The organism is Fibrella aestuarina BUZ 2 (genome assembly GCF_000331105.1).
Classification (GTDB): Bacteria; Bacteroidota; Bacteroidia; order Cytophagales; family Spirosomataceae; genus Fibrella; species Fibrella aestuarina.
In genome coordinates, this window is sequence record NC_020054.1 from 4,854,774 (window position 1) to 5,085,459 (window position 230,686).

214 protein-coding genes and 23 tRNA genes (2 of these 237 only partly in view) are annotated in these 230,686 nt (G+C 52.6%); 115 read left to right on the plus strand and 122 right to left on the minus strand.

From position 1 onward, the window contains the following. From FAES_RS19980 to FAES_RS20055, 15 genes are all read left to right on the plus strand, one after another. A protein-coding gene (locus FAES_RS19980; protein WP_015333032.1) for a hypothetical protein crosses the window boundary here: on the plus strand, nt 1–138 show its 3' portion. Its footprint begins 300 nt before the window's first position; the window shows 138 of its 438 coding nt (coding positions 301–438); its start codon lies beyond the left edge, outside the window; it ends in the stop codon at nt 136–138. A gap of 86 nt (nt 139–224) precedes the next feature. Continuing rightward, nucleotides 225–557, plus strand: coding sequence for a hypothetical protein (locus tag FAES_RS19985; RefSeq protein ID WP_041258186.1), 333 nt, complete (start codon nt 225–227; stop codon nt 555–557). Between the two features lie 217 nt (nt 558–774). After that, the gene (locus FAES_RS19990) at nt 775–1,185 is read left to right on the plus strand and encodes a hypothetical protein (RefSeq protein ID WP_015333033.1); all 411 of its coding nucleotides are present in this window, start codon (nt 775–777) and stop codon (nt 1,183–1,185) included. Next, nucleotides 1,182–1,805, plus strand: coding sequence for a hypothetical protein (locus FAES_RS19995; RefSeq protein WP_015333034.1), 624 nt, complete (start codon nt 1,182–1,184; stop codon nt 1,803–1,805). The genes FAES_RS19990 and FAES_RS19995 overlap by 4 nt, the downstream gene beginning before the upstream one ends. Beyond that, the gene (locus FAES_RS20000; protein WP_015333035.1) at nt 1,802–2,254 is read left to right on the plus strand and encodes a dATP/dGTP pyrophosphohydrolase domain-containing protein; all 453 of its coding nucleotides are present in this window, start codon (nt 1,802–1,804) and stop codon (nt 2,252–2,254) included. The genes FAES_RS19995 and FAES_RS20000 overlap by 4 nt, the downstream gene beginning before the upstream one ends. Then, nucleotides 2,248–2,796 carry a hypothetical protein gene (locus FAES_RS20005; RefSeq protein ID WP_015333036.1) on the plus strand — a complete coding sequence of 183 codons (549 nt, stop codon included), beginning with the start codon at nt 2,248–2,250 and terminating at the stop codon, nt 2,794–2,796. Before FAES_RS20000 ends, FAES_RS20005 begins: the two co-directional genes overlap by 7 nt. After that, a complete protein-coding gene (locus FAES_RS29680) occupies nt 2,778–3,299 on the plus strand; it encodes a hypothetical protein (RefSeq protein WP_015333037.1) in 522 nt (173 codons plus the stop codon). Before FAES_RS20005 ends, FAES_RS29680 begins: the two co-directional genes overlap by 19 nt. Nucleotides 3,300–5,352: 2,053 nt before the next feature. Beyond that, nucleotides 5,353–5,712, plus strand: a complete 360-nt coding sequence (locus tag FAES_RS20020) for a hypothetical protein (protein ID WP_015333038.1) — start codon at nt 5,353–5,355, stop codon at nt 5,710–5,712. A gap of 484 nt (nt 5,713–6,196) precedes the next feature. Next, a complete protein-coding gene (locus FAES_RS20025) occupies nt 6,197–6,661 on the plus strand; it encodes a hypothetical protein (RefSeq protein WP_015333039.1) in 465 nt (154 codons plus the stop codon). Next, nucleotides 6,658–8,112 (plus strand): terminase large subunit, encoded by a 1,455-nt coding sequence (locus tag FAES_RS29170; RefSeq protein WP_015333040.1) that lies wholly within the window; start codon nt 6,658–6,660, stop codon nt 8,110–8,112. The genes FAES_RS20025 and FAES_RS29170 overlap by 4 nt, the downstream gene beginning before the upstream one ends. 23 nt (nt 8,113–8,135) lie before the next feature. Then, a complete protein-coding gene (locus FAES_RS20035) occupies nt 8,136–8,351 on the plus strand; it encodes a hypothetical protein (protein ID WP_015333041.1) in 216 nt (71 codons plus the stop codon). Then, nucleotides 8,335–9,729 carry a phage portal protein gene (locus FAES_RS20040; protein ID WP_015333042.1) on the plus strand — a complete coding sequence of 465 codons (1,395 nt, stop codon included), beginning with the start codon at nt 8,335–8,337 and terminating at the stop codon, nt 9,727–9,729. Before FAES_RS20035 ends, FAES_RS20040 begins: the two co-directional genes overlap by 17 nt. Before the next feature lie 1,136 nt (nt 9,730–10,865). Beyond that, nucleotides 10,866–12,551 (plus strand): hypothetical protein, encoded by a 1,686-nt coding sequence (locus FAES_RS20045; RefSeq protein ID WP_041258190.1) that lies wholly within the window; start codon nt 10,866–10,868, stop codon nt 12,549–12,551. A gap of 288 nt (nt 12,552–12,839) precedes the next feature. Beyond that, a complete protein-coding gene (locus FAES_RS20050) occupies nt 12,840–13,502 on the plus strand; it encodes a hypothetical protein (protein ID WP_051054226.1) in 663 nt (220 codons plus the stop codon). After that, complete coding sequence (locus FAES_RS20055; RefSeq protein WP_041258192.1) at nt 13,499–13,825, plus strand: beta barrel domain-containing protein; 327 nt, start codon at nt 13,499–13,501, stop codon at nt 13,823–13,825. The genes FAES_RS20050 and FAES_RS20055 overlap by 4 nt, the downstream gene beginning before the upstream one ends. Before the next feature lie 27 nt (nt 13,826–13,852). Here FAES_RS20055 and FAES_RS20060 read toward each other — a convergent pair whose 3' ends face one another. Next, nucleotides 13,853–15,661 (minus strand): esterase/lipase family protein, encoded by a 1,809-nt coding sequence (locus FAES_RS20060; protein WP_015333046.1) that lies wholly within the window; start codon nt 15,659–15,661, stop codon nt 13,853–13,855. Between the two features lie 255 nt (nt 15,662–15,916). Between FAES_RS20060 and FAES_RS20065 the strand changes: the two genes are divergently transcribed. Further along, on the plus strand, nt 15,917–16,903 hold the full coding sequence (locus FAES_RS20065) for an AbiV family abortive infection protein (protein ID WP_015333047.1): 987 nt from the start codon (nt 15,917–15,919) through the stop codon (nt 16,901–16,903). 42 nt (nt 16,904–16,945) lie between these two features. Beyond that, the gene (locus FAES_RS20070; protein ID WP_015333048.1) at nt 16,946–19,186 is read left to right on the plus strand and encodes a KAP family P-loop NTPase fold protein; all 2,241 of its coding nucleotides are present in this window, start codon (nt 16,946–16,948) and stop codon (nt 19,184–19,186) included. Between the two features lie 183 nt (nt 19,187–19,369). Here the strand turns inward: FAES_RS20070 and FAES_RS30435 are convergent, their stop codons facing one another. Then, on the minus strand, nt 19,370–19,984 hold the full coding sequence (locus tag FAES_RS30435) for a hypothetical protein (protein ID WP_051054228.1): 615 nt from the start codon (nt 19,982–19,984) through the stop codon (nt 19,370–19,372). Next, nucleotides 19,962–26,552 (minus strand): P-loop NTPase family protein, encoded by a 6,591-nt coding sequence (locus FAES_RS20080; protein WP_015333049.1) that lies wholly within the window; start codon nt 26,550–26,552, stop codon nt 19,962–19,964. Before FAES_RS20080 ends, FAES_RS30435 begins: the two co-directional genes overlap by 23 nt. 303 nt (nt 26,553–26,855) lie before the next feature. Between FAES_RS20080 and FAES_RS20085 the strand changes: the two genes are divergently transcribed. The 8 genes from FAES_RS20085 (at nt 26,856) to FAES_RS20120 (ending at nt 32,920) form a co-directional block, all read left to right on the plus strand. Then, nucleotides 26,856–27,074 carry a helix-turn-helix domain-containing protein gene (locus tag FAES_RS20085; RefSeq protein WP_041258196.1) on the plus strand — a complete coding sequence of 73 codons (219 nt, stop codon included), beginning with the start codon at nt 26,856–26,858 and terminating at the stop codon, nt 27,072–27,074. A gap of 145 nt (nt 27,075–27,219) precedes the next feature. Further along, on the plus strand, nt 27,220–27,873 hold the full coding sequence (locus FAES_RS20090) for a helix-turn-helix domain-containing protein (RefSeq protein WP_041258198.1): 654 nt from the start codon (nt 27,220–27,222) through the stop codon (nt 27,871–27,873). Between the two features lies 1 nt (nt 27,874). Continuing rightward, on the plus strand, nt 27,875–28,678 hold the full coding sequence (locus FAES_RS29180) for an antA/AntB antirepressor family protein (RefSeq protein WP_015333051.1): 804 nt from the start codon (nt 27,875–27,877) through the stop codon (nt 28,676–28,678). A gap of 59 nt (nt 28,679–28,737) precedes the next feature. Next, nucleotides 28,738–29,838, plus strand: a complete 1,101-nt coding sequence (locus FAES_RS20100) for an RNA-guided endonuclease InsQ/TnpB family protein (protein WP_015333052.1) — start codon at nt 28,738–28,740, stop codon at nt 29,836–29,838. Nucleotides 29,839–30,259: 421 nt separating this feature from the next. Further along, on the plus strand, nt 30,260–30,958 hold the full coding sequence (locus tag FAES_RS20105) for a hypothetical protein (RefSeq protein ID WP_041258199.1): 699 nt from the start codon (nt 30,260–30,262) through the stop codon (nt 30,956–30,958). Between the two features lie 42 nt (nt 30,959–31,000). Then, nucleotides 31,001–31,681, plus strand: a complete 681-nt coding sequence (locus tag FAES_RS20110) for a hypothetical protein (RefSeq protein WP_015333054.1) — start codon at nt 31,001–31,003, stop codon at nt 31,679–31,681. Between the two features lie 2 nt (nt 31,682–31,683). Beyond that, a complete protein-coding gene (locus tag FAES_RS20115; protein ID WP_015333055.1) occupies nt 31,684–31,938 on the plus strand; it encodes a hypothetical protein in 255 nt (84 codons plus the stop codon). Between the two features lie 199 nt (nt 31,939–32,137). Further along, entirely contained in the window at nt 32,138–32,920 is a 783-nt protein-coding gene (locus FAES_RS20120) for a hypothetical protein (protein ID WP_015333056.1), read from the plus strand. A 103-nt stretch (nt 32,921–33,023) separates the two neighbouring features. On the opposite strand, the gene FAES_RS20125 is transcribed toward FAES_RS20120, so the two are convergent. The 5 genes from FAES_RS20125 to FAES_RS20145 all read right to left on the minus strand — a co-directional run bounded on the left by FAES_RS20125 (nt 33,024) and on the right by FAES_RS20145 (nt 39,065). After that, complete coding sequence (locus FAES_RS20125) at nt 33,024–34,136, minus strand: RNA-guided endonuclease InsQ/TnpB family protein (protein WP_015333057.1); 1,113 nt, start codon at nt 34,134–34,136, stop codon at nt 33,024–33,026. 507 nt (nt 34,137–34,643) lie between these two features. Then, entirely contained in the window at nt 34,644–34,907 is a 264-nt protein-coding gene (locus tag FAES_RS20130; RefSeq protein ID WP_015333058.1) for a hypothetical protein, read from the minus strand. 3 nt (nt 34,908–34,910) lie between these two features. Beyond that, nucleotides 34,911–35,303: a hypothetical protein gene (locus tag FAES_RS20135; protein WP_148289415.1), complete on the minus strand. Its 393-nt coding sequence runs from the start codon at nt 35,301–35,303 to the stop codon at nt 34,911–34,913. A 127-nt stretch (nt 35,304–35,430) separates the two neighbouring features. Further along, nucleotides 35,431–35,667 carry a helix-turn-helix domain-containing protein gene (locus tag FAES_RS20140; RefSeq protein ID WP_041258200.1) on the minus strand — a complete coding sequence of 79 codons (237 nt, stop codon included), beginning with the start codon at nt 35,665–35,667 and terminating at the stop codon, nt 35,431–35,433. Between the two features lie 86 nt (nt 35,668–35,753). Continuing rightward, on the minus strand, nt 35,754–39,065 hold the full coding sequence (locus FAES_RS20145) for an NACHT domain-containing protein (protein ID WP_041258201.1): 3,312 nt from the start codon (nt 39,063–39,065) through the stop codon (nt 35,754–35,756). Between the two features lie 371 nt (nt 39,066–39,436). On the opposite strand from FAES_RS20145, the gene FAES_RS29185 reads away from it, so the two are divergent. Then, nucleotides 39,437–41,200: a hypothetical protein gene (locus tag FAES_RS29185; RefSeq protein ID WP_015333061.1), complete on the plus strand. Its 1,764-nt coding sequence runs from the start codon at nt 39,437–39,439 to the stop codon at nt 41,198–41,200. A gap of 50 nt (nt 41,201–41,250) precedes the next feature. Here FAES_RS29185 and FAES_RS20155 read toward each other — a convergent pair whose 3' ends face one another. The 4 genes from FAES_RS20155 to FAES_RS20170 form a co-directional block, all read right to left on the minus strand. Continuing rightward, complete coding sequence (locus FAES_RS20155; RefSeq protein WP_015333062.1) at nt 41,251–41,496, minus strand: hypothetical protein; 246 nt, start codon at nt 41,494–41,496, stop codon at nt 41,251–41,253. Nucleotides 41,497–41,510: 14 nt separating this feature from the next. Beyond that, nucleotides 41,511–42,164 carry a helix-turn-helix domain-containing protein gene (locus tag FAES_RS20160; protein WP_041258202.1) on the minus strand — a complete coding sequence of 218 codons (654 nt, stop codon included), beginning with the start codon at nt 42,162–42,164 and terminating at the stop codon, nt 41,511–41,513. A 143-nt stretch (nt 42,165–42,307) separates the two neighbouring features. Continuing rightward, nucleotides 42,308–42,529, minus strand: coding sequence for a helix-turn-helix domain-containing protein (locus FAES_RS20165; RefSeq protein WP_041258203.1), 222 nt, complete (start codon nt 42,527–42,529; stop codon nt 42,308–42,310). Nucleotides 42,530–42,994: 465 nt separating this feature from the next. After that, on the minus strand, nt 42,995–48,940 hold the full coding sequence (locus FAES_RS20170) for a dsDNA nuclease domain-containing protein (RefSeq protein WP_015333064.1): 5,946 nt from the start codon (nt 48,938–48,940) through the stop codon (nt 42,995–42,997). 169 nt (nt 48,941–49,109) lie between these two features. Here FAES_RS20170 and FAES_RS20175 point away from each other — a divergent pair, with 169 nt between their 5' ends. The 3 genes from FAES_RS20175 to FAES_RS29190 all read left to right on the plus strand — a co-directional run bounded on the left by FAES_RS20175 (nt 49,110) and on the right by FAES_RS29190 (nt 51,161). Then, nucleotides 49,110–49,883, plus strand: a complete 774-nt coding sequence (locus tag FAES_RS20175) for a DUF1889 family protein (protein ID WP_041258207.1) — start codon at nt 49,110–49,112, stop codon at nt 49,881–49,883. A 119-nt stretch (nt 49,884–50,002) separates the two neighbouring features. Next, nucleotides 50,003–50,422 carry a hypothetical protein gene (locus FAES_RS20180; RefSeq protein WP_041258208.1) on the plus strand — a complete coding sequence of 140 codons (420 nt, stop codon included), beginning with the start codon at nt 50,003–50,005 and terminating at the stop codon, nt 50,420–50,422. A 79-nt stretch (nt 50,423–50,501) separates the two neighbouring features. Then, nucleotides 50,502–51,161 carry a hypothetical protein gene (locus FAES_RS29190; RefSeq protein WP_015333065.1) on the plus strand — a complete coding sequence of 220 codons (660 nt, stop codon included), beginning with the start codon at nt 50,502–50,504 and terminating at the stop codon, nt 51,159–51,161. Here FAES_RS29190 and FAES_RS30165 read toward each other — a convergent pair. Continuing rightward, nucleotides 51,086–51,466 (minus strand): hypothetical protein, encoded by a 381-nt coding sequence (locus FAES_RS30165; RefSeq protein ID WP_015333066.1) that lies wholly within the window; start codon nt 51,464–51,466, stop codon nt 51,086–51,088. The genes FAES_RS29190 and FAES_RS30165 overlap by 76 nt on opposite strands. A 283-nt stretch (nt 51,467–51,749) precedes the next feature. Here FAES_RS30165 and FAES_RS20195 point away from each other — a divergent pair, with 283 nt between their 5' ends. Next, complete coding sequence (locus FAES_RS20195) at nt 51,750–52,139, plus strand: DUF1801 domain-containing protein (RefSeq protein WP_015333067.1); 390 nt, start codon at nt 51,750–51,752, stop codon at nt 52,137–52,139. 246 nt (nt 52,140–52,385) lie between these two features. Here the strand turns inward: FAES_RS20195 and FAES_RS20200 are convergent, their stop codons facing one another. From FAES_RS20200 to FAES_RS20215, 4 genes are all read right to left on the minus strand, one after another. After that, entirely contained in the window at nt 52,386–53,303 is a 918-nt protein-coding gene (locus tag FAES_RS20200; RefSeq protein WP_015333068.1) for an alpha/beta fold hydrolase, read from the minus strand. 431 nt (nt 53,304–53,734) lie between these two features. Continuing rightward, nucleotides 53,735–54,028 carry a putative quinol monooxygenase gene (locus tag FAES_RS20205; protein ID WP_015333069.1) on the minus strand — a complete coding sequence of 98 codons (294 nt, stop codon included), beginning with the start codon at nt 54,026–54,028 and terminating at the stop codon, nt 53,735–53,737. 121 nt (nt 54,029–54,149) lie between these two features. Next, nucleotides 54,150–56,807: an excinuclease ABC subunit UvrA gene (locus tag FAES_RS20210; RefSeq protein ID WP_015333070.1), complete on the minus strand. Its 2,658-nt coding sequence runs from the start codon at nt 56,805–56,807 to the stop codon at nt 54,150–54,152. Between the two features lie 1,317 nt (nt 56,808–58,124). Continuing rightward, nucleotides 58,125–58,484, minus strand: a complete 360-nt coding sequence (locus FAES_RS20215) for an Imm10 family immunity protein (protein WP_015333071.1) — start codon at nt 58,482–58,484, stop codon at nt 58,125–58,127. A gap of 230 nt (nt 58,485–58,714) precedes the next feature. On the opposite strand from FAES_RS20215, the gene FAES_RS30170 reads away from it, so the two are divergent. From FAES_RS30170 to FAES_RS20235, 5 genes are all read left to right on the plus strand, one after another. After that, the gene (locus tag FAES_RS30170) at nt 58,715–59,212 is read left to right on the plus strand and encodes a hypothetical protein (RefSeq protein WP_148289418.1); all 498 of its coding nucleotides are present in this window, start codon (nt 58,715–58,717) and stop codon (nt 59,210–59,212) included. Between the two features lie 63 nt (nt 59,213–59,275). Next, nucleotides 59,276–59,584 (plus strand): hypothetical protein, encoded by a 309-nt coding sequence (locus FAES_RS20220; RefSeq protein ID WP_041258210.1) that lies wholly within the window; start codon nt 59,276–59,278, stop codon nt 59,582–59,584. A gap of 661 nt (nt 59,585–60,245) precedes the next feature. Continuing rightward, nucleotides 60,246–61,379, plus strand: a complete 1,134-nt coding sequence (locus tag FAES_RS20225; RefSeq protein WP_015333072.1) for a DUF4236 domain-containing protein — start codon at nt 60,246–60,248, stop codon at nt 61,377–61,379. A gap of 100 nt (nt 61,380–61,479) precedes the next feature. Next, a complete protein-coding gene (locus FAES_RS20230; protein WP_041258211.1) occupies nt 61,480–62,076 on the plus strand; it encodes a DUF4468 domain-containing protein in 597 nt (198 codons plus the stop codon). A gap of 132 nt (nt 62,077–62,208) precedes the next feature. Next, the gene (locus FAES_RS20235) at nt 62,209–64,977 is read left to right on the plus strand and encodes a tape measure protein (protein ID WP_015333073.1); all 2,769 of its coding nucleotides are present in this window, start codon (nt 62,209–62,211) and stop codon (nt 64,975–64,977) included. A gap of 19 nt (nt 64,978–64,996) precedes the next feature. Here the strand turns inward: FAES_RS20235 and FAES_RS20240 are convergent, their stop codons facing one another. From FAES_RS20240 to FAES_RS20250, 3 genes are read right to left on the minus strand one after another with little or no spacing between them, the layout of a single operon-like run. After that, a complete protein-coding gene (locus FAES_RS20240; RefSeq protein ID WP_015333074.1) occupies nt 64,997–65,293 on the minus strand; it encodes a hypothetical protein in 297 nt (98 codons plus the stop codon). A gap of 52 nt (nt 65,294–65,345) precedes the next feature. Further along, nucleotides 65,346–65,708, minus strand: a complete 363-nt coding sequence (locus FAES_RS20245) for a hypothetical protein (RefSeq protein ID WP_015333075.1) — start codon at nt 65,706–65,708, stop codon at nt 65,346–65,348. 53 nt (nt 65,709–65,761) lie between these two features. Further along, nucleotides 65,762–66,163 carry a hypothetical protein gene (locus FAES_RS20250; RefSeq protein ID WP_015333076.1) on the minus strand — a complete coding sequence of 134 codons (402 nt, stop codon included), beginning with the start codon at nt 66,161–66,163 and terminating at the stop codon, nt 65,762–65,764. Between the two features lie 1,423 nt (nt 66,164–67,586). Here FAES_RS20250 and FAES_RS20260 point away from each other — a divergent pair. Further along, nucleotides 67,587–68,081: a hypothetical protein gene (locus FAES_RS20260; RefSeq protein ID WP_148289419.1), complete on the plus strand. Its 495-nt coding sequence runs from the start codon at nt 67,587–67,589 to the stop codon at nt 68,079–68,081. A gap of 94 nt (nt 68,082–68,175) precedes the next feature. After that, nucleotides 68,176–69,336 carry a phage exclusion protein Lit family protein gene (locus FAES_RS20265; protein ID WP_015333077.1) on the plus strand — a complete coding sequence of 387 codons (1,161 nt, stop codon included), beginning with the start codon at nt 68,176–68,178 and terminating at the stop codon, nt 69,334–69,336. On the opposite strand, the gene FAES_RS20270 is transcribed toward FAES_RS20265, so the two are convergent. Continuing rightward, entirely contained in the window at nt 69,333–69,680 is a 348-nt protein-coding gene (locus FAES_RS20270; RefSeq protein WP_041258217.1) for a hypothetical protein, read from the minus strand. The two genes, FAES_RS20265 and FAES_RS20270, sit on opposite strands and share 4 nt — an antisense overlap. 230 nt (nt 69,681–69,910) lie before the next feature. Here FAES_RS20270 and FAES_RS20275 point away from each other — a divergent pair, with 230 nt between their 5' ends. The 3 genes from FAES_RS20275 (at nt 69,911) to FAES_RS20280 (ending at nt 71,204) form a co-directional block, all read left to right on the plus strand. Then, on the plus strand, nt 69,911–70,387 hold the full coding sequence (locus tag FAES_RS20275) for a hypothetical protein (RefSeq protein ID WP_015333078.1): 477 nt from the start codon (nt 69,911–69,913) through the stop codon (nt 70,385–70,387). A 246-nt stretch (nt 70,388–70,633) separates the two neighbouring features. After that, nucleotides 70,634–70,840: a hypothetical protein gene (locus FAES_RS30175; protein ID WP_148289420.1), complete on the plus strand. Its 207-nt coding sequence runs from the start codon at nt 70,634–70,636 to the stop codon at nt 70,838–70,840. A gap of 55 nt (nt 70,841–70,895) precedes the next feature. Beyond that, a complete protein-coding gene (locus tag FAES_RS20280) occupies nt 70,896–71,204 on the plus strand; it encodes a hypothetical protein (protein WP_148289421.1) in 309 nt (102 codons plus the stop codon). Between the two features lie 563 nt (nt 71,205–71,767). Here FAES_RS20280 and FAES_RS20290 read toward each other — a convergent pair. The 13 genes from FAES_RS20290 to FAES_RS20355 form a co-directional block, all read right to left on the minus strand. After that, entirely contained in the window at nt 71,768–72,256 is a 489-nt protein-coding gene (locus FAES_RS20290; protein WP_041258220.1) for a hypothetical protein, read from the minus strand. A 1,003-nt stretch (nt 72,257–73,259) separates the two neighbouring features. Further along, on the minus strand, nt 73,260–74,276 hold the full coding sequence (locus FAES_RS20300; RefSeq protein WP_015333080.1) for a TerC family protein: 1,017 nt from the start codon (nt 74,274–74,276) through the stop codon (nt 73,260–73,262). A gap of 78 nt (nt 74,277–74,354) precedes the next feature. Then, on the minus strand, nt 74,355–74,969 hold the full coding sequence (locus FAES_RS20305) for a TerD family protein (protein WP_041258222.1): 615 nt from the start codon (nt 74,967–74,969) through the stop codon (nt 74,355–74,357). Between the two features lie 126 nt (nt 74,970–75,095). Next, a tRNA-Arg gene (locus FAES_RS20310) sits at nt 75,096–75,169 on the minus strand. A 136-nt stretch (nt 75,170–75,305) separates the two neighbouring features. Continuing rightward, nucleotides 75,306–76,826, minus strand: a complete 1,521-nt coding sequence (locus FAES_RS20315) for a TROVE domain-containing protein (RefSeq protein WP_015333082.1) — start codon at nt 76,824–76,826, stop codon at nt 75,306–75,308. A gap of 169 nt (nt 76,827–76,995) precedes the next feature. Next, nucleotides 76,996–77,093: transfer RNA gene (locus tag FAES_RS20320), tRNA-OTHER, on the minus strand. 65 nt (nt 77,094–77,158) lie between these two features. After that, nucleotides 77,159–77,223 (minus strand) — tRNA-Ser (locus tag FAES_RS20325). A 7-nt stretch (nt 77,224–77,230) separates the two neighbouring features. Further along, nucleotides 77,231–77,307: transfer RNA gene (locus FAES_RS20330), tRNA-Ile, on the minus strand. Between the two features lie 28 nt (nt 77,308–77,335). Further along, nucleotides 77,336–77,412, minus strand: a tRNA-Ala gene (locus FAES_RS20335). A gap of 563 nt (nt 77,413–77,975) precedes the next feature. Further along, a tRNA-Glu gene (locus FAES_RS30180) sits at nt 77,976–78,047 on the minus strand. 216 nt (nt 78,048–78,263) lie between these two features. Next, nucleotides 78,264–78,339 (minus strand) — tRNA-Gly (locus FAES_RS20345). Between the two features lie 201 nt (nt 78,340–78,540). After that, nucleotides 78,541–78,616 (minus strand) — tRNA-Thr (locus tag FAES_RS20350). 158 nt (nt 78,617–78,774) lie between these two features. Next, nucleotides 78,775–78,850: transfer RNA gene (locus tag FAES_RS20355), tRNA-Met, on the minus strand. Nucleotides 78,851–78,975: 125 nt separating this feature from the next. Here FAES_RS20355 and FAES_RS20360 point away from each other — a divergent pair. The 11 genes from FAES_RS20360 to FAES_RS20410 all read left to right on the plus strand — a co-directional run bounded on the left by FAES_RS20360 (nt 78,976) and on the right by FAES_RS20410 (nt 87,985). After that, complete coding sequence (locus FAES_RS20360) at nt 78,976–79,719, plus strand: HK97 family phage prohead protease (RefSeq protein WP_041258224.1); 744 nt, start codon at nt 78,976–78,978, stop codon at nt 79,717–79,719. 61 nt (nt 79,720–79,780) lie between these two features. After that, nucleotides 79,781–81,214, plus strand: a complete 1,434-nt coding sequence (locus FAES_RS20365) for a phage major capsid protein (protein WP_015333084.1) — start codon at nt 79,781–79,783, stop codon at nt 81,212–81,214. A gap of 95 nt (nt 81,215–81,309) precedes the next feature. After that, a complete protein-coding gene (locus FAES_RS20370; RefSeq protein WP_015333085.1) occupies nt 81,310–81,777 on the plus strand; it encodes a hypothetical protein in 468 nt (155 codons plus the stop codon). Continuing rightward, nucleotides 81,777–82,271 (plus strand): hypothetical protein, encoded by a 495-nt coding sequence (locus FAES_RS20375; RefSeq protein ID WP_015333086.1) that lies wholly within the window; start codon nt 81,777–81,779, stop codon nt 82,269–82,271. Before FAES_RS20370 ends, FAES_RS20375 begins: the two co-directional genes overlap by 1 nt. After that, nucleotides 82,271–82,606, plus strand: a complete 336-nt coding sequence (locus tag FAES_RS20380; protein ID WP_015333087.1) for a phage head completion protein — start codon at nt 82,271–82,273, stop codon at nt 82,604–82,606. The genes FAES_RS20375 and FAES_RS20380 overlap by 1 nt, the downstream gene beginning before the upstream one ends. Then, nucleotides 82,603–83,022 (plus strand): HK97-gp10 family putative phage morphogenesis protein, encoded by a 420-nt coding sequence (locus FAES_RS29195; protein WP_015333088.1) that lies wholly within the window; start codon nt 82,603–82,605, stop codon nt 83,020–83,022. The genes FAES_RS20380 and FAES_RS29195 overlap by 4 nt, the downstream gene beginning before the upstream one ends. Further along, nucleotides 83,019–83,456 (plus strand): hypothetical protein, encoded by a 438-nt coding sequence (locus FAES_RS20390; RefSeq protein ID WP_015333089.1) that lies wholly within the window; start codon nt 83,019–83,021, stop codon nt 83,454–83,456. The genes FAES_RS29195 and FAES_RS20390 overlap by 4 nt, the downstream gene beginning before the upstream one ends. Before the next feature lie 34 nt (nt 83,457–83,490). Continuing rightward, nucleotides 83,491–83,922, plus strand: a complete 432-nt coding sequence (locus FAES_RS29200; protein ID WP_015333090.1) for a phage tail tube protein — start codon at nt 83,491–83,493, stop codon at nt 83,920–83,922. Nucleotides 83,923–83,980: 58 nt separating this feature from the next. Beyond that, a complete protein-coding gene (locus tag FAES_RS20400) occupies nt 83,981–84,421 on the plus strand; it encodes a hypothetical protein (protein WP_015333091.1) in 441 nt (146 codons plus the stop codon). A 328-nt stretch (nt 84,422–84,749) separates the two neighbouring features. Beyond that, a complete protein-coding gene (locus FAES_RS29205; RefSeq protein ID WP_015333092.1) occupies nt 84,750–87,653 on the plus strand; it encodes a tape measure protein in 2,904 nt (967 codons plus the stop codon). Nucleotides 87,654–87,655: 2 nt separating this feature from the next. Continuing rightward, the gene (locus FAES_RS20410) at nt 87,656–87,985 is read left to right on the plus strand and encodes a hypothetical protein (protein WP_229364511.1); all 330 of its coding nucleotides are present in this window, start codon (nt 87,656–87,658) and stop codon (nt 87,983–87,985) included. Here the strand turns inward: FAES_RS20410 and FAES_RS20415 are convergent. Together FAES_RS20415 and FAES_RS20420 are read right to left on the minus strand one after the other, a co-directional pair. Further along, nucleotides 87,979–88,746 (minus strand): hypothetical protein, encoded by a 768-nt coding sequence (locus tag FAES_RS20415; RefSeq protein ID WP_041258227.1) that lies wholly within the window; start codon nt 88,744–88,746, stop codon nt 87,979–87,981. The genes FAES_RS20410 and FAES_RS20415 overlap by 7 nt on opposite strands. A gap of 19 nt (nt 88,747–88,765) precedes the next feature. After that, nucleotides 88,766–89,167, minus strand: coding sequence for a hypothetical protein (locus tag FAES_RS20420; RefSeq protein ID WP_015333093.1), 402 nt, complete (start codon nt 89,165–89,167; stop codon nt 88,766–88,768). A gap of 517 nt (nt 89,168–89,684) precedes the next feature. Between FAES_RS20420 and FAES_RS20425 the strand changes: the two genes are divergently transcribed. The 6 genes from FAES_RS20425 to FAES_RS30185 all read left to right on the plus strand — a co-directional run bounded on the left by FAES_RS20425 (nt 89,685) and on the right by FAES_RS30185 (nt 96,126). After that, entirely contained in the window at nt 89,685–90,410 is a 726-nt protein-coding gene (locus FAES_RS20425) for a hypothetical protein (protein ID WP_041258228.1), read from the plus strand. Nucleotides 90,411–90,742: 332 nt separating this feature from the next. Then, nucleotides 90,743–91,102 (plus strand): Imm10 family immunity protein, encoded by a 360-nt coding sequence (locus FAES_RS20430; protein WP_015333095.1) that lies wholly within the window; start codon nt 90,743–90,745, stop codon nt 91,100–91,102. A 441-nt stretch (nt 91,103–91,543) separates the two neighbouring features. Beyond that, nucleotides 91,544–92,608 carry a helix-turn-helix domain-containing protein gene (locus FAES_RS20435; protein WP_015333096.1) on the plus strand — a complete coding sequence of 355 codons (1,065 nt, stop codon included), beginning with the start codon at nt 91,544–91,546 and terminating at the stop codon, nt 92,606–92,608. Between the two features lie 34 nt (nt 92,609–92,642). Continuing rightward, nucleotides 92,643–94,508, plus strand: a complete 1,866-nt coding sequence (locus FAES_RS29210; protein WP_015333097.1) for a serine hydrolase — start codon at nt 92,643–92,645, stop codon at nt 94,506–94,508. A gap of 514 nt (nt 94,509–95,022) precedes the next feature. Beyond that, nucleotides 95,023–95,685, plus strand: coding sequence for a porin family protein (locus tag FAES_RS20445; protein WP_015333099.1), 663 nt, complete (start codon nt 95,023–95,025; stop codon nt 95,683–95,685). A 228-nt stretch (nt 95,686–95,913) separates the two neighbouring features. Then, nucleotides 95,914–96,126 (plus strand): hypothetical protein, encoded by a 213-nt coding sequence (locus FAES_RS30185; RefSeq protein ID WP_148289423.1) that lies wholly within the window; start codon nt 95,914–95,916, stop codon nt 96,124–96,126. A gap of 44 nt (nt 96,127–96,170) precedes the next feature. Here the strand turns inward: FAES_RS30185 and FAES_RS20450 are convergent, their stop codons facing one another. Both FAES_RS20450 and FAES_RS20455 read right to left on the minus strand, forming a co-directional pair. Continuing rightward, entirely contained in the window at nt 96,171–96,680 is a 510-nt protein-coding gene (locus FAES_RS20450; RefSeq protein ID WP_041258229.1) for a hypothetical protein, read from the minus strand. Next, nucleotides 96,677–98,155, minus strand: coding sequence for a hypothetical protein (locus tag FAES_RS20455; RefSeq protein WP_015333100.1), 1,479 nt, complete (start codon nt 98,153–98,155; stop codon nt 96,677–96,679). Before FAES_RS20455 ends, FAES_RS20450 begins: the two co-directional genes overlap by 4 nt. A 618-nt stretch (nt 98,156–98,773) precedes the next feature. On the opposite strand from FAES_RS20455, the gene FAES_RS20460 reads away from it, so the two are divergent. From FAES_RS20460 to FAES_RS30440, 4 genes are all read left to right on the plus strand, one after another. Then, a complete protein-coding gene (locus tag FAES_RS20460; RefSeq protein ID WP_015333101.1) occupies nt 98,774–99,550 on the plus strand; it encodes a hypothetical protein in 777 nt (258 codons plus the stop codon). A 43-nt stretch (nt 99,551–99,593) separates the two neighbouring features. Further along, on the plus strand, nt 99,594–100,478 hold the full coding sequence (locus tag FAES_RS20465; RefSeq protein WP_015333102.1) for a DNA/RNA non-specific endonuclease: 885 nt from the start codon (nt 99,594–99,596) through the stop codon (nt 100,476–100,478). A gap of 413 nt (nt 100,479–100,891) precedes the next feature. After that, nucleotides 100,892–102,043: a hypothetical protein gene (locus tag FAES_RS20470; RefSeq protein ID WP_015333103.1), complete on the plus strand. Its 1,152-nt coding sequence runs from the start codon at nt 100,892–100,894 to the stop codon at nt 102,041–102,043. A gap of 115 nt (nt 102,044–102,158) precedes the next feature. Beyond that, nucleotides 102,159–102,329, plus strand: a complete 171-nt coding sequence (locus FAES_RS30440) for a hypothetical protein (RefSeq protein WP_158408798.1) — start codon at nt 102,159–102,161, stop codon at nt 102,327–102,329. 176 nt (nt 102,330–102,505) lie between these two features. On the opposite strand, the gene FAES_RS20475 is transcribed toward FAES_RS30440, so the two are convergent. Both FAES_RS20475 and FAES_RS20480 read right to left on the minus strand, forming a co-directional pair. Next, nucleotides 102,506–107,581: an AAA family ATPase gene (locus tag FAES_RS20475; RefSeq protein WP_015333105.1), complete on the minus strand. Its 5,076-nt coding sequence runs from the start codon at nt 107,579–107,581 to the stop codon at nt 102,506–102,508. A 50-nt stretch (nt 107,582–107,631) separates the two neighbouring features. Beyond that, a complete protein-coding gene (locus FAES_RS20480) occupies nt 107,632–108,630 on the minus strand; it encodes a DUF4238 domain-containing protein (protein WP_015333106.1) in 999 nt (332 codons plus the stop codon). A gap of 128 nt (nt 108,631–108,758) precedes the next feature. Between FAES_RS20480 and FAES_RS20485 the strand changes: the two genes are divergently transcribed. The 22 genes from FAES_RS20485 to FAES_RS20590 all read left to right on the plus strand — a co-directional run bounded on the left by FAES_RS20485 (nt 108,759) and on the right by FAES_RS20590 (nt 133,837). Further along, nucleotides 108,759–108,980: a helix-turn-helix domain-containing protein gene (locus tag FAES_RS20485; protein WP_229364512.1), complete on the plus strand. Its 222-nt coding sequence runs from the start codon at nt 108,759–108,761 to the stop codon at nt 108,978–108,980. A gap of 140 nt (nt 108,981–109,120) precedes the next feature. Continuing rightward, nucleotides 109,121–109,774: a helix-turn-helix domain-containing protein gene (locus FAES_RS20490; protein WP_015333107.1), complete on the plus strand. Its 654-nt coding sequence runs from the start codon at nt 109,121–109,123 to the stop codon at nt 109,772–109,774. Between the two features lies 1 nt (nt 109,775). Continuing rightward, nucleotides 109,776–110,573 carry an antA/AntB antirepressor family protein gene (locus tag FAES_RS29215; RefSeq protein WP_015333108.1) on the plus strand — a complete coding sequence of 266 codons (798 nt, stop codon included), beginning with the start codon at nt 109,776–109,778 and terminating at the stop codon, nt 110,571–110,573. Between the two features lie 56 nt (nt 110,574–110,629). Then, a complete protein-coding gene (locus FAES_RS29220) occupies nt 110,630–112,387 on the plus strand; it encodes a helix-turn-helix domain-containing protein (protein ID WP_015333109.1) in 1,758 nt (585 codons plus the stop codon). 528 nt (nt 112,388–112,915) lie between these two features. Then, nucleotides 112,916–114,946, plus strand: a complete 2,031-nt coding sequence (locus FAES_RS20505) for a hypothetical protein (RefSeq protein WP_015333110.1) — start codon at nt 112,916–112,918, stop codon at nt 114,944–114,946. Between the two features lie 2 nt (nt 114,947–114,948). Then, entirely contained in the window at nt 114,949–117,354 is a 2,406-nt protein-coding gene (locus FAES_RS20510) for a putative Ig domain-containing protein (protein ID WP_015333111.1), read from the plus strand. Nucleotide 117,355: 1 nt separating this feature from the next. Further along, nucleotides 117,356–118,336, plus strand: coding sequence for a putative Ig domain-containing protein (locus tag FAES_RS20515; RefSeq protein ID WP_015333112.1), 981 nt, complete (start codon nt 117,356–117,358; stop codon nt 118,334–118,336). Between the two features lie 2 nt (nt 118,337–118,338). Further along, nucleotides 118,339–121,869 carry a beta-galactosidase gene (locus FAES_RS20520; RefSeq protein WP_015333113.1) on the plus strand — a complete coding sequence of 1,177 codons (3,531 nt, stop codon included), beginning with the start codon at nt 118,339–118,341 and terminating at the stop codon, nt 121,867–121,869. Further along, entirely contained in the window at nt 121,866–122,474 is a 609-nt protein-coding gene (locus FAES_RS20525) for a hypothetical protein (protein ID WP_015333114.1), read from the plus strand. The genes FAES_RS20520 and FAES_RS20525 overlap by 4 nt, the downstream gene beginning before the upstream one ends. 1 nt (nt 122,475) lies before the next feature. After that, the gene (locus FAES_RS20530; RefSeq protein WP_015333115.1) at nt 122,476–124,302 is read left to right on the plus strand and encodes a hypothetical protein; all 1,827 of its coding nucleotides are present in this window, start codon (nt 122,476–122,478) and stop codon (nt 124,300–124,302) included. A 28-nt stretch (nt 124,303–124,330) separates the two neighbouring features. Then, on the plus strand, nt 124,331–124,855 hold the full coding sequence (locus tag FAES_RS20535) for a hypothetical protein (RefSeq protein ID WP_015333116.1): 525 nt from the start codon (nt 124,331–124,333) through the stop codon (nt 124,853–124,855). After that, nucleotides 124,855–125,898 (plus strand): patatin-like phospholipase family protein, encoded by a 1,044-nt coding sequence (locus FAES_RS20540; RefSeq protein ID WP_015333117.1) that lies wholly within the window; start codon nt 124,855–124,857, stop codon nt 125,896–125,898. The genes FAES_RS20535 and FAES_RS20540 overlap by 1 nt, the downstream gene beginning before the upstream one ends. Nucleotide 125,899: 1 nt before the next feature. Then, nucleotides 125,900–126,088 (plus strand): hypothetical protein, encoded by a 189-nt coding sequence (locus tag FAES_RS20545; RefSeq protein ID WP_015333118.1) that lies wholly within the window; start codon nt 125,900–125,902, stop codon nt 126,086–126,088. A 5-nt stretch (nt 126,089–126,093) separates the two neighbouring features. Next, a complete protein-coding gene (locus FAES_RS20550; protein WP_041258233.1) occupies nt 126,094–126,588 on the plus strand; it encodes a hypothetical protein in 495 nt (164 codons plus the stop codon). 5 nt (nt 126,589–126,593) lie between these two features. Beyond that, entirely contained in the window at nt 126,594–127,427 is an 834-nt protein-coding gene (locus FAES_RS20555) for a hypothetical protein (protein WP_015333120.1), read from the plus strand. A gap of 10 nt (nt 127,428–127,437) precedes the next feature. After that, on the plus strand, nt 127,438–127,782 hold the full coding sequence (locus FAES_RS20560) for a hypothetical protein (protein WP_041258234.1): 345 nt from the start codon (nt 127,438–127,440) through the stop codon (nt 127,780–127,782). A gap of 27 nt (nt 127,783–127,809) precedes the next feature. Then, on the plus strand, nt 127,810–128,940 hold the full coding sequence (locus FAES_RS29225; protein ID WP_015333122.1) for a hypothetical protein: 1,131 nt from the start codon (nt 127,810–127,812) through the stop codon (nt 128,938–128,940). A gap of 1 nt (nt 128,941) precedes the next feature. Continuing rightward, on the plus strand, nt 128,942–130,771 hold the full coding sequence (locus FAES_RS20570) for a phage head spike fiber domain-containing protein (protein ID WP_041258235.1): 1,830 nt from the start codon (nt 128,942–128,944) through the stop codon (nt 130,769–130,771). A gap of 46 nt (nt 130,772–130,817) precedes the next feature. Continuing rightward, complete coding sequence (locus tag FAES_RS20575) at nt 130,818–131,417, plus strand: hypothetical protein (protein WP_041258236.1); 600 nt, start codon at nt 130,818–130,820, stop codon at nt 131,415–131,417. Nucleotides 131,418–131,438: 21 nt separating this feature from the next. Next, nucleotides 131,439–132,563 carry a hypothetical protein gene (locus tag FAES_RS20580; RefSeq protein WP_015333125.1) on the plus strand — a complete coding sequence of 375 codons (1,125 nt, stop codon included), beginning with the start codon at nt 131,439–131,441 and terminating at the stop codon, nt 132,561–132,563. A 23-nt stretch (nt 132,564–132,586) separates the two neighbouring features. After that, nucleotides 132,587–133,153 carry a hypothetical protein gene (locus tag FAES_RS20585; protein WP_015333126.1) on the plus strand — a complete coding sequence of 189 codons (567 nt, stop codon included), beginning with the start codon at nt 132,587–132,589 and terminating at the stop codon, nt 133,151–133,153. A 12-nt stretch (nt 133,154–133,165) separates the two neighbouring features. Further along, nucleotides 133,166–133,837, plus strand: a complete 672-nt coding sequence (locus FAES_RS20590; protein WP_015333127.1) for a glycoside hydrolase family 19 protein — start codon at nt 133,166–133,168, stop codon at nt 133,835–133,837. A gap of 233 nt (nt 133,838–134,070) precedes the next feature. Here the strand turns inward: FAES_RS20590 and FAES_RS20595 are convergent, their stop codons facing one another. Next, nucleotides 134,071–134,349, minus strand: a complete 279-nt coding sequence (locus FAES_RS20595; protein ID WP_015333129.1) for a hypothetical protein — start codon at nt 134,347–134,349, stop codon at nt 134,071–134,073. 36 nt (nt 134,350–134,385) lie between these two features. Next, nucleotides 134,386–134,574, minus strand: coding sequence for a hypothetical protein (locus FAES_RS20600; protein WP_015333130.1), 189 nt, complete (start codon nt 134,572–134,574; stop codon nt 134,386–134,388). Between the two features lie 258 nt (nt 134,575–134,832). Between FAES_RS20600 and FAES_RS20605 the strand changes: the two genes are divergently transcribed. The 4 genes from FAES_RS20605 (at nt 134,833) to FAES_RS20620 (ending at nt 135,242) form a co-directional block, all read left to right on the plus strand. Beyond that, a tRNA-Pro gene (locus FAES_RS20605) sits at nt 134,833–134,909 on the plus strand. An 8-nt stretch (nt 134,910–134,917) separates the two neighbouring features. Beyond that, nucleotides 134,918–134,992, plus strand: a tRNA-Arg gene (locus FAES_RS20610). A gap of 100 nt (nt 134,993–135,092) precedes the next feature. Next, a tRNA-Gln gene (locus FAES_RS20615) sits at nt 135,093–135,165 on the plus strand. 2 nt (nt 135,166–135,167) lie between these two features. Further along, nucleotides 135,168–135,242 (plus strand) — tRNA-His (locus FAES_RS20620). Between the two features lie 6 nt (nt 135,243–135,248). Here FAES_RS20620 and FAES_RS20625 read toward each other — a convergent pair. The 12 genes from FAES_RS20625 to FAES_RS20670 form a co-directional block, all read right to left on the minus strand. Beyond that, nucleotides 135,249–136,514 (minus strand): hypothetical protein, encoded by a 1,266-nt coding sequence (locus tag FAES_RS20625; protein WP_041258238.1) that lies wholly within the window; start codon nt 136,512–136,514, stop codon nt 135,249–135,251. A gap of 84 nt (nt 136,515–136,598) precedes the next feature. Beyond that, nucleotides 136,599–136,686: transfer RNA gene (locus FAES_RS30190), tRNA-Ser, on the minus strand. A 9-nt stretch (nt 136,687–136,695) separates the two neighbouring features. After that, nucleotides 136,696–136,780, minus strand: a tRNA-Ser gene (locus FAES_RS20630). A gap of 3 nt (nt 136,781–136,783) precedes the next feature. Continuing rightward, nucleotides 136,784–136,860, minus strand: a tRNA-Ile gene (locus tag FAES_RS20635). Between the two features lie 2 nt (nt 136,861–136,862). Then, nucleotides 136,863–136,941, minus strand: a tRNA-Asp gene (locus FAES_RS20640). A gap of 12 nt (nt 136,942–136,953) precedes the next feature. Next, nucleotides 136,954–137,027, minus strand: a tRNA-Lys gene (locus FAES_RS20645). Nucleotides 137,028–137,034: 7 nt separating this feature from the next. After that, nucleotides 137,035–137,110, minus strand: a tRNA-Asn gene (locus FAES_RS20650). A gap of 223 nt (nt 137,111–137,333) precedes the next feature. Beyond that, nucleotides 137,334–137,406 (minus strand) — tRNA-Phe (locus FAES_RS20655). Between the two features lie 4 nt (nt 137,407–137,410). Beyond that, nucleotides 137,411–137,487: transfer RNA gene (locus tag FAES_RS20660), tRNA-Cys, on the minus strand. A 7-nt stretch (nt 137,488–137,494) separates the two neighbouring features. After that, nucleotides 137,495–137,580, minus strand: a tRNA-Tyr gene (locus tag FAES_RS30195). Nucleotides 137,581–137,593: 13 nt separating this feature from the next. Further along, nucleotides 137,594–137,664, minus strand: a tRNA-Trp gene (locus FAES_RS20665). Between the two features lie 187 nt (nt 137,665–137,851). Next, nucleotides 137,852–138,181, minus strand: coding sequence for a hypothetical protein (locus FAES_RS20670; RefSeq protein WP_041258240.1), 330 nt, complete (start codon nt 138,179–138,181; stop codon nt 137,852–137,854). A gap of 120 nt (nt 138,182–138,301) precedes the next feature. On the opposite strand from FAES_RS20670, the gene FAES_RS20675 reads away from it, so the two are divergent. Then, nucleotides 138,302–138,748: a LexA family protein gene (locus FAES_RS20675; protein WP_051054230.1), complete on the plus strand. Its 447-nt coding sequence runs from the start codon at nt 138,302–138,304 to the stop codon at nt 138,746–138,748. A gap of 2 nt (nt 138,749–138,750) precedes the next feature. Next, entirely contained in the window at nt 138,751–140,037 is a 1,287-nt protein-coding gene (locus FAES_RS20680; protein WP_015333133.1) for a Y-family DNA polymerase, read from the plus strand. Nucleotides 140,038–140,083: 46 nt separating this feature from the next. Here the strand turns inward: FAES_RS20680 and FAES_RS29230 are convergent, their stop codons facing one another. The 4 genes from FAES_RS29230 to FAES_RS20700 form a co-directional block, all read right to left on the minus strand. Beyond that, nucleotides 140,084–140,968, minus strand: a complete 885-nt coding sequence (locus FAES_RS29230) for a DUF2806 domain-containing protein (RefSeq protein ID WP_051054233.1) — start codon at nt 140,966–140,968, stop codon at nt 140,084–140,086. Between the two features lie 12 nt (nt 140,969–140,980). Further along, the gene (locus tag FAES_RS20690; RefSeq protein WP_041258241.1) at nt 140,981–141,415 is read right to left on the minus strand and encodes a hypothetical protein; all 435 of its coding nucleotides are present in this window, start codon (nt 141,413–141,415) and stop codon (nt 140,981–140,983) included. 27 nt (nt 141,416–141,442) lie between these two features. Beyond that, the gene (locus FAES_RS20695; RefSeq protein ID WP_015333134.1) at nt 141,443–141,700 is read right to left on the minus strand and encodes a hypothetical protein; all 258 of its coding nucleotides are present in this window, start codon (nt 141,698–141,700) and stop codon (nt 141,443–141,445) included. Between the two features lie 99 nt (nt 141,701–141,799). Next, nucleotides 141,800–142,387 carry a hypothetical protein gene (locus tag FAES_RS20700; protein ID WP_015333135.1) on the minus strand — a complete coding sequence of 196 codons (588 nt, stop codon included), beginning with the start codon at nt 142,385–142,387 and terminating at the stop codon, nt 141,800–141,802. 97 nt (nt 142,388–142,484) lie between these two features. On the opposite strand from FAES_RS20700, the gene FAES_RS20705 reads away from it, so the two are divergent. Beyond that, nucleotides 142,485–142,934, plus strand: a complete 450-nt coding sequence (locus tag FAES_RS20705) for a hypothetical protein (RefSeq protein ID WP_041258243.1) — start codon at nt 142,485–142,487, stop codon at nt 142,932–142,934. A gap of 3 nt (nt 142,935–142,937) precedes the next feature. Here FAES_RS20705 and FAES_RS20710 read toward each other — a convergent pair whose 3' ends face one another. From FAES_RS20710 to FAES_RS20850, 28 genes are all read right to left on the minus strand, one after another. Further along, nucleotides 142,938–143,231, minus strand: a complete 294-nt coding sequence (locus tag FAES_RS20710) for a hypothetical protein (protein WP_015333136.1) — start codon at nt 143,229–143,231, stop codon at nt 142,938–142,940. Nucleotides 143,232–143,243: 12 nt separating this feature from the next. Further along, on the minus strand, nt 143,244–143,762 hold the full coding sequence (locus tag FAES_RS20715) for a Rad52/Rad22 family DNA repair protein (protein WP_015333137.1): 519 nt from the start codon (nt 143,760–143,762) through the stop codon (nt 143,244–143,246). A 67-nt stretch (nt 143,763–143,829) separates the two neighbouring features. Next, a complete protein-coding gene (locus FAES_RS20720; protein WP_015333138.1) occupies nt 143,830–144,465 on the minus strand; it encodes a hypothetical protein in 636 nt (211 codons plus the stop codon). A gap of 2 nt (nt 144,466–144,467) precedes the next feature. After that, nucleotides 144,468–144,908, minus strand: coding sequence for a hypothetical protein (locus FAES_RS20725; protein ID WP_015333139.1), 441 nt, complete (start codon nt 144,906–144,908; stop codon nt 144,468–144,470). After that, nucleotides 144,905–145,102 carry a hypothetical protein gene (locus FAES_RS20730; RefSeq protein ID WP_041258245.1) on the minus strand — a complete coding sequence of 66 codons (198 nt, stop codon included), beginning with the start codon at nt 145,100–145,102 and terminating at the stop codon, nt 144,905–144,907. Before FAES_RS20730 ends, FAES_RS20725 begins: the two co-directional genes overlap by 4 nt. 11 nt (nt 145,103–145,113) lie before the next feature. Continuing rightward, nucleotides 145,114–145,794 carry a hypothetical protein gene (locus FAES_RS20735; protein WP_015333140.1) on the minus strand — a complete coding sequence of 227 codons (681 nt, stop codon included), beginning with the start codon at nt 145,792–145,794 and terminating at the stop codon, nt 145,114–145,116. Between the two features lie 11 nt (nt 145,795–145,805). Continuing rightward, nucleotides 145,806–146,405 (minus strand): metallophosphoesterase family protein, encoded by a 600-nt coding sequence (locus FAES_RS20740; protein ID WP_015333141.1) that lies wholly within the window; start codon nt 146,403–146,405, stop codon nt 145,806–145,808. After that, nucleotides 146,405–146,680 carry a hypothetical protein gene (locus FAES_RS20745; RefSeq protein ID WP_015333142.1) on the minus strand — a complete coding sequence of 92 codons (276 nt, stop codon included), beginning with the start codon at nt 146,678–146,680 and terminating at the stop codon, nt 146,405–146,407. Before FAES_RS20745 ends, FAES_RS20740 begins: the two co-directional genes overlap by 1 nt. 11 nt (nt 146,681–146,691) lie before the next feature. Further along, nucleotides 146,692–146,862, minus strand: coding sequence for a hypothetical protein (locus tag FAES_RS30445; protein WP_158408800.1), 171 nt, complete (start codon nt 146,860–146,862; stop codon nt 146,692–146,694). Between the two features lie 61 nt (nt 146,863–146,923). Then, nucleotides 146,924–147,469, minus strand: a complete 546-nt coding sequence (locus FAES_RS20750) for a hypothetical protein (RefSeq protein WP_015333144.1) — start codon at nt 147,467–147,469, stop codon at nt 146,924–146,926. A 21-nt stretch (nt 147,470–147,490) separates the two neighbouring features. Beyond that, on the minus strand, nt 147,491–148,069 hold the full coding sequence (locus tag FAES_RS20755) for a hypothetical protein (protein WP_015333145.1): 579 nt from the start codon (nt 148,067–148,069) through the stop codon (nt 147,491–147,493). Between the two features lie 17 nt (nt 148,070–148,086). Continuing rightward, nucleotides 148,087–150,216: a DNA cytosine methyltransferase gene (locus FAES_RS29235; RefSeq protein WP_015333146.1), complete on the minus strand. Its 2,130-nt coding sequence runs from the start codon at nt 150,214–150,216 to the stop codon at nt 148,087–148,089. A gap of 60 nt (nt 150,217–150,276) precedes the next feature. Then, entirely contained in the window at nt 150,277–150,657 is a 381-nt protein-coding gene (locus FAES_RS20770) for a hypothetical protein (protein WP_015333147.1), read from the minus strand. Nucleotides 150,658–150,665: 8 nt separating this feature from the next. Next, nucleotides 150,666–151,472, minus strand: a complete 807-nt coding sequence (locus tag FAES_RS20775) for a hypothetical protein (RefSeq protein ID WP_015333148.1) — start codon at nt 151,470–151,472, stop codon at nt 150,666–150,668. Between the two features lie 12 nt (nt 151,473–151,484). Next, nucleotides 151,485–152,606 carry a DNA polymerase III subunit beta gene (gene dnaN, locus FAES_RS20780; protein ID WP_015333149.1) on the minus strand — a complete coding sequence of 374 codons (1,122 nt, stop codon included), beginning with the start codon at nt 152,604–152,606 and terminating at the stop codon, nt 151,485–151,487. Nucleotides 152,607–153,087: 481 nt separating this feature from the next. Further along, complete coding sequence (locus FAES_RS20790; RefSeq protein WP_015333150.1) at nt 153,088–153,729, minus strand: DUF3560 domain-containing protein; 642 nt, start codon at nt 153,727–153,729, stop codon at nt 153,088–153,090. A gap of 100 nt (nt 153,730–153,829) precedes the next feature. Continuing rightward, the gene (locus FAES_RS20795; protein WP_015333151.1) at nt 153,830–154,309 is read right to left on the minus strand and encodes a hypothetical protein; all 480 of its coding nucleotides are present in this window, start codon (nt 154,307–154,309) and stop codon (nt 153,830–153,832) included. 2 nt (nt 154,310–154,311) lie between these two features. Then, nucleotides 154,312–155,154: an N-6 DNA methylase gene (locus tag FAES_RS20800; protein ID WP_015333152.1), complete on the minus strand. Its 843-nt coding sequence runs from the start codon at nt 155,152–155,154 to the stop codon at nt 154,312–154,314. Nucleotides 155,155–155,176: 22 nt separating this feature from the next. Next, nucleotides 155,177–155,578, minus strand: a complete 402-nt coding sequence (locus FAES_RS20805) for a hypothetical protein (RefSeq protein ID WP_015333153.1) — start codon at nt 155,576–155,578, stop codon at nt 155,177–155,179. Beyond that, nucleotides 155,578–155,865 carry an HU family DNA-binding protein gene (locus tag FAES_RS20810; RefSeq protein ID WP_015333154.1) on the minus strand — a complete coding sequence of 96 codons (288 nt, stop codon included), beginning with the start codon at nt 155,863–155,865 and terminating at the stop codon, nt 155,578–155,580. Before FAES_RS20810 ends, FAES_RS20805 begins: the two co-directional genes overlap by 1 nt. A 42-nt stretch (nt 155,866–155,907) precedes the next feature. Beyond that, the gene (locus tag FAES_RS20815; RefSeq protein ID WP_015333155.1) at nt 155,908–156,960 is read right to left on the minus strand and encodes a hypothetical protein; all 1,053 of its coding nucleotides are present in this window, start codon (nt 156,958–156,960) and stop codon (nt 155,908–155,910) included. A gap of 1 nt (nt 156,961) precedes the next feature. Next, the gene (locus tag FAES_RS20820) at nt 156,962–157,159 is read right to left on the minus strand and encodes a hypothetical protein (RefSeq protein ID WP_015333156.1); all 198 of its coding nucleotides are present in this window, start codon (nt 157,157–157,159) and stop codon (nt 156,962–156,964) included. Continuing rightward, nucleotides 157,160–157,939 carry a HEPN domain-containing protein gene (locus FAES_RS20825; protein WP_015333157.1) on the minus strand — a complete coding sequence of 260 codons (780 nt, stop codon included), beginning with the start codon at nt 157,937–157,939 and terminating at the stop codon, nt 157,160–157,162. It abuts the gene before it with no gap. Between the two features lie 97 nt (nt 157,940–158,036). Next, entirely contained in the window at nt 158,037–158,351 is a 315-nt protein-coding gene (locus FAES_RS20830; protein ID WP_015333158.1) for a hypothetical protein, read from the minus strand. Beyond that, nucleotides 158,348–158,629 carry a hypothetical protein gene (locus tag FAES_RS20835; RefSeq protein WP_015333159.1) on the minus strand — a complete coding sequence of 94 codons (282 nt, stop codon included), beginning with the start codon at nt 158,627–158,629 and terminating at the stop codon, nt 158,348–158,350. The genes FAES_RS20830 and FAES_RS20835 overlap by 4 nt, the downstream gene beginning before the upstream one ends. Before the next feature lie 2 nt (nt 158,630–158,631). After that, the gene (locus tag FAES_RS20840; protein WP_015333160.1) at nt 158,632–159,108 is read right to left on the minus strand and encodes a hypothetical protein; all 477 of its coding nucleotides are present in this window, start codon (nt 159,106–159,108) and stop codon (nt 158,632–158,634) included. Nucleotides 159,109–159,184: 76 nt separating this feature from the next. Continuing rightward, nucleotides 159,185–159,412 (minus strand): hypothetical protein, encoded by a 228-nt coding sequence (locus tag FAES_RS20845; protein WP_015333161.1) that lies wholly within the window; start codon nt 159,410–159,412, stop codon nt 159,185–159,187. A 35-nt stretch (nt 159,413–159,447) separates the two neighbouring features. Further along, on the minus strand, nt 159,448–159,786 hold the full coding sequence (locus tag FAES_RS20850) for an SH3 beta-barrel fold-containing protein (protein WP_148289425.1): 339 nt from the start codon (nt 159,784–159,786) through the stop codon (nt 159,448–159,450). A 150-nt stretch (nt 159,787–159,936) separates the two neighbouring features. Between FAES_RS20850 and FAES_RS20855 the strand changes: the two genes are divergently transcribed. Further along, the gene (locus FAES_RS20855) at nt 159,937–161,070 is read left to right on the plus strand and encodes a ParB N-terminal domain-containing protein (RefSeq protein WP_015333163.1); all 1,134 of its coding nucleotides are present in this window, start codon (nt 159,937–159,939) and stop codon (nt 161,068–161,070) included. Between the two features lie 3 nt (nt 161,071–161,073). Further along, nucleotides 161,074–162,006 (plus strand): GREB1-related protein, encoded by a 933-nt coding sequence (locus FAES_RS20860; protein WP_015333164.1) that lies wholly within the window; start codon nt 161,074–161,076, stop codon nt 162,004–162,006. On the opposite strand, the gene FAES_RS30660 is transcribed toward FAES_RS20860, so the two are convergent. Beyond that, a complete protein-coding gene (locus FAES_RS30660; protein WP_015333165.1) occupies nt 161,951–162,403 on the minus strand; it encodes a helix-turn-helix domain-containing protein in 453 nt (150 codons plus the stop codon). The genes FAES_RS20860 and FAES_RS30660 overlap by 56 nt on opposite strands. 132 nt (nt 162,404–162,535) lie before the next feature. Between FAES_RS30660 and FAES_RS20870 the strand changes: the two genes are divergently transcribed. The 3 genes from FAES_RS20870 to FAES_RS20880 all read left to right on the plus strand — a co-directional run bounded on the left by FAES_RS20870 (nt 162,536) and on the right by FAES_RS20880 (nt 164,777). Continuing rightward, nucleotides 162,536–163,018 carry a hypothetical protein gene (locus FAES_RS20870; protein WP_015333166.1) on the plus strand — a complete coding sequence of 161 codons (483 nt, stop codon included), beginning with the start codon at nt 162,536–162,538 and terminating at the stop codon, nt 163,016–163,018. A 227-nt stretch (nt 163,019–163,245) separates the two neighbouring features. Next, nucleotides 163,246–164,463, plus strand: coding sequence for a LysM peptidoglycan-binding domain-containing protein (locus FAES_RS20875; protein WP_015333167.1), 1,218 nt, complete (start codon nt 163,246–163,248; stop codon nt 164,461–164,463). Between the two features lie 101 nt (nt 164,464–164,564). Further along, entirely contained in the window at nt 164,565–164,777 is a 213-nt protein-coding gene (locus tag FAES_RS20880; protein ID WP_015333168.1) for a hypothetical protein, read from the plus strand. Between the two features lie 90 nt (nt 164,778–164,867). Here the strand turns inward: FAES_RS20880 and FAES_RS20885 are convergent, their stop codons facing one another. After that, a complete protein-coding gene (locus tag FAES_RS20885; protein WP_015333169.1) occupies nt 164,868–165,458 on the minus strand; it encodes an NAD(P)H-dependent oxidoreductase in 591 nt (196 codons plus the stop codon). 142 nt (nt 165,459–165,600) lie between these two features. Here FAES_RS20885 and FAES_RS20890 point away from each other — a divergent pair, with 142 nt between their 5' ends. Next, nucleotides 165,601–166,443, plus strand: a complete 843-nt coding sequence (locus FAES_RS20890) for an SDR family oxidoreductase (RefSeq protein ID WP_015333170.1) — start codon at nt 165,601–165,603, stop codon at nt 166,441–166,443. 233 nt (nt 166,444–166,676) lie between these two features. After that, the gene (locus FAES_RS20895) at nt 166,677–167,960 is read left to right on the plus strand and encodes an erythromycin esterase family protein (RefSeq protein ID WP_015333172.1); all 1,284 of its coding nucleotides are present in this window, start codon (nt 166,677–166,679) and stop codon (nt 167,958–167,960) included. Between the two features lie 72 nt (nt 167,961–168,032). On the opposite strand, the gene FAES_RS20900 is transcribed toward FAES_RS20895, so the two are convergent. Beyond that, the gene (locus FAES_RS20900) at nt 168,033–169,100 is read right to left on the minus strand and encodes a DUF3500 domain-containing protein (RefSeq protein ID WP_015333173.1); all 1,068 of its coding nucleotides are present in this window, start codon (nt 169,098–169,100) and stop codon (nt 168,033–168,035) included. 122 nt (nt 169,101–169,222) lie between these two features. On the opposite strand from FAES_RS20900, the gene FAES_RS20905 reads away from it, so the two are divergent. Together FAES_RS20905 and FAES_RS20910 are read left to right on the plus strand one after the other, a co-directional pair. Continuing rightward, nucleotides 169,223–170,275 carry a methyltransferase gene (locus tag FAES_RS20905; protein ID WP_015333174.1) on the plus strand — a complete coding sequence of 351 codons (1,053 nt, stop codon included), beginning with the start codon at nt 169,223–169,225 and terminating at the stop codon, nt 170,273–170,275. A gap of 94 nt (nt 170,276–170,369) precedes the next feature. Continuing rightward, on the plus strand, nt 170,370–170,786 hold the full coding sequence (locus FAES_RS20910; protein ID WP_229364513.1) for a hypothetical protein: 417 nt from the start codon (nt 170,370–170,372) through the stop codon (nt 170,784–170,786). Nucleotides 170,787–170,858: 72 nt separating this feature from the next. On the opposite strand, the gene FAES_RS20915 is transcribed toward FAES_RS20910, so the two are convergent. From FAES_RS20915 to proS, 10 genes are all read right to left on the minus strand, one after another. Then, nucleotides 170,859–171,977 carry a trans-sulfuration enzyme family protein gene (locus tag FAES_RS20915; protein ID WP_015333176.1) on the minus strand — a complete coding sequence of 373 codons (1,119 nt, stop codon included), beginning with the start codon at nt 171,975–171,977 and terminating at the stop codon, nt 170,859–170,861. 186 nt (nt 171,978–172,163) lie between these two features. Next, a complete protein-coding gene (locus FAES_RS20920; RefSeq protein WP_015333177.1) occupies nt 172,164–173,621 on the minus strand; it encodes an alpha-L-fucosidase in 1,458 nt (485 codons plus the stop codon). Nucleotides 173,622–173,658: 37 nt separating this feature from the next. Then, entirely contained in the window at nt 173,659–174,996 is a 1,338-nt protein-coding gene (locus FAES_RS20925; RefSeq protein ID WP_015333178.1) for a M60 family metallopeptidase, read from the minus strand. 121 nt (nt 174,997–175,117) lie between these two features. Continuing rightward, the gene (locus tag FAES_RS20930) at nt 175,118–176,893 is read right to left on the minus strand and encodes a RagB/SusD family nutrient uptake outer membrane protein (RefSeq protein ID WP_015333179.1); all 1,776 of its coding nucleotides are present in this window, start codon (nt 176,891–176,893) and stop codon (nt 175,118–175,120) included. Nucleotides 176,894–176,920: 27 nt separating this feature from the next. After that, nucleotides 176,921–180,154: a SusC/RagA family TonB-linked outer membrane protein gene (locus FAES_RS20935; RefSeq protein WP_015333180.1), complete on the minus strand. Its 3,234-nt coding sequence runs from the start codon at nt 180,152–180,154 to the stop codon at nt 176,921–176,923. 1,186 nt (nt 180,155–181,340) lie between these two features. After that, a complete protein-coding gene (locus FAES_RS20940; RefSeq protein ID WP_041258255.1) occupies nt 181,341–181,973 on the minus strand; it encodes a YceI family protein in 633 nt (210 codons plus the stop codon). 37 nt (nt 181,974–182,010) lie between these two features. After that, the gene (locus FAES_RS20945) at nt 182,011–182,475 is read right to left on the minus strand and encodes a MarR family winged helix-turn-helix transcriptional regulator (RefSeq protein WP_015333182.1); all 465 of its coding nucleotides are present in this window, start codon (nt 182,473–182,475) and stop codon (nt 182,011–182,013) included. Nucleotides 182,476–182,575: 100 nt separating this feature from the next. Beyond that, entirely contained in the window at nt 182,576–184,516 is a 1,941-nt protein-coding gene (locus FAES_RS20950) for a hypothetical protein (RefSeq protein ID WP_041259274.1), read from the minus strand. Nucleotides 184,517–184,584: 68 nt separating this feature from the next. Then, a complete protein-coding gene (locus FAES_RS20955; protein WP_015333184.1) occupies nt 184,585–185,097 on the minus strand; it encodes a GNAT family N-acetyltransferase in 513 nt (170 codons plus the stop codon). A gap of 110 nt (nt 185,098–185,207) precedes the next feature. Next, nucleotides 185,208–186,680 carry a proline--tRNA ligase gene (proS, locus tag FAES_RS20960; RefSeq protein WP_015333185.1) on the minus strand — a complete coding sequence of 491 codons (1,473 nt, stop codon included), beginning with the start codon at nt 186,678–186,680 and terminating at the stop codon, nt 185,208–185,210. A gap of 310 nt (nt 186,681–186,990) precedes the next feature. On the opposite strand from proS, the gene FAES_RS20965 reads away from it, so the two are divergent. Together FAES_RS20965 and FAES_RS20970 are read left to right on the plus strand one after the other, a co-directional pair. Then, nucleotides 186,991–188,280, plus strand: coding sequence for a hypothetical protein (locus tag FAES_RS20965; protein WP_015333186.1), 1,290 nt, complete (start codon nt 186,991–186,993; stop codon nt 188,278–188,280). Between the two features lie 215 nt (nt 188,281–188,495). Next, complete coding sequence (locus tag FAES_RS20970) at nt 188,496–190,091, plus strand: porin family protein (protein WP_015333187.1); 1,596 nt, start codon at nt 188,496–188,498, stop codon at nt 190,089–190,091. Nucleotides 190,092–190,132: 41 nt separating this feature from the next. Here FAES_RS20970 and FAES_RS29685 read toward each other — a convergent pair whose 3' ends face one another. Both FAES_RS29685 and FAES_RS20975 read right to left on the minus strand, forming a co-directional pair. Next, a complete protein-coding gene (locus tag FAES_RS29685) occupies nt 190,133–190,279 on the minus strand; it encodes a FeoB-associated Cys-rich membrane protein (RefSeq protein ID WP_015333188.1) in 147 nt (48 codons plus the stop codon). 69 nt (nt 190,280–190,348) lie between these two features. Further along, a complete protein-coding gene (locus FAES_RS20975) occupies nt 190,349–190,888 on the minus strand; it encodes a YfiT family bacillithiol transferase (protein WP_015333189.1) in 540 nt (179 codons plus the stop codon). A gap of 107 nt (nt 190,889–190,995) precedes the next feature. Between FAES_RS20975 and ytxJ the strand changes: the two genes are divergently transcribed. Beyond that, a complete protein-coding gene (ytxJ, locus tag FAES_RS20980; protein WP_041258256.1) occupies nt 190,996–191,325 on the plus strand; it encodes a bacillithiol system redox-active protein YtxJ in 330 nt (109 codons plus the stop codon). Between the two features lie 91 nt (nt 191,326–191,416). Here the strand turns inward: ytxJ and folB are convergent, their stop codons facing one another. The 3 genes from folB to FAES_RS20995 form a co-directional block, all read right to left on the minus strand. Continuing rightward, on the minus strand, nt 191,417–191,767 hold the full coding sequence (gene folB, locus FAES_RS20985; protein WP_015333191.1) for a dihydroneopterin aldolase: 351 nt from the start codon (nt 191,765–191,767) through the stop codon (nt 191,417–191,419). Between the two features lie 90 nt (nt 191,768–191,857). Then, the gene (locus FAES_RS20990) at nt 191,858–192,844 is read right to left on the minus strand and encodes a DivIVA domain-containing protein (protein ID WP_041258258.1); all 987 of its coding nucleotides are present in this window, start codon (nt 192,842–192,844) and stop codon (nt 191,858–191,860) included. Between the two features lie 82 nt (nt 192,845–192,926). Further along, the gene (locus FAES_RS20995) at nt 192,927–193,838 is read right to left on the minus strand and encodes a WD40 repeat domain-containing protein (RefSeq protein ID WP_015333193.1); all 912 of its coding nucleotides are present in this window, start codon (nt 193,836–193,838) and stop codon (nt 192,927–192,929) included. 124 nt (nt 193,839–193,962) lie between these two features. Here FAES_RS20995 and FAES_RS21000 point away from each other — a divergent pair, with 124 nt between their 5' ends. Then, nucleotides 193,963–194,613 (plus strand): 4'-phosphopantetheinyl transferase family protein, encoded by a 651-nt coding sequence (locus FAES_RS21000; protein ID WP_015333194.1) that lies wholly within the window; start codon nt 193,963–193,965, stop codon nt 194,611–194,613. Nucleotides 194,614–194,691: 78 nt separating this feature from the next. Then, nucleotides 194,692–195,486, plus strand: a complete 795-nt coding sequence (locus tag FAES_RS21005; protein ID WP_015333195.1) for an MBL fold metallo-hydrolase — start codon at nt 194,692–194,694, stop codon at nt 195,484–195,486. Here the strand turns inward: FAES_RS21005 and FAES_RS21010 are convergent. The 11 genes from FAES_RS21010 to FAES_RS21060 form a co-directional block, all read right to left on the minus strand. After that, nucleotides 195,459–197,999, minus strand: coding sequence for a TonB-dependent receptor (locus tag FAES_RS21010; protein ID WP_015333196.1), 2,541 nt, complete (start codon nt 197,997–197,999; stop codon nt 195,459–195,461). The two genes, FAES_RS21005 and FAES_RS21010, sit on opposite strands and share 28 nt — an antisense overlap. Before the next feature lie 133 nt (nt 198,000–198,132). Continuing rightward, a complete protein-coding gene (locus FAES_RS21015) occupies nt 198,133–198,471 on the minus strand; it encodes a winged helix-turn-helix domain-containing protein (RefSeq protein WP_015333197.1) in 339 nt (112 codons plus the stop codon). Between the two features lie 71 nt (nt 198,472–198,542). Next, nucleotides 198,543–199,718, minus strand: a complete 1,176-nt coding sequence (locus tag FAES_RS21020; protein ID WP_015333198.1) for an ATP-binding protein — start codon at nt 199,716–199,718, stop codon at nt 198,543–198,545. Nucleotides 199,719–199,737: 19 nt separating this feature from the next. Beyond that, nucleotides 199,738–200,547: an alpha/beta fold hydrolase gene (locus tag FAES_RS21025; RefSeq protein WP_015333199.1), complete on the minus strand. Its 810-nt coding sequence runs from the start codon at nt 200,545–200,547 to the stop codon at nt 199,738–199,740. Nucleotides 200,548–200,564: 17 nt separating this feature from the next. Further along, on the minus strand, nt 200,565–200,975 hold the full coding sequence (locus FAES_RS21030) for a response regulator (protein WP_015333200.1): 411 nt from the start codon (nt 200,973–200,975) through the stop codon (nt 200,565–200,567). A 136-nt stretch (nt 200,976–201,111) separates the two neighbouring features. Further along, nucleotides 201,112–202,101: a glycosyltransferase family 9 protein gene (locus FAES_RS21035; protein WP_015333201.1), complete on the minus strand. Its 990-nt coding sequence runs from the start codon at nt 202,099–202,101 to the stop codon at nt 201,112–201,114. Nucleotides 202,102–202,201: 100 nt separating this feature from the next. Then, nucleotides 202,202–203,296, minus strand: coding sequence for a DUF4249 domain-containing protein (locus tag FAES_RS21040; RefSeq protein WP_041258260.1), 1,095 nt, complete (start codon nt 203,294–203,296; stop codon nt 202,202–202,204). A gap of 14 nt (nt 203,297–203,310) precedes the next feature. After that, nucleotides 203,311–205,707 (minus strand): TonB-dependent receptor, encoded by a 2,397-nt coding sequence (locus FAES_RS21045; RefSeq protein WP_015333203.1) that lies wholly within the window; start codon nt 205,705–205,707, stop codon nt 203,311–203,313. 93 nt (nt 205,708–205,800) lie between these two features. After that, nucleotides 205,801–207,723: a tetratricopeptide repeat-containing sensor histidine kinase gene (locus FAES_RS21050; RefSeq protein ID WP_015333204.1), complete on the minus strand. Its 1,923-nt coding sequence runs from the start codon at nt 207,721–207,723 to the stop codon at nt 205,801–205,803. Nucleotides 207,724–207,880: 157 nt separating this feature from the next. Then, nucleotides 207,881–208,540, minus strand: a complete 660-nt coding sequence (locus tag FAES_RS21055) for a phosphatase PAP2-related protein (protein WP_015333205.1) — start codon at nt 208,538–208,540, stop codon at nt 207,881–207,883. Nucleotides 208,541–208,697: 157 nt separating this feature from the next. Beyond that, nucleotides 208,698–209,669 (minus strand): hypothetical protein, encoded by a 972-nt coding sequence (locus FAES_RS21060; RefSeq protein WP_229364514.1) that lies wholly within the window; start codon nt 209,667–209,669, stop codon nt 208,698–208,700. A 276-nt stretch (nt 209,670–209,945) separates the two neighbouring features. Here FAES_RS21060 and wrbA point away from each other — a divergent pair, with 276 nt between their 5' ends. Continuing rightward, the gene (gene wrbA, locus FAES_RS21065) at nt 209,946–210,542 is read left to right on the plus strand and encodes an NAD(P)H:quinone oxidoreductase (RefSeq protein WP_015333207.1); all 597 of its coding nucleotides are present in this window, start codon (nt 209,946–209,948) and stop codon (nt 210,540–210,542) included. 58 nt (nt 210,543–210,600) lie between these two features. Here the strand turns inward: wrbA and FAES_RS21070 are convergent, their stop codons facing one another. Beyond that, a complete protein-coding gene (locus tag FAES_RS21070) occupies nt 210,601–211,668 on the minus strand; it encodes a DNA/RNA non-specific endonuclease (RefSeq protein ID WP_015333208.1) in 1,068 nt (355 codons plus the stop codon). A gap of 115 nt (nt 211,669–211,783) precedes the next feature. On the opposite strand from FAES_RS21070, the gene FAES_RS21075 reads away from it, so the two are divergent. The 5 genes from FAES_RS21075 (at nt 211,784) to FAES_RS21095 (ending at nt 217,164) form a co-directional block, all read left to right on the plus strand. Continuing rightward, a complete protein-coding gene (locus FAES_RS21075) occupies nt 211,784–213,040 on the plus strand; it encodes a BaiN/RdsA family NAD(P)/FAD-dependent oxidoreductase (RefSeq protein WP_015333209.1) in 1,257 nt (418 codons plus the stop codon). 12 nt (nt 213,041–213,052) lie between these two features. After that, entirely contained in the window at nt 213,053–214,255 is a 1,203-nt protein-coding gene (locus FAES_RS21080; RefSeq protein WP_015333210.1) for an MFS transporter, read from the plus strand. Between the two features lie 169 nt (nt 214,256–214,424). After that, nucleotides 214,425–215,939 carry a helix-turn-helix domain-containing protein gene (locus FAES_RS21085; protein WP_041258263.1) on the plus strand — a complete coding sequence of 505 codons (1,515 nt, stop codon included), beginning with the start codon at nt 214,425–214,427 and terminating at the stop codon, nt 215,937–215,939. An 11-nt stretch (nt 215,940–215,950) separates the two neighbouring features. Next, nucleotides 215,951–216,478 (plus strand): GNAT family N-acetyltransferase, encoded by a 528-nt coding sequence (locus tag FAES_RS21090; RefSeq protein WP_015333212.1) that lies wholly within the window; start codon nt 215,951–215,953, stop codon nt 216,476–216,478. Next, nucleotides 216,475–217,164, plus strand: a complete 690-nt coding sequence (locus tag FAES_RS21095) for an SMUG2 DNA glycosylase family protein (protein ID WP_015333213.1) — start codon at nt 216,475–216,477, stop codon at nt 217,162–217,164. Before FAES_RS21090 ends, FAES_RS21095 begins: the two co-directional genes overlap by 4 nt. A 27-nt stretch (nt 217,165–217,191) precedes the next feature. Here the strand turns inward: FAES_RS21095 and hisS are convergent, their stop codons facing one another. Further along, entirely contained in the window at nt 217,192–218,562 is a 1,371-nt protein-coding gene (gene hisS / locus FAES_RS21100; protein WP_148289426.1) for a histidine--tRNA ligase, read from the minus strand. Between the two features lie 514 nt (nt 218,563–219,076). Between hisS and FAES_RS21105 the strand changes: the two genes are divergently transcribed. Beyond that, nucleotides 219,077–221,056 carry a hypothetical protein gene (locus tag FAES_RS21105; protein WP_015333215.1) on the plus strand — a complete coding sequence of 660 codons (1,980 nt, stop codon included), beginning with the start codon at nt 219,077–219,079 and terminating at the stop codon, nt 221,054–221,056. A gap of 157 nt (nt 221,057–221,213) precedes the next feature. On the opposite strand, the gene FAES_RS21110 is transcribed toward FAES_RS21105, so the two are convergent. Further along, nucleotides 221,214–222,206 (minus strand): transglutaminase domain-containing protein, encoded by a 993-nt coding sequence (locus FAES_RS21110; RefSeq protein WP_015333216.1) that lies wholly within the window; start codon nt 222,204–222,206, stop codon nt 221,214–221,216. A 141-nt stretch (nt 222,207–222,347) separates the two neighbouring features. On the opposite strand from FAES_RS21110, the gene FAES_RS21115 reads away from it, so the two are divergent. Beyond that, nucleotides 222,348–222,749 carry a PPC domain-containing DNA-binding protein gene (locus FAES_RS21115; RefSeq protein ID WP_041258264.1) on the plus strand — a complete coding sequence of 134 codons (402 nt, stop codon included), beginning with the start codon at nt 222,348–222,350 and terminating at the stop codon, nt 222,747–222,749. 5 nt (nt 222,750–222,754) lie between these two features. On the opposite strand, the gene FAES_RS21120 is transcribed toward FAES_RS21115, so the two are convergent. The 4 genes from FAES_RS21120 to FAES_RS21135 form a co-directional block, all read right to left on the minus strand. Beyond that, nucleotides 222,755–223,438: a hypothetical protein gene (locus FAES_RS21120; RefSeq protein WP_015333218.1), complete on the minus strand. Its 684-nt coding sequence runs from the start codon at nt 223,436–223,438 to the stop codon at nt 222,755–222,757. Nucleotides 223,439–223,497: 59 nt separating this feature from the next. Then, nucleotides 223,498–224,511, minus strand: coding sequence for a bestrophin family protein (locus tag FAES_RS21125; RefSeq protein ID WP_015333219.1), 1,014 nt, complete (start codon nt 224,509–224,511; stop codon nt 223,498–223,500). A 111-nt stretch (nt 224,512–224,622) separates the two neighbouring features. Next, complete coding sequence (locus FAES_RS21130) at nt 224,623–226,305, minus strand: cryptochrome/deoxyribodipyrimidine photo-lyase family protein (protein WP_015333220.1); 1,683 nt, start codon at nt 226,303–226,305, stop codon at nt 224,623–224,625. Between the two features lie 23 nt (nt 226,306–226,328). Continuing rightward, the gene (locus tag FAES_RS21135; RefSeq protein ID WP_015333221.1) at nt 226,329–226,526 is read right to left on the minus strand and encodes a hypothetical protein; all 198 of its coding nucleotides are present in this window, start codon (nt 226,524–226,526) and stop codon (nt 226,329–226,331) included. Between the two features lie 123 nt (nt 226,527–226,649). On the opposite strand from FAES_RS21135, the gene FAES_RS21140 reads away from it, so the two are divergent. From FAES_RS21140 to FAES_RS21150, 3 genes are all read left to right on the plus strand, one after another. Then, nucleotides 226,650–227,456 (plus strand): SDR family oxidoreductase, encoded by an 807-nt coding sequence (locus FAES_RS21140; protein ID WP_015333222.1) that lies wholly within the window; start codon nt 226,650–226,652, stop codon nt 227,454–227,456. 170 nt (nt 227,457–227,626) lie between these two features. After that, nucleotides 227,627–230,302, plus strand: a complete 2,676-nt coding sequence (locus FAES_RS21145; protein ID WP_015333223.1) for an MGH1-like glycoside hydrolase domain-containing protein — start codon at nt 227,627–227,629, stop codon at nt 230,300–230,302. A gap of 63 nt (nt 230,303–230,365) precedes the next feature. After that, nucleotides 230,366–230,686, plus strand: partial view of an NAD(P)/FAD-dependent oxidoreductase gene (locus tag FAES_RS21150; protein ID WP_041258267.1) — the 5' end (the start) only. Its footprint extends 669 nt past the window's final position; the window shows 321 of its 990 coding nt (coding positions 1–321); its start codon is at nt 230,366–230,368; its stop codon lies off the right edge, out of view.

Consider the following 230,686-nt stretch of genomic DNA (forward strand, 5'->3'; position numbering starts at 1 on the left):
GGAGGCTATGAACGCGGGCGAATTGCGGGGCTGACCGCCAATGTAATCAGCAGTATTTCGATCAAAGGCGTGGATCTTGTCAACGCTCAAAACCGGCCAGGCTCAGGCCCATTTACGCCGCCCAAAGCCGAAGCATAGACCATAAAAAGACTGATAAACAGTAGTTTACCTCACAATTTAGCGGTAAATTATAGTAGTAAAGTAAGCCGCTTAATCATATCCGCATGCAGGAAACCCTAGAACGAATCGGCCCTATAGCGAGTGAACAACGGTTCGTTTCATCGCTCGATCTACCAGAAGCCATCGGGCTGTTTCAGGCAGCATTTGGCTACGAACCGGACCCGGCGGACTGCTTTCAGGTTAACGGCACCCCGCCGGGTCGGTTGGTTCGCGTGCATTGTCTCCTTATTCAGGGATCACATCATTCGCTGCTGATCTACAGCAACGGAAACATGATGGCCTCCCGTCAGGACGGTGAGCAGACGCACGCCGGCTTCAATGCGGTGAACGTGCTAGCGTACCTGGACAGTCTCGGTGTAAAATTTTCTACCACTTAACGAACCTGTTCGCCGCTGCGGCATGAGGCATTAGCCTAGTTGCCGGGCGGAGGCGCTCTGAACGAAAAAACCCTCGTGATCGTGAGCCCAGACCAAGAGCCTGTCCGGGGCAACAGTTGCTATCAAGAGCAATTAGGACCAGGTCTACCAGCCTATCACAGAGCTTATACTACGTCATCGCTCAACCTCCTGCCGTAGCGGCGAACGGCTAAAACACATGTCAAAGAACGCATCCGATTTTCAAACAGGCGACCAGGTGGTGTACACACCCGGGCATGCCAACGGCGACACTGGCCATCCCGACGCCGAAGTGGGCTTTGTTACCTCGACCAATGCCGTCACCGTCTTTGTCGACTATAATCGGCAGGGACGCGGAAAGCCGACTTCACCGGGCGACCTCACGCTGCTGCGTCGGGGTGGCGACGCCCCGCTCAACAAGGGCCAGTATAACGGCACGTGCTACCGCTCGGCCTGCGATCGCCACCCGGCACCGTGGTACAACCACTCGACCGGCCACTATTACTGTACGACCTGCGCCTTCGACATCAACCAGGCCAATCACGCCGATGCGATGCGCCTGTTCGGCCATGAGCTGTGTACGCGGGGTGAACACGTCGAGGTGTCATGAAGGAAACCCAACTCGGCGACGTCGTCGTGAAGTATTTCACCGCCCCCGGTCAGGAAGTATTCTGTGAGGTACCCTGCTCGGGCATCATCGATATTATGCTCAAAAGCGGACCAATCCTGACCGCAATCGAGCTGAAAACTACGTTCGGGTTGGCCGTGATCGAACAGGCCCATAAGAACCGCATGTACGCCCATTACAGCTACGTCGCGGTACCAACGCCGAAACGGCATGGGCCCGTCAATCACTTCGCCACCCGCATCTGCACCGAGTTCGGAATCGGTATCCTAACCGTCAACGTGGATAACGGGGGCGTCCAGGAAGTGCTGGCCCCGAAGCTGCGCCGGCGCATCGTTACTCCGACTCTGCCCGAGTTCTGCAAGCTCAATCAGGCCGGGGTGCAGCACGGCCGCTGGACGTCGTTCGGCTGGTTCGTCGACGACATGAAAACCCAGTTACGGCGCCATCCGGAGGGGCTTACCCACAAGCAATTATTCGAGTACTGCGCCCGGCATTACCACACCCCGTCTTCGCTCAAAAGCTGCATTCAGCGGTATATCGGGAGTGGGGTCGTAGAAGGCATCAAGTATGAAAAAGGTCTATTCAAACTCGTTCAGCCATGAATCAATTCGAATTTCAGGACCGTGTCGACGGTTCGATCAACGATTACCGCGACGGTGCCATTGATGGTGCCGAGTTCCGCGAGGCTATTGTCGATACTTTATTGGAAGCGGCACTGCCCGTATTGCAGCCAATCACCCTGGAGGAGGTCGAAGCCAAACGGTCCGCCTGGGCCCGCGCCACCTTTCCCGGCACAACGCCCCTGTCTTCACTTCGTCACCTTGAACGCGAAATCGAGGAAATCGAAGCCGACATCGTCGCGGGTAAAGACCCCACCGTTGAATACGCCGACGCGCTCTCAATGCTACTCGACTCGGCCGGGCAGGCTGGTATAGGCCCCCGGGCGTTGATCGACGCGATGCACGCCAAGCTGCTGATCAACCAGACCCGAGACTGGACGCAGAACCCAGACGGCTCCTACGCGCACATCGAACCACAACCGTCATGCTGACTGCGCCCACTCCCGAGAACACTGGCAAAATCCAGCATGGCAAACGATGGATGCCGATCATGTACGTGACCTACTTCGGCATTTTACAGGCCATCGCCCAGCAGCATGGCTATGCTCTGGCGGTGCACGGCTCGGTGGTCCGGGACTTCGATCTAGTCATGGTCCCTTTTGCACCGAAGGTCAGTCCGCACGACTTCGTACTTGAGGACATCCGCCAAGCGATTGGCAATACAGGACCCACCTCAGAAGTATTCGATCAGGTTGGGCAGGATTGTCACGGCCGGACGCTGTACGCTATCGAATGCGGCAGCGGAGGCTACTTCGATATCTGCTTCACGCCCACTGTCGAGCAGGTTCTGGCACTGATCGAAACGGACGCCCGCCGGGCCAAAGAAATCCAGCACATTCTAAAGCAGACAAGCAGCGATGAGCCGATCCAACCACAGCAAGTCGTCGCGGACGACGATCCGGTGAAGCAAGCTTCGTATCACTATAAAGAATATATGCGCCTGATGGCTACGCTATGGGAAAAGCCAAAGTAACCCCTCACACCGGCCTGCGGAACGGCGGCCTGTTCTGCTTCCACTGCGGTATGGCCGAAACCCTGCCGTACCCCTTACTCGTCCCTCAAATGCTGGCGATTTCGAAAGATTTCGAGAAGCGCCACAAGCATTGCAAAAAGACATGGACCGAACCAGTCAACACTCCCGAGGGTAAGACCGAGCGCGAGAACGTAACATGGTGGCTGACCAATGGTGAGCATGGTTCCAGCTCGAAAACGATGCTGTATTACTTGGCAGATGGCGACCCGGTAACGCCACGATCCCATCAACACCCACTTGATCCTGATGATTTCCGGCGCGGTCACCTCCTGCTTGAAGCCGTACCCCAGCTGAGGGAAAAGCTCGACCGGATGCGGGGCGTTTCGCCGGTCTGGAATAACCTGGTCGAGCACTGGCCCCGGCTGACCCAGCTACTACTGGAGCAGCTACAGACCCGCCAAGACAACGGTATGTATAACCTGATGAAAACCCTTGGCTGCTGATATGCCTTCACACGACTCACTCGTAACGATTTGAACGTACTATGTGAGGATACAGTGGTTATCCGATCGGTTAGCGATATCTTCAGAATGCTCGTCAAACGGTCTCTTTGGAGTCGAAAGGCCCCATTATCGGCCGCGAAAGTTATAGCGCAACGGACATGCGACTCATTAAATGTAACGTCACTGGTGAAACTGCTGAAGATGCCTTCCTTAACCAGTAAGTAACACATTGTCTACTATGGAACGTTGGCCTACTGCGTCTCGACGATCCAGTCCATAAAGTGCTAACCGAACGCGAACTGTTAAAAACGTTTGGCGGGGTGGCCGGCCGTAGTTTCGGCTTGAAAAGTGGCGGCGATTGTGCCACGCTGAAGGCCGTGGTGGGGTTGTTAACCGGAAACACTTGCACATTTGAGGCCAGAAGGGCGGCAACCTTCACATCATTCTCTGCGAGCTGATTGGTGCCTAAAAGGAGCTTCCTGTAGAAATGACAGGAAGCTCCTTTTAGGCACCAGAATCACTTAGTATCTTCAAGATTGTTGGCATAATTTTCGCAATAGTTCGAGTAAAATCGCTAAGTAATAACAGACACACCTTGATTGCTACAACATCGCTTTGAAATATGATTAAAATACATAACTTTGAATTACTAACACATAATCATATGATATACAAATTTACATTTACAAGAAAATGGGTTTTTAGTTACCTCAGTAAGCGGTATATGTACGAAATGACACCGACAGCCACTCCAGATGAGGAAATTGATCGCTACTGCCGAAGCCTTATTGACATTCCTCCTACAGCTGTAATGCTGAAGCAATTGAATGTACCTGAGTACTATGAAGTAACGATCATTTACCAGTTAGCACATTAGCTGCACGCTGATCGTCAGTCAGTGTATAAATCCAATTTATCTTGATTCGATTAAAGTTGCGCTTGAGCTAATTGACGACCCATTCATAACGCGATAGGACAACGATCTAAAAATCACCTGAATTAAATTCCTTCATTTACTTACCTATACGTACAAATTCAAAATACTTAGATACATTTGCTTATTCTATCCTAAACATATGCCTTCTCGTCAGAAAGCTACGCAGGGCGTCTCTCAACCTATAGATTGGGTAAACGCGCTTACTTGGATGAGTGTCCTGATAATGACAAGTATCTCTGGCTGTCTGCTTGGGTGGGTGCTCCTGTCTTGAGAGGTCGATCCATCTTTATTTAAACGTTTTTAGGATCATCAGCCGTGATCCATTCATGTAGCAATGTACTAGCCTGACATCAGGCCTGGTATGTGAGGTCCATGCTGTTCTTTAGTTGGATAAAGTGTAATGGGTAAAGCTTTGGGGCAATTGACCTGAAGCTTTTTTGTTTGCCTTGTCCCTATCGGTACGCCTGTCTCAACCTTTTGTGCGGCCCCCTAGTCAAAAACAGATAAATGGCGTTCGCTCACTTTGCTGACTTTTTTAGCAACAGTAAAAACCCAGCATACTTATTTAAAAGTTAGTTGATTTAAAGCCACATGTTCGACTAACTCCATCAATAAACATGACTGCTCAACAGATTGTCACCAATGACAAACTGCGTAACGAGTTTAGTTCTATCACGGAAGCCCTTCGGTTTATCTACCGCTCTGATCGTCCTGCTGATTGGGCGCGAATCCTGGGAGACAAAGGTAAGGTTTGGGTACTCCCCGTTCGGTATGCTCACCTTTTAATCGCTATCGGCTATAAATACGCCTGTAAATAGGGCATTTCAACTCGGCTCGTGAAAGCAATACTGCTTCACCCCATTTAGAAAAGTAATCTTGTCATTTAAACAACGATCTTATTCCCAATCATCTCCATCGGCTACCAAACCGAACTACTTACATACAGTTCGGTTTGGCAACAGCCATCCGAAAACAAAGAGTCTTAGTTGTCACTGCACTCACTAGGTCAAATAAAATTATATTATTCACATAGTCTGATATGTGGCAATCGTACTTATTTTGGTTGCATATTTATATTCTGCTCTATATAATAACCGTAGACAAACTCAATAGCAAATGAGCGAATCTATACACTGCCCAAAATCTAATGATACTCAGACGACCATTATAAAAACCGAATTGGGCAATGGTAAGGCCGTCAGCAGGCCGCAGGCGGAATCACTTGATCGCATTGAAAAGGGCGAGTTGTGGCGCACTCATTTCATAGATTTATACCAAAGTGGTCAGCACCATGAGGCGGCTAAACTGCTTGAAAAAGAACACCCAATGCTTTATGTAAACTTGGGGTTAGAGGGCGCTTACATAAGCATCAAGAAAAAAATGACAGCCCACACGAATGGCGAGCGGGTTGGCTTTTTATTCGTTGCATTTATCATCGCTATTATGGTCGTGTTAGTTATCAAATCCAGCCATTAACGTAACCAAGTTCGGCCTCCGCAGTTGGCATGACTAGCCTACTTTTAACAGTCGTTCTTATGCTCGGCCATATTGAGCATTACTTTGTGGTATTACTTCTCCCGCAACATCCAAGATGTTCCAAGATCAAGTATTCATTGTCGCAGCAAGTGAAGTCTTCTTATAAAGAGTGCTCTCAACATAGGCTTATTGCTATGTTTACGACCGGGTGTTCAATCAATTTATAATTACTATCGATAGCACTTTTTTGGTATCGCCACTGCTTACCCTTATCTTTACTTCAGATAAAGCAACGCTTCATCGTCTACATATTGATGTTTAGAAACGCGCCGGCCACTGACCAGCGCGTTTTTTTTGCCCTCCCCGCTCGCGTTACGTAGTTCTCGCTAATTGCTGTCGTTAACATTTTTTTGCTATCATGTCACAGGTTGTTGATTCGTGATAGCAACTGTCTATCTTTGTTTCATTCCATTCACTTCACTCTATGGATCGCCGTTTTTACGGCGGTTTTACGGCGATGGGTAACCCAGAGCAGATCATCAAAGCCGGGGAGGCGACGCGTTTTTCTTCCGACAACCAGCCGGAGGATTCACCGCGTAACACAGGACCTATTTCTAAGTATTTACGCGAGATCGGAGACGCCACCGAGTTGGTGATGACACTGAAGATTACGAAGCCTGACAAGAACGGCGTACCGACCACCAAAGAATCGACACACCGAATCGAAACCATTGGCGGGGCAACGATCAAAAAGATGCTCGCAACCCGACTGTATCAACAGGCCATCAACGGGGATACGACAGCTGCCAAGATCATTCTCGATCGCACCGAGGGCCGCGTGCCCCAGCAGCTCAATCTGGGTAATAGCGATGGCTCTCCACTCGATATCCGGGATATGTCGAGCCTTACGATTGAACAACTACGGGCCATCGCTAACGGTGAAGCATGAGCAACCGGGGCGAACATATCGCCGCGGCCAAAGCCGAACTCGAGCGCCGGGAAGCCCGGTGTGAGTTGGCCCGTCGTTCATTCGCCGAGGCCGTCAAGCTCTGGAAAGAGGGCTATTCCATGCAGTGGTTTCATGAGCTGATCTGCGCCCAGTTGCAGGCCGTTCAGGAACGCAAGATTCAGAAGCTAATGATTTTCGTGCCACCTCAGCATGGTAAATCGGAGCTATCGACCCGGAAGTTTCCCGCCTGGGTACTGGGTAAGGATCCTGATCAGAAAATGGTGCTGGGTACGTACTCGGCCTCACTGGCTGCCGGCTTCAACCGCGATATCCAGAAGGTGATGGGTACGAAGGCGTATCAGGAAACCTTTCCAGGTACGGTGCTGCCGGGGCGTGGTGAAGGCGTGGCCAACACCGAACAGTTCGAAATCCTTGGCCATGAAGGTGGGCTGGTCAGCGTGGGTCGCGGCGGGTCGTTGACGGGAAAGCCCGCCGATCTGGGGATCATCGATGACCCGTTAAAAGATCGGCAGGAGGCGCAGAGCCCCGTTATCCGGGAAGCCCTTTGGAGTTGGTACCAGGACGTATTCGAAACCCGGCTGCACAACGGTTCAGCGCAGGTACTGATCCAGACCCGGTGGGATGAGGAAGACCTCGGCGGTCGGCTGCTGGTCCGCGATGGCTACTACGACGCGCTCACCAACCCGACCGGGTGGACGGTGATTTCCCTGCCTGGCCTGCGCACCGAAGCGCCGAACCCACTCGATCCCCGTCAGGTCGGCGAAGCGCTCTGGCCCGAGCGGCACAGCCGGGAAAAGCTCGAAAAGGTCAAGAAAGACAACGAGCTAACGTTCAACTCGCTTTATCAGCAGGACCCCCGCCCCAGCACCGAAGCGCTCGTGTACCCGAACTGGCAGCCGATCGACCGTATTCCCCCCTGCGAGCAGGTGTACTATGGAAAAGACTTCGGCTACAGCAATGACCCCACGACGCTGGTCAAGATCCACCAGAACGGCAACAAGCTCTACCTGGAGGAATGCTATTACAAAGTGGGGCTGACCAACCGCCAGATTGTCCAACACATGCATGCCGTTGGGGTCGGCCCCTACGATCCGGTCTATGCCGACAGCGCCGAACCCAAAAGCATCGATGACCTGAAACAGGGCTTTTGGCAGGAGGACGGCACGTTTCAAGCCGGTTTCAACGTCATCCCCGCCGAGAAAGGCCCCGACTCCCTGCTGGCCGGCATCAATAAGCTGAAGGAGTTCGAGGTGTATTACCACGTCAACTCCCACAACCTGGCCCGCGAGCAGAAGCGCTACCAGTGGGTCATGATGAACGGCAAGGCCACCAACGTACCCATCGACAGCAATAACCACTTACTGGATGGCGTTCGGTACGCCGTCTTTACTCGTTTCCGCAAACCTGACCGCTGGTTCGGGGCCTCTTAACCGATCAACTACCTCCTCTTTCGATGTCAATCAGTCTATCCGTCTTTATCCTGCTACTCGTCATCGCTGACGTCGTCGCCATCGTGGCCACCGTGTTTATCGCCATCGATCCCGAATCCCGGGAGAATCGTACCCGCTTCTGGCTGCTGATCATCCTTGCCTCGAATGAACTGGGCAACCTGATTTTTATCCTGCTTACCTACCACCACTACGTCACTCAACATGCTCTCACTACTTAAACGGGCCTTCCCCACCCGAGGCAGCACCGCCATCGAGGCGCAGGTCATTTCTGACCAATCCGGCTTTGCCACCTCCCTGCCCAATTCCGGCTTACTTTCGGGCCGCTCCTGGCTCACCATCGCGGCGAGTGATCTACGCAAAACCAAAAAGGCGTATATCAACCCGTACATCTTTATCGTCGCCAACTGGAAGGCGTCGCGCTTCTCGCAGGCAACGCCCCTGCTCTACGAAGTCAAAAATGAAAAAGCGTACCGGCTGTGGACCCAGCGCAAAGGCTATGATCGCCTCGACGACGTGGAGCACCGCCGCAAAGCGCTGGAAGAAATCGCCTTCGAAGATGCGGGTTGTGAGCAACTACTGACCCGGCCCAACCCAACCCAGACGTGGGCCGAATTGATGTATGGCCACTCGATCTATCACGACTTCGGTAACTCGCTCATCCGGAAGATCACGCCCGGCAAGGGCCTCAACGCCGACAAGGCCAAAGAACTGTGGCTGTTGCCTACGGCGCGCTGGCAAGGGGTAACGGCCTCGCTGGCGGGCTACGAGTATTACATCGATAATCAGGGGCAAAAGCTGCCAGCCGCCGAGGTGTGCCACATCCGTCGGTTCAACCCGATGTTTAACGACGACGATACCGCGCTGTGGGGCTTATCGAAACTGGTGTCGTCGCAGCAGCTCGTCGACCGGTCCAATGCCGCCCTCGAGGCCGAGTATGCGTTGATGATCAACCAGGGTAAAAAGACGATCATCTTCCCTAAAAGCGAAAAAGGGGTGGGTCTCAACCCTCAAGAATTCGCCAACATGACCCTGGCGATGGAAACGGTCCGGCGTAAGCTCAAACACACCAAAACGGGGGACTTCGCCAATTTCAACACCGAACTCGGCTTGCTCGAAATCGGCATGTCGGCCGCTGATCTGGGTATCGGCGATACTCACGGGTTGACTAAGGAAGACTTGTGTGCGCTCTGGGGTTTCAACACCCTGGCGGTGTTCTCCCCGATGGACAATGCGAAGTATAGCAACCTGCAGGAGGCCACCAAGATGTCGTTGCGGCAGGGCATTTTGCCCGACCTGTACCTGACGTATGATAAGCTGTCTCAGTTCATCTTGGGGAAACGTGACCTCAAGAAGCGCAAGGTCATTCTTCAGCCAAACACCGACGTCTTTCCTGAACTCCAGCCAGATTACAAATCCATCAAGGAGAAGGCCGACGGCATGATCCTAACTCCCAACGAGCGGCGGGAAATGTTCGGCTGGGGCCGCCTAGACTTTGAGGGTATGGATACCCCCATGGTCCCGTCCGGCTGGATTCCGCTTACCGACCTGGTCAACCCTGCCCAACAGCAAGACGCGCTGCCCGACGACGAGTATTGAGCAACCAGCCCCTATGTAGGCGGCTAGTTAGGGGCCAGTCAAAACTTTTTTCAGGTTTTTGAAAATTATTTTTCTGAGTAGTTATACCAGCATTGAACTAAGCGCTGATTGGGAACCGAACCTGGTCATTACTTGTCGTTTTCTTGTAGCTTAGTAAGCGAAGACAGTTTAGTTCTTGCTACTGAGCCCAGTGTTCAGTCCGGGCTTTGTTGAATCGGTTAGCTCGAGTCTGGTTGCCACAATGGCTTATGAAGCCACTAAATCAGCCAGAAGCATGAAACAGCAAGTAGTTCGAGCGTTGTTGGTGGGGTCTCTCATGTGGTTGTTCACGGCAACACTTCATCGAACGGGACCAGAGCTGTGCTCAGGACAAGGTGAGAGACGGGGGCCCGAAGCCCCCATCCCACCCATTTCGAAGCAAAGCCCCCGATCTGCATAGATCGGGGGCTTTGTACTTTCTAGTTCATCTGCTGCTGTTAAGCCATTTCCTCTGCGAATTACCATTAGTATGCTTTAATGCGATATATTGGCAATAAACGAAGTTGTATACATGACTGAACGAATCGAAACTTCGTTCAGTGAAGCTGCCCTCTTAGAAGGGGGCCGACTTTGTTTCGCTAATGCTAAAACGCATTTCGAGTGCGCTCAACACATCGCGCAATTTGATTATATGTATCTTATGAAACACTATAACTAAACTATGTTCAGCGGATTTGATAAAAAGCCCCCCCCTGCACGTTTAATTCTCCTGGCATGATAGACAACTCGTTTGACTACAGCGGTATTGATACCCAACGTGACTGTATGGACAGGGTGTAAGAATAGGACATTCGTAACTGTCTGATCTTGATCTCAAGTCCAAATCGTCGAATTTTGCCGCTGACTATCTTTCATACTATCGCATAGGACCCCTTGTGGTGGAGTAGCGTAAAGATTATCAGTAACGTTCCAGTCGATTCGCGACTGCTGTCCTTGTACCGAATAGACGACGTTGTTACAATCATCTTATACACTAGCAAGTTAGTAGCATTGCCAACGATTAAGTGCAGAGCGGGCACTTGATTATAAACTTCGGTCATCAGAGTTTACGCTATATTACTATTTCCCCATCAAATCATAATTTTCTTCACACTTACATGAAAAATAGAACTATTATAAATTCGCTATTCGTTATTGTAATTTTTATATTAATATTTGCAATTTATTATTTTGAAATAGGACTACCAATAGTAACCTTTGTATTTTTCAGCTTTGTACTAATTGAACTTATCTCTGAGTATATTGGAGTAAATAATTTATTAAAATTTAATAAGCGATCAAAACATGATTTAAGTGTTGTTGTACACATTTCGCTGCCATTTTACTCCAACAAAACCTTCATTGGCAAAATAATTAGAGAACTCAACTTGTTTATTGCAATTCTCAACAACGCGCTATCTTGGCCATATTTAGTTTATTTTATACATTTAAGAAGAGATATTAATGTAGACGAAAATAGGATGAACTTCATTTCATCTATAAAATTAAACTCTCTGCAAGTATACTACACATTGTATTATTTATTATTTAGTTTGCTATTATTATTATTATTTCATTATCAATTGATTGACAGTACTTATATAGTTATTTATTCTATTACCCTTATACTCGCCATTTCTTGCTACTTGTGTATTTTCATATTAAGTACGGAAAAATTTGCAGACATTTTTAAAAGTAGCCCAAGAAGTATTATTGGCCGTGTACTTATTGTTTGCACAGGCATTATTGTGAGCATATTTATTAATTTTGCCATTGTTCTTTCATTTTACAACAAAAACACTATAAATTTAGGCGTTATTACAATTTTATTCAACGAATTTATCAAGCAAGAAAGCCTAGGATTATTATGGAAAGGTCAATTTTCTGATTTAAAATTATTAAATCTTATTATTGACTTAATTGGATTACTTTTTGCATCTACGATACTAGATGCTATAAAAAATATTAAAAGTTTCAAGCGCAATCATGTAGATTTTGGTCGTATTGCTAGCGCATATATATTCAAAAAAAAATACAATGACAGCTTAAGCTGGTTAAAGAAAATCAACCAGAGCAATCAAGATAAACCATATTGGTATATGTATATGAGTAACTTGATAGGACTTAATCAAATTGATAAATCTCTTGCTTATCTTTATTATATCCCTATACACATTAGCGAAAGCGACTTTCCAGAAGATCAAAAATATTTTCAACTAATTAATACTTTAAAATCTTATAACATAAATCAATCATTAATTCTAGACGTATTCAAAAGATGGGTTCAAATATGTAAATGTGATGCTCTTCTTTTTTGCTTTATTTTTTATTCTTCAATTAACGATAGCGATGATATAAGCAAGCTTTATTTAGACGAGCTTGAATCAATCGATAATGCTGATGTGCCATTTTCAAATCTTGTAGCAAAGGCAAGAGATTTGAGCACTATAGGACTTGCAGATTTATTGAATGAACAATTAGTTGTTCATCAAAAGTATTTAGATGCCTTTACCTTATGTATAATGAACTTGACATTAGTAAACATATATCACACACTTGGCTACCAGAAAGAAATTATATCTAGCATGATAAAAGATGTTAGTATAACTTCTGTATCTCTAGTCAAAGAAAACGATCTATTCCTTACCTCATGTTTGATGGCTGGTATATTGTCTGAATTTGAGAAAGAAAGCTCTCATTACGAAACCTTTCTATATGTATACAATGAAACAAAAGGTAAGCTGTCTAGTATAGATAACCTTTCAGCACTAGATAATATAACAAATTTCATTAGTGTTAAATAGATAGATTATAGTGCATTTACAATGAGATTAATGGTTATAAGATGCATAAGATCGGTTACAATAAAAGATAAAGATGATAGGCTAGATTGTAGCCTCTAATAATTAGTTATGTACTCTACGAGTCCTTTTTTTCTATAGGCGTTAATTCGAATTATACGAGCAAATCGACAATTACCATCCTTTGAAGTTACCTGATCAAGCTCACTAGCCAGCATTGGGATATATCTTTACTTAAGGCTATACTTATCCATGCATTTCGATCCCAAACGCGATTCATTCCTAAACCCGATGCGGACTCAATTACTAGACCTCTATACCAAGCAGGCGAAGGCGTTTGTCGCCGTGCGGCAGAAACTGGGCCAGGGCAACCGGGGCGGCCCCTTCCTGCCCGCGCCCCACGAAGCCTACGCGAGCCAGCCCCGCCCCCTGCTGATCGTGGGCCAGGAAACCAACGGCTGGGGGGAACACCTCGACGACATTGCCGCCCAGATGGCGGTTTACGACGGCTTTGCCGTCGGGCAGCGCTACAACGCTAAACCGTTCTGGAACATGACCCGGCAAGTGGAGCGGCTATTGGGCCACGCGCCGCACTCCTGCGCCTGGGCGAACCTGAGTCGCTTCGACATCGAGGGCAAGCGGGCCCAGGGCGAGCAGGCCGCCGTTATCGCCACGCTGGATCACCTGCTGCTGGACGAGGTCCGTATCCTCACCCCTAAGGTCTGTCTGTTCTACACCGGGCCGGAGCTGGACCACCGGCTCCAGAGCGTCTTTACCGGATTAACTTATTACCCCGTCGACGGCTACACGCCCCGGCAGTTTGCCCGGTTGAGTCACCCCGCCCTGCCGCTACTCAGTTTCCGCACGTATCACCCCCGGTACCTGCGCCAGAGCCGGATGGAGGCGGGCGTGCTGGCGACGCTGGCGCGCCTGACCCAAGCCGAGCCGGTATGAGTCTACAACGGGGCGATACGGTCTATCTCCGCTACGTCGGCAACATCCCGACCTGGAGCCGGGACGTGTTTACGGCCCTCATAAGCGGGGTGGGTGACCGCTACGTCACCGTCGCGATTCGAGGGGAGGCCGTGCGGTTCGAGCGGAGAAGCCTGCGCCACGACAACCGGGGCCGTAGCCCGGCGTACCAACTCTTTCTCACGCGTGAAGCCTGTGACTTGGAAGTGGAGGCCGCCGAATTAAGAAGTTTGATGAGCCGCACGGACTTTGTTAACTTACCATTTGAAACGCAGCGGGCGATAAAAGCGATACTAGAGGCTTGATTGGGCGCCTTTTATACAACGATGTCGTCAAGGTTGCTCGACGCGTAAGCGCAGGCGGTTACTGGAATTAGTATATACCAGCTTGCCACCCTGGCTGATGACGGCGTTGGCCTGAGCCGTGTTGGTCGTAATCTGAACCACATGCCCTTGGTTGAGGACGGCAATGTCAGTCGGGCCGGGCTCGTGGCCACAGGACCAGGTAGCCGCATCCGTCCACGCCCCCGATTGAAAACTTTCGCAAAAGTTGTTGCTGACATAGAAATAAGTACTGTCACTCACGTACGTACCATCAGGCGTCTTGCCCAAGACAACTACTACGCGCCGGGTAGCGCGCTTATCGATCGAGATGGTCTGGGACGTAGCGCTGGCCAACTCCCGCCCTACGTAGAGCGAATCCGCACTGTAGCTGATGATGGTTCGTATCTCACTTACGTTAGTGCCGGTAGTGGCAATGGTTAACGAGCTTCCCCCTTTCACGTAAGCGCCTCGTCGAGGCTGGGTAATAATCAGGCTGGACTGGGTCTGGCTCCCGGTTGAGGCCGACCCTGCCAAGGGTTCGCACTGGCGATAGATCAGCGTGGGCGGGCTAAAGCCGTCTTTATGAAACAAAGGGCCGGTCGAAGGGGCAATGATCAACTGTTTCAATTTAGCGATCACGCTCGTGTTTTTCGTAGAGCCGGAATGTTGCTGATCAGGATCGACGATGCTGTACGTCAGTTGTGGCAAGCCGCCAATCTGACTGGCCTTCGCCACGACCCAGTCGCTTTCATCCCCGCAGAAGATATCGCCCAGCGGCATGCCGGCCAACGCATACTCGGCTGCGGTGAGCAAGGGCTTAAGTGGTAATGGCGTATTGAACAAAGCCCCTTTGGTGGTCACGATGGCGTGTGAGGGTACTTTGTGGTTGTTGAGCCCTATCCCATTTAAATCGGAGCGGATGGCGGGACTGTCGACCCGCAGATCAGCAAAAGCCCCGCAGTTACAAAAAAGATAACCACCAGTGACGAGCAACGCTTTGACAAACAAAGCAAGGTTAGCCGACGGCTGGAACAAAAAGTTAGCCATCTGGGAGCCCCCATGGGGCGTATTCAGGGTAATCAGCTTGTGAATGTCATCGTGGTAGTTCGCGCTTTGTAAGTAGAGCCGGGAGAGGATCCCACCCATGCTATGACCAATGATATCCACTTTACCAGCGGCAACGCGTCGTGTTTTGAGCTCGGCGACCGTGGCATCGATGTAGTGAGGAATCACCTGCTGATTGTCGGCGAACTGCGCTCGGCTAGTGGCCCCGTAATCGACCCGTACCAGAAAGGAGGGGGCCAGGGGACCCAAGTCCGTGATCAGCTGATTTTCCATATCCGTGTAGATGGTATTGTCTGAATTCAGACCGTGGACCATCAGCAGCGGGGCCTGGCCTACCAACACGGAGAAGGAAAGAATCGCTGTCGTAGCGGAGGGAGGACCAATCACCAATTGCAACGTGGTAACGGGGTTATTGTCAACGACGGTGGGGTGGCGAAACTCGGCTTCGAGATAATCCGCCGATTGGGACGTAGTCAGGATGCGGCCATAACGCAACGTATCGGGATCCAGTACCTGGAGGCGGGTTTGCAAATAAGGAATCGGCGTTCCGGACGGGCTCCCCGAGACGCGAAACAGGGAGGCTCTGGAACCATCGGCACAAACCCGAAAGAGAAACGGTGTCGTATTGATCAGCTGGCGTTCGAAGCCCGTATGGTTCGTCAGCTGATGATAGTGCTCTATTTTGAACGATTGAGCAATTAACGGCTGCCCATAGATGAGCAGCAACCAGAGGAAGGCAAGTCGTCGGAACATAGTGAGTGGATAGCTAATGGCGCTAAAAATAAGCGCACAGTGCCCCACACAAGTAGTACCACCTGATAAATAATAACCGCTCAGGCTGATGCGGAAAGCGAGTTAAGCAATCCAGGAATAGTATCCAGTTATCCCACTAATTCGACAAGTCCCCAATCCGTTCCGGCTCTTTTCGGCAGCGTTCGTCACCTCATGCCCCGCCGCCCGGCCGCAACTTAGCTGGGCGGTTTGCTGCGACTTATTTATCTTGCTTTGATGACCGAACGCACCTTTACCGCCTTTACCGAAGCCAACCTGCTGGAAGGGGGGCGACTCTGTTTCGCCAATGCAGAAGTGCATTTCGAGTGCGCTGATCACATTGCGACGCTGGGCCACTACGGTATGGCTTCTTCTCATCTGGTCCTGGCCGCAGAAGAAGCGGTTAAGAGTTTTGTCTGCTGGGCTAAGCTCTTTGGTCTGGACATGCCCGACAAAGTAGACAAGTACTTTTCTCAACACAGCCCCAGACACAACGCCGCCCGCGAACTCTACAGCCTCTTCCGGGATGTGCTCGCCATTCAAGACCAAATAAAAGCCTTGGTTCCGCGACTTGGTATTGCCTTCGTTACCGAACAGCTGGATAAAGGAATCACCCTTGACGAACACTTCATCCAGACGACGTTGGTTGAAGCACTGGCTCCCCAAGTAGCCCTGGAAACTGGACGGCTGTTGCTGGAGCAGAAAGCAAGCCACGACCTGTACCAAGAGCGAATCGACCGCAAGTGGTGGAACAACGCGAATGGGCTTAAGAATAGAGGATTTTATGTCGACCACGAGGACAATAAAGGCTGGTTGCTGCCTCAGCAGATATCCAAAGCCGAGTATCAGGACAGTCGGGAGCGAGTGGATCGCGTGCTGACTGTACTCGAACAAATGGCGAGATTTGATCTTGACAGCCTCACCCAATTTAAAACCTATTTAGCCATGAGCAAGCCTACTACGCTGGAACTATTCGAGACCGCCCCCAATGGGACTAGAACGGATATTGTCTATCTCACCAAAGTCCCTTCAGTTGATGGTAGCGACTTCGAGTACCTAGTCGAATTTGAGGAATTGGAAGGGGTTACCGAGCGGATGGAGATTGGCCGAGTAGGCCTGATCGACGGCAAGCTATGGCTATCAAATGACCATGCTCAAATTACGTATAAGGGAATGCTGTTGCTATCTACATGGATCGAAGAGCATTTAGAAGATGCTGACTAAGATTAATTGTAAGTCTTTGACAAGTCTAATAATTATTTATCTGTGGAAAACAAAGAAAATTATACAGCTGATAAGCCAGTCGACAGTTCTAGCGAAGATGCCTTTCAAAGGTACGGATTTGCTAAACGCATTGCTGAGACAATCGTAACTAGAAAGGATGCAAATTCAATTGTGTTTGGTATATTCGGCGCTTGGGGGGAAGGTAAAACATCGGTTATAAATTTTATATACAATGAAATATCAAATGCAGATGGGGATTGTATACAAATTACGTTTAATCCATGGCGATTTACCGATGAAGCGGCCTTACTTATCTCATTTTTCAACAAACTTGCCTCAGAATTAAAAAAACATATTTCATATGAAACAGCTATCGCCATATCACAAAAGAGCTGGGTGAAGAGAACTTATGAAAAGATAACTAAGCCAGAAGATCAACCTTTAAAAACAGCATCTGAGAATATTGGAGAACTCATTCAAAAATATGGTAAGACGGTTTCTATTTTCGGAGTAGGTGACGCGGCTGAAACTATAGGAAAAGCAATCGCTAACACTGATTTAGATGTATTGAAAGAACGAATTGAAAAGTTACTTGCTGAAAATAAAAAGCGTATCATTATTTACATAGATGATATTGATAGGCTAGAAAAGTCTGAGATTCACTCCATTTTTAGACTCGTTAAACTAACAGGCAATTTCTTATATACAACGTATGTTTTGTCTTTTGACCAAGATATGGTTGCATCTGCTATAGGGGAACGATTCGGTTCGGGAGATAAGCGGGCAGGTGAAAATTTTATTGAGAAAATCATACAAGTGCCTCTAAATATCCCTAAAGCGCAGCCAGATGCATTAAAAAAGTTTTGCTTTGAATTAGTTGACAAAGTTTTGGAATCAGCTGATATTTCCCTTTCAGAAAATGACGTTCAGCGGTTTGTCCTTCAATTTACATCAAATATATTACCCCAATTATCAACACCAAGGCTAGCCGTCAGATACGGCAATTCATTGTCTTTCTACGTGCCGCTATTGAAAGGTGAAGTGAATATGGTCGATCTATTGCTTGTTGAAGCACTTCGTATCTTCTACCCTGAACACTATTTTTTTGTTAAAGAAAACTCTTCCGTATTCTTAAAGTCTTACAATTCTCCATACAATAGATATAATAACGAGAGTTTAAAAGCCGATGCTAAAGCTCAACTAGATGAATTAAATAAAAAAAGCAAAAAGATTGGGAATAGTGATGTCTCCAATCTTTTGGGGGATTTATTTCCAAACCTTAATGCTATTTTTAGTGCTGGAAATTTCTATAGTGGTTCAACTGATGATTGGTATTTGCAAAAACGTATCGCTTCGCCAAAGTATTTCGATAGGTACTTTAGCTATACGGTCGTGAATGGCGATGTATCTGACGTAGAGTTCGATTTATTCCTGTCGAATCTTGAAACCATAAAGAATGGCGAAGAGGTCGCTCAAGTACTCAGGAAGTTTCTTGAGACGTCCACTGCTGATAACTTAATTTATAAGATAAGAAGTTACGAAAATAAGTTGAAGTGGTCATCGGCGAAAGGTTTAGTCAGAGGCTTGTGTGTTATTTCAACATTGTTACCAAACGAGAAAAGTTTTTTGGGCTTTGGGTTTGGTTCCCCTTTTAGTCAAGCTGCTATATTCATACATAAAATATTAGAGAATAATAAAGCTGAAGGAGATTTGTATACTTTCGTTGAAGAGCTGATGAGCCAGCCTGTTAGTTTTGATTTTTCATATGAAATAAATTATTGGTTAAGGGCAGAAGATGCCACAAAAGACAAACTTTTCAGCAATGATGAATTTATCAGGCTTGCAGAAGTCCTTACTCAAAGGGCGGTGGACGAAGCTGGACAAGATTCCATCTTTGTACGCTTTGAAGAATACGTTCATTTTCTTGGACCTGCTTGGTACCAGAGAGATCCGGTAGCCTACAGAAATTATATAATGGATTATTTAGCGAGAGAACCCAAAAATGTCGCCTCATTTCTGAAAGCATTTACGCCAACTGTTAGAAGCACGTCTAGGCCGGAACCCTTTAAAGGCGACCTGTCTAAAGAGAGATATGATAACATTGTTCAATTTATTGACCGGAAAATTCTGTTCGAGAAGATTGCTTCTGAATACTCAATCGACGAATTGAATAAAGAACAGCCGTATTGGGACAACAGATACGGAAATGTGAACACGGAAATGAACATGCTTAGACAATTTCTGCATTGGTATGACTTAGAGAAGGGAGCCAGCATTAATTAATATATTGTAGTGTTAGTTTTTATTACTCGGTCTATGAAATCTTAACATGATCTTTTAGAAGTAATAAGCAGATTCCAAATCTGCTTGAGTTTCAACTTGCTAGCTAGGAATTTGTAGCATGATAAATATAGTTATATGATTAATTTGTCAATTGTATTTTAGCGGTAGAAGATTATCCTCCATTTACTTTAGCGAACTGATTGTTGCCTCTTTGATTAGAGTTAGTCGTTCTTGCTCAATCTGTTTAAGAGAACCATAAGCTTCAGGAATAATAGAATCAAGTTCCTCCGCTAAAACAGGGGACACTACTGTACCATTATCATCTGGCTCTTGCCGAGCCATAAATAACAAAAGCTCTTTTTCCTTGTCCGACAGCATATCATTGTAACGAGTCAGAGTCTCTCTACTCGCTTGAACAATTGCAGGACTAGCAGCTACATTTGGCAAAGTAACGAATAGCTTCATTTCACGCTGGTGAATGTCAATCAATCTGCTCACCAGCCCGGTCTCTTCTGCATCTGGCTCTTCGAAAAAATGATAATATTCAGACGGCGGCTGGAACAGGCGCTTGAACGTTGGATAGAGTGTTGTGAATGGGCCGCCGTTTGGCCAGCAATTGCGTTTCTGCCAAAGATTCAAGATTAAGTCCGAGCATTCCTTTTTGGCTGCTTCTCGCTCAACATCAGAAGCTGCCGCTTCAGCTCTATCCATCAGTTCAGCCACCCGATGTGCCATCCATCGCCCCAAGATGTTCGAACCTTCGACTACCTTCAATTCATGGGCAATAGTCTGGCCCAAGCGGGTAGTGGCAATCCATTGTGCTGAGGATTCCGTTGGGGTTGAGGATGAATACGGTATGTTTTCCCCGGTCGTATTTTGTATCTCGTTCTCGTTTGGCATGACTCCGTCTGAGTAATATGTTAAGCAGAAGCACTTGATTCGTTTGCTGCATGTAAGCCTGTAAGGCTGACCATTTTATCCATATTCTGGTACCGCTTGAATACGTTTGCTCCTTGTAGTGTCTCTCTTCACGAGGATCATCACTCCAGCGTTCACAACGGACCATAGGTTCGCCCGCTCGATTTACGTAAAGCCGATCAGCTTGTACGGCAGTAAGTGATAATTCCTCAATAAAGGTCGGATGGGGTCGTACCCTAAAACCACGTTTTTTTAGCCGGGCCGGGTCATTCTCCTCTAAACCTTCGTCAACATAATCTACCTGGGCCAGCGAGGCATGAACGGCAAATCCACGAGTACTTTCTGTTTGCCATTCATCATCTTCTTCAAAGCCAAACATGGGAAAGTCGACGCGGCCCGGTTCGGCTACCTGAAAGGCTCTGGCTAGCGAGGTTGCCATGTCAGAGTTGGCGAAAACACTACTAACATTCGTTTCGCCATCCCTTTTTTGATCGTCATTATAGCTAGGTGAAAAGCCAAAATCACGCTCCCCATATATTACGAGCCAGCCATCCTTGCCTGGCTCAGACAGCCCTAGTGCTTCTAGGTAATCATCAGCTAAGCGTTGCTCCCAAGGGTCCGGCAGTTTACCCCAACATTCCGCCAGTAACGGAATCGGGGTCTTTAAATCGGCTAACCAGCCCTTAAAACCAGTATTGGAAAAACGATCTTTAACCCAGCTTTGCCAACGGCCATCAGGGTCCGCATCGGTGTAGTCATCTACTACCACGGCACACTGATCGATCAGGCGGCCTGCTACGCACATGAGCGCGTTGATGGTTAAATTAACGCCGATAGATTCGACGGTAGGTTCAGAATGCTTGTAGTAATATGTCAACGAAGAATCGTATCGGCTAAAAAACTCCCAGTACTGGCTGTAGTCCTTCTGATCATATTGCCAACGATCACATATCCATTCTTCTGTCAAGACAGCAATTGTGTTACTTGATTGACCAAAAACATCACCAACTCCTTTAAACCAATGATCTTGAATGTCATAACGGTCAAATTTTATGCGATCAGCGTGATCTCTACTCAGATGTAGCTCATCCCCCTCAGCCATATAGCCACTGCGTTCCAACAAGCAAGCTTTGGGGGTGTTTATCTGCTCGATTTGCTGCCACTCATCGTCGGATAATTCGGTTCCAATTTGATCTCGTAGTCGAAGCAGTATTTTTTTGGCGAACCCACGTATTTGAACATGCGGCAAATCGGCATTAAGCGCATGAGTCGCTATGCTTCGACAATGAGGAAGTAATAGAACAGGGGCTTCATCTGCTAATCTTTCCAGAAGTAATAGAAGCCATACACGGGCCGACATCCAAAAAAAGTCGTATCCGTCCGGTATTAACTCGCTGTCTTTGCCATTAGAGAGTGTCAATAAATGCGTTAGCAGCCTGTCTCGCAGTGAAGCATTCGCGTTAAGCGTAAGGATTTCCCGGACGGCATGAGCGGTATGCCAGCGTATTCGTATGTCTGGGTGACCAAATAGATGCCAACACAAACTCGCTAAATGGCTTACCTCATCATAGCACTCTACAGAATTTTCCGCTACCGAGAGTAGATTGGGGAGCGTTTTGCCATCTTGCGCTAAACGCTCTTCTAATCGGTTCAGTAACCAGTCTGTTACTGCTTCCTGCTCCTCTGGCGAAAGCTGTTGGCATAAGGCATCCGCCGTTCGAGAAAGTGTCTCTTCCGTCAAACTGGGCAACCAATCTGCTAAGCCGGGCAGTAGAATCTCCGCTCGCGAGGATCCGATTAGAGGTAACTTTAGAAACGACTCTACGTGGCAAGGGTTATTGCCCTCATTAATAATAACTGGGAGATGCTTGTAGTAGAATCTAATTAGTCCTTTTTCATGAGTCACCCAATTTTTAACAGTTTGATTGGTTTGCCACCTATTCAGGAAAATAGTAAGAATGTGTATGAGCAAATGCCCATACCGTAACTGATAATAATGTTCCTGATAGAAAGTAAGGTTACAGATATACTCTAGAAAGGCTGTCCTTTGTCCGAAGGATACCGCGTCACCAAGTTGTGTGAGGCAGTCTACCAATTCGGGCACACGCAGTTGAAAGCGCACATCATTATCCGCTTGAAAGGCCGCTAAATCACCCTGTCGCGCTCTATCGTGCCAAAAATCGACTTTCGCTGATGTGTCGCGCGGCAAAGTAGGTTGCCACTCATGTAAACTGTCGACGAAAGCCAGCGTCTGGTTCATGATGACCGCTTGAGGATGCTGAGTCAAGCCATTTTGCGACCCCCAGTCTGTTAAACGCCGAATGGCTTCTACGCGCTGACTTAGCCTAGCATTACGCAATGCCCACACGGCCAATTTGTCAAACAGTTCTTCCTTTAGCTGATGGCTTTTTCGCCCGGCTGGGTTGAGGGCGGCCGATTTGTCGAGCAATGCGAGGCTTGGTTCAACTCGATCTTCGGTTTCCCCTCGGATGCGTAGCAGTGGTATGCTGACACAGCTAGGCCAATTGTTACTGTTGGTTGCCCCACGAAGAACCGGTTCAATACCCTCTTCGATTGGCAGAAAATTCATGTAGTCCCACCGACTTAAGACGCGTAGACCAGTGCCTAGGTCTAGCTTTGTGGTGGCTTCCAACGTCTGTTCCAACGGTGCCGCTATTTCGCCTGTCAAATACGGCTTATAAGCTTCCGTCAAGGCCGCAAGTCGCAAGCTAAAGCGAGCTTTTTGGGTGAACGATGGTAAATCGGCCAGCGCTTTAAGCCGGTTGGCACCGACTCTCAGTCGGTAAATTACCTCATCGCTTACACCTTCATTAGCCGCGTTGACAGCCCTTGTATACAGGTCTCGGCTTAAGTCTTCATCAAAACGGAAAACAATTTCAGCTGATTCAAGCAGTATTTGCCAACGGTCATCTACGTGTATGGCATCAGTCACGCCATCGTCCGCAGCTCGTTCTATCAGTGTCAATCCAAACTGAGTGTATTCACGTATTGGCAGCAGATACCGGCCCAGTTCAAGCCAGCATTGTCTGGCGACCTGACTACCCGTTACACGAACGGCTTGGTCCGCTAACGCATTAAGCGCATCCTGCTGACCAGATAAACACGCCAGCGTTTTACCAATGATCACCAACCGTGCCCGTTGCTCATTAATGTACCGGTAGTGGGCATTAGTTCGTATGGTGAATAGGTTAGCTACGCTCTCTGTTAGTTCCGCTGCGTAAGTAGAGGGGTAGAGTTGACCCAATTGACCTTTGACCAACATAATCTGTTGCGAGAGTAATGGACCAAATAATTCCTTGTATACTCTTCGTTGAGGTTCGTTGGCATCGCCTTGAGAAAGCGGGTCTACCCTAGCCGGGGTGGGTTGTAAATAAGTGGGTAGGATATCATTAATGGTAAGCTGTTTTCCTTGTAGAACAGCCTTCAATACGATGCTTCGCAAGGGAAATGTGATTTCCTGCAACTCGCCATAATCAGGTGAAAAAAAATCAGGGATAAGCGGAGCCAACTCTTCTATGACGCCGATTACTATGCTCGGCTCGATGCCTTGTCTAGCAAAAAGTTCAGCTAGGGGTGTGGCCCACTGTAAACCCTGAGATCGTGTTGAGCGTCGTATTGCTTTTTTACGCCGAATCGCTTTGGTCTGAATGGCCTCGTTTAAGGCCGCAGCAACATCACGTACCCGCTCGGGACGAATTTTGCGACCTAGTTCTCCTAATTTTGCTAGAATGATACCTTCAAAGCGGACCGGCAACCGAACTTCTTGTAGGTATGCCTCGATTTGATCATCATCCAGCCAGGGCTCCACTTGGGCAGTAAATAGCTCCAATCTATTCTCAATTGCTTTATACGGCTTCGTTTTAGCTAGCCTTCGTTTGAGTTCGCTGGGGCCATAAAGCCAGAAGACAGCCTCCATTTCATTGGCACGATCCTTGGCTTGAATTTCCCATTGACGCGTTTGGTGTTCGGGAGTACGTGCATATCGCCTAATCCAAGCCCACCCCTGCTTTAGATGGCTAGATGCAAGCTCCTGTTGAGATTGGTTTTTTGCATAGGCTGCTGCCAGCTTGAAATGCATTGCTCCCATCCAGCGACCTGTATTGGCTTCATCGAAGTAAGGCACTAAATCCTCTGTTTGGCCGAATAGATTGGCAAACGACACGTTGGCCTGAACCAGCTTGCGAACAGCGTCATTCGAGTTTTTATACTCGCAGGCTAGCAATAGCAGCTTGGCACCCGCCCCATCGAGCTTCAAATGTGCTGCTGCTTTGAGAGCCAGTTGAATGCGTTGTTCTTGGGTGGCTACCCGAATTAAGCTGTCCGTGATAATCTCAAGCGATGGTCCGCTTAAGGCAAGGTCAATCAATTCACTATACAGTCCTGCTTCCCAATAATGTTCGACGACAACGCGGGCAGCGTAAACATCGGTTGCTGCTATAGCCTTGAAGTGGCTGGCAAGTTGCTCGTGCGTTTGTTTTAGGATGCCCTTCGTTTCAGGCCGGTCCCTTAGGTGCGTATCAAAATCTTCATCCCGAATAACAATATGCTCTTGGTCAAAAAGCAGTCCGGGACTAAGGGATTGACAGAAAAGTTGGGCCTTGCTAATAGGTATCCCACAAGCGTCAGCAAAAACAGGCAATGGAATCGGACGATGGAGGCACGTTAGGATGGCTAAGAAAGACTTTGCCTTAAGTGGATCAGTGGCTGAATGTACAGCCTGTTCAATCAACTCCTCGAAGATAACCTCTGGCACGAGGTTGGCGTGGCGGAATACATGCAGAAATGCCTTGAACCCGCCCCCAAGGAAATTTCCCTGCTCAAGTAAGTATTGCTGAATACGTGGATTATGCCGAGTCTTTGCATGAAAGGCAAAACATGACCTTGATTTGGCAGTAGGAAAGGTTCGCCGAAGGTGTGTAATCGATGCATCCAGACTAAACCCTTTTAAATCAAACTGATACGCCCCTTTTGGGGCCTGTAACGAATCAGCTCTGTCGCCCGTCCGCGCACTCATCAGCAGTCGACAGTTTGTTGGTAAGGCCAGTTCCCAAAGAAAGGGGACAAATGACCTAGGGTCACCTTCCAGCGACGCTTGACTAACCGCGTTATCAGCCGCGTCAATAGCAATGACCAACAAACTATTCTCTTCAGGAAGCATAGTTGCCGCTTTATTCAGACGACGTTGAAACATGTCTATTAGCTGGTATTTATCCTGTGGTGGGGTCGTCAAAAAAGGAATCCCTGTCTGCGTTGATAGTTCATTACTCAGCTGCATGATCGCCCGCAGCAACGTATGACGGCCAGAGCTTAAATTCCGGTAGTTACCCGCTCCAAAACAATCGTACACAATCATCGCTGAGCCGCTTGGCAAGTAGTCTTTTACTTGTTGGAGCGTTGTACTCTTTCCTACCCCGGCTACTCCATGTGCCAGTACACGTTGATTCGCGACAATGCATTGAGCAAGCAGCGAGGCTTCCTGCGTTTGGATTACGTCTTCGGGCAGTGCCAAGAATGAGGGTTCGGGAAACAAATCCTCATCCTCACGTATGTGCAGTTCCGCCAATACATCTTCTCGGAAGATACCATTCGATGCTGCCTGTTCAGGTAGCATATGGCTATTAACCAGTTCTCTAAGCGCCTGAACAACCTGTTTTTTCTCGAATGGCCCAACAGAGTCATTTAATTCATCGAAAGCCGCCAGGTGCTGCCACCGTCTGGAACCAGCATCACAGCCGCTTAAGTCAAGAATTGTCAAAAAATTGATGAAGTGCTCGATAGGCAATCTGATCCGTTCAAACAGAGTTCGAATCCACCGTTTCGTCGTCTGATCGTTCGGAAGCGAGGCAATAAAATCAGCGAAAGTATTTGGTCTTGGATGTTGAGCTAGAGCAAGTCTACATTGGGACAGCGTTTGCTCAAGTCGATTATCTAACGCCTGATTACTAACAAGGCGAATCGTCAGCTTAGCGGTTATATCTTCAGGCGCAAACCCGTTTGCGATCAAATCCTGATAGCTAGCGGCAAGGCGCTCAACAACAGAGTCATTTTTGTTTTTAGATGAACGCTGGTTAAACTTGCCAAGGGTCCAGGTTCCATGTTCGTCTGTTGTACTGTATTTAAGTTGAGATATAATGACTTTTGTTGAATCATCAAAACTGGCTCCTCCAAAATACTCAGTGATATCGGCGGCCAAGTAGCTATTTCTTGATCCTGTTTTAACGGAATCTTTTGCATTGACTCCCTCAATTTTCACACAGGTCAATGGACTGCCGGGAGCTAGCATCGAAATAAGTCGCCTAACCGCCCATAACTTATGGTAATCGTGACCTGCGTTTGAGTAATGAACGCTTGAAGCTTGCTCTAGTAAAGTAGAATCTGCTTTTGACTGTCGGCTCTGAGTACGTTTACGGGTAACAGGGGTTGCCATAGGTAGCTACGCAAGGGAATCGATAACATTTAACCACCAATTTATTCAATAAGTAGCATAATAACGAGCCGTCCCTTGTGTCATATATTTCGCTATACCCCAGACAATCAGTCATATTACGTTTTATTGTACCAAAATAGTTTTAGAAAATTAGGTGGTGTTGGCAGCACACTACAAAGCTACGCTCGGTCTCTACTAGGGTAGCTTACAGAGTGAACTTATCGATTCAAACGTCTGGTCTGACAAGTCGTTTTATCTTTGCCCGCAACTAAGTGCACATGCATTTGACCCAAACCTTACGCCATGGCAACCCACCCAGACGACATAAAGCAGCAAGTCGGCGCAATGATTCGAGAAGCAAGAATAAGGAAAGGATTAACCCTTAAGGAACTTGGCTTACAGCTAGGTGTCTCCGAGTCCGTAGCGGCTCGCTATGAACAGGGAAAACAAAACCTTACCATCGAAACGTTACAAAAGCTGGCCACTGCTTTAGGCTTCAAATTTGAAGCGAGATTCGTTTAGCATTCATATTTTTTACAAGAACACTTGTTACATATAGTCAGTTGTTTATATTTGTAGTGTCAATCGGCAAATAAAAACCCCCAACGCTTCATTCTTTGGACGGAACAGCGAAGGGGGCATGTACCACAAAAAACCTCTCAGAATCATGAGTACGGTGCAAATCTACGATGCCTGGCCCATTGTGCCAAGCCTCCATGAGCCAACGGCTCCCACTCCCGCCCAACGCGGCGATCTCAACCACCGCTTCTTAGCCGTCATGCAGGCGCTGGGCCTGTCGGGCTACGCCGTGGCCAAGGGCGCGGGCATCGCCCAGCCCACCCTGAGCTACATCGCCTCGGGCAAACAGAAGCCGTCCATTTCCCTGATCGAGTGGCTCCTGAACACCTACCCGCAGGTCGACGCTGACTATTTACTGCGGGGTATCGGTGGGCCCCTGCGGGACACGCTGCTGCACCATCACGAACCGACGCCACTAGCCGGAACGGGCTTCGAGTTGCAGCTGGGGCGGCTGCGCTGGTATTTGCGCGACGAAGTCTACCCACAACTCGAAGACGACGCGAACCTGATCTACGACGAGCAGGGCGAGATCATCCAGCACGCGGACGTGGCACTGGCAATTCACCTCCACCGCGAATTCGTAACGTACCTGGGCGAGCACCAGTCGCAGTGGTGGGACTACTACTGGGACGAACTGCTTTACCTCTGCGAGCGCTTCTACACCTCGTCGGCCCAGTTGGCCTCGATCCTGGGCCATCCTCAGTTCATCGCGTTGCTACACGCTTTCAACAAAGTCGGGTAAGATGGAGGCGTTGATTCAAATCACCACTAATGCGCAAGGCGCATCGGTGGTGTCAGCCCGCGAGCTGCACGCGTTTTTAAGTGTGAAGTCCAAGTTTGCTGACTGGTTCAAGAATCGAGTCGATAAGTACGAACTGGTTGAGGGGCAGGACTACGTAAGGGTATCTAAAATCTTAGATACCCTTGGCGGGGCGCAGGAGAGCGTGGACTACGCCCTGACACTGGATTGCGCCAAAGAGTTAGCGATGGTACAAAACAATCAGCAGGGTAAACGGGCACGGCTCTACTTCATCGAAGCCGAGAAGCAGTTACGACAGGTTGCCACTACGCCAAGCCTACCGAGCGCCACTGAACAACTATTAATCCAACTGGTACAACAGCAGACTCAAGTCAGCCAGCAACAGGCCGCTATCTCCCAACACCAGCAGGAGCAGTTGACTCAGCTACGAGCCGACGTAGCCGCGTTGATGAATGGACAGTCTAAACACCGTCGGCGTAGTTCGGGCTATCCGCCCCCATCGGTGCCCGCTCTGTTCGGTACCCCTAGACAACCGCCCTACAATCACCCCCGCCAGCTACGGGGAGCCATTACGCAGATTGTTGAGCAGTACAGCGTTCGGGTTAACTGTGATACCTCCGAGACGTATCGCTACCTCTACCGGCAGATGATGCCAACGTACGGCATCGACGTGTATCACCTCCACAAACAAGCTGGGCAAAGCTATCTGGAGGCCATCGAGCAGTACGGACTCTTGGAAAAGCTTTACTCGATTGCCTACGCCACACTGGCGAGGCTGGATTTTTAGTGATTGAAGGCGGGGCTTAATCAGCCCCGCCTTCAATCACCATTCTTCAACTACAACCCATGCTACAGGTCAAGACATACCGCTATAAGCTCAAACCGACCCCCGCCCAGCAGCGAGAACTGGGGCAGTGGTTGGGCGCGTGCCGGTATATCTATAACCTGACGCTGGATTACAAAAGAACGCTCTGGGAGCAGAACAAGGTCAGTATTGGCAAACACGAGATTCAAAAAGAGTTGGCCATTTTGGCCAAGGACTACCCCTGGATCGAGGCGGTCAATGCTCAGACCCGGCAGGAAGTTGTAGAGCGAGTCTTCAATGCCTACGAGGGCTTCTTCAAGCAGGGAAAGGGCTTTCCCAAATTTGCTCGCAAGGGGCAATACCAGTCGTTTGCCTTTAAACAGCGAGTTAGTATTGATGCCACACATATTCGTTTGCCTAAGCTGGGCAAGGTGCGTTACCGCAACTCGCAACCTTGTGCTGGGACGATCAAACGGGCCGTCGTTCGGGAATATGCCGATGGGTGGTATGTCTGTGTGTGCGTAGAAGCAGATATACAGCCGCTGCCTACTACTCAGCATCATATCGGCATCGACGTAGGAATCAAGTCCCTGCTGGTTACCTCGGAGGGCGAAACCATTGAGAATCCCAAGCACCTCTACAAAGCGGAGAAAAAACTAAAGCAACTCCAACGGCAGGTAAGCCGTAAAAAGAAAGGGAGTGCTAACCGTAGAAAGGCGGTACAGAAATTGGCCCGGCAGCATCAGCGTGTAGCCAATACAAGAAAGGACTTTCACCACAAGCTAACGACGCGGCTGATTCGAGAGAACCAATCAATCAGCGTAGAACAGCTTCGAATCAAGAATATGCTAGCCAACCACTACTTAGCTAAGTCAATCAGCGATGCGGGGTGGCATCGTTTAATCCAGATGCTGGAGTACAAGGCCAAGTGGTACGGTCGAACATTTGATAAAGTCAACGCCCGGCATACGTCTCAAGACTGTTCAACCTGTGGCTACCGCAACACAGAATTAACCTTGGCGGTGCGGTCGTGGACGTGCCCTGCTTGTGGCACGGCCCATGATCGGGACTTAAACGCAGCCAAGAATATAAAAAACAAGGCGGTAGGGCATACCGTCTCCGCTTGTGGAGTCCAACACTAGTTGGACGTTGAAGCAAGAATCCCTTTGTTGCTGTAACAGGGAGTGTCAACTCATCCATCAACTGCTTACCATCTGTATTTGAGCTATCTTCTGCTTTTTCACCTTATTTAAACGTAGAGCATGAGACTGCTTCAGATATGGCCTCTCCTACTCCGTTCCGACAGGCAAATTCATTATCCGTATAAGTCAGAATTAAGCAATAGCTAGACGCTAACCTTTGACTCTGCTCACGTCCCTTCACGTATTCAGCCAGTGAGCCAATCCTATGACTAGGCAGTAAGTGAACCGATTCATTAACAATTAAATATACCTCAATAGCAATTATACCCGTAAATTGCTATCATAAATGATTATTTATCCGGATCTCTATCTCTCAATCTACAAGCGAAAGGCTGCCTCTACCCAATACACGATCACTGCTATGCGCTATTTAGTCCATCAACTGCTCAACGACAACACCGAGGCCATTGCCCGGCGCACGTTGCTCAACTGTCACCTGCCAGGCCTGCACTCGATCGTGCTGGTTGATCAGCCCGGCCAACGTATCCGGCTTTTTTACAAAACGGCCGCGTGCCGAATGGAAGTCGATTTGCACAAAGGCCTTCTCGATCTGGCAATCCACCCCCACCACTGCAACTTATCGATTGAGATGGTGGCGGGTGAGATGAAACACTACGTCTTTGAAAGAACCGACGGATTCGGAGTCGGGATTCGTCTGGGCGAGTTTGCTTACCAGTCAGCCATCACCCAGGGCGTAGGCAAGTTTACCGCTACCGGCGAAGCCTACCTGCGATTGGTCGAAAAGCGCCATATCACCTTGGGCTACGAACCTTGTCGAAACGGCGTTCAGCTCGCCGCTGATCAACTCCATACGTTGAGCGTGGGTGGCTTTGACCGGGCAATGTGGCTGGTCATCGAGGGGGCCGAGGACCCCAACTATCAGCCATACAGCTACGCCTTCGACGATCTGAGTCAGTACGACTTCTCCGATCTGTACGTTCGACCCCGCCCCGCTGAAGCCGCGCGCCTGTTTGCTGAAATCAAAGAGCAGCTTGACCTCAGCAACGTATACGTCCAGCGTGATCTTGAACTGACGGATCCCAACAGGCTGTACCGCTAATTCTTTACCGCTTACCACTTCCTCTTTTTCCCAATAATTACCATGAAAACGAACGCCAAACTGTTCCTCCTTCAACTCCTGGCCGGCCTGATACTCGCGGCGGCAGGCCTACTCAGCAGCTGCAACTCTCGTCCCGACTGCACCATCCGGGAAACCGGACCAGGTATGTATGAACCCTGGGGCGACTGCGACGATTGCACCCAACTTTCGGTTATCGGCCTCAATGGCGCCATGCGGCCAATGGCCCCCTCGGATATGGAGCAGTACGTCCGACAGTATCCGCCCTCGGCGTCGTTCAATCCGGCATCGCCCAGCCTGAGTGACTTCATGCTCTACCACTACCTGCTGTCAGGCCCCCGGGCAACGCATTACCAGACTGTGTACGTGAATCAGTCGAGAGGCTACACCGGCTACCGACGTACCCACCCGAGTTGGTCGTACGGCCCCCGGACGCGCACGGCTGTAATCAACCGCACGACTGTCATCAACAACCGGACGATTGTCAATAACCGGCCATCGACAACAACCCGACGGCCGAGCCTGTGGAATCGGATCTCGTCGCGACCCACAACGACCAGCAGCTATTCGTCGAGCCGAACCACCACGCGCACGACGTCACGGCCTTATTCGTGCTGGAGTCGACCATCATCGGGCTTCTCGAAATCCTATTCATCGTCGAAGTCGGCTAGCCGTACCTCGTACACTAGCTCTCGACGTCGGTAGTCATGTTGCACACCCTCGTATTGATCGCGGCGCTGCTGCTGCTTCAGATATACCGGTTGGCGGCGCGTTTGGCGCTGAACACCTGGTATGCCCAGCAGCAGCGCCGGGCTGAGGACTGGCGCAGCGTCGAACCTCCCCTGTTAGCGTCGTTGCGGCGCAGCAGCCAGGCGAAGGCTATTCTCCGTCAGTACCCGTCTAATCAGGGGTTCGCCCGGGGCGGTGTCATCAACAAACCACACGGTCCGCTGCTGCGGTAAAATACTATGTGTGAAGATCATTGTAAAGGTTGTCATCAGGAAGCGATGATGGCCAAGGGCATTGTGCTCCGTCGTCCGATTCTCCATACCTGCAACCGAGTCGGCGTTTTTCGGGAATCTGATCTTCTTCAGGTTTCAAAAAGGCCAGATGAATCCATTGAGCTTGACTCCGTAACTCCTTTATCCAATTCAGAAGTAAATGGCTCCCGAAACGACGAAACAGTATAAAAAAGCACTAAAAGAACTCGCTGGCCTCGTGCCGGCAACGGGTAGCATCCAGGTCGACGATGCCCAATTCTGCAAAAAACACGACCTAAAGCCTTCGTTTTTTCTTGCCCTGCGCGACCTCGATTGCCTCGTCTTGGTTCCTGGTACCACGCCGGGTAACCGCTACCGGCGGACGGATAAAATCCTAAAGATTACGCCGGAGGAGGTGAGCAATCAAATGCGGGCCAGTGGGCGGAAGGTGAATCTGATCGATAACGACGTAGCCTCGATCACGGCGCATTTTAACAACACCAGGTCGCAATGGGTAGCGACTCAAACGGAAACTTACCCACCACCAGCGAAGCCAGTAGAAGCGGCTGAACCTGCTCCGGTTGAGCCCGATCCGGCTGAGCCCGATCCGGTTGAGATCGAGCCGGTTGATCAACCGATAGCCAATAACGATGAAGCGGTCACTGATCCCATTCCTGACGAGGAGTCAGCCATGTGGGATAAACTGGACGCGTTGATTGAAGCCGCGGCAAACGCATATCTGCCGGAGGCCCCTTCGCCCGAAGTGTTAGCCCTGACGCTGGCTCGCCAGATCGTCGGCGAGTTCCCCAGCGATCCGAACGCCCAACTGAAGCTGTTCCGGGCCATTGGTCACCACCTCCGCTCGGACATGAATCAGCGCGCCGATGCACTGGAAGAACAGGCCAGCCAGTATCTGAAACTGGCCGAGCAGTGGCGGCAGCTTAGTCGAACCGTTACGTTTTGACATCCTCCCCCACCTAGAGGCTGGAGGACCCCCAAACCAGCAATTAAACTGATTCGAGCTGGTTCACACTTCAACGCAACGCGCTCCAATAGCACTAAGCTATTCAGAGGCTTACCGTCGCTCCATGCGCGTTGACCCTCTGTCCAAGGGCAAAATTCAGTATATTTTGAGCCGCGTTCTCGTCGCGGTCATGTTCAGTGTGGCATTCCTGACAGTACCAGTTGCGAACGTTCAGGGGCATTGTCTGTGCCACGTACCCACAGCACGAACACCGCTTGGAACTAGGAAAGAAACGATCAATCTTAACCAGTTCTTTGCCTCGCCAGGCACACTTGTATTCAAGCATTGAGACGAACCGACCAAACGACGCATCCGAAAGGTGCTTGGCCAGCTTGCGATTTCTGACCATACCGCGCACGTTCAAATCCTCAACCGCAACCACATCAAACCGCCGGACTAGATCCGTCGTGACTTTGTTGAGATGGTCGATACGGGCGTTGGTCAATTTTTCGTGTAATCTGGCAACCCTGATACGCTGACGATTCCAGCGTCCCGATCCTTTGGTTTTCCGGCTTAGGGACTTTTGGGCTTTCGCCAACTTCTTCTCGTAGGTACGCGTAAATTTAAGATTAGGAATGCGTTCGCCATTACTGAGCGTAGCCAGTCGGTTTATGCCCAAATCAACACCAACCGATTCGCCGGTTTTCTCAAACCGGTGAGGCTGTTCATCCAATACCAGCGAGACGTAATACCGGCCCGTACAAGTCTTACTGATGGTGACAGTAGTAGGACTGGATAGAAACGGGCGCGACCAACGTACTTTCAATCTGCCGATTTTGGCAAGGCTCAAAACACGGTCGCTATACTTAAAAGCCGATGTAGTGTATTCAGCACTCTGTTTATCTCGCTTGCCCTTAAAGCGTGGGTATTTAGCACGACCAGAGAAGAAATTTCCAAATGCGGTTTGCAGGTTCCTGAGCGACTGTTGCAACGGAACGCAACTCACCTCATTAAGCCACTGGTGTTCAGGGGTCCTTTTGAGAGCAGTCAGAGCCGCACTACTCTGGTTGTAGTTGATACGCTCTCCATTGGCCCATGCGTCGGTACGAAGCCGGAGACACCAGTTATACACGAACCGGCTATGCCCAAAGACCCGGCTCAACTCCTGAGCTTGAGCGTCGGTGGGATAACAGCGAAACGTGTACCGGACTTTCATGGTATAAGATAGAAATAACCTCTCACAAATACAAGCTCTTGTGTGTGAGCACACTTACGCATTCGCGTGTTGCTTCCCCCAGTCTAGAGACGCGGGATTTGCCGCTCCTTTTTCATGATGCCTGTTCAACAGCTTTGACATTCTGACGATAGGCAAACGAACAATACTGTTTGTCTTGGCAAAATTATCCTACCCTATGCGGGCCAATCTGGCTGCCTTGACGGGTATCCTTCTACGTGAACATGTAGCCACGTCGACCGACTCCTATCCTATTACGAGCCTAGCTTAGTCTGCTTGAACCTCGTTTTTATCAATGCTTATTTTGTGCTGCCGCCAGAGTGCTTCTTCATATTCAATTGTCAGGTTATATATATACTGGCACGCCCCCACCCCTGCTCAATTAGCCGTTCTCGGGCATAGGTGGGTTCGAGCTTATACTGGTACGTCTTGACCTGTGTCATCGTTAAATTATGCCCGCCGTACACTTGTTACGGCGAGCTATAGAGATTAGAAATTGTAATCGGATAAAGACTGAATCAGTACGTACCGATCCGTCGTTTCGTCGATCGATTCGTCACCGTCTTCTACGGTATCGAGACTTTGAGCGAACTCCCCGCCCCAATCATCCAAATTCACCTCGAAACGATCCAGATTGATTTCCTCCGGTTCGTACTCAAGTGGTTTGACCTCGAAGGGCTTGAAATGATTAGGGTCCTGACTGGCCAGCCACACACCTGGTAGGTTGCTGTCCTGCTGCACGAAATAGACCATGACCTACACGAACTGGCTCAACTGAGCCTGCACAGCTGGCAGTTGCAGATCGTGAACAAGGGTCGGGAACGCCAGTCCCTGTAGCTCGTAGAGGTATTGCGCCTCTTTGACGAACTCCAGATACCAACTCAGTTGAACAGGACCACAGTAGCTCACAAACGCCTCATGCAGCTTGAGCAACATCTCATGCGTGTCGAGCCGCAACTCACAATCGTCGGGATCGCCCACGAAGTCGGTGAGCAGCGCGTCGTATAACTGGGTATGGAGGTAGTCCCGCAGCCGCGACAGACTCGCCCTCAGCGACTCGCTGTAAAACGTGGGGATAAAGGCTAGAGCCACTGGCTCTACGTCGGTTGGATCAACCGGGTCTGATTGGTACCTTTGCACCGTACTCATTGCTGTAAGGTTTTGAGTTGCACAAGCCCCCTTCGCTTTGGTCGCCAAACTGTCAGCGTTGGGGGTTTTCTGTTTGCCGTTTGGCAATACAAACATACATAACTTTACCTGATATGCAAGTTCATATTTAGATTATTTCCTTTAAATCTATATGTACATCTAGATCAGCACCCAATACTTCTGCGATCTTCTGCAACATATTTAAAGAGGCATTTACCTTACCATTTTCGTATCGACTCATAACTGACTCCGATGAGTTAACCAAATCAGCTAACTCTTTCAGGGTTAGTTGCCTCTTTTCACGTGCTGAGCGAATAAGTGCTCCAACTTTAACCTTAATATCGCTTGATTGAGAGATGTGCATTAAAGAAATTTTTTAATGATAACCAACATGTCAACTCAAATGGAACAGGGCTTGACAGTGTCTAATAAAAATTGTCAAGTAAAAGTTTAAAAATAAATAGGTAAGTCAAATTCTGAGCTACGACTATTTTTGTTAATTATCCAACCGGCTCGCTCGAAAATCATTCTACACTCTGCTGTGCCGTCGTAAACTAGATCCTTAAGTTTACTTACTCCTACATCTTGGCGCATAACATTCCTTATACAATGTGCAATTTTCAAAGCAGGAAATTCAGCGTCTTTTGTAAGTAACACTATTTTATCAAACTTACTTTGATTACAAAAATCGTAAAATCCTGTCATATACAACCATGTGTCTATTAATAGCAGAATTGCTGCAAAATAATACACGGCGTCAGAACAATTTTCCAATTCAATTTCATTTCCTATATATTCCCAAAAACTAGGTTGCCAATATTCATATTTTTTTATAATATTTCTACCTATAGCAGACAACAAAGCTTCGTACCAAAAGTATCTTGGATGTAATTTAAATATATCACATATTGCTTCAGCCAAAAATCCGTTTCCTATAACTAATACATGTTTATCAATATCTCTTCTCACCTCTAGATCAAAAGATGGGTTTAGAAAAACGGTACGTCTAACAATTTCGGAACTACCAGATACGATTAATTGTCGGGCAAGAGTCTTTACAACATTTTGCCCCCTGAATATCGATCTTTTGATTCTCCTGCATACATTTAAATTCTGCAAATTAACTACACTGATGTCATATCCTTCTTCAATAGTATATTTATTATCTAGCCAAGCTTGAATATCTTTATCACCGGTTGAATTATAATAAAAGATATTTGCATTGTAATCGATAAAACTATCATCTGGATTTGCAAAAGCACAGAGTTGAAACTCAAAGAGCTTAGCAGCAGAAAGTTCTGTAGGTAAAGAATGGGCAAATAATTCAAGCACAACGTTAGACATGTTGCGTTGCGGAAAAGAATGCATCAAAAGTTTTTGGACATTAAATATCTCATTGAGACTACCTTGTATCTTTTCAAAATGATCAAATTTATCATTTTGGAAAAACAAATTATATATATACCTACTCCTAAAATCGCTAACATAAACAGGCAATGAGCTTAATGATATCTTATGATACCGTGACAACCTCATTCTTAACAATGCTAATCTTATCCTTTCCTTCTCGGTTAAGCTTGCATTCTCAATATCATTCAATACTTGCGTCAAAATTTGAATAGAATTTTCATTATTATTAATCCATTTATCTACGCTATCGAGTAAAACATTAAAAGAATTAGCATCTACATCTACAAGAAACGACTGAACTATTAATTTAGTGATTACAGGAATAATATTATCATTTATTTCAATTTTATCGACTAATAATCCAGCCAGTAGCAGTATAACATCTATTCCATACTTCACTTCGGTAAGAGTTGAAATAATATTACCTATAATTATATTCTTAGTCTCATCTGATTTCAATTGTGCAACTAGAAGCCTTATAACCTCGTGCCAATAGGGTTTTGATATATTATCCTTAATACTATCCCAAATACCAGAAACCCCAGCACTCTCATTAATCGTTCTTAAATGCGAAGAGGCCAGATATTCTTGAAATGTTAGGTGTATAAAGCTGTACAATCCATCTCCAACTTCAATTAAAATACCAGCTCTACTTTTTATAAATTCTACGAAGTCTTCAGCTATCAAGTCAGCATCTTCAGTTTTTTCGTTTGATTTAATATAATCGGTCAAGAATGAAACCAGATCGTCATAGTTTACCACTGTACGGGAAGCTGTCTCCATTTTAATAAAACGAATTTGCATCCAATAAGCTAAAGATTCTAGGCGACGCTTGTTATTTCGATCTACTTTTCCTCGCTTTATACCAACACTATCTCGAAATTTCCAAACATGCCAAGTATTCAAGAGCGTCTCTGTACATTTTTGATACAGTACTACTCGCTCATCCGGCAAAACAGCATCTATACGGTGTACTAACGCAATAATTGTCAGCATTAATGGATTTTTAGCTAAATTCCGTATCGCGCCGCTATTATCCTCTCTCACAATTCTTATCAAATCATTAATATTCTGCTGCCTGTACAGTACATTATCAATTCTACAAGTATACCAATCATTAATAAATCTCTCTATATCTGGCAGTCTCAAATCTACCAATTTATAATGATTGATTTCTACTGATGTTGACTTAAAAATTGACTCATACCCTATAAACCTAGAAGTTATCACTACAGTATTTCTTGGGTAAACAGTTATAAGCGTTTTTATTCTGTCTCGTATTATATATTTATAATTTGAATCAGGTAACTCATCAACTCCATCAAACAGTAAAATTGCTTGACCTGTTTCTAAGTAATATTCAATAAAATTTAAATCAACATCTACTAATGAAAGCTCACCTTTGATAATTTCGATAATATATTCAATGATAGGAAGGTTTTGTCGTGTTTTTAATTCATTTGCATAACGCCTTAAAGTAATAAGAATCGATATTCTCTTGTGCGGCTTAGTTCCATATCTATTTTGAAGTGGTTTGTATGAACCGGAAAGTGCTAAAAATTTTTGCAATGTTGACTTTCCAGATCCGGGACTTCCTAATATCACACTTATTTTACCAGGTTCAATTAGCTCGATCGGATTAATTGTCAGATTCAAATCATCAGACTGGTTATTTTCCTCATATGATAGCTCCAAGGGAATATAAATATGTTGCATAGGAACACCCCTGGTAGCTTCATGCTTATAAACGGACATTCCAACAAACTCTATGAGAGAATGCATCACTACAAGAGCCCTATCATAACGGGCTTTAACTTCTTGTATAGTTTTCTTTAACGTGATTTTGTCTGGGACTAAATCCGGATAATAAAACATGCAAAGTGATGAAGATTGAAGAAACAAAGACAATATCTGTTTATGTCCCCAATGTTCTATTTTAACTTTATTTGCAGCATTGGATAAGGTGTTAAACCATGTCACATCGCCTCCACTCTTTCTAGTTGAAGACTCTATAAAATCTTCCGGTGTTATAATGATCCATTTCGCTAGTTCTTTTCCGTTTTTTTCAATAGCAGAAATTAGAGAATGTTTAATATCGGCCCGGTGTTCATTTGAAAGTGGAGAAGGATAGAATTTATATTGGTAACCAATAATTTTATTTGAATCTTTGTGATCCTCTTCATAACTATCTAATCCCCTGTAATCCCCAGCAGCATCACTGAAAAGCGTAATGTGCCGATTATTTCGCTTAGCTTCTTGATACAGTAGCAAATCTATAATTTGAGCGAATTCCTTCCCCCCCACTGTCCCTTTTGGCAGTATTTGATATAACGATTTTATCTGCACTAGCATATTTGCTGATCTCAACCATGTTAGGTGGCAATATAATCATTCGGCCATAAATACCTCTGACATATGCAATCCCTTCCTCATAACCTGCGGCATACATGTTATGAGCTATTGATTGTAGATAAGACTTTAAAGTCTGACTATGACAAGAAAAAGGGCTTCACGAATAAATTCACGGGTCAATAATGAATTGCCTATGGGTTAGTCATTTCACTCAATTTACAATGTTGGGTATCATGCGTGACCATACAAGCAAATCATGGCATTGCTTACAATATGTTCATATAATAACGATAACAAATATGCCTCAATAGCAATTATTATCATAAATTGCTATCATTTACTACGATCATTATTTATTCCGTCGTTACGTTATGACGCCTGTGCAGCAGCAACAGCTCTACGCCCAGCTGGTAGCGCCCTTCGACCAACAGTGCCGTGTCGCCCGCCGCCTTGTGCAGCAGGCCATGACGGCTATGCTCGACCGGCTGATCACCGTACTGGAGAGTGGCAAATCGATCGACGACGTACTGCTGCTGTTACCGGGCCTGATTACCGACGAAGCGCATCAGACCTTACTCAATACGCTTTATCTACGAGGCGGGATCGCGGCGAGCCTGCAACCCGAACCAACCATCGAGGCGGTCCGCCGCTGCGGTGCCAAGGCCGCCGCGATACCCGGCATGAAACGAGCGAAGGAACCCCAACCGCCCGCCAGCCTGCGCCTGCGCCTGTTGAGCCTGGTCCGTGATCTGACGGGGGCCGGTCGGGTTGTCAAGCTCACGAACCGCACCCGTAATCTGGTAGCCAACGCCCTGGCGGTGGCCGCCGATCTGGGGTCAACGACCCGCTCAATCATTCGTCGGCTGCGGGGTGTGCTACTGGAGCCGAACCGCGTCAGCCGCATTGCCCAGACCGAAACGCTTCGGGGCTGGAATGCCGGCAGTGAGTGGCTGGCTGAAACGCGGGGCAAAACGACCAAGCGCTGGCTTCCGGTACTCGACGGCCGCACCCGCGATGCCCACGCGCTTATGGCCTCACAGCCCCCGATCAAGATCCGTGATCTGTTCGTCGTTGGCGGCATGGTGATGCGCTACCCCGGTGATCCGGCGGGCGGCGCCAAGAACGTCATTAATTGTTTTTTACCGCACGAGCGCACCTTTGTTGACAAAAAGCGTATCAAAAAAGTCTTCCGGAGCTGGTACGAGGGCGATATCGTCACCATTTATACCTCCGGCAAACGCCAGTTCACCTGTACCCCGAATCATCCCATATTGACCACGGACGGTTGGGTTAAGGCGGGCGAGTTGACAAAGGCGCACAAGCTGGTCAAGAGCGGCTTCGGTCAACGGGTTACCACGGGTGATCTTGACGTAAAGCACCAGCCAGCCACGTTCCAAGAGATATTTGAGTCGGCGCTTATAACAGGGGTACGAGTGGGGGTTGGTGGTCTGCATATGAATTTCTATGGCGACATGCCCACAGGCGATGTCGATGTTATAGACACCAGCGGCTTGCTGGGGCGTCGTTGGCAACCCTCGTTCGTTCAGGTAGTCGGTAACCTGATCCTCAAAAGCGCCGATGAAATAGTATCCGCCCTGTCGAGCCATAGCCCGATTAGCCGCAATAGCTCGTTTTCGCGCTGGCGCCAATCGGCGCATGCCTTCGTTCGCTTTGGCAACGACCTGAAGCAACTCTTCGTCAGTCGCCTTTTGAAATCGAGTCACATTCGCCTCGCTGGCGTTGCGGCGCTGGACCCCGTTGTATCTCAAAATGCGGGCAATGACATTTCGATCGACGCCGTATTGGCTAGCCAGCGCCAACTCGCTCGTACCCGCTCGATAATGCGCCACTATCTGAGAATCGGGAAGAATGATTCGAGGGGCCTTGCCCCGGTTAGTACGGGTATCGATTCCATGTTGCCGCAAGGTTCGCCAGATAGTCATACCGCCGACCCCGTACTTGTCGGCGATCTTAGATATGGTAACGTTGGCCCGATACAGAGCGATCATATCGTCAATTTGCGTTGGCGTCCAGATTATTCGGGTCATGTCTACACGTTAGAAACAGAAGATGGCCTTTATGATATTAACACGTATGTAGCCCGTAACTGTCGTTGCATGGTCTACTACCAGTGACTCAATAGCATCCTTCCGTCCACCCCTAGCGAGTAGACGGAAGGATTTGTTTAAAACAGATACGCTGACAGGGAGTCTATCAACTGTTGACGATCTTCGATGTCATGTTCTTTGTTTGGGGGTTTTGGGGGCTCCTCGTCAATATCGACGCCCCAGTCGTCTAAATCCGCATCGAAGTCGTCGATGTTGACCTCGGGAGGAGTGAACTCTAACGGTTTGATGTCAAAATCTTTAAACTGCTTACTCGCTAACAACACGCCTGGCATGTCGGGAGCCTGCTGTACGACGTACACCATGTCCTGACTTGGCCTTACACCGTCTGATTGTAAGCGTGCAACAGCGCAATGAACTGAGGATGCCCCAGAATCGAGGCCAGTTGAGCCGACGAGGTGTAGAACCGCTCGCAGAGATAAAGCAGCTCGTCCCAGTAGTCGTCCCACCACTGCGACTGGTTCTCGCCCAGATAGGATACAAATTCGCGGTGGAGGTGGATCGCTAACGCCACGTCCGGGTGCTGAATCAGCTCGCCCTGCTCGTCGTAGATGAGGTTGGCGTCGTCTTCCAGGGCGGGGTAGACTTCTTCGCGCAAATACCAGCGCAGCCGCCCCAGTTGCAGCTCGAAGCCTGTTCCCGTAAGTGGCGTCGGTTCGTGGTCGTGTAGTACGCTATCTCGCAGGGGCCCACCGATGCCCCGCAGCAGGTAGTCGGCATCCACCTGCGGGTAGGCGTTTAGTAGCCACTCCACTAACGTAATGGCGGGTTTCTGCTTACCGGAGCGTATATAACTCAGGGTGGGCTCGGCAATGCCCGCGCCTTTAGCCACAGCGTAGCCCGTCAGGCCTAAGGTCTGCATGACGGCTAAGAAGCGGTGGTTGAGGTCGCCCCGTTGGGCGGGTTGGGGAGCCGTTGGCTCATGGAGGCTTGGCACAATGGGCCAGGCATCGTAAATTTGCACCGTACTCATAATTCTGAGAGGTTTTGTGTAGTACATCCCCCCTCCGCTGGTTCCGCCAAGAATGAAGCGTTGGGGTTTTTTATTGTCATATGACAGTACAAATATAACGAAGGTTGATAATATATGTTCAACCTTCGTGGCAAATTTTTTTGCTACAGCTTTAGTGTCATCTCAACTGAGCAACCGGCCGCATTCAAAATTCGCTGTAACGTACTAATTGTAGGATTCATTCGGCCACTTTCAAGTCTGGCTAGCCTTTTCTCGTCCATCTCGAGAATATCTGCTAGTTCTTTCTGAGTGAGCCCTTTTGTTCTCCGTGCCTCACGAATCAGTGAGCCAACTTGCTGCTTAATGTCGTCTGAGTGGGGTGTCATTTGTATATGGTCCCGAGGTGCGAATGCACGTGCGATGGGTTTCAGGCAAAGATAAAAATGCCTAACAAAGTAAGGTGCTTAGTTCGATACGTTTCCTCTAAATGCCGCCCTAAAGGAGGCTGAGCGCGGCTTTTTATTTTTCATAAGTGTGCTACCAATACCACCTAATCTTCTACAACTTTTATGGTTTATTGTTGCGCAGGTTACCAGTATTCTGTTATATGGCCGCAACTATCCAATTCACACTGTAAAAGGTGACTGATAAGTTCAGAAGGTTGTGCCTGTCAGCGATTCGCCATCACCACCGACTAGGTCTTGCAAGTACATAATAGCGGCTGAAAACTGACGTTTATTGAAATTAATCGATTACCTAGGGGAGCAGATTCATTATAATGCAGTATGAGTTTTCACAGAATTATTATAAAAATTTAAATTATTTAGAAGATCATGCGATTTTATCAAGAATCATGGCTCAATAATTCTTGAAACGTTTAGGAGTTCATAAAACTGTATTACATCCTCTTTGTCTTTATAAGACTCTGTAAGTGTATGCTCAACACGTAAAATGAAGCCCAATTTCAAACTACAAGAAGTCAAGTGATCATCTAAAAACTGACTATCTATTTCAAGTATCTGGCCATGTGGCTCAGGAAGATAAAAATTTCTGCGTTCTGAAATGCCTTCAGTCCAATCATACGACCGAGCAACGACTTGGTTGTCTAACGAATAATGAATGGAATCATCCGCAATGGTAAGATTAGTGTCTCCTTTTAAATTAAAGAACAGGCCGAATGGGAATGGGTTGTGACGATAGGGCTGAAACATGTTGATGACATGATGTCGAAATCGACCAACCAAGGGGGCTACGACCATATCCTTTATTTCTGTAAGTTTATCGTCATTGAGTGAATCTTCATGATTTGATTCAAGATAACTGAGGGGTCGTGCTTCTGTTACGGATGAAAAGATATTGGGCCCATAAACAAAATGACATATATTGTCAATTTCCTCGGCTGATGGCAAATCGGGACCATATACACGGTAAGCAAAAGGCACTAAAGTCACACGCGTTTCCAACGGCTCAATCCATCCAGAAGCTGGTTTAAGTGGCCCATCTAGTGCAATAACTCGATTCTCGTTTACTGAATTAATAATTATTTTTATTTGCTCAAGTATGCCTGATTTGGATGTGTCCAATGGCTTAGGATGAGAGCTATTTTTAGCTAACTTTTGTTGACCTATAGGCCACCAATCAGGGCAACGTTGTTGTTGCAATTTCCATAGAGACAAATCAATAGGAATCGTCTGATAAGAAAAATCGAAATATCGCCAATTTGCTAATAATTTCAATTTGTATAATTCTTGGGTACGTAATAAAAAGGCCGATCTATACACTTCTGTAGCAAGTGAGGCCATGCCGGTCAGTATCATATTATCGCTTCTGTGGCCAAGAAAATCGACAAACGCCTGTATGTCTGCATTTATATTATACGTAGCAAGAAGTCCATCAACAATATATGACCAGAAACGCCAGAAAATTCCGTTGAATTTTTTCTCAGCTATGTCTGCGCCATTACTGTACACTGGGGGCAAAAACCTACCAGAGAGCTTTTTGAAGTTAGCACCCATTTCGTAATCGGGTGGGACAATGAACGGAGGGCGGCGTTTAATATTAACGCGAAATGATGAATCGCCTACAAGTCGAGCGAGTTCCCTTAATAATTCTTCTGATGCAATGGTAGTGTACTGCATTGCATCATTTATTGCTTTTACACTAATGAAGCTGAAATCAGCCCCCTGAACTTGTGCATATTTTAGGATTGGAAGCAAGCCATTAGCAATTACTGTCTCGAGCGTCTGTGCTGAGAGCCATGAGAGCCACCTTTCGTAAACAGTTAGAGTTGGTAAAGTCTCCCGAATAAGCATGGCTAAAGACGATGCTACCCGTTCACGGGTGATAGTGCTTACCCACAATTGCCGAGCAAGTAACAGGTCAATCTCATCCCGCTCTGGTGCGTCAATCCAAGTACTCGTTGGTAATTCCAAATCTGCCATTAACTCCTCAGTGGCCTGCAAACTTGCTTCGGTTATATCCTCAGCCATTTGAAGATCACCCATGAATATGAAGAATTCGATGCCTTTTGGAAATGGGACAAAATAATCGTTCAGTCCCTTTTTACGATAGCCATTGTCTTGAACACTTCTTCGAAAAAATTCCAAATAACGACTCGGGAAATCCTCTTTCACTCGTTGCCAACGCTGATGGATTGCGGTTCGATCAGATGAATTGTAAGGGTCCCACTCTGTGTATTCGTGCTGGGCGTATACTAAGCATTGAAAAGCAAATTCTTCGTCAAACTCATAGGCTAACTCGTAAATCGCATCGTAAAATTTACGATCCTGTTCATCCCAGCCCCGACTTATTACTAAATCAGCCAGTATGACATACAACTCTCTACGATTTTGATCTGGCTTAGCAATCCAATGCTTAGCCCATTCGCTAATTACTGACCGTGATCGATAAACTGATTGCCCTTCCCATTCCTGCAAATAACTTTGAATACTTTTGGGCGGAACCGAATCATAATCAAACGTTTTTTCCTCAGAAGTATATGAAGAGGGGATTTTTTCGACTTCTTGTCGAGGCCCTAACGCTTGTTGTAAATAATTCAAAGCTTGACTAGCACAATGGTCTGTTGCAGCCCGCTTACTGAGGGTGTAATAAGAGGTATTATCTACTGCTGTAGCAACAAGCCAAAGTGCTTGTGGACTATCAAGCTGAGACCATTCTACTAAACTATTCCAACTACTTTCTGCTAGGTCAAATTTTTCGTCAACAAGCATTTGGTAATAGAATCGCCGTAGAGCAGCTACGTCTATTTCTCCTAGTAGTTCATGATAGTCATGAATTAGAGTTCGTGTTTCATCTCCATCTGTAAAGTCGCCTACCCATGTAGCTAGTGGAGCCAGCCTGTGCATCCACTCAATGGCGCGGTGCGAACCAGCCCTAAAACAGACACCAACGCTACGCAATACATTGTAAATCGTCAAATCTTTGTGGTAACCATATCCTAGCAGGTTATTAGCAGCAAGACGGGCAAAAGAAATTACTCGTTCACCGTCATTATGAAGCAAAGCAAGTTCAGCCAATGCTACATACCGTTTCGACCGATCAGAGAAAGTAGCTATCTCATGACGCCAAGCATCTAACTCTCTACCGACAAATCCTTCGTAAGCAGCTTGGTCAAGTATAGTAATACGTTGCTTAAGCAAGAAATGTAGCAGCGACTCTTCAGAAATAAATAGTGAATTTAACAATACATGTAAATCAGTATTCGCAATAATGCGATTTCCTGTCGTTAGGCAATTAATACATAAACAGTTCCATATTATTTCAGCGGCTGCTTTTGTGAAGCTTTGGCCAATTGGATACTGTTTGGGGTCGTTTTCCCAACGGGGGAGTGAAAACTCATTTAATTCATTTATTACATCTGTAAGATTAATAGTATTATTCTGTCGAACTTGTTCAGCAACATATAAAGCTGATTTTACAATGGCCGATCCCGCTTGTAGGGAATTACGTTTAGTAACACCTAAGAGCCATTTATCTAATACTGATCTGTTGCCCGCTAAAGCGAGTGCTACTGCGCTCAACCAAAGCCTATGAAAGGTTTGGGTCAGTTCTACTTTCTTCTTTGACTCATAGTTTTCAATGGTGTATGGGAGTGAATCATGATCTGGAAGCACCCACTTTTCTATAACAAAATATCCTGTTTTGACTTGCCACCACAGACTGCCCCAAGCAGAAAGCTCATCTTGATTAGCTTTCAAAAGCGCAGTATGTTTTTCTATTTGATTAAAACAATCTTCTTGAATAAGGAAGTCAAGCAGATATTGACGTTCGAAATTGCTTAAAGACTGTTGGAAGAGTAAACTAACATTAGTGTACTGCTTTGATATTACCAATTCTTTGAGATAGACCATTAATAGATCAGCCGACCAATTATCCGAACGGAATTGACTACAGAAAGCGAATGCTCGTTCAACCGGATACATTTTGTCCAAACACATAACTTTCAAAACATACTTGGGCGTTGAAGGTATTACTTCATTGTACTCTGATTTCTCTCGATATCGTTGATTATGAAGACGATGCCTGAAGGTATCAATGGCTAATTTTCGAATCCCAGTATGTCCTTGTCTGTGTAGCTGATTTACATAATAGTAAACTTGATAAGAGGGTAACATTTCCAGTTCTAAGTCACTAGGAATCTCTAATTCTACCTTATTCTTAAAAAGCACTTTCCACAAAGCAGGGTACTCAGTGTCATTGTGCTCGAACGCATTGCTTACTACTGAGAAGAGAATATTTTGTTGAATACTGGTTGGGAAATCTTGCTCAGTGAATGCCGTATTCTTAGCCAGTTTTAGCAGTCGCTCAACGTCTTCTTCGCGACGATTTCGTAGGATTGCTTCAATAGTCCAGTCTCGATCTAATTGAATGATAGAGTTGGGGTTGCCCAATTGTAAATCAATCTTCTGAGATTCAGCCCACTTTAAATATTCGTAAGAGGAAAGACGTAACCATTTTTGGATAACTTCGTAAAGTCTAAGTTTTTGTTCAGCAAAATCAGACTGACTCTCAATGAAAATGCGAAAACTATTGTGATATATGGTCAGAGCACCGAAAAACTGTTCTTTAAGCAAATGATAGATAGAAGATACACTGCTACCGACTGTAGATGGATTGGGTTCGATAGAGCTTATTATTTCGATTAATTGTTTTTTAGTCAGGCCAATATCCATAGATGAAGCCACTAAGGCTGCCGTTCTGCTAGAGTCAGGTAGGCTTGACCATAAAACATTATAATAACTGGAGATATCACCCTGATAAGGTGGTACAGAAGGAAGGTTAAAATGATAGGCAATGGTATTGCCCAGTTGGTTTTTTAACGTTTGTAAAGTGTACCGAAGATGAAGCGGATTCCCCTCAGTTAGGCTGAAGATTTTCTCAACGGTTGCTTCAATATTATCAAGAGGAAGATTTAAACCCACTGAGTTAGATAGAATAACTGCGGATGTCGATGAGTAGTCAAGACCTGGAATATTGAACCAATCCGTCTCAGGACATTTGTCAAAAATTACTTGGGGCAAATATTTCTTTGCGGCTTCCTGGGTGCCAAACAATAGCCATAAGCCGTTTTGAGGTTGGGAGACTTCCAGCAAAAAATCTCTTAACTCAGTTTCTTTCCAATAACGTAATACATGGTCCAGACCGTCAATTATAAGTACGAAACTTTTCCCGAGTTGGTGTTGATTGATAGCCAGCTGGTTAATAAATTCACGAAGTGTGATGCCCGATGAATTTTGGTAAGCTTGTTCTTCAAGCTCTTCTTCGTGTTGTTTAAATTGATATTTGAGTGCTTGCGTAATCCGCTCATTATTTAACCGGTCCAGTCCATAAGGATCGTTTGTGCTGATGTGGTAATGATGCTTAACCACAATTATGTTTTGTTCAGCTAACTGATGGGCTAGACTTGATAAATATGTACTTTTACCAGTGCCCGGTTTACCAACGAAAACCCCAATCCCTCCCGGCTCTGATTTGATACGTTGAACTAAGTCCTCGTGCAGACTGGCATCGAAGAGAACAAAATCATCCGGTACATGAAATTCTTCATTCAGGGGTTGAGGTTGATCCCACTCACCAACTTCCCGTAATGTCGCCAGTGTTAATGGTTGGGGACTTTGCTTATTAGCTTCTTTATAGATATAATCTTTAACACTGAGGTAGCCGGACCGTGTACCCTTTAAATCCCTGCAAAATTCTAATCGGAGTTCTTCATCAAATTGATCTTCACTTGGTAGATTAAAATAGAAATAAAATTCACTAAAAAAGGCTCGGGCACTTTGATCTCCTAATTGATCAATAATTCGTTTATATAATGGTTCATCTAATGCTTGTATACTATCTATATCTATTTTGCCGTTAGCCAAATACTGCTCTAATGTGGCACCGGGTTTACCGTTTGTTATAAAAGCTGCTTCTTCTACGTTAGCACTTTGTGTAAGTTTTAGAAGTGAAGTTGACCATTTTTGAAACAATGAGGATAGTAATTTGTCGTTACGACCTTTCCGTTGATCGAGAAAGTCGTCCCATTCCCAAAATTCGGTATCGGGTTGCTGGCGATGTTTTAGTTGAAAAATCTGATATGAATTTGTTACTGTTTTTACGACTATATCTTCGATAAAAAAGTGATTATCGGATATTTCGTCTGGATATGTTTCAATTGTAATTGACTGAAATTTGTTGGGGCTCTTGAGCCACTCAATACTCTTTTTTAGCGCCCACAAATCTTGGAAAGAGTAACCTCGACGTATTGGAGAAGTAGGATTGAGATGAACAGTCACTATTAGGTTGATTTATTATTTTAGGTTAAATTAATGTACAATTGACCCGTAAAATAGCCTGTAAAGCCAATTTACTTGTACCTAGCCTACGGGCCCTGCAATAGCATTAGTCACCTTGCCTGGCTTTACAGGCCTACTCACGGATCAATAAAGGTAAACTCTCATCGGCATGAACAAGGAACGATACTATATTGCCACAAGAGGAACTGACGACGAGGCGTATCAAGAAGCCATTGACTTCGCAGCCTCATTATACAATCAGATGCCTGACATTAGGCAAGTTACGCTCTTAATTAGTAACAAAGATCAGGTTGGCTGGTTCGACAGATTGCTTGGGCCACGAATTGTCAAACAGCTTTTTTCTGGATTTCGGCTGAAAGAGGACTCTGAGGCCTTGTATAAATTCGAAACCGTCAAAACTTACCCGAGAAGCCGCCCGCCTGGATTTGAGATCATTATCGCCTGCGGGTTATACGATGACGAGCTAGCGCTAGCCGACGACGCGAGGTCGGTTAAAGTTATCATTGCTGTCCCTTGGACCCCAGAAACGGTACGAGGTTGGTTGGAACGATGGAATCCAATTGACTTACGTAGTAATACAACTTCACACGTTTCCCTGCGAGAGCCATCCTGTATTGTCAAGGTGGCGATGCAGGAGTTAACCCAATCAATTAATCGAAGTACAGGAATCACACACTTCGCCGACGAGCGACTAGCTAAAACGTTCATTCTAGCCTTACACCAGTACGGGTCAGCGTTAGAGGCAGCGACCGTAAGCAGTTATTTGGTCAGGGAATTGGGCTGGTCCACGGAGCATGCTAAGGATGTTGAGCAACTCGTCCATGCGCTCAACACAGGAAAACAATTTAAAGCAGTAAACACTAACTTACAATTTTATTACCGGCAATGGCAGGACGCGTGTGCTTCAGGTGAGACAATGTAATTGTTGCACTAATCCATAAAGCCTAATCTCTTGATAGCTAAACAATTTAATAATGTGCCTATGCATACTTCGTATTAAGCACTGACCTCTAATGGTAAGCTTTAGAATACCATGAATATATGATACGGGACAAAGTCTTTAAAACATTGTTGCATAGCCACTCAGGCTACAAGATACTATACACGGGTCAAGAACTCGAAGCGGGTTACAAGCCTGACTGCGTTCTGGTCAAGGACAGTGACTACATCATTTTAGAGTCAGAAGGGGCAACCAATCGAAAAGTATACGTTGGAGGAATGGTTAAGGCGGCTCACTTTTTACAGAACGACCGATCGGGCAAACTGATCTTCGTGCTGTCCCCAACGAAAAATACCAAATCCGAAACCATCGCGCGCCATCTGAAACCCTACTTGAACTGGCTTGACGGAAAGACAAATCTTCGTGACGTGTACGTGATCGACGACGATAAGTACTATAGCGAAGCAAACCTTATCGCGCTGGATGGAAGCGACTTTCAGGCGAGTGCCTTTAAAGTGTAAGGGGCACTGAGGGTGTTCCGATTCGATATATCAAGCAGTTTGCTTCCATTCAGCGTAAGCGACTCCTCCGACCTCCGAGATGAACGACGACTCGATTTTTAGCCGGTTCGGGCAACTCTACAAGGAAAACAGCCTGATAGACTGTGACCAGTTCCTGATCAAAGACGGGATCATCGACCCGGCGCTGTACCCTTGCCAGCCCCGGCGTATTCTGGTCATTGCCAAGGAGCATAACTTTCTACACCGCAACAAGCAACCGAACGGCTATGAAGGCGATTACCGGGCGTGGTGGAAAATGCAAGTGGAACACCGCTTCGCTCACCGCATCAGCGAGTGGTGCTTCGGGGTGTTGAACGGCTTTACAACACCATTCGAGGAGGTCACTCATGAGCAGAAGCAGTTGGCCCTACGCTCCATTGCCTTTATGAACGTCAAAAAGACGGGTGGAGGCCACGCGTCGAACCCCCAGACTATTTTGGACTACATCGACGTGAGTCGGGCGCTGCTTCTGGAGCAGATCCAGCAGATCGCTCCCGACCTGATCATCGGCGGGTTCCGACACGACGTCTATATGGAACGCTTATTCGGAGTGGCCATGACCCCTGCCTTGTCTGATGGATATAGTACGGGGAGTTGGCAGGGGTGCCAGCTGATCACCTCGTTTCACCCCTCCGCCCGCAAAAGCAAGCGGTTTCTGTACACCAAGCTAGCGGAGACGATGCGTACCCTCGCTAGTTGAGGCGGCTGCGCGTTGCCCAGTAGCGGCTCGACCTGCCGGGTCAGGTTCCAGAACGGTTTAGCGTTGTAGCGTTGCCCGACCGTAAAGCCGTCGTAAACGGCCAGCTGGGCGGCGATGTCGTCGAAATGCTCCCCCCAGCCGTTGGTCTCCTGGCCCACGATCAGCAGGGGGCGGTGCTGGCTCGCGTAGGCTTCATGGGGCGCGAGCAGGAAGGGGCCGCCGCGCTTGCCCTCGCCCAGTGCCTGCCGCACGGCGCGGAACGTTGGTAGTTGGGCGTTGTAGAGGGCTTCTAATTGAGTCCGCATCGGGTTTAGGTGTGAATCTGCTTGGTATCGGTATGCATGGATAAGTATAGCTATTCGTCAATCTGGATCCCAATATTGGTTGGCGCTAGCCCGATTGCATTGACCTTACGATGGGCTGATTGCCATTCGTATCGAAAAGTGTGCGTTTAGCGAGATGGTTGGTATCGTAGGTATTGCTTGCGAAGCTACACTTGTCGCAATCACCACCCATATTTGGCGGGATCAACAGGCTCCTACTACGACTGATGGCCATAGCTTTGAGTAAACTAAAAAGAACCCTGCAATGCTAGTAAATAAAGAAGTAACTCAATTTTTAGATCAGCTTGATCACCCCCTCCGCCAGCAGATCGAAATATTACGGGGAATAATTTTGCAGGCTGACAATCGATTGGCAGAAAGTATTAAGTGGAACGGCCCCAACTACTCAATTGGCAATGCAGATCGCCTGACCATGAAGATTCAGCCCCCTCAACAAATTCAGTTGATCTTTCATCGAGGGGTGAAAGTGAAAGAACAACCGAAGCAACAGCTAATAAAGGATGAGGCTGGCATTTTAGTATGGCGAGGCAATGATCGAGCTATTGCCAGCTTTGTAAGCCTGTCTTCCATAACCACAGCTCAAAATACCTTAACGGAACTTGTGCAAACTTGGCTTGTTGCAACAACAGATTGAACCTGTTTTAAGGGATCTGTCGGCCTTATGAAATGCCCAGTTTGATAAGCGTATAGATGCAATCGCTACTTCGTCTCAGATAGGAGCATTTTACGAGACGAATATTTTTTAATAACCGTCAACTCTAGTCAGTAGCATACGGGGTTGATCTGGCCAGGACTAGTTTACAAAAAAGACTGACTTTGCGCCTGAGAAGGCCGGGTCAGTCTTTTTTGTAGCCTCGGATTTCTCTCTCGTCGTCCGAGATTACCACCTGGCGCTGCGAAGTGCCAGAAACAGGCCCGCCACCACAACGGCGACACCTACACCAATCAGTACGTTGTTTGGGTGCTTCACCTCCACTGGGGCCTCAGTCCGCTCCGGTTGAGCCTGATACGTTCCGTCGGTCACGTCCAGAATCAGTTGTATTGCTTCTTCAGGAACGTCGAGTTGGGGAAAGTGACCCGAGTTGGCGAACCAATGCAGTTGCGCATCGGGGAACAAACTTAGTGCGAGCTTCGACTGACCGGGCAGACAAACCAGGTCCCGGCGTCCCCAACCAATAACTAACGGCTGTTGAATGAGACCCGCCGGGGCACCCTGCTGTTTTTCGCCATGGGCCAGATTGTCCAATAGTTCGTTGAATGCGGGCGTGGGCACAAACGTTCGCAGTTCCTGTAGCGCTACCGGAGCAGGGATTTTCCAGGGAGCCGCCGAAAACTGAGCGAACAGCAAGGTCCGGCCAACGGGGTTGCCGGTCAGCAAAGGCAGTGCGGGTTGTAATGTGCCGACGAGCTGGGCTGATAACCGCACGGAGTGGTAAAAGAACGGAATTTCCCAGCCCTGCCAGAAACCACCCGGGTCGAGCGACACGACGGCCCCCAGCACCCCGCCCCGCCGGGCTAGTTCGATCACTAACCGCGCGCCCATCGAACTGCCGACGGCGTCGATGCCCGTCAGATTATTATTGGCCAGAAAATCGGTCACGGCGTCGGCAAGGGTACGAATGGAGGTCTCGCCCGTCAGGGGCGGTGTGGCTCCGAAGCCGGGTAAATCTACCGCGATAACGTCGCGTTTGGTGGCCAGGCCGTCGATGATCAGATCCCACGACCGGTGGCTGCTACCAATCCCGTGAACTAAGAGTAAGGGTGTGCCGGTGCCTCGCCGGACGTAGTGCATTGTCATGGGTCGTTTCGGTTTAATGGATCGTTTTGTCAGGTGACAGACCCGCTGACTCAACTCCGATCAGGACGCGTTGGTTTTAAAAGTGATTCCGGGTCAGGTTTGATGGGCGGACGATTTTGCAACTCGTCCATGTTTATACGTAGGTCTGTACTGCAAAACGGACCAATATGAAAATATGGAGTTAGAAAACTCAATATTCGACACAGCTTAGCTTATTTTAATTGTTTGACCAAGTTATGTGCCTTGAAATAGAACAAAATAAGCTGTATTCAGCGTGTTAATCCAACAGTAAAGTAAAGGACCGTTTTCTTTACTGACTATTAAAACTAGTGTATTTTGAGGATACAATAGCTGTCGCCTGATTAGTAACAGGGTAGTGATGTTCATACTTTACTTACCAAAGTATGAACATCACTACCCTGTTATAACTGTTACTTAACGGCGAGTAATTCAAGCTGTTCGATCACGGGGGGCACACTCAGCAGCGTATCCGCATTGGCCATCAACCCCTTCGCAATTTCACCGTTCAGGTGGGCTTGCCGGCCGTCTTCGGTGGCAAACGTGTCGAAAATACCAAACGTATTCTCATTGATCTTAAAAGCATACCAACGAATGGTGCCCTCTTCTTGTTGAGCCAGTGCCAGCGCTTCTTTCAGAAAGTTCTCGACAGTAGCTTCTTGGCCAGGCTTTGCTTGAACACGAGCCAGTAATGACAGTTTTTCCATGATACTATGAGTTTAAAGGATTGTAATCCGTATGATCATTAGAAAACGTACGACTTTAGTCCTACGTTTTCTAATGCATTCAAGATACGTGATAGGGTAAATAGACTTGTTTTTGCATTGATTAGAGGGGACTTCGTGATGGTTTCAGACTATTCGCCAAAAAAGGAGCCGTGCGACTTGCCTGACACGTGGCGAGCTCGGCGGGAGTGCCTGCCGCAACGATCGTGCCGCCGTGATTCCCCGCTCCGGGACCCACATCGATCACCCAATCACACTGGGCGACCGTACGCATATCATGTTCGACGACGATAACGGTATTGCCCGCATCAACCAGGCGGTTCAGCTGAACCAAAAGACGGTCGACATCCCGCGGATGCAGGCCGGTGGTCGGCTCGTCCAACACGTAGAGGGTGGTGCCCCGTTGGGTTCGTTGCAGTTCGGTGGAGAGCTTGATGCGCTGGGCCTCCCCGCCGGAAAGCTCGGTCGCACTTTGCCCCAGTTTGAGATAACCCAGGCCAATATCCCGTAGCGTGTCTAGGGACCGCAACACCAACGCTTCCTGGGCAAAGAACAGGCAGGCTTCGTCAACCGTCATGTTCAGCACATCCGCAATGGATTTGCCGTTCCAGTTAATGGCCAGCGTCTTCTCGTTGTAGCGTTTGCCATGACAGGTCGGACAGGGGGCATACACGCTCGGCATGAACAGCAGCTCGATGCTGACCTGGCCTGCTCCCTCACAGGTAGGGCACCGCCCTTTGGCGACGTTGAAGGAAAAACGCCCGGCATCGAAGTGCCGCCTACGGGCCTCCGGCGTGGCGGCAAAGAGTTTGCGGACCTGATCAAAAAGCCCGGTATAGGTGGCCAGGTTGGAGCGCGGGGTTCGTCCGATTGGTTTTTGATCCACCTCAATCAGTCGCTGTATGGCCTCGATAGCGCCCCCCAATCGACCGATGGTTTTTTCGGCGGGGGTATTTTCCAGCGTATCTTCCTCGGCTTCTTCCCGTCTCATACCCAGATGCGCTGCTACCAGATCCAGCAGAGACTGGCTCACCAGGCTGGATTTACCCGACCCCGAGACACCGGTTACGGCGGTAAAGCAACCCAGCGGAAACGAAACAGTCACCCCCTGGAGATTATTTCGTCGGACTCCTTCCAGACGTAGCCAGCCTTGAGGGGAACGGTTGGGAGACGAGGGTCGGGCTGTTTCCTCAAACAAGTAGGGCCGGGTGCGGGACTCGCTGACCTGCCTGAGGCCTTGTGGTTCGCCACTGTAGAGAATGCGCCCGCCCGCGCTGCCCGCTTCAGGGCCAACATCAACCAGCCAATCGGCACGGCGCATCAGCTCAACGTCATGTTCGACCACGAAAAGCGAGTTACCCGACGCTTTGAGCCTGTCCAGGGCGTCGAAGAGCGCATGGCCATCGGCCGGGTGCAGCCCGGCTGTCGGCTCATCCAGCACATAGATGACCCCAAAGAGCTGGGAGGAGAGTTGAGTGGCCAGCCGCAGTCGCTGCAACTCACCGGATGAGCAGGTAGGCGTGCTACGGTCAAGCGACAGGTAACCCAGGCCCAGCTCAATGAGCGTTGTCAGGCGATCCAGCAGATCACCGCACAGGCGCTCGGCAGCGATGCGCTTTTCCGGCGAGAGATCATCCGTACGGCGCACATCCGGGGCGCCCTTGTGCGCTGAGCCACCTGCCCGCAGGCGCCGATCCAGCGCGGCTTTTGCCGCCTGGCGACTCACCAACGACGTTGCCGAATTCCTGTCGGCGGCAAACTCGCCATTCGCGGCCGGGGTGATAACGTCTGCCAGTTGGGCTATGGAGAGATGCGAGAGATCGGCGATGTCATAGCCGGCGAAGGTAACGGAAAGGGCCTCTGGCTTTAAGCGCTTGCCCTGGCATACCGGGCAGGGACTACTGATCATAAACTGCAACACGCGTTTGCGCATGGCGGCACTGTCGGTATGGGCCAGCGTGTGCTCCAGGTTTCGTCGGGCGCTGCTGAAGGTTCCCTGATAGCTGGGTTCCATCTTCAGTCGCTGAGCCTGACGCGTTTCGGTTGGGGTGAGGCCCGCATAGACGGGAACTGTAGGCTGCTCGTCCGTAAAGAGAATCCACTGTCGGTCCTTCTTGGGCAGGTCTTTCCAGGGTATGTCGATGTCGTAGCCCAGGGAGACTAAAATGTCGCGCAGGTTCTGACCGCCCCAGGCCGTGGGCCAAGCGGCAATGGCCCGCTGGCGGATGGTCAGCGACGGATCCGGAACCATCGACTCTTCGGTCATGGTATGTACGCGGCCCATGCCCTGGCAGCGGGGACAAGCCCCCTGGGGGGTATTGAAGGAAAAATCCTCCGCATACAGCATCGTCTGGCGGGCGGGGTAGGTACCCACGCGCGAGTAGAGCATGCGCACCAGGCTCGACAGGGTCGTCAGACTACCGACCGTCGAGCGGGCATTGGGCGTGCCGCGTTGCTGCTGAAGGGCGACAGCGGGGGGCAGGCCGTCAATGGCGTCGACATCCGGCACGCCGACCTGATCGATGAGCCGTCTGGCATAGGGGGAAACCGATTCAAAATACCGTCGCTGTGCTTCGGCATAGAGGGTACCGAAGGCCAGGGACGATTTGCCCGAGCCGGAAACACCGCTGAAAACCACCAGCTGATTGCGTGGTATTAAGACGTCGATATTTTTGAGGTTGTGCTCACGAGCCCCCCGCACGCGGACAAATCCGGATGCGGCTTTATCGTCCTGGTCGTTGGCGTTTGTTCGTCGAGCCATGGGGAAAGAAGCTACTTGGCGAGGTTGCTATAAACTATCAACGTGTTCGCTTTTTCGTTAACAGCGGGAATAAACTTGCTTACTTTTGCTGGACAGTGTAGTGAACACGCATAACGTATTGTCCAATAATAAGATAACAAATCCAGAATGGGACTTTGTTAGTAAACTCGTCACGGCTTAAGCCGTTGCCGCTTCCCAGGCCTGGATCGGTCTTACAAGGGGTCACCAGTTGGTCAGCAACGCTTGGCACCGGGCAACCAGAAAGAAAGCGAGTTGGCCTAGCGGAGCTGACCCTGAATGGGCAGCAGATATACTGGTTGAGCAGGCAAGACCTCTACGTCCGGCAGAAGCAGTCCATCTGAAGGACATAATCCCAACTGGGCAACCAGGCGAAGGACACGTATATAGAAACCGTTATTCGTTCTATTGGGGTAACACTAGTTTAAAATTATTGTTTAGAGCGATTTTTTTTATCATGCTGCCCCTATTTGTTTCAGGCAATCAGCGACCCACTATGTGGCACGACAAATCTCCATTCCCCACATGCGGCATGGCCTAGTTCCAGGAGAATCCTTTATCGGCTTTAGCTAGACGGTCTATGCAGGGCAATACGAAAATTGAGGGGCTATGAAGTCGATTCAATTTGTTGGCTACCAGTCGGTTCAGTGAGAATTTTATGTGCTATGCTATGATGCGGAGGCAACCACCAGCAATATCTCTGACCCCATTGATCAAGGGGACGGTCTCTACTGGAAACCGCTCATGCAAACGGATAGTGAAAGGCACATTCCACTACATTTTCCCTGTCGGATGTAGTGCAAAGGTTACGCGTGGCCATGCAAGGCATTACAATAGATGGCTGTCCGGTGCTGGGCGTTCAGTTAGTTCGAGTACAATAAGGCCGTGATTAGTATCTCCTGAGACAGGTGTGAGCTTACATCTGTACTTCATTAAAAGCCGTTTCTCCTTTTGGACCGATTTATGTAATGGTAGTAAAGAGAGAAACCGAATCGCGCATGAAAAAAGTACAATATTTAGTAGGACTACTGTTTCTTATAACCCCCTTTTTTTGACATGCTATAGCTGGTGCATTGAGAGCATCAAAGCAAGATTGGCTTAGTCTCAATTTGCCGTCTCAAGAATCAGCGTCTCACCTCGCAGAAAAGCCTGAGTTTGCGATACATGAGTAGGGGCTGACCGTTGAAGCTCTCATGGCGGCCTGGCACCAAGCAAAACCAAGAGTTGTCACGGCCGGGACCTGCGCCAATGCTTTATCCGGTCCATCGTACTCGTGAAAGTCAGCTGGCGCCCCCCCACCTATTCGATCAGGCCCGTACCCGCCAGGACCCGCTGCATCGTCGCCCGCAGCTCGGCGTAGCGCGCCTCGCTCGTACTAAAGTGAAGCAGGATGAGCTCGCACCCCAGCCGGTCGCTCCCTTTGGGCGTGAGCCAGACGAGCAGTTGGGTGCGGTTGAGGTGTAGCTGGGCAATGCCCCCGTAGCAACCCTGGTCCTGGTCATTACGCTCGCAGTAATACGAGCCGTCGGGGTCGGAGATGTCGCGTTGTAAACTGAAGCGCTCGGCGTCGGGCTCGTCGCTTGCCGCCCAGATGACGTGCTGGGCCCCGTCCTCCAGCCAGGTATCGACCCACCGGGCCTCGAATTGAATCACCTCCATACCGAATGCCCGCTAAAAGAACAGCGTGTGTGTTTGGCTGATAACGGGGGCAATATACGCCGCCATGCTACTGGCGACGCTTTATTCAAGATCAACCCTCAGTCTCCAAGCTGTTGAAGTAATAGGCATTGTCACCAAAGCGCCTTAAGGTTACCGCTCAATAAATACACGGATCAGCTCTACAGTGCCAGCAAATAAGTCACTTACATTGACCGAAATGCGTCACTTTTATGATCATAAGCCAACGCTTACGACAGCTTGCCGGGCTCCTATCACTCGCAATACTGGCCGGTCTAGGTTGTAAAAACGAGTCGGTTAATACCCCAGAAGTGCCACCTGTTACGGTCGAGCCGAATAAAACAGGTTGCGGTGACGGGACTTGCTGCGGATTGTCGCCCAAGATCATATTTGCTTATAATGAAACGCTGGTCGCTGAACCTGTCGTACTGGGTGGCCCGCCTTACAACAGCTCTTGGGGAGTGGCCTTTGGTCGGCAGATTCCTAAAGTAAGAGACACACCGATACCGACGCGAGCAGCCGTCGTTTGTGAATTAAGTTACGACAAGGTGACGGGCCTGCCGGTCTCACCAGTTGTTGCTGCCAGAGATACCAGCTTCAAGCCAACCTATCGCGTTTGGGGGCGGGTCTACACCGGAACCAATATCACGGTCACGGGAAGGGGTCCAGAGCGGTTTGTCTACATCGAGCGCATTGAGCGCATGAATTAAAAAATAACCAGTCGTCCAGTTACAACTTAAAGCTTAAGCGCTGGGTCTGGTTGAAAAAAAGGTATGAAACGATTTTTATACATCATTGGCCTACTGGTTGGATCATTCAGTTGCAAAGACAAGGTTGAGCCAGAGCAAGAAGCAACTATTGTGGCTTTTGCGGTTTCGTTCACAGGCTGTAACGACGGGTGGCTTATGACAACTCCTCAAGGTGCTTTTACCACATTCGATCTTTCAGAGTCGTTTACCCAGTTTGGTGATTTTAATAAGTTGCCTCGCAAGGTTTGGATGCGTTATGAAGTAGCTGAAACCACGAATACCCCAATCTGTAAAGATACTCGTATTAAAATCCTCTCAATTCGAGACAGGTAGTAGCTAGTTGACTTGACCAACAATGCTTCATTGATATGCACATCCACATCAATCAACGCTTACAGCGGCTTACTGGGTTACTAGCAATTATAATATTAGTCGGACTAGGTTGTAAGAACGAAGTTGTTCAGACCCCTGAAGAATCAACCCTTCTAATCGAGCCTAATCAAAAGGGGTGTCGAAATGGGACTTGTTGTGAGAAGTCGGATAAAATCGCTTTCGGCTATGATGAGACTTTCGTAGGTGAGCCAGTGGTACTTAGTGGTCCACCCTACGGCAGTTGGGGGCTTGGCTTCGGCAGGCAGGTGCCCAGAGTTAGCGATACGCCAGTACCAAATAGAAATGCAGTTATCTGCGAGTTATGCAATGACAAGGTAAAAGATTTACCTATATCATCAAGTGTCATTGATAGGGATACCACCTTCAAGCCAGATTACCGGGTTTGGGGGCGTATCTATACGTCAAATCTACCAACTCCCATAAGGGGGCCAATACGGTATGTTTATATCGAGCGTATCGAGCGCATGAACTAAAGAAGGCTGAATTATTATATGCGATTTGCTTCATCTAGGTAGTTTAGCTCTATTCCAATACAAACGCTTACTACAAGAACACGAACAGAATTCCAGACCTGTGTTCTGGTTTACGCTCATAAACAACTATGGCTTGGTCTTACCGCAAACGAATCAAACTTATCCCAGGTGTCCATCTCAATCTCAGCAAAAGTGGCATCAGTACCTCGATCGGCGTCCGAGGAGCGAGCATCACCGTTGGCAAATCCGGAACTTTCCTCAACACTAGCCTACCCGTCCTGGGGCTTCACAATCGACAAAGGCTATCAGGGCCGGAGCCTCCTTCAGACCCCACTTCATCTCCATCAGATCGCATACTACCACTGAATCAATCCAGGGGTAATATTTTCAGTTCGGACGTTCAGGAGATCACTAGTCAAAATATGCAGGGCGTGAAGGAAGTCCTGTTGCTAGCCCATCAGCAGCGAAAAGAACTGAACAGCGACCTTCTAAAGACGAAAGCCTCTCTTGGCGGATCGAAGGTTAAACTGGTAATCAGTTACCTGTTAATTTATGGCTTGATCAAACGATCTATTCCCGAGCAGATCAAAAGCGATATCGAGTCTCAAAAAGAAGCGATCGCCCAGCTTCAGCAAGCAGTAGAGGACAGCTACGTGGCCTTTGAGATTGACTTTGACCAAGAGTTGAAGGAACGGTACCAAAAACTGGTTGACAGCTTCATTCAGCTAACAGGATGCGCAAAAATCTGGGATGTCACCGGCGCGCACCACCAGGATCGAAAAACCACCCGTTCATCCGCGAGCAGACTAGTGGAAAAGCGTGAGGTCCGATTTAGCCTCAAATCGCTTCCCGAAGTCAAGTTGGGGTTCGATGCGCTGTGCTTTCAAAATGCCAACGGGGCGGACTTGTATATCTATCCCAGTTTTGTGATTATGTATTCGTCGAAAACAAACTTCGCCGTGATTGGCCTGGATGAGCTAAGCCTTTCTCAAAGTTATGTGCGTTTCGTCGAAAGGGATGCGATTCCTCGCGACACAAAAATTATTGACAAAACATGGGCGAAAGTCAACAAGAATGGGTCGCCCGATAAGCGGTTCAAGGGCAACCATCAGATCCCGGTGGTGCGGTATGGAGAACTGATTCTGAACACAACCACTGGTCTCAACGAGCAATACCAGCTTAGCAATTATGAGTTTACTGAAGCGTTTGGCAACGCGTTCCGGGACTATCAAGCAGCTATTCGAGGGACAAAGCAACGTTGAAGCGTCGGCCATCTGACTTTAACCTCTCCTGCAACATCACAAACTCGGAAATACAGCAAGGTTTGCAATCAGATATATTACTCATTTACTAGATTACGCAATGAATCGTCCGCGCTACTTGACCTACGCCTTATCTACACTTCTTAAGGTGGTGCTTGTCAGTCTGTTAAGTTTTGAGGGATTTACTCAGCGGGTTGACCTAGCTCTGCATCAGCTCCCGGCGGCCCTTGATACGACTACTGGCGAACTAACCTATATACAAGTCATTGACGTCCCTAATACCCCGGCCAGTGTTTTATTTGATCGGGCGAGGTCGTGGTGCATGGATACCTTTAGGTCGTCCAAATCAGTGATCGATTACGAAGATAAGGCGAGCGGCGTGATTGCGGCTAAGCCACTGGTATACACCAAAAGTCGCAACGGTTCGACGGCGCAGCGGGTCGTGATTGATATTCGGTGTAAAGACGGTAAGTACCGTTGCGAAGTCCATCCCTACGAGTTCACCACCACTACGTTAGCCACGCCTGTCATTACTCCTTTCCGAGACTTTAATTTGCGAATCATCGAACAAATCAGACAGAAAGGACGTGTTGCTGGTTGGCAGTTCGCCCACTTGCAAGCGATGGATGCTCAGTTCAAAGCCTTTCTGACAAGCATTGAAGCGGCTATGAAGCAGCCCGGTAAGAGTGAGTTCTAATCACCGTTACGTCAACTAGCCCCCGGTGGGCTGATTGCTCATCAGATTTGGCCAAGTCTTTTTGGCTACAGGCCACAACAAACTAAATTATCTTTAGTCAGTACGTCGGGGCGTCCAGGGAGCTTTACGCCCATGGATACGACCGAACGGCTCTCCGTCAGCATAGACGGCAACCTCTCCGGCTTTGAGCGGTCTATTGGCCGAGCAGTGGGTCTGCTGGCGCGGGTCGAAGCGGCCGGTTCACGGGCGGGGCGAGGTTTTGATAATGGGTTCGGTGCTTCGATAACCCGAACGACCCAGCGCGTCGGCCTGAGCATTGAACAGCTCAACAACCGGCTCGCCCTGCTGACCCAGCGGCGGAATCTCTCATTGGATACGGGCGTTATCGCCCGCACCAATCGGGAAATCGACGGGTTGCAGCGGCGCATCAATCAGTTGCAGAACACCGGCCTGTCTACGTCAAGCTCAACAGGTTTTGACTTGTCTGGCTTCATCGGCCCGACGGCAGCCATCACGGCAGCGACTACCGCTGTCACCGCCCTGAAAGGGGCCCTTAACATTGCCGACGAAATGAACCGGCTCGATGCCGGACTCAAAGCGGTATCCACCTCCAGTGCGGACTTCGCCCGGATGCAAAGCTTCCTGCGGGGGCTTTCGGATCAGTTGGGCATCAGCTACAGCGCCCTGGCCGACGGCTACAAGGGGCTAAAGGCGTCGACCAACGGCACGAACCTGCAAGGTGCCGAAACCGAACGGATATTCAGGTCGGTCGTCAACGCGGGCGCCGCCCTCAAGCTCTCGAACGAAGAGGTGAAAGGGTCACTGCGTGCTCTGACCCAGATGATGAGCACCGGTACGGTGCAGTCCGATGAGTTAAAGAGCGAGTTAGCTTCCCACCTACCCAACGCGTTTGGCCTGGCCGCCAAGGCGATGGGCGTTACCACGTCTGAGCTGAGCAAACTGCTTGAGCGGGGCGAGGTGCTGGCTTCCGACATGCTGCCCAAACTGGCGACCCAGCTTGAGAAGACCTACGGCAAAAACGCGACGGACAACGTCAACAACCTGACAGGCGCTACCACCCGGTTGACCAACCAGAGTCGGGAACTGATTCAGTCTTTCGACAACGCGAGCGGGGCCTCCACGTTCTTTGCTTCTATTGTCAACGGGGCCGCCGATAGCCTGCGGGGTATCCGTCAACTGGTCGAGGATAAGTCGTGGGCGGTGCTGGCTAATCAATTACTGCGGCTCAAAGACAATCCGGTTTCCCTATTCGTGGGCAACAATGTTCTGACCCAGGCGTCGCTGGTCGCCAAAGATCGCCAGCAGTTTGCGGGCATGGACCGGACCGCGCAACAGGCCCGCCTTCAGGGGTTAAAAGATTCGATCGAGCAGCGTCGTAGTCAGATCACGGACCTTGACAGGGGTAAACTGAAAGATTCGGTCATCAAGCCTAAATTCTACTACGACTTAAAGAAGACCTTAGCGACCGAAGAGGCCTCATTAGCGGCCCTATTGAGCGACTTCAAAAAGCCATTTAATCAGGTACTATCCAGCCGCACCGCCAACGCCCCGGTCGCCAACCTGCCGAAGCCAGTCACGGATTACGTTGATATCTATAAAAAAGACAAGGATCGTTATGACGCGTTGATTCAGAAGCGGGAAGCCCTGCGAGCCTATAACCAGTCGCTTAACGCAGCGGATAGCCATGAATTGGCAGCGTTGCAGACGAAGATGGAGCGGGCTAACCCCAAGAAGTACGGCCCTAAGCCTATTGCCCAGTCGATTCGGCAGGACACGACCATCGACATTCTCAAACGGATTCAGGGCAACCTGAAGAAGGAAATCGAATCGCTGCTAGCCGACGGGGTTCCTTTTGACCAATTACCAACTCAACTGCTCGATAACTACGAAGCGGTGGTCAAAAAGGTAGCTGTCGCCGAGGAGGAAACCAAAAAACTGGAAGAAGCGACCAAACGGCTAGTCACCAAGATAGAGTCACTGAGCCAACTTAAAATTCGTGGTGGGGCAGGTGCGCCTAAACGAGCCAGCGGGGGGCGTGAAAGTGCCGATGATTCGGCAAATCGGGCCGAATTACTGGGCGTCCCTACCGTTTCGGCAAGCGGTGACTTTGGTAAATATGGTGCCCATATCAGCACGGTCACGAGTCACATGGACGACTACGTGGCGCAGTACACCGCGAAGCTGAAACAAAGCAGGGACGCCATCCAAGCCAGCAAGGCGATGTTTACCGACATGGGGACCGGCGCAATTACCGCCCTAAGCGAATCGATCATGCGGGATTTGAACGAAGGCAAAGCGCCGTTACAAAACGCATTATCCCTTATATCCGGCATACTGGGCGACTTCATTATGCAGTTAGGACAGACGGTATTGAAAACGGGTAGTCTGGAATTGCTGGCTGGAGCCTTCCCTGGCCTGCAAGGTTTTTTACTGACGGGGCCGGCCAAGATTGGGGCGGGTCTGGCGCTGATCGCAGGCGGGGCCGCGCTGAAAACTGCGAAGTTTGCCGAGGGTGGTCACGTCATTGGACAGGGTACGGGTACGTCCGACAGCATTCCGGCTTGGCTGTCAAATGGGGAATATGTGCTGAAAGCCTCGGCGGTAAACCGGTTAGGCGTAGGCTTTCTGAATCACCTCAACCAGGGGCGGCTTCCCGGCTTAGCAACGGGCGGCCTGGTTGGGGCCGTGAACACGCCCCAATTCGGAGTTCGGGGCAGTGACGCGTATGAGCGGGCTAATTACCAAATGGCCAAAGGCGAATCGAGCAACAGCCGGTCACAAAAACTGGACCTTAAGTTAAGTAGTCAGGTAAGGGGCACTGACTTACAATTGATTCAAGACCGGCAAGCCAGAAAAAACCGTTACTTTGGCCGAGATTAGTCCGGCCATACAGCTTCGATTATACCGTCGTTTTAGCCTTTTGCTTAATCAAGCGATCTAGCATGGCCTCCAGAAATTCATCGGTAACTTCATCGACGCAATCCAGGCTACTTTGATAAAAACTTGATTCGCTTAGATCAATCGTTTTCTCGACTGCAATGTTGAGGTGCCGTTGGATTGATTCCAGTTTCTGCACAATGACGGCCTGATTCTGAATAATCACCGCATTATAGGCCATTGTCCGAATCTGCTGGCGATAAAGCAACTCCAGCACTTCTGCCATTGGCAGGTTGATATAATCAGGTTTGTTGGCCATTCTTCTGACTTGAATAAATCAATCTACTCTGAGTTAGGGGGGATCAATCTTGTTACTCGCCCGTGTTTATACGCGCTGTATGTTCGCGTATCGCCTCAAAAAAGCCGCTGTCATCCTGTGGAACATCATACCCTTGGCGCTCCATTTCCCGATCAAGGGCGGCAAAGAAGCGATCGTTCTGCTGCGACCTGCTTTGACTCGGCTTGTAATGCTGTTCGTCAGAGGGTAGTGGCAACAGTTCGTTTCGACTCTTCTGGTTCTTCGCCTCGACGTTGGTGTTATAGAGCAGAAATATCAACTCCCGCGTTTGCAACCAGCTTTGTTCACTCGCTCGGTTCGCCTTGCGGGCGTAGCCTTCGAGTTTGAGCTGGTAAATGCCCCAGGTATAGCCGAAGTAGAACCGGTACACATCCATTCCCAACTCTCCGAGGGCGACGCGACCGATTTCTGCCCACGTTTCACCAACGTCTAGGACTTTGGGATGCTGTCAGTCGTTTCGGGTTGAGGACCTACGGCGTCCGCTTCTGCTTGTTCGAGGGCTTGCTTCTGGCGTTCAGCCCAGGTGATAAAGTCTTCGCCGACGATAGAGGAGTAAAACAACATACTCATTTCGTCCTGTTGCTCAGCCGTGAACGTCTGGACAATGTCCGCCGCCTCGTAGGGAGTAATGACTTTGCGATTACCTTGCTCATAGCCCGCCCGGACCATTTCGATCAGCCCGTTCAACTGGGTGTGCCCGTTGAAATAAGCAACGACGGAGAAAATGGTCGGGTAGGTCTGTGTAGCGAGATTGAATTGCTTCAAGGCAAAGATGCCGAAGACCAGCTTATGGCCGTTGGCATGGTAGGTACATTGTTCGAGCGTCATCATGGGCCGAAGCTCCACAAAGCCATTCGGGTAAAGACTAAATAGAATTTAGTTTCAGTGGGAAAATAATCTCCAGAAAATTGAGCTAATTGGTAGTGGGGCAACTTGTGACTTGTTTTTAATTACCCTATTTTGGCCAGAATTGGACATGACCATGCTACTAAGATCAGCTTGGCGGTTAACCCTTATATTTTCCCTTTTCGTGAGCTTTGCCAGGCATAAGGCAAGTTCATGACGATGAGTGTTTGTGTGTAGATACCTTTTCGGAGCTATGCCTATTTTTGGGTTGTCTACTGTGTATTTAGTGTCTATGGGTGGTAACATAGCACCGAACATTGACTTTCCACAAATTCGGCTTACCAGATAGTTTCTTCCCTGTTTACGCAGTTCTCCACATTGATCAGTCCACCTAATATTTATCAGTTATTCTAGTAAACAATTAATGACTTATCTAGTATCGTCATAACTTAAAATAAAAAATAATGGAAAACGTACCAAGCTACTTTGACAGGCTACTTTGGTTCTTGTATAGAGTATTTTTTGTATTTCTTTTTCCTTGTGTTTTTCTCGTTGGCTCATATGCAATTCATAGCTATATATATAACAAGGGCTATTACCAAAGCGTTAACATACAATATTTCTATGAAACAATACAAAAATGGTCATTCTTCAATAAGACTATCATTATTCTAGGAGTATGCTTAATAATGAATCTTATCGTCGAATCATTTTCTGAATATTTCTTGAATTTTGACGACATAGTAGAAGAAAAGATAGAAGAAGATGGCTTTTATAAAAAATTCAAATCATCAATACAGAAAAAGATTAAGGAACGTTATAACTCAGAATCAGATGTAACTGCAAACGAGATAAGTTATTTGATGAGATTCAAACTCATGGAGAGATATTTATCATTCAACAATTATTACTGGTACTTATACATGAACTATAAGTTATCAATCAATCTTGCCACCTTTTTACTACTATCGCTTTTAATCTATTTACCTATTACACTAAAGGTGATCTTTGACCTTAACGCTAACACAGTAACCTTTTATTATATTTTGCAACTAATATTAACAAGTTTGCACATCTATTTCAGCAGAATTTTTATGGACAAAGAACCTGAATACAATAAAAAAGACCCTAAAGTTCAAAAATTAAGCCATAGAAATACGCTCAGAATTATCTTTTTCTTACTTGAGCTTCTAGCAATGATGTGTTTGTGGTTATTTATAAACACTGGCCATAGCGTAATACTCATATTTTCAGCCAATCTTGCTTTCTATCCGTTATTCTGTTTACTCCTCCGATTTAGTTACCACTATAGATCTATTGGCAAAAGTGTTGCAATCGATGCTTACATAAGTTTAGCAGAACAATAATAACAATGAATAACAATGAAAAAGACTTTCTCAAATTCTACATGGAACAAACATGGGAAGAAATGAGACATGTTGAGAATTTAAGGGAGAAGGTAACCGTCATAGTAGTCACTGTTTCAACTGCAATTATCGGCTTTATTATGCAGCAAAAATTTGCGATTGAGACTAAACCACTTATGGGTTTCGTAATTGTACTAGGCATCTTCGGTTCGTTAATGGTATTGAAACTATACCATATACATCAAAGAGATCAGAGAAGACTGGATAAGTGGTATCAATATTATGAAAAAGCTTGTGGTGATAATCCCCAGATTTTACTCTTGAGAGATGAAGCAGATGATGAAACGGGAAAATTTTTCTTTCCTATTTCTAAGCTAAAACATCATTACTTTTGGTCATTGATACATCTATTCGTAACAGCTGCGGGTATTTTCTTCTTACTAACATCGTATCCAGAAAATAAGCCAAAGACATTTGATAGAGCTTCACCAAAAGGCTCAAAGAACTTTAAGGTTGATAGCACTGTGAAGCTATAATTTTACATATGATAAGTTCTTTTGATTGCTTCCGATTAGTACGGAGGGTAGCCGACAGTGAGCATACTAAAACTTATCTCTTACTGTAAATGATATGATAAGTACAGGTTTAGATTTAGCCATTGCTATCAATATGGCTGAAAATAGAGCAGGCAATGTGCTTAGTAAGGCCGCGTTTAAGCTCACAAAAAACAAATATCTTAAAAAGCAGTACAATGGATTAAAAGCCAATGTCAAATATGCTTCAAATATTCTAGCCAGAAATGGCGACAGTATAACTATTCACTTAGCTTTTTCAAATAAGAATGAAATGAATGCCTATGTTACAAAACTGAGAATGTACAAATCCAGATACTTAATAGTATGTTATGCAGGTTTATATGATTATTGTCATAATTTATTCATGTGGTTGATGAGTTCTAATAAATTCTTTCCAATCATCTTTGCAAATCCTAAAGTAGACGTAACTGATGATATTGAAAAGCTATCAAAGTATCTCGTCATTAATAAGAAAATTGATTTATCAAGATTATCAGTACCTTATATTTTATCAAACTCCGTAAAAGATGACATTTTCACGAAAGGCTCCCGAAATGATTATGCTTTGCTTTTGACTAGCATAGCAGTTGAATTTTTATTTTTCCATGAAATGACTCATATTGATCATGGACATATAGATTATTTAAAAAATACAGTTTCTGGATTTGAAACATTGTACAGTTTAGATGATACTAATACAGCAAGTAATCAATTACATAACGATATTATAGGATTGGAACAGGAAGCTGACCTTGGCGCTGCCGAATTCTTATTTGATTCTTATTGGGACCTACAATATAAAGGCACACTAATGAAATTATTCGATACATTTTTAACATCAACGGATAATCTTATTTTTACAATTTTTTACTCCCTGGTTTGGCTCTTCCACCTTGTTCAGGACTGTAGGGAATACCGTGGATTAGCAAGTAGTAACTGTCACCCTAGCCCTGAATGCCGAATACTTTCTGTTTTCCGTATATTCTACGTTCTTTCAAAGAATAAAAATGGAAATCCTGATTTAGTACAAAAACAGTTCGCAGTTGCTATTGAAAATTATCTAGCTACCTGTGAGGTATCAGGAATAACACCTCATATCAAGCCCAACATTTTCTCGAGTAACTCCCTAGCTTCTCAGGAGTTGATCAGAGTAGAGGAAACCCGTCTACGACTTCTCAAGGAATTAAAACCGTATCAATACTCTAGAAAATTCTAGATAACTTCACAGTATTTCAGAATTCCGTATTTCACAAGTAACACGCTTATAAGAACAGCAGAGCCAGGAATTACAATTGGGTTAATGATGGAAACGATTAGGCTAGCAATGTTCACTGACGTATTCAACTCTTCAGACTGCATTACCTTGATGAGTTTTTTATTATTACAAATTTTACTTCTAAGTTGGCTTTGATAGGCATCAAATAGAGACTTGCCAACTTCACGCTTTTCCTCTGGCATTTCTATACCTCGCAAGCCCTGATGTTGAATGGCTAGCTCACCGATTTGTTCATAAATCGTTTCACTGTTAAGCTGCAAAACTTCTTCTACAGAGTGTAGCATGTCTTTTGTTTTTTACGTGAAAGTTTGGCAATAATAAGAAATTACTCATGAGACCTTTGGAAAAACTCGTCTTTCAACTCTAGCCTTATCCAAGGGAGCATGTTCGAATTAATTACAAACAGCGACTTTGTAGTTTGAATCCCTGCTCCGTATTTACAAGATTAGTGGCTGATCAATGACAAACTCAGCCAATTTGTACTTTTGCATTAAAATTAATCGCTTTGTTTATTATGCCATCTATCGACCTGCGCTTTTTCGCGCCTGAAGACAACGCCAAACCGAAACCCATACGCGAATCAAAAGCGCCTAAACTCGTAAAGGCTCCCGGCCACATCTCAACGGATGGTAAGCTGGTGCTTCCTCAGAAATCAGTCATACAACTCGGTTTTGACCCATTATCAATTCGCTTCAAAATTGGCGCTGAACAAGGCAAACGTAAGATCAAAGTTCTGTATATGATCCCTAGCCAAGAGCAGTCCGGCACATTCACCTTTGCCCAAGCGGCGAAGAGTTACACACTATCGCTGGGTATACTCCTGAAAAAGAACGGCCTTGATTATGCTACTAAAAAGTACGGCTTCAGCATTGTGCCGTTTAGCTTCGAAGAGGATGTAACTGGCTACGAGTTACGGTTTGACGAACCCGCCGATAAGCCGGTGTATACGGGTAAGAAACGCGGTCCTAAACCCAAAGCGGTGGTAGCGTAAGCCTATGGTTACTACTTACTAGTTATCGCGAAAGAAGCCCGGTTGACTACCGGGCTTCTTTCGCGATAAATGAATACGTATTAATAAAAACAATTCTGAGTCCAAAGTATACATCAATAGCAATTATAAGTTTCATATATCATAATTTTGAACTCATATGAAAAATTGTTCAATAGTATTTCATCTGTGAAATCGTTTGCTATCGCGATCCGAATTGCCGCTGCGTCGTCCACTATCAATAACGCCATGGAATCTACCCCGCTCAAAATTCAAATGCAGCCGCGCGGCGGACCGTTTCAGTGCACGATCTGGTACTACCTCCTGACTTTCTTCGGCAGGATCGACTCGTACCGGGGCGTGCGGTACTGCCTGAAACGACCACTGGTGCGGTACCGCCTCGCCCAGAACGGACAACCGCCCGGGCGATGGCACAATCTATACCTCCCTTCTTAATTCAGTGCTCAAGCCCTCCTCTTTTTACACCTCTTTCCAACTACTCCATCAACTTATGGGAGCTTTTAAATCATCGATGGACATTCAGCAGTTCATCGCCATCGTCGAGGCCAATCGGAGCATGGGCGACCCGCTGCCTACAGCCTACGAACGGGCTGAACGGATTCATGAACACGACAAAATCTGCGGGGGACGGCGTTTCTCCGATTTCGAGGTCTTCGAGCAACGGTACTACCAGATCCTACGGAAACGGCGACTCGTCGCGGCCAAGGCACGGGAGTCACAACGGGGCAATTTGCCCAGTGCAAAAATTGCAAAAAGCGCAAAAGACGACGAAAGCGCTTCTGCTTCAGCGGCCATCTAACCCATCTCGCCTATGTTGTACAGCCGATTTACGCTGTTTGAACTAGAGAACATGCCAGACGGTGTGGCGTAACAGCGGGCAAAGCATTGTTTTGTCAGAGACCTGGCTACCCATATGCGGAATCAGGTAGTCATTGACAAGACCACCGTTCGGCCTTATCCCGGTCGTGATAACATTGAGGTGCAGTTTGAAACCAATCTTGTCGTCATGACTGGTGAGGACTGGAGTACCGTTAAACGGTTGCTCAATATCCTGACGGCCTACAATCTTCCAGGAAGCACAACGGGCAAACAGGTTATCGCTTCCGTAGAGCGTAACGAGCTAATTCCATGCAATACACCCATGACATAGTCGATCAGCTTGGCCAATCCCGTCGTATCGCGCCGCCGCCTGAGTTCACCTCTTGGGCGGCGGTTTGGCAATATCTCTTACCAGCCGCTGAGCAGTTTAGATCCTCTGCTCCTGGGCAACCACCGCACCTGGTTGATGAGATCAATCAGCTACTTGCCGGTATTGACGAGCAGGTAGTGCTGGAACGCGAAGCTAACGAACGGCAAGCCCAACTATTGTCCCAAGCTACCCGGTTTGATCCGTGCCGGCTTGACTTCTCGATGGGCATTCACTTGAAGGCGCGTTCTTAACGAGTCGATCTGATCCTGAAGGCGCTCAATCTCAGGATCAGGCTTAGTGCCTTGCCAATACGTCAACCCGGCAATGACAAGAGCTACGCCCGCTATGGCCGCCGAAACATATGCTGCATACGCGGATCGTTTAGCTGAGGTAGATGAATCGACGGTAGCTAGGTGTACCGCGTCCTCCCTTTGACGCTTTTCGTCCAGCCATTTCTTAAAGCCCCCAGCATCTAAGGCTTCATGTCCCCGCCGAGTCAGGAACAGTGTTTTATCTGGATTCACGCCGATTACGTCAAACGCTCTGGCCCTAGCTATTGCAAGCGGATAAAGCTCCACGTCCTCCAAATCCATTAAAGTAATGATTTCACCCCTCCTGACGAAGGGCAATATTTCGTCAATTATTCGTAGCTCCTCCTCCATAACCTCTTGATTTAGGACCTATTTATCAAAGAATAACTCACATTTTCTTAGGTATAACCTATTTTTTCCTAATACTCGTTTTTTTGTCGAAATTTTACGTATACTTTTACGGTACAGACATAGGGGAAATCGATCACTAAGCGCATTCAACGGTTACGAATGCCTATAAAGAAACAACCCCGTTAAGTCATCGGGCAAGGATGATTTAGCGGGGAAGTCTTGAGTGGTCCGGCTCAAGTAAAGCCAAACCGGTTTTGTCGAACTCATAAACCATATAGGACTATGGCTATGGGCCTCAAAATCCTTGCAACCCACTGGGGATTACCCCGGAAAGTGTCAAGGTCTGTAATTACCCGTGAAGGGATAGTACGTCAGTCTCGCCAAAGATTTCCGTACCCCAAACGGTCCCGTCGTTAGACGGTTGGTTCAAAATGGGCCGTCATCCTTTCGGATGGCGGTCCTTCTTTTTGAATTTCTGTAACAAATATATTACACACAAACGTTTGTACAACTTTAGTACAATCTTTTTTGCATCATTTCTGCAACATTAAAGCAACATTTTAGCATCAATAGACCTTCGTTTCTACTATAAAAGTTACAGTTAGCATCTTTAAGACAACGGATCAATCTATATCAATCTAAATGGCTGTTACTTTCAGCTCGTTCTACATCTATAACAAAAACCCCGGACTATACCAGGACTCTTAATTAGCTTACAAGCCATTTCTGGATGCGGGGGTGGCTTCTTTAAAAGCCTCTCGCGCCTTGTCGATCCGGTTCAGGTGAGCCGGTAACTCCCCTTTGATCGTCTCGAAAAGAGAGCGTACACCGGATTCGTGGGGCTGTAGGTAGTGTTTTCCTAGATTCTCGTAAAAGAACTTGAGGAAAGCATCTGTGCCGTACGATGTGAACGTGTGCAAGGCCCGTGCCTCTGCTTCGGTCAAAGACAGAACGATATTAGCCTGCACCTCTGATTGTGTCCGTATCCGTTTCATAGCGAGGTCTAGGCTTTGACCGTGCGCTCTGCTTTGACTCGTGGCGCTACCACATTCTTGTAGTATTGTTGCTCAACCGGGCCGCGCTTGCTGAGGATGTCAAGAATCTGTTCCGCCTCTTTCCGTGAAAAAGACTGTCCGGTCAGTGCGGGCAGGTGGCCATCCCTGAGTTGCTGAATTATGGCGGCATTTTCGCCGTCAACGGTGTGGCGCTGGTACCGCTGATAGACTATTGGCCATAGAAAAATGATCAGCGTTACGCCACTAAATATGAAGTCAGTGGCATGTGACTCTAGGTACGGTGCATAAGGTTGGACCCGTGGAGCGAGTGTAGCCAGCCACGTACCGAGTGCTCCCAGGTGAGCGATCGCTTCCGGATCGGTCAGTTTCAGCGCGGCCGACACCAGCAGCTTCAACCCCAACAACACGATCACAACACCGGCAGATTGATTCAGGGCGGGGTACCGCTGGATGAGTTGCATGACGTACTTGATAATCCGGCTCATGGTCAGAATGCCCAGCACAACGCCGAGAATACAGCAGATCATCGACAACGGCATACCCAGTAACGTACCCTTAATACTTTGCGTCATGGCCACGGCCGCAAACAGGTTATCGATCGAGAACACCAGATCGGTAAACATAACCTCGGTGATCGTCGCCGTCAGCACCGTCAGCCTGAGCACGCGAATCAGCCACGCGACCCAACCAGGTATCTCCCCTTCTTCGGTCGAATCTGGCTGCTTCGTAATCAGCTTATAGCCTACCGGTATCAAGTACACACCGCCAAGCAGTACCGCAATACCACCGATATGCGGATTGTTCATGATCACCGAGACAAACAGGAGCATAATGACCCGCAAGCCTATAGCTCCGATCATGCCAAAATTCACGACTTTATTCCGATCGGCTGGGCGAGCCTTCTGAGCGATCATGCTTATCACCAACGCGTTGTCGACGGAAAGCAGGCCTTCCAGAAAGACAACGGTCGCCAGGGCGGTGATAATTTGAAGTAATACTTCCATAGTGTTAAGACTAGTTGGGTGAAAAAATCAACGGGTTGCAACCAGTTAGCACCAGTTGCAACCCGTATGAGATCGTACTCATCGGTAGTCGGCCGCAATCGTGTTGAGGTCGCCGATGAAGCCCCGCCCGATGGCTTTACCCTTCAGCTGGTCGCCTTTCCAGTAGAATTCGCACATGACTACGCCGGTCTGCTTCGAGAACTCTTCAGCGAGGTCATACTGAATATCTTCGCCATCCCCCGGGAAACGGCAATACGCGTCCTCAACCTGACCAAAGTTCTGCCGGCGCTCGGCCGCTTTGTAGATGATGAGTGCGACAATGATCTTCTTGTCTTTAGGCAGGTTGTTGGCGTTGATGTACAGCACCTCGTCATCGCCAGCACCCTTACCCGTCAGGTTGTCTTTAGTAATAGCGATCGGCTGGGTTTGCAGAATTCGGTCGTTTACGGCCTGCTGGTTCACCAGGATGCCACCGTAGGCCGTATTCGATGAGGTGCCTTTACCGTCGACGTTTCCGAAGTAGTACGTGTTTTCAAGGGTTAGGCCCTTACTGTCTGACGCATTGACGACCAAGCCATACACGTCGATGTCGAAGGCACCTTCTTTCCAGCCCAGACCTATTTTGATCTTTTCGGCACCGGCATCACCTTCTTTAAGGAGCGCGATGTTTTCTCCTTTCTCTAATTTGTACATGACACTATTTGTTGAATGTGAAAATTGGGCACTAAAAAGCCCTGCCATCGGACCACATGGCAGGGGTACGTCTATTCTCAGGGCAGCTGGTAACGGTCCACGGCGCGTCCATCATTGAAAAAATTGTGAGCAGCGAGGGACTCGAACCCCCAGCCAACTGATCCGTAATCAGACGTTCTATCCAATTGAACTAGCCGCTCAAAACAGACCGGGCAACAAGCGGTTCAGGATGTGCCCCCAATGGGCGGCCCCCAGGGGTAAAAGCTGGGCGGGGGACAAGAATCGAACTTGCGAAGTAGCCCGTTCCTACGGCACCGGTCTGTATGTCGTTTGCCCTTACAGGCTTATTTCGTGAATCGTATCCAGCACGGTACCACCCTGCTCGATGTCGCCCAGCACGTCGAAAATCTTGTCGGACCAGCCCGCGATGAGGTAGACGTCCGCCGCCATGACTTGTACCGGACTGGTACCGTAGCCGGCCAGATCGAACAGGTACAGTTTGGCTTTTGGGAACAGCTGCTTATACCGCACCCAGTAGGTGGCCATTGATTGGTTATAGCCAGACGAATCCCAAAGCTGACAGTCAGTAAAGATCATGACTTTGTCAGCCTGGTGCCGGCGCTCGATCAGGTCTTTCAAAACCAGATACCCGTTGGTCGAATAACCCACTTGGTTCTGTAGCCGGTCAAGCAGCTCGATGTTGGTCAGCACGCCCTTGCTCATCAGCGAGATCGTCGCCCAGCGATCGCCAAACACGCCTGCCAGCACGTTAGCGCATTTACCATGCAGCAGCATACCTAACAGTAGACCGATGTCGTAATTCTGGATTGTGCTGTTCTCTGATATCGCTTTGCGCATCGAACCCGATACGTCACAGGCGATCACCACCCGCGTATCGATCTCGAAGCCGCGTAGGTTGTTTACGCTGGCCTGCAGGGCGGTTTCCAGCGTTTCGCCGAGGTAGCTGAGGTACGGCGACTGGAGCTTTTTCAACTCGCGGTACGCCGCCAGGTAGCGGAACGGTAGCTGCCGCGCCTTTCGGACGGCCTGCTCGTTGGCGAGCGTGACGGAGACCGTTTTGAGGTGAGCCGCATCGATGCCGGCTTCGAGCATATTGCGCAGGTTCCGCAGCAGGGCCATGTAGCCCGTTTTACGGCTGTCGATCAACTCATGCCACTTTTCGCGGGTGGCTTCCTGTTTCGCTTCAGGGCTGTCATGCGCTTGTTGGCCCAACGCGCTTAGCTCGGTTTCCCACGTGTAGGGCGTTTGCAACGTACCCTTCACCAGTTTGTCGAATACCCGCTGCTGGGCCGCGTCCTTGGCTCTGGGGTGCACCAGAAACAGAGCGTCCCGCAGGGTGATGTCCGCTTTCCGGTTGTACTTCGCCAGCTGGTACTCGTCGAACCGGTTAAACGCTGCTGCCAGCCCTTTCTGCAACTGCTTCGAGAGCTTATTCAGCTTCTTGGTACCAGACCGCCCATTGGCCGCCTGATAGTAAGCCAGCAGTTCAGTAATCTCGTCAGGGCGTTGAATCACCCGGGCGATGGTGCGGCTGACCAGGTCATCACCGTTGTGGCGCATCGCCAACGTACCCAATAACACGATCGGAGCCGTGCGCAGGTACATTTGTTCGCGGGCGTAAACAGCCAGTTTGGCCAGAAACAACGGGGAAACTTGGTTGGCGAGATTGACGATCCGGGTTAGCCGCTCATCCGCTTTCTCGTAAGTAACGTCGGCCAGCAGCGTGGTCACGACGGCGGAGTATAACTCCAGCTCAGCGGGCACCGAATACGCCGATGCGCCTTCGTGGTTGAGCGTGTCCGGGGCCGTCCCGGTCGGGGTAGTGTTGAAACGCATCCGATTGGTTTTATACTGCCCCGCATCGGCGGTAACGGGGCGACACTAAAAAATGCGTCAGGTAACAGACGAAGCGGGGAGGCAGGGCCCGTCAGGCCCAGGCGCAAAGGATGGCTGCGAAGTATCCCACTTCTACGACACTAACGCCAGGAAACCGGCCGATTTCCTGTGGAGAACCGGGCTGGACTCGAACCAGCGACCTGTCAGGTGAATCCGTGTACCCTAACCGCATGAGCCTGACCGCTCTACCAACTGAGCTACCGATACAAAACACCAGGCAACAGGCGAAGCGGGAGAATTTAGCGCTCTAACCCACTGAGCTATGAAGGCTACGCCCCCAACGGGATTCGAACCCGCGACCTCTCGATTACCAATCGAAGTAACCCGCTTCTACGGCACTGGTATGGTGTGATAACAAGGATTTGAACCTCGGGCCTCCAACTTATCAGGCTGGTGCTCTAACCAACTGAGCTATTACCACGCACTCTTATATAGTCACTCGGTACTACTGGTGGACAAGCCCGGACTTGAACCGGGGGTCTTCCGCTTGCAAGGCGGGTGCTTTAGCCATCTAAGCTACTCGCCCATATTTTCCATCCGAGTTGTTTAGCTGTCTTCCTGCGATGACAGTTAGCGCATCGGATTTCGCACTTATCGATCTCGGTTTGCAGGGTTTGCAGTGACACCCCACTCCGTACCAGGTTACTGATGGCTTCTCGTTTGGTGGTCTGATCAAGGTGATCGAATTCCAAGACGACAGGGTCACTTTCACCACAGTCTACACAAGAATGTGTTGATAGGTAGTCAATGACATATTGACTGTTCCTGTCTCGACATTGCTTGTTCAGCCTGTAAGCGTTTGCCTTGTGCTTCTCGGTGTTATTCTCGTAATACTTTCTCGAATGAACCGATTGGCACTGTTTACAAACGCTATGACGCTTGCCCGTAACCTTATTGCGCAAGGAAAACTGCGCTTCAGCTTTGGGCTCTTTGCACTTGCTACAAATCCTTTCCATAGTCTCGCAATATACAAAATAACTGCGAGACACTTACTAATTACTCCCTGAAATTCAGCCACTTATCTAGCAAAACCTGCTTGCAAGGCAAGCGTTCTAGCCAACTGAACTACGAGCCCATTCTTTACTCTTGTCACCGGTACGGGAATCGAACCCGTCTCCTCACCGTGAAAGGATGATGGCCTAGCCGATAGCCGAACCGGTGGTTGGCGGTCGGGCCTCCCTCTTCGGGATCGCCTCCGCCTCACGAACACATACACTACTCCGTACGGCATTGACGAGCCTCGTGCTGGCCCCCGGTTCGTACCCCTCCCCGGCATGGGTTGTCGTGGCTAGGCGACAAGCGTATTAGGTGGTTGAATCCGCGATTGTGGTGCAGATTTCGTTATGAGCGAAGTAACCCAACACTACGGCACTAACCTGGAGCGGATGAACAGGCTCGAACTGTCCGCCTACTGCTTGGAAGGCAGTCGCTCTACCACATGAGCTACACCCGCTTACTATACTAAATACTCACCGCGATACTGGCAGGGCTCGAACCTGCACCCAAGGGGGGTGGCGCTACCCGTTCCGGATTCTGATGGTTGTTCGGCTTCCAACCAACCACCCGAGCGCCCACTCTAGCCTTCGACCCGTGGTAACCTCCCAGCTGATCAGACCGGGATTCGTGTCTACCAATTTCACCACAGCATCTACGATGGAGCTTCAGATAGGACTTGAACCCACAACCGGCCGCTTACAAAGCGGCTGCTCTACCAGTTGAGCTACAGAAGCTTGTTACTTATTGAACGTCCCCTTGCCGAGCCAGATCAGGATTCCGACGACCCCTGCGACAACACCGAGAACAAATCCGAAGACGAAAGCCATAGGAGTAGAAAAAATGGCCCGGCGTAAAACCCTTAAAAACGCCGGGCCGGCACTTAACTCAACCTTGGTGGCGGGGACGGGACTTGAACCCGTGACCTCTGGGTTATGAGCCCAGCAAGCTACCAACTGCTCCACCCCGCTATCTGGTTGCAAGTATAATCAATGAATTGCTATCGAGAACAATTTATTGCTCTTAAAAACTAAATATAGTTTAGCCTCTCCCCCCTATCGCCTAGGCAGTTTTGCGGCATCTAATCCAATTTGCCGTGGTCCTGCAGCACAAAACCAAAAAAGGGTACTTCGTTGGCTCCGTCAAGGACGCCGACACGAAGCTGGGCATCGTCACGGGCTACTTCGCCTCGTTCAATACGCTGGACTCCGACCGCGACATCATTCGTCAAGGAGCTTTTGCCAAGACGATTGCAGAGCAAGGCCCCGCCTCATCCCAGCCCCGCATCAAACACCTGCTTGACCACACGCTGTCGCTGGCGCTGGGCAAACTGATCGAACTCAAGGAAGACACCCAGGGGCTGTATTACGAATCGAAGATCGGTTCACACGATTTGGGCATCGACTTTCTCAAAATGGTCGAGTCAGGCCTGATCACCGAACACAGCATCGGCTACTCGGTGATGAAGGGCAACTGGGACAAAGCAGCCAACGCCTACGAATTGCTCGAACTCAAGCTGTACGAAGGGTCATCCCTGCGCGGCTGGGGCGCGAACCAATACACGCCGCTGACCGGCATGAAGTCGCTGGCCGACTTACAACACTCACAGCATTTACTGGACATCGCCCTCAAAAACGGCACGTTCACAGACGAAACCTTCCTGAAACTCAAGGAACAGCGTGACGCCATTGACGTCATTCTGAAAGCCCGAGACGAGAAATCGGAGACCGAAACCACTGAGCCGGAATCGACCACTCAGCCGGACGGCGACAACACCGACTCGCTCATCAAGAGCCTGACCGACAACGACTTCGTGGGGGATTTATTCAAGTGGAACTAGCTCCATAGGACTACTTGACCTAGTACGCGTACCCGATTCTCTAACCATTCACTACTTTATCATGCACTACGAACTGTTCGCGTTGCTCTTCGCATCGCTGCTGTTTCTGGTTGGCTTCGGCCGGCCGTTCGATGGGACATCCGGCCTATCGTTTTCGCTGGCAGGGCACCTGCCCCAGCGACCTGGTCAATGGCTTTTCGAGAAGGCAGCACTGCTCTTCGAGAAAGAATCCGAAGTACTCGACCAATTCAAAAAAGAAGTCGAGAAGGGCGTCACAGGCCTGAAGGAGAGCGTCAAGAAGCAACTCGAAGAAATTCAGAACGCTACTGACAAGAAAGCCTCGAAGGAAGATATCGACGCGATCAAACAGGGTATCGACGACGACCTGAAGAAAATGCAGGACTCGATCGACGAAGTCTTGATTCAGTCGAAGCGCCACCAGGAGGAAAAACCCGCTGCCCGCAAATCGATCCCCCAGCAGATTGAAGAGGGGATGAAACGGCTGAAATCGGAAGTTGCCAAAGATGGCAAGCTGAAGAACCTGCCCAAACGGGACGGTGCCGAAGTCGACATCGACCTCAAGGCCGTATCGACGATGCTGTCGAGCTACGCCCTGGCTAACGCCAACGCCATCACCATGCTCCGTGGTATCGAGATGGAACCCGGCGTGGCCAAAGACCCCACGACCCCCTTGTTCCTGACGGACCTCATCGAGGTTGGCTTCACCGATTCGCACACGATTCAGTGGGCGGAACGTATCCTGTTGGAAGGCGGGGCGGGCCAAACGGCGGAAGGGGCCATGTTCCCGCAAATCTCGACGAAGTACGACACGGTGTCGGCAACGTCGAAGAAAACAGCGGCTTATGCTAAAATCTCGGAAGAGATGCTGGAAGACGTTGAATTCGTTCAGTCCGAAATCATCGAAGAGATCCAGACGGGCTCTAACTCGATCGGTGTCGCGCTGGAAAACCAGCTGCTGACGGGTGATGGCGTGGGCCAGAACCACAAAGGGCTGTTCACGCAGGCCACTGCCTTCGCCTTCCCGACCGGCTTCAAAAAGCAGGCGGCTCCCAGCATCTACGACGCCATCGTGGCCGTCATCCTGGTGTTGCAGAAAGCCAACTTCACGCCGAGCCACATCCTGATCAACCCGAGCACGATGGCCAACCTGTTGACCACGAAAGACTCGACAGGTCAGTACGTGCTCGTGCCCTTCATGACTCAGAACGGCGTCGTGATCAACGGCGTGCGCCTGGTCGTATCGAACCGGATCGCGGAAGACAACTTCCTGATCGGCGACATGAAGAAGGCCAAACTCTTCATCCGTCGCCAGCTGAACCTGAAGTTCTTCGACCAAAACGAAGACGACGGTCTGAAAGACCTCTACACGATCGCCGGTTCGACCCGGGCCATTTTCCGCGTGAAAACGCCGGATTTGAAGGCCTTCGTGAAAGGCACGTTCGCTGCCGTCATCACCGCGATTACCGCGCCGTAAGCGACCATCGGACCCCCCAGCCGAGAGCCCGCCTGCGCACGTTGCAGGCGGGCTTTTCGGGCGAAAGGGTACCAGTTCACCAAACAGCTAACGCTATGAATCTGATTGCATTAGAGCGACAAACCGGCTCGTACGGAGTCGCCAACGAAGGGGATACCGTAACGGTATCTGACGAATACGGGGCAGAGCTGCTAAAGGGCGGCTGCTTCAAGCTGGCTCCTAGCAAGCTAACGAACCCGACCGCGACCCCTGAGCAGGAAATCGTTCGCAACGAATCGGGCATGGGTGATCAGCCGGTGCACAAAGACGCCACCGAAGCGGAGATCCGCAACAGCACGGGTCCTGACGGCGCCATCGAGCCCGTAGCCCCGACCCCGTCCGAGGTCGCCGAGGCCAAAACCGAGCATCAGCTCGACGGTGAGCAAGAGAACGTAGAAGCCACGGATGACAACGCCGACATGGATACGAAAGAAGCCAAAGTAGAACAGGCTAAGCAGAAAACCGAAACGGCTGGTGCCAAACGCCAGACGAAGGAAGACAAAGCCGCTGTACAAACGAAGTAATGTTCGATTACGCCGATACTCCCGCTATTCGCATCGACCGCACGGGCAACGTCCCTACGGTCGATTACCTGAGTGAGCTTCGAGCCTTGCTGAAGCTGGGGAGTATCGGCGTACACGACGTTGAGCTGACGCGTCATCTGAAAACGGCGATTGCGGAAGTCGAGCAGTTCTCGGGCCATTTTCTCGGTCCGGCGACGATCACGCTGACGTTTGAAGCGGGTCTGGTCGACTACCGCCTGAACCAGGGACCCGTTACGGCTTCGACCGCGCCGGCACTGCCCCAGGGCTGGACCGCGACGGCCGAGTCGTTTCCGCTTCTGACCGGTATCGGTCCGGGTACGGTCAGCTACCAGGCTGGCTGGACAAGCTTCGGCTCGACGCCCTTCCCCCTGATCAGTGCCGTGCTGGAGCGGGCAGCGAATCGGTTCGATGGCGGCACGCGTGACTGGATGAGCACGATCGGCGCGCTTGGGCGCAAAACCTGGGCGGACTGATGGCAAAGGCGAAACCACTCACCAGCTATAACCAGCCCATCGCCTTCAAAGGCGTAGCCAATCCGCAACCGGATGGGCATGGTGGGCAGATCGGTACCGTGACGACCCTGGCCGAGCGTGTGGCGTCGATCGAACCCTACCGGGGCGGCCGTGACGAAACCGGAGCCCGGTTGACACTCAAGCGACAGTACGTTATCGAGTGCTGGCACGATCCCGCCTACCTACCCGTTGCCGGCCATACCATCGACTGGCTGGGCGGCGAGCTGACGATCAACGAGTGGACGTACCTCGACAACAGCCGGACGAAAATCCGGCTCATCGCCACCGAGGTATGATCAAGGTCAACGGTGTCCCCACGCTGAGTCGGTACCTGCTCTCACTGGCTCCGAAGATCAAAGCCGAGCTACGGCAGACGACCGCCGACACCGCCGTGGCCATGCGCGACGACGCCCGCGACCGGGCACCGGTTGAAACCGGCGAACTCCGGTCATCGATCCGCTTCGAGCTAACCAATGGCGGGCTGGGCTTCTTTCTGATCGCCGACGCTGACCACTGGCCCTACATCGAATTCGGTACCGGCGGTTCGGTCGACATCCCGGCTGGCTTCGGTGATCTGGCAGCCCGCTTCAAAGGCAAAGGCCTCAAAACCGTCAACCTGCCCGCCCGCCCCTTCCTGATTCCGGCCTACCTGGTCCACCGCCAGCGCTACCTCGACGAAATCAAACGCCTCCTTCCCAGAATCCTGCGATGACTGATCCGGGCCCACTCCTACAAACCGCATACATCAACCTGCTGGCCAATCTGACCCTGGATAGTGTGGCGGTGCCGGTCTGGTCTGGTCAGGCCCCAAATGGGCAGACGGGCAACTACGTGATTCTGCAACGGGGCGAAACGCTCAACCGGGCCGACAAAACCGCCCCTAACGACTTCGTACCGATCACGCTCGACTGCGTGACCCGGCTTCGGTCCGGGGTGATTTCCGACATCCCCTGCGACGCGCTGGTGGCGGCTATCCAAAACCTGCTGTTCCCCGCTTTCGGCCAGTGCGCCCTCGTGGTGCCCGGCTACACGATCTGGCGCTCGCGCCTCGAAGGGGTCCGTCCCCTACCCAATCAGACGACCGGTACCGACACGCTGGTTCGCCGGATCATCCGCCTTTCTCACCAGCTCACCCCCGGCAATTAGCCAGAACCCATTCACTCACTAACCTACCATTCTTATGTCCGCTATTAATGCCTCAGACGTTCGGGTTTCCGTCTACACAGGCACCCCTACTCCAGTAAAAAAAGTTGTTGCTCGGCAAACTGATTTATCCTTCAACCGGGGTAAAGCCGAGATCGAGGTTTCGAGTAAGCAGAGCGGCCAGTGGGCTGAGTTCCTTTCCGGCCGCAAAAATGCGGAAGTGACCTTTGATGCGTTCGTGGAAACAAACCCTGTCGTCGGTGAAGTCTCAGAAGCGGTTATGGATGACATCTACGACTCACCCAACGCCTACAAATGGGCTATTGAGTCGGCACTGAGCGGTACGCGGTCTCGCGAATTCTTTGCCGTCATGACCAAGTTCGACCTCAAACTGCAACAGGAAAACGGGGCGATGTATTCGATCACGCTTCGTGTCACCGGCCAGCCAACAACTACCGTTGTCGCTTAACCTTTCTCACTACTCAACGCTCTCGTGGTCTAATTAGACTGCGAGAGCACCTCTTCTAATGGCTATTAAAAAATATGTAAAAGAGCTTGATAAAAACAAGTTCGCGTTCGGAGTTCTCGCTCTTAGTCAATTCAATATTGCAACAGGCTCATCGCCTGACGTTCAGTCTGTCGTTGCTGCCTTTCAAGGGAGCACCCAGCTAAAAGCATCCCTGGAAATGGTCAAAGCTGGGTACGCTCAGGCTAACGACAAGCAATTGACAGATAGTCAAGCAAGTGAGCTAATCGAGAACATGAGTTCGGATGATCTTGAAAGCTTGACTATCTGCTTTTTCTCATCGCTTGTTGGCGAAGACTTTAATGACTGGGCGGCCAAAATCCAGGCCGAACTGGATAAGCAAACCGAAGTAGAGGAGATAACCGAAGCCGAATCTGACCCAAACGCCGAAGCGCCATCGAGCAATGGCGCGAAGTCAAACAAACGGCGTTCGGAACCCTAGGGCTTACACCGGATCAATTCTATAGTGATTTCGCCTGGTGTGATTACGTGGATGCGCTGAACGGGTATTCACGTAGTCGTCAGAGCGAAGTAGAAGCTAGTGCACGACATTTTCGGAAGGTCGTTTACATGATCTATCTGGCTAACTCGACAGGTCGGCGCCTGGATGAGGAGGAACTATGGCCCTTGCCGTCTGACAAAACCGGTATACCACTTTCTCGCCAAGCGGCCAGTAACGACGCATTTTTTGACGCCCTGGATCGGGAAATCACCCGGTTGGAAAACTCAGGCACCCCCACCTCCCGTGCCTTCACCCCGCGCACCTGATTATGAACGAAGCTGCACAATTGTCAGTCGGCATAGATGGTAATCTGTCCGGTTTTGAGCGTGTTATAAACAGGGCCGTAAGCCTATTGAACCAATTCGTGGGCTTGGGTGACCGGGCGGGAAGTCGGTTCGATTCGGGGTTCGGTAATGCAGCAGCCCGAACAGCAGGTCGAGTTACGCAGAGTATCGAAGGGCTCAAGTTGAAACTTGATCAACTCACGCTCAAGCGCGACCTATCAATCGACAGTAGTACGATTGTCAAGCTGAACCGGGAAATCGATCAAACCCGGACTAAGATCAACCAGCTTAAAGGATTGGGGATGGAATTGCCCCAACCCTCGACAGGGGCTATATCCTCGCTCACCTCCTACGCGAGTGGGATGGTCGGTATCGGTACGGCTATTGCCATTGCTCGCAAAGGCTTTACGGCTATGGTCGAATTTGACCAGATGGACCGGAAGTTGCAGGGTGTGGCAACCTCGCAGGCTGACTATGCCAATTCTATGGCATTCACTGACCGTATTGCCGACCGCTATGGACTAAATATACAGAAGTTGGCCGATTCGTATGCGGGCCTTAAAGCAGCATCTGAGGGCACAACCCTTGCTGGCAGGCAGACTGACGCCATTTTCGAGGCCGTCACAGCCCGATCAGCTAAAATGGGGCTGTCTACCCAGCGCACTGAAAAAGCTTTGCTGGCACTTACCCAGATGTTAAGTAAGGGCCGAATCACCGCCGAGGAGATGACGAATCAGCTCGCGGAAGCAGTTCCCGGCGCTACTCAAATCCTCGCCAGGGCACTGGGCGTCACCACCGCCAAACTGGGGGAAATGATGCAGAAAGGTGAATTGGCGGCAACCACCGTATTACCCAAGTTTGCTGCTGAGTTAGCGAAAACGGCCGAAGGTGCCGAGAAGAACGCTAACTCAATGGCGGGCGGCTTTAACCGATTACAAAATCAGATATTCTTGCTGATCGGCGAGTTCAGTAAGACCGCTGGTATTGACTCGTTTTTTGGCAAAATGACGGGCGGGTTAGCTGATATGCTCAGGGGCGTTCGGCAACTGGTTGCTGATCGTTCATGGGGTGAACTGTTCAGGATCGCCTCAAATCCGTTCATGCTGATTGGTAACCCAGGACTAAATAAAGCCCAGCAGAAGGCCGCCAAGATTGACGCCTTCGGAGGGTTGTCACCAACGGCTCAACTCAATGAGATTACCCGTGCTAGCCAACAGAAAAAGCAGCTTGAAGCGAGCGTAGCCCGTCAGCAGGCTGCAAACCTAGGCGGCTCGTTATTCCCATCGGCTCAATTGAGCCAAGATATAGCCTCACTGAAAGAGGTCTCCGACTATCTAGGCACTATCTACAAACTGGCGGTAGATACCCAAAAGGTCGAAGTACAAAATCGGCGGGCGGCTGCCAATTTGCCAAAGCCCGTTGTAGGCTATGCCGAAGACTTCAAAACCAAAGAGAAAGAATACGATGCGCTGCTCGATAAGCAGAAAGGGCTTCGTTCGGTCAGCAAAGAGTTAACAAAAGAGGAGCAGGCCCGCCTGTCTGTCCTGAAACAGCAACTCGCACTCGGCGACAAGAAGAAATACGGCGACAAGGAAACGAAGGTAAAATCGGAGTCGATTAGCCGGCTTGGCTCTGTTGCTGCAATGGAGGCGATGCTGAAGCGGGAGGAAGATAAACTCTTTACCGCGATTCAGAATGGCACGGCCGATAAGCCCCTTGCGGGCCAAGATTGGCAGGGCACTACTCAACGCCAGCGCACAGAAGCGCTCCGCAAATCGCTTAAAGAGGCCAAAGAGGAGGTTAAAGAACTTCGTAAAGAGCTTGATTTCCTCGATAAACTAACCGGTCTCAACATCACCGGATCGGGTGGGCTAACTCGGGGCGATCGTGAGAAGGACCCCAATACGCCAAGGCTCGCCACCCCGCTGGGTACACTTGAAAACGGCAAACGTGGTGTCAACACCGAGGCTTACGAACTGAAGGCGGAGCAAACCAATGAGGTCCTTCGGCGGTATGAAGAAAGCCGTACCCGATTTAAGAAGTTACCCGGCTTTCTGCAGGATATTTTCAAATCGGTATCGGTCGGAGCCAGGGCGTTGGATCAGGAAGTTACCGCAGGTACCGACGCGGCCAACGATGTCCTGCGTCAGAAGGCCAACGATTTCAGTAACTTACTGGAAGGAATGGCGCAGTTGGGGACCGACTTCGCTCAGAGCGCCCTTCCCCAGGTGGGTAACCAGTTCTTCTCAGGCCTGGCTGACTCGATCAACCAGGGCAATGATGAGCCGTTAAAGAAAGCGCTTCAGGGCATCAAGGACATGCTCAGTGAGTACCTGATACAACTGGGTACTTCGTTAACCATCACGGGTGGCCTCGAACTGCTCGGAGCGGCAGTTCCCGGTCTGCAGGCTCTTGCACTCACCGGGGGACAGAAGATGGCTGTCGGTGGCGCCATGTTAGCCGGCGGTATCGCATTAAAAGCGGCGGGCCCCAGTCGGAAAAGCAAAGGCTACGCGACTGGTGGTCACGTGTTGGGCGAAGGCTCGGAAACATCCGATAGTATTCCGGCCTGGCTCTCTAATGGCGAGTTTGTCGTCAAAGCAGATGCCGTTCGTAAAGTAGGTGTGCCATTTCTTAACAGCCTCAATCAGGGCAAACGCTTACCCACATCAAGCCGTCTAAATGCATCCCAGATACAATACGACGTGCGAAATAGTATGGGATCGGCCCTAAACACGAATCACCTCAAAGCTGCTATGCCGGGCGGGAACAGCACCGGCAATGACACGTTTAAATTCAAGTCAACCACCCGTATTCGTAGCGGCGATCTATACTATTCGATTCAAAGCGATGAACTTGATCGTAAATCCTTCGGAAGGGACCTATAATGATGCAAACACTTGACCTGTTAGTCGAAGCACAGGACACGCACTTGAGCTTTCCCAAATCCGTACCCGTTATGGTGGATGCCCTCCAAATAGGGGTTGCAACCTTACGACTTGCCCCTGATGGTATCCGGGCTGAGCTGACTCTGATTGATGGGAATGAGGTGACCGGGCTTACTCCCGCTATTGGTTATCGGGTTACCAAAGTCGGTCTCGATGAAACGGGCGCTGAACACGTGATTAATGGGGTAATCTATATGGTCGTGTTAAGTAATGCCCCTAATGTGGACCCGGCGGTTCGGTCTGTCGGCGAACAAATTGCTCAGGCCTATTGATGCACCACTGGACTAGGTCTTTGCGCGACTACTTCTCCTGGCCTCGAATATGGGGTAGTACGGGGTTGCTCGGCAAATACGGCTTTCAACAGGTCGTGGTATTCGTCGATCAAGTCAGACCGTAGTACCAGATTATCGTTAGCCAGAAGAATCCGAGCACTTAAGTCGGTCAGCCGATACGCCGCTTTCGTATTTAATGACGCCAGAAATTGGCTGGGAATCGGCGCAAAATAGCCCGACCTCAAATGAGCAATATGCCGGTCGACAAGAGTCCACCAATCTGGGGCTGCCGGATGCTTCACCGAAAGCATGGAATCAGCAATGGTTGAATTTACTGTATTCAACCGTTCACCTGTTGCCTTATGGATCAGGTATAGCTTCATCAGGCTGGTTGTCGCTTCGTCGCCTGACCCACGGCGCAGGACTTCGGCGTGATCGTGCATTAACATGTCAAGGCCTTGATCAGACATGTCCCAGATGACAGTATTCCCCACCTTCCCGGCAACAACCAGTGAGCCTTTCTGAGTTGTTGAATAATGCTCATCCCACTGTCCACATAAATACTGAGTGTAAAACTTATTCAGATCGACACCATAAGCCGACCAACTTGGATCGGCTGGCGTCTCTTTTTGACTAGGTACAGGATCTACAGCAGCAGGCGCGAAATCACTGCCGTTCTGATGGAATATATTTCGATAAGCCGCCAGGAGCATGAGCCCACACAGGCTTGTGAATACTATGTCAAAACCGATTTGAAGCATACCGTACTGGATTTATTGGCTACGTACGCCAAACCACAGAAAAACTAAGAATGCAGGATACCACGCTCAGGACTAACGCGTAATTGACCATGTTATGCGCGCTGAAACCCAGAACGTTGGACTTATCTAAATCTGCAACATAGGCTATGCCAAGAAAAGCGGCCAAAAAAACGACCGCCACTATGCTGTACCCTTTGTAAGCCGCCTTCAGCCCGTCAGGCATCAGGCGGCGCGTCTCCAGTTCATTGATGTTGGTCACGTTCAGCACGAGCCCAAATGTGACAATGTCTACCAGGTTGAGCACGTAGTCACCTTCCAGCCTCGTCGAGCTTTTATACAAAAGCATCCGAATCAATAACGGCAACGCCCCAAATACAACTGTGAAAAAGAACCATTGAATAAGCCGGATGTTTCGATTCATTACGCTTCCTAAGGCACTGGCGTGGCTGTTGTTGCGTAAAGTAGCAACTTTTCCCGGTTTGTGACACTAACCGTCTAATAAACCGCAGGTTAGCTCACGTCCAATACATCACAGCAGAGCACTTGCTCTGCTGTGATGTATTGGACGTCACGCAGTAGAAACGTAACGCATTTTAGTTACGCGTAGTTGCTTTTTCTATCCGACGCTCAACACATATACCCCTTCTCCAAGACATAATAGTGTGTGTGTAATGTCTTAAATGTTTTATATATAATAAGACAACTCGCCGCGCCTTATCAATTTTTGACAAAGCAAACCGCCTTGCTTTATCAGTTGCTCTATCAAAAATTGATAAACCAACAGAACTGCTTTATCATCTGCTTTACCATTTTTTGATAAACCAATCCGGCTGCCTTATCATCTGCTTTACCATTTTTTGATAAAGCAGATGATAAGGCAGCCTGCTTTTAAAGTTAACCATATCCGATATTTGGAAACTTAATTAGTCAACCTATCTATGCCACGAATTCTATCCTTCCGCCACCTCGTCTGGCACAATTTCCCTGTTTATCGCTCAGACTGGAAGAAGCCTCCTTTCCTTGTTATGTACCTGCTGGCATTTGGCATGAATGGTTGCGGCTATCGTCCCTATATTAAAACGATTATTGATCCGTTCACCGGCGTAGCGACCAGGACGATGACGATTGGCTATAAGCAGACCGAGTTGATCGCTGATGCGATTGCTTATTCAAACGACCCGGTCAGCTACCGACTAGCCCAACTAAATCGACTACCCGCCTACGATGTTATTCTATCGGCCAGCGAAGGAGATACCTTGCTGACGTTTATTCGCTGGTCACCTCAGATCAAATACGACGTACCCGATACGGCTAGTCTCCTGATACTTCCCGGACTTAGCCTTTATAGAGAGGCAAACGAAACGCCCCTTGCCCTACCGCTCAAGAAGCGATTCCATACCATCGGTGGTCCACTGGTCGTGCAAGCCCACGTTGATCAAGCAGCGATGCGGCTGATGGGCGCTTCAGGGGTGAAAGCCTTCCGGGTGACTCAAGTCACCGCCAACGAGTCTGACCCTGAGCCGGTGAGCTACTACTGGTTAACTGATAAGGCAAAAGCCTTTCGCAAAGGTATTGCGCTGTTCGACGCCCCACCTAAGCAGCGCTTGGAGCCACAAGAGCGGGTGAAAAAATCGAAGGGCATTAAAACGCCGAAGTACTTTTGATCTAACCTTAAGTTGAGGTGCACGGATTCAAATGGACACTAATTCGATGAATTATAACTATTGATATAACTGCGATAAGTCCTTGCATAGGTCGTTAGGCACTCCGTTTTTGATATCCCAGCAAAGCCCCTCGTAGCACTGCAAGGGGCTTTGCTGTATAGTGTCCTTGCTGCCACCATCGGGACTACTGCGTAACTTGACCCCGTTTCCGCCTCCCCATCAAGCCAGAATGTGATCCGGGTAATGCACGACTCGCACTTTGTAATTTGTACATACGCGGAGGCCGGTAACCGGTGCTATTTGGTAAATGTGGTCGTCAGTCCGCAGTTGATATGGAGGTGATTCAATTCGAGGCCCGACGGGTCGAAACCTGGTTAGAAGACGGGGTCCAGCACGTTACCTGGGCGGCAAGCGACCACCCCGACGCCGAACGCTTCAGTTTGCAACGCGACACAACCGACCCCGGCGCGTCGTACTACTGCGAGCGGAGCGACCAGGACCAGGGGTGCTACGGCGGTATCGCCCAACTGCACCTCACCCGTACCCAACTACTTGTTTGGCTCACGCCCAAAGGGAGCGACCGGCTGGGGTGCGACCTCATCATGCTTCACGTTAGCGTGAGCGAAGCACGCTACGCCGAACTGCGGGCGACGATGCAGCGGGTGCTGGCGGGTACGGGGCTGATCGAATAATTGGGGGACGCCAGCTGACTTTCACGAGTCCGATGGACCGGATAAGGCATTGGCGCAGGGCCCGGCCGTGACAACCCTTGGTTTTGCTTGGTGACAGGCCGCCAGGAGAGCTTCAACGGTCAGCCCCTGCTCGTGTATCGCAAACTCAAGCTGTCCTACGAGGTGAAACGCTGATTATCGTGACGGCAAATTGAGAATAAGCCAGTCTTAGTTTTGTAAGGTTGACGCCCCAGTTGTCGTCGTCACTCAGAAAACGGGCATTGAAGGAAACACATAAATTTGTGGCTATCTCTTTGGTTTAGACAACGCAGTTGACCCTCTTATAGCATTCGATGTAAGGAATACCCTGCTCGGGTAAACCATCCCGCTTCAACCTCGCGCGATTGGTTAAGTCCGCAAAATCAATAGTTTTGTTAACTACTCCGAAATTGATTCAGCCCAGTGACTGTTTACCTGGACCTGAGCAACCTGTTCAACATCTTCTGCATCGTGCAGGGGATCACAACGGCAGGCCTGCTATTTTATAGAATGGATTCGCCCACCAATAAATGGTTGGCCTGGCTTGTGGTCGGTCTCACGCTGCAGGTTATCGATTATTTCCTAACGCGCTCAGGCGTGTATTGGAACCACAAGTGGCTCTATTTTATGCCCTTGTTTTACTCTTGGAGTTTCGGGCCGCTGCTATATGCCTATGTACGGACGCGGGCGGGGCAAAACGTTTCCTTGCCGGGATGGTGGTTTATTCCTGTAGTCATTCAGGGCTTATTCTACGTCATACTAACTCTTCAACCCTTCGAGAATAAAGCCTGGTTCTGGATCAATGTGCACAAGCCGTTTACGCGCTATGTCGACTACTATGGTGCCTCCGCCATGATTCTGTACGCGATCTACAGAAGTCGCCCGTTTGCCACCGATCGTTGGCTGCGACTGCTGCTAAATAGCTTGGGTGTTTTTTATGTGGTTGCTGCTTTTGAACCGCTATTCAACGATGCCTATCTGCCCGACAATTGGCCTAAGTTTTACCTAACCTATCAAATCTTGCCCCTGTTCGTGTACGCACTGGCGTTAATTGGGCTGTTCTATAATCGACTTACCAAACCTGAGCGACCATCTGTACCCGTAGTGCCACCGCAGCCGGTGACGGCGGACCAACGAGAACGAATGTTGTTAGCCATTCAACAGCAGCAACTCTACAAAAACCCCGATCTCTCGCTGGCCGTTTTGGCCAAAAACCTCGGCGAATCACCTAATGTGATCTCGCGCATCATCAACAACGGGTTCGACCAGTCATTTAATGAGTTTATCAATACCTATCGTGTGGCAGAAGTGAAACGGCGCATGGCTGCCGGAGATACGGACCGAGTGACTATTCTGAGCATCGCCCTCGACGCGGGCTTCCCCTCCAAGACAACGTTCAACCGGGTATTTAAGGAGATGACCGGACACACCCCAAAAGAATACGTAAAGATGTCCCAAATCACACTTCGGGACGACTCAGCAAGCTAAAACCGCGACTATTGGGCCATAAATCAGCTCTGTCATGTCAACTACCGTCTATCGGCTTTGCCGCATCTCGCTCGCTTTTTTTGGATTGCTCCCCGTGTATCATTCAATCGCGCAGCCACCAAAGCGGCTTGCGGATCGAATAGCCGCCGTAGAGCGTAGCCTAATTCCTTATGTGCCGGTGGCGGGTCTGAAGGGCTGGACCATTGAGGAGCGCATGAAGCTGTACAAAGTCCCGGGGGTAAGTGTTGCGGTGATTCACAATTATAAACTAGATTGGGTAAAGGCCTACGGACTGGCTGATACGACGGCCCGTAAGCCAGTAACAACCGAGACACTCTTTTCGGCCGGATCAATCTCCAAGCTCGTAGCGGCCGTAGCAGCGCTCAAACTCGTTGAACAGGGTAAGCTCACGCTCGACGCGCCCATCAATACCTACCTGAAATCGTGGCAACTCGGAGAGAACGACAAAACCCGTCAAACGCCGGTTACCCTTCGCATGCTGTTAAGCCACCGGGGGGGCACCAGTCAATCAGCTTATTTTGGGTTTACACCTGACAAAAACCCACTACCTTCGGTGCCGGATATGCTCGCCGGCAAGCCCGACACGGACAGTCGGCCTGTCGTAGTCAATGGGGTGCCAGGGGCAGGCTTTAATTACTCTGGCGGTGGGTACTTGGTCGCCCAGATGGCCATGATGGATATTACGGGAAAAGACTTTGCCACCCTGGCCGACGAACTTATTTTCCGCCCCCTGGGCATGAAAGGTGCCTCGTTCGCTCAACCATTACCGTCTTCATTGGCTAGCCGTTTGGCTTGGGCCTACTCGCCTAACGGCTGGTTTAAGGGCATGCCTTATTTGTATCCCCAACAGGCAGCCGCTGGCCTGCACTGCACTCCCACCGACTTGGCCAAACTGATCATTGATCTTCAAAATAGCTATCGCGGAACGGGTAAGCTTTTAAGTCAGGGTTCAATGAAAGCAATGGTAACACCACTCGCACCGGTTTCAGACGGCTTTTTCGATGAACAGATTGGCCTGGGAGCCTTCCTTCTGCAACAAAAAGGCAATACCTCCCAACAAGGCCGTTATTTCGAACATACTGGCGTCAACGCGGGCTACCTGGCTTACGCGCTTGGTAGTGTGGTCGGAGGGAATGGAGTGGTAGTGATGATGAACGACAACGCGGGTGCCAACGAACTCGGCAAAGAAATACGTAGAGCGGTGGCGCAGGTATATGCTTGGCCGGGCTTCCTACCCGAACCGCTGGTGCCCATATCCCTGCCTGACTCACTGCTAAATGCGTATGTGGGGCGGTATCAACGTGGACCCGATGAGGTCGTCACGATTCGGCGGTCGGGTAAGCTGCTGACCGAAACCATCAACAACGGCAATAGCATCATCTGTGTGCCCATTGGTCGCGACACCATCGCGTTGACTGATTACACCGCCAAGGCCTATTTTAGTCGGGCTGCGCTTGGTCGGACAATGACTGAAGGGACTCGGTTGGGCAGGATTGACTCACTGCGTTTAGAATGGGACAAAATGCCCTGGCCTCGACTGGCGGAGGGCGTTTATCTACCGAATGAACTGATGCGCATGGGCCGTTTACCAGAAGCGGTGGAAGGTTACCGGACGATGAAGCTCAACGTCTATCAACTGACGTATATGGCGTATGATCTTACCACCAGCCGGCCAGCGAATTTGCCAGCGGCTGAAGCGATACTGGCCTTGGCCCGCCAGCAATTTCCCAAAGAAGGGATCGTCTATACTCGCCTTGGCGATCTTTACATGCTACGTGGAGAAACAAGCCGGGCAATAGACTCCTTTCGCGAGGCACTCAAACTAGACTCTTCTGATGCCTATAGCAAAGACAAACTGAAAGCGCTAAAAAGTGAGTAAAGCCGCTAAGCACTGAAATTTGTTCGACTGGTTGAATCTATTAGAAATCAAAAGACAGTGTCTCGCAAAACCCTCCCGCTTGAGACGACGTATTCATGTATCTGCTTTATTAATTCGGGTGTTTAGTGAGGTAACTCCCAGCACTCAAATTCGGACGTGATCGTGTCCGGATTCGTACAGGGTCATAATACAAAACACATCTCAAAGCAATACAGCAAATGTTAATGCCACTGGTATAATAGTTGAGCTTTGCGAATCAGAAGTCAGCCATTTACCCAAAGCATAAACTCATGCTCAAAACTTACCAAAGCCTTTACTATGAATGCAAGTGGCCTGACCAAAGGCACGTACTACATGCACATACGCCTTAAAGATCAACTGCGCAAGGAGCGCATCATTGAGTAAAGGCCTCAGTAGCCCAAGCACGCCCCGCACAACTGTAGCGAACGTAATCCCCACTTAGTTTAAAACGAACAGGGCGCGGGCGAGAAACCGCGCCCTTGATCACGACGTCATGACCTCGTTTCGATACTGTTTATCAGCCCTCCTGTTAGCTAGTCTGTCCACCTCGTTCGCCCAGATTCGTTGGGGACTACGCGCCGGTGTAAGTTCATCCACCGCAGCGACTGAGCTTGTCCCGGTTTCAACCTATACGCCGCTTCCAGGCCTGCAGGCAGGTGTTGTCGTTGACATTCCTCTCTCTGAAATACTCAGCATTCAGCCGGTCTTACTGTTTGCCTCCAAAGGGTTTGAGCGGAGCTCGTTCTTCGAGGATAACGTCAACCCACTGGACCAGCCATACGGTACGGCCGCGTTACGAATTGAAACAGTCAAGCCCTACTACCTCAAAATTCCGGTGTTAATACTAGTCAAAGCACCGCTGACCCAAGAAGTGAAACTGTACATGGGTCTGGGTCCTTACGTAGGTACGTTGATCGGGGGCACAGTACTGTATGACTATAAAAGCGTCTATTCAAAAGGCCCGCTATCCCCGTCCCGTAATTCATTTTATGCCAGATCGGATGCTGGCTTGACGGGGGCTACGGGCGTCGAACTAATGGATCGCTTTCAACTAGGCATCGCCTACGATTACGGCCTGATGAATGTTACCAGTGACCCCCTACGCTACAGCTTACGAAACCGGACGGTTAGTCTGAGTTTGAGCGTGTTTCTATGAGACCCTACTTAGGGAAGTCAGTTGCAGTACAACGGGCAAACCTTCCTCTGAATTGAAGGGTTGATCCATTCACGAGCTTTCCCGTAGTAGATTGCAGGCGTCTACTTTCTTAGTGAAAAGCACTTGTGCCAAAGGAACACTCCTGCAGTCGTGACTGGATCAAGTGCTGGCCTGGATTAGGGTCGATTCTGTAACCGCATTACGCATTAGCTTCAACCCTAGTCCTCAATGACCGAACGCACCTTTGCCGCCTTTACCGAAGCCGACCTGCTAGCAGGAACAAGATTCTGTGCCGCCAATGCCAGAACGCATTCTGACTGCGCTGATCGCTTCCTGATTTGCACGAAGCCGTTCAACCCGCGACGTACAGTGCTGTATACCATCGTCGATTTGAAGAAAGGGATTCATGGTACCGCAGGATCAGGAAAGGCGAAAACTTGAAGCCAAAAACGTAGCAACTTGAAAGTTGCGTGACCAACTCCATTCTATTCAGCAATACTCGTGGGCATTATGAATGAAATATAATTTATATCAGCCGGCAAGGCACGGCTCATTCTAAAATGGTAATCTGATTTTAGTTTGTCTTCTATCTTTTTTAAGTCCGCGGGGCTAAATGCACTATTATTTTTTATTAAAAAGGACAACTCTCGTATAGTGCCCGATGGTGAAATGTAATATTTTATATCAAGCCTTTCCCCTTTTGGTAGTTTTTTATTTCCACTCACGGCCTCCTGCACTACCTTTTGTATATGGCTCTTTTCAGTATCCCCAAAGTTTAGGTAGTTCAGGTATGTCTCCTTCATTTCTTGAGGCATGGTCGATTTTACGTTCTTCAGTTTGTTGTTACTGTTAGCAAACTCAATTGTACTACTATTTGCTATGGGAGTAGCGGTATATAGTCTGCCATCTACCGTTTGAGTTACTACGTTAACTTTCTGAGCCATCACGTATTGTGAGCCAACTAGAATGACAACCATGAGAAATAGCGCTTTCATCGTTTACCACAGTTTGATTGGTTGACATTGCTTAACATAGCATTGGGTAGCAGATTAGCATTGGTCGGAAAATTGTAGGCAGGAAAGGTATTCTTAAACTGCTGAAGAAAATAGAAATACCGATCCTGAATCTGCGCGTAATTGGATGGAAACTTTGTGCCGCCATCGGTTATGCTTATTATCCATTGATAGTATTCCGTATTTATTGCGTCACTTGGATTAACGGTCATGCAGCACCCCTCATTATTGAGTACGCGTACAATGTCGGCACCCAACTTGGCCTCAAATTCGATATTCGAGCGACCTGTGTTGCTGTACTGTGCAAGTCCTCCGTAATAATGGTCTTGGTAAGCATGGAATAATTCTTCAGTGAGTGTCCCTAATTCAATTGTGTTCGAACTTTGGAAAGCAATAGATCCGTTACTGTACGAAAAATAAGCGGGCGTTTGGCTGTTAGGGTTAATCGAGAAGTCGAACTTTAGGTTGCGATTACTGAAATAATCATACACCGCTTTGTTATAGCAGTTCTTAACGTATTCCTTGAGAACATCTCTTAATTTTTGCTGGGCTGCATTGTCGAGCGAATTGGTTCTTACAATCTTATCGAGTATATCACCGGAACCCGGACTTGGCCCCCCCCCTGTTGGGGGATTACCGCTACCTGGTGGTATATCAGTGCCGTAATAGTTGTCGTTCCAGACAGCTTCATAAACTATCTCAGAGGACCAATTTATATACCAGTGACTGCCTATATAAACTTGTGGTGTGCAACCTTCATAAGGGTTTGCATATTCATAGTGAGCGTAAGCTGTTGCACCATCAGGCTGAGTCTCGCCCCAGTTAATATTGTAATAACACTTCAGCCGTTCAACCCATTGATACCCCCCTCTAGCCTTATTGTTAGCTAATAAATCGCGTCCCACAGCTGTACGAAAAAACTTGGTCGGCTTCCCATCAACGTACTTGAAACCATCAAGTAAGCGCCGGGTCGTTAAGTCGTAATAACTAACTTCCCCACTCAGCAAATCACCTCGTTTCAAATCAACATTTGCATCCGGAACTGTTTCCATAACTCTAAAAATGGGGTCACCTTTTTCGTTTTTGTAAAGCACCAACTGCCTACTAGGAATAGGATTGACAAGTTGAGAAGAGTGGCTGGCCGTGGCAGACGCATCACTTGATGATACAGTGATCACGGTATTTTGATGATTTAGCGGCGTCTGAATAAACGTATTTCCATTTTTATCCTTGAGCTCTATGGATTTCGCCCAATCAGGATTACCGAATATTGATTCATCATAACCAGACCGACCACCCTTATATTTATTCGTGTAAAGTTCCTTGGCTAAGGACACGGTCAACTGATTTCCAGCCGGAGCCAGACCGTCAATATCTGTTTCTTTACATGAAACAAGTACAATACCTATTAACAGAGCATTTAAAATTAGTGACCTTTTGAGAGTAGTGAGCTTCATAAATGTTGAGTCATCTTTAAAGTTTTTGTGAATACTTCTTTAAGTTGGTATTGTCAAATCGTGACCGTTTAACGAGCGTTGGGTAATACATATCGTCGATCACCAGGTTAAATAAATTCTTGTACTTGCAAACTTGGGGTTATCAGGGCGCGATTGGCTAATGACAAGAGTAAGCTATATGCTTCTGTAGTATGAATAGAAGAAGTCACCCAATTCTACTGTATATTTATTTACTAGTTAATGAAATACGAGCACATAACCTTTGAATATCAACAAGTTATCAACAAATAATTTATTTATATATCAGTCATTACTTGCCTTTTAAACAAGATAAGGCCCTTTTCTAGAGCCTAAGCAATAAATTGCTATCAATAGTAATTATGTTTAATTTGTCATTCTTGGTCTTTTAAAATATCCCATCGCCCAGACGAACATGCTAATCGAAGGCTGGTGCGTACTTCACTATTTAACCGATTCAGAATGCGATCATAAGCGGCTCCAAAGATGAGGTCTAGATCCAGCATCCATTGCCGTGTTGGGGCGGAGGGTGCCTTCAGCTCGTCCCACGTGCCGCAACTTACCTGAATAGATTACAGCGACTTTCTTATCTTGCCCTTAATGACCGAACGCACCTTTACCGCCTTTACCGAAGCCGACCTGCTGGCAGGAACAAGACTCTGCGCCGCCAATGCCAGGACGCATTCCGAGTGCGCTGATCACATCGCGACCCTGGGCCACTACGGCGTGGCCGCTTCCCATCTGGTCCTGGCCGCCGAGGAGGCCATCAAAGCCTTTGTTTTTTTCGCTAAGCTGTTTGACTTACCCCTGCCTCACAAGGTTGACGTGTACTTTGCCCAGCACGAGCCCCGCCACGCCGCCGCCCGCGACTTATACGGCTTCTTTTGCGATCTACTAGCGAGTCAGGCTGAGTATCAAACAGCGGTTCGTCAGGCAAGCCTCACCTTTGCGGCCCAGCAGCTAGCCCAGGGGCTGCCCACCGACGCCGAGCTGGACGAGGCCCAACTAGGTCACGACCTGATGGCCCACATCGGCGTCGAACTGAGTCGGTTGCTGCTTGCTAGAGAGGCCCGTCGTGACCCCGATCAGGAGCAGCTCGACCGGAAGTGGTGGAACAACGCCAACGGGCTAAAGAATAAAGGCTTCTACGTCGATTATTACGAGAACAAGGGCTGGCAGCTCCCCCGGCAGGTAGCGGAGGCAGACTATAAAGACAGCCGGCAGCGGGTGGACAACGTTCTTCGGGTCATCGAGGAACTGGATAGGTTGCCGCCCGAGTCGCTGGCTGACCTAAAACGCTTCCTGGCCGCCAGCAGGGACAAGGCCCTTGAGGTACTGGAAACAAGCAGCAACCCTACCGAGTCGGATTCGATTTGAACAGCGGTATGCTACCGGGACAAAAACGCAACGACCTTTGCCTATGCGGTTGAGCTATTCGTCATTTTTATTGCTGACCCTACTGCTTCTTGTTCAGTGCAAGTCAGCACCCGTTTCGCCTGTACCCAACGCGTCGGCGCCCACCCGCGATGACAACCTGGCGCTGGGTAATCCGTCGGGGGCTGGCAGCAGCGACGCCAACAACTACCTCCTCGACAAAGGAACCTTCGTGCTGAGCTACAACGCGGGCCGGGGTGGGCCTAACTGGGTGAGCTGGCACTTGTCGACAGCCTGGAAAGGCTCGGCTGCCCGCTACAGCGGCAACTTCATCCCGGAAACGAATCTGCCCGCCGGGGCGTATGGGGTCCGTCACGCCGACTACACGAACTCCGGCTTCGACCGCGGCCATCTGTGCCCCTCGGACGACCGCGACTCGACGGCCGAGGAAAACCGGACCACCTTCGTGCTGTCCAACATCGTGCCCCAGGCGCCCCGCCATAACCAACAGGCCTGGCGGCTACTGGAGGACTACACGCGGTCATTGCTCGACGGGGGTAACGAGTGCTACATCATCGCGGGGGCAACGGGTATGGGCGGTACGGGCAACAACGGAACGGTACAGATGCTGGCTGATGGCAAGCTGACCGTACCGGCTGCGCTCTGGAAGGTGATCGTCGTGCTGCCCGTCGGAAGCGACGATATCCGGCGCATCGACGCGCAAACGCGCGTCATCGCCGTCTGGATGCCGAACACGAACGCCGTCGGGGATGGGAAGTGGAGCAGCTACCGGGTCAGCGTCGACGAGATCGAGCGACGGACGGGGTATGATCTGCTGGCGAATCTACCAGAGGCGGTGCAACGCGTCGTGGAGGCGGGTACGGACCAGACGGTGATCCAATCGGTCTATTTGTTACCTACGCAGTACTGATACCAATCCGATGTCCCGTAAAGTAGTCGGTACCCTTATTGTCCTAATCGTTCTATAGAAATCGCTTTAGCCCAGTAAGGGTCACCTAGTCTTCAAAGCCTTTGCAGGTTTATTAGTTGTCAATAAAAGCCCCGTATACAGGGCAGACAGACAACGGGCTTCGTGTTATCAATTTATAATCGATGAAGCGAATTGATGCTCCGAACAGATAGGCCTATATGGGATGACACTTACCGAGGTGAAGCCTGTCAAAGCGGCTACTACACGTGGCTGGTAAGTACGCCAGGTCAAACCTCCACTCTTTCTCAGAAAGTATACCGTCGAGTTGGACAAGTTTTATTAATCCGCTGAGGTATTGACACGAAGAAATTTATATTTAGCGAGATCCGCATCCACATCTAATCGATTTCATCATGCGCTGTCTATGGAGTCTCTGCTTATTAATTAGTACCCTGTCCGCTAACGCTCAACATTATTTCGTCTTCAAAGCGAGAGGGATAGGCGAAACGTTTCGGGATTGTGAAGGTAAACCACAACGAAGCGTTACCGGACATGCCTTTGTTTCGCTCGTCCGGCGTGACGAAACGCTTCAACAAACCATCGTCGATTCAACCTGGGGGTTTGTGCCTAATAAACGAGGGATGATGGCGCTGGTAGCGACCCCTGGTCATTCCGAAGCGACCTGCATCGGCGACTTAGGGTCGGCAGACTTTATGATTGAAGTCGATAAGGCCACCTACGAGTATGCCAAGAACTTGAAATTAAAGTGGGTAGCTAGACAATACGGTATTTTCGCGAATGTCAATTGTGTGGATTTCGTCAAGGCCATGCTGGAGTTGATTACCCCTGAGGTGAAATTGCCCGAAATACCTACCGGTGGTCAACCAAATACGGGAGGGGTGGCAGCAGGGGCGGCGATGAGCCGACAATGGTACAGACTTCCGAAACCCTTTCTAAGTACCCTAAAACGACTCAACTCGGTACGGGATCAAGAAGCCCGTCAGTCGCTGGCGGACGCGAATACGCCAGCAAGCCCAACGAACAACGCCAAGTCGGCGCTTTCGGAAGGTGCCAGACGGCTTTTCTCTACTACGAGGACTAAGGCCTCCGTTGCAGAAAAAAATGAGATATATAACAACTTGCAATTCAAACTAGCTAACGATAAACAGCAGTTTACGATAGAGGAGGGTGAAAACTATCCGTTCACAGCTCTCGTCTTACCAACGGATATGAATGGAGACGGTGTAGACGAACTGTTTGTTGCGTTTGGCAACACATTCACGTCCGGCAATACCGGTTCAGAGATTGTACTGTTCATTAAAAACAGCGCCGGGCACTACGAAAAAAATCTAAACTTTTCAGGTTTGGTGCCGGAAGCTTTGTCGACGGGGAACGGGGGGTATGCCGACCTGCTAATTGGGGGTCCTGATTTCGAACACCCGATTTGGCGCTGGGACGGGGCGAAATACACGTTCTTTAGAAAGGTTAACGAGAGTGTTATGGCTACGCTAAAGCGCACCAGTATCCGCGCTCTCAGCCAAGCTTATCAACGTACGATCAGGTAGAAGTAAGTTGCTATTAGGCAGTGTAGGGATTAATTTGTTCAAGAAGTAACTACTTGAGTTAATACGGGTTGGTCTTATGCACTTCGATCCTAAACGCGATTCATTCCTAAACCCGATGCGGACTCAATTACTAGACCTTTACACCGCCCAACTACCATCGTTCCGCGCCGTGCGGCAGAAGCTAGGCCAGGGCAAGCGGGGCGGCCCCTTCCTGCTCGCGCCCCACGAAGCCTACGCGAGCCAGCCCCGCCCGCTGCTGATCGTGGGCCAGGAGACCAACGGCTAGGGGGAGCATTTCGACGACGTTGCTGCCCAGCTGGCGGTCTACGACGGCTCACTTGCAGTTCTCACTACTTTTTTCCACTCATTAATGATGATATTTTGTTAAATGGAATGAATTACGATAATATAATTCATTCTAATCAACATCTTCGTGAAAACAACAAAAGCATGTTTGTCAACTCAATATGTTTTGTATGTAATTAAGTTTTCACGAGTAATATATGCGTGGGATGATCCAAGATCAATCATCTGATCAAGTAACCAAATAAAATCATTCAAAAGAAATACATCCGATTTGATAATAGCGATATGGCGATGATACAGACGCTTAATCAGCGCTTCAGCTTCATCGCTTGCTAAGTAAATTAAATTACTTTCATCAGTTTTCAAACAGCTTACCAGCCATTGTGTTCCTTCGGGTAACAAGGTCTGATCACCAACTGACGACAGTAATTTTAGGAACGGACTAATATTATACTTACCAAATAAATCCACAACTTGCTTAATGAATAATTTATGACCCTCAAGTGGCTTCCAATGAACTGCTTCTTCTTTCCATTCAAACTCAAGAAACAAATAACTCGAAGAAATAGGGCATTTTAGTTTATTTAGAACTTGGCAAAATCGCTCCCAAACTCGCCAAAAATTGACGATAGCTCTTGTGCCTATATGCTCAAATTGACCATAAACAATTTGATCTAATTCCAAAATCGTGGTGCGTAAAATCCAATTTAAAAACTCGAATTTATTATCTTTATATGTAGGAAATTTAGACAGAATATTGACTTTGGAAATCAATAAGAATTCGACAATATCTGCAGCATAATTGTCATCGCAATAAATAAAGAATTTAGAAATATACTTTTCTATTTCACGACGATCCTCATCTAAGAAAGATAAATGATCAACATTTCGGTTTTTAGATTTGATACCTTGACTTAATTCCTCAAAAATTAGAAAGATCATATGTTTAATGTAAACTAGATGATCTTCATCATGGGTATTGAAGGGTATCAGTAGTAAGGCTCTCGTTAGCAAGCGGCTATGAAATGTATTTAATTTTATTAAGTGAATATCAATAGGTTGTATATGCAAACTCCACAAGGTCGAAGCTAAAACATGTGTTTCAACTTGCCCAACACTTCTATTATTATCTTGAACTTTGATTTTATTTTTGGTCTTTTTAATTTGTGCAAATCGGACTATCCCCCACCAAACTTGATTAGCTATTGAAGCATCTACTGCCCATAGCTCCTCCCTTAGCGAATCAAACAAAGGCTCAACTTCAAGTTTATTAAAATTAGAAACAGTTGCTATATAAAGAAGCTCAATTATTTTATTTCTACTTTTAAAATTATTAGTTGTTTTTATCAACAATGGTAACGCAGTCAAAGCAGCGTCTCGATCAAAATGAGATAACGAAAAGTGGGTTTTCAAAGACATACTCCCATCGTTAGCATCTTGAATTAAGTTACGTATAGCTTTGGAAACTGTCCGATCGCACCAAGTACGCTGCTTTGATGTAAGTAAATGGTTAAGGTCACGTAAGCCAATGACTGCTAATGAAATAGGTCTGTCGTGAATGTAATGAAAGTTTTTTATGACTTTATATCGTTCATGTACCGCTTGCCATTCGCTATAGTCAATTGATAGTTCATACTTTAGGACCTTATCAATCCTAAGAGATATTGATGCTGCCTGTTCATTATACTCCCTTTCGGGTCGAAACTTATCTACTAAATTCTGAACCTCTGGAGTGTACTCTGGTTGAATAGTAAAACGGTTTAATTCCAAGTTTTCATCAGTAATCTTCCATTTACGTGAATCAATTTCATGCAATGTCTTTTGCCAATAGATGTCATTATCATCGAACTGAATCCATAACTGATCAATTACTTCATGTACAGCTTCAGTTAAATCACTATGTAATAGTTGAATTTCTAAAACAAAGCTTTTCAGACCGTTCGAATATTTTTTTCTATGCGGTAATTCATTTGAATCATGTCTTGTCTTTTGTGCAAAGTAAATTTCATGATCCCAAGGTGCCAAAGCTTGCATTTCAGCAAAAGCACGTTGTGTATCCCACTCGTAAAATGCACGAACACCTAATAACGGCAACATCGATACGCCGACTTCGTGTGGGTAAGCAATGGCTATGCTGACCAATACACTGCTAATAGCAGCTGAATTTGAATTACGAATCAATAAATCAAAATATATTTTAATTCTTTTTCGACTATCAGCCGTTTTTAATTCAGCGATTTTAAGTAAATAAGCTTCAAGGCTCATTAGCAATGATTCCAAAATATCTGATGAAACTACTGTCCCACGGTAGGCCTGCCAGAGAACACTGCTACCCCACTGTTTGACAAGTTGCCCATCTAACAGCTTAAGTTCAACTTCTTTCAGGTCGCTCTTTGAAGAGTTGGTCGAAGTAACAAACCTATTTGTAGCATTATTAATTAGTTCTAATACAAAATAGAATCCGCTATATGTATTATCCTGCAACAAATTATAAATAGGCGTTTTATAAATTCCTGAAGGTGAGTCATGAATGTCATTCCTAAAGCCAAACTTTTCATTTCTATTTAGATAGTCATCATCCTCATCTTCAACAAAGAATTGACCAAAAAAATCTGAATCACTTGGTCGACTATTTCGTGTAGGCCGAGGTTGTTTTATCCAAACCGCCTTTGCTATCGCAATAACTTGTTCTGGCAACAAAGCTGTTAATGGTCTGCAATAAACGCCTGATAGTGCCATTTTACAGACATAACCATAAAATGACCTGTCATGATAATAATAATAATCTACTGCTTGAGAAATCGTACGTTCTAAAAGGGCTTTGATTTCGGTTTGTGCATATCCTGTCAACCTGAACGCAATAATTATTAACCCTTTGATTTTATCTTTCAAGGGTGCCTCATGCCAAACCTTTTCAGTATTAGTCTCAATTTCGTTGAAGTAATTAAATAGAATTACTTTAGCATATTCTACTGCATTAATAGGAACATGATTGTGATCTCCATACAGGCAATAACTCCAATCGGACAGTAAACCAGTGATTAAGATGCGAAGGCTATTAAGTTGATTTAAGTGATGTTGAATGAAGTCCAGGACTGACGTCCAGCCTGACCCCACTGGGGAAAGGGTCGCAAATCCCATGACACGCTGGTTCTCTCGGCATGCCGTACGAAGCAGATGAATTGTGCGTTGAAATAACTGAGCTTTATTTTCTAACAGTTCTTTTTCAAACTCTTTGAAAAAGAGATGGCTTTGATCTGAACGTAACAAGGCCACTAATATCTCATCTGCCCAATAGGGTTCAATGCTAGTTTGGGTTCTTGTTTCACGTATTAAGTGAAAAATGATTTCGGCACGACTAAGAAGCGAATCTTCAACCCATAACCGAAACGCTCGTCGAAACGCGGGCTTATTACCAACATTTTGAAAAAAGGCTACTGGCTCAGAAGAGTCATCTCTTAACTGGCGGATATGTTTTATCAACGCCCAGTCCTCTAAAATGTCATGAGATGGAGCGTACTTACGCTCACTTTTCTCTTTTGTTAAAACGTTATCATGAACTAGCTCGTCGATAGCAATTACATCGGCCTGGTCTGGTTCTGCATACAAAGTCATGCGCTGAGCTCTCAGTAAAGCAATCTCCATAAATGCTCGGCTACGTTTAGTTGGCATTCCATTTCGAATTACAGTCTGATTTTCAACAATATGCCCCCAAAGTTGATCCTTAAACTTTGTTATAGTTAACTCCCCGACACTAACCGGTGACGTATCAAGCCAACGCACGGCAAAATCTAGATATTTAGGGCTGCGTATAACTTTACGTATTTGCTGATTTACAGCAAGAGCTTCAAGTTTTGGAAATGCTTCCAGAACTTTTTCAAGCTCACTTTCCTTCCCCTCATTCAACAGAGGAACTTCTATAACCGAAACAGTTGGTAATGCATATTTTTGACAAATTAACTCAACTGCGTAGGTTCGGGAAGAGGCGACGATACTGACGTCTTTTACTCCATCTAAAAAGTGCATCAGTTGCCTAAAGGCATTATTAGGCTCCCCTTCCAAAAGTTTTTCCAAACTATCAATGAAAACAACTTTTTTGGGTATTGCAGCTAAACAAGCTGACAGATTTCTTAGATTATTAACTACACCTAATCCAGCAAAGACCTGCGCTAGTTGTGATTGATTGAATTGATCAGCCTTGAAAGTAAGCACGGTTGTATTCGGTATCATCTCAAAGATAACCGCTTTTATCAAAGCCGATTTACCTGCTCCCGGCTCACCAGTTACGATTGTTAAAGGCTGATGAATTATCGATGCAGTAAGACGGTCGCGTACCTCTGGCCGAGGCAGATGTAAGCCAACGATCGTATCTGTTAATGGTCCTAAGACAGCTTGTCCATCGTCTTGTAATTTCTCAATAGCCTCGTAACAATGTCCTATACGTGACAGGTCAAAATAGCTCATAAAATGCTGGCCATTAATGCTGTCCGGTGTTACAGCGCCTCCATTTTTATTTAGCTCAGCTACATACGCAAAGACACTATCCCATATTTCAATCGCTAATGTTGACTTTGCTTTATTTCTAGACAATTCTATGAGAGAAAGATAATTTGCTTTGCTCTGACTACTTTCTTGTCCAAAATCATATTCCAGCACCACTAAGCATCGGAGAAATTCCCACAGCAATTCAGCATTTATTGCTATACCCCCGTTTGCTTTTTGTAATACATCGAAAAAAATAGCCAACATCTTTTTTTTGCTATCTATTCGGTTTACTTCTTGATAAAAATCATTTGCCGTGGCTTTCGCCTTAGCCCAATTCAGTAAGATTAAGGTATCTTGTCGATCAGCTTGAGTTAAGGCACTTTTTATAATTAGTAACCGATCATGTGTAGGGTTAAAAGCAGCTTTATTATTAAAATCCATCCAGAAAGCCGTCATTACTTCTTCAAAAAGTGGATTCTTTGCACTGATCGGAAGGTTGTGCTTAATCTGAGCCAGTAATTTGTGCGCTCCCTGATGTGAGCGCACATGGAGCATTACATCATCCGTATGGAAACCAAGTCGTGTCGTTTGGAATGCTATCTCAATGAGTTCTCCAGTGGGTAAACCAGGTAGTTTACCTTTTACGATTAAGGTTATTATAAAAGCAGCCTGAACACTCAGTTCAAAAATGGTACCTCCTCCTCCTTTTGAAAAGACACTACTATGATCTTCACTAAGCTGACTCATGCTGTTCGTACTAATGGTTAATTGTGTTCGGAATAGTTAATTCTGACTGACTAGTGGGAGCTTCTAATTCCCTCAAGTAAATGAGGCCAGTGTTGGCACATGTCATGCCAGACACTCACTAATGCAAGCCTATCTTGGCCTATCACCCGCTGATAGCTGTTAACGAAGCTGCAACGATTTATAGCCGCTACTTGCACTGGCGAGGCGAATTGTGACCAAACACGTTTACAATTCGATATAAAAGGTTCAGTTTGGTCGATTCGTATACATAACACAAATCTCGGCGTCAGCGGGAAGAAAAAGACTTTGCTTTGGTTAAAGCCTAAGTTGCGGACCTGGTCCTCCCAATCCACGCAAAAACCAGGATTGTCGCTACTAATGAATGGTAGTGAAGCCGCAGTGTGCAGCAGAAACCAGCGACGGGTCAATAGGCTTTTAGTCACCTGATGAATAGCTGTTCCATCCTGTTCATAAGCTCGGATAAAGTTACTGACCTGAATCTCTAATGGAGTAGCTGGGTCAGTGATCCAAGTCTCAAAACGCTTGGCCCCATCCTTCAAGAACTCCGCCCAATTAGAACCCTCCTCCTTGAGTAACGGCTCAATACTCGATCGTTGATGATTTACTTCGTCAAGACTGTGTATAAAAGCAGCTCGCATACGCTGGGGATCACTTACAGCATATCTATGGACAGGGTTGCGGTGCTTAAATGACAACAAACTAAATAAAAGATTGTAGGCCTCTTCTCCTGTTATTGACTCTGGTTTTTTTAGCAGTCGAGGTATTAGCCTACCATACTTATTTTCAGCAACGGCGTTGTAGCGCTTTTCGACAATGTAAGGATCCGTGATTCCTAATCGTCGTTGGCTCTGTTCGCTAGTTAGGGTAAAATAGTCTGGGGCACAACCAGTGCTTTTAGGCGAAGCCTCCTTAGCCTGAGGGGCTCGCGCGTGGGCCTTGATAACAAGTGTGTAAAGTTTGTGCTGGCTGTTGACGAATTGCTTCAAATAGACTTGGGGCAGGTAATGTTGGTTCTTAGGCGGGTTCATGACAAATAATCTACCCTCTAAACTAGCAGATTTTTACCATAATATCTTTCTGTAGCTTGCTACCTTTGAGGATGATTTAATGGCACAGTAGATAAGCTGGCAAACCGGTAAAACCATTACCGTGAAATATGATGACACCCCACCAAGACGACATTAAGCAACAGATTGGCGCAATGATCCGTGAAGCACGTAAAGCAAGAGGATTGACGCAGGTGGAACTAGCCGAAAAGCTAAGTGTAACCCGAACCGCCATTCAAGGCTACGAAAGCGGCAAACAGAATTTAACCATTGATACAATGCAGCGATTAGCTATCCTGCTGGGTATCACATTCATAATCAAACCAGCATAAATATTCTTTTATAACTCAATGCCATATATATATGGCATTGAGTTATATTTGCATATCTTCAAATGAAGAAACCCCCAACGCTCAACTTTCTCACGGCTTAGCGAATGGGGGTCAGTCACAAACCATAACCGGTTACAGCTATGCTTGCTGGACAAATTTACGATGCCTGGCCCATTGTGCCAATCCTCCATGAGCCAACGGCTCCCCAACCCGCCCAACGAGGCGATCTCAACCACCGCTTCTTAGCCATCATGCAGGCCCTGGGTCTGTCGGGTTACGCCGTGGCTAAAGGCGCAGGCATCGCCCAGCCCACCCTGAGCTACATCGCTTCGGGCAAACAGAAGCCGTCTATTTCCCTGGTCGAGTGGCTACTGAACACCTACCCCTGTGTCAACGCCGATTACCTGCTGCGGGGCATCGGTGGGCCCCTGCGGGAGACATTGCTGCACGATCACGAACCGACGCCGCTAGCCGGAACAGGCGTCGAGTTGCAACTGGGGCGGCTGCGCTGGTATTTGCGCGAAGAAGTCTACCCCGCCCTGGAAGACGACGCGAACCTGATTTACGACGAGCAGGGCGAGATCATCCAGCATTCGGACGTGGCCTTGGCAATTCACCTCCATCGCGCGTTCGTAACGTATATGGGCGAGCACCAGTCGCAGTGGTGGGAGGACTACTGGGACGAGCTGCTCTACCTCTGCGAGCGGTTCTACACCTCGTCGGCTCAAATGGCCTCGATCCTGGGCCATCCCCAGTTTATCGCGCTGCTCAACGCTTACAACAAAGTTGGGTAAGATGGAGGCGTTGATTCAAATCACCACCGATGCGCAAGGCGCATCGGTGGTGTCAGCCCGTGAGCTGCACGCATTCCTAGAGGTGAAGTCTGATTTCTTCAAATGGTTTACGCGTCGTGTCGAAAAGTACGGTTTTGTCGAGGGGCAGGATTACATAAGGGTTGCCCAAAAAAGGGCAACCCTTGGTGGGGAGCAGGAGACAGTTGATTACGCGTTGACGCTGGACTGTGCCAAGGAGTTGGCGATGGTGCAGAACAACGAGCAGGGCAAGCGGGCTCGACTCTACTTCATCGAAGCCGAGAAGCAGTTGCGCACCGTAGTGCCCCAACCCTCCCTATCCTCGCAGACAGAACAGTTGTTAATCGGACTGTTACGGCAACAAACCGAACTGAGCCAGCAGCAGGCTGCGATTCAACAGAGTCAGCAACTACAGCTCGCCCGGTTACAAACGGATGTTGCCGCGATCATGGCCGGAATGCGAAGGGCTCGTAAGCCAGTCGTGAACCCAGGCCCACCTGCCGCCGTGTCGCTTTACGGCGAGCCAGTTCTTCCAATGGCGGTGCAGGCTGATTTGCGCAAGGCAATTAGTAACGCCGTCAATGACTATTGTGGTCGCTTCAATGCCACTCAGCTTGAAACGTACCGCTACCTGTATAATCGGATGCAGCAGGTCTACGGTGTCAATGTCTGGAGCCTGACCCGCAAGCCGGGGGAAAGTGTACTCGATGCGCTGGAAACGTACGGCCAGTTAGACCGACTCTACGCGCTGGTGCAGGCCGAATTAGCGTATCAGGAATAACTAACTGACCGTTGCCCCTGCTTTATACAGTAGGGGCAACATTTCTTTCTTTCACTATGCGAAAAAGCAATCCCGTTGACATCAAGCAACTCGTCAACGACTATCTGGCCGGAGCTCAACTCGTGCTGCTGGCCCGGCAGAACCGTACAACCTCCAAACGCATAAGGCATTTACTAGTAGAACAGGGTATCATTATCCGCACAAGTTCTGAATCGAACCTGATGCGTACCCGCGTCGATACTAATAAGATCGTGGCTGACTACAAGGCAGGAAAAGGCTATGTCGTCATTGCGAAGGAATACCAGATATCTCAGCAACGCGTCAAGCAAACCTTGATTGATCTGGGTGTAACGCTACGTAGCCAATCTGAGAAAAGCAGACGGTACTCGATCACTGAAGCCGATATAGCTCAGGCCGTGGCTGAGTACGAGGAGGGGGTAACGTTAACCAGCTTGAGTAAAAAGTATAAGGTCTACATAGAGAGTCTCAAACGCCTCCTTATCGAGCGTGGGGTTGTCTTACGAACGATTTCTCAGGCCCAGAGCATTCGTACCGCTGGTCGTCCTTCACAGAAACGGTATACCCTCGACGAAAGCTTTTTGGACGTGATTGATACTGAAGTTAAAGCCTACTGGCTCGGTTTCATGTATGCCGATGGGTACAACGGTGAATACGCCAATAAAGTGGTGTTGAGCCTACAAGCGCGGGATCGGCCTATTTTAGAGCGATTTGCCAGAGAACTGGATACGGATCGCCCTCTATACTTTCGTAAGGTCTCCAGGGGTCAAAGTCAGTTTTCTCTTTCCTTTAGTAATAAGCATTTGTCAAAGCGACTAGCCGAATTAGGTTGCCATCAGGCCAAAACGTTTACCACAACTTTCCCCGACTGGATGCCCGATGTATTACTCCCGCATTTCATTCGGGGTTACATCGACGGGGATGGATGTATTCAGAGCAAGTTTGGAGCCGATAGGAATAGCCGGATTTGTGTTATTCAAGCCCTGGGTAGTACAGCGTTCATAACTCGATTCGCTGACGTGATTCGAGTCAATTGCGAGGTTGGGGGTAGTTTTGTGGACCACCCAAAGTCACCCGGTATTATTCGGTATGATGTGAGTGGTAGGCTACAGGTCTGCCGGGTATTGGCCTGGCTCTATAAAGACGCGACGATCTATCTGAATCGAAAAAAGCGAAGCGCCGAAAAGATTCTGGTACCCTACATGCTACCGGAACGGCCGCTGGGGGAAGCGCGCAAACACTCCAAGTTGACAAATGATCAGGTGTTGTTGATAAAATCTCAAATCGAGTCCAGGGAGCCCTATAAAGTGATTGCCGAGGCGTTCGGCGTTAAGGAAACAGCTATTAAAGATATCGCAATCGGAGCGACGTGGCGACACATAACTGGTTACAGTCAGAAGGCCAATGCAGCCCGTGGTTCTGCAAAAGGCGAACATGCCGGAAGTGCCAAGCTAACCGAAGCCGATGTTCGCGAGATCAAAACGTTAATAGAAGCAGGGCAACTGAACACTGAGATTGCGGCTCGATTCGGAGTGACAAATGCCAACATATCCTATATCCGAAAAGGAAAAGGCTGGACGCATGTGACTGGCTGGAATGAGCAGACTAACGCGGGGATAGGGGTAGCCCGAGGGAGCCAGTACAAACGAGCCGTATTGACAGAGACTCAGGTAGCTGATATAAAGGCAATGATGCGGCAAGGGCTAGGCGACACTAAAATTGCGTCACAATTAGGGCTCAAGCGTACAACCTTATTGGGCATCAGACAGGGAAGAAACTGGAAGCACATCAAATAATGGCCCATAATATCCCTCATCAACAATTAGTCAATCTCAAAAACGCTACTACACGCTATTTGATAGCAGAAACTAAATTGTTTTTAGCCTCTTAGCGGATGGATGCCGGGAGTTTTGCAGGAAGCTCCCGGCATAATGTTTTATCCGTTCCTCGAAACCACATTCAGGTCGAACCCGCCTTCGGGTTATGTAGACCTGCTACCGGGACAGTCACCACCGCCATCACGCCGGTATCGCCTGCGCCTGTTTCGAGAGGCTGATAAGGCGCCGAATGTTCTCCAAGCGACAACGGCTGAATGTTTGCTTGGCAACGATGATACTCGTAATAGTCGCTTTTCAGGCGTAACGCCTTTGCAACTCAGCTTTACGCTGATTGTTGAGCCAGGCTGGTCAGTAGCCTCGATATATCCGGCAACTGACCAAGACGTTCAGGTACAACTTGATGAGGTCACTAGTCCGACTAATATCACGCCAATTTTCCGGGGCTGGTTGTTACCCGCTGGGGCTCAAGAGGGCTACGGGGGCGAGATGCGCCCAGTCACATTTATCGCCGGTTGTGGGCTTACTAACCTAAAGACGCGCCCGGTCGTCACCCAATCGGGGGCGTATCCAACGGGGCCCCAGCAGATCAAACGGCTACTCGAAGACCTGCTGGGGCAAAGTGGCCTGGGCCTGAACCTGACGTCGGTCGTCAATCTGACGCCGATCTCCGACCGTGTCCAGATCAACGGCGCCGACCCACTGACACGGCAATACATCGACGGGGAAACGTTTCGTCCGTCAGGTCAGGAGCCGCCCAGCGCGTTCGAGGTGCTCGACAACCTGTGCACTACCTACAATGCTAACCTGGTTCAATGGGGCGGGCGTTGGTGGCTGGCCAGGGCCAACGAGTTACCGGGTGGCTGGCTGCCGCCGAACGCTGCCAATGGTGCCACGGCCGAGCAGGCTTACGTTCGGTACTACGGCAACCCGGGCGACTTCGAAGCGGCGGTCAAACAACTCCAGTCCTTTACTACTCCCCTAGGCCCAGGGTACCCTCTTCGTGTATTAGAATCGGCAACCACCAGTCCCCGCCGTCCAGAGACACAAATAAGGGTTGATCAGAAGCTGGGCCCGGCCAAATCGATTCTTAACAATGGCGATTTCGCGCTCGAAGGCGTAGCGGGGCCGTCAGGTATGCCCGCTTATTGGGGGCTGACCAACGGGGACACGAACGCCCAGCGACTGGGTACGGGTCGTCCCGATGATCCGTTCCGGGTACGTATCTACGGGACCAATAAAGTCGCCATTCCTATTTACGGCGAAGTGCTGGCGGTGATGACCTCAGCTGAGTGGGCGGCGGGCACCAAAGTGCGGCCGGCTTACCGGCTTAAGGGTAAGTTCCGGCTCAACAACGCGCGCGGCGCCAACATCCAGGTCGTAGCGGCACTGTCTACCGGGCTCTATAAAAAGCCTGGCGGTATTGTGTTTGGCTCGCCGGCGACCTGGTTCCTGCTCAACGAAGACGGGACGTGGCTGCCTGATCCTGCCCGTGAAGAGCGAAACGGCATCGAGCTGGTCAACGTGGACAAGGTCGGCGATCTCGAACAGGCGCGCACGGACTGGGCCGAGATCGATATCCCACTCAACTCGCTTCGTATCCCGCCTGCCCCTGTTTCGTACGCAAACATTCTGCGCTACGAGATCAAGCTGGCCCAGGCCACGCCCCTGGCCGGCGCGCCGTCGACCGATCAGTGGATCGAGTACGCGGATATGCGGCTGGTGCTGGAAGGCGAGAACCAGTACAAGGGTCGGCAGTATACCGTCACCAACCAGGTCATCCCGAATTCGAACCTCAAGCCGCGCGACTACAACACGGTCACGTTGGCCTACGCCGATGCGTCGTTTGCCGCGTTCGGCGCGACCGAGGGCGCCTTTTACATGAAAGGGATCAACGACGAGTTGGTCCTGGCCTACGGCTACGATAAACCAGACGTGCCAAACAGCATCGGTACCGGCGCACCGCTGGCGTGCTGGTGCGCGGAGGAGCGTGGCGCGCAGGTGGGCAAAATCAACCAGCGTTTCGACGGCGAGCTGCTCGGCGACGTACCCTGGGGGCCGCTATCGGTCTTCCGGTTCGTCGACTGGACAACGGCCGCGCGACTGGCGATGACCCGCTTTCGCTGGGACCTGCCCAAGATGCAGTGGGAATTATCGGCGGTCGAAATCCTGCGGACCCAACTGGGTACCGTCAGCGCCGCCTTTCTGCTCGATGACGGTCGGGAAGTCGTTTTCACCCCCGAAACCACGGGTGGCAGCGATACGACCGACGATTACACCCCCGTCGTGCCCAAAAAACCGGCCGTCGTCATCCCCGCCGACGACTGGCGCAGCCGGGAAGTCAAGCCCGTCCCGGTCTACGTCCCCAAGCCCCGCTTCCTCGAAGACGTCATGCCGCTGGAGAATCCAGAGGTGGGCCGCGCGCCCGTTTTCGCCGTCTACGCCGGCATTCCCGGCGTAAGCCAGCGACTCAGCACCGTCGCCGCCATTGCCCGAAAAATCACCGCCATACCCGGATAATCATGCCGCGCTACAAACGCTCCATACAGGTTACTACTCCCCTCCCCGGCGATCGCTATCGGTGGGATGGCTCGGACGTGTGGTACCTCAACGCGCTGTCGGTCGATCCGGACGGGCAACCCGATTTTGCCCCGGGTACCTTCCGGTTTTTCTACGATCGGGAGGGCTACGGGATCGAATACGCCGGCGAGGTAGTCATCACCGATACCGGCGCGGTGCATGTCGGTGCGCCCTTCGAGCGCGATCGGGCGGCCAACGGCGATACCGATGCCACGAAACAGGACCTGCAGGACACCACAACCTACGGAGCCGAAACGAGCCATGTCATCACCGTGGGCGGCTTACAACTCTATGCGCTGCCCGACGCGACCGCCGAGGCCGAACCTGCCTACCTCGACCAACTGCCCGATGGCCGCTTTGAATTACGCCGCCGCGTGCAATCACCCGACTGGCAGATTCTGGGCTATTACGAAGAGGCCCTGATCGAAACAGTGCAGCCTGACTGGGCCGTACAGGGCTATTACGAAGAAGCCGCCCTGGCAACCGATACACCGCTGAACCCGCCGACGCAGCTGATCGCAACCCGCTCCGGTGCGCAGGCGGGCACACTTACCTGGACTGATACGAACACGACCGAAACGGCGTACCGGCTCGAACGGCGCAACGAAGGCGATACGGCCTGGATATTCCTCAACACCGTATCAGCCAACGTAACGACGCTGACGCTGTCAGCGATTCCGTACGGGATCAGGCAGCAGTACCGCGCCCGGGCTGAACGCGTCATCGACGGGGTTGAGACGGTATCCGACTGGTCGGCGATCGCCACGCTGCGCATCGCTCAGTTTTCGTTTGCCTTCGCACTCTACGGGCAGGGCAACGCACCCGACAAGCTGAACGAATTGCCCGCCAACGCCCGGGTGACCGTACCCAAAGGGGGTGCCAACATCGGTTGCACCGTCCGCGCGACGAATAACGCCGTGCCCACCCTGGACGACTACGATTCGATCTCATTCGAAATCCGGTTCGCTTCGGGGCTGACGGGTGGGTTTAGCGAAGCGCAGGGGCAGCCCCAGGGCAATGCGTATTATGCGTTTCCCCGACCGGATGGAGCCGTGCTCCAGTACGGAGCCTGCACAGCCCGGTTCCGGCTGTGGCAGGGTGGGTTCGTTATTGCCGAAACGGAACTGACCTGGACGTTTCTGGCGGCGGGTACGGCTCCCTCGAAACCGACCGGCCTCAACGCCGTAGCCAACACGTCGACGCAGACCCGGCTCGACTGGAGCGATACGGCGGACAACGAAGACCTGTTCGAGATCCAGACGGCCGCCGCCGGCACGACCAACTGGGTCGCGGCGGGGCAGACGGGCCCCAACAGCACGACGATCATGGACCTGGCCGTGACCCCGGCCCCTGGCACTAAGTTCCGGGTACGGGCGGTGAACAGCGTTGGTGCATCCGACTGGTCGAACGAAGCGGTCATTGCCAGTGCCAACACGGCGCCGACGCTGCCGGCAGTTGACAACCGCAGCGCGACCAGTGGCCAGGCGTTTAGCGTCACGTTGCCCGCGGGTAGTGATGCCGACGGTGACCCGTTGAGCTACAGCCTCACACCCATCCCCGCCGGGCTAACCTTCAACGCGGCTACCCGGGTGCTCTCCGGCACGCCAACGGCGGTCGCCACAACGGTGCTGACCTACACGGTTTCCGATGGCCGGGGCGGGGCGACGAGTCGCGGCTGGACGCTGACCGTAGCCAGTGGCAACCGACCACCGACGCTGCCTGCTATTCCGGATCAGGTCTTGTACACCCACTACGACTACGGTCAGGTGCTGGGCTACGGCTTCCAGCTACCGGAAGGTAGTGATCCGGAGGGTGGCCCATTGGCGTACGCCCTGCTCGGCCTGCCGGAGGGGATCAGCTTCTTCCAGAACAGCCCCTACAAGCGCTGGGCCGGCTACATCGCTGCCGGCAAAGAGGGCACTTACACGGTGCGGTATACCGCCACCGACAACGCCAATCAGACCGCCACCTCATCGGCTACCTGGACCGTGCTCCGGTCGCGCATTCGGACCCTGCACGTGGGGCTGGGTTCAGCGACGACGCTCGGCTTCAAAGGCACCAGTGTGCTGATGGATGACGACACGCTGCTGATCGATATCGAGCGCGACGGCGAACGGGTCGAAACCAAGATGTGGACCAACGTCGTCAGCGGTGCCGCGCCCGGCTGGTACAGCTTCGACCTCGCTGCTACGCCGGTGGCCTACGCGCCCGGGCAAACGCTCAAGCTCACCTTCTACAGCGGCCACCGGGCGAAGTACCCCGAAAGCCACGTCTTCCACACCCAGACGATCACCGTCCCCGCTATCAGCAACAACTGGCTGAAGGTGTACGACGAAAACGCCAACTAACATGCCTACTCGCCTACTCCAGGTCGCCAACCGCAACGATAAAAACGCCCGCTTTCCGAAGGGGGTACCGTTCGATTATCCCGTTGACGCCGCGCTTACCCAAGCGCAGGCCGAGGCGGCATTTGCGTCCGATCAGGCGCGCGACTCCAAGCTGGAGAGCCCCCGCCGCGCCGCACGGGCCAATATGTACTGGAAGCTCGTCGCCCCGCCCGCCGCCAAACCGACCCGGTTTCTGGGCCGCAACCCGGCCAGTCCGGGCGTGCTTGGGTCGGTGTCACTTTACTGGGAGGCGGCTGCGGGGCTGACTGGCTGGAAAACGCGACTAGTCGCCATCGGCGCGGGTGCTCAGCCCCTGCCCGACGTGCTGCGTGGCCTAACGGCTCCGTTGGTCTACGATGCAGCGGGCTATACGCGCACCAACCTCATCGACGATACGCTGCGCTGCCACTACGCCTCGCTGCACCTCAACGTACCCAGCCAGACCTACCGCATCGAGTGGTTGGACGCCAGTGGCGTGGTGCAGTATGCCACCGAGCAGATCATTACCGATACGGGCCCCAACATCGCGCTACCCGATAGCGGTACGAGTGGCAACCAGGCCCCGACCGTGGCTTCCCCGGCTTCGGACGTGTCGGCTTACCTGGGCATCGCCTTCTCGACGACGCTGCCGACGAATCAGTTCGTCGATCCGGATGGCTCGATCGCCTCGGTCACGCTGTCGGCGCTGCCGCCGGGCCTGAGCTACAGCCCCAGCAGCCGCACGATCACCGGCACGCCCACGCAGGTCGGCACCTACATCGTCACCGCCACCGGTACCGACAACCAGAACGCCTCGATCACCGACCAGTTCGTGATCACCGTGCTGAGCCAGACGAACACCAACCCAGGGTGGACGCCGGGCACGCCCGATACGCCGATGACCGAAGTGGCCGACTACCTCGGCAATGCCATTGAAAACACCCCCGTACCCGTCAACCCATAGCTATGTCCAACTTACGACTCTATCCGCGTCCGCTCGGGAATTTCTTCGCCTTTCCTGAGCAGAAAGCCGCCAACGTAGTCAACCTGCGTCGGTTTCCGATCGGACCCGAGGGCGACCCGGCCTGGCCCGTGCTGGTCTCGACGGGCCTGCCGTTCCCGGCGGGTGTGGAAGCGCAGAAATACTTCACCAACGCCGGGATCACCCACGGCGAAGGCAACCTGATGGCGGCGCTGAGCCTGCCTGTGCAGCGCCGCTGGTACATGCAATCCGACGCCCAGATCGCCGAGGACGCGATGGCGTTCCGCAATAACTACGCCGTGGGCAGCGCCGAATACAATGCGCTGACCACGTATGGGCAGAACTATAACCGGCAGGTACTCGACGGCTTCTACGAATTGTGGAAAGCGTTGGGTCGCTACAGCTATGCCACCCGTTTCAATGGCGGCGTCGGCATCGGCGCGTCCGATATCGAGGTATTCAGCAACACATCGGCGCAGGCGCAGAGCGAGATCAAACGCGGCTGGACCACCGGCTGGCTGCTGGAGCGTAATGCGCGGGGGCACAGCACGCCCCACCTGACGTACGGCATCGCCACGATCTGCTCGGATTTTGTCAGCTACGAAGCGAACGGATCGGGCAACAACGATTACCCCTTCCGGCGACCCGGCGCGGACTGGCAGGGGGCAAACGGGCTCTTCGACCCCAACGCCAACGAGATGGTGCAGGCCATGCGCGCAGCGGGGCATGTCTCTTACGTTGGCCGTGACAAGTACTGGCGGTCGACCCATGACGATGGTACCGTATTCCAGCTCAATGCCGATGGCTCGATCAAAGCTGACGGTGCGGGGCGGGCGCTGTGGCGTCGGGCGAACTACCCGAACGAAACCGTCACCAACTACGGGGTAACGGCTCGGATTTACACGGAGGAACCTCGCAACTGGATCCGGGAGTGGTACGTCGAAGCCTATAAGGCGATCGCCGACTGGTCATTTATCTGTAATCGAACTGACGCGCAGAAAAACTACGACGGCTCGGATACACCGTCGGCGCAGCGCCCCTACCCACAGGGCACGAGCGACATCAACCCGGCGATGGCCTACATGCGGGGGTGTAGCTGGTTTCGGCCTACCGATACCGAGGCGGGGCTGATGTATAACAACGCCACTGGCCAGATGGAGAATATCGGTGAGCCCGAATCGAATCGGCGGATCGTCAACCCACGATCACACCGGTACGCCGCCGCGATCCGCAGCATTTTCTACCATGCCAACGTGATCTGGGACGACAAAGGCTACGCCGGGTTTACGCCGAGTCGAATCTTCGTGGCCAACGAGGGCGGTGCCCAGGTCACAAAAGCGCCCCTCAAAATGGGCGGCATCGAGACCACGTTGGCCGGCATCTACCAGGTACGGAGCCAAGTCCTGTTTCGGCAGTACTGGGACGCGGGCCAGATCGATTTCATCCTGCCGATGAAGCCGATTGTCAAGGAGAACGGCGTCAGCGGGGAGTACGAATGGGAAAAGCCCATCGTGACCATGTTCAAGAAAACGGGCGGGCTGGAAGTCTGGGCGCTGTGGGTGTGGCCCTGCCAGAACGTAAACGACGCTACCCACGAGCGGGACATGGCGGTGTGGATCGAGTTGCCGAATGGCACGAAATCAGCCAGCTACAAACTTAAATTCAAGGACCGCAACGTGTGCTTCGAAGGCTGGCAGTTACCTGCCGGTTTCGAGTCGGCGCGGGCCCAAGATTTTCGGTTCCAGTTTCAGACCCTGCCGGTCGGTAGTCCGAGCGGTTTCCGCACGATCACGTGGACGGGGCACTATAACGTGGCCTTCACCGGCGCGAACCCGACGCCACCGGCCTACATCAGCGAAGATACGACGACCACGCCGCCGACCGATATCTGCGCGCTCTACACATCCGGGCAGACCCTTGCGCTGTGGTACGGCGAAACCATCAAGGCATGGCGCACAGACGACGGTACGCTGTACGCCGCTGCCGCCGCCGATGGTACCGGGTATAAAAACCGGGCCTGGCTCGTCAGCACGGGGCAGTTCACAACTCAGCAGGCGCAGTGCTTCGCCGACAGCAACCCAAAATCGACGACGCCGCCGCCACCGCCGGGTACCGACCCCTTCGTAAGCTACGCTCAGGCGCTGCGCGCGACGCGCTGGGTCGGGCCACAGATTTTCCTGTACGGCAACTCGATTTCGTCGATCGACCGGCAAATCGTAGAAACAGCCGCCGACAACGGGGCCAACCTGTTTGCGCCCTCGTTTCACTGGACCAACTGCGAACCGACGCCGGGTAATTACGACTGGGGTGCGGTTGACGCGGCCCTGAATCTGGCGTCGACCAAAAACCTCAAGCTGGCGATCCGATTGGTGGTGACCCGGGGCGAACGCAACAACGAGCCCGCCAAGAACTGGGATCAGTTCTTCACCACTGCCGACCGGATGCGCGACGAGCGCGGGTTGGTGAGCCGCTGGAACGGCGAGGTGGCGTTCTCGTACGATTCATCCAGTGCGGTCAACCGCGCGGGCCAGTTTATTACGGCCCTGCTGACTCACATCCGTGACAGCGGTAAGGCGAATCGTATCCTGGCCGTGAGCGTGGTCGGTAACGGCTACTACGAAGGTGAGTACCAGTCAGGGGCCCAGCCCGCGGACGGCGACGCTGTGACCGACCAGCTTTTCGACTATTCGGAATACGCTCGCCAGGCGTTTATCGGCCGCATGACGGCCAAATATGGCACCGTCGCTGCGGCCAACGCGGCCTGGGGAACGTCGTTCGGATCATGGGGGGCCGTGCAGCTGCCGATTGTGCCGCGTGGCGATGGCGGCGATACGCGGGGGCAGTGGGTGCACAACTCGACCTACACCCGCGACTTCTACGTGTCCCGGAGCAAATCGCTCGCTGCCTTCAACCAGACGATGGCCGCGACGATTCGCGCCGTGTCGCCCAACATTCAGGTGTTCAGCGAGAACGGAAGCATGTACGACCGGAACTGCTCGGGTCGTGGGAGCTGGTTGTTGCCCGCCCTCACCGATTTCCTCGACGGCCGGAAGCAGAACTCGACGCCCTTTTATCCACTGGCGCTCATTCAGGCAATCAACCAGATGGGTGGCAAGTGGGGAGCAGACGAGGTATTCTGCTGGAAAGACCAGGGTACGAACACGGATTACACCCTGGAGCAGAACTTAAACCACTACAAGGGCGCGCTCGACGCGGGTGCTTCGATGGTGGTGCTGGCCGGGCCGCAGAAGCCGGGAAGTGGCGAAGATGCGAACCTGGCCGCCCAGACGTTGCAGCGGATCGCGGCGATTTACGCGAACCTGCGCGACACCGGCTACATCTCCGGCAGCCCTCGCTTCGACTACCAGGATACGATGAACCTCACCACGAGCGGGTTGCTGGGCAACTACGGCTGGGAGTGGTGGAACGGTAACAGCTCCCTGCAGAATGACTACAACAAACTAACGGCGAACGGCACCAAGCGGGTGCGGCTCGTGCTGACCAACGATTTATGATCCTGACTTCACGCCCCAATATTCCGCGCGCCGACGTCGATCGATTGTTGGCCGACGACACGACGCCGGTCCGGTTCCGACAGCTGGTCGATTCGCAACCGCTCAATTTAACCGGGCACCTCTACGAAATCGACTGGATGGCGCAGATCAGCTCGACGCGGCTGGCCCAAACCACCAACGCCAACATCAAGCGACCCGATGGCGCCGCCGCCGGGCTGCTCGAATGGGAGCCGCGCGAGCTACGGGCTACGCTGAGTGACAGCAGTTACGCCTACATGCTCTTTCAGGTCGACGGGCAGGGAAAACGTGAGCCGCGGTTGTGGGGCCTCTTCAAGTGGATCACCACGCCGCCGGAGTACGAACAGGGACTGCCGCCGGAGCCGGCCGAGATCATCTTCAACTACGACACGCAGACGGCCCAGTACGAAGCCCTGGACATCTACATGCCGCAGGGTGGGGCCGACTTTACCACGGAAGCCGCCGCGCTGGCCAAGCCGCCTAAATACGGCCTGACGCAGTACATCACCATTGGGGGCCAGCCCGCGCTGAATACGCCGGCCGGCATCATTTACCTACCCGCCAACGCCCTTGTTCCTCGTACCTGATATGAAAAACGCACTCGCCTACATTGCCTTTCTGACGCTGAGCCTGCTGGGTCCTGTCGCTACAGCGCAGGTGCAGGACATCCTGACGACCCGGTACGAAAACGGGCAGCTTCGGGTCATGACCAAAGATAAGGTCTGGCGCGACGCGACCCCGTTGCAACCCATCCTGACGCTGATTACCGACGCGAGTTCAGCTACGGCCTCGCTCAACCAGCGCCTGACCGCGCTGACGACCAGCTACGGCAACTTCACATCGGCGACTAACAACACGTTGGCCCAAAAAGCGAACCTGGCTGGCGGTAACGCCTGGACGGGCGATCAGTCCGTGAACGGCAATATCAGCCAGCCTTTTGAGAACGTAGCTCACAGCATCGGCAACAACCGGGACATCGGCTTTACCAAAAAGATCGGTATCAGCGGCATGCTGACCTATGGCAGCACGACGAACCTCATCATTGGGCAGTCGTCAGGCTCGACGATCGATGCCAGTAACACGTTTACGAATCGGCTCCTGCTGGGTTCGGATGGCAAGCTGACCTTACCCACCGGTGGTATCGATTTTAACGGCAGCCTTAAGGGGGTCACCGCCGACAACACGGCGATTACGCTGCTGAACGACAATATGGGGCTGATCAAAAAGGCGGGCGATCCCAGTGCGGTGCTGGCCGTTAGCAATGATCAGGCGCTACGGTTCGTGCGGCTATCGACCAATACCTTTTCAGGTAACGTTGGTACCGCGACCGCAACCGAGCTACTGCGCATTCAGCCCAGCACCAATTTTATGGGCGTCGGGACCAGCAACCCGTCGGCCCTGCTGCACGTCAACGGGACGTTCCGATCGGAAGGCCTCGCCACGTTTCAGGGGCGACTGGATTTGAACAACCACCTGCGGCAGTACAGCGACAACTCGGTCATTACGCTCAAGGACGACAAGGTCGGGCTGGTCAAAAAGGGAGGACAGGCCGGGGCCTTCGGCGTCAGTAGTGATTCCGATATGCGGTTCGTCCGGCTCAACGCACCGACGCTGAGCGATGGCATCTCGACGACGACGGTCACGGATCTGATGACGATCAATACAGCGGGCAACGTCGGGATCGGCACGACCACCCCGACCGACAAGCTGCACGTCGTCGGCAACGTGTATGCAACCGGCAACGTGAAGGTCAACGGCGAGCTTCAGTTCCCCCAGATGGTGACCGGCAACCGAAAGGTCGTACTCTACGACGGCGGCAGCGACCACCAGTTCTACGGCTTCGGCGTCAACGCCGCTATGCTGCGCTACCAGGTCGACGCGACCTCCTCGAACCACGTCTGGTTTGCGGGGAGTGGCACAACGGCCAGCAATGAATTGATGCGACTGACGGGAACGGGCAAGTTGGGCGTCGGCATCACGGCCCCTAACTATCCGTTTCATCTCGCCGCATCCAACCCGGCGGGCGGCGTGCTGGCCGAATTCAACAACAGTTTCAACGCCTCCGGGCGGCTGGGGGCCAAGTTACAAATTCACCAATCCGGCATTTCGGTTTGGCGCTTTGGTCAGCCTGCCGAAACCGACGCCTTTGTCATCGAGGGCTGGAATGGGGGTACGTTCCCGGAACGCCTACGGATCGACTTAAACGGGTCTGTCGGTATCAATACCTCCGTACCGACGGCCCGCCTGCACCTCAACCACACCACCGGCTACAACCAGCTCCGCCTCGAAAAGAGCTACACCCCTACCAGCACGAGCGATACCAACGGCAACGTCGGCGATATCGCCTGGGACACGGCCTATATCTACGTCAAGACGTCGGCGGGCTGGAAGCGATCCGCGCTGACCACGTTCTAACCTCCTTCCTCTTTTTAATCACTTCGCTATGAAAACGTTTCTGCTGATCGCTTCCCTGCTGCTGACTACGCCCGTGCTGGCGCAGACGATCCCCACCCGGCTAACGAATATGGAAATGCCGGTCAAGTACTACGATACCGATACGGTGTACCGTCGCCTCGAAGCCGAAAATATGTACGTCGAGCAGATCGACTTTACCGGCAAACGGGCCGTACTGGCCCTCGATGTCTATCACTACCTGAAGACGAAGACCGCCGCCGGCACCGACACGACAATCACCTACGAAAAGGCCTTCGCCTACGGGTCCGGGGGCCGGATTCGCTACCGGCTGGAGGTGCGTAACGACCGCTACATGGACGTGGCTACGGGCCGGGCGGCGACCGACTCAACCGCCGAGGCGGACCGGATCAAGGAGTTCGATTTCTTCCGGCTTCTGATGCAGCCCCAGGCCGAGGGAGGGCTGAGTATGGGATTGGAGCAACTGATTATGTCGCGTTTACTGCTCTACGTTAGCGAAGGCGCGTTCGACACCAACGAATACCGCTACCGCTAATGAAAAACGCACTCGTTTTATCCGGTGGCGGCTTCAAAGGGGCCTTTCAGGTCGGCGCGTTGGCGCGGCTCGCCACGGCCGGCATCCAATGGGATTACGTCACCGGCATCAGTACCGGCGCCCTGCAGGGCCTGCTCGTTGCCATGGACGCCCAACCCGAACTGGAGGCGTTGTGGCAGCGCGTGGCCACCGATGGCCCGGGCGTGATCTATACGTCCGATCTGCTGCCGAGCGTTGGCGGCGTACCCCGTTTCTCGCTCGACGTGTTGTGGCAGGAGCTGGCCCCGCGCCTGACGCCGAAAACGATCTGGCAGCTCCTGTCGGCCAAAGGTCGGGCGAAGCTGCTGGGCGATATCGAGACGCGGGCTAACAACATCGAAGCGCTGGCCGACAACACGCCGCTGCTAACGCTGCTCGATGAGCTGCTTCAGCGCCATGCCCTGACGATTCCGTTTCAGTGCGGAGCCGTGTCGCTGCACGACGGTACGTACTACTGCCGGTCGCGGGCCGACTTCGCCTCAGCGTTCGACTTCGCCCGGTTCGTGAAAGCCTCGGCGTCGATGCCCCTAGTTTGGCCCTCGACGGATACCTACACGACGACGGGCAAGCTCTACGACCTGGTCGACGGGGGCCTGCGCAACATTACTCCGCTGTCAGATGCCATTGCCTACATCAATGCGCAGGACGACTCGGAGGCCTGGCGCATCTGGGTCGTAACCTGTGATAACAACCAGCTGGGTAAGGAAGAGCCCGACCGGTGGTCCTTGTTGCATACCGCGACGCGCAGCCTCGACATCCTGATGACCGAGGTGTTCAGTAACGACCTCGACCAGTTCCTGACCATCAACCGGCTGGTTGATCAGGCCGAACGGGGCGGCGTGACACTTCGTCACGCCACCGGAAGGCCCTACCGGCACTTCGAGCACGTGCTGATCGAACCCGGCTATAGCCTGGGCAACACGCTCGACGCCTCACCGGCGCTGCTGACCTACCGCCACCAGTGCGGTGTCGAAGCGGCCACCATCGCCCTAACCACGATCTGACATGGAACAAACCCCGCCCAAACGCTTCCGCATGCCCAGCGCCTGGATCGGTGCCATCGAAGTGGTCAACGCCGTGCTGCTGACGCTGACGGGCTATACCATTGGCCAACATGAATCCTGGCTGGCCATCGGTGTCGCCCTGCTATATGCGGCCGGAAAGAATATTGTCGAACGTGCCGAACCCCTATGATCCCTATGAATTATACGTTTTCGCGACAGAGCTACCTCGTCATCATGGTAGCGGTCGGCGTCTTTGACCGAATGCTCGCGTCCCTGAGCCAGACGGTCGAAACCAATGCGTACAGTCTGCTGGCGGCGGGCGTCGGCGCGCTGATCATCCGCTTTGCCTGGCCGCGCATGCCGGTGCGGCAGAGCGTCGGCGGCTGGCTGGTGGGGGTGCTGCTGGCTTGCCTATTCGGCAACGACGCGTACCGTAGTCACCTGTTCGGAGCTGCCCGCAGCGTCGAGGCCACCTGGGGCATTATCGCGCTAATCGGCGACGTGCTGATTCAGATCGCGGGCTGGGTGATTCGGCTGGCACAGCCCATTGGCCGCCGGTCGGTGGAATACACCGAGCAGCACCCGGGCGAGGCCTTCGACGAGGGGCTGAAGCGCATCGAGCAGGTCACCTCGTTCTGGACCCGCATTAAAACCCCGTTACTGGATCTTTTCAAAACCATTTTTCACTAAACGCCATGATTCATTCCGTTGATCACCCGCTTATCATCTTCGGGCAGGCCGTGGGCGCCGTGGCCCTGGTCCGCCTCTATTTCATTCTGCGCACCGCGCCGTTTCCCCTGCCTCAGCTAACGCTGGGTGCGGCTGTCGCGATGGTGACCAATCTGGTAGCGCGCAGCACGAATGCCGACTGGTTCTACATCACCGACATCGCGCAATACTGGTCGCTGAGCGCCGTTTTCATCGCCTCTATATATAAGGTGCTGCACCGGCAGAAAACGACGCCCGCCGAAACGACGGAGCCCGACTTCTTCGACCGCTACTCGATGCGTATTACGTGGGGGGTGGGTATGGCCATTGCGGCCCTGCTGCTCTATAACTACGTCAAGGCCTACGCCGATCAGCGGGTACGTCAGCAGCAAATCACCCAGGCCGCCGTCGAGGCGTCGACCCGAGCCCGCCAGCAGTACGCCGCCGAGGTGCGCCGCCGCGACCAGCACGACCAGTCGTTCCGGGATAGCCTGCTGCGGCAGGTCGATTCCATGGCGCAGGTCGGCCAGACCCTATTGCAGAATCAGGGCCAGATTCTAAAGACCCAGCAACGGGTCGAAGCCAAGACGCAACAGAATACCGTGCTAACGCGCCGGGCTCTGCAAACCGCCAAACCGGTGCCCACCCCGGAGAAAGTTCAACCCGTTCCTTCCCATGAAAAGCCTAAAGACTCCCGCTCGATCTGGCAGAAAATATTCGGTAAGCGTGCTGCTGCTGATTCTGCTCACGTCTACCTGCTACGCGCAGACCCCGGTTTCCAGTCAGGTGCCGAGGCGGCCGACCTTACCGTTCTACATTAGCCCGGCTCCGGTGCAGCTCAGCCTGGTGCTCGATACGCTTCAGAAGTACGAAACGCTGTACCGCAACGAGCGCGCGATTTCGGCCACGCTCAAGCGCGTGGTCGGCATCGATACCGGGCGGCTGCTCCGGAAAGACTCCCTGCAGGCCCGCACCGATACAGTTTGCACCGCGACGGAGCGGCAACTCGCTTCGGAAACGAAACGGGCCGATGCCGCCGAGCAGGTCGCCGCCGAAAAGGACAAAGAACTCCAAAAGCTCCAGCCTAAAACCTGGCTGGGTCGGCAGCTGGGCTACGCCAAAACCGGCTTAGCCGTGCTGGGCGTCATTGCCCTGATCAACTGGGCGGCGCACTAATCATCACATCCCCATTCACGACCAACCATGACTCGTTTCTTTCTTTTCTGCTGGATCGCACTGGCCCCGCTCTGGGTACTGGGACAAAGCACCCTGCCCTATGATCTGAGCGCTAAGCCAATCGAGCTGTTCCCGTCGTCACCCGCTTCGGTGTCGGGACTGGTGGCCTTTACCGGGCAGCCGGTGGCGCTGTCAGCAACGGCCTACACCGATGCCGGCAGCGATGCTCTGTCGGCCGAGCTGCAACCGGCCGTACTGCTTCAGGGCGGGCGCTTCTACGTCAACTGGACGGGAGAGCAGACCCGACAAATAGCGCAGGAGCGCCCCCAACTGTACCTCATTGTTCGGGCGGGTGGGACCGCGATTCAGGCGGGGTACATCCGCTTACGGTACGGTCAGGTACCGCTCGTGCCTGGCAGTCCGTTGTCGATCAACGTGGCCACGATTACCCGGGCTGATATCAACCAGATCCGCGACAGCCTTCGGGTAGCGGTGCAGGGCTCGTCGTCGATTGCCCAGGGGGCGGCGGTGTCGGCCCAGCAAAGTGCGACGGACGCCCAGCAGGCCCGCGCAACGGCGCAGGGAGCCGCCACCACGGCGCAGAACTCCCAGACCGCCGCAGCCGCATCGGCTAGTAGTGCCCAGACCTCGGCAGGTAACGCCCAGACGGCCGCGACCAGCGCCAGTGTGTCGGCGGGGCAGGCCTCGACCGCGGCAACGACCGCAACGACGGCCGCTACACAGGCGCAGGGCTACGCCGCGAATGCCGGTACCAGCGCAACCAGTGCGGGTACGTCCGCGACCAATGCCGCCGCCAGTGCGGGCGTGGCCACGACCCAGGCGCAGAACTACGTCGTATCGGCGTCGGCCGTGAGCGGTACGTACACGATCGATTGCAGCCTGCGCGATAACCAGACCCATTACCTCACGCTGACGGGTAATGCAACGCTGTCGCTGACCAACATGGTTGCGGGCAAAAACATCTACCTGCGCGTCGTGCAGGGTGGGGTGGGGTCGTTCACGCTGGCGTTTCCGGGATCGGTGACTTTCCCCGGTGCCGCCGCCATCGATTGGAACACCACGCCCGGCACTGTCAACACTTTCTCACTGAACTGCTATTCGTCGGCGGGTGCCGATGGCTGGTACACGAAGCAATAACATGAAAAAGCTCCTTCTCTTTCTTCTCCTGCCTCTGCTGGCCGTGGCTCAGCTACCCCGGCTCCCGCAGCAGGGCCAGTTCACCCCGTCGTTCGTTCTGGACCTGACCAAAGGGACCCTACCCTCGTCGTTTACCTGCACCCGGGCTGGCACAGCTACCCGGTTCAACGCTCTGGGCCAACTTGAGACCGTAGCCGCCAACGCACCCCGGTTCGACTACGACCCGACTACGTACCAGAATATGAATCTCATCGCCCCGTCCGAAGACTATAGTGGTGGCATTTGGTCGCGGACGGGTTCAACGGTGTCACAAACCGCGGTTACGGCGCCAATTGCTGCCAGCGTGACGCTGCTAACGGAAACAACCGCGACAAGCGGGCATACTTTGACCGGCTCTAATGTCAGCACGGCCATTTGTACCTTTTCGATTTATGCGAAAGCGGCGGGCCGGAATTTCCTGTGGCTCTACTTTGGTGGGTATTCCGGCGGATCAACCTGGTTCGACCTGGCGAGTGGAACAGCCGTAAATGTCGAAGGCAACGTAACAGCGGCGATCGTCAATCTGGGCGACGGATGGTATCGCTGCTCAATCACGAAGAAAAACGCCCAAAACCACAGTTCGGTGGCGGCGAATCTGGCCAACAGCAGCACGGCTACCAGCTACACCGGGGACGGGGTTTCAGGCATCCTGTTAACGGGCGCACAGCTCGAAACGGGCACAGTGGTCGGTCCCTACACAAAGACAACCACCCTTCCCGTTACCACAACAACTCTCGCCACGTTGAAGGGGCTGCTCATTGAAGACAGCCGCACCAATTTTGTTCGCAATTCAGAAATGGTCGGGGCGGTCACAGGAACACCGGGTACGCTGCCGACAAACTGGGCTATAGATCAGGCTTACGGAAGTAGCACCGTACGGAGCCGGGTGGCAGTCGTTTCTGAACTAGGAATTACCTGCGTCGATATCGGGCTTTCTGGGACCACGACCACAGGTAATTATCTACTTGTCAATCCCAACGGCGCAAATTATCCGTGCACAGTGGGTCAGCGGCTAACATTTAGTGTCTATGTCAGGCTGGCAGGTGGGGCAATGGGTATCGGAGCAAAATGTGGTGTGCAGGCCCAATTTTTTGATTCGGGTAACGCGCAACTATCCAGTAACAATTCAACGGAAATCGATGTACCAACGGGGTTGACCAAGCTCAGCTATACCACAGGCGCAGCCCCGGCCAATGCGACATCGTGTAGGTTTTGGATTTACTTCACGGGGGCACAGCCAACAACGGTCTACACGTTCGCGTTGCGGTTTGGAGCGCCTCAGGTCGAGGTAGGTTCGTTTCCATCATCGTATATCCCCACGACGGGCTCGAGTGTTCAGCGCAACGCGGATTTTGTTCAAACCAGTACCCTCAACTGGTTCAACCCGAAGCAGGGTACCATCGTTACCGAAATTCTGACGCCCATAGCGGCCAACACCACCAGCAATCAGGGCATTTTCAGTATCAATACGGGTACCGCCACGCCACGTATTGACTGCCGGTACCCGTTTACGTTTTTTCTCAACACAACGAGCATCAGCAACGGCACCGGCCTAGCCAGTACCATTCAGCGAGTCTCGACAAGCTATCGTAGTACCAACTACATGGCCGTGTCGGTTGGGGGGGGTGTCCCGACCACAGCTACCCCTGCTACGTATCCGACCGGCTTGAACCGCCTCCAACTCGGCACCCTCGACGGCGGGGCAAGCAACGCCCTAAACGGCCACGTCCGACGGCTCTATTACTACCCAACTGTAGTGCCCACCCCCTACTTCCGCAAAGTCAGCCAATAGCTCGCTAGCCCAGCTTCTTCACTTTCTCATGTCAACTACCAACACTATGCGTCGTTTCCTCTTTGCCATCGCTCTCGGTCTGCTGGCCTTCACCGCCTACGCCCAAGATCCCGCTGCCCGCCGGGTCTATCAGATCAACTCCCATGTCTTTGTCTGCGCCACAACCACCGATGACTGCCGGATGCGCGAGGGTGGTATGGGCGTCGACTTCTCCAGTGCGACGAACCAGGTCGTGATTCGCTCGGTACTCGATAACCTGGAGTACCGGCTGTTGCCCAGCCAGTTCCTCAACCAGGCCGGCACGGCCTACGGGGCAACGCTGACCGCCGCCCGGACAGCCTGGGAGGCTCATTTGCAGACCACGGGGGCCAATGCCTTCGGCACCAACGCACCGACGCTGGTCGACTATACCACGACGAGTTCAATCGCGACGACCGGGGCTGTCGGGTTCCTGATCGAAAACATGGGCACGGCCTCGACCACGCTGACCTACGGCGGGCTGAGCTACACGCTTCAGCCAGGGGATCAGCGTCAGTTCAGCGCCCAGCCTGACCCGTCGACCAACCGGCTCAACCCGCTGCTCGCCCTCACCGTCGTGGGAACGGCCTCGGCCCCGCTACGCGTGCTCACCTTCCGGATTCAGTAATCACTACACTACACTACTATTATGACTCGTTTTGTGCTCTCGGTCTGCGGCCTGCTTCTGGCTTCCCTGACCTACGCCCAGGTTAAAGTCGGTGGATCGGCCAGTAACGCTGCCCTGACCCAAAAAGCCAATCTGGCCGGTGGTAACGCCTGGACCGGCGATCAGTCCGTGAATGGCAGTTTTAGCCAGCCTTTTGAGAACGTTTCGTTAAGCGTGGGCAATAACCGGGATGTCGGCTTTACGAAGAAGATCGGCTCGAACGGTATGCTAACCTACGGGCTAAACAACTCGTTGGTTATTGGGCAGTCGTCGGCAGCCGATGTTGGAGCCAGCAACACGTTCACGCAGCGGCTGCTGCTCGACAATACCGGCAAGTTGACCCTACCCACGGGTGGCCTCGATATCAATGGGGGCCTGGGGATTCGGCTCCAAGCCGATAATAGCAGCGTGACGCTGTTTAACGACAACTTTGGGCTTATTAAAAAGCTCGGCGATCCGGCGGGGGCGCTGGCGGTCTCGGGGACCAACCCGCTTCGTTTCGTTCGGCTCTCAGGCTCGACCATCAGCGGCAACGTGAACTCCTCGACGGCTACCGAGCTGATGCAGTTCAACTCAGCCAACAACATGGGCGTCGGCATGGCGGGCAGCACGAAGTACAAAGTGGCGATCAACGGCTCGGCGATCTATCAGCCTTACGCCTTCCCGGCCACGCCCACCGTGTCAGACGTACCCTCGGGGTCGGCGGTATTCGGCACCGTGGCAGGCGCGTCCAATGCCGGTTTTTTCTACAACGACGGGACGACGGTACGCGATCTGCTGGCCGAGAAAGCCACGGCCCGGCAGGTGTACTATAACACCAACGTATCGGGTAGTCTGACCATCGACGCTTCGCTTTACCGCGACGTCTTCATTACGCTGACGGGCAACGTCACCAGCTTCTCGATCATCAACATGACGATGGGGCAGTCGGTCTACCTGCGGGCCGAGCAGGGCGGTACCGGCGGCTATACAATCACCTTCCCAACGACGCTCCGCTTCCCCGGCGGGGCCGACGTGGACTGGCATACGACGGCTGGCAACGCCAACACGTTCAGTTTCATGCCGTACTCGACGACGAATGCCGACGCTTTTTATACCAAACAGTAACCCGTTTTCATCCCCCAATCACTATGCTACGTTATCTGATTCTTTTCGCCTTCGCGCTCCTGACTGCTCCGAGCCTACAGGCTCAATCGACCTCGCTGGACAACATCGAGATGCCGCCCCAGCTGATCAATGGGGATACGGTACGCCGTTCCCTGCTGATCTCGGACATGAACATCGAGCGGCTCGACTTCCGCAATAAGTGGGCCGTGCTGCTGGTCGACGTGCTGCACTACACGCTGGAGAAAGAAGCGCGCGTGGCCACGACGGACTCGCTGGGTAACGCGCTGACCTACGACACACTTGTCGTCAAACGCCCCTACGAAAAGGGGTTCGCCTTCGGCTCGAACGGCATTATCCGTTACCGGCTGGAGGTCCGTAACGATCGGTTTATGGACGTAACGACGGGGCGGGCTGTGACCGACACCACGCCGGAAGCCGATCGCATCCGGGAGTTCGACTTCTTCCGGCTCCTGATGCAGCCGGAATCGAAAGGGGGCCTGCACATGGGTCTGGAAGAACTGATCATGAACCGCTTCGGTCTGTACGTCGCCGAGGGGGCTTTTGATACGAACGAATACCGCTACCGTTAAGCCGTTATCGTTATGGTTCTGTCACAGACTCAACTCGCTCAGATGTGCGGCTCGGCCTCCCGGGCCGCGCTCTACGCCGATCCGATCAATGCGGCGCTGGCCGAGGGCAAGATCCTCTCTCCTACCGCCACGGCCCATTTTATGGCGCAGGTCCTGCACGAAAGCTGGGATTTGACGCGGACGTACGAAAACCTGAATTACAAACCCGAAGCGGCACTGGCCACGTTTAATCAGAATCGAATTCGGATCACGCCGGCACAGGCGCAATTGTACTGCCGCACCGCCGCCCACAAGGCCAATCAAGAAGCGATCGCTAACCTGGTCTACGCGGGCATGAGTGGTAACGGCAACGTAGCCAGCGGCGACGGCTGGCGCTACCGGGGCCGGGGTGGGATTCAGCTCACGCTGAAAGACAATTACGCCGCAGCGGGCAAGGCCCTTGGTCTTAACCTGGTGGGGCAACCCGATCTGGCGGCCCAACCCGACATCTGGCCACGCGTCGCGGTGTGGTACTGGAACAGCCGGGGCCTGACGGCGATCGCCGAAACCGACAAGGTCGGGGTGGTCGAAGACGATGACGACGTGTGTTTACTGATCCGCCGCCGCGTCAACGGGGGTAAGATCGGGTTCACGGAAACGCTGGAGAAACTGGCGCTGTGTAAGCGCGTGCTCCACCTCAATTAACTATTTGTTGTTTCGTTCGGACAGCCTGTCGACGCTTGTTGGCAGGCTGTTTTGTGTCTAGACGGGGGGTATAATGTCCATTTTCTCTGTACAAAACGAAACGAACCCACTGATGATCAGCAAACAGCTACCCCAAAGGCTGGGGTATAATTCACACTTTTTTTGTACAAAAAACGCCCCCACCAGCGGCAGGAGCGTTTTCAAACTATCAGAAGAACTGTGTTTGACACAGTTTACTTGTAGGCCTGGTTTTTCACCAGTCTAAGGTCATTCAGTTCGGGTAGGTCCAGGACGCAGTCGGCCGGGATGGTACCGCGCCGAATCCAGTTCGTTACCACGTGTGTCGTGACGCCGTAGCGTTCAGCGTACCGTTTGATGGTCAGCCACTCGTCCAGATTCACGGTACTGACCGGTAGCCCAGCTTCGCGGGCTAATTGAATACTGGCGTCGGATTCGCGCTCGAAGCGCTCGTAAGTGTCGTTGTGGTTCACGGTTTGGTCGCTCGTAGTCATAGTTGTATGAAGGTAAGGGGGCTTGCGCCCCCGTGGTTATTCGTCGTCGGGAATTTCTTTTTTGAGGTCTTCCACTATTCGTTTGTGTTTGATGTAGCGGTTGAGCCATTTACTTTCTTGGTTCTGGGCCTCTAATTCGTAGTAGTATTTGTCGAGCTGGTCTTTGGCAAAATCCCGCTGCGCTGAGTGGGTTTTGATAAGCTGGTCAATTTGTTTCCGTGTCATGTTCTTCTGATGTATTACTCTGTAAAGGTACGCACTGTTCCGTTACGGAACAAACAATACAGCAATTATTTTGCTCTTTTTTTCTAATTATTTTTTGACTTCCCGGAATTACGCTACTTTTGGGACATGAAAACGTTCGTACAACGCCCGCAACATCAACGGCAACCCGCAATTTCGGGGCTGGGATGTTATTGGCTATAGCGAACTATAGGCATTATCAGAAAAGCCCCGTTTCACGACGGGGCTTTTTTTTGTTTCAGGGTGGTAGTTCAGTTGGTTAGAATTCGCGCTTTGGGAGCGTGAGGTCGCCGGTTCGAGTCCGGCTCACCCTACCAGTACAAATGGCTTAATGGTGTAATGGATAGCATGACTGTCTTCGGAACAGTTGGTTGGGGTTCGAGTCCCTGTTAGGCTACCAATAGTACAGGTATTTGTAGATTTACAAATGATAAAAACGGCTTTTTGGCCTCACTGGGGCCTTTTTAGCGGTTTCATTTGTAAATCTACAAATGCAACAATCGGGTGTAGCTCAATCGGTAGAGCGTCGGATTTTGGTTCCGAAGGTTGGGGGTTCGAGCCCCTCCACCCGGTCGCAGTCGTTATATCAACGGTTAGATTATCGCATTGTGGATGCGAAGATTCGGGTTCGAGTCCCGGACGGCTGACCATTTTAGTTACATCAACTTACTAGGTATGGTAAATCCATTCTCAGAAGCAATTGCATGAAACTCTTGTTTTTTTGTCGGATTATTTCTGAACATCTTTTCTAGCCGCTCACCCAACCAGCGAGAATACTTTTCTCGTGTATACATATCACAAATTGCCTTTACCGTTTCAAGTTTCAATGAATAATTTTCTACATAATAAGCGATCATATCAGCTCTTGGCTGTATTAAAGAGTACCAAGTTTTTAATTTATCTTGCTCTATAGCAATTTTAAAAATCACATCACCGAATCCATTCGCAGACAGCGCCATATGTGTCGATTCATCAGTTGGCCTGTAATCATCAAAATGATAAAAAATGTGTTTATTGGCCTCCTCTATTTCATTGTAAGGTATTAATCTATTTCTCAATAAAGCGCCATAGACAATAAAGCCCATATATTTATTCTCTATAATTCTATTACGCCATATTTCTCTCACTTCAGAAGAAGTATAATTAAAATAATTTATTTTATCTGGAGACTTATAAATTAACTCCAGATCAAGTTCGCTTTTACGAACAAAATCAATTATTGTCTCTCCGGTATTTGAATTACAATTCTTCATTACACTTTCAACCAGATATTCAAATCCAAAGCTACCTGTATTGAAGCTGGGGAAACTATTATATTCCTCTAAAATGCTGAACAACTCAATCCAGAAAGACTCCATATCCGCCAATACAACTGACTCATCAATTAATTTTACCAATGGTGTAATATCTGAGTTTGGCGGAGTAATTGATTCATCAAAATGTCTTCTGAATTTTTCTAACAATGTTTCTTTGCCGCCTTCGACTGTAATTTTATAAATATTGCTTTTAATAAAACTCCATAGAGCATCTACATGGTAATAATCAATGTTATTTGATTTGAAATGAGCACAATCGTTTCTTCTGTCTTTCCAGTATCTGACTTGCTGCCGTATATCCTCGTTAATATTAAATATCGCAGCACTACTATTAACCAATTCTTCAAATACAGCTCTTTCCCAGTGTTCATCTTTTCTTAAATCACTGATTATTTTATCCCAGCGGCTTTGCGGTACATATGGAAGATTAGGCTTTGTTGATTTGATAATTACCTCTTTAACAACCGTAAAAAAACCAAGGTAACTGAACATCAGTGCAGCTCTATAAGCTCCATTTTTGTAGCAGATGAACGATTCACCGAATAACGACGAAACATTGTTACTGAAACGCTGTTGTCCAGCCCATTCTTCAAAGAACAGTTTCATTGGTGTCTGATAGGAAGCGGTTTGAATCGGGAAATTATCAAAAACCCGAAGCAATGGCTCCCATGTGCACCGTAATTAATTGAGCGGAGGCAGCAGGGGTCGAACCTGCAAGGGTGTGATCCTCGGCGGTTTTCAAGACCGCTTCCGTCGCCGGCTATCGGATTGTACCTCCAGTACTGGGCAGAGGGACGGGGAGTCGAACCCCGAAGCCGGTTTCCCGACTACAGATTAGCAGTCTGCCGCCTTACCATTCGGCACACCCCTCTATGTGGTGGATCCTCTGCGGCTCGAACGCAGGACCGGCTCATTATGAGTGAGCTGCTCTAACCAGCTGAGCTAAGAATCCATTGGCGGTCTATACGGGATTCGAACCCGTGATCTTCGCCGTGACAGGGCGACGGGGACGGCCTGGCTCCCCTAATAGACCAATTGTATTTCGTGTGACCGGAGGGGCTCGAACCCCCGACTCCCATATTAAAAGTATGGTACTCTAACCAACTGAGTTACGATCACGTGTACTTGGCGTGGGTTGCCGGGATCGAACCGGCGACGACCGAATTAACAGTTCGGTGCTCTACCAACTGAGCTAAACCCCCGTAAACAAAAAGCCCTCGGCCTGTAGCAGACCGAGGGCTTTTCTTAATGGTTTATCTTAATGTTAACCCAAAGCGAAGCCGGTCTGCCAGAGGCAGGTCTTATCCGAACTATTCTTTGAATTAACTATGAAGTGCATGACGTATCCGGCCTAATGCCGGGGTTTGTGTGACAAAAGTAGTACAATGTCCTGCGATCACAAGCGATAGCAGGATTTTTTTCTAGTGGAACCGACTGGATTCGAACCAGCATATCCAGATTTTCAGTCTGGCGCCTTGACCAACTCGGCCACAGTTCCGTTGAGTCCGGTACCTGATTCGAACAGGTGATTGGATCGCTTTGCAGGCGAGTGCGTTGGACCAGGCTCCGCCAACCGGACAACTTTATGGTGAGGGTGACAGGATACGAGCCTGCTCAGCATGATGCAACGGTTTTACAGACCGCCCCGACTCTCCCACTTCGGCGCACCCCCATGTATGTTTTTGCACGCCCTGAGAGATTCGAACTCCCGTCGTCGGTTTTGGAGACCGGTATCCTACCACTGGACGAAGGACGCGTATGGGCACAAAAAAAGCCCGCCTGTAAGAACAAGCGGGCTTTCATGTACCAAAGTCTTTGAAACCTACAGGCACAGGTTGTCCGCTTGCTCGACTGAGCAATACGAACTAAACCAGAATTGGCCTTGCGTTTTCATATGGCAAAAGTAGAGAGAGTTTTCAGCATCCCCAATAGCTGATAAATTTTTATTCGGGCGAGTCTGGGCTAGGCGCAATAGCGCTCATTTGGGCAAACAACTCTTCCCGTGCCAGATACAACGTCATCTGCATTGGTGACGAATTACCGTCGACAAAGGGACTCCTGGTCGACGATAGAAACGGCAAGTTGGCCACTACGTATGTACCTGAATCCTCAGGTTTCTCCCGGCATTCGATCTGGAAAACAGCTCCGTATTCGAACCGGCCCCCAAAGGCATAATCCATCTCGACCCAGTGAGGCGGCATCAATTCTCGATACGTTTGCCGGTCGGCGGTTTCGTAGACCATCGTCAATAAGCGCACTTCGGGTTTGAGCATTCGCGCGTTGCTTTCCATCCTGCTTTCGTGAATTCGACTATTACAACTAAAACATAAATTTACTTTTTTTACTTTCAATAGTCAATATTTGTAACATAACGCTACCAACTCCATTCCTATATGCATTCACTCCCGTTGGCTCATACGCTCGTCTACATTCGTTTAGTCCCCCGAAATCGATTACGAATTCCTTTCTTCGGCTCGCTGGTCAAAGCTGGCTTTCCCTCCCCCGCGTCAGATTATATCGAGCGGGTGTGTGATCTGAACGACCTCTGCATTCACAACGCCGAGGCTACGTACTTCGTGAGGGTGGATGGGGACAGTATGATTGACGAACACATCATGCCGGGCGACATCATGGTAGTCGATTGTTCATTAGAGACAGTGAACGGCCGGATCGTCGTCGCTTGGTACAACGGCGCGCATACTGTCAAACGGCTTCGTACCGCGCCGCCACTGATCGTATTGGAACCTGCGAATGAGAAGTATGAGCCTATCTATATTCAACCTGGCGACGATTTCAAGCTGTTTGGCGTCGTTACGTTCGTCATTCACAAAACAACCTAACCATGCTGTCACTTGTGGATTGCAACAACTATTACGCGAGTTGCGAGCGGGCGTTTAACCCGGCCCTGGATCATCAACCCGTTGGCGTGCTGTCAAACAATGATGGCTGTCTCATCGCCCGGTCCAATGAATTAAAAGCGCTGGGCGTGAAAATAGGGACGCCTCACTTCCAGCTGAAGGAGCTGATCGACGCGCATAACGTTAAAATCTTCAGCAGTAATTACACGCTGTACGGCGACATGTCGGCGCGCGTAATGGCCACGCTGGGTCGGTTTGTCGAGAATGTCGAAGTGTATTCGATCGACGAAGCGTTCATGGATCTGGCCGGCTACGAATCGGCTTATCCTGATCTAATCAGCTTCGCTCAGCAGGTACGTTCGACGGTATTGCAATGGACGCGCATACCCGTTTCGGTTGGATTAGCGCCCACGAAAACACTTTGTAAAGTGGCTAACTGGTACGCTAAACGTCAGGCTGAACATAATGGCGTATTGCTACTCGATAGCCCGGCGCAAATCACCGCTACACTAGATGACTTCGCCATTGATGATTTATGGGGCATCGGCTGGCGGTACGCGGGGATGCTGAAACGAAACGGCATCCGCACGGCGGCACAACTGGCTGCGCTCCCGGATGACTGGATCAACGCGAAGTTGACCGTGAATGGGCTCCGCCTGGCTTACGAACTGCGGGGTACGCCCTGTAAATTACTGGAGGTGGAAGCACCCGCGAAAAAGGCGATCTGCACAGCCCCCAGTTTCGGACGGGGCGTACCTGATCTGGACACGATCAGCCAGGCACTAACGACACATCTGGGGCGGGCAGCCGAAAAGCTACGGAGGCAGGATTCGTGTGCTTCATCGTTCACGGTCTTTCTGCACACGAACCGGCACAAGCGATCCCCTAACCCTAACGGTGAACTGGCTAAGCAGTATTATGGGGCGCAGTCAGTGGATCTCCCTCATCCGACGGCCAGCACAATGGAGTTGGTTGGTTACGCCTTGGCGGCGTTGAAAAAGGTATTCCGGTTTGGCTACGAATACCAGAAAGTGGGTATCATGTTGACGGGCCTGGTCCCTGCGGAACACTGCCAGACCGACTTATTCCGCAACGTACCTGATGGGCGCATGGCTAAACTATCGGCTACGGTCGATAAGCTCAATCAGCGCCATGGCCGCGACCGGGTCAGACTGGCGGCCGCTGGGTATGATCCGTCATGGCATCACAAACGGCAGTGGATGTCGCCGCTTTACACAACGAATTGGAAGGACATTTTGGGAGCGAAGTAATAAGATTGATAATCTTCCACTTAATAAAACTTAGTTTTATCAAACATCAACCTAAGACTGATAAGTCGAATAAAGTGGTGACTAAATATCCTTTACTCGCTCTTTCTTCAACCCAGGCGTCTAAGTAAGCCTGATTCAATTCTACATTAATAATTGCGCAAAGTTCTTCTCCAGCTTTAGTAAAAGCGTGATTTATAAATTGTATTGCTTGCAGTGATGAACCATTTGTACGAGTAATAGTACAAGCTTTATTACCTAAAGGAATAAGAACGCCCTCGAAAGTACCATTTGGGCCTATAGTATCAGACCTCTGGTCAAATTGAACTGTAGTTTCACTACTATGAACTAACTTCAATTCTCCAAGTAGCATAATATCTGAGTAATTGATACCAAATCGCGAAAGGTCCCTGTTGTTCATTTGATAAACAAACCTATGCTGAGTTGCCAAGGCACACATACGTTCAAAAACAATAGCCTCTTCTCTTGACATAGTGCTAAGCACATCTAATAATCGGATGCTTGCTGATTTTGGCTTAGCTATCTCAGTTGCAAGAATACGAGCCCATAAATCTTGCATATCTTTTTCTGACACATCTTGTACATGATTGAAGAATCGAGTACGCCAATCCGGACTTACAGGCTCTTCACTAACCGCTTCTGGCAAATAAGCATATGCCTTTTCAGCGACAGCTTCTATATTCTGTTGCCTTTTAACTTCTTGCTGAACAAGACGTTGTGCTGCTCTTTTGGCAATCTCATCATCTGCACCTGCCAGAATCAGTTTACGTCTAGCTTCAGCATTAGCTAGAACCTCCATCTTATAGGCCTCAGCGTCAGCTTCATTACGAATAGCCCTAGGTTTGTAGAGTGTACCAATTCCATTTGAGACGACTTCTATAAACTTGTCGAACGGCACTAGCTTGATGTCCATATGATGAAATTATTAAAGGATGGCTTTTAGTGTTTTGAATCGCTCTTCCAATGTCATTGGACCGTAATGGCTATTTGTTTCAGAAAATAGCTTGCCCACATTGGTAAGGAAGTCTTTGTCCGAGTCGTCACCATTGTGTAGAAAGAACAAGGCTACGATATCCGCTATCACGTGTAGTTTAATTTCTTGGATCTTATTCAAAGTAACGAACGGAATGTTCGCATCGCGTTGCCATAACACGCGGATTTCTTCGTAGAGATCACGCCAGGTCTTGATAAGATCTATGCCTTCAATTCGCGTAAAATCGTCTGACACTTTTTCCATAAGATCAATCCTGTCATCGATCTGAGACAGCAAATCGGAAACGTTCTTGAACTTGAAAAGTTGACATCCAAAGTTATTTGGCGATACAGGGTCGTCGCCTTTGGGAGTTGATTGGCTACTCATCGTATCTTTTATGGGCAACAATAATATTTAACTGACCGTCGTCTCGAACTCAAAATAGATACATTCTTCAGTTTCCTTCTGGAAACGAAAGATCACGTCGCCATCTCGTAGTAGGGGTTTGCATTTGTAGGGGATTAGCACCACGTCTTCACGATCACCGCCCTCATCGATATATTCTTGCAGGGCGTCAACGACTTCACCCGTATTCCGGTACGTATCATTCTGATCCGTGCCCATCGTCTGTTTCAGGTGCGTATAATTGGAAACAAAAACGGTTTTTAGCATACTGGTTTTAGATTTAAAAGAGTGTTATGTTCTGCTTATAAGGACAGCCAGCGCAGACTGATCAGGGCGCCAATAACTAGTACATCTGAATCACAGCTCTTACGGAATCACGCCTAAGGCCCTTCCCAAGTTTATAACAAAGCTACTGATCGAGGCAATCTTCGACCCAGAGTCAAGTAATTGTTTGATAGCTGTTTTAGGAATCCGGCCGGTCTCAATGCCTGCCTGCACGTCGTCTACGCAATCGACTATATCCTGCCGTTGTGAATCTGTTACTATGGGATCATTACTGACCGCCTTTCTAATATTTTCCAGCAGTTGCTTGGTTGCACTTTCCGCCTGCTGACTGATCGTGGTATTTGTGGAGCCAATCACAATGTTGGCATTTGTGCTGTGACTGATTTGGTAGTTAGTGTTGTGATTGACGATTGGGGTTCCTTTCTGGGCGAACGATGTTCCTTCAACAAATTCAATACCCTGACTTTTTAGCCTCACTGGCTGATAAGAACCGAATTGTTGTTCTCTGACGATGAGGTTTTCTTCTATTAATCTGTCAATTAATGTTTGTGCCTCATCAGTATCTATCGAAATTCCTTGAGTGTCAAATAAGTCGACAGGATTACCATGCCGCCCAGGCTGCTCGTAGAGCAACCGGAGCAACAGATCGAGTTGTTCGGATTGTTTCATTTAGTCAATTAGATTTGACCGTGATATTAACTCAAAAGTGATAATCATATAGTTAACGTAAGCAACTTTTCGACGATTTTGCCTACAAACGGTAGACATGGATAAACTCTCGGCTGGACTGACCGGTATAGCAGGTGAATATTTTGTGGCCGCGGAGTTGTCGCGGCGCGGCTGGATGGCCTCGATCACGCTACGAAATAACGATAGCATCGACATTCACGCCTCCAGCCTAGTCAATGAAAGATTGTTATCTATTCAAGTAAAGACGACGCAGGTTAAAGCCCGGAGGTGGCCGCTTAACGTCAAGGCTGAGCAGCGGTATTCCGACAATCACTTCTACGTCTTCGTGCACTTAAAGGAGTTAGTCCAGCGACCCGATTATTTCATCGTTCCGAGTGAAGTGGTGGCCAGAACAGTGCGGGAAACACATCAGCTTTGGCTTGATACACTAGGCCGGAAGGGACAGGCGCACAACGACTCAGCTATGCGGGTATTTACCGATATGGACGGCATATTTCTGGAACGCTGGGACTTGCTCGATCTATAACACCTAGGCAAAATCAGATAGCTCTTTCGGGCCTTTATCAAGCCAAAGGTATTCGGGTGCTCCTTCGCAACAGGCTTGCTGGTAGGTTTCACTGGCCTGTTGCTCTGTCAGCGAGGCGGGGCCAAGCACAATTGCGTATTCGTCGCCACCGGTTTCCACTTCTTCAATGGCAACGCCCTGGTCGGCGTATCGTTGCTGAAAATACCGGATGGTATCCACGATCACCGACCAGGTGGGTTGACTCCGCCAGTCCCACGAATGCACGGCTAAAGGTTGCTGGGTATGAATGTAGTACATGGCGGTATTGAATTAGGCTTTTTGATACGAGACCTTCAGCACGACCATGTCGCCGCCCCGGTAGCTGCCATCGTTAATCTTCTTCACCAACACGTCGAGTTGCTGATTGGCCCAATCAGGAATGAATTTATCGGGCGTGTCGATCATGATCTTGGGGTAGTTGTAGAGCGAACGACCCAAACCAAACTGCACAGCGCAGCGTTTCATGGCATCCGAAATACCGCCTTTCACCGGCTCAATGTCGGTGCGGCTGGCCCCGTCCATTTTGGCGAGCTGAACGGCTGGTGTAGCGTCGGTTGCTGGCACCGTGACGGTGATCTTGCAAAGGAACCCACCCTGTATTTCGGTAATCTCATTCTGCCAGTTCTGCCAGCCAAACTGCCGGTCGAACCGCTCCATTACAGTCCGGTTGGTCAAGTAAGGGACCACGATCAGTTTACCGGTCTTGGTCTGCATCTGCACCCGCCATTCGATCTCTTCAGGCTGGATCGGCTGGGTCATTACCTCCAGGGCATTCGTTGTCTGTTCCATGATTACTAAGCTAGGATACTACTTAAATATACGCATAAATAGCCTCATTTTCAAGCAAATAAGCCGTTTATGGGCCGTACTGCTGATAGATTTTGTCTATCCAAATCTTAATACCTTTCAGCGTTTTACCACCGCCGATCGGGCTATTCTGGCTGGCCCAGTGCGCTTGCTGGTACCGCTGCCGGATGGCCGAAGCGAGTGGGCCGACGTCTTCCATCGTCAGCCGTTGTTGCTCGTGCTGGGGCAGAGTCAACAGCTTCTCGACGGCTTTGTCGATATACCAGTCACCACGTCCCATATCGCGCAGCGGGTAAGCAATCCACTGGCCACTTTTGCGAAACCAGTATTGATACTGCTGCTTAAGGCCACTACCGATTGTAAGCCGCACGTACCAGTCGGAGGTGATGCGTTCGGTTTCGCCAGGCTGAGGGGGAACAGGAGGAAACATAAACATGGGTTTTGCGCCGTATCGATAAAGGTCTTCTTCCGAATACAGCCTTGTCAGTACCTTAACGAATTCGCGGTAACGTTTCCACAGGTTGCGGCCTTGCGAATAGTAGGATCGACCACAGACGGTTAGGGTACACGAGTAGTAGATATCGCCGTAGTCTGGCGTCAGTTCGACACCGACCTTGATGTCCCAATTGTGCATCCGCTGTATCTGCCAGAGGTCCGTTTCGTATTGCTTGAGCAGCTCGTCCATGCTTACTGAATAGCAACAGTCTGCGCCCGGGCCGAATAGCCAAACTGGCTATTGATCTCGTTCCGGTCCAGACTGATGTACGTTTGAGACTTCCAGGGGAAACAGATATCAGGTATTCCTGCCTTTTCAGCGGCAGGGGCCAAATGCCAATCGGGTCCATAGTCGGTACCAACACACATGGCAAGGCGGCCATTTGGCCGTTTGTCCGAAGGCATCATCTCGTTGATAATCTGCTGAATCAGACTCGCCTTAAACGTTTCCATCTGCTCGGCCGTAATCGTAGCCTGTGCTTGGATGGTTGGCTGTGCTGTCAGCAAAAAAAGCATTGGGTTGTCATCACCGTTGTCTTTGTTGAGCGGCTTTTGCAACTGAGCGGCCCAAAGGTCAGCGACGATTGTAGCGGCTTTACGGATATGTTCCTCGGTCGGTTGGAGCGTGTTCATTTCGCATGATTTTGTTTGTGGAACTGAATAAGGTCGGCGTAATACGAAATGCCATTGGGACCTAGCTGGCCGTGTTGCGTTAGGTGATCCGCTAAGGCATCGTATTCGGCAACTGTCGACGCCTTGGTATTAAGGTGCACCAGGGCGGCCGTGTAGCCCTCAGTTTCAGCGATGTGTTTTGTGAGTTCGTCCATGAGGAGCTTAGTTATAAGCGTTTGTTTTGAATGATATAGATGCAGTTGTCCTCTTTGGCCAGTGACCGGCTGTAGAGCCAGTCGGCCGCCACGATCCGGTGCTGGTGCGTACTCAAGACCGGTTTGCAGGCGTGGGTAAGTTGGTTGCCGACGTGGATGTACGTTTCGACTGACTTCATCAGCAGCCCTTCGTCGACGCCCCAATAGTTGCCGTAGCCCGATATGGACTGGTCCAGGTGCGTGGCCCAGCAGGCGACGACCACCTGCGGCTCGTAGTAAGCGACGGCCTCCAGGGCTTCGAGCTTCTGTACGTCGGTACCGTACCTGACCAGAGGTTGCCCCATAGCGGCGTACTGGGCAACAACAGTCTTGTTAGTACCGTCCTGCAGGTAGGAATCGGTCAGGGGAAGGCCGAGTGCCCGACCGGTGGCGCCGTTACCGGAAGCAACTTCAATAGCGATGCGATCGCCGATTTCGTCGCGCAGGAACTGAATCAGTTCGGTGGTTGGGAGTTGATACAGGGCGTTTTTGAGACAGAAATACGACAGGTATTCCTGCTTGAAGCGGCTCAGCTCGGCGGCTGGTACCGCGACCAGCTTCCCGTCGGGCATTAGGAGTTGCTCCAGTTCAGCGGGGTAATTCACGGCCCAGGCGGGGAGCACACGGGCGGGGGATGGCGAGGGGATGTTCATGGGGATGTTGATTAGAGAGTAAGCTGTAAGGTGCCTAGTTCTTCCAGGCAGACGAAACGCGTGGCCCCTATGGTCATATCGATTCGGCGGTGGTGATGGCCGAAAATCCAGAGTTGGGGCTGATGCTGTTCGAGCATAGCTTGCAGGCCTTGGCTGGTGCGGCTCTTTCCTTGTATATCGAGGGCGTCGCGGTAAACGGACAGCGGGCAGTCGTGGCTCACCATGATCTGCGGCCTGACCCGTTCGTAGTCGTTCATAGCCTGGTAGAACTGGGGAATCGTCAGCTCTTCGTCACGCCACCAGTCGCGGTCCTCGACCCGAACCGACCGGTCGATGCTCTCAGCGCCCCGCACCCAAAACAGGCATTGATCTTCCTGTATGTCGAAGCCCCAGTCGCCCAGGCTGTGTGCGGCCGCCAAATAAGCCGTATCGTCGTGGTTGCCGAACAGTACTTTGTGCTGGTCAGGATTGAGGTAGTTACTGTGCCAGGTATGGTGTTTGGTAAACCCGAAGTCGCCGACTTGAATAGAGCGATCGGGCTTGTGAGTCTGGAGCAGTTTCCAGTATTGATTCACCTGGCCATGCACGTCGCCGATAAACAGTAGTTTCATTATTCGTTGGTGATATCGCAGATCCGACCGTTAGGCAAGCGCAGATAGAGATGGACTTGATCGTATTTCGGAAAGCAGCTGGACGCCTGCTCGCGGCGCCGGTGGGCCAGCTCCTCCCAGTTCTGGATTTGCTCCCCCTGCACAGCCATCGTGACTAATACCTCAGCCTTCCCGGATGCACAGCCAATGACGAAATAGGTAGGCTTGTTAGTGATGGCGAGTTGTTGCAGCAGCGCGTCGAGCGTAGTGGGTTTCGGAGTACGGAGCTTTGACATTGGTGTTCGGTTTATTTAGCCCGTTGCTTCAGCAGTTTGCGACGCACTTTTGCTGCCTCACTCAGGTCAGACAGACTTACCCCATCCCGGCGTCGGGCTGCCGGATTACGCGTGTAATACTCGATACCATCGCTGATCAGTTGGGCGGCCGTAGTCAGGCCTGTGCGGTTAGCCGGTTTCATACCTTCTTTGCTTCGCGGGCGCTGGCCCCATAAGCGTTTTAGCTCGACAGATCGATTGCTCTTAAGAGCAACTGTATTTACATAAGTGAAGGAAATAACCCAGGAAGGCACCCTCAGCTTCATCAGGAGACCAGGGATCAACTATATCTGGATACGGCTCTACTTCATAGCCCCAGTCCATCGGCGTCAGCAAATCGCGTTTTTCGGTGAAGAGCATCCGTTCATCGGCAACTTTGATCGATGGGTGTACCGGGTAGGTAAACCCCAGCTTTTGCGCGATCGCCGTCATGGCCAGCGTTTCCAAGTGCTCGTAATACATCAGGGCTGGGATTCGCTTAACGGGCCGGGACAGGTCGGTCAGATAGGCTTCGGAGGCGTCGTGCAGCAGCGCCGCCAGTTTATGTTCTGGGTCTACTTGACGACTAACCAGAACGCTGTGCTGAGCCACTGAATAGAACTGGCGGGTATGACCCGTAAAGCGGCAGATATTGCTCAGGGCATGGGCAATGTCCTCAATGTCGATGTCATCGGGCCGGGGGTCGATGGGGTAATAGCGTTTCCCGGTGTAGGTCTGGATGTAGGGGCCAGTGCGTGTCGTTTCGTTCATGGGTATAGTGCGCTAAGCGCGTTATGAGGGTTGCCAGTTGATGACGCGATCAATAAATTCCTGATTGTATAAATTGAGCCGATCGGGTTTGTGGAAACGACTTTGGGTTTTCTGGTACCAACGGATCTTGCACAACACCGCGACGTCAACAAGACAATAAAACCGGCTGTGCACGTTGTACTTCTCAGCCAGCCACTTGGGGCCGGCAAAGTGGGTTTTGATAGCTTCACGGAAATAGTAACCTAAGCTGTTACATTCATTGATTCCGTGCTGATACTGACGAATCCAGGCATCCATTTCGTCAGACGTTAGCAGGTACTGCGGCCAGTTGCGATGGATACTGACAGTTTCGGCCATCCAGTGAAAATACCCCTCGCGCGTTCGGATTGCCGTATCGTCGGTCACTACGATACGCTCCGTAGTATTCGCCCGAAACAGCCGCTCCGCCTCCAGTACTTTCTGCTCAGCAAAGCCTAGATCGTAGCGATCCGCATACTGCTGCATACCTAGTTCCATACACCGGGCCAGCTCGGGAGCGACTAGTTTGTAGCGGGCCAAGAGTTCGGCTCCAAGCGCGGGGTTCTGTGCCAGAGTCATCATATAGGTACATGTCGTGCTTAGACAGGCATCGCCGCGGCCAGACTTTCGGCCATTGCTTTCGGGATGAGCGGGTGAACGGAATTGCCGATGAACTTCTTGGCTTTGGTCGTGGAGCGGCCTAGTTTGTAGCTGCTCGGAAATCCTTGTATCCGCTTGAGTTCGGGCACTTTAAGCATCCGCATTTTGATATCGACAATGCCCAGCGCCGCCATCAGGATTTTGATCTTCTGGGTCATGGGGCTATCGCTCGGATAGATCACGATGGCCAGCTCGCCGCCCTCGCCCGAATCGGGCTGGATCTGCACCAGGTAGTGATGCGTACCCGTCAGCAGTGCCGGCGCGGGCTCGTCGACGCTTCGGGGTACGTTGGCGTGCAGGTTGGTCATCAGCATCCGCTCGCAGCGGATCATCGACAGCGGCGACTTATCCTGACGGGCGACGATTACGGGTGCTGGTTCGGTCAGGTCAGTGCTGTGGCCGAACCAGCCGGGGTTGTAGATAAACCCCTCGGCCCCGATCGGGGTAACAAGCCGTTGCTTGGGAATCGTGGTGAGTGCCGTCGTGGGTTCGTTCAGCGACTCGTCCTGCCCGCCCCCGCTGTAGTAGTTGACCATGTACTGCTCGGCCCGCACCAGGTTCAGCTTCGGGTTCTGGGTCACGGTAGCCGCCGGGCCGTCGATCGACGCGGGCTGGCTTGCCCCGTACTGCTGATCCATGAAGTGGTGCACCTGCACCAGTGACAGCCGATCTTTCGTCGTCAGCGTCCCGGCAGGCCCGTCCACCCCCGTCGTCTGCCCCCCGCCACTGTAGTAATTGGACAGGAAGTTGACCCGCACCAGCGCGCAGCGGTTTTCGGTCGTCAGTGTCGAGCAGGGCTCGTCCAGACTCATGTTGCGCGATTCCGGTTTACCTCCGTAGTATTTCGAGATAAAGGCCTGCACCACTTCCAGATTGCCCCCAGTCGTGGTAATGGTCCGCGCCGGGTCATCGATGGATGAGGTACGTCCGGCCGGGTTGCGACCCTCGACGTCGTTTTGGCGTTGCACCAGAAACGAGGCCTTGACCAGCGCGTGGCTGTCGGCCGTCGTCAGCGCCCCGGCTGGTCCCCACAGGTCGATGTTCTTGGAATCGGGATCGCCACTGTAGTACTTGCTCAGGAACGCCTCCTCGCCGCCGGCAACGTGTTTGACAAGGCCCGCGTAGATGCGCTCCAGACTTTTTTCGACCAGATCGTGACGGTCCTGTTTCCGCAGCGCCATGTTGTATTTGCGTCCGAAAATGCTGTGCCCCTCGTCGTCGAAGTCGAGTACGTCCCGAACCGCTCGCCAGGGTTGCAGGTTACCGAACAGCGTCGTTTGCCCAGCACCTTTGCCCGTTTTGGTGCTGCGTTTCGCGTGGGTGGGCTGTGGCCAGGCGACCGGCACATTGGGACGATTGAAAATGGCGAAGAAGCGGTTGCGCGACGTGTAGCCTCCGAAGTCGGCCGCGTTGAGCATCTTCGAGTCGAAGTGATAGCCCAGTTCCTTGATCTGGCGGAGCCACTGCTGATAGAATTGGCCCTTGGTGCGGCTCTCCGGCTGCCAGTGGTAGTCCCAGATTTTTTCCTTCTTGTGCCAGACCATCTCGCAGACGGGCGCTTTATGGCCTTCAAAGGTGTGTTTTCGATTGACCTTGGCGATCATCGGCCCCCAGGCCATGAACTCACGCACGTTCTCAATCGTGAAGTAATCGGGTTTGATCGCACGCAGGTACATCGGCATGAAGTTGGCCAGCGACCGGCTATCGGGATCGCGCGGCTTTCCCCCCTTCGCATTTGAGAAATTGGTGCACTCCAGACTGGCGTGGAACAACACTTTGGCGTTGGGGTAGCGTAGCTTCAACTCCTGCACGATGGCCCGGATGCGGCGCGGCAACGACTTATCACGAACATCCTCGACGAAATGCACCGTTTCCGGGTGGTTGTCTTTATGCGCTTTGATCGCATCATGATCGTGATTGACGCCGACGCCGACGATCGCAATCCGGTAGCCCAGGGCATCAACCGCCTGCTCAATGCCTTCGGTCCAGCCACCGGCGCCACAGAAGCTATCGATGACAATTAGCTTAATCCGAAGCGGATCAATTGGTATCGCCTTACTTATGCACATGGTATGATTGCTATTGAGGTATCCGGCGCAGCCACACGAATACTGCGCCGGAGGTCGGGACTATAGAAAACTCAGTTGTTCACCGGGCGTCGTGCGCCCGCTCGGCGGTACCGGTATGTGCGCCGGTGGCTCTTTGGGAGCCAGTAGCGTATTCGTGACATGGTACACTTTCGCTTCCCAGATCCGACTACCACCCAGGCCCCGGACATACGCCTGATAATCGGAGCTGTTAGTCCGTACTGTGTCATACACGAACGTGGCGGGCTTACAGCGCGGGTATCGGCGGTTGCACTTCTCAACGGCGTCACGCATCAGCTCACTAACCACCTTCGGATCATCGGTCAGCACTTGATCGAACCGCTCCAGCTGATCGACGATCACCCGTTCCAGGTTATTACGGGCCGCGTTACCGGTCCCTTTTTTGATGAAATATTGTTGCATGGGCAGGCTTATTTGGGAGTTGGAAACCCTTCGCTGGCTGATACGCGCAGGACAGTCAGTGCTTCTCCACCACGACGGGCGTTCCAGGCTTTGATGCAGAGCGTAAGTCGTTCGATGTTACTCAGGTTTAGCCGCCCCATCTGCCCCGCTTCCAGACGCTGCCGTAACAGAAGTTCGGGCGAGTTGTCGACAAGCCCCGCCCCGCTGGCAATGCGCTTGACGAAGGCGAGCGCCTGTTCATTATCCAGTTTACCCAGCAGGTAATACAGGAAAGCGTATTCGGTCGTAGTGAGCAGGCGACTCTTGGCGTACAGGGTTACGCCAACATTGATGTATGGCGTCATGTCTTCCTGGCGTTGAAAGTCGACGATGTCCTGATTCGTTAAGGTGCGGGTTTTGACGCCCCACGACGAGAGCCGCCCCTGCTGATGCAGGATGACTAATCGAATCAGTCCTGATAGCGCGGATACGTTTTTGTATCCTTCGATGCTCAGCACATCGGCGGCCCGGCGCACCCGGCCCGTGTCGAGCACAGAAAAGATTTCGGGATCGCAATTGCGCGCAACCCAGAACGACTGGGTCGTATCGGACTTGACAACGGCCATTAATCGATGCTGGCCATCGAGCAGCCGCCCGGTCGTGGCAATCTTGATGGGTTCACCGGTGACCTGCCATTTGCCGGCCCGCATTTGCTCAGCCAAGAAATCGACGTGCCGATTCGTCAGGGTCCGGTTGTTCTGGTTATCGGCCAGCATAGTACGGGCGACCTCGGGCGTGATTTCTTCGAGGCCAACCGTCATAGATGGTGTGTTCATAATACTGATCAGTTAAGCGTACGTGTTGAGCATGACGGGCATGGCCAGCATCAGAATGTCCTCGTGTTCGTCTTTATCGGCGGGAATGATCAGGCCGGCGCGGTTCGGGGCTGACATCTCCAGCGAAATCATTTTGCTGCTCAGATTGCTCAGCATTTCCGACAGCAGTTTGGCGTTGAAGCCAATGTCCATTTCGGCACCATCGTATTCGCACAGTAGTTTTTCATTGGCCTCGTTTGAATAGTCCAGGTCTTCTGCCGAGATCACGAGGCTGTTGGCCTTCATCGACAACCGAATCTGATGCGTCGTCCGGTTGGCGTAGATCATGATCCGCTTTAACGAATTCAGCAGATCAGCGCGGCCGATCGTCAGCACGTTGGAGTTGTTGGTCGGAATGGCGTTCTCGTAATCCGGGAACCGCTCGTCGATCAGTCGGCAGATGAGCTTGATCGAGCTGAAGGTAAACGAGGCGTTGGCCTGGCTCATCTCGACGGTTACGGGTACGCCTTCGGGCAAGGCGTTTTTCAGCATCGAAACGGCTTTGCGTGGCAGGATGATCGTGGTACTTTCAGCAGTCTGAATGTCGGTGCGGCGGTACCGAATGAGCCGGTGGCCGTCGGTGGCCACAAACGTGGCGTTATCGCTGTTGAGTTGCAGATAAACCCCCGTCATGGCTGGCCGCAGGTCGTCGGAGCTGGTGGCGAATGCGGTGTGGTTAATTGCGCTCATCAAGGCATCCGACGAGAGTTCGACCGACTGCTTTTTGTTGACGTCCGGAATCTTGGGGTAATCGATCGGATTCTCACCCGACAACTTGTACCGCCCGTTATCGGTCTGGATTTCGGAGCCAAACGTATCGGTATTGACCTTGATCGTGATCGGCTGCTCGGGCAGGCTCCGCAGCGTATCGAGCAGCAGCTTAGCCGGAATGGCGATCGCGCCGCTGTCGGCCGAGTCGATGGGCACCTGCGTGGTCATGGTCGTCTGCAAATCCGAGGCCGTAACCGTGAGCGTGCCGTTGTCGATCTGAAACAGGAAGTTTTCCAGGATCGGAACGATGGGGTTGGCGTTGATGACCCCGTTGATGTTGAGCAGATTCTTTAGCAGAACCGCCGAGGAAACGACGAACTTCATATGCGATAATTGAGCGTTAAAAATGAATTGATTAATTGGTCGGGTGCCCACACTACCGGGCCTCAAGCTGGACCCGGTAGTAGCGCTTCTATCCACACCATAGCGCTGTCTCTGAACAGCGCCACTACCTAAGTAGTGTGGGCACCGTAATGCGTCGGTTTATTGGTTTTCTCTGTCCCAGGCTTCCTTACGTCCGCGCCATCCAGGGAAGTGAGATGATATATTGAACAGATACATTTCGTTACGTAAGTCTTGCTCTGTGGGGCGATCTAATGCTGGCTGCGCTTCAGGCTCAGGTGCCATACGATTGAACCCGTTAGACTCTCTCATCCTATAGGTAATCTGGTCCGAGTTGAGGGGCGCTAGCCGTTCTAACTCTTCGTTAGTCATGGAATTAAGCCACGTCCTAATCTCCCGCCACTCTACTAGTTGCCCACCCTGTAGTTTCATTGTTGATGCCATAGTTAATGTCTAAGGTTTATCACGCCCAAAGGCGTTTGGCCGTTTTCAGTTTATCGGTCAGCTCATTCACGGCTTTCTTGGCGTAGGTCAACGAGTAGGAATGCTGCCGCTCGATGGTGCCGTTTTTCAAGCCCTCGTGTATCGCCTGGGCTTTTTCCAGTTCGTGTTCGTAGAAATCGATCGAATCGGGCATCGACAGATTGATCGTCGCCGCCCGGCTCGCCCAGTACGCCGCCTTGTCTTCGTGGCTGGAGGCTTTTTTGCTCAGTTCGACCGACCGCCCCATCGCGTTCCAACTATCTTCCAAAGTGCGACGATGACGCTTCTCGCTGTGGTGACCGACCAGAATGGGTTGCCCCAGCGGAATGCCCTCGACCAACGAATGCGACCGTTTGTACGCGTCGTCGCTCCTGGCCTCGGCCCGCCCCGCCCAATCGGCGTACCGTTCCGCTTTCCGGGCGGCCCACTCCTGCACGTTGAAGCCGTCGGCTCGGACAATCGAGTAGTAGAAAAACCCGCCCTTCTCGTAAATGAGGTTGAAAACGATGGAGTCATTTTCGCTACCGTACCGGGTAGTGACCGGAATGATGTCCCCTTTTTGATGGGGTTCAGGACATTGGGCGAGGAAGACATTGGGGCAGAATTTGCTGTACGTGTTCATGTTAACTAGCTGTTTTCGTACTATAATTTACCGCCATTTTATGAGGTAAACTACTGATTAACAGAATATTGATAGACCACAGGATAGTTGATTCAGCGCCTTAATCGGCGAGTTCTTCGGCCAGACGTTCCACGCAGGTGCTCAGCGGCAGGCTCAGTTCGGCGGGGAGCGGATGGCGAAAGAATTCGCTCAGCAGTTCGTTGGCGACCAGCAGCTCGTCCTCGGCGACGCCCAGCGACCGCGCCCTGCTCATCACCTGTTCCTCGATGAATTGCATCCGCTCGATAAAAGGGGCTTCGATCAGGTGGAGGTACATGGCTTGGCGCTCCCGAATCAGCCTACGCTCTTCCTTACCCGTCTTGGCCTCCGGCTTCAGCTCTGCCTCGTAGGGTAGGTAGAACTGAGTGACCAGATCGTCCCACAGCGCCAGCACGTCGGACAACGTTTTAGCGAGCCATTCGTCGTTGGTACCAACCAGCCGCTGTATCTCGGCTTGCTGGTGCAGTACGTGGTCCAGGCCGGGGCCGTCGGCAGGCGACTCAAACAAACGAAGCTGGGCGAGGTCGAGGCGACGTTTCATGGTTAGAATAGCTTGAGTTGTCCAAATTTTCCGGCGTTCGTCGGTTCCGGCTGAGGGCGTACCGGCGTATCGATCCGGGCCGTTTTGGGTACGGCAGGGGCCGGTACGGGGGCGGTAGTCGGGGCCGCTTGCCGGGCCGCTTCGTCGGCTTTCTGCTGCTGGGCCAGGTTCCAGGCGCGGCATTGCTCTTTCTGGATCGGCTCGATCGTCGGCACCCCGGTCCACGCCAGGCTTCGGTTGATGGCGTACCCGAATCGCCAGTCATCTGGGTTGAGCGAGTCCATGCACACGGCCTGACCGACGCACCCGTGCAGGCACATATTAGCCGCGGCCATCTTAGTGCAGATAGGATCCAGATCGGCGGCGTACTGATAGTTGCCGGGTGCGGTCACGTGCGCGGCCAGCAGCATCCGTCCGGAACCTGACGCCGGGTCCTGAATACTAAGGCCCTTCCCGGTCATGTCCGTGGTAAAGCCGTTGATGCGAACCATGACCTCGCAGACCTCGGGCGGCGTAAAGAATTGTCCCAGGCTGCTCTTTTTGCCCCGGCTGGCCAGCGTTTCGTAGAACGTACCCAGGGCGTCGTACCAGCCACCGGTGCCATCGACGGCGATCATTTTATCCTGCACCAGTACCCATTCGCGGGTCATGTCGACGAACCAGTTGAGTGAACCGTGCTTTTTTTGTAGACGCTCATACTCACCCTGACGGACAGGCATAAACGATTCGGTCAGAAAATCCACGAAGTCACGAAACGAGTCGGCATAGTCCCATTTGTAGTCGAGTTGAGAAAATACCTTATTGAGCGACCGCAATTCGGGCGGTACGTCGGTTGATTTAGGCATCGCTGTGATTGACTTTATTGGCTCAGAATAGCTTGAACTGCATACCGGGTAAGGTGACGGACCGGGCTCCGCTGTCGAACTGCCGGCGTATCTCGGCAATGGGCAGGTGCTGGCGGAACGCGTGCTGGTGAAGCGGGATCACTTCGTCGAGAATGGTCTGGATCTGTTCATTGCTGAAGCCATCCTCAACATGCAGCCAGATCATGTGGTTGACATCCTTCGCCTCGAACTGCCTGGCCAGCATGCGCGTGGCGTTGGTGATCTCATCGATCTCGAAGCCCTGCGCCCGGCGGCTATACAGACACGGTTGCGTCATGATGCCCATCGGGCGCAGGTTTCGTTGTGGCCAGAATCCATACAGGATGTAGATGCGGGCCGGGTACTTGGTCGGCGGCTTGAAATAGTACCGGACCAGTTCATCCATTACTCCGCGTCCCGAACCGTTTTGACAAACTCTTTGGCCGGTTTGAACGCGGGTTTCGTATGGGCTGGCAGCACTATCGACGTGCCCTTCGAGATGTTCCGGGCGACCTTCTCGGCCACCGGTTTGGGGTGGAACGTACCGAACCCTCTTACATACACGCTCTGCCCGTCGGCAACGGCTTGTTTGACGACTTGCCCGAACGTATCGATCATCTGTGCGGCCTGTTTTTCGGTGATGTCGAGGCCCATTTTGGCGGCTACTTCAGCGGCGGCTTCTGCTTTGGTCATGATTGTATTGAAATTTGATTTGGTTGATTGATTAGGTACTGATTAGGTCCGATCGGCAGCGAGCAGCGCCAGGCGTTCGCGCAGAAATGAGTTCTGGAGGTAGGCGGGTTGCGCCTCATAGATGTGTTGGCGGTAAGTAGCCCAGCCAAGGGCCTCGACCACGTAGGCTTCGTGGACCAGATTGATCGTCGAGACGATATCGACCAGCTGCTGATGCATCGCCCGGCGGTCTACCTCGGCGTCAAGGGCGGTTAATTCCCGATTCGTATCGGCAATGCGTAGCCGGGCCAGCAGGTTGAACCAGGTCGTGTAGCCCACGCGCTTGGCCAGCACCTTGTATTGTTCGGGCCCGAAGCGGGCGATCGGGTGGCCGCTTTGGGAACGAAGTGCGGTGTCGGGATTGTGCTGCACCGTTTTCCGCAGGGCGCGCAGCTGGTGGTCGCGGGATTCGAGCAGGAAGGCGCAGGTTACCTGATCGCCTGACCGCCGCCGCAATACTTCGTAGCTTTCTGGCATACCGACGACGTAGTGATCCAACCCCGCCGGGTAGTAACCCCGCCACACGTAGTTACCCAGCTGTTTGCTGACGAGGGATTCGTCCTGCACCTGGTGGCCGAGTAGGCTCAGAAAGGCCCGGGCCGTAAACAATACGCTGTAATAGGCCTGCGGAAATGACCAGTGCATGGCTTGGTCGGTCACCGGCTCCTGTTCGAGCGAGGCGGTGACGCGCAGCGCATACTCGGCACTCCAACCGTTGAGCAACAGTTTGGCCAGCGACTTGATCTGCGCCTCGGTCAACATAGGCGGATCGAAGGCGCGGAACGCTTTGAGCTGATAGAGGCGGGTTAGGGCATCGTGCTGGCCCAGGTACTCGGCGAACTGGCGGATACCGTCGGGCAGCGTTGGCGGGGCGACCTCCGGAATCAGCGTACATTGATGCCGCCCCACTGTCTTATGGCGCCCGCTATCCGCTACCAGGTACACTTTCCCCGTCTCGGCGGTACTCTTAACGGTTGCGTTATACGAGCGCAGGTGCTTGCCTTCGGCATCGATGGCGACCCGAACGCGATCGCCACGGCTTAATTGTGTAGTCATCTTATTCGTTCAATTGCTTGATCAGTTCGTCAGTCAGGGAAATCGCTTCCCGAACGAGTTCGGGATGGTTGCGCCCCAAACCGGCTTGGACGACAAGCCCGGCCAGGATGTCTTTGGCGATCAGCTCCCGTTTGGTCAATCCGGGCGTTTCATCCGCGATCGGAAAGGCAGGGGCGTCAGGTTTAAGTGGTTCGCTCATTTAGAATTGGCGGTTGATTCGTGGTTGGGCTGGTTGAATCCATTCCTGATAGGCGTCCTGCAGGAAGTCGGGAATGCGCGTCAGCAGCAGCCGCCAGGTAGGTGTTCCCAGCATGAGCCGAAGAGTCGCTTCGTGTACGGCATTGATGCGGCGCACGACGGTGGCGAGTTGCTGCTGAAACTGGAGCAATGTTTTGCCGTCCAGATCGGCCAGCATGGGCAGTTCGCGGTTGCGGGTCGATAATTGCAGACGGCCAAGGATGTCGTACCAGGTCGTGTATGAATCGTCAATCTCGCCGTGCCGGAGCTGATGCTGCCGGGTCTCCACCAAGGTCAGGGTCATGATCAGATCGGCCCGTAGGGTCAGATCGTCGGCCCGGCCCGTCGCCCAGAACGAAAGTGTTTCGGGGTAGAGCCCTTCCCGGACCAGCTTGGCGACCGCCCGGCCGCATTCGGCCTGCGTGCTGGTCACCTGCCCCTCGGCCGCCAGTAGCGCCTGTACGGTGCAGAACGGACTGTAAAACGCGTGCGGGTAGGTAATGGGTACGTAGTGATTAAGGACCTCGCCGTCTTCTACCAGGGGCGTAGACCGTAGGCAGTACTCGGCCGTCCAGCCCTGTACCAGGTATTTGAGCACCAGATCAAGGTCAATCGCGGTGTGGGGGTGCATCAGCGCACCTTGCGGGGGTCGGGCGTCGGTCATCAGATAGGCGCACAGCGTATCGATATGCTCGATGATGGATGGGGCGGTCCGCCGCAGCGGGTCGATTAATGTTTCCATGGATGGATACCGCGTTTGTTCATTGGGGCCCGCTGACGCGAGGCCAGCGGGCGAGATGGGTAGGGATTGCAAACAAGAAATTCGATGAAGGCCCCGGTCAACTGGTTTGCCGGGAGGCCGTGGGGAAAAGCGCCTCTTCCCATTGCTGAATCAGATCGGCCCGTTGCGCGGTCAGCTGATTGAGGTGCGTCTGCCAGGCCTCTTGTTCCGAGGAAGTCGGCTCGCCCATAAACGTTTGCGCGATGTGCTCGTGACGAAACGAGACGTTGCCGCCGAGGTAGATGTCCACGTACAGCGTCCGCCGCTGTACGAACGGGCGGCCGGCCTCTTTGTACGACGACATGATGGGTCCGACGGCTTTGATTTCGGTCAGGATGAGGTTGTGGCCGGTGAAGATTTGGGTCGATTTCATGACTTGGGCGGATTGCAGATGGGGCACAGCATGCGGGCTTTGTGCCGGTTTTTGAGTTTGCGTTCAAAGTGACGGTCGCCGATCCAGCGTCGGACCACGTCGAAGTCGATGCCTCGCTGGGCGGCGACGGCCAGCATTCGGCTGCCGGTACCGTTGCGGTGGTGAAAGAGCCGCTTCTCGACCTCTTTGGCCCACCCGATGTAATGCTGGGCGTGGCTCATGGGCGTATTGAGGTGGATGAGGTAGACCTCGCCCTCGGGTGGTGGTTGGGTCGCCATAGCTATACACCGCCACAGTTTCCGCAGTAGGCCCAACCCGTATGCCCCTCGCTGACCAGCCCGATCGTTGACCCGCAGTAGGGACAAGGCTCCGGCGTAGTTTGCGGATGCAGGGCTTCGTCGATTTGCTTCGGCAGGCTGATGTTGAGCCAGATTGCGTCCAGATCGAGGTCGTCGAAGTTGACCAGCTTGCGGCCACGCAGGCGGCCCAGTGAGGCAACGAGTTGCGCAATGGTGATCGTCATTGGCGCTTCGTTGGCGGCGGCAGCCGTGGCGGCGTACTGGAGCGAAACGGCCTGATATAGATCGTCGGCGGTTTGCGCCATGAAGGAATGGGTCAGGCCGGGCCGCATATGGGGCAGGCAGCGCAGGCGTTCGGCTTCGATCAGGTCGACCAGCGTGGTCAGTACGGTCAGATCCCGGTCGGCTTCGATGGTGCCGGCCGTAAAGAGCGATGAAAGGTTTGAGGCGGTAAGCATCGGAAAGGTTGGTTGGGAGGAAGCCCGCTGCCGGTATGAGTGATGGCAGCGGGCCACTCGATCTATGAATAGTCACTCAGTAGCTGCCGTAGCGGTACGCCTCGGCCCGGTCCTCTTCGGCGCGGGCGATGGCGTCGTCGTAGTTGTCGGCGACCCCGGCGGGCTTGTCGTCGGCCAGCCGGAACGCATCGCTCAGGCCGTAGCCGTACTCATTGATCAGCACCTTCACCCGCTGCCAGCGTGCTTCGGCCTGGATGCGCCGGTTCACGGCGGAAGGAGTCAGGGATTTTGCGATAACAACCATAATACTCTGAATTGCTCTTGATAGCAATCTATGGATTAAGCTTGAGCGAGTGGAGATTGAGGTAACACGAGCCGATCGACGCGGCAATCCCGCCAGTCCTGCCGGCCCAGATCGTAATAGCGCAGCATGCAGTTTTTGTAATCGAAGGCGTTCTGGAGCGAGCCGAGGTCGTTGGGCGAAAACTCGGGAGCGTCCCCGTAGTAACCTACCGCAATCCGAATGTTGCCGTTTTCCTTCTGATAAGCGAAGGTCACGCCTTTGGTGATCATATCGAGATAAAGCCGGTGGGCGTATAGCGCCTTCTCGATCGCTACGGCATCAGCTACTCCCCGGCGTCGGAGCGTAGTGGCCATTTGAAGAATGATACGTTTCATGTTCTGCATATTGATTTGATGTATAAAAGTACTCTTAAGAGCTATTATTTGCAAACATGATAGCAATTATTTGCATAAAAATTTCACAACCGGTTGTTGATACTCAGATTTTTCGTTCCTTCGCGGCCATCCGACTACTTATATATATTTATGCATAAACATAATGAAGTACCTGCGCCGGCAGCGATCCGAATCGGGACGCTGGATGAGCTACGCCGCGACGAACGAAATGCCAACCGAGGTACGGCGCTGGGTGATGAACTGCTGGAAAAGTCGATCGACGAACTGGGCATCGGGCGGGGCGTCGTTGCGGCCGCGGACGGCACGCTGATCGGCGGCAACCACGTCACCGAGAAACTGCGCCAGAAAGGGGTCGAGCGGGTCGTATTCGTGCCGACCGATGGGAAGACGCTGGTTGTGACCCAGCGGATGGATATTCAGCCCGGTACGAAGGCGTTTCACGAACTGGCTTTGGCCGACAACCAGGTCGCGCAGGTCAACCTCAATTTTGACGTCGACGTGGTTGGTCAGCTCGAGGCCGACTTCGATCTTAATCTCGATGACTGGGGCATGGATTTTGACTCGCCCGCCCAGCAGCTGATGGCGCTGGAAAAGGTGCGGATCGATTCGCTGCGCCCCCACCCCCAGAACTACAAAGAACACCCGGCCGACCAGATCGAGCATCTGATCCAGTCGGTGCGTCAGTTCGGGTTGTTCCGGAACGTGGTGATCTCGGCCGACAACTACATTCTCGTCGGGCACGGCCTGACGGTGGCCGTTGGTCAGATGGGGATCGGCTTTATTCCGGTGGTACGGCTGACGATCAACCATGATACTCCGCTGGCGTTGAAGCTACTGGTCGCCGATAACGAGATTGACCACCTCGGCGTGGTCGACGATCGCAAGCTAAGTGAGATCCTCAAAAAGGTCCACGACGACGACACGCTGACCGGCACGGGCTACGATGCCCAGATGCTGGCCAACCTGGTCATGGTCACCCGCTCAAAGGACGAGATCAAGGATTTCAACCAGGCACTGGAGTGGGTCGGGCTACCCGAATTTACCCCGGTCGACAAGCCTGAATTTCGGCTCATCGTGCATTTCGACTCAGAGCAGGACCGGGCCGCTTTTGAGCAGCAGTACGGGGTGCCGATCCTGAAAAAGGAAACCAAGACCTGGAGTACGACTTATCCGTTCGTCGGCCGCGACGACCTCAAAAACGTCCGCTTCGAGAAAGAAAACCTGCTACATGGCAACCCTGACGATCTACCTATTGCTGCTTGAGCTATGGCCCGTTATCCTGTTTATGTCATCTCGAAGGGGCGGTTTGAGAACTGCCTTACGGCGAAGTTCCTGCTGAAAGACCAGGTGCCCTTTGCGCTGGTGGTCGAGCCCCAGGAAGCCGAGGAGTACCGGCGGCGATACCCCGACGCCACGGTGCACGTCTTACCGTTCAGCAACCTGGGCCTCGGCTCGATTCCGGCCCGAAACTGGGTCTGGGAACACGCCCGATCCGAGGGGCATTTTCGCCACTGGATTCTCGACGATAACATGCGTGATGTCCAGCGCCTGTTTCGGGGGAAGCGAATCCGCTGCAACGCCGATATCGGCTTCTCGGTCATTGAAGACTTCACGGACCGTTACGAGAACATTGGTATCGCCGGCATGAACTATAAGATGTTCGTGACCAACCACACCCCGGTACCGTTCTTTCTAAACGTGCACGTCTACTCGTGCTTACTGATCCGTAACGATTTGCCCCACCGCTGGCGCGGCCGTTATAATGAAGACACCGACCTGTGCCTCCAGGTGCTGGCCGATAAGTGGTGCACGGTCCTGTTCAACGCGTTCATGGTCGACAAGATGCGGACGATGACCAGCAAGGGCGGCAACATGACCGAGTTGTATCAGGGTGATGGTCGGCTGCGAATGGCCCGGAGCCTGGAACGGGTCTGGCCGGGCGTGGTCAAGGTCGATCGGCGCTTTCAGCGGCCCCAGCACGTGGTTAAGGATAGCTGGAAAGGGTTCGACACGCCACTGATCCGGCGCACCGATATTGACTGGAACGCACTAGCCCCCGACGAATACGGGGCGCAGCTGATTGCGCTGGCCGAGGTGCAGAGTCCGTCGCTGCGGGCGCTGCTGGCCGAGGTGGCTCACGAAGCTAGGGATGCGCTTCCGGCATTAGTGTCCGATATAGGGACAGCATTTCGTCCTTGAGCCGGATTTCGTTCTGCAGGACCTTATTCTCGCTTTGCAAACTGAGCAGTTGTTGCTGGTGACGCGCTGCCGGGGCGTAGTTATACACGCTGCCATTCCCCTGGGCGCCGTGGTTCGTACCAGAATTGACAATGTTGATGCCGACGCGCACCAGCGGTTCCCCTTCGCCCCGCAGCAGGAAGTCGGCGTTGATCGTCGGGTACTGAAGCAACAACCATTCAATCAGCTCGATCGAAGGCTTCTGTTTTCCGCTTCGAATGTAGCTGATCGTCGGCTCAGCAATGTCGGCCAATTTGGCTACAGCGTAGCCACTCAGGCCTAATTGGTCCAACACGATCAAAAAACGCTGATTCAGCGCGGGCACGTCACTTTCCATATTGTCAACGGCTGGATACATGTGAATCCGTTCACCGATCTGCAAAGTAGGGGCGTAATTCCCGCTAGCGCAACCGTCTTTGTAAAATCGACGACTGGTATATTTTACTTGTAATATATATGCTCTATTTTGCAAACACAAACTCGACACCCTATGACGACGGAACCTACGCGATTTGCTACCAATTTGGCAACGCTTCGACTGTATCTCAACGACATTCTGTACCCAAAACTGTTAAATGAGCATATTGACGATAGCGTTCAGGCGACTGAAGCGACTTACTATTTGTCGCCTGTCAGCCGCGCCAAAGCGTTGCATAAAGAATTCGTTACGTTCATGGGGGAACATCAGAACGAATGGTACAATGCGTATCTGGCCGAATTATTTCGTTTCTTTGACCTATGGGGCGAGAGCCGGGAAGTGGCTCTGCTGACGTTGCGCGATCCAATCATGCTCGAACGCCTGGAGCACTACGCTTATCTCAAACAGGTATTGATCGTCACAACGCCACCTGACGGACCTCGCCATCGTCCTGGGATGGTTGGCCAGCTCAACATACGGAAGCAACTTCTGTACGTCGACGGCTCCTGTTACGCCCTGACAGATAGCTGGAAAATTGATGACCTGACTGCTTAAACCCATGTAAACAACCCCGATATCAACGCTTGCCAGCGCCCCAGTGGAGTATCCCTGGGGCGCTTTCATTCCTCAAAAAGTTTCAGTACTGTTTCAGTGACACCGATGGCCCAAATTGATTATCAGCTAGTTATCGGGCAAATTATAATACATGCCCGGTTTTGCGAAAATTTCGGCCCGGTCGATTTCCCGAAACCTACCAGACAAAAACGTTGTCTTACCTGTATATGCACATACCCATAACCAGTCGTTGGCTACTTGCCGTACCGACTTGGCTGATAGTCAGTCAGCTAGCCGATGCAGCGCCGACCACCGACTATACTCACGGTACAACCCTTCCCTTCGATTCCATCGGCGTCGAACGGCGCGAGGGGCGCCGGTTTGTCCTGCACCGCGTCGATCAGGGGCAAACCCTCTTCGCGGTTGCCCGCCGCTACCGCACAAGCGTCGAAGCCATCCTCGCGGCCAACCCCGACATCAGCACTGGTAGTGTTCGCTACGATCAGTTACTCCACGTACCGATGGGTGAATCGGTTCCCACGAAGAAAGAGCAGCGCGAGGCCGACAAAGCCGCGCGGAAGGATGCTAAAGACAAAGCTCGCCTGACCACCGAAACCGAGCGGACCATCGCCACCGATGTTGCCACCCAGCCAACCGCTCCAAAGCCCCGCCCACGGTCAGATGCCGGCGCGGGGAACGGCACGCACGTAGTCGAATCGGGCCAAACGCTCTATAGCCTGGCGGCACGTTACGGGGTGTCGATGGCGAACCTGCGGCAGTGGAATAACCTGGGTGCCGATGGCATCCGGGTTGGCCAAACGTTGGTGGTCAGCGAAAAAGCCTACCAAGCCAAGACGGGCACGAAAGCAGCGTCGCGAAAGACCGAGTCGGCCGAGTTGTATACGCCGTCTACCAAGACGAAAACACCGGATCTTGCGCCACTCGATACCAAGCCGCTGATTACGCCTGAGCCGCCCCTGGCACCTGGTAGCAAGCCTAAACCCAAGCCTAAACCTGCCACGACCGAAACCGCCGAGGCCGAAGAACGTACCCAGCCAACTCGCCGCGCCGAGCCCGTTGCTGAAACACGCCCCGCCCCGCCCAAAACCACGGAGCCCAGTTCTGATAACGAACCCGTAGCCGCAACGACCAAGGCCAAAGCGGGTGGATCGGTGCACATGCAGTCGGAGGTTGGCTTTGCCGATGTCATCGAGGGTGATAACCAGTCGAGCAAGTATTTGGCGCTGCACCGGTCGGCCCCGGTGGGTACGTTGGTGCAGGTCCGCAACGACATCAGCAACCAAAGTCTGTACGTGAAAGTAGTGGGGAAACTACCCGATACGGGCCTCAACGATCAGGTGCTGATTCGCCTCTCGAACCGGGCCTTCGAGAAACTTTCGCCCAATGGCCAGCGTTTTCGAGCCGAAGTGAGTTATGCGAAATAGTCATTAGCTACGCGTCATTCATAGTCATTTGTGGTCATTCATTGTCATTCGTCGCTTTTTACAATGAATGACTAGCAATGACCACAAATGACTAAACACTTATGGAATCGAAAGAAGAACGAGTAGCCCGTCGGCATAGAGAGCGCGACGAGAAAATGCGGGCGTCAGTAGGCTTCAAGACGTTCAACGTGCTGTTTATTCTGGCCTATCCGTTCATTGCCGTTTTCACCTTCGTGATGTCAACGTTGCTCGCCATTCTGTCGGGCATTTCACGGGCCAGCGCTTGGGTCGCCAGCGGCGGAAAGAGTAAATAAAGGGTAATAATCAAGGGGTCGGGCGTGGTCGATGCAATGTTGTATCGACCACGCCCGACCCCTTGACTGTTCTATTGACTATTCAGTCCCCTACGCTTCTACGGGCGTCTGCCAGCGTTGGGCAACGGCCAGCGTGTACTGGACAAAGGCGCGGGCCGTGCGGTCATAAACGTCGCTACCAATAAACTGCCCGTCGGCATCGAGATTCTTATCCGTCTCGTGCGATTCGTAGAGCTTTGGCGACACAATCGAATAGCTGTTGGTAAAGCTGATGACCTTGTTCACGACCGTCATCATATCGAGTGCCGGCTGGCGCCCGCCCCGCCCGTTCGACGTACCGGCCGTAGCGAATACTTTTCCGTCAAACAACTGCTTGAAGGCGGGCGTACCCAGCAGATGGAATGTGTTAACGATCTGAGGGGTGGCCGTCCAGTTGTATTCGGGTGAGGTCAGAAAGATCAGGTCGGCGCTACCCCAGGCAGCAACGAGCTCCTGCTGAAAGGGCGTGAGGGTGTCGGGGCTAAGCCAGGCCGACCCAACGAGCGGCAGATCATAGTGCGCGAAGTCGATCAGCGACACCTCATGCTCGCCGCTTTCCTGCAACACGTTCTGGATAAATTTCGAAAAACGGAGTGTATTACTGTTGGCGCGGGGAGAGCCCGACAAAATAGTAATTTTCATGGATCAGTATTGTTTCATAGGCAGTTAGCGGCAGCAATGGCGCAACGAAGGCCGCGGCCCGGTGCCTAACGGCTCTTCCTGTGAAACCACAAGGTTAAGCAGATAGTTTACCCCGCATACCTCAGCAAACTACCTACTTTTTATGACGACGAATCGCCTTTGCGTAATCACCGGTGCCAATTCGGGAATTGGTAAAATCACGGCACAGGAGTTGGCCCGGAAAGGCTTCGATATTGTCATGCTCTGCCGCAACCTCGACAAAGCACGACCCGTTCAGCAGGCCATTCAGGCCGCAAACCCAACCGTCACCATCGACCTGATCCAGTGCGATGTGGCCAGTATGGCCTCGGTGCGGGCGGCAGCCGCTCAGGTTCAGGACCGCTACGATCACATCGACGTGCTGGTTAACAACGCCGGGTTGTACATCACCAACGAGCAATACTCACCCGATGGCTACGAACTGACCTTCGCCACCAACCACCTCGGCGCGTTTCTGCTGACCAACCTGCTGCTCGATCTGCTGCGGAAAGGGCAGGATGCCCGCGTGGTGACGGTATCGTCGGAAGCGCACCGATTAGCCGGTACGTTTCGGCTCGATGAACTGGCCCGGCCCACCTCCTACGGCGCCATGAAGGCCTACGGCAAATCGAAGCTGTGCAATATTCTGTTCGCCAAAGAACTAGCCGACCGCCTCATGGACGACGGCATCACCTCGAACAGCTTACATCCCGGCACCGTAAGCACCAATTTCGCGGCCGATTCGGGGGCGGTCTTTGGCGCCATTCTCAGCCTGGCGCGGCCGTTTCTGAAAACGCCGGAGCAAGGGGCCGCTACCTCCATTTTTCTGGCTGCCTCGCCCCAGGTCGAACACGTTACGGGCCTGTATTTCGACGATAGCAAGCCAAAAACGCCGACCAAAGACGCCCAGAATAACTTCTACGCCAAACGCCTCTGGGAGCTCAGCACTGAGCTGGTGGGCCTGTAAACCACCGGTCAAGAGCAGTTGCCCAGCGAGTTTGTAACGTCTGTGGCTAGGTAATGCATAGCTAGGTACGTTGCCCAAACGGTGTGGTCGACGTACCCGTCAATTAGTCGAACTGGGCTGTTTGGCCCGCCTGGGACCGTTCCAAACGCCCCAAAGGGTGCCAAACAGCCCATTTTCGAGCAGTGGGGTGTGCTGTGTTTTTATGTTTGGCTCCATAAAACGCAACACGCCCCATGAAAAATATCCACCGTTTAGTGTGCCTGCTGACCTTCGGCTGGCTGGTTGCTCACCACACCATCGCCCAGGATTTTCAAACGTACCTGAGCAAGCACGCCACAGCCTACCAACCCGGCCAACCCGGCAGCTATAGTGTATTCGATTCGGCCTTCTACCAGAACGACGTCTTTCTGCTGGGTGAAGTGCACGGATACGCGGCTCCCCAAACGATCGACCTCGACCTGCTGAAGCACCTGAATCAGCGCGTCGGTCTTCGGTATTACCTAGCCGAAATGGATTTCGCTCAGGCTACGCTGGTCAACGACTACTTGCAGACGGGCGATACCACGCGGCTCGATTCGCTGTTTCGGGGTTTCCGGCGGCAAACCATTGCCGGTACGTCGCAATGGGGGAATCAGGAGTTTTACGCCAAGCTGTTGGCCATCCGGGCGTATAACCAAACCCGCCCCGACAACCTCCGGATCCGGTTTCTCGGCGTCGACTGGTTTCAGCCCCGGGCTACCATTGCCCGCTCGCTCCTGAAACACATCCTGCAAACAAAAACAAAGTCGATTACCGGGCTTCCGCTCCTCGACAGCCTGCGGTTGGTGGTGCTGGCCGACAGTTTCAACCTGCTGAAAGCGCAGCCCTTTACCAAACGAATCAGAGCCGACATGGCCGCCAACAAAGCGATATACCAGCAACTATTGGGCGATCAACGGCTGCCGTTTCAGTTCTTCTTTGAGCTGTTGAACTGCGCCGACGACAAGCTGACCCGCGACGAGGTAGCCCTGCGCATGACGCAATGTATGGTCGATGAAATGGGGCTTCAACGCGAAAAACTGTATGGCCTTTGGGGCTACACCCACATCCTGCAGGCTGGCACGGGTAAGCAGCCAACGTTGTCGGGCCTGCTGACCAAATCGGGGCGGCGGGTAGTTACGATGGCTACGTTTTTCAAAGACAGCGATATGCTCATTCACTGCAAGCACCTGCCGTTTTTCCTGCGTACGGGGAAGGGGCCGTTCTGCCATACCAAAAGCCTGAACGCGGACGGGAAGGTGTTTAAAATCGACAAATTCGATGATGTCGAGACACTTAGTGCGGCTAATTCGCTAACGCTGTTCCGGCTCGATGCCCCCGATTCGCCCTATCGGCAAACGCTTCGGTTAATTAAAGTGGGTGGGCTGACGGGCACCAAAATCGCCCCCTACGAATTGGCCCCAACCGTAACGACCGACTATTTCCAGTACGTTTTTGTAGTCAGGGACTCACCGCCCGTTACTGTCTGGGGAAACTAGAACGTACCTGAGCTTACCACTCAGGTACGTTCGTGGCGGGCTTGCTTTATTCTGCACCGATAAGCCGGCCAGTTAGTGCTTCGTTTCGAGGTAATGGCGTTTCAGGAGGTCGTCGCCGAAGTCGTTCCCTTTTTCGCGGAGAATGGCGTGGATGTGGTTGCCATCATTCTGAAAACCAACGTTATCGTACTCAATCAGGAAGTCGGGTCCGTTGATGATGTAGTAGTGTGGTTTGTTGTTTTCGAGACTGCCAACCCAGGCAAAGTACACCTTCTCGAGCCCTGATTTCATGATTTTGTCGTACAGCTGATGGGCTTTCTGGTGCTCGAAATTGTGCGTGTATTCCTGAATCAACAGGGTCAGAATGGCCTGCTGATCGGCCGTGAACCGGCTCGCGGCGATGCCGTAATAGCTGGTGATGCGCTGACTGCCCTGCGGCGACGTGATGATATCTTTGGGTACGTCCTGCTTCAGAATAGCCACCGCTTTCTGCGCGTCGGTGAGGGCGTTGATCAGCAGGAAACCGTAGTCTTCCTCCTTGCTCAGCACCCGCAACCCCGCGTATTTCCCCGACTTCACTTCGGACGGATCGGTGCCGATAAAATAAGGCGACATGGAGATGGCCTGACCGGTAGACGTCAGGCTGAGAGCCAGGTGATGGCCACCGAAATTCAGACCCCAGGCCTCGCCCGGTTGCGGTTTGCCCCAGATCGAGATGAAATAGTTGCCGTGCGACCATTTCATATTCTGCATCATGGTCAGCATGCGCTGATCGATTTTACCGCTGTCGAACGCCTGCTGGTAGAGCGTGTTCAGGATGTCGTCGAGTTGCATGAGGCTGGTGGTTTTCAGGTACCCCTGCGAACTCAGCATCGCCGATAGAACCCGATGAAAGGCGAGGCGGCTGTTGTCGGACAGCGATCCGTAGGCAATGCCCGGCCGGGGCACCAGACCAACGGGCAGGTTCGTCCATTTGAACCGGAGCGAATCGGTAAAGGCATACTGGGTACGTTGCCGTTCGTCCGCCGATAACGTACCCAGAAAGCGGCTGGTCGCTTCGGTAATGACGGTCACTGACTGGGAAAAGCTGGTGAACGAGAGCAACAAACAGGCAAAGAGGAGGGTGAGACGATGGCGCATACGTGTTGTGAATTGGTAACTAGCTGTGTAGTAAGCAACAAATCCGAGTAAGTTACCTACGCTGGCTGGCCAGGAAAAAGGGCCCTTATCTTTGCGGCTCAATCTGGATCGATACCTCCTCTATGCGTTACCCTACTCAACCCGACCCCGCCCCGATTACCCGTCACTTACGCGCCATGTTTGGCTCACGACTGTTGTTGGCCGCCGTTCACCACCTACCTGTTTTTGACGTACTCAGCGGCGGGCCGTTGTCGCTGTCCGAACTAAGTACGCGACTGGGGCTGGCCGAACGCCCGGCGATGGTGCTCTTCCCGGCCCTGTGCGCCATGGATCTGCTCCGCTATGACCAACAGAGCCGCCTGGCCATCACAGAACTGGGCCGTTACGTTACTCAAAGCCAGACGCCAAACCTAAGGGGCTACACAGGCCTCGAAAAAGACGATCCGGGTGTGGTAGAGATGGCACAGTTACTCCGGCACGATGGTCCGCTGGACGCGCCACAGGGCATTTCGTTCGTGAAAGAAGGGGATGGCCCATCGCCGATGGACGATACCGAACTGGCCCGCAAATTCACGCTGGGGCTGGCGGGTCGGGCGCAATTACTCTCGCCTATTGTAGCGGCCAACCTCCCGAAACACGACGGGCATCTGCTCGACGTGGCTGGTGGCACGGGTTTCTATACCTACGAATGGCTCCTGGCCAACCCGAATGCAACGGCTACCTTGTTCGACCGGCCGGCGGTGCTGGCCGTAGCCGCTGAATTGCTCGAGCAGTTTACCAGTAGCGGACGGCCGGGGGCCGATGCGGTGAAGGAGCGGGTGACCTTCCAGCCCGGCGATATGCTGACCGACGACTTGCCACAGACGGACCTGCTGCTGGCCGCCAGCCTTTTCCACGACTGGCCAACCCCGACTTGTGAGCAACTGGCGCAACGGTTTGCCGCAGCCCTGCGCCCCGGTGGCGAAATCTGGGTGCACGATAGTTTTCTGGACGACACGCTGGACGGCCCATTGGCCGCTACTGATTACTCAGCGCAGCTTTTCTGGGCAACCAAAGGCCGCTGCTACAGCCGGGCCGAGTACCAAAGCTGGTTCAAACAGGCCGGTCTGACGCCACTCCCCGCCGCCATCCCCACCCAGCTGGACTATGGGCTGATTGGCGCCCGAAAGGGCTAGGCCCTACTGATCCGTGCGGTACGTAAGCGGGACTCTGTCAAAACTGTAGGTAGGTGAATTGGGTTGATGGGCTATGAACAACCAACTTGTTGCCTTGCCCAGCCGCCTTCTGACCCATCTGCCCCACTCACTTCAACGCTGCGGGTTGGCGCTGATGGCTTGCTTTTGCGCTTTGCTGACGGGGTGCACCACCGACCGCGCCAGCCTGGCAACCGGCCCTAAAATCCGGCTACAGGTGGGTGACATCAAAGAAATAAGCATGGCTACCCGCGCCGACACAACCTGGCAGCTGACCGCCACGTCCGATAATCAGGAGGTGGTCGACGTGTCGCGCAAGCAGCCCGTAGCGGCAACAGGTGGCCCCCCGGCATCAACACCGGGACCGGCCGTTTTCCTGCTTAAAGGCGTCACGGTGGGCACGGCCCGGGTAGTATTTTCGGAGAAGCAATTGGGCGCAACTGGCGACGGCCAGGTGAAAAAGACCTACACCGTCGTTGTGTCCAGTAAGTGATACGAGCTTTGTTATGTAAGGGACAGGAAAAGGCTTTGCTTTCGCCACGCCCCCTACCCTATGCCCATGCGCCTATTCCAGCGCGCGCTTCAGGTCGAAAATTAGATCGTCGGCATGCTCCAGCCCGATCGACAGGCGAAGCAGGTTGGGTGGCGTCAGGCTGTTGGCACCTTCCACACTAGCCCGGTGCTCGATCAGGCTTTCGACGCCGCCGAGGCTCGTGGCACGGGTGAAAATCTGCACTTTGGCCGCCACGCGCATGGCCTCCTCAGCCCCGCCACGTACCTGAATCGACAGCATCGCGCCAAACCCGCTCATTTGCTTTTTGGCAATCTCGTGGCCGGGGTGGTTCGGCAGGCCAGGGTAATGTACCACCTCCACGGCGGGGTGAGTAGCCAGAAAATCAGCCACTTTAGCCGCAGTTTCGGTTTGCATACGTACCCGGGCGGTCAGGGTTTTGATGCCGCGCAGTACCAGCCAGCACTCAAACGGTGAGGGCACCGCCCCTCCTACCGACTGCAACCGACGTACCCGTTGATAGAGCGGGCCATCTTCCTTGAAAACCAAGACCCCGCCCAGCACATCGGAGTGGCCGCCGAGGTATTTGGTCGTGGCGTGCATGACTACGTCGCAGCCCAGCAACAGAGGCCGCTGCAAGACCGGCGATGCCCAGGTGTTGTCACACACGCAGATTGCCCCGCCCTCGTGCGCGATGTCGGCAATGGCCTGAATGTCTACTATCCGCAACAGCGGATTCGATGGCGTTTCCACCCATATCACTCGCGTATTCTCATGCATGGCGGCACGTACCTGATCGAGGTCGGTCATGTCAACGCGGCTGTAGGTCAGGCCCCAGGGGTGCATCAGTTCTTCCAGCAGGGTGGGCGTTCCGTAATAGGCGTCGGTCGGGATAATGACGTGATCGCCGGGAGCCAGCGCCAGGAACAGATTGAGTGTAGCCGCCTGCCCCGAGGCGTAGGCCATCGACGCAAACCCGCCTTCCAGCGCCGTCAGGCTGCGCTCGAGGGCGTCGCGGTTGGGGTTGGCATTGCGGGCATAGAGATAGCCGTGTTTAAACGTCCCGTCGGCGTCGCGTTCAAAGGTAGTCGAGAGGTAAATCGGCGGCGCCACGGCCCCGGCGTTTCGGTCGTAATAATGCGTTGAGAGTAGCGCGACGGTTTCAGGTTTCATAAGCTAAACGAGCTAAGCAAAGAGGCTGCAAGATACGTAACGAAAAACCCCGCCGTTTGACAATGTAGCAAACGACGGGGTTTTGTGGCAATCGACTGACCAATGCGTTCGTTGCTCGTTGGCTAAAGCCAAGGCAAGCCCCACTACTATGCTGTGGGGAGTATCGGCTACTTCGCTTGGCCCAATCTACGTCTTAGGAACATCCAACTCCTTTTTCTGGTCGTCACTGATCAACTGCAACTCAATAACGGCAGGTTGTTGACGAACACCGCCTGGGAGACGAATGTAGTGCATACGCCCTTCAATGTGTTCGAGTGGCAGAACCTGCTTGCTTCCCAACAATTTCTGACTGGCAATTTTCTGGTTTTTTGGTATGTTGACCTTCAACATGTTGGTAACCGGCGTGTTGAAGACAACCATGTACGTTTTTCCTGAGGTCTTACTCTTGGTATAGTACCCCCAATCTTCTTTCCTGAAATCGCTTTGCCCGGCCGCATAGATGGCCTCTCCGTTAACGGCCATCCAGTTACCGATTTCCTTGGCCAGACGAATTTCTTCCTCCCTAAACGAACCGTCACCTTTGGGGCCAAAGTTGAGAACAAAATTGCCGCCTTTCGAAACGCAGTTAGCCAGCATCTCAATAATTTCCGACGAACTCTTTACATGCCCGCTCCACCGAGCATTGTAACCCCACTGGTTTTCAGGCACGGTCATTACACACTCCCAGTCGTACCCTTTGACCTCCGCAATGGTTTCCGGGATTTTCCGTTCCCAAACCTGATGGTAGTCTCCCATTAGCCGACCATTCGCGTCGAGATGGCGGTTCCCTTTTTCGTCGGCCCGCAATCGGCTGCCAATGACCAAGCCGGGACGTAGTTTTTTCAGGTACTGTTCCAGCTCATCCGAGAAAGCGCCGCTGGCTTTCCAGGATTTGTCCCAGGTTCCGTCAAACCATAGCCCTTTAGTCGTCGGATACAGCGTTAGCAATTCTGTGAGCTGGTTTTTGGTGAACTCCTTAAACCGATCGAAAGCTACACTATCGCTCTTCGTTTTTAGTTCGTAGCGCCAGTCAGGGTTGTGCCAGTCCATGATGGAGAAGTAGAGATAAACGTCTATTCCCTGCTTATTGTAGGCCTCCACAAAGGGCTTGATGATGTCTTTTTTCCAAGGCGACTGCATGATTGTAAAATCACTGTATTTGCTCGGCCACAGGCAAAATCCATCGTGGTGCTTGGTCGTGAACGTTACATATTTGGTGCCCATATTTTTCGCCATCAACGCCCAGGCAACCGGATCATACTTTACGGGATTAAATTGGCTAATGAGCGCATCGTACTCTTTCGGGTCGACTTTCTTCGACGACCGAATCCACTCTGCTGCGCCGTTTACAGGCTGGCCGTGCCAGAATCCACCCGGAATGGCGTAAAGGCCCCAGTGAATAAACTGGCCAAGGCCATAATCACGCCAGTGGGCCATGTCGGAATCGGTTCGGTTACCGATCCGGTGGGCTCCATGCCTGAGTGGGATCGAATCCGTCGGTTGCGCTATTCCACTCAGACAGGTTAACAGCAGTAGCAGGAGAAAAACCACGCTCATTGGTGGCACGATACGGGTCAATGTTGGGTTCAAAGCCATTGAGTTCATTGCTTGATAGACAGTTATGTTTATTCGGCACGACCACTCATTTTGGGTCACGCAGCGTGGTGATATCAACAGCAGGAGCCGGCAGTTTCATAGCGGCAATGGCCTGGTAAACCGACTCATCTACCTTAAAGCCCCATTTCCGGAAGAAATCAGACAAGTCTTTCTGTGTAATCTCGCTCACACTTAGCATAAAATACCGCATCTTGTCGGCGTCGCTCGTTATGGCAGGTCTTGTATCCCGGGTTTTTGTGCTGAGCTTACTAAACAGGTTATCGCCGAACGCCAGATACAATTGCTGAAACGGGATAAGCTTCAGTTCATTGTCACCAGTATTGTAGTCCCGGTCGGCTATTGGTTTCTTGAAGTAAGTATCCAGCTTCGGCCAGCTATTATTAATGGTTACCCGGCTCTTGGGCAGGCCAAATCCACGCTCAGCAGCCATCGAATACACGTTTACCGTGGTTTCGCCCAAACTTGACCAAGTCCATGCCTTTTGCTGGTATGTGTGGCCAACCTCATGCCACAGCCCCCATCCGTTGGTATTTGACAGGTACAGGGGTTGCAGCATTCGGTACGATAGTGCTTCGGTGTAATAAATGGCAATCCCTGCCGCCATGTACCCCCCAGATGCCGAATCCCGAACCGTGATTAAGTGTTTATTGTCTGGAATGGCATGCACACCTACCCGTCCGCTCAATCCACTGATTCTGTTCTCAAAATCAATAATAGAATCCAGGCGATTGATAATCAGGTCCTGATTTTCCCCCCGATACTTTAATGCTTCGTCCATGTTGGCCACCATGATGGCATTTTCGGATTCGAACATAACGTCGGGGACCATCGACTTCAGCGTATCAAGCGCATTGAGCCATTGCTGATGCGTATTTTTCCCTTTCCGGTAATAGGGTACAGGTAAAAAACCGTTACCAAACGTCAGTTCGACAGAACCAGTCGTCAGGTAGTCGTTGGCTGTATAAATGACATACACCAGCCCCCCGTATTTATCGACCGTGAAAGTCTGGGTACCTTCCGTCAAATTAACGTATTGCCTGACCGGCCGTACGTTATCGCGAAACGGGGTTCCAATGGCCAGACGCGCCGAATTAGGCCCGGAAATGGCTTTTACAGTTAGTGTAACCGATGAATTCGGGGCTACATAATAGCCGGTAGCCTGCATGTCGTTGTGCGTGCCCCTAAACTGTAATCGATCTGCCACTGCGGATGCCGAGGGTGTAAGCTTAAAACGCTGAACCTGATCGGCTACAGCCAGACCAACCCCTGGAATCACTCTGTGGTCCATAAAACCTAGCTGCGTACAGGAATACAGCCCGGAACCAATCGACAAGGCCAATGAAATCCTAAGCAAATTTTTCATAACTGTTTAGTTTATGGAATTGGTTTGCACAGGTTGAGCAGCAACCATGAACCAGGTTGCTTTACGGCCCGCTACTACCCGGCCCGGGTAATCAGCAGGCTAGCGAATGGCTTTTCGGCGCTTACCAGCCGGGATTCTGTTTCAGGCTCGGATTCACCTGTAGATCCTGCACGGGAATCGGAAATAGATAGGCTTTCGCCTCGTTGAATTTTCGGCCAGCAGGTATGGTTTTGGCATACGGCAGTACGTACCCTTCTTCGCTTAGAAAGACATCTTTGTTAACGACCAGCGTTGGAAACTGCGACTGAACAAACTTGATACCCTCTACAGGTACGTCGATAAACCGGCCGGTTTTCCAGCGCATCAGATCGTCCCAACGGGTGTTTTCGAACGCCATTTCCACGCGCCGTTCCCGGCGAATTTCCCGGAGTAGTGGATTAATGACCCCACCTGTGTAAGTGGCGTAAATGGCATCCAACCGTGGATCAGTGGGTTCTTTCCCGACGGTTAGCACGGGCATGGCCACGCGCTTGCGCAGCAGATTAATGGTTTGGTCGATAACGGTCTGTGTGGCCTGTCCCAGTTCATACTTAGCTTCGGCGTAGTTGAGCAATACTTCGGCGAAGCGGAACATAGGCGCCGCCTGCTGCCCCAGGGTAGTGCGGTCCCAGTCGGCAGGGTTGTTGTAGAACCACTTGGCGACCCGATAGCCCGTCGGGCATTTGTTACCCGGTAAGGTCGCCAGATTGGGTAGCGGTGCGTTATTGGCTCCCTGTATGGTCCGGGCGGCCAGGTTGTAGGTGCCAAAGTTGGCAATGGTTTGGGTCAGGCGGGGGTCGCGGTTTTCCATCTCTGTCTGGATGGATGTCTTGCCCTTGAATAGCGGGCTATTGGCGATAGGCAACCCATCGGAACATAAATACTCATCGACCAGACTGCGGGTGGCCCCAAACTGATGCCGTAGATTCTGGGCAAAGTATCGGCTAAACGCGGCACCGTAATTCAGGGCCGCCGAGTACTCCCGCCACAGAATGATTTCGGTATTGCCCCGGTACGATTCGGTAGCAAATAAGCTGTTGTACACCGTGTTGGGTGACCCCTGTAACAGACTATACTTACCAAAAAGGGCTTCCGACGCCTGTACTGAGTAGGTCAGGAAGGGTGTACCGTCGAGCCCCAATTCCTTGTGGTATTTCCGGTACGTACCTTCGTGCAGCCCAATTCTCGATTTCAGGAACTGGGCCATATCCTTATTGATCCGGTTCGTTTCCTCCGATCCCTTGGCGGGCAAATAAGCGATAGCCTGATTCAGGATCGTGATGACCGAGTCCATCACGGCGGCACGGGGCGTCCGGGCGGCATACAACTCGGGCGAGTCGATGTTCAGTTCTGTATTCAGCCAGGGTACGTCGCCGAATAGCTTTACTTTTTCGAAGTAATCCCACGCTTTAAAAAATAGAACCTCGCCCAGGTATTTGTTGGCTGTGGCTGTTGGAACGGCTGCCTTCCTGTAATTGTCCAGAAAGATATTTAGCCTTCGGATGTTGTCGAAGTTCCAGCCCCCAGACTTCTGTCCGCCGGATATATGGCTGATGTATTCATCGGTTCCCACCTTTGAATAGGTAAGAGGAGCGGCATTGTCCGTGATTACGTCACCGTAGGCTGTACGCGCTATATTGACGCCCCACGGCTCAAGTATAGCATCCTGGAAACCAGAGCCAAAACCCACCACATAAGCAGGGTAAAAGCCGTTGCAGTAGAGTTTCAGGTCGTTTTCTGTCCTCCAGTAGTTTTCTCCCGTGATCTCATCGAGCGGAAAGCGATCAAGACCCTCCTGACAACCGGAAAGCAGGAGGCCTATTGCACTGGCAAGTACTAGGTTTATGTAGTTTTTCATATCGGTAACGATGCGGCACAGAAATGATTAGAACGACGCCTGAACCCCAAACGCGATGGATTTAATAACTGGATAGCTTGAAGCGCTTACCCCGGTCAATTCAGGGTCATATGTATCCGGCACGCTTTTTAGGGTGAACAGGTTAAAGGCTGATGCCGACACCCGAACGCGTTGAAGCTTGATCCGGTCCGTAAATACCTTCGGAATCGTATAGCCAATAGCTACGTTTTTCAGGCGCATATAGGCGCCATTTTGAAGATAACGCGTCTGAGTCTGGCGGTTTCTGGACGTATTCTTGTAGGCGGGGAAATAGGCATCAGTCCGCTCTGGTGTCCAGGAATTGTTATAGGTCTCATAGGTACCGGTTGCTCCTGCGCCCCAGAACAAGTTATTGCTGATCCAGAGGTCCCGTTTACCAATACCCTGGAAAAAGATATTCAGATCGAAGTTTCTGAACGTCAGGGTATTATTAAAACCGAACTGATAGCGGGGGGTACTGTTACCAATGATTCGCCTGTCGCCGGGGTCGGCTACCGTGCTGGCGCCGGGGCCTACTACGCCATCGCCGTTCAGGTCATTGTAGCGAACGTCTCCCGGGAACCAGAGCCCCGACGAAATCAGGCGTTGGCTGGGGGCGTTGTTGATCTCCTCCTGGGTTTGAAAGAGGCCAGCGGTTTCGTACCCCCATATCTCGCCAGATCGCTGACCTACGTACAGCGTTGACAGCGACTGGGCCGGGTTATTATCAAATTTGACGACTTTGGCTTGGTAATCACCAAGCGTCAATTGCGTCTCGTAGCCAAGCCCGTAGGTGGTTTGATTCCGGTAATTAAGCGTCAGTTCCCAGCCTTTGGTATCCAGAGTACCCGAGTTCTTCTGGGGCGACGACGTACCCAGCACGGCCGGATATATTTCGCCGACCGTCAGAATGTTGGTTGTTTTCCGGTCATACCAGTCAAACGTGATGCCCAGGTTTTTAAACAGGGTCACGTCGGCCCCAAAGTCAATTGTCGTAGCGGTTTCCCAGGTTAAGAACGGAGAGATCAGACCAGGTGCCGTTACGGCCACTGGTCGGCTACTCAAGTCGCCCAGTAGGTATTCAAGTTGAGAAATCGTACCGTACCGGGCGATGTAAGGGTAAAAATCCGACACGTTCTGATTGCCCAGGCTACCATACGACCCTCTGAGTTTCAAGTCACTGATAACCGGCCTGATCCCGTTGAAGAACGGCTCTTCACTAATGCGCCAGCCTGCCGAAAAAGAGGGAAAGAATTTACCTCTGGTTGCCGCCGGGAACCGCGACGTAGCGTCGTAACGACCATTGGATTCGATCAGATACTTGCCTTTATAGTCATAATTGAGCCGATAAAAAATCCCGTCCACTGCCCAGTTTGCCTCGGCGTCGCTTACGGTCTGTTGGCCCTGAGCCTGACTAATCACCGGGATATTTGGATTTATGTTGTTCCGGCGTCCGGTCAGGCTACGGCTGAGGTACCACTCCCGGTTGTAGCCTATTACGCCCTGGAAGTTGTGCGCTTCTGCAATTGTCCTGCTGTAATTGGTGTATAGGTTTATAGTGTACTTGTTTGAGTTAGCATCGTAGCGCTGTATATAGTCTGGATTCGTGTGTACGTTCGTAAACGAGTTTCTATTTGTTTCTAGCCGGTTGAGCGTAGGCACAACGGTTTTCTGATTGTCCGTGATGTTGCGGTAGGAAAGATCCGCTTTCAATGTCCAGTTAGGAGTAAACGTAATGGTTGGCGAAATCGTGAACAGGGTATTGGCGGTACGTGATAGGTCCGACGATCCATAGTCCATGAACGACAAGATATTATCGGTGTATTTTGGCGCTACATTCAGCGATGCGGGTACCAGCATCGGCATGTTTACATTGATGTTGGGTTGCTGCGCCATGGCCGTCCACCATCCGCCTTTGCCGCCTGGGCTAACGGGTTCCTTGTAGGTGAAGTAGTTGAATGAGGTCTTAAAATCCACTTTGAACCACTTGCTCACCTGCGACGATACATTCAGCATGCCGTTGTACCGCTTGGCGTTATCAGTATTGATTTTATACAAACCGTCCTGATTCTGAAAGCCTAACGATCCATAATACGACATCCGATCGCTCCCGCCGGACAACGACAGCGTATGTTTCTGCATAGGCGACGCGGTGAGTAATGCTTCTTTATACGGATTTACGTTGCCTCGCCAGATGATATTCGTTTTCTGTACGTCGTCGTCCTGAAAATAATACGGTTCATTGTTGACGGGATCGTCCATGTACTCCTTGATTTTCTGAAGTTTCTGCACCTCGAATGCGCCGGCCGACTGATTTTCGAGCGAAAAGGCTTTTACTACAGCATCTTGCAGATCGTACGCATTCATAAGATTCGGGATCGTGGTGGGCGCACTCCATTGGAAAGAATTGGTGTAATCCACCCGTTGCTTTCCTTTACCCGTTTTGGTCGTGATCAGTACTACGCCAAAAGCCGCCCGGGCCCCGTAAATGGCTGACGCCGCAGCGTCTTTCAATACCGTAACTGACTGAATATCTTCAGGATTGAGCAAATTGGGGTTCATTTCTATCCCATCGACCAGAATGAATGGCGAACCACTTTGAAAATCCCCTCCAGACGTGAAGGATGTTTGCCCTCTCACGTTGTAGGAAGGGGCAGTACTGGGGTTCCCGTTACTAATCGTTACGTTGAAATTAGCGATGGTTCCCTGCAGAGCCTGGCCCAGATTGGTCACGGGCCTGCTCTCAAGAACCTTAGCGTCGATCTGACTAACGGCTCCGGTGAGATTAACCTTTTTCTGTGTGCCGAATCCTACCACAACCACTTCGTTCAGTGTTTTGGTATCCTCCTGCAATACGATGGTGAGGGGGCCATTGCCTGCTACTACCTCTTGCTGGACATAACCGATGCTGCTGATAACCAGCAGGGAGTTGGCGTCTCGCACCGTAATTGAAAACGATCCATCTACACTGGTACTCGTACCGTTTTTTGTACCTTTTTCCAATATGCTAACGCCAGGCAGCATCTGTCCGGTAACGTCTTTAACGCTACCTTTTACCAATATAGGATCCAGGTTTTGTATCAAAGTTGCCTCCGCTCTACTAGTTAATACCAGACAAAAGGCAAACAAACAGCCAGCCCAAAAAGCAACACTTTTTCGACGTGTATTAGGTCTTAACGAAGGGCTTTCTACACTAGCCGCTACCGTGATTCGTCCACTATTGACATGTAAAATCTTGTTCATATATTAATTTAACGGCTAAGTTAATTCACAAAAAAAATCTTCAATTTTTCCGCAATAGGCCACAATTAAATACTAATCTTTACTAATTTCTTAATAAGAATAAATCCTTGACTTTAAAACAAGGCGGAATACATTTTTAACAACATGTATTCTCAGGATCTACTGTCAATGGCATAAAACAGCCGATCGTATTACTCTATCCATTTACTTAATTAACCAATCAAACTGAACCGTCTCTGTCGGCAAATTATATAGCTCGATTATAAAGCCAAACTTACTGGCCACGTGAATAAGATAAAAGGCATATAGACTAAATAGACAAGAAAGAGGCGAGATTTTTGTTATGCAACCGATTGTATTCAGCATACAAACGATTGCACAATACCACTTAAATGTACACCTATTGTCTTACTGGTAGATAAAAGCCTCAACTTATTGAGCTGTATCAGAGAGGCTGTTTCAAAACAGGGGGAGGCAGTTTGATACCGATTAGAATTATATGTATCAGCTAAAGCACAAACTCTCAAACTAATATTCTATTTAATTTTTATATCTTCAATTAGCTCAATCAGAGCTATAAAAATAAAATACACTATTATTGTTTTAATATAAAAGACTGCAATTGAACAATATTTTTCTATTTACAGAAATGACCTAACCACTTACATGTCATAATAAACATCAGAATCAATCAAAAGTAGAATTCGCATAAGATCGCTACCCAAAAGAACAAACACTATTTAAGACATACTTTAGCTAGCTTTAACTACCCTAACCACACATTCTCTTGTCATTAACTCTTTGCTGCAACTATGTACAGTTTTAATAGACGTCTATTATTAAATCTGGAAGCATTATTCAAACCAACTCATATACATTTAAGTAAGGCAATAAGAAGACTTTACGTTATTCCACTGAAATCTATTAAACAAGTCAAGCTATGATGATGTATATCCGTTGTTCAACAAATAGACTTTCTTTCACAAGAGTAAGTCATTACGAATCAATCCACGTATGAATAAACAATTTCAACTTATACTACTTTCCATGCGTAAAGCAGGACGAATAGCTTCTTATTGTATAAAATCGATCGTTATCAAATCAGATTCGCCACTGGCGTTTTATCCTAATAAATAAAGGGCTCTCCGGTTAACCGGAGAGCCCTTTATTTATTAGGATAAAACGCTTACTTATTCGCTACCAGCTTCATGCCAACCGTGAAGTCGTCATAGATGGCTTTGTCGCCGATGTTTTCGAAGAACGATTTCGACCCGTAACGGATGTCATACTTGGTGCGGTCGAGGGTCGCTTTGCCTTCGGCAGTCACCGTATTACCCGCCATTTTCACCGTAGCCGGGAAGGTCACCGCGTTGGTGATGCCTTTGATCGTCATGTTGCCGGTGATGTCGTAGTTCTCACCGCCTTTGGGCGTCACTTTCGTGATTTTGAACGTCGACGTGGGGTATTTAGCCGTGTTGAAGAAATCTTCGCTCTTCATGTGGCCGATAAATTTGGCGTTGTAGCCCGCGTCGGTCAGGTCCGTACAAGTGATGCTGTTCATGTCGAACGTAAACTCACCGCCCGTCAGTTTGCTGCCATCAACAACAAACGAACCGTCTTTCACTTTCACGTTTCCGCTGTGTTCGCCGGTTACTTTCTTACCATTCCAGGTAAGCACACTTTTGGCCGCATCCACTTTGTAGGCGGTTGCTTTGGCAGGGGCAACGGCTTTAACAGCCGTTTTGCCAGGTCCACTAAATGAGGTAGCGGTGGTGAGGGCAACGGCAGCAAGGCCGGCCAGAATCAGGTTGCTTTTCATAGCATGTATTAATTGAAAGGTAAAAAAAGAATTCGTGTTAGTCGCCGTTGATGCTGCTCCGGAACGTGTCGAGCAGGCCATTCAACTCATCGGCATGGGTGCACTCGTAAGCATTGAACTGCTGCTCCCACTGCTGCTGGGCCACGTCGATCTTGTTGAGCAGCGCCAGCCCTTTATCGGTGATGATCACATCGACGGCCCGGCGATCGCTGGGGCATTCGGTGCGGTCAACCAGTTTCTTGTCGACCAGCTTGTCCACAAGCCGCGAGGCGTTCGACATTTTGTCGAGCATCCGCTCGGTGATGTCGTTGATGCGAACGGGGTTTGGGTGCTGGCCCCGCAGGATCCGCAGCACGTTGTACTGGGGGAGCGTCAGCCCGAAGGGCTTCAGCAGCCGCATCTGGCTATGCACCAACCAGTTGTTGGTAAACATCAGGTTGACAATAACCCGATGCAGTGGCGACCGAAAAGTGGCTTGTCTGATTTCGTCTTCGATGCGCATAGTGTAGCAGCGTTGTTCTTTTCGATGCAAATATAATGTTGCTACATTAATTACAAGCGTAAAAGAAAGTTAGTTCGCTGCGCCTAAACATTTTTTAGGCCTACTCGTACGGCGTGATTTGTGGGGAGTTGATATCAAAGTCGCGGAAGCGCAGCACCGGTACCCCTTCAAAGGCAAAGCGGAAGGCCGACGGGGTATTGGGCAGATTGGGGTAGTAGGCCAACCGGACTTGAAAACTGTTGAACGTGAGGTTCTCGTTGCGTAGCCGGAACCCGAGGCCGTATCCCTGATACAGAGGCCCTGCCAGCAGCGACTGCTCCGGGAAGGTGACCAGGCCGAAATTGGCAAACGTGATAAACGCCACCCGGAACCCCAGCACATTCAGGCGGGAGAACAGCAGATTTTCGTAATTCACCACCAGCCGCTTGGTGCCAATGAGTAAATCGTTGCCCACCCCAAAGGCATTGTTCCCGTTCAGGTTTACGTATTCATTGGTAAACCGGTCGGCCCCCAGGGTCAGGCGCGTGTTCAGAAAATGCCGCATCTGCCCCAGCGTCAGCTTCGTCAGTGGGCTGAAATAATTGGTTTCTAGACCCAGCACGGTCTGCTCGCGCTGCCCGCTACGGTAATACGTACCCAGACTTGCGAGCCCGTACAGGTACCCTGCCTTCCGAATGTATTGGCCCCGCGAGAAGTTGACACCCAGGTACGAGCGCTCGCCCAGTTCGGCCCGCTCGAAGCCAGTTACCAGCGATGCCACAGTGCCGTAAGGCACGTCCTCAGTGCGGCCAAAGCCGTAAATCAACACGTCGCGTACGTAGCGGCGCTGCGAATAACCGATGCTAAAAAGCGTGGTGCGCCGGTTCTGGTAAAGCTGATTGGTATCGGCCCGCACGTCGGGGCGGCGGGTGTAATCGTAGGTCGTAACGCGTCCCGCCACCACAATCCGGGCGCGGTCTTCGGGGTTGCGAACCCGAAACGGCGACGGAAACGACCGCCCCAGCCAGATGTCGGAATAGTAGTAATTGAGCGGAAACATCACCGCGCTATCCTGCCGGGTAATGATGCGGTTGGTGAGCCAGTAGCGCCCCAGTTCAACCAGCCCCGCCCACTTGGTGTCGGGGTTAAGAAACGGCCTGAACACTTTGACCGACAGAAACTTCTGGTAGCGCAGTAGCACCACGTCGGCCTGCCCGGTCAGGAAGGTTTTGCCGATGTACGGGATCAGGTAGCGGCCTTCGTACTCGGTCTTCTGGCCGGGAAACGTACCGTTGTAGGCGATCCGGTTGCGCAGTTGATGCCCCAGCCCGCGGAAATTGCGTTGCTCGAGCGCAATCTGAAAATTGTTGAACCCGCTGAAGCCGCCATCGGGCAGCAGCGACCATACATCCTGCGTGATGACGTACACATCCACAAACTGGCGGCTACCAAGGCGCGGCAGCACCAGAATCCGGGCATCGTGGAAGATCCCCACGTTTCGCAGCAGGCGCTCATTGTCGCGCAGCTGCGTCGGATTGACCGGGTCGCCTTCCTGAAAGAGCAGGTACGAACGACGGATCACGTTCTCGCGGGTGTTAACGTGCAGGTTGTTGCCGGTCCGTTCCAGCCAGTTCATGGGGCGCCGGGTGGTATCATACACGCTATTGCCGAAGACCCCAAGCCGCTGAACGTAAATCTTGCCGATGATACGCCCGGCGTAGGGCTGAAACGGGTTCACCTCGATCTTGGCCACTTCTCCCGACGGGCGGCTGTTGTACACGTCGCGAAAGAGCGCGTCGTAGAGCTGCCGGGTCAAGTTGCGCTTGTACATCCGCGTTTTCAAGCGCGTGTACATCAAACTGTCGCGGGCGCGTTCGGCACTGTCGGCCACCATTGTCCCATACGGTGTGGCGAGCGAATCGGCCGACGACCGACGCAATTTCTTGGGAGTCGCTGGTTGTGTCGAATCCGCTTTTTCCTGCGCCCAACCCAACGTACCTGACCCCAATAGCAGGCACGCTATCAGACAGACCAGTCGGCAGTTCGATACCAGTTGTTTCACGAAACGCGGATCGTTAGTATGTTGATTGGACAAGTTAGTGATTTGATCGTTTAACCAGTCCATCGCCTTTATATCATCCGCTGCATCCAGATGTCGTGCTGATCCTCGCCACCGAAGGGGAATACGTGCCAGCCAAACGGTGTGAAACCCATTTTTTCGTAGAAAGCGCGGGCCGGCAGATTGTGCTCCCACACGCCCAGCCAGACCGCCCGGTGCCCCTGACTGCGGGCATAGTCGAGCGCAAACGTCATCAGTTGCCGCCCCCAGCCACGCCCGGTGTACTGCTCGAGCAGGTAGATCTGCACGATTTCGAGGGCGTTGCGCTCGGCCATACGGCGCGGCGGCGCATGACGACGTAGTTTCAGAAAACCCACCAGTTCGCCCGCTTCTTCGGCCAGCCAGAAGGTCGTGCGCTTGTCGTCCATGGCTACGGCATAGTGAGGAAACGTAATGTACTCATCCAGAAAGGCTTCGACCGGATTACCGGGGTACTTTGCCGGACTAAAGGCTTCATAAATGGCCTGACGGGCAACGGTCACGAGCGTTGTCAGGTCAGCAGGCGTAGCAGGGCGGATCGTCATGGGGCGGTGGGGAGTAAAAAGTGACTAATGTATAATGCAGGCTGTACAATGGGCTGACGCAAACTCAAGGTGCATCAGTCCATTGTACAGCCTGCATTATACATTATCCATCAATACGCTCGGGCAAAGACAACCCGTTTTTGGGAGGGCTTACCCGAGAAAATACAAACGCCGTCTTCGTCGGGTGCATCCAGCGGAATGCAGCGGATAGTCGCTTTGGTTTGCTCTTTGATGGCCTCTTCGGTTTCAGAGGTACCATCCCAGTGCGCCAGAATAAAGCCACCTTTCTCGATCTGCGCCTTGAACTCGTCGAACGTATCGACGCGGAACGTATTGGCTTCGCGGAAGGCCAGCGCTTTCTGGTAAATCGTCTGCTGAATGTTCGCCAGCAACGCCTGAATGTGCGCCGTCAGGCCGTCGAATGGTACGGTTTCTTTAGTCTTCAGGTCGCGGCGGGCAATCTCGACGGTGCCGTTTTCCAGGTCACGGGCACCCATAGCCAGCCGCACAGGTACGCCCCGCAGCTCATATTCGGCAAATTTCCAGCCCGGCTTGTTGGCGTCCGAATCGTCGTATTTCACCGAGATACCGGCCTTACGGAGTTCCTGCATCAACGGCTTTACTTTGGCCGAAATGGCCTCAAGTTGCTCGTCGGTGCGGTAGATCGGCACAATCACCACCTGGATGGGCGCCAGTTTCGGCGGTAACACCAGCCCGTCGTCATCCGAGTGGGCCATGATGAGCGCCCCCATCAGCCGCGTCGATACACCCCACGACGTACCCCACACATATTCGTGCGTGTTCTGCTTGTTCAGGAACTGCACGTCGAAAGCCTTGGCAAAGTTTTGCCCCAGGAAGTGCGACGTACCGGCCTGCAGGGCTTTGCCATCCTGCATCATGGCTTCGATACACAGCGTATCGTCGGCGCCGGCAAAGCGTTCGTTGGCGGTCTTGGTGCCGCGAATCACGGGTAGCGCCATCCACTCTTCGGCGAAGGTGGCATACACGTCGAGCATCTGCCGGGTTTCGTCCTGCGCTTCCTGGGCGGTGGCGTGGGCGGTGTGGCCCTCCTGCCACAGAAACTCCGCCGTGCGCAGGAAAATTCGCGTCCGCATCTCCCAACGCACCACATTGGCCCATTGGTTGATCAGCAGCGGCAAATCGCGGTAGCTCTGAATCCAGTTCTTGTACGTGCTCCAGATCACCGTTTCCGAGGTAGGGCGCACAATCAGTTCTTCTTCCAGCTTCGCCTCCGGGTCGACGATCACGCCTGATCCGTCTTCGGCATTTTTCAGGCGGTAATGCGTAACCACGGCGCACTCCTTAGCAAACCCTTCCACGTGCGACGCCTCTTTGCTCAGGTACGATTTGGGGATGAACAGCGGGAAGTAGGCATTGCTGTGGCCAGTCTCCTTGAACATATCGTCCAGGGCGCGCTGCATTTTTTCCCAGATTGAAAAACCGTAGGGTTTGATGACCATACAGCCCCGAACGGCTGAGTTCTCAGCCAGTTCAGCCTTCTTGATTAATTCGTTGTACCATTCCGAGTAATCCTCGGCACGCGACGGAATTGCTTTAGCCATAAGTGGAAGTCTGGAAAGTAGTTCGAGGGCGTACGCAGTCTGGAACGTCTTTTTTAGCAGGTGGATCAGACCTACCGCCAAGGCAGACGTTCCAGACTGCGTACGCCCTCCTCAAACCACTTTCTAAACCAAGATTTATAAGTAGATTAAACCTTTGTTAGAAGCCCGGGTCTAATGGGCAGAAGGGGTTGCAAAGATAGGTTTTAATCCTATTTTTGTAATCAATCAGTCTTCTGCATGGTTATAGTGACAACCGCCACCAGTACGCATCGCTTGAACCCTCACTGATTAGCAAAACTTTCTACAACACATGGTACGCAATATGAAATGGCACTACATCGCGATGGTTGCGTTGCTGGGTGCCGGAGCTTGTAGCTCCAGCCGCCAAACGGCTCAGAATGCGGCTGAGGTCGACGACCTTTACGGCAATTCGGGCAACGCGGCCGTCTTTGCGGGCGACGACCGGAAAACGTCTGAGCAGGACGTACGCCGGGCCAGTCGGCTAGACCGGCGGCAGCAGCGCGGCAGCAACCTGAACCCTGATTACACGGATGATCAGCAGGCTGGCTACGACGTAAACCGCGACGAATATTACTCGGAACTGAGCGCCCGTAACGTGCAGCGCGGCATCTCGCCCGATCCGGGCTGGGGTGACGTCAACAACAGCTACAATAGTGGCTTTGTGAACGGCTACAACGCAGGCCTCTACGGCGCCAACAGCTGGAACCGCTGGGGCTGGAACAACACCGGCTTCTGGAATGGCCTAAGCATTGGCGTAGGTGTTGGCTCTATGTGGGGCTGGGGTGGCGGTTACAGCCCCTTCGGCTTCGGTGGTGGTTATGGCTACAGCCCATATGCCTACAGCGGCTTCTACGATCCATTCTATAGCCCCTATGGCTTTGGTGGTTACAATTCGTGGTACAGCCCTTATGGCTTCGGTGGTGGTTATGGCTACAACCCCTACGCCTGGGGTGGTTACTATCGCCCAACGGTGATCAACAACAACTACTACGTAAGCGGTGCCGATCCCTACCGCAACAGCCGTACCTACGGCCCGCGGGCTGGCTCGTCATCGGCACGGTATAATGGCGATTTCAGCAACGTACCCAGCACGGGTGGCCGGGGCGGCCGCCGCAACGGCGACTATACCTCAGGCTACACCAACTCGTCGACGGGCGATGGTACCTACTACAGCAACGGCTCAGGCCGGGGCAGCAGCCGGGGCGTAGGCTCTTACAGCAGCGGACGTACCTACGGGAACTCGTCGGGCAGCTACACGCCGTCGAGCCCAGCGGGTGGCCGTACCTCATCAGGTAACAGCTACTACGAGCGGCCGTCGAATCGGGGGTATTCGCAGCCCTACAGCAGCGGTACTGGCAGCAGCCGGGGTAGCTACTCACAACCCAGCTATTCGCAGCCTTCACAGCCAGCCTACTCGCAGCCTAGTCAGCCATCGTACAATAACAACCGGAGTTACTCGCAGCCTAGCTACAGTGCGCCGAGCGCGCCGAGTTACAGTGCTCCTAGCCATTCGTCATCGAGTGGTGGCGGTGGTGGCAGCTACTCAAGCGGTGCCGGTAGTTCGCGCGGGCCACGGTAACGGGTGAGCCGTCCAGATCGGGCTGCGCTCATAGCATGAATCATCCATTAAAATCCCCGCTCAGACCGACATCTGGCGGGGATTTTTCGTTTATATAGACGGAATAATCGTTTCTCGGTCTCGATGGTTAAACCATCGAAGCCCAACGTGTTCTAATCAACACACTGGCTCCTGTCAACGCGCCGATATTCCGCTCACTTAGCTGACACACGCACATGAAACGCTTTTTAGCCGGCCTCTTGCTGGCGCTCCCTTCTTCTACACTACTGGCACAGGGCAACTTTGCCAACTACGCCGATGATGCGTTCCGGTTCAACGATTTTACCCAGTCGGGAACGGCGCGGTTTCGGGGAACGGGCGGCAATCAGGCTGCTCTCGGTGGCGACGCCAGCAACATTACGGGCAACCCGGCGGGTCTGGGTTTCTATAACCGCTCGGAGTTTAGCCTCAGCCCGTCGCTCAACTTTAACAGCACGACCAACCGTTTTCTCGACAACACCCGCACCGCCGACAAAACCAATTTCAACATCGGGAACCTGAGTTTGGTATTTGCCGGTGAGCGTCCCCGTAGCAGTGAGTGGCGACGGTCGTCGTTCGGAATTTCGTATTCGCAGAATAATAACTTCAGCACCCTGATCGACGCACAGGGGACGAACCAGAACAACAACTCGACGTTCATCAATGAATACCTGATCGGTCTCAATTCGGGTGGTCCACAGAGTGTGCGGGAGCAGGCCCTATCGCAGGATTTTACGCCGGGCGCGGCAGGTAGTAGCGTCGCAACAGCTCGCACACCTGAGGCAGCAGCTTATGGGCTTTTTCTGATTAGCCCAACTATATATGGTGGTAATACCATTCAGGAGAATGGCTCGCCCTTCTTTATTGACCAGCCAAACGTAGTCCGGAACCAACGACTGACGCAGACCCAAACGGGTGCCAATTCGCAGTGGACGTTTGCGTATGCCGGTAACCTGCAAGACAAACTTTATCTGGGCATTTCGGGGTCAATCGCCAGCCTGCGTTACGACATGCAGCAGACGCTGCGCGAATCGCCCATCAACGGTGATTTTGACAACTACGGCCGCACCGACCAACTAACGGTTCGGGGAACCGGCTTCAACCTAACGGCGGGGGCTATCTATCGGCCCGTACAAAGCTTCCAGGTGGGCCTGTCGGCCTCAACGCCGACGTTCTACCAGATGAAGGAGACATTCAGCCAGTCGCTGTTTGCTTTTGGCCGTTCGCAGACGGTACGGAATAGCCTGGGTAACCTGTCTACGGTCGAGGTAGACCCCAACGATTTTGAATACTCGCTGACCACGCCCTTCCGGGCATCGGGCGGGTTCACCTATTTCCTGGGTGGTGGCAAGATTGGATTCATCACCGCCACGGCCGATTACGTAGCGTACCGGGGCATGCGCACCAGCACCGACTACGCCGATACCCAGACCAACGAAGATTTCACGGCTGATGTCCGACAGGTGGTACAGGATACGTACCAGAATGTAGTGAACCTGCGGGCCGGGGCCGAAATCCGGGCGTCGATCCTGCGGCTCCGGGCGGGCATTGCCTACCTGCCATCGGCTTACCGCATCGACCTTGATCGCGTGAAGAGCGCCGATCGGTCACGTACGGTTTTCTCGGGCGGGGTTGGCGTGCGCAACGACCGCTTCTTCGCCGACGTCTCAGGCTCGTATTACACGGCCAAACAAGGGCTGTCGCCGTATTACCTGAACGATGCCGATACGCCTACGGTGGCGACCAGCAACGCCCGTACAAACGTCATGCTGTCGCTGGGCCTCTTTTTCTAGATTAATTAGCGGTGATCAAAAAAGGGTGATCGATTATTCGATCACCCTTTTTTATGAGCTACGGGCGTCGTGGCGCAACCGCAGCCTTTGCCACAACCCGCCTGCCGGGCGCTCAGGCTGCGATAGGCTCGCCAGCCAAGGTAGCCAACGGCCGCTGCGAACAGCAGGAAAATCAGTATCGTTTGCATCGTACTTTCTGAAGCGAGTCTCTTAGCTTGTCAGGCCTGTCGCCGCTTCGCTCCTATCTACGCAACGTCTTACAGGATCCAGCCGTTCCGTTGGGCCAGCCGGATAATGTGCTGGTAGTGGTGCTCACCATGCCAGGCATACATCGCTAACAGATCGGCCAGGGTATACACGGCCTGATTACCCGGGTGGTAGTAGGTACGTTGCAACTGCTCGTCGGTCAGGGTTTTCAGGCACACCACCCACCGCAGATGTAGATTAGCCAGCAAGCTGAGCGACGGCGCAATGGGAAGAGCCGAATCGGGCAGCTTGGCCCATTCGGCCTCCTCATAAGGGCTGATGGTCGGGCGGTCTTCGGTCAGGGCCAGCCGGGTACGTACGTAGGCGTTGATATGGCTGTCAGCTAGGTGATGCACGACCTGCCGCACCGTCCAGCCACCGGGCCGGTAGGGCGTATCCAGTTGCCCGTCTGACAAGTCGGTCACTAGGGCTGCCAGCTTTCTGGGAAATTTTTCGATGGCCGCTATATAATTGGCCAACTCATCGGGCGAGTGCGTCAGGCCCGACGGCATGAGGCCAATCGGGTAACGTAATAAATCAAGATCCTGCATAGGAAAGGGGTTGTATTCGGATGGGGAGTCACTTGCTCGTGAACTTTTCGGAATCCAGAAAAGCTTTACGAAGTACCGATGATAACATACCGATGAACGGACACCGTATGAACTGGACTAAATTAACTACCGCGGCTCAACTCGATCAAATTAAAGCCGAATCGGCTGAGCAGCCTATCCTGATTTTCAAGCATAGCACCACCTGTTCGATCAGCGCCATGGCTCTTAGCCGGATGGAGCGCAACTGGTCTGACAGCGCGGGCATCAAACCGTACTACCTGGATTTGCTGGCGTACCGGCCCATCTCCAACCAGATTGCCGATACCTTTGGCGTTGACCATCAGTCGCCGCAGGTGTTACTCATTCAGAACGGCGAATGCGTGTACGACGCCTCGCACATGAACATCTCCTTTCAACTTCTGCAACAGGCTGTGTAATGGTAATGAATACTGTACGATGTATAATGAACAATGGGCCTACGGACGTATAAAACCCGTTGTTCATTACACATCGTACAGTATTCATTCGCTACTCCTTCAGAGTGATGCGCGCCCGGTGGCAAACGCCGCCAATGGGCGGGTTAAACTTCGAGACGCTGACTTCAACGCTTTCCACACCGGGAAAGCGTTTTTTTATGTCGCTGATGAGGTTGTGGGCGATGTGTTCGAGCAGGCGGGCGGGGCGTTTCATCACGGCCGCCGTAATCTGGTAAAGCTCTTCGTAGTTGACGGTTGCCTTCAGGCGATCTTGTTCGGCGGCTTCCGAAAAGTCAGCGTAGACCAGAATGTCCACCGCGTATTTGTTGCCGATTTTCTGTTCCTCGTCGTAGAACCCGTGGTAAGCGAAGAACTCCAGCCCTTCTAAAGCGATGACTCCCAAAATAAGTGGCTGTTTGTGGCTGTCGTTCGCGGGGGTTGGCTCGGGCGTTATTGGCACCGGCCGTCGCCAACGACAACCATCAAACGAATTTTAGATTTGATCGAAGAACGAACCACCGCTCTTCTTTTCGGCAGGCTCTACCTGTTGTTGCTGAACAGGCTGTTCTTCTCTAGGTTCGTCGTACGTCGGCGTTTCGGTGTGCGGCTGCGCGGCCGCTTCGGCACCAGCTACGGCCATCGGTTCGTTGGGTGAGTCAGGCGCGTTGGTTGCTTCGGGCAAATCGGCCGGTACTTCGGCGTCGGCAGGCAGATTGTATACCGCTGGCTCTGCCGGTTTCTCCTCGGCTACGGTTTCGCTTTCCTCAGCCACGGCCTGATCCGCAACGGGCGTTTCTGCCTCAGGTTGAGGGACCGGCGGCTGCTCGGCAACGGGGTCTACTGATGACGTCGTGTGCGACCCAGCCGTTTCAGACCCAATCAGCTGTGGGCCAGCCGCTTGTGGCTCGGCCGTTTCTGATTCACCCACCAGTTCATCGAATTTCTGCTTCGCCTGCTGCTTGGCAAATTTCTTCTCAAACCGATCGACGCTTTCCATGGCGTTGGTCGCCAACGCCCGGATCTGCACCATCAGGTTATCCTTATAACGCTCCATGGCCTTGAAGTCCTGCTCCAGCGATTTCAGTTCGACCGACAGCGTTTCGCGCACGTACCGCGACTGGTTTTCGGCGTCCTGAATCATAACCGCCGATTTCTTGCGGGCAGCGGCCAGTTGTTCGTCGGCTTTCTGGCGGGCTTCGGCCATGTATTGCTCAGCCTGCCGGTTGGCCTGCTCGGCAATGTGTGAACTGTTATCTTCAGCGTTTTTAAGGGTACGGAACAACGTCAACTCGATCTCCTTGAGCTTATTCAGCTCTTTCTCAGCCAGTTCGAGCTGCATTTTCAGCATTTTGCTCTCGCCAACCACGCGTTCCCACTCCTGGGATAGCGATGCCAGAAACGCATCGACTTCATCGACCCGATAACCGCGAAGGCTTTTCTCAAACGTATGCTGGCGGATTTCGATGGGTGTAATTTTCATGGGTGTTTGTGGTGCCAACCTGGGCATCTATGGTGGGAAATAACAACAAATTTCGGGGAAAGCATCGTTTCGGGGCAAATACTTAACCAATGACCTGCCACAACATGACGGTCCGGTCGTCGCTGGCGGTAGCGAAGTGGGTTTCCGAGAGCCACAACACGCGGTTCACCGAAGTACTATGCCCGCCATGCCGCGCCCGATCGATCACTTTCCGAAGTTGCAGGGTATCGGCATTCCACAGTTTGATGGTCTTGTCCATACTGACGGTCGCCAGCCATCGCCCGTCGGGGCTATAAGCCAGATGGTTCAGCGCGTAGAGGTGCGCCACAATGTCGTGGCTGGGTTGGTAGCCGGCCTCCACCTCCCAGGCCCGCAGGTGAGCATCGCGCCCGCCCGCCAGCAGGTGCCGGAAATCGGGTGAGTAGGCCACCGTGAAGACCGAGTTGGCGGGGCCGGAAAGTACCCGTTTCAGGTCGAAAGTCAGCAGGTCGAAAATCCGAATCTGGTTGTCGCTATAACCAACGGCCACCTCACGCTCGACGGGGTTGATGGCAATGCAGCGCGCCGACTGATCGGAGGCTTTCAGGTGCTTGCGAATGGCCCGCGTGGGTACGTCGATCACCACCACCACGCCATCGCCCAGCGCCACGAAGGCCGTTTGCTGGTATAGCTGAATATCGAAGATTGGTCCCGTGGTCAGTTTGAGCGACCCCATCACCTGCTTCCCGTCGGGATCGATAAACTGGATGCCTTCGTAATTCTGCCCTACCCACAGCAAACCGCTGGCGGGGTCGCGGGTCAGCGCGTAGACCGACGCGGGAATGCGCGCCACCAACGTACCCAGATCGGGCCGGGTGGCGTCCCAATCGGCCACCTGCCCATCGGCACCGGCCGAGTAAAAATGATCGGACTGAGCTGCATTGATCAGGGCAAAAACACTATCGCGATGGCCACCGAAGGTATCGATGCGCTCAACCTGGACGTAACTAGGCATGCTGTAGGGGGAGCAATTTGAGGCGTCAAAGTTCACCCTTCAAAACGGGACTACCAATTTGCGCCGCAACCTTGGACGTTGGCCCCTGAACGGTGAACTTTGACCGTTGAACACAGCATTACCCATGCCTCTCCTCTCAACCGATACACTTTCCCCCGACTGTCAACTGGTACGCTGGCAAATCACCGAAGATGAACCAACGCTGGCCCGGCAGCTGGTATTGACCGCCGACGAGCAGGCCGACCTCAACGGCATTACCCATCCGGGGCAGCGGGTCGAGTGGCTGGCGTGCCGGGTAGCACTCAAAAGCCTGATCGAGGACGCCGGTTTTCCGTACATGGGCCTTTACAAAGACGAATGGGGCAAACCGCATCTCTTCAGCAGTGTGCGGGGTACGTTTCTGCCCGGCCATGTGTCGCTGTCGCATACGCCTGGCTGGGCGGTGGCGGCCTGGCACTTCGCCCGGCCCATCGGCGTGGATGTCGAACCCATCCGCGACCAGTTTACCCGCGTGGTGCCGCGGGTGCTCTCGGCCACGGAGATTGCCGACGCCAACGGCCAACCCGACCGGCTGGCGGTGTACTGGTGCGCTAAAGAGGCCATGTACAAGCTGTATGGCAAACGGCAGCTCACCTTCCGCGAACACCTGCTGGTCGATTCGTTTGCCAACGGCGCCACCCAACTGACCGGCCACGTGCGCCTGCCCGATGCCTACACCGCCGTGACCATTCATTGCCAGCACGTGGCGCCGGGGCTTGTGGCAGTCGCGTATTGATTTTTGGTCATTTATCCCGTAACCCAGGAACGGCTTCGCGGCCTGGGTACGTTCTCTTCATAACCGTAACCTTCCTCCATGTCTCTTTTCATTACCTCGCTCAATTCGGGCAGCAACGGCAACTGTTATTACATCGGCAACGACACCGAGGCGGTCCTGATCGACGCGGGGATCTCGTGCCGCGAAACCGAGCGCCGGATGAAACGGCTGGGCCTGTCGATGGAGCGGGTGAAAGCTATTTTTATTTCGCACGAACACAGCGACCATATCCGGGGGCTTCCGCAACTGGCCAAGCAGCATTACCTGCCGGTGTACATGACCCAGCAGACCTGGCAGCATTCCCGGCTTCCGCAGCCGCGCTACCCGGTTTATCCGCTACGGGCCTACGAACCCATCTGCGTTGGTGAGTTGTGCGTCACGGCCTTCCCGAAATGGCACGACGCTTCCGATCCACACAGCTTCATCGTCACGCAGGGCGGCGTGCAGGTTGGCGTGTTTACCGACATTGGAGCGCCCTGCGAACACGTGGTGCGGCATTTCAGCCAGTGCCACGCGGCCTTTCTGGAAACCAACTACGACGAAGACATGCTGGCGCTGGGCCGCTACCCGTACGTGCTGAAACGGCGCATCCAGAGCGATAAAGGTCACCTCTCGAACCTGCAGGCGCTGACCCTCTTCCGCGAACACCGGCCCGCCCATATGAGCCATCTGCTGCTGGCTCACCTCTCGAAAGACAACAATTCGCCGCAGGTCGTCAGTGAGTTGTTCAACGCCCATGCCGACGGCGTTCAGGTGGTCGTGGCCTCCCGCTACGCCGAAACGCCCGTTTTTGAAGTGGGGGCGACTCATAGCCCCCAAACCAGCGTGGTGTAGTAAAACCCGCCGACGCTGGGCCCCGCCACAAACGTCGTGTAGGGTCGGTTGAACAGATTCGTTGCGCCCAGTTTGGCGGTTACCCCCAGCGCCGCCAGCCGGTAGGTGACCTGCGCATCGACAGTATGAAACGCTGGCACCATACCCGTCGCCAATGACGATTGCCACAGGAAGGCGCTCTGGTATTTGTAGTTGATCGACGCCCCCAGCTTGGTCAGCAACTGACTATTGGCCAGCCCGACGTTGGCAATCCATCTCGGGGTGTTGAACGCTTCTTCGAGACCGTCGCCACTGTCGGTGCGGTCGAGTTGGGCGTAGGTGGCGTTGCCCGACACGATCCACGACTTACCCAGCGCATACCGCAGCCCCAGACTGGCTCCGTAGTTACGCACCACCGTTCGGGAATTGGTCCAGAGGCGATAGCGATCCTGTTTGGTGCGGTCGGCGAGGGCGAAAGGGATCGAGTCAGGTACGTTGGTACGGGGTACGTTGGCCTCCACCTGCGCGATGAAATTGCGGTAGGTCGAGTAGTAAAAATCGGCGTCGATAAACAACCGCTGCCCGGCCACCAGCCCTTTGTAGCCCACCTCGACCGCGTTCACCTCTTCAGGCTTGATGTACGTATACGTGTTTGGCTTTAGCAGCCCTTTGTTTTTCTCGATAGCCTGTTGGGTTGTCAGCTTGTTCACGTTCACGTCGGTGTTGATCGCCGCCTGAAACGCGTCGATCGACGTGCGGAAATACGACGTCTCGAAAATACCCTGCGCCAGCAGCGGCAGTCCACCCACGCGCTTCACGCCGCCCGAATTGACGTTGGAAAACGCCTCGAACAGCGACGGAAAGCGGTAACCGGTCTGGTACGATGCCCGTATATTGTGGGACTGTACGGGCGAATACACCACCGACACCCGTGGGTTAAGCCGGGCGTTGAAGTAGGCATTCTTGTCGACGCGCCATGTACCGGTCAGCTTCAGCCGATCAGCGAAGAAGGCCCGCGTAGCCTGTACGAAGCCGCCCGCTTTGGTGTAAATCAGATTGTTGCCTGGTTCGGTGGGGTTGATGAAGTAATTGCCATCGGGGAAGACCACGTAGGTGCGGTAGTCGAATCCGGCGAGCAACTCAACGCCCGTCTGTTGCCGAAACCGCGCCCATAGCTTTTGGGTTGGTTCGATTTGCCCCTCCACGTGGTACAGCCACGATTGCACACGCAACGCCGCGCCAATATCCCAGTTATTGATGTCGCGCAGCCGCGCAATGGTCGCGTCGAAAGCGGGCGTTCCGGGCTGTGGACGGCCTTGATCGGCGCGGTTTCGGGCGGCTTGCAGGGCATCGGTCACCGAGGCACCCGCCGCCACGCTGCTTCGGAACTGCTGCGAAAAATCGGCAAACCAGGTATTGTCCGATTTGAACGAGCGGTCGATGTTCTCGGCCATCGAGCGCAGGTTGTAACTCTGTCCGGTGTTTTCGCTCGTGCGGTAGGCCCGCAGTTGCACCGATGGCGAGGTAAACGTGAGGCTGTGCTGATCGAGGCGGTAGTTCTCGAGCCGGAAGCGGTTGGTGCGTTGGTACACGTTGTCGAGCCAGCTACCCTGATACACGTAGGCCAGTTCGGTGTTGCGCGACGGGCGGTAGTGTACCGCCACCGATCCCGCCAGATTACTGAGCCGGTAGTCGGTCACCTCGGCTTCGTAATAGCCGGTCCGGGCCACCACGTAGTTGCGCCCGTTGAGGCTGAGCGTGCGCCGGTTGGCCGATTCATTGCCGTAGCTGCTGACCGGGTCGCGGGCGGGATTGTCGGCGCCCGTCAGGCCCAGCGAGGCATTCAGGCTCGGCGACAGATCGGTCGCGTCGCTGGCAATCCAGTCGTAGCCGCGCTGGTAACTCAGGTTGATTTTAAACGCCCACGACGTTCCCAGCCGGGCGGCGTAGCGCAGGCTCGTTTCGCTGAACACCTGCGGCCGACTGCCCGCCTCCGCCACATGGTTCACGCCCGTTTTCTGGCTGACGCTGAGCCCCGTCGACGTAAACGGATTTTTGGTCAGCAGGTTGATCAGGCCATTGAGGGCGTTCATGCCATAGAGGGCCGAGGCCGCGCCCGGCACCAGTTCGACGCGCTGAATGTCGAGGTCCGACGGGGCGAGTGCGCCGGCAATGGGCGCCCCAATGTGCGGCGCCTGATTGTCGCGCCCATCCACCAGTTGCACAAACCGCACGTTGGTCGGGTTGGCAAACCCACGGGCGTTGTACACCTTGAAGCCCAGGCTCGGGGTCAGCAGTTGTACGCCCTTCAGATTCTCGATGGCGTCGTAGTACGATGGCTGTGCCGACAGCCGGATGCTCCGCGAATCGAGCACGTCGATACTCACCGGCGACCGCATCAATCGCTCCGCCGTGCGCGAGGCCGACACCACGATCACCTCGTTCAGCAGCACGGAATCGGCCCGGCCCGGGTATCGAGTCGGCAGGCTATCGGGTGGGGTCAGCAAGGAAAGGGCGAGTAGCGTAGGGAGCATGCAATGAGCGTTATTTCCAAAGAACTATAACGCTCGGCAACTTTACTAATTGGCCCGGTGCTTTTTACACAATGGGCCCATCTGCTTAGCGAGCATGCGCTACCTGCTTAGTGATATTGATGAAATTAAGAAGCTATAAAACAGGCAGTTGCGCCGCTTCCTGTTCCAGAAATTCCCGAAAGCGCTGGTGCAGCGCCTTGTAATGGGCCACGTACGTCAGGCCGGTTGGCGTGACCACTGCTCCCCCACCATGCGGGCCGCCCGTTTGGGTATCGACGAGGGGTTGCGCGGCTTGCCGGTTCATTGAATTGACCAGTTCCCAGGCCCGCTTATACGACATGCTCATCGCTTTAGCCGCCTGATTGATGGAGCCGGTACGTTGAATGTGTTCGAGCAATTCGATCCGGCCAATACCCATAAAGCGCTCATCGTCGGTTTCGAGCCAGATCCGGCCATTCACGTGTAAAGACATAAACGAGGCGAGTTAACGGCCCTGAAGCCTATCGGCAGCCGTCGGTTCAACGGCCATTGCCAGGGCCAAAACTACGCAATGGGCAGTAATACCGTCACCTTTGTTCCTTCGCCCACCGTCGATTCGGCGGTAATTTGCCCCCCGTGGCGTTCGGCAATCTTGCGGGCCATGGCCAGCCCAAGCCCAATGCCGGGGGTGTTGGCCTGTAGCTTTTTCAGCAACTGAAAGACCCCTTCACGCTGGTTATTGTCGAAGCCAACCCCATTGTCGCTCACCACGATACGGGCAAAATTCACGTAGTTATATTTATTGGGCAGGCTACGGAAGCTGTTGTGGCCCACCACCGAACCGCTTACCCGCACCAGCAACGGCACGTTGGGTTGCCGAAACTTCACCGCGTTATCGATCAGATGCCGAAACAGCGTCGTGATTTCGACCTCATTTCCCCAAACTGACGGTAACGGCTTCACGGCAAACGTAGCCGGAGCATTGGCATACTCCGCACAAACCGACGCCATGAGCGCGCTCAGGTCGATGGGCGCCAGATTGGCAATTTCGTTGGTCAGTGTGAAATAAAGCTGCAATTCGTGGATCAGCGACCGGAGGCGACGGCTGGCCCTTTCAAGCGTTTTCAGGGCGGTTTGTGCCATCGCAGGCAGGTGATCAGCCGACTCCTTGCGCAGTAGATCCGTGAATACCGAAATCTTCCGCAACGGTTCCTGAAGATCATGGGAAATGATCTTGCCAAACTGCTCTAACTCGTCATTGCGCTGCCGGAGCTGACTCACCTGCCGGTCCAGTTCGACCTGCTGCTGTTGCAGAGCCTGCTGCGCCTCCAGCAGACGTTCGTTGCGAAGCAGTTCGTCTTCGGCCGCTTTTTTCGCCGCCAGTAGCTCCTGTTCGTATTGCCGCCGCTGAAACACGGGCATAAACGTGAACACGTAACATACCTGATCGGCTTCTGCGCGCCGAAGGGCGTTGAGCAGCACCGGCACCTGCGTGCGTTGGCGGGTTTGCAGCGTCAGGTAGAGTTCGCTCACCTGCCCGTTGAGGTTCACCTGCGGGTAGATATGGGTTTGCAGATAGACCCGGCTCGGCATGGTCAGCAGGGTATCGAGGCGCCGGCCCGGCAGCTCGTCGGCGTCGTAGCCCAGCAGATTGCTTACGTATGGATTGACCGATTCGATGTGCAGGTCATGCGTCAGCACCAATACGCCGCAGGGCAAAAACGTTGTGCTAACTGGCATACTGGCAGGAGAACGGCGATTAAGCGGCAGTTGCCAGGTAGTCGCGGATGGTATCGATGGTTTGGTGAGGGGCACTCAGGTGCGGGCAGTGGCCCATCACCGGAAGGATGCATAGCGTACTGTGGGGCATGTGGCTAGCGATGTACCGACCAACCTCGACCGGCGCAAGTACGTCATCCTGCGCCTGAATAACCAGGGCCGGGACGGGCATATTGGGCAAATCGGGCCGGTTATCGCCCAGAAACGTTACGCGGGCAAATTGCCGGGCTACGTCGAGGTCGGTTTTGCAGAAGGCGGTGGTCAGTTCCTGGCTCAACTGCGGGCGGTCGTTGTTGCTCATGATGACGGGGGCCATGGCCGACGCCCAACCCGAAAAGTTGCCATCCATGGTGTCGAGCAGCCCGTCGATGTCGTCGCGTTCAAAACCACCGAAATAGCCATCGGCATCATTAAGGTAGCGGGCCGAGGGCGACACCATAATAAGGTGCTCGAACCGATCGGGTTCCTGAATGCAGGCCAACAGCCCAATCATGCTGCTCACCGAATGCCCTACCAGAATGACCCGCCGCAGGTCGAGGGTGCGGCAGATGTCGAGGATATCCTGCGCGTAGCCGTGCAGGCTGGCATAACGCTCCCGGTTATAGGCCTCAAGGGAGGCATCGCCGTGGCCCAGGTAATCGAAACGGATTACGCGGTGGGTTGCCTCAAACGCCGGGATTACATAGCGCCACATGTGCTGATCGCAACCAAACCCATGCGCAAACAGCATTGGCTGTATGCCCTGCCCCGTGACTGTCACGTTGTATTGGCGAAGGATGTCTGCCGTCATTCGGAAAGGCGGGTACGTTAGTCGACCTGTTTGCTCAACCAATGACGGACCAACTGTTTGCAAAGTTGCGTCAGGGCGTCAAAGTGGTCTGGTTTCGAATAAAAATCACTGGCCCCCAGGCTCTTAGACCGGCTCTGATCGGCCGGATTGGTCGACGTTGTCAACACCACGATGGGCAACTGCCGGTAGCGTTCATCAGACCGCACGGCTTCCAGCACCTGAAACCCACCCGTCCGGGTCATGTTCAGGTCGAGCATGATCAGGCTGGGCAGTTCGGGCGACGACAGCAGTTGGGCCAGCACTTCATCGCCGTCCTGCAGGGCTTTGATCGCCAAATCTGGTGCAGCCCGGAAAAAAGCTGCCTGAATGAGGTGCAGGTCGTCTTCGTCGTCATCAACCAGCCAGATTGACCGCGTATCGTCTGCCATATTTACTTAACTGATTTTTACTAAGTATTCAGCTAGTAAAGATACGCTTTTTAACTTTAATTCACCGATTGCTCTTCCTTGCTCCCTTCAAAAACCAAGTGTAACGGCCCGTTGCAACACCTAATTTATCGCACGGTCACCGGTGGGGCTTTGGACCGGCCAGCTCCTCAATCGCTAAATCGAATGAAATCTCATTCATGCAGCGAAAGTGCCCCAACGGACATTTGTCGTAGCCAATTTTGGAGCAGGGCCTGCAGGCGAGGCCGGGCGTTTCCAACACGGCATACGGTGTTTGGTAGGGATACATGCCAAAAGCAGGAACGGTGTTGCCCCAGATCGAATAGACTTTCTTTTTGAGGGCCGCCGCCATGTGCATTAGCCCGGTATCGTGGCTGAACACAACCTGAGCCTGTTGCAGCAACGAGGCCGACTGATTGAGGTTGTAGCGCCCGCAGGCGTTGTAGATGACGTCGGCACCCAATGCGGCGGCAATGGCATCGCCCGCGGCCTGATCGTCCCGACCGCCCAGCAGCACCATCGGGCGGTTAATCTTCCGGCACAGTTCGATCATCCGGCCGACGGGTAATTTTTTCGTAGCGTGCTGCCCCCCAATGGCGTAGGCAACGTACCCAGCCTGATGCCGCGTCGGTAACCACTCGCGCTCGACCTGATCTTTATACGGGATAAAATAGTCGAGCCCGGCCCCGTCGTTGGTTACGCCAAAAGTCTTTGTGGTCGCCATGTACCGATCAACGATGTGCAGGTCGGGCAGGGTGTTTCGTTTAAACCGGACCAGCAGCCACTTTTCCCAGTTCAGTTTCTCGAATGAATAGGCCTTGACGCCCAGTTGCAGCTTGATCAGTCGGGTGCGCAGGTTGTTGTGCAGGTCGATGACGTAATCGAACCGCTCGGCCCGCAACGCACGCACCAGTGTTGGCAGCGACCCATCGTAGTAATGAGCTTTATCGACGTACGGGTTGTTTTCGAGCAGGGTAGCAAAGGCGCGCTTGGTAGCAAAATGCACTTCGGCACCCGGCACCTGCTGTTTCAGACAACGAACAACAGGGGTGGTGAGGACAATGTCGCCAATCGACGAGAACCGAAGAATGAGAAACTTGGTGGCCATGCCGCAAAAGTAGTTTAGAGTTTGAGAGTTTTCAGTTTAGGCTTGCACCAGCCAACGCCAAACTGAAAACTCCCAAACTCTAAACTAAAAATTCCCACTCTCACAAATCCCACCAACGGGGCTGGATGCGGGTCCGGTAGTCGCTTTCTACGCATTCGGCGCAGGGTGGCGGCGGTGGGCTGGGTGGAAGTGGCGGCTGGATAATCAGATTGGGCGTACCCTCTCCTTTTGTCCGGTCAACCCGATAGGGCACTTTCTGCGCCCCTGACGCGCTAAAGTACCCAAACACGGTTTCGCCCGGGTCTGACACGGAAACCATATTACCCCGCAGACTGGACGGCGCCGCGTCGAAAATACCACCGTTGTTCTGCGTCAGGTTTTCGATCGATTTGTAATAGATGTAGGCATCCCGCGAAATCGACAGTTGTTCGATTTCCAGGTAATAGCTCGTCAGCGACGAAAAGGGCGCCCGCATGATAAACTGCCCGCTAATGGCTTTCCCGTTGATGGCTTCGTCGGAGATGGCGTTGTTGCAGTTGGCGCCCGTGCACCGGATAATGTCCCAGCACTTCTGGCAGCAGCTGTAGCTATTCTCGACCGCGGTACTACCGACAAACCGGGAACGAACCTCACAGAAATCCAGAAACTCATAGTGCGTCCAGACCCAGCGGTAATAGTCTCCGGTCGTCGCCGGATCCGTTGTGTCCAGATACACATCAAAGCCTTTGTCGAAGGTGGCGGTATTGCCAACGCTCTTCTGAGTATAGGTCGCGTAGATGTTGTCGATAGCCGGAACGGGGCGAATCGTTTCAGGCTGCGACTCATAGCGGCGGCCATCGGGCAGGATCACCGTGAGTTTGTAGGTACGTCCCGGTTGCCCTTTGAACGTCGCCGGGGTACGATACACGCCCCGTCCCAGGTCGCTGAACGATTGCCGGTTACCCTGATCGTCGGTAACGTAAACGGTGGCGCCAGACACGATGAAATTGACCGCCGTATTGGTGTAATCGGCCGTGTAGGTAAGCGTGACCTGATGCGGCCCCAACTGATCGGTGATGTAGCCATCGACGATCAGCGACCGGTTGGGCAACGATTTGGTTTCGGGCTGGTAGGGCGTCACGCACGACATCAGCAACCCATAAAGCAGCAGGTGAGCAAGGGGGCGTAAGGCCTGTTTTAGTCGGAAGGCTAGCATGAGTCAGGGCGTCGTTAAAAGCGGACGTTGTAGGTGAGCGACGGAAACGCCGTGCCGAAAATAGATAGTTTGAAGGCGTCGCTGTCCTGGCGTGGATCGAAGCGGTAAAAGACCGAATACGCGTTTTTGTGGGCGTACACGTTGTAAATCGAGAAATTCCAGCTTTGCTGCACCTTCCGTTTCTTGGCGGGGTCCTGCTCAAACAGCATCGAGAAATCGAGCCGGTGGTAGTCGGGGATACGCTCCTGATTCCGATTGACGTAGATCGGCACAATGGTGTTGTTGAGCCGGGCGCGGGCGTAAGGCTGCGTAATGGGGCGGCCGGTGCTGTACGTAAAGTTGAGTGACAGACTGAACCGCAGGCTGGGCCGGTAGGTGGTGGTGGCGTTCAGCGTGTGGGGTTTGTCGAAATTGGCGGGGTAGGCCTGCCCATTGTTGACGCGTTCGTCGGCAAAGCGGCTATCGATGGTCAGCAGCGTGCGGGCGTAGGTATAGCTGACCCAGCCCGTCCAGGCCCCTTTGTTTTTCTTCGCCAGCAATTCCAGCCCGTAGGCGTGCCCCTTTCCTTGCAGCACGTCGGTTTCAGGCGTTGCGTTCCGTTGCAGATTGGCCCCGTCGCGGTAATCAATGGCATTGGTCAGGGTTTTGTAATACACTTCGGCCGAGGCTTCGTATTCGTTCTGCTTGCCGTTCATGAAGTATCCCACCGACCACTGATCGGCAATCTGCGGCTTGATGTTGGCGTTGCTCAGCACCCAGCGCGAAGAAGGCAGCGCCGCCGTGGTGTTCGAGATCAGTTGAATGTACTGCCGCATCCGGTTGTAGCCGGCCTTGATGGAGCGCCCTTCGCCCACCGTCATCCGGACGGCCAGGCGGGGCTCCAGCCCACCGTTGGTATGATAAATCGACCCGGCGTCGGCAGTGGTCGTGCTGAGGGCTGTGCCGGGCAAACGGGGCAATTCCGAGCCGTAGGTACGTACCTGAGCGGGGCCCGCATTTAACAGCATGGAGTACCGTAGCCCACCAACCACCGACGTGGCTTCCGAGATTTTCCACTCGTCCTGCACATAAGCGGCCAGCTCGTAGGCGCGCTCGGTGGGCAGCGCAAAGGGCAGCACGTTGGAAAAGGGGCCGGGCGTGAGGCGGTTGGGCTGAATGTAGTAGTCGATGGCGCTTACCCCTGCCTGCGCCGAATGCCGGTCGTTGATCGTCACCGACAGGTCGCTCTTGATCTGTTTGTGCAGCACCTCGGCCACCAGGCTAAACTGATTGGCCGAATCGGCCGTCGATGTTTCGGTGCGGTACTGGCTCCAGACAGCGGTCGTATTGAGGTTGATGCGGCTGTTGATGAAGAAATTCCAGCGCACCGTTCCGGCTATGCTCCGGTAGTCGAACTGGGTCGACGACGCGTTGATCTCCTGCCCCGAGAGCGAGTCGCCGGGCAGTTTGAAGATGTCGCGACAGAAATAACCGGTGCTGGTGAGGGTGTGTTTCTCTGAGGGCTGCCACTTCAGCTTGGTGGTGATATCGTAGAAATTAGCGCGGGTTCCTTTGAGGTTGTCGGGGCCGAGCGAAAACAAGAAATCGTTGAACGATAGCCGGGTAGCAGCCAGCACCGTCAGCTTTTTCTTGACAATGGGCCCTTCAAACCCCGCCCGACTCGACACCAGCCCGATGCCCCCGTAGGCCGACCACCGCTCGGTTTCGGGCTCTTTCACTTTAATGTCAAGCACAGCCGACGCCCGACCGCCAAAGGCCGGGGCAATGCCGCCGCGGTGCAGCGTCAGGTCGCGTACGATGTCGGGGTTGAAAACCGAGAAAAAGCCCAGCAGGTGGCTGGTGTTGAACAGGGGCGCGTCGTCGAGCAGCACTAAGTTCTGGTCGACACTCCCCCCGCGCACGTTGATGCCCGTGGCACCCTCCCCCACCGTCGTCACGCCCGGTAGCAGCAGCAAACTCCTGACCACGTCGACCTCGCCCATGAAGGCCGGAATCCGCTTTATGTTCTTAATACTCAACTGCGTGACCCCAAGCTCCACCTTTCGCACGTTTTTGTCGGGCGCTTCGGTTTGCACTACCACTTCTTCCAGGTACTTCGTATCGTCGGCCAGCTCGATGGTCAGCATAGTCAGCTTGTCGAGCGTAATGGTCAGCGTTTGCGCCACAAACCCCACGTGCGATATCCTGACGGGGTACGTCCCGGCTTCGAGCGGGAGAATGAAGTAGCCATCTTTGCCGGAGGTCGTGCCTACCCGATTGCTCTGAACAAAAATGGTAGCCCCCGATACGGGCGCGTTGGTACCTGCCTGTCGAACGTACCCGGTGAGCGAATAAACGGGCTTCGATTGCCCTTGAGCAAGTAGCGCTGCTGCCCAAAAAGACAACAGCAAAAACGTAAAAAGACGACTCATGCGGTTAGGTTCAGGCGTATAGCAGGAAAAGCCTTCAAACTAGCGCATTTCACTATAGACTGATGGAATTGCAGAAAAAGAAGGCCATTAAATCTACTGGCCGACGACTAGCTCCAGTTTGGTGCCGCTCCCCACCGCTGACTGCACGGTAAGAGACCCGCCCATGGCCGAGGCCCGGTCGCGCATGCTTTGCTGACCGGTGCGCAGGCTAGCCTGGTTGACGTCGAAGCCGCGTCCGTTGTCTTCGATCACGACTTTGAGCTGGTTATTCTGGTGCTCAAACCGCATCGTCGCCTGCGTAGCCTCCGAATATTTGATCAGGTTGTTGATGGCCTCTTTAGCCACTAGGTATAAGTTCCGGCGCACGTCCATCGAAATTGGCAGGTGGTCCAGACCGGGATCATCCACCAGCGAAAAGGCAATGTTTTTCGACTCCATCAGGGGTTGCGCGTATTCTTTCAGGCGTAGCGCCACGCGTTGCAGCGAGTCATTGCCGGGGTTGATTGTCCAGATAATCTCATCGATGGCCTCGAGAATCTGCCGGGCGTCGGTGTTGATTTTCTGGATGGCCCGTTCCGCCGATTCGGGGCGTTTCTGCGCGATGAGGTCATTGACCATACCGCTGAGCAGTGAGATGCTGCTGAGGGTGCTGCCGACCTCGTCGTGCAGGTCATGGGCAATCTGTTTGCGAATCTGCTGCGCCTCCTGTAACCGACGTACCCGGGCACGGTTGAGGAGCCAGGCGGTGGTAGCGGCGCCCAGCAACACCAGCAGCGCACCACCCGCCAGCAGGGCGTTTCGCTGCCAACGGGTCCGATCGGCTTCCTGTTGTTGGAGTTGCCGCTCATTCTGCAACAGCCGAATCTGCGTTTCGCGCTTGTCGGCTTCGTATTTAGCCAGCAGGCGCTGCACTTCGGCGTTGGTCCGCACGGCGGTTGTCGAGTCGGTCAGTTTGTTGTTTTTCAGCTGCACCACATACGCCTGCTGGTACTTGTTCTGCTCGGCAAACAAATCGGCCAGTGCCTGCGTGTAGCGTTTCAGATCGTCTTTGTAGCCATTCTTTTCGGCCAGCGCGATCGCTTTTTTCAGGTACGTTTCGGCATTGGGGTAGTCCAGCTGGGCCTGATACAATTGACCCATCGTCCCATACGACGTACTGGTACCCAGCTTATTGTCTTGTTTCTGGGCGATCGCCAGCGCCCGATGCGCATAGGGCATGGCTTCGGCGGGGCGTTTCAGTAACCGCAACGCGTTGGCCACGCCGTCGAGCGCATCGGCCTGAAGCAACTCAAACTGAAGCCGTTCGGCCAGTTGCAATGATTGCCTGAAGTGAGCCAGGGCGGGCTGCGGCTGTTTCAGTTCGAGGTAGAAATCGCCGGTCTGGTTCTCGAAGATGGCCGTGCCGCGCTCGTCGCCCAGTTCCCGGAAGATAGCCCCGGCCTGCTGATAGTACGGAATGGCCTGTTGCTGCCGACCCAATCGAACCAACGCCTCGCCGATCAGCCGGGGCGGCAGCGGAGAGCGGGGTTTCAGCTGATACCGTTCCTGGTACTCGATTGCCCGCGTGGCCAGTTGAATAACCTCTTCGTTGTGCTGAAGCTTATCGTGGCCGATGATGAGGTTGCACATGGCCCCGTAGATTAGTTGGCGCGGGAGGTTGTGTTGCTCGGCGGTTTCCAGCGTTTTCTGGAAAAAGACCATGGCCTGTTCGTAATCAGCCTTTAACAGGTTGATCGCGGCGCGGTTCCGATGCGCCGCCACCAGTTTAGTCCAATTGCCCGCTTTGCTGGCGACCTCCGCCATCTGACGGCTGAGCGAATCGGCCCGCGCGTAGTCGGCTTTTTTATAGATCAGTTCGATCGCCACTTTATCCATCACCTTCAGGTAGGTGGTGTCCGTAGCAGGGTGCATTCTCAGGTACGTCAGCAGTGAATCGAGTGTGCGCGACGCCTGAGCGGTTGCCAGCGGGCTACTGCCCAACAAGCCAAGCATAAGAAGCCAGTAGCGTATCTTCATAATCCATCGACAATTTCGATCACTAGATACTACTCAACTTACACTCATACCAAAACAAGTTAACCACCGGTTAATAAAACCGTGATTAACACATACTTATACGTATGAAATACGCCGGACCTATTAGCTTAACTAGGCATATTACCGATGAAGCAGGCTAGCGGAGTGCGTTGCGCGTAATGCGTTGGGCGAGCCAGTAGGTGGCGTAGGCAAAAAACGGCGCGGCCACCACATCGGCCGTATAGTGCACCCGCTGAATAAGCACGCCACACCCCACAATAAACGTACCCACAAAGACAAGCCACCGGTCGAGCGGCCGTACGAGGCAGAACGCCATAAGGCAAATACTGGCTGTATGCCCCGAAAAGAACAGGTCTTTGGTGATGAATTTGGCCCCGTAGAAATAGTTGCTCAGCGGGTCGCGCAGTTCGATCAGGCCCACGGGCGGTTCGAGGGGCGTTAGGCCAATGCTGATGATGCGGGTGATAAACAGCAGGGCGTAGCTCCAGATAAAATTCAGGTAGATCATCGGGTGGCGTTGCACCCGGTAGATCAGCAGCAGCGCCGCCCCCCACAGGCTGATAAAAACGAGCAACGATACGTCACGAGCGGGGATCATCCGAAGCACTACGTCGTTGAGCACAACCCCTTGCCGGGCCTCGATGCGAGCCAGATACCAGGGCCAAATCGACAGCAGAAAAGCACAGATCAACAGGCCTCCAATGGCCAGCCAGCGAAAACGGCGATGTTGCCAGGCGTCGCGCCAACGGGGCGATTCGGTCTCCTCGACCAGGGTCTTTTTCAGGGTCTCACTCATATCGGGCCGCAAAGATACGGGAAGTTGCCAGTCGGCGGGTTGTCGCCTGCTAGCGGGCCGCTGGGTTGGCCATCGCTTTGCTCTCTGTAGCCTCTAACACAAAAACGCCCGAAGGCGTTGGCCTCCGGGCGTTCTAAACCAGTATTCGTTCCTTTGATTAGCGACGAGCCTTGTGCTTCAGTTGCTGCTGCAGCGCTTTGATCTGCTTCTGTTGCTTGATCAGGTGCAGCGTCAGTTCTTCGTTTTTCTGGACGAGGGTCGTCAGCAGTTTGGTTAGCTCCATCCCCTGCGCGCTCATGTCGGCGGCGGCTGGCAGGCCCGGCAGGTGACCGTTCTGCTGGATGTACCGCTCCACGTCGGTGAGGGGTTGCAGCGCATAACCTGGTTTGAAAACGTAGTCGGCCCAGTCGCTGGCGGCGTTCGTGCGCACAACCAACTGATTCGTAGTCAGCTTGTTGGCCAGTACCACATCGCCTTTGTCGGATACCGTCAGGAACCCCTGCGCCACGTCTTTTTGCGCGGGCGAATTGGCCGTCAGGTTCGTGAAGCGCAGACCACTCTGGTTGTCGGCACGGGCCGTCAGTTCGAGCAGGCTCTGCGGAGCCGAGTTACCGATCCCCACGTTCACGTTGTTGCCCAGAATGAGCGCGTTGCTGCTGAGCACCCGGGCGTTGGCCCCGATGGCCGTAGCGTTGCTCAGGCCTTTCCCACCACCCGACGTGTTGTAGCCGAGGTAGGTGTTCTGCTCGCCGTCGAACGCGCCCACGCCCGAACCAATGCCCGTGTTACCGCGGCCCCGTTGCAGGCCTTGTCCGGCGTTATAACCCATAAAGACGTTATCGCTTCCGTCGGTGTTGTTTTTACCCGACTCGAAGCCGACAAACGTGTTGTTTGATCCGGTAGTGTTGGGAAAACCCGCTTTCAGGCCCAGAAACGTATTGCGCGACCCCGAGGTGTTGCCTTGACCAGCCTGAGCACCCAGAAAGGTATTGGCGGTTGAGCCGTTGGACAACGTGGTGCTCTGCCCGACAAACAGGTTGTTAGTGCCATTGTCGGCACTGATGGCCACGGGGGTATTATCTGGCACAACGATCTGGCTCTGCGCCAGCGCAACTGTTGTGGGTAGCACGCCGAAAAGGAGAAGAGTAGCTGTTAATTTCATAGCTATTTTTTCAGGGACATCCGTTTGATGCAATGTACAGGGTTTTGGCAACAATTACCTAGCCGATATATCGAGCGTGCTGTCGATTGGTCATTCTTTTTTGAAAAAATAATTGCGCCACTCCCACCCCACCCTGACCGTTCCCTCTGATTTCGCGGTTTCTTCGGCTAATCTTGAACAAAATTACATGTCGATACATTTAATTAGCGAAAACCAAATTGTCTACCTCATTCAAAACGCGTTATGGCTAAGGTTGCGATTATCTACTACAGTGCCACGGGCACGACTTACGAACTGGCGAAAGCCGTTGAAGAAGGAGCCAAACAGGCCGGTGCCGAGACCCGCCTCCTGAAGGTGCGTGAGCTGGCTCCCGACGAGGCAATTGCCTCAAACGAAGGCTGGACCAAGCACCGCCTCGAAACGCAGGACGTACCAGAAGCGACCCTGGCCGATCTGGAATGGGCCGACGCCATCGTGCTCGGTGCGCCGACGCGCTACGGCCTGCCCGCGGCGCAGTTGAAGCAGTTTATCGACACCACCGGACCGCTGTGGGGTCAAGGCAAACTGATTAACAAGATTGCCTCGGCGTTTACCAGCGCGGCTACTGCACACGGTGGGCACGAATCGACGATTCTGGCGCTCTGCAACACGTTTTACCATTGGGGTTCGATCATCGTCGGGCCGGGCTACGCCGATCCCATTCAGTTCCAGGCGGGTAACCCCTACGGCACCTCATTTACCAGCCAGAACGGTACCGTTTCGCCTGACGAGACGGCGCTGGCATCGGCCCGCTTCCAGGGCAAACGGGTGGCCGAAACCGCCGATAAATTCAAGAGCTAATATTTGGTGATTAGTAGTTCGGAAGGCGTCGCAGGCAACCGCTTGCGACGCCCTTTTTTTAGCGAAAAAACCACTTATCGACCACGTCGCGGCCACGTCGGCTTTCGAGGCGGCGTTCAAGATCGTCGGGGATTTTCGGAAAGAAATCCAGGCCCGTTGCCTGTTCGATTTGGTCGACGGAAACCACGAACGACGACAGAGGCTCATCAGACGGTTCATTTTTGAGCAGGAACCCGATCATGCGGATGTCGGGGTTGTGGCAGTACAGAATCACCTTATAAAAGTACTCGGGCACGGCTACTGCGTTAGTTTTCCCGATGGTGGGAAGGCCCGCTTTCAGCACGGGGCCAGTCACCACATAGAGGCCCCCATCGCGGTAGGCCCAGCTACGTACCTGCTCTTCCAGTTGTTTCCAGACGCCCCGGTTAAACTGCGGCGCCTGCGGCGAAATGTTGCTCATCAGAAACGATTCGCGCATCAGCCGCTGGGAGAATTTGAAATCGCCCGCCGGGGCCTGATGCCCCCGATCGTAGCCCGAGCGGGTGTAATCGGTGGGCAGCGCCGTGCCGCCCTCAACGGCGGGGTCGGGCATAAAGCGTTCGTTGTCGCGCTCGGCATCGCCGGTAATTTCGTAGGCCAGCAGCGGATAGGCTACCCAAACTGGATTTTTCAGGTCGTCGTCGTACCGAAGCGTATAGCCTTCGTGGCGGATCAGTTCGTCGCCGGCTTTCCCGACGGGCAGCAAAAAATCGACCTCTTTCTCGAAGGTAAAAAGGCTGGTCGACGTTCTCTGGTCGGCACTGCGTTCCGGGCGGTTCCCGGTTTTATCTGAGGCTTCCGATTCGTCACCACCGCCGTTGGTCTGCTCATCAGTAGCGGCATCTTCGTTGGGTTCGGGGGCTTTATACGGATTGTCGGACGATGGGCGATTGGTACGATCGTGCCGAATGCCCAGCAAGCTGCGCACGTCGTTCCAGAAGGCCACTACGGGCTCGGTGCGCCCTTTGTAGTGAAGAAAGAGCCCAAGCAGGAAGAAGCCGAACAAGAGAATCAGCGTGTTACCACGCAACCGGAAACCACGCTGCACGTAGCGCTTTGAGGCGCGAAATTTGGGTCGGACGAACATGGGGTAAAGGTAGCTTAAAGTTTAATGTCTAAAGGTTGAGGTGAACCATCTCGGCTCACACCAGCGTCAACCAACGGCAACTGTTAGACTGTAAACTTTGCACTAACTTTGTCTTATGTCTACGTTGCGCATTGCTGTTATTGGCGGTGGAGCGGCTGGTTTTTTCGGGGCCATTACCGCCGCCGAAGCCAACCCGACCGCCGAGGTTACCATCTACGAAAAAGGGCGGGCGGTGCTCCAGAAAGTGCGGATCTCCGGCGGTGGTCGATGCAACGTAACGCACGCCTGTTTCGACCCAAAAAAACTCGCCACCCACTATCCCCGCGGCGACCGGTGGCTGCGCTCACTCTTCGGGCAGTTCGATGCGGCGGCTACCGTGCGCTGGTTTGAAAGCCGGGGCGTCCGCCTGAAAACCGAGCCCGACGGGCGTATGTTTCCCACCACCGATTCGTCGGAAACCATCATCAACTGCCTCCTCGATACGGCCCGTCGCCTCAACATCCGGGTGCTTACCAGCAGCGGCGTCGAGCGCCTCGAACCCCTGCCCGACGGCACTTTCGGGCTGCATCTGCTCACGGGGCAACGTACCCAGCCAGATGTAGCCCGGCCAGACGTGGCCCGAGCCGATCGGGTGCTGGTGGCCACGGGGGGCTACCCGCAGGCGCCCTCCTATGGCTGGATGCCCACGCAGCGCGAACCGCTAATGTCGCCGGTGCCGTCACTGTTTACGTTCAACACACCCAACAATCCGCTGCTGGCGCTGGCGGGGGTATCGGTGCCGATGGCCGCTGTGCAGGTGGTAGGCACCAAACAGCAACAGCGTGGCCCGCTGCTGATCACGCACTGGGGGTTCAGCGGCCCTGCCGTGCTGAAACTATCGGCCTGGGCGGCGCGGGAGCTGGCCGAGCGCGACTATCAGTTTACGCTGCGCATCAACTGGCTACCCGATCTGAACGAAGGTCAGGTACGGGATACGGTTCAGGCCTTCCGGCACGACAACGCCCGCAAGCAGGTTACCTCACTGAATCCGTTTGGCCTCCCGGCGCGCCTCTGGGACGCTTTTTGCACCGACGCCGGTGTCACCGAAGGCACCCGCTGGGCCGACCTGCCCGGCAAAACGCAGAATCGGCTGATCGAGCGGCTGGGCAATAGTCAATTTCAGGTATCGGGAAAAAGCACATTTAAAGACGAATTCGTAACCTGCGGTGGGATTTCGCTGGGTAGCATCGACCCGCAGACGCTGGAAAGCCAGGCGCACCCAAACCTGTTTTTTGCGGGGGAAGTGCTTGACGTTGACGGCATTACGGGCGGCTTCAATTTCCAGAATGCCTGGACCACCGGGTACGTTGCCGGTCAGCAGTTGGCGCGTTAACAGCCCGTCAGCATGAAGCCTGCCAACCCACACCTGACCCTCTCCAACGGGCATCTGGCCATTATTGTGTTCGCCCAGTTTGCGGGTACGTCGCTCTGGTTTGCGGGCAACGCGGTCCTGCCCGATTTACAGCGTATGCTGAACGTACCGGCGCTCAACGGCTGGATCACGTCGGCGGTTCAGCTCGGCTTTGTGCTGGGTACGTTGCTGTATGCCCTTTTCGCCATTCCCGACCGTTTTCCCACTACCCATGTCTTCCTGGTGTCCGTGGCCTTGGCGGCGCTGGTCAACGTGGCGTGGCTGGTCGGGCCGCTCCGGGCCGAATTCGTGCTGGGCAGCCGGTTCCTGACGGGCTTTTTTCTGGCGGGCGTCTACCCCGTTGGTATGAAGATCGCCGCCGACTGGTTCAGGCCGGTGTTGGGGCGGGCCATGGGCTTTCTGGTGGGGGCGCTAGTGGTGGGAACGGCCTTTCCGCATTGGCTGCGCGGGCTGGGTACGTTGCTGCCCTACCCGCTCATTACGGGGGCCGTGAGTGGGCTGGCGCTGCTGGGTGGACTACTGCTGCTGGCTACCATCCCCTCCAAACCCGTTGGACTAACCGCCAACGTAACCCCAAACAACGCACCTGGTATCCACTCCCTCCGGGCCCTGGCACAGCCGTCGGCGTTTCGGCCGGCGATGCTGGGTTATTTCGGGCATATGTGGGAGCTCTACACCGTCTGGGCCTTCCTGCCCATGCTGGTTAACCTGTATGCGACCCGCCATCCCGATCAGCTCATCAACGCGTCGCTCTGGTCGTTCGGGACCATCGCTGCCGGGGCCGTTGGGTGCGTGCTGGGTGGTTATGTGGCGTTGCGGCTGGGTAGCGAGCGCGTGGCGCGGGGGTTACTCATAACATCTGGGCTATGCGTGTTGCTGGTGCCATTTCTGCTCGATCTACCGCCGCTGTCATTCGCCCTGTTTCTGTTCATCTGGGGGCTGGCAGCCGCGGGCGATTCGCCTCAATTCTCGACACTGGTGGCCAGCCTTACCCCCCTCGACCAACGCGGCAGCCTCATCACGCTGGTAGTCAGTATCGGCTTTCTGCTGACGGTGCTATCCATTCAACTCATGGCCTGGCTGGTTGCGCAGGTTGGCCCGTCGGTCTGGTTGTTCTGGCTGCTGTTGCCGGGCCCGCTGCTGGGTACGTGGGCTATCTGGCGGAAGCGGCAGTAAGCGGAAAAGGCGATTCGCCCAAAGCGCCGGGTTGACCGGTTACGATTCTTTCGACGTTGCTACATTAGCAACGGATTAGAGTGCGGCCCCTACCGCGAAAGTAGGCCGGGCAGGCATCACGAAGAGAGCCCGATTGAGCGTATCTTTATCGCCGTTTAATCACCCGCACGTGTCGCTATCTTCCGATCATATCCGCCTGCTTTTCGGGCTGAAACTTCGTCAACTGCGCCTTGAGAAAGGCATTTCTGTGAGTGAACTGGCTCAACGGTCGGGGCTGGCGATCTCGTACATTTCCGAAATCGAGAAAGGGCGTAAATACCCCAAAGCGGATAAGATTTCGAGCTTGGCGGGGGCGCTCGACGTCGACTACGACACGCTGGTTTCGTTGAAAGTCAGCAAGAAACTAGCACCGATTGCCGATCTGCTTCGCTCCAAATTCCTGACCGAGATTCCCCTCGAACTGTTCGGCATCGATCCGTCGGATCTGCTCGAATTGCTGGCGGGCGCGCCCGATAAGGTAAGCGCCATGATCCGGACGTTTATGGACATTGCGCTCAGCTACAACATGAGTGTGGAGCGGCTGTACATGACCATGCTGCGCTCTTACCAGGAGATCAACGACAACCATTTTGACGATATCGAAGCCGAGGCCCTGCGGTTTCTGAACGAATACGTACCCGGCAATCAGGCCGTATCGGTGAGCTTGCTGACCAACCTGCTGAAGACGCGGTTCAACGTCAACATCGCCCTGTTCGACCCGGCGGTTCAGCCCGAATTGGGCTCGTTGCGTTCGGTCTTCCGGCCCGAATCGGGCACCTCGGCGCGGGGTACGTTGCACCTGAACACCACGTTGTCGGCGGCGCAGCAGCAATACGTGATGGCGCGGGAAGTAGGCTTCCAATACCTGAACCTCAAGAACCGGCCCTACACCTATTCGTACGTGGAAGTCGATTCGTTCGAGCAGGTGTTCAACAATTACAAGGCGTCGTATTTCGCCGGGGCCGTGCTCATCCGCCGCGACGTGCTGGTGGAGCGTCTGACCGAGTTGTTCGCCCACGATACCTGGAATAACGAGCGGTTTCTGCACCTGATCGAGTCGTTTGGCGCTACGCCCGAACGGTTTTTTTACCGGCTCAGCAACGTGCTGCCGCGCGATTTTGGCATTGATCAACTGTTTTTTTACCGCTTCAACCACACCCCCGGCCACACCACCTTTGCTCTCACGAAAGAGATGCACCTTTCGCGGCAACAGGGGCCGCGCGGCATGGTCGATGAGCACTTCTGCCGCCGCTGGGTGGCGCTCACAATCTTGCAGGAGCTGGGGTTCATGCAGATGCACAAAGGCTTTACGGGCTCACTCTGTCAGGCGCAGCTATCGACCTACGCCGACACGGGCAACACCTTCCTGATTATCTCGGTAGCCCACCCCCACCGCACTGACCGTACCGATGGGAGCGCGGCGCAAAATATGAGCGTGTCGATGTGTTTTGCCGTCAACGACACCTTGCGGAGCAAGATGAAATTTCTGCAGAAAACGCCGTTGAGTATCACTGAGCGCACGGTTAACGAAGCCTGCGAACGCTGTGGTATTTTTGACTGCCGCGAACGGGTTGCCCCGCCAACGGTTTTGCAGAAAAAACGACAGACGGAAGCCATGAAAGCCTCCGTTAGCCATTTATCTTAACCGCTTCTGGTATGCGCTCCGACCTATATACCCTTGTTCTTGACTCCGAGCGGCTGCGGCTTTGCCCGATCGGCGACGCGTACATCGACTTGATTTATCGGGAGTTTACGCCGGAAATTGCCACCTACATGTACCCGCGGCCGGCGAGTCAGCGGGCTGATACAGAAGCCTTCGTAGCGGCGGCTCAGCAGGAAAACCGCGAGGGCAGTAACCTCAACATGGTAATTACCCTGCGCGAAACAGGCGAATTTCTGGGTTGCGTGGGGCTGCACAAACTGGCTGACCCACGCCCCGAGTTTGGCATTTGGGTCAAGCAGTCGGCGCAAATGCACGGCTACGGGCGCGAGGCCATCCACACGCTGAAACGCTGGGCCGATGACCACCTGACCTACGAGTACCTGATCTACCCCGTCGATTCACGCAACATTGCCAGCCGGAAAATTCCGGAATCGCTGGGGGCGGCTATCATCAGTCAGTATGACGGTACGGGCGGGTTGGGGCAGGATCTGACTCTTATTAAATATAGGATAGAGCGGTGAGCCTAACAGACAGCTTTGCGCAACGCGCTATTGCCTACTACCTCAGCCTAAACGTGCCGGACAACCTACCCACGGGCGTGTCGGCCATGAACCCCTACGCTGACCCGACTGTGCAGGACATTGTGCGGCAATTTTATACTAAGTTTTACAGCGACAACCGCCCCCGGGTGTACATCCTCGGCATTAATCCGGGCCGGTTTGGGGCGGGCGTGACGGGCCTTTCGTTCACAACCCCGCAAAATCTGGCCCGCTACTGCGGCATCCCCAATGACCTGGCGCCTACCCCGGAGTTATCGAGCCGGTTTATTTACAAGGTTATCGAGGCATTTGGGGGCGTCGAGGCGTTCTACGGGCGGTTCTTTCTCTCGTCGCTTTACCCGTTGGCGCTCGTCAAAGACGGGAAGAACTACAACTTTTACGACGACAAAGCGACAACCAACATCCTCTGGCCGGTGATGATCGAGGGGCTCCATCAGCAACAAACCTTTGGCTGCGACCGGCACATTGCCATTTGCCTGGGTCGTAAAAACGAAGGCTTCCTGCACAAACTCAATGAGCAGGAAGCCTTCTTCGAGCGCATCGTATCAGTCGATCACCCGCGCTATATCTTACAGTATAAATCGAAAGCCATCGAGCAGTACGTCGACACGTACCTGCAAGTGCTGACGGATGCCATCAACCTGTAAAACCCAGGTACGTTCCCGGCGTGGCGTTTATGCCTTTACCGACGACATCGCCTCGACGACCTGCTGCGCTGACAGCTTTTGCTGTTCGCCCGTGGTCATGTTCTTCACTGACAACTGCCCGGTCTGCACTTCCTCGGAGCCGATCAGCACCACATACGGAATCTGCTTCTGGTTGGCGTAGTCGAGTTGCTTTTTGACTTTGGCCAGATCGGGATACAACTCGGCAACCACGTTGGCAGCCCGTAGCTGACTCAGCAGCGGTAACGCCAGCGCACGCCCGTCGGCGTCGAAACAGACCAGCAGCACCTGTGTCCCCTGCGCCGCCGAAGCCGGGAAGAGGTTCAACTCGTCCATCACGTCGTAGATCCGGTCGACACCAAACGAAATGCCCACGCCCGACAGGCCCGGCATCCCGAACGTCCCGGTCAGGTTATCGTACCGCCCGCCACCGCTGACGCTACCAATGCTGACGCCGTTGGCTTTCACCTCGAAAATGGCCCCTGTATAATAGGATAAGCCACGGGCCAGCGTCACGTCGAGTTCGACCCGTGAATCGGTCAGGCCAAGTGCGTCGGCGAGTTGCAGCGTTTCGGCCAGTTCGGCCAGCCCCGTCTGCGCCAGTTCCGAGTCGGCGAGCCAGGTACGTAACGTAGCCAGCACCTCGGCCAACGTACCTGAACTGGTGAACAACGGTTCCAACGCGCTGACGTTGGCGTTGGTGAAGCCGCGCTCGCGTAATTCGTCGATCACCTTGTCCCGCCCGATCTTATCCAGCTTGTCGATGGCTACGGCCAGGGTACTTTCTTCGCCGGGGCGGCCAATGGCTTCGGCGATGCCCGCCAGAATCTTGCGATTGTTTACCTTGAGCGTAAAATCCTGAATGCCGAGGTTCCGAAACACCTCATGCACCATTAGTATAATTTCGGCTTCGCACAGCAGCGAGTCGGTGCCCACCACGTCGGCATCGCACTGGTAGAACTCACGGTAACGGCCCTTCTGAGGGCGGTCGGCGCGCCAGACAGGCTGCATCTGATACCGTTTGAACGGCATGGGCAGCGCATGGCGGTTCATGACCACGTAGCGGGCGAAGGGGACGGTAAGGTCATAGCGCAGGCCTTTCTCAGCAATTTTCGGCGTCAGTTTCTTGCTGCCTTGCGCCAGATCGGCCTCGGTGAGTTTATCGGCAAAGTCGCCGGAGTTGAGAATCTTGAACAAAAGCTGGTCACCCTCGTCACCGTATTTGCCGGTAAGCGTCTGGAGGGTTTCCATGCTTGGGGTTTCGAGGGGTTGAAAACCGAACCGGCGGAATGTTTGCCGGATGGTGTCGAAGATAAAAAGCCGTTTCTGCATCTGTGCCGGCCCAAAATCGCGCGTCCCCTTAACTACGGATGGTTTCATGCCGCAAAGGTAGGGCATCGGCGTAACCTTGTCTATTCTCCCCGCCACCACCTTTCTGTAGATGATGGACTTTTCTCACAATAAATACCCTATTATATATATAGAATAAAAACACAACTTTTTTAGAGTACCTTGGCCTGAAATTAAGAATTCACCGAACGAAGCTTTTTCAAATACAATCGTCATTTTGAAAAAAACAGGTGAAATGAAAAGCCATTCGACCGGATTTTGAGTTAATCAAACGTGTAAATCGGTGTCATCAGCCTTTGCAACTGATCGGTCTAAAAAGCGGCTGTAGTGGCTTAAAAGCGGTATTTGTTCGAATTAGGGGTAAACTTTTTTTAGCCACCACCCCAGGAATACCTATCCAACGCAGTACCAGATTATTACGGCTTCTTTGATTGACCAAAAACTGTTTAGACGGTGGACCGTTGCCTAAATTCTTCAGTGAACAAATTCTTGATTTAAGTTAGTGAAGTTGTATTTTGCCAACGAAACAAAAATAACTGTACGTATGCACAGACTTATCCGACTCATGGCGGGCATTGCGTTCCTACATGCGGGTACGACGTTCACCTATGCACAACAAGGCGACACCCTGCGCCGAAATCAGCCTACTGATCGTTATGCCCCACGTGAACGCATCTTCAACCTCGGCCGGGGAAGCTACGCAGACACTGTTCAGCGCGCCGCCTTCAAAAGCCAGTATAGCACCCTGACGGAACTAGAAGATTGCGACACGACTTTGCAGACCTTTGCACTAGTTCGCCGTCTCTCGCCCTGGCGTGTAGGTGCCTTTGTCGGCCCTGCCTTCGCCTATTGCGGCTCGTTTGACGCTACCTTCGGTCCTAACAAACGCGATAACTCGCTATATAATGGAACCGGGGTCAACGTTACGTTTAACGCCGACTATTTCTTTTCAAAGCCTGAGCGACTGTTCAAGTTTGGTCTGAGCGCTGCGCTTGGCTACCAGAACTTCTACACCCGCAACGAATGGCGCACCGATTTCCTGAATCTGGCGACGTCGCGTGGCATCCCAACGGATCGGGTGGCGCTGCGGAACAAACCGCAGGAAGACTTCTTCCTGACGATCGGCCCCATCATTTCATGGGAGTTTGGCCGTCGGAAAAACCCCGTTCGCACGGGTGCTTTCCTGGAAGCGGCGATCCGCGGCGGTCTGTACCGCACCGAATCAGCTTTCCTGAGCGCAACCGTTCCGACGGGCGTAGCCATCACGGGTGAGCAGGTAGTTCGGGTTGTGGCACCAAGCAACCGTCTGATTCAACTGGGCAGCAACGCCTCATTGGGTGTTTTCTTCCCGATTGGCAACAACTGGAACCTGGGCGTTCAGGCGCAAGGCTACTACACCCGGCTTAACTACGTGATCGTCGACGGTGGTTCGCAGAACGTGACCAACAGCTTCTACGAATTTAGCCGCATGCACGGTGGCTTTACAGCTGGTCTGGGCCTGCGTAAGAGCTTCATCCAGAAGCGCCTGATCCCGAAAGCACCGACCTTCTGCCCAACTTGCGATTCGATTCCGCAGTTGACAGTTCGGTTCCGCAATGCACCGCTTAACGGGCTGACGCTGGTTGCCGACAGCATTCCTGATAACGTAACGGCGCCGACCATCAGCTGGCGCAGCACGACGATCAACCCGAAAAACGAAACGTTCACCGCTCGTCTGTACTTCCGTCCTGACGATCCGGCCGCTTCAGCAACGGGTGATCAGGTTATCGCACAGGCCGTTGACACGAAAGACACAACGCTGGCCTTCCCGTCGCAGTACCTGCAAAATGGTAAGCCGGTTCGTGGTTTCTACTACGTAACGGTACACAACCACGAGACAGCGCCGTGCGGCGAATGTATGAGCGAAGTAGCGACTACGAGCTTTGCCTTCTTGGGCAGCCGGATCGCACCGCTGGCAGCCGTTGGTGGTCCGTGCGAGTTCCGTCACCGCCTGGAACGCCTGGAAGTTTACTACCGCAACCCGTACACTCGTGAGGTAGCTAACGTCTGCTACTGTAACGGTCAGGTAACGTCGGTAGGTGACACGGTAACCCGTCTGCGCTACCGCACGCTGAACCGCCGTCTGGCTTCGCAGCCGTTCGAGTTCGACAGCACTGCGCTGATCCTCGACTTCCGCGAACTGCCGGGTGAACTGGCTCGTCAGCTGCAGCAGGAGAAATCAACGATCGAAAGTGGCCGTGCTATCCGCTACAAAGGCCGCCGGGTACGTCCGCAAGTGCAGTACTTCCGCGCTGTGTTCAGCGTAACGCAACTGCCATGCAACGGTCAGCCTGAGCGCGTAGTTGGTCAGTTCAATACGATCATCAGCGACAACACCTACTCGATCACTGATCTGAAGCCGCTCAACGCGCAGCAGTATCAGAAACTGACGACACCGCCTGCTCCGAAGCAACCGCGCCGGGGTGGCCGCAGCGGTCGCCGGGATGTAAGCTTCGGTACCGAAAGCACCGACAGCGATAAGTAATCGGTAAGCGCAGTCAAGAAAAAGGCCCGGATCAGACGATCCGGGCCTTTTTCTTGTTCCTGTAGCGCCCGGTTCCAGCCGGGTAGAACTGATTTAATCTATTGCCAGCACGCATACGTACCTAGTAAACTACCCGGCTGGAGCCGGGCGTTACTTATTAGATGACAGTAAAGGAAGCGATGGCCGAATACTGTTTGTAGCGTTCGTTGCGGGCGGCGCGCTGTTTGGCAAACACATACAGCGTTTGGGTGCCCCGCTGCGGAATCCGGACCCGAATCTGATAGCTGTCGCCATCGCGATTGACTGAATGAGGCACTTTGGTATAACTGGTACCGCCACGTGGCCCAACGGCGCAGTAAAACTCGACGTTCTCTTCGTTGGTGAGGTTCAGGGTCAGGCCATCGTAGGCCCGCAAGGCACCTTGCTTCGGGAAGTACGGGGTAAAACCTAGCTGGAAATAAGCGTCGTAATACTTGGGGAACCGGTCGAAATCGGACTTACTAACGGGCCGAGACAGGAGTTGCCAACGCGACTCGATAGGCAGGTGCTGCGAGACGAACGCCTGCGGATCGGTAAGGAAATAGAAATCGTTGGGTTTACCATTCAGGGCGGTCGTGCTCGCCCAGGTGATGTCGAACAGATACCAGTCGCCGTCGATCTCCACGGCATTCCACTCGTGGTCTATCCCCCCGGTAGGCCCGCCGGCCTGCGAATCAAGGTAACGCGAGTAGCCCTTTACCGTAACCGCCTTGACGCCCGCTTCAACCAACAGGTGCTTAAACAACAGGGCGAAACCTGTACAGACGGCTTTCCGGGTCTGTAAGATCTTGGCGGCATACTGGGGTTCCGACGAGTAAAGCGACCCGGTAAATACCCGATCGTCGTACTTGACATGCGACATAATCCAGGCGTAGACCGACCGCACTTTGGCAAAATCAGTACGGGCGGGGGCCGTCAGGTAAGCGCTCAACGTTTTCAGGCTTCGGGCGTTGGCTTCGGGCGTGCGCCGGGCATATGTATCGATAACTTCGTACTCACTGGGCGCCATTCCCACCGCATACGTACCTGTAGTTGGGCGAGAAGGCGTATAGGCGCTGCTCCCGGTCAAAAGCAGCGCTGCCAGCATGGCGGGTAGGGTGTACTTTCGCATAAAACAAGTCAATCACACAACCCATTAACCGCTATGTCACGTCTTTTATTGTTTACCTTTTTTTGCCTGCTGAACACAATAAATTCGCCCCATTTGCAGGCACAATCAACCCCTAAGCTCGCTACGCCCATGACCTCTTCCATGACGACACTTTCCATCAGGCTGCGGCCCGGTCAGGATCTGAAAACCGAACTCGATAAGCTGGTGGCGCAGCACCGGATCGAGGCGGGGTTGGTGCTAACCTGCGTGGGTAGCCTAACCGACGTGTCGTTGCGGTTGGCGAATCAGGAAGGGGCTACGGCCTATCACGGCCATTTCGAGATTGTGTCGCTCGTGGGTACGTTGTCGACCAACGGAAGCCACCTGCACCTAGCCGTGTCCGATTCGACGGGCCGCACCACCGGCGGGCATCTGATGGCAGGTAATATCATTTACACCACCGCCGAGATCGTGCTGGGTATTCTGCCCGGCGTTAGGTACGTTCGTGAACCCGATCCAACATTTGGCTACCGGGAACTGGTGGTGAAGAAGAAAAGCAAGTAATCTGTTTACTGGCCGTCTAGGCGAATCAAAACGGCTGCTGTACCCTGGGCCTGAACCATGGCGGATGAAAGCAGCAGCCCGTAGGGGTAATAGCAAATGGCAGGTTCGAGTTGCAGGGCTACCCAGGGCGTAATGGCATACTGAAACGTCGATTGCAGCCCAAATCCAGCGCTGATGTTGGGGCCTATGCTTGCTTCAGGCAGTATGGGCAACTGGTTTCCCTGGCGGTCGAAGTACTGTTTGTTACCCCGCTTCAGTAAAGTCTCAATAGCAAGGCTCCCTCCCAGATACCAGTGAAACCGGCCGTTGGGGAGTATCCTATACGCTACACCAACAGGCATCGACAACACCGACAGATCGGTGTTTGTGCGAACCACATCATTGTAAATATTAGGAAAGCCGGTGTCGATCAGGCCAGGATAAGGCACTTGCTGAAGCGATCGGCGAACGTACATGGCTTTGGCACTGATTTGCAGGCGATTGGCTTGGCAGACGCCCATAAGCCCAACGGCTGGCCCGCTGCGTACGTCGGCGGCAAAGCCCCCTTTACCGCCACCTATACCTCTATATGCTACCTGATCAATAGCCACAACTGGTCCAAGTAGCAGCGACTGTCCCGTTGGTAGTTGGGCGAGCGCAATCTGGCAGTAGGTGAGCAGGCAGTTCAGAACAAGTAACATTCGGTACATAGCGCGCAGGAACAGAAGTTTAGTGCACGAATCTAAGCATACGATCGACACACGAATGGCTACATCAGAATATTATCAACGGCCTGTAGTTTGGGCGGCAGTTCGGTTTCGCCCAGCATTTCGCGCAGGTCGATTTCGATGTTACGGCAGATGGCCGAGATAGGTACGTCGTTGATCGAGTTCTCGAACGGATTTTCCGACGTATCGCCCACCACTTCCATCGTATTGAACACCCAGGCAATCAGCGTGTAGAACGGGATTGTCAGCCAGACGTGCCAGCCGCCCACTTTAGCCATTTCGGTGATCAGACCGAAGGGTAACAGCAGAATGAACAGCCAGACGAAGATGTAGCTAAAAAACGCATACTGACGCGGAAACGGAAACGATTTGATGCGTTCGGCGGCTCCCTGCTGATTGTATAGTTCGATCAGCATCCGCTCCAGTTCGTTGTGGTACATGTCGGACAGCAGGCCCTGCGCGCGCAACTCCCGCAACTGGGCCGATTGCTGGCGAATGAGTTGCGTGGCGACGTTGGCTTTGTCCAGGTACGTTGCCGACTCGCCTTTTGGCAAAAACCGGCACAGCTCTTCATCCATCCGGCCCAGATGAAACGCCTCGATCTGCTCGATCAGTCGCAGTTCGGTGCCGTGGTGTTCCTGCCAGACGACCTTGCTCCGCAGTTGCATCCGCAAGGCATTCAAGAATGCTAGGTGCCGGTAGATGAGTTGCCGTTGGTAGTCGCGCAGGGTAGTTTCGGGGACTGGGTTGGTAGCCTGCAAATCCGTGATGTAGTCGAGCACCATAATCGCCCAGGAGCGGCTGGCGTTGGTGAGGCTGCCCCATACGCGCCGCCCTTCCCAGAGCCGGTCGTAGGCCGAGTTGTTTTTAAACCCGACATAAAACGCGACCGCCGTGCCGATGGTCGCAATAGGAATGAAGGGAACCGTCAGGAAAGGCCAGCGAAATTGAACGTAGAGGGTGACGATGGCGCCACTGTAGAGCACAAAAAACAAGACAGACTTCCAGGCAAACGGCCAGATGTGGCGGAGCGCAACACGCTTACGAGTATACATAGCAACGAGACTTGTCGTACCAATATAGGCACGTTTCGAGCGTTACGCTGCTTTTGTTGCTGGCACCGTTAGCTCCAGATCCGCCGTAATGGGCTGTCGCTATCAGCCAACCTACGCCCCTCCGGCTACGGCTTCGTTTTTGCCTAGTGTCGGCGCTGTCACGCTTGCCTTCTTCGTGCGCTTTGGCCGGGGTGCGGGGCTGGCTACGTCGGGTGGACGGATAGTGTGTTTTGCCAGAATACGTTCTTTTTCCGCCTTGCCTACGTCACTGCGCCGGGGCTGATGCAGCGTCACGCGGGCTTCGCGGCCCGTTTGTACAATGTCGACAATGGGGGCGGGATAATCCTGGCCAACGTGAAAATGGGCCATATCCTGCTCGAGAGGCGGCATCGTCCACGGCTCGTGGATGTAGGCGACGGGACAATTCGCCAGTTCAGGTACCCATTGCCGGATAAACACGCCTTCCGGATCGTGCTCCTGCGACTGTTTGACCGGATTGTAAATGCGTACAGTGTTGGTGCCGGTCATGCCCGACTGCATCTGAATCTGCGCGTAGTGAATGCCCGGCTCAAAATCGGTATACAGCCGCGCCATGTGGAGCGCGCCTTCCTTCCAGTGTTGCAGCAGATGATGGCTCAGAAACGACATGAGCATGGCCCGCATCCTGAAATTGATGTAGCCCGTGGCGGCCAGGCAGCGCATGCAGGCGTCAACCAGCGGGTAGCCAGTGTGGCCGTCGCGCCAGGCGGCGTAGTGCCCCGGATTGTCGTTCTTCTGTAGCGTATCGAACGCCCGATTCACATTTTCGAACTCCATCCGGTCTTCGGTCTCGAATTTCTGGATGAAATGGCAATGCCAGCGTAACCGCGACGCAAACGCAGTAAACTGACGCCCCAACCCCGGCGCCACCGGATGCCTCGCCGCGGCCAACTGCGCCTGAAACACCTGCCGGATACTCAGACACCCCCAGGCAATGTAGGGCGATAGCCGACTACACCCCCGGCGGCTTTCCAGGGGCTTGGAGATCGACCGGGCGTAGAGCGTGATGCGGTCGGCCAGGAAGCTGTCCATGTAGCGATGGGCATTTTGCTCGCCGCCGGGCTGAAAAAGCGGATTGGGCTGTTGCCAGTCGGGCGGCAGATCGGGGCCACGGTTGGCGTCGTACCAGGGGGCGGGCAGGTCGGCGGGGTGCCAGCGGGTTAGGTCGGGGTGCTGTTGATCGGCCCGCATCGTGCGTTGCCAGTCAGCGACCCACGTATCCCGGTTTTTCAGGCGGCGGATCACCCCGTTGCTCTGAAACTCGAGCCAGTTGATACCCTGATCACGGCAGAACCGGGCCACGGCTTTATCGCGCGCATAGGTCAACTGAAGGCCAGTTTCCTCGTGCGAAAAAATCGTGTCGATTGCTACGTGTTGCTGCAAGGCCGTCAGCACGTCGATCACCTCACGTTGAAAGAGCCAAACGCGGGGTTCGCCTTCCGGTTCGTCAATGGGCGTGGCGATTGGCTCATCATCGAACTCAAAGGGGAGCCATTCGTGGATCAGTGGCTCGGCCACCGGCCTCGTCGTTTCCCGGTCGATGCGGGGTAACTGCCGGTTCAGGTCGGCGAGGCATTCCGTCACAAATCGCCAGTGGCGCGGGTCGTAGTTGGGATCAGCCACCACCGATGGTTCGACGCAATAGAGCAGCAGCAACGGGCGCCCGGCGGCCACAGCCGCCTGGAGGGGGGCGTGGTCGCGCAGGCGCAGGTCGCGTTTAAACCACAGTACATTGATGACGGGTTGCTCAGGCATGGAGCCAACAGACCGATAGCCCGCTACGCGTTCTCTTCCGAGTCCTTGTCGCGGTTTCTTAGATTACTCTTACCCAGAAAATCCCGTTCCGGCATGCCGTCCGACTCGTCTTCGACTTCCGACGCATCGACGTCGGTGTCTTCGTTTTCACCTTTCAGGTACGTACCTGGGCCACCCACCTGCTTGTCGGGGGCCTGCCCGCTTTCTTCTCGCTCGATCATAACCTTACCTTTTCAACTTAAACTCGGCCCGCCCGAAAAGGTTAACGGGCTATTAAATCATACACATCTGCTAACCAAACGGCCCTCCAGCGAGTAATTACAGCGTAAACCATTCTACGTGCTATGGCAGAGAAGCAATTGGCCGGTCAGACGGCGCTGGTAACGGGCGCCAATTCGGGCATTGGCGCGGGTGTAGCCCAATCACTGGGGCAGGCAGGCGCCAACGTTATCGTGAACTACGTTTCAAAACCCGAAGACGCCGACGCCATCGTGGCCACCATCAAAGGCTACGGAGTCGACGCGCTGGCCATTCAGGCCGATGTATCCAAGGAAGATCAGGTGCAGGCCATGTTTCAGCAGGCCGTGGCGCACTTCGGCACCGTCGACATTCTGGTCAATAACGCCGGGTTGCAGCGCGACGCTAAATTCGACGAGATGACGCTGCAACAGTGGCAGACGGTGATCGACGTGAACCTGACGGGGCAGTTTTTGTGCGCCCGCGAGGCCATCCGCGAGTTTTTACGGCGTGGTCCCCGCCCCGAGGTATCGAAGGCCGCCGGGAAAATCATCTGCATGAGTTCGGTACACGAGCTGATTCCCTGGGCGGGCCACGTCAATTACGCCGCCTCGAAAGGAGCCATCAAAATGCTGATGCAGTCGCTGGCCCAGGAATACGGCGACCGGCAGATCCGGATCAACAGCATTTGCCCCGGTGCCATTCAGACGCCCATCAACACGGCGGCTTGGAGCACGCCGCAGGCCCTGAACTCGCTCATGACGCTGATTCCGTATAACCGCATTGGGCAGCCCGAAGACATTGGTAATCTGGCCGTTTTTCTGGCATCCGATGCCTCCGATTACATCACCGGCGCCAGCATTTTCATCGACGGCGGCATGACCGTCTTCGAAGGCTTCGCCACGGGCGGCTGATCGACGCACGCCAGTTTGGGTCGATTTAAGAGCGGGCTACCAGTCAAACGGGCGGTTGGTTTTTCGTGAAACGGAAGCCAACCGCCTACATTAATCGTTGGTTAGAACCAACCCCGGCGGTAACAACCCCACCGGCTGGTCGGTTTACAAAGAGTCAACGTACCTGAATCATGGCGAAGAAACCACAACCGACCTCTACACCAAGACCGCCACTCAATCCTGAATTAGATCGCCTCCACGAAAACGCCAAGAAAACGGTCCCACTCGAAAAATGGGGCCCTTACCTCGCCGATCGGCAGTGGGGCACGGTGCGCGAAGATTACAGCGCCAACGGCGATGCCTGGAACGCCTTTCCGCACGATCAGGCCCGCAGCCGCGTGTACCGCTGGGGTGAAGACGGGCTGCTGGGCATTGCCGACCGCCGGATGAATATCTGTTTTGGCCTGGCGCTCTGGAACGAGCAGGACCCGATTCTGAAAGAACGGCTCTTCGGCCTCACCAACTACCAGGGTAACCACGGCGAAGATGTGAAGGAGTTGTATTACTACCTCGACAACACACCGACGCACTCCTACATGAAGGGGCTGTACAAATACCCACAGGCCCGTTTTCCCTACGAATGGCTGATCCACGAGAATGGTCAACGCACCAAAAGCGACCCGGAATTCGAGATTCTGCACACCGGCGTTTTTGAAGAGGGGCGCTACTTCGATGTGTTGATCGAATACGCCAAAGTGGATTCCGACGATATCTGCATCCGGATTTCGGCCACGAACCACGGCCCAACCGCCGCCCCGCTCACCCTGCTGCCCACCATCTGGTGCCGCAACCGCTGGGCCTTTGAACCCGATTTTCAGAAGCCGACCATCAGCCGCCGACCCGAAGGCCCCACGGCGGGTAACGTGCACATTGCGCATTTCCGAACGGGCAACTATTACCTGTATTATCAGCCGACCGAGTTGTCGCTGATGACCGACAACGAGACGAACACCAAGCGCCTCTACGGGCAGCCCAACGCGACACCGTTTGTCAAAGACGCGTTTCACGAAGCCATCGCCGAACACAACGATTACCTCTGCGACCTGCTGCGCGAAAACGAAACCGGCACCAAATTCGCCCCGGTGTATCGCCTAACCATCGAGCCGGGGCAAACCCAAACGGTATCGCTCCGGCTAAGTAAGGTTATCCAGACGCAGCCCTTCGATGCCACTTTTGCGCAGGTATTTGCCGATCGGCAGCACGAAGCCGACCTGTTCTACGCCCCGCTCGCGCCCGTCAACGCCACGCCCGACCAGAAACGGATTCAGCGGCAGGCGCTGGCTGGTATGCTGTGGAGCAAGCAGTATTACCACTACGATATTCCGCACTGGCTACGCGGCGACCCCGGTCAGCCACCGCCGCCGCCCGAACGCTGGTGGGGTCGCAACCACGCCTGGAAGCACCTCAACAATGAGGATGTGATGAGCATGCCCGACAAGTGGGAATACCCCTGGTATGCGGCCTGGGACCTGGCTTTCCATACCGTTCCGCTGACGATGGTTGACCCGGTTTTCGCCAAAAACCAGCTGATCCTGCTCATGCGCGAGTGGTACATGAGCCCGGCGGGGCAGATTCCGGCCTACGAGTGGAAGTTTTCCGACGTGAATCCGCCCGTTCATGCCTGGGCCGCGCTGTCGGTGTATCGGCTCGAAAAGGCGATTTACAAAAACGAAGACGTGCAATTTCTGAAGCGGGCGTTTCAGAAATTGCTCATCAACTTCACCTGGTGGACGACCCGGCAGGATGTTGAAGAAGACAACGTGTTCAGCGGTGGGTTTCTGGGGCTCGACAACATCGGCGTCATCGACCGCAGCAACCTGCCACCCGGCTCGCGCCTCGAACAGGCCGACGCCACCGCCTGGATGGCCATGTTTGCCCTCAATATGATGGATATGGCGCTGGAAATTAGCCGCCACGACCCGACGTTTGAAGATGTGGCCACCAAATTCTACGAGCATTTTGTGCTGATTGCCGAATCGCTCAACGAGGCGCTCTGGAACGAAGACGACCACTTCTACTACGACCGGTTCTACCCCACCTACGGACAGCCGCAGACGCTCAAAGTACGCTCTGTGGTGGGCCTGACAGTGCTCTTTGCGGTGTCGATCATCAAGCGCCACAAGAGTCAACCCCTGTCTGACTTCCTGAAACGGGTGCAGTTTTTCCAGAAGTACCGCACCGTCCTCGGCCTGCCCATGCCTGATCAGCGCGTCACGCCCGACGGCGATATCCTCCTGTCGCTCGTTTCGAAAGAGCGGCTCGAAAAGCTGTTGCAGGTCATGCTCGACGAGTCGGAATTTCTGTCGCCGGGGGGCATCCGGGCCTTATCGAAATACCACGAGCAACACCCGTACCACATCGATATTTACGGCCAACGCCACTCGATTCAGTACGTACCCGGCGACTCCGACAGCGATTTGTTCGGGGGTAATTCAAACTGGCGCGGGCCCGTATGGATGCCAATCAACTACTTGTTTATTAAGGCGCTGAAGAAATACCATCAGTTCTACGGCGACAGCATCAGCGTGGAATATCCCACGGGTTCAGGCAACTGGCTCAATCTGGAACAGGTATCCGACCAGCTTGCTCAGCGGTTTGTGCGTATGTTTGAGCGCGACCCCGACGGGCATCGGCCCGTTCACGGTCCGTTCAGCCCCTTCTACCAGCGCCCCGAAAACGCCGATCTGTTGTTGTTTTTCGAGTATTTCCACGGCGATACGGGGCAGGGCATCGGGGCTAGCCACCAAACCGGCTGGACGGGCGTGGTAGCCGAACTCATCAACGACGACGCCTGGGAATGGGAATGAACGGAGGTTAGCCGTTTGGTCTTCAACTTACCCCAAACGGCTAATCCGAAACACGAAACTACGTTGACTACACTAATTATCGGCGCGGGGCTATCGGGCCTCACCGCCGCCCACCAATTACAACAGAACGGCCATAGCGTTACCCTGCTCGACAAAGGGCGCGGCGTAGGCGGTCGGCTGGCTACCCGTCGGCTCGGTCGCGATGCCGAAGCGAGTCGGGCCGACCATGGCGCGCAGTATTTCTCGGCCCGCTCGCCCGAATTGCAGGCACTGGTGCACAATTGGCAGGCGCAGGGCTTGGTGCAGGAATGGCATATTGAACAGTCGGACCCGGCATCGTTTCAGCATCCGCGCTATGCCGTAACGGGGGGCATGAGCCAACTA

Excerpts from the sequence above, each read along its gene's own strand:
- FAES_RS19985 (WP_041258186.1), top strand. The coding sequence starts at position 225 with ATGCAGGAAACCCTAGAACGAATCGGCCCTATAGCGAGTGAACAACGG.
- FAES_RS19990 (WP_015333033.1), top strand. The coding sequence starts at position 775 with ATGTCAAAGAACGCATCCGATTTTCAAACAGGCGACCAGGTGGTGTAC.
- FAES_RS19995 (WP_015333034.1), top strand. The coding sequence starts at position 1,182 with ATGAAGGAAACCCAACTCGGCGACGTCGTCGTGAAGTATTTCACCGCC.
- FAES_RS20000 (WP_015333035.1), top strand. The coding sequence starts at position 1,802 with ATGAATCAATTCGAATTTCAGGACCGTGTCGACGGTTCGATCAACGAT.
- FAES_RS20005 (WP_015333036.1), top strand. The coding sequence starts at position 2,248 with ATGCTGACTGCGCCCACTCCCGAGAACACTGGCAAAATCCAGCATGGC.
- FAES_RS29680 (WP_015333037.1), top strand. The coding sequence starts at position 2,778 with ATGGGAAAAGCCAAAGTAACCCCTCACACCGGCCTGCGGAACGGCGGC.
- FAES_RS20020 (WP_015333038.1), top strand. The coding sequence starts at position 5,353 with ATGAGCGAATCTATACACTGCCCAAAATCTAATGATACTCAGACGACC.
- FAES_RS20025 (WP_015333039.1), top strand. The coding sequence starts at position 6,197 with ATGGATCGCCGTTTTTACGGCGGTTTTACGGCGATGGGTAACCCAGAG.
- FAES_RS29170 (WP_015333040.1), top strand. The coding sequence starts at position 6,658 with ATGAGCAACCGGGGCGAACATATCGCCGCGGCCAAAGCCGAACTCGAG.
- FAES_RS20035 (WP_015333041.1), top strand. The coding sequence starts at position 8,136 with ATGTCAATCAGTCTATCCGTCTTTATCCTGCTACTCGTCATCGCTGAC.
- FAES_RS20040 (WP_015333042.1), top strand. The coding sequence starts at position 8,335 with ATGCTCTCACTACTTAAACGGGCCTTCCCCACCCGAGGCAGCACCGCC.
- FAES_RS20045 (WP_041258190.1), top strand. The coding sequence starts at position 10,866 with ATGAAAAATAGAACTATTATAAATTCGCTATTCGTTATTGTAATTTTT.
- FAES_RS20050 (WP_051054226.1), top strand. The coding sequence starts at position 12,840 with ATGCGGACTCAATTACTAGACCTCTATACCAAGCAGGCGAAGGCGTTT.
- FAES_RS20055 (WP_041258192.1), top strand. The coding sequence starts at position 13,499 with ATGAGTCTACAACGGGGCGATACGGTCTATCTCCGCTACGTCGGCAAC.
- FAES_RS20060 (WP_015333046.1), bottom strand. The coding sequence starts at position 15,661 with ATGTTCCGACGACTTGCCTTCCTCTGGTTGCTGCTCATCTATGGGCAG.
- FAES_RS20065 (WP_015333047.1), top strand. The coding sequence starts at position 15,917 with ATGACCGAACGCACCTTTACCGCCTTTACCGAAGCCAACCTGCTGGAA.
- FAES_RS20080 (WP_015333049.1), bottom strand. The coding sequence starts at position 26,552 with ATGGCAACCCCTGTTACCCGTAAACGTACTCAGAGCCGACAGTCAAAA.
- FAES_RS20085 (WP_041258196.1), top strand. The coding sequence starts at position 26,856 with ATGGCAACCCACCCAGACGACATAAAGCAGCAAGTCGGCGCAATGATT.
- FAES_RS20090 (WP_041258198.1), top strand. The coding sequence starts at position 27,220 with ATGAGTACGGTGCAAATCTACGATGCCTGGCCCATTGTGCCAAGCCTC.
- FAES_RS29180 (WP_015333051.1), top strand. The coding sequence starts at position 27,875 with ATGGAGGCGTTGATTCAAATCACCACTAATGCGCAAGGCGCATCGGTG.
- FAES_RS20100 (WP_015333052.1), top strand. The coding sequence starts at position 28,738 with ATGCTACAGGTCAAGACATACCGCTATAAGCTCAAACCGACCCCCGCC.
- FAES_RS20105 (WP_041258199.1), top strand. The coding sequence starts at position 30,260 with ATGCGCTATTTAGTCCATCAACTGCTCAACGACAACACCGAGGCCATT.
- FAES_RS20110 (WP_015333054.1), top strand. The coding sequence starts at position 31,001 with ATGAAAACGAACGCCAAACTGTTCCTCCTTCAACTCCTGGCCGGCCTG.
- FAES_RS20115 (WP_015333055.1), top strand. The coding sequence starts at position 31,684 with ATGTTGCACACCCTCGTATTGATCGCGGCGCTGCTGCTGCTTCAGATA.
- FAES_RS20120 (WP_015333056.1), top strand. The coding sequence starts at position 32,138 with ATGGCTCCCGAAACGACGAAACAGTATAAAAAAGCACTAAAAGAACTC.
- FAES_RS20125 (WP_015333057.1), bottom strand. The coding sequence starts at position 34,136 with ATGAAAGTCCGGTACACGTTTCGCTGTTATCCCACCGACGCTCAAGCT.
- FAES_RS20130 (WP_015333058.1), bottom strand. The coding sequence starts at position 34,907 with ATGGTCTATTTCGTGCAGCAGGACAGCAACCTACCAGGTGTGTGGCTG.
- FAES_RS20135 (WP_148289415.1), bottom strand. The coding sequence starts at position 35,303 with ATGAGTACGGTGCAAAGGTACCAATCAGACCCGGTTGATCCAACCGAC.
- FAES_RS20140 (WP_041258200.1), bottom strand. The coding sequence starts at position 35,667 with ATGCACATCTCTCAATCAAGCGATATTAAGGTTAAAGTTGGAGCACTT.
- FAES_RS20145 (WP_041258201.1), bottom strand. The coding sequence starts at position 39,065 with ATGCTAGTGCAGATAAAATCGTTATATCAAATACTGCCAAAAGGGACA.
- FAES_RS29185 (WP_015333061.1), top strand. The coding sequence starts at position 39,437 with ATGACGCCTGTGCAGCAGCAACAGCTCTACGCCCAGCTGGTAGCGCCC.
- FAES_RS20155 (WP_015333062.1), bottom strand. The coding sequence starts at position 41,496 with ATGGTGTACGTCGTACAGCAGGCTCCCGACATGCCAGGCGTGTTGTTA.
- FAES_RS20160 (WP_041258202.1), bottom strand. The coding sequence starts at position 42,164 with ATGAGTACGGTGCAAATTTACGATGCCTGGCCCATTGTGCCAAGCCTC.
- FAES_RS20165 (WP_041258203.1), bottom strand. The coding sequence starts at position 42,529 with ATGACACCCCACTCAGACGACATTAAGCAGCAAGTTGGCTCACTGATT.
- FAES_RS20175 (WP_041258207.1), top strand. The coding sequence starts at position 49,110 with ATGAACAAGGAACGATACTATATTGCCACAAGAGGAACTGACGACGAG.
- FAES_RS20180 (WP_041258208.1), top strand. The coding sequence starts at position 50,003 with ATGATACGGGACAAAGTCTTTAAAACATTGTTGCATAGCCACTCAGGC.
- FAES_RS29190 (WP_015333065.1), top strand. The coding sequence starts at position 50,502 with ATGAACGACGACTCGATTTTTAGCCGGTTCGGGCAACTCTACAAGGAA.
- FAES_RS30165 (WP_015333066.1), bottom strand. The coding sequence starts at position 51,466 with ATGCGGACTCAATTAGAAGCCCTCTACAACGCCCAACTACCAACGTTC.
- FAES_RS20195 (WP_015333067.1), top strand. The coding sequence starts at position 51,750 with ATGCTAGTAAATAAAGAAGTAACTCAATTTTTAGATCAGCTTGATCAC.
- FAES_RS20200 (WP_015333068.1), bottom strand. The coding sequence starts at position 53,303 with ATGACAATGCACTACGTCCGGCGAGGCACCGGCACACCCTTACTCTTA.
- FAES_RS20205 (WP_015333069.1), bottom strand. The coding sequence starts at position 54,028 with ATGGAAAAACTGTCATTACTGGCTCGTGTTCAAGCAAAGCCTGGCCAA.
- FAES_RS20210 (WP_015333070.1), bottom strand. The coding sequence starts at position 56,807 with ATGGCTCGACGAACAAACGCCAACGACCAGGACGATAAAGCCGCATCC.
- FAES_RS20215 (WP_015333071.1), bottom strand. The coding sequence starts at position 58,484 with ATGGAGGTGATTCAATTCGAGGCCCGGTGGGTCGATACCTGGCTGGAG.
- FAES_RS30170 (WP_148289418.1), top strand. The coding sequence starts at position 58,715 with ATGATCATAAGCCAACGCTTACGACAGCTTGCCGGGCTCCTATCACTC.
- FAES_RS20220 (WP_041258210.1), top strand. The coding sequence starts at position 59,276 with ATGAAACGATTTTTATACATCATTGGCCTACTGGTTGGATCATTCAGT.
- FAES_RS20225 (WP_015333072.1), top strand. The coding sequence starts at position 60,246 with ATGGCTTGGTCTTACCGCAAACGAATCAAACTTATCCCAGGTGTCCAT.
- FAES_RS20230 (WP_041258211.1), top strand. The coding sequence starts at position 61,480 with ATGAATCGTCCGCGCTACTTGACCTACGCCTTATCTACACTTCTTAAG.
- FAES_RS20235 (WP_015333073.1), top strand. The coding sequence starts at position 62,209 with ATGGATACGACCGAACGGCTCTCCGTCAGCATAGACGGCAACCTCTCC.
- FAES_RS20240 (WP_015333074.1), bottom strand. The coding sequence starts at position 65,293 with ATGGCCAACAAACCTGATTATATCAACCTGCCAATGGCAGAAGTGCTG.
- FAES_RS20245 (WP_015333075.1), bottom strand. The coding sequence starts at position 65,708 with ATGGATGTGTACCGGTTCTACTTCGGCTATACCTGGGGCATTTACCAG.
- FAES_RS20250 (WP_015333076.1), bottom strand. The coding sequence starts at position 66,163 with ATGATGACGCTCGAACAATGTACCTACCATGCCAACGGCCATAAGCTG.
- FAES_RS20260 (WP_148289419.1), top strand. The coding sequence starts at position 67,587 with ATGGAACAAACATGGGAAGAAATGAGACATGTTGAGAATTTAAGGGAG.
- FAES_RS20265 (WP_015333077.1), top strand. The coding sequence starts at position 68,176 with ATGATAAGTACAGGTTTAGATTTAGCCATTGCTATCAATATGGCTGAA.
- FAES_RS20270 (WP_041258217.1), bottom strand. The coding sequence starts at position 69,680 with ATGCTACACTCTGTAGAAGAAGTTTTGCAGCTTAACAGTGAAACGATT.
- FAES_RS20275 (WP_015333078.1), top strand. The coding sequence starts at position 69,911 with ATGCCATCTATCGACCTGCGCTTTTTCGCGCCTGAAGACAACGCCAAA.
- FAES_RS30175 (WP_148289420.1), top strand. The coding sequence starts at position 70,634 with ATGGAATCTACCCCGCTCAAAATTCAAATGCAGCCGCGCGGCGGACCG.
- FAES_RS20280 (WP_148289421.1), top strand. The coding sequence starts at position 70,896 with ATGGGAGCTTTTAAATCATCGATGGACATTCAGCAGTTCATCGCCATC.
- FAES_RS20290 (WP_041258220.1), bottom strand. The coding sequence starts at position 72,256 with ATGGAGGAGGAGCTACGAATAATTGACGAAATATTGCCCTTCGTCAGG.
- FAES_RS20300 (WP_015333080.1), bottom strand. The coding sequence starts at position 74,276 with ATGGAAGTATTACTTCAAATTATCACCGCCCTGGCGACCGTTGTCTTT.
- FAES_RS20305 (WP_041258222.1), bottom strand. The coding sequence starts at position 74,969 with ATGTACAAATTAGAGAAAGGAGAAAACATCGCGCTCCTTAAAGAAGGT.
- FAES_RS20315 (WP_015333082.1), bottom strand. The coding sequence starts at position 76,826 with ATGCGTTTCAACACTACCCCGACCGGGACGGCCCCGGACACGCTCAAC.
- FAES_RS20365 (WP_015333084.1), top strand. The coding sequence starts at position 79,781 with ATGCACTACGAACTGTTCGCGTTGCTCTTCGCATCGCTGCTGTTTCTG.
- FAES_RS20370 (WP_015333085.1), top strand. The coding sequence starts at position 81,310 with ATGAATCTGATTGCATTAGAGCGACAAACCGGCTCGTACGGAGTCGCC.
- FAES_RS20375 (WP_015333086.1), top strand. The coding sequence starts at position 81,777 with ATGTTCGATTACGCCGATACTCCCGCTATTCGCATCGACCGCACGGGC.
- FAES_RS20380 (WP_015333087.1), top strand. The coding sequence starts at position 82,271 with ATGGCAAAGGCGAAACCACTCACCAGCTATAACCAGCCCATCGCCTTC.
- FAES_RS29195 (WP_015333088.1), top strand. The coding sequence starts at position 82,603 with ATGATCAAGGTCAACGGTGTCCCCACGCTGAGTCGGTACCTGCTCTCA.
- FAES_RS20390 (WP_015333089.1), top strand. The coding sequence starts at position 83,019 with ATGACTGATCCGGGCCCACTCCTACAAACCGCATACATCAACCTGCTG.
- FAES_RS29200 (WP_015333090.1), top strand. The coding sequence starts at position 83,491 with ATGTCCGCTATTAATGCCTCAGACGTTCGGGTTTCCGTCTACACAGGC.
- FAES_RS20400 (WP_015333091.1), top strand. The coding sequence starts at position 83,981 with ATGGCTATTAAAAAATATGTAAAAGAGCTTGATAAAAACAAGTTCGCG.
- FAES_RS29205 (WP_015333092.1), top strand. The coding sequence starts at position 84,750 with ATGAACGAAGCTGCACAATTGTCAGTCGGCATAGATGGTAATCTGTCC.
- FAES_RS20410 (WP_229364511.1), top strand. The coding sequence starts at position 87,656 with ATGCAAACACTTGACCTGTTAGTCGAAGCACAGGACACGCACTTGAGC.
- FAES_RS20415 (WP_041258227.1), bottom strand. The coding sequence starts at position 88,746 with ATGCTTCAAATCGGTTTTGACATAGTATTCACAAGCCTGTGTGGGCTC.
- FAES_RS20420 (WP_015333093.1), bottom strand. The coding sequence starts at position 89,167 with ATGAATCGAAACATCCGGCTTATTCAATGGTTCTTTTTCACAGTTGTA.
- FAES_RS20425 (WP_041258228.1), top strand. The coding sequence starts at position 89,685 with ATGCCACGAATTCTATCCTTCCGCCACCTCGTCTGGCACAATTTCCCT.
- FAES_RS20430 (WP_015333095.1), top strand. The coding sequence starts at position 90,743 with ATGGAGGTGATTCAATTCGAGGCCCGACGGGTCGAAACCTGGTTAGAA.
- FAES_RS29210 (WP_015333097.1), top strand. The coding sequence starts at position 92,643 with ATGTCAACTACCGTCTATCGGCTTTGCCGCATCTCGCTCGCTTTTTTT.
- FAES_RS20445 (WP_015333099.1), top strand. The coding sequence starts at position 95,023 with ATGACCTCGTTTCGATACTGTTTATCAGCCCTCCTGTTAGCTAGTCTG.
- FAES_RS30185 (WP_148289423.1), top strand. The coding sequence starts at position 95,914 with ATGACCGAACGCACCTTTGCCGCCTTTACCGAAGCCGACCTGCTAGCA.
- FAES_RS20450 (WP_041258229.1), bottom strand. The coding sequence starts at position 96,680 with ATGAAAGCGCTATTTCTCATGGTTGTCATTCTAGTTGGCTCACAATAC.
- FAES_RS20455 (WP_015333100.1), bottom strand. The coding sequence starts at position 98,155 with ATGAAGCTCACTACTCTCAAAAGGTCACTAATTTTAAATGCTCTGTTA.
- FAES_RS20460 (WP_015333101.1), top strand. The coding sequence starts at position 98,774 with ATGACCGAACGCACCTTTACCGCCTTTACCGAAGCCGACCTGCTGGCA.
- FAES_RS20465 (WP_015333102.1), top strand. The coding sequence starts at position 99,594 with ATGCGGTTGAGCTATTCGTCATTTTTATTGCTGACCCTACTGCTTCTT.
- FAES_RS20470 (WP_015333103.1), top strand. The coding sequence starts at position 100,892 with ATGCGCTGTCTATGGAGTCTCTGCTTATTAATTAGTACCCTGTCCGCT.
- FAES_RS30440 (WP_158408798.1), top strand. The coding sequence starts at position 102,159 with ATGCGGACTCAATTACTAGACCTTTACACCGCCCAACTACCATCGTTC.
- FAES_RS20475 (WP_015333105.1), bottom strand. The coding sequence starts at position 107,581 with ATGAGTCAGCTTAGTGAAGATCATAGTAGTGTCTTTTCAAAAGGAGGA.
- FAES_RS20480 (WP_015333106.1), bottom strand. The coding sequence starts at position 108,630 with ATGAACCCGCCTAAGAACCAACATTACCTGCCCCAAGTCTATTTGAAG.
- FAES_RS20485 (WP_229364512.1), top strand. The coding sequence starts at position 108,759 with ATGATGACACCCCACCAAGACGACATTAAGCAACAGATTGGCGCAATG.
- FAES_RS20490 (WP_015333107.1), top strand. The coding sequence starts at position 109,121 with ATGCTTGCTGGACAAATTTACGATGCCTGGCCCATTGTGCCAATCCTC.
- FAES_RS29215 (WP_015333108.1), top strand. The coding sequence starts at position 109,776 with ATGGAGGCGTTGATTCAAATCACCACCGATGCGCAAGGCGCATCGGTG.
- FAES_RS29220 (WP_015333109.1), top strand. The coding sequence starts at position 110,630 with ATGCGAAAAAGCAATCCCGTTGACATCAAGCAACTCGTCAACGACTAT.
- FAES_RS20505 (WP_015333110.1), top strand. The coding sequence starts at position 112,916 with ATGCGCCCAGTCACATTTATCGCCGGTTGTGGGCTTACTAACCTAAAG.
- FAES_RS20510 (WP_015333111.1), top strand. The coding sequence starts at position 114,949 with ATGCCGCGCTACAAACGCTCCATACAGGTTACTACTCCCCTCCCCGGC.
- FAES_RS20515 (WP_015333112.1), top strand. The coding sequence starts at position 117,356 with ATGCCTACTCGCCTACTCCAGGTCGCCAACCGCAACGATAAAAACGCC.
- FAES_RS20520 (WP_015333113.1), top strand. The coding sequence starts at position 118,339 with ATGTCCAACTTACGACTCTATCCGCGTCCGCTCGGGAATTTCTTCGCC.
- FAES_RS20525 (WP_015333114.1), top strand. The coding sequence starts at position 121,866 with ATGATCCTGACTTCACGCCCCAATATTCCGCGCGCCGACGTCGATCGA.
- FAES_RS20530 (WP_015333115.1), top strand. The coding sequence starts at position 122,476 with ATGAAAAACGCACTCGCCTACATTGCCTTTCTGACGCTGAGCCTGCTG.
- FAES_RS20535 (WP_015333116.1), top strand. The coding sequence starts at position 124,331 with ATGAAAACGTTTCTGCTGATCGCTTCCCTGCTGCTGACTACGCCCGTG.
- FAES_RS20540 (WP_015333117.1), top strand. The coding sequence starts at position 124,855 with ATGAAAAACGCACTCGTTTTATCCGGTGGCGGCTTCAAAGGGGCCTTT.
- FAES_RS20545 (WP_015333118.1), top strand. The coding sequence starts at position 125,900 with ATGGAACAAACCCCGCCCAAACGCTTCCGCATGCCCAGCGCCTGGATC.
- FAES_RS20550 (WP_041258233.1), top strand. The coding sequence starts at position 126,094 with ATGAATTATACGTTTTCGCGACAGAGCTACCTCGTCATCATGGTAGCG.
- FAES_RS20555 (WP_015333120.1), top strand. The coding sequence starts at position 126,594 with ATGATTCATTCCGTTGATCACCCGCTTATCATCTTCGGGCAGGCCGTG.
- FAES_RS29225 (WP_015333122.1), top strand. The coding sequence starts at position 127,810 with ATGACTCGTTTCTTTCTTTTCTGCTGGATCGCACTGGCCCCGCTCTGG.
- FAES_RS20570 (WP_041258235.1), top strand. The coding sequence starts at position 128,942 with ATGAAAAAGCTCCTTCTCTTTCTTCTCCTGCCTCTGCTGGCCGTGGCT.
- FAES_RS20575 (WP_041258236.1), top strand. The coding sequence starts at position 130,818 with ATGCGTCGTTTCCTCTTTGCCATCGCTCTCGGTCTGCTGGCCTTCACC.
- FAES_RS20580 (WP_015333125.1), top strand. The coding sequence starts at position 131,439 with ATGACTCGTTTTGTGCTCTCGGTCTGCGGCCTGCTTCTGGCTTCCCTG.
- FAES_RS20585 (WP_015333126.1), top strand. The coding sequence starts at position 132,587 with ATGCTACGTTATCTGATTCTTTTCGCCTTCGCGCTCCTGACTGCTCCG.
- FAES_RS20590 (WP_015333127.1), top strand. The coding sequence starts at position 133,166 with ATGGTTCTGTCACAGACTCAACTCGCTCAGATGTGCGGCTCGGCCTCC.
- FAES_RS20595 (WP_015333129.1), bottom strand. The coding sequence starts at position 134,349 with ATGACTACGAGCGACCAAACCGTGAACCACAACGACACTTACGAGCGC.
- FAES_RS20600 (WP_015333130.1), bottom strand. The coding sequence starts at position 134,574 with ATGACACGGAAACAAATTGACCAGCTTATCAAAACCCACTCAGCGCAG.
- FAES_RS20625 (WP_041258238.1), bottom strand. The coding sequence starts at position 136,514 with ATGAAACTGTTCTTTGAAGAATGGGCTGGACAACAGCGTTTCAGTAAC.
- FAES_RS20670 (WP_041258240.1), bottom strand. The coding sequence starts at position 138,181 with ATGCTCAAACCCGAAGTGCGCTTATTGACGATGGTCTACGAAACCGCC.
- FAES_RS20675 (WP_051054230.1), top strand. The coding sequence starts at position 138,302 with ATGCATTCACTCCCGTTGGCTCATACGCTCGTCTACATTCGTTTAGTC.
- FAES_RS20680 (WP_015333133.1), top strand. The coding sequence starts at position 138,751 with ATGCTGTCACTTGTGGATTGCAACAACTATTACGCGAGTTGCGAGCGG.
- FAES_RS29230 (WP_051054233.1), bottom strand. The coding sequence starts at position 140,968 with ATGGACATCAAGCTAGTGCCGTTCGACAAGTTTATAGAAGTCGTCTCA.
- FAES_RS20690 (WP_041258241.1), bottom strand. The coding sequence starts at position 141,415 with ATGAGTAGCCAATCAACTCCCAAAGGCGACGACCCTGTATCGCCAAAT.
- FAES_RS20695 (WP_015333134.1), bottom strand. The coding sequence starts at position 141,700 with ATGCTAAAAACCGTTTTTGTTTCCAATTATACGCACCTGAAACAGACG.
- FAES_RS20700 (WP_015333135.1), bottom strand. The coding sequence starts at position 142,387 with ATGAAACAATCCGAACAACTCGATCTGTTGCTCCGGTTGCTCTACGAG.
- FAES_RS20705 (WP_041258243.1), top strand. The coding sequence starts at position 142,485 with ATGGATAAACTCTCGGCTGGACTGACCGGTATAGCAGGTGAATATTTT.
- FAES_RS20710 (WP_015333136.1), bottom strand. The coding sequence starts at position 143,231 with ATGTACTACATTCATACCCAGCAACCTTTAGCCGTGCATTCGTGGGAC.
- FAES_RS20715 (WP_015333137.1), bottom strand. The coding sequence starts at position 143,762 with ATGGAACAGACAACGAATGCCCTGGAGGTAATGACCCAGCCGATCCAG.
- FAES_RS20720 (WP_015333138.1), bottom strand. The coding sequence starts at position 144,465 with ATGGACGAGCTGCTCAAGCAATACGAAACGGACCTCTGGCAGATACAG.
- FAES_RS20725 (WP_015333139.1), bottom strand. The coding sequence starts at position 144,908 with ATGAACACGCTCCAACCGACCGAGGAACATATCCGTAAAGCCGCTACA.
- FAES_RS20730 (WP_041258245.1), bottom strand. The coding sequence starts at position 145,102 with ATGGACGAACTCACAAAACACATCGCTGAAACTGAGGGCTACACGGCC.
- FAES_RS20735 (WP_015333140.1), bottom strand. The coding sequence starts at position 145,794 with ATGAACATCCCCTCGCCATCCCCCGCCCGTGTGCTCCCCGCCTGGGCC.
- FAES_RS20740 (WP_015333141.1), bottom strand. The coding sequence starts at position 146,405 with ATGAAACTACTGTTTATCGGCGACGTGCATGGCCAGGTGAATCAATAC.
- FAES_RS20745 (WP_015333142.1), bottom strand. The coding sequence starts at position 146,680 with ATGTCAAAGCTCCGTACTCCGAAACCCACTACGCTCGACGCGCTGCTG.
- FAES_RS30445 (WP_158408800.1), bottom strand. The coding sequence starts at position 146,862 with ATGAAACCGGCTAACCGCACAGGCCTGACTACGGCCGCCCAACTGATC.
- FAES_RS20750 (WP_015333144.1), bottom strand. The coding sequence starts at position 147,469 with ATGAACGAAACGACACGCACTGGCCCCTACATCCAGACCTACACCGGG.
- FAES_RS20755 (WP_015333145.1), bottom strand. The coding sequence starts at position 148,069 with ATGATGACTCTGGCACAGAACCCCGCGCTTGGAGCCGAACTCTTGGCC.
- FAES_RS29235 (WP_015333146.1), bottom strand. The coding sequence starts at position 150,216 with ATGTGCATAAGTAAGGCGATACCAATTGATCCGCTTCGGATTAAGCTA.
- FAES_RS20770 (WP_015333147.1), bottom strand. The coding sequence starts at position 150,657 with ATGCAACAATATTTCATCAAAAAAGGGACCGGTAACGCGGCCCGTAAT.
- FAES_RS20775 (WP_015333148.1), bottom strand. The coding sequence starts at position 151,472 with ATGAACACACCATCTATGACGGTTGGCCTCGAAGAAATCACGCCCGAG.
- dnaN (WP_015333149.1), bottom strand. The coding sequence starts at position 152,606 with ATGAAGTTCGTCGTTTCCTCGGCGGTTCTGCTAAAGAATCTGCTCAAC.
- FAES_RS20790 (WP_015333150.1), bottom strand. The coding sequence starts at position 153,729 with ATGAACACGTACAGCAAATTCTGCCCCAATGTCTTCCTCGCCCAATGT.
- FAES_RS20795 (WP_015333151.1), bottom strand. The coding sequence starts at position 154,309 with ATGAAACGTCGCCTCGACCTCGCCCAGCTTCGTTTGTTTGAGTCGCCT.
- FAES_RS20800 (WP_015333152.1), bottom strand. The coding sequence starts at position 155,154 with ATGCCTAAATCAACCGACGTACCGCCCGAATTGCGGTCGCTCAATAAG.
- FAES_RS20805 (WP_015333153.1), bottom strand. The coding sequence starts at position 155,578 with ATGGATGAACTGGTCCGGTACTATTTCAAGCCGCCGACCAAGTACCCG.
- FAES_RS20810 (WP_015333154.1), bottom strand. The coding sequence starts at position 155,865 with ATGACCAAAGCAGAAGCCGCCGCTGAAGTAGCCGCCAAAATGGGCCTC.
- FAES_RS20815 (WP_015333155.1), bottom strand. The coding sequence starts at position 156,960 with ATGACTACACAATTAAGCCGTGGCGATCGCGTTCGGGTCGCCATCGAT.
- FAES_RS20820 (WP_015333156.1), bottom strand. The coding sequence starts at position 157,159 with ATGAGCGAACCACTTAAACCTGACGCCCCTGCCTTTCCGATCGCGGAT.
- FAES_RS20825 (WP_015333157.1), bottom strand. The coding sequence starts at position 157,939 with ATGGAAACATTAATCGACCCGCTGCGGCGGACCGCCCCATCCATCATC.
- FAES_RS20830 (WP_015333158.1), bottom strand. The coding sequence starts at position 158,351 with ATGAAATCGACCCAAATCTTCACCGGCCACAACCTCATCCTGACCGAA.
- FAES_RS20835 (WP_015333159.1), bottom strand. The coding sequence starts at position 158,629 with ATGGCGACCCAACCACCACCCGAGGGCGAGGTCTACCTCATCCACCTC.
- FAES_RS20840 (WP_015333160.1), bottom strand. The coding sequence starts at position 159,108 with ATGCTTACCGCCTCAAACCTTTCATCGCTCTTTACGGCCGGCACCATC.
- FAES_RS20845 (WP_015333161.1), bottom strand. The coding sequence starts at position 159,412 with ATGGTTGTTATCGCAAAATCCCTGACTCCTTCCGCCGTGAACCGGCGC.
- FAES_RS20850 (WP_148289425.1), bottom strand. The coding sequence starts at position 159,786 with ATGAAACGTATCATTCTTCAAATGGCCACTACGCTCCGACGCCGGGGA.
- FAES_RS20855 (WP_015333163.1), top strand. The coding sequence starts at position 159,937 with ATGCATAAACATAATGAAGTACCTGCGCCGGCAGCGATCCGAATCGGG.
- FAES_RS20860 (WP_015333164.1), top strand. The coding sequence starts at position 161,074 with ATGGCCCGTTATCCTGTTTATGTCATCTCGAAGGGGCGGTTTGAGAAC.
- FAES_RS30660 (WP_015333165.1), bottom strand. The coding sequence starts at position 162,403 with ATGTATCCAGCCGTTGACAATATGGAAAGTGACGTGCCCGCGCTGAAT.
- FAES_RS20870 (WP_015333166.1), top strand. The coding sequence starts at position 162,536 with ATGACGACGGAACCTACGCGATTTGCTACCAATTTGGCAACGCTTCGA.
- FAES_RS20875 (WP_015333167.1), top strand. The coding sequence starts at position 163,246 with ATGCACATACCCATAACCAGTCGTTGGCTACTTGCCGTACCGACTTGG.
- FAES_RS20880 (WP_015333168.1), top strand. The coding sequence starts at position 164,565 with ATGGAATCGAAAGAAGAACGAGTAGCCCGTCGGCATAGAGAGCGCGAC.
- FAES_RS20885 (WP_015333169.1), bottom strand. The coding sequence starts at position 165,458 with ATGAAAATTACTATTTTGTCGGGCTCTCCCCGCGCCAACAGTAATACA.
- FAES_RS20890 (WP_015333170.1), top strand. The coding sequence starts at position 165,601 with ATGACGACGAATCGCCTTTGCGTAATCACCGGTGCCAATTCGGGAATT.
- FAES_RS20895 (WP_015333172.1), top strand. The coding sequence starts at position 166,677 with ATGAAAAATATCCACCGTTTAGTGTGCCTGCTGACCTTCGGCTGGCTG.
- FAES_RS20900 (WP_015333173.1), bottom strand. The coding sequence starts at position 169,100 with ATGCGCCATCGTCTCACCCTCCTCTTTGCCTGTTTGTTGCTCTCGTTC.
- FAES_RS20905 (WP_015333174.1), top strand. The coding sequence starts at position 169,223 with ATGCGTTACCCTACTCAACCCGACCCCGCCCCGATTACCCGTCACTTA.
- FAES_RS20915 (WP_015333176.1), bottom strand. The coding sequence starts at position 171,977 with ATGAAACCTGAAACCGTCGCGCTACTCTCAACGCATTATTACGACCGA.
- FAES_RS20920 (WP_015333177.1), bottom strand. The coding sequence starts at position 173,621 with ATGAACTCAATGGCTTTGAACCCAACATTGACCCGTATCGTGCCACCA.
- FAES_RS20925 (WP_015333178.1), bottom strand. The coding sequence starts at position 174,996 with ATGAAAAATTTGCTTAGGATTTCATTGGCCTTGTCGATTGGTTCCGGG.
- FAES_RS20930 (WP_015333179.1), bottom strand. The coding sequence starts at position 176,893 with ATGAAAAACTACATAAACCTAGTACTTGCCAGTGCAATAGGCCTCCTG.
- FAES_RS20935 (WP_015333180.1), bottom strand. The coding sequence starts at position 180,154 with ATGAACAAGATTTTACATGTCAATAGTGGACGAATCACGGTAGCGGCT.
- FAES_RS20940 (WP_041258255.1), bottom strand. The coding sequence starts at position 181,973 with ATGAAAAGCAACCTGATTCTGGCCGGCCTTGCTGCCGTTGCCCTCACC.
- FAES_RS20945 (WP_015333182.1), bottom strand. The coding sequence starts at position 182,475 with ATGCGCATCGAAGACGAAATCAGACAAGCCACTTTTCGGTCGCCACTG.
- FAES_RS20955 (WP_015333184.1), bottom strand. The coding sequence starts at position 185,097 with ATGACGATCCGCCCTGCTACGCCTGCTGACCTGACAACGCTCGTGACC.
- proS (WP_015333185.1), bottom strand. The coding sequence starts at position 186,680 with ATGGCTAAAGCAATTCCGTCGCGTGCCGAGGATTACTCGGAATGGTAC.
- FAES_RS20965 (WP_015333186.1), top strand. The coding sequence starts at position 186,991 with ATGGTACGCAATATGAAATGGCACTACATCGCGATGGTTGCGTTGCTG.
- FAES_RS20970 (WP_015333187.1), top strand. The coding sequence starts at position 188,496 with ATGAAACGCTTTTTAGCCGGCCTCTTGCTGGCGCTCCCTTCTTCTACA.
- FAES_RS29685 (WP_015333188.1), bottom strand. The coding sequence starts at position 190,279 with ATGCAAACGATACTGATTTTCCTGCTGTTCGCAGCGGCCGTTGGCTAC.
- FAES_RS20975 (WP_015333189.1), bottom strand. The coding sequence starts at position 190,888 with ATGCAGGATCTTGATTTATTACGTTACCCGATTGGCCTCATGCCGTCG.
- ytxJ (WP_041258256.1), top strand. The coding sequence starts at position 190,996 with ATGAACTGGACTAAATTAACTACCGCGGCTCAACTCGATCAAATTAAA.
- FAES_RS20990 (WP_041258258.1), bottom strand. The coding sequence starts at position 192,844 with ATGAAAATTACACCCATCGAAATCCGCCAGCATACGTTTGAGAAAAGC.
- FAES_RS20995 (WP_015333193.1), bottom strand. The coding sequence starts at position 193,838 with ATGCCTAGTTACGTCCAGGTTGAGCGCATCGATACCTTCGGTGGCCAT.
- FAES_RS21000 (WP_015333194.1), top strand. The coding sequence starts at position 193,963 with ATGCCTCTCCTCTCAACCGATACACTTTCCCCCGACTGTCAACTGGTA.
- FAES_RS21005 (WP_015333195.1), top strand. The coding sequence starts at position 194,692 with ATGTCTCTTTTCATTACCTCGCTCAATTCGGGCAGCAACGGCAACTGT.
- FAES_RS21010 (WP_015333196.1), bottom strand. The coding sequence starts at position 197,999 with ATGCTCCCTACGCTACTCGCCCTTTCCTTGCTGACCCCACCCGATAGC.
- FAES_RS21015 (WP_015333197.1), bottom strand. The coding sequence starts at position 198,471 with ATGTCTTTACACGTGAATGGCCGGATCTGGCTCGAAACCGACGATGAG.
- FAES_RS21020 (WP_015333198.1), bottom strand. The coding sequence starts at position 199,718 with ATGCCAGTTAGCACAACGTTTTTGCCCTGCGGCGTATTGGTGCTGACG.
- FAES_RS21025 (WP_015333199.1), bottom strand. The coding sequence starts at position 200,547 with ATGACGGCAGACATCCTTCGCCAATACAACGTGACAGTCACGGGGCAG.
- FAES_RS21030 (WP_015333200.1), bottom strand. The coding sequence starts at position 200,975 with ATGGCAGACGATACGCGGTCAATCTGGCTGGTTGATGACGACGAAGAC.
- FAES_RS21035 (WP_015333201.1), bottom strand. The coding sequence starts at position 202,101 with ATGGCCACCAAGTTTCTCATTCTTCGGTTCTCGTCGATTGGCGACATT.
- FAES_RS21040 (WP_041258260.1), bottom strand. The coding sequence starts at position 203,296 with ATGCTAGCCTTCCGACTAAAACAGGCCTTACGCCCCCTTGCTCACCTG.
- FAES_RS21045 (WP_015333203.1), bottom strand. The coding sequence starts at position 205,707 with ATGAGTCGTCTTTTTACGTTTTTGCTGTTGTCTTTTTGGGCAGCAGCG.
- FAES_RS21050 (WP_015333204.1), bottom strand. The coding sequence starts at position 207,723 with ATGAAGATACGCTACTGGCTTCTTATGCTTGGCTTGTTGGGCAGTAGC.
- FAES_RS21055 (WP_015333205.1), bottom strand. The coding sequence starts at position 208,540 with ATGAGTGAGACCCTGAAAAAGACCCTGGTCGAGGAGACCGAATCGCCC.
- wrbA (WP_015333207.1), top strand. The coding sequence starts at position 209,946 with ATGGCTAAGGTTGCGATTATCTACTACAGTGCCACGGGCACGACTTAC.
- FAES_RS21070 (WP_015333208.1), bottom strand. The coding sequence starts at position 211,668 with ATGTTCGTCCGACCCAAATTTCGCGCCTCAAAGCGCTACGTGCAGCGT.
- FAES_RS21075 (WP_015333209.1), top strand. The coding sequence starts at position 211,784 with ATGTCTACGTTGCGCATTGCTGTTATTGGCGGTGGAGCGGCTGGTTTT.
- FAES_RS21080 (WP_015333210.1), top strand. The coding sequence starts at position 213,053 with ATGAAGCCTGCCAACCCACACCTGACCCTCTCCAACGGGCATCTGGCC.
- FAES_RS21090 (WP_015333212.1), top strand. The coding sequence starts at position 215,951 with ATGCGCTCCGACCTATATACCCTTGTTCTTGACTCCGAGCGGCTGCGG.
- hisS (WP_148289426.1), bottom strand. The coding sequence starts at position 218,562 with ATGAAACCATCCGTAGTTAAGGGGACGCGCGATTTTGGGCCGGCACAG.
- FAES_RS21105 (WP_015333215.1), top strand. The coding sequence starts at position 219,077 with ATGCACAGACTTATCCGACTCATGGCGGGCATTGCGTTCCTACATGCG.
- FAES_RS21110 (WP_015333216.1), bottom strand. The coding sequence starts at position 222,206 with ATGCGAAAGTACACCCTACCCGCCATGCTGGCAGCGCTGCTTTTGACC.
- FAES_RS21115 (WP_041258264.1), top strand. The coding sequence starts at position 222,348 with ATGACGACACTTTCCATCAGGCTGCGGCCCGGTCAGGATCTGAAAACC.
- FAES_RS21120 (WP_015333218.1), bottom strand. The coding sequence starts at position 223,438 with ATGTACCGAATGTTACTTGTTCTGAACTGCCTGCTCACCTACTGCCAG.
- FAES_RS21125 (WP_015333219.1), bottom strand. The coding sequence starts at position 224,511 with ATGTATACTCGTAAGCGTGTTGCGCTCCGCCACATCTGGCCGTTTGCC.
- FAES_RS21130 (WP_015333220.1), bottom strand. The coding sequence starts at position 226,305 with ATGCCTGAGCAACCCGTCATCAATGTACTGTGGTTTAAACGCGACCTG.
- FAES_RS21135 (WP_015333221.1), bottom strand. The coding sequence starts at position 226,526 with ATGATCGAGCGAGAAGAAAGCGGGCAGGCCCCCGACAAGCAGGTGGGT.
- FAES_RS21140 (WP_015333222.1), top strand. The coding sequence starts at position 226,650 with ATGGCAGAGAAGCAATTGGCCGGTCAGACGGCGCTGGTAACGGGCGCC.
- FAES_RS21145 (WP_015333223.1), top strand. The coding sequence starts at position 227,627 with ATGGCGAAGAAACCACAACCGACCTCTACACCAAGACCGCCACTCAAT.